The following is a 210,193-nucleotide window of genomic DNA, read 5'->3' as shown; positions in this document are numbered from 1 at the left end:
GGAACCCTCTCACAGGCTCCTCCGGGCGCTTCCCTTCGGTTTCACCAGCTTATCAGACCCGCTTACCGCGTTTCCGACCCCCGCTGGCGGGGTTCTTTTCCGAACTTCGCTCCAGAGCCTATCAGAACCTTGGAACTCCGTTTTTCGGATTCGCTGCCCCGGGGCGCACGTGACCGCATCGAATTTTGGGATTCTCTGCGAGTCAGCGATGTGCCAACCGGACCGGCGATGTCGTAGACATTAACGCCTGCTCTCAACCGTGTCCAGTCGGAGGCAACCGTTCAAACCTACTCGCACACCGGACCGCTGTCAATGGCTCGGTGGCGTGATCATGAGACTACCAGGTCAGCGGGGTCGCCTGCACATCGCCTCAGGCGGCGACCGGCAGCTCATCGGTACGGTCGGCCGCCTCCACGTCCCCGATGTCACCCGCCAGGTGCGCCCGGCGGCCCGGCAGGAAGACGTAGGCCAGGAAGAGTGCCTCCGCCAGGCCGCCGATTCCGATGCGGGCCCAGGTGGGCAGGCCGGAGGGGGTGACGAAGGCTTCCAGGACGCCCGAGACCAGCAGGACCGCCGCCAGGCCGATGACCATGCCCATGGTGGCGCGGCCCTCCTCGGCCAGGGCGGTGGCCCGGGTGCGCGGGCCGGGGTCGATGACCGTCCAGCCGAGGCGCAGGCCCATGCCGGCGGCGACGAAGACGGCGGTCAGCTCCAGCATCCCGTGTGGCAGCAGCAGGCCGAGGAAGAGGTCGAGTCGGCCGGCCGAGGCCATCAGTCCGACGCCGATGCCGATGTTGACGATGTTGCCGGCCAGTGCGTAGAGGACGGGGAGGCCCAGGGCCACGCCGCCGATGAGGCAGAGGGCGGCTGCCCAGGCGTTGTTGGTCCACACCTGGGCGGCGAACGAACCGGCCGGGTGGCTGGAGTAGTAGGTCTCGTACTCGCCACCGGGGCGGGTCATCTGCCGGATCTCGTCCGGTGCCGCGATGGTGGCGCGTACGTCCGGGTGGGTGCCGACCCAGACGGCGACGACGGCGATCAGGGCCAGTGACACCAGCGCGGTGGGTATCCACCACCTCCTGGTGCGGTAGAGGGCGGCCGGGAAGGTGGTCGCGAAGTAGCGTCCGGCGTCCTGCCAGCCCGGGGACCTGGCGCCGGTCACGGCGCTGCGGGCGCGGGCGACCAGCGAGGTCAGCCGACCGACGAGGGCGGGGTCGGGGGCGCTCGACTGCACCTGGGAGAGGTGGGCGGTGACCCGCTGGTAGAGCTCGACGAGTTCGTCGGCCTGCTCGCCGGTGAGGCGGCGGCGCCGGCACAGCAGCTCCAGCCGGGCCCACTCCGCGCGGTGGGTGGTGACGAAGACGTCCAGGTCCATGCGCGGGGCTCCAGTGACGGCGGGCGGACGGGGGCACCAGCTTGCCAGAGGCGGTGACCGGCTTCCGGGCGTCCCGGCGGCGGCCGTATGTTGACCGCAGCAGATCGCGGGCGGGCTGCTGCCGGGGCCGGGTGGCCGCCGGCGTACCGGTCCGCGCGAGGAACTGCGCCGACCGCAGGGCGGTGCGCGAGAAGCGGGTGGGTGCTGTGAGCGACCTGGTGACCGGCGAGGCCGTCGTCCTGGGGGTGCAGCCTGCGAAGCTTCCCAGCCGGATGATCGCCTACGCGCTCGACCTGGCCGTGCTGCTCGTGGTCATCTTCGTGTTGACGCTGGGGCTGGCGTTCGCCGCCCCGGACCTGGACGACGCGGCGGCTGCGGCGGCGGTGCTCAGCCTCACCGTGGGTGTCTTCGTCGGCGTACCCGTGGCGGTGGAGTCGCTGTCCCGGGGGCGTTCGGTGGGCAAGCTGGCGCTGGGGCTGCGGGTGGTCAGGACCGACGGCGGGCCGGTCAGGTTCCGCCATGCGCTGGTCCGCGGGCTGGTCGGGTTCTTCGAGATCATCCTGCTGGTCGGCGTCCCCGCGACCGTCAGCTCACTGGTCTCGGCCCGGGGGCGGCGGCTGGGCGATGTCTTCGCGGGCACCCTGGTGGTCCGCGAGCGGGTGCCGGGCGCCCGGGGTGGCAAGGCGCCGCTGCCGCCGCTGCCGCCCGGTCTGCTCCAGGCGGTGGGCGGGCAGCTGGCCGCGCTCGACCTCTCGGCGGTGCCGGACGGGCTGTGGCTGGCGGTCCGGCAGTACCTGGGCCGGATGCACCAGCTGGACCCGCAGATCGCCTGGAGCATGGCGCAGCAGCTGGCGTCGGACGTGCTGGCGCGTACCGGCGGGGCCGCGCCGCAGGGGCTGCACCCGGCGGCGTTCCTCGGGGCGATGCTGGCCGAGCGGCAGCGGCGGGAGTGGGTGCGAGCCGCGGGTTACCAGCAGCCGGCGTACCCGGCGGCGATGCCCATGCCCATGCCCATGCCCATGCCTATGCCTATGCCGACCAAGCCGGTGGCCGCTCCGCCCCCGCCCTTCACCGCCCCCGGGCCGGTCGGCCCGCCGCCTGCGGCGGCCCCCGACGCTGCCCCTGCCGCTGCCCCCGTCGAGGACGACCGGGGCAGCGGGAGCGGCTTCGCGCCGCCGTCCTGAGCGGTCGTCAGCCGCTTGGGCGCTGCTGGTTGGGCGGGGCGTCGAGTTCCTCCAGCTCCACTCCGGGGGCGGCCAGGACCACGTCTCCGGCCAGGTGGACGACGTACTGCTCGCCGGTTTCCAGGTCCGCGACGCTGTAGCGCTCCACAAGCAGCGGGCCGTTGTCAGTGGCGTGTGATTCGATTCCGTCCAGTGACCAGCCCTGGTCGAGAGTGCGTGGTGCGAGTACGGGTTCGGTGAGGGCGACCAGGCGCAGCCGTGCCTTGCCTCCGGGTTCCAGCCGGAGCAGCCGGGCGGTGGCGACCAGGAATGCGGGCGAGCGGCCGGTGAAGGCGTGGGCGCGGTCATGCCCTTCCGTGGCATGGCTGCCGTCGGGGTCGGAGGCATGGGTGCGGACCCAGGCCAGACCGTCGAGGGTGCCCCCGCGGATCTGCCAGTCCCCGGCGCGCAGTTGGAGGCGCAGGGGTCGGCCGAGGGAGTCGAGGGTGAGGTCGACGGCGCCGTCCGGGGTGCCGTCGGCGGTCGATGTCTGCGAGGTGTAGCGCCAGCCGGCGGGGCCGGGGGCGCAGCTGAAGCGTTCTTCTCCGAGGGGGGTGTCGTCGTGGGGATCGTGCAGGGAGTAGCGGCCGCTGGGCATAGCCGCATGCTACGGCGGGAGCGGGCCGGGCCCCGGACCTGGCAGCAGGTCCGGGGCCCGGCGGGTGGTGCTTGGGCGTGGGTGCGGGTGTCAGTAGCGGTAGTGGTCCGCCTTGTACGGGCCCTCCACCGGCACGCCGAGGTAGGCGGCCTGGTCGTCGGTCAGCGTGGTGAGCTTGACGCCGAGCGCGTCCAGGTGGAGGCGGGCGACCTTCTCGTCCAGGTGCTTGGGGAGGGTGTAGACGCCGACCGGGTACTCCTCGGTCTTGGTGAACAGCTCGATCTGCGCGATCGTCTGGTTGGCGAAGGAGTTGGACATCACGAACGACGGGTGGCCCGTCGCGTTGCCCAGGTTGAGCAGCCGCCCCTCGGACAGCACGATCAGCACCTTGCCGCCGGGGTAGGTCCAGGTGTGGACCTGCGGCTTGACCTCCTCCTTGACGATGCCGGGGGTGCGCGCCAGGCCGGCCATGTCGATCTCGTTGTCGAAGTGGCCGATGTTGCCGACGATCGCCTGGTGCTTCATCCGCGCCATGTGGGAGGCCAGGATGATGTCCTTGTTGCCGGTGGTGGTGACGAAGATGTCGGCGATCTCCACCACGTCCTCAAGGGTGGTGACCTGGTAGCCGTCCATCGCCGCCTGGAGCGCACAGATGGGGTCGATCTCGGTGATGATCACCCGCGCGCCCTGGCCGCGCAGCGACTCGGCGCAGCCCTTGCCGACGTCGCCGTAGCCGCAGACGACGGCGACCTTGCCGCCGATGAGCACGTCGGTGGCCCGGTTGATGCCGTCGATCAGCGAGTGGCGGCAACCGTACTTGTTGTCGAACTTCGACTTGGTCACCGAGTCGTTGACGTTGATCGCCGGGAAGAGCAGGGTGCCGTCGCGGTGCATCTCGTACAGCCGGTGCACGCCGGTGGTGGTCTCCTCGGTGACGCCCTTGATCGCGGCGGCGGCCTCGGTCCACTTGCGGGGGGACTCCGCGAGCGTCCGGTTCAGCAGCTGCAGGATGATCCGGAACTCGTCGTTGTCGGCCGTGGACGGGTCCGGGGCGGCGCCGGCCTTCTCGTACTCCACGCCCTTGTGGACCAGCAGCGTGGCGTCGCCGCCGTCGTCCAGGATCATGTTGGGGCCGACCTCACCGGGCCAGCTGAGCGCCTGCTCGGTGCACCACCAGTACTCCTCCAGCGTCTCGCCCTTCCAGGCGAAGACCGGGACGCCGGCCGGGGCCTCGGGCGTGCCGTGCGGGCCGACCGCGATGGCGGCGGCGGCGTGGTCCTGGGTGGAGAAGATGTTGCAGGAGCACCAGCGGACCTGGGCACCGAGCGCCGTCAGCGTCTCGATCAGGACCGCCGTCTGCACGGTCATGTGCAGCGAGCCCATGATGCGGGCGCCCGCCAGCGGCTGCGTGGCGGCGAACTCCTTGCGGATCGCCATCAGGCCGGGCATCTCGTGCTCGGCGAGCTGGATCTCCTTGCGGCCGAAGGCGGCCAGGGAGAGGTCGGCGACCTTGAAGTCGCCGGTGGTCTGGGAAGCCATGCGTCTGCTCCTCGCGCTGATTGTGGGGCGGTGCGGGCGCGCCGGGTCGGTCCCGGTGCGAAGGGCTGGTCCGGTGTGCTGCGGCGATGGGCCGAGGCGCGCGGGTGCGCGGCATCACGGAGGCGGTGGTGCCCGGCGGACGGACACGCCGATCCTCACGGGTTGCGCACCCGTGGTCCCCAGGGTCCGGCGGACCGGTCCCCTCGCTCCAGCACAGCCCGTCGGAGGCCCTCTCTCCCTCGACCGGTGCGTGCGGCGGACCGCGCGCCGTCCGATCGACCGCCATCAGCAGCGACGTCTGGCTCTGGGCACGAATCTACACCGAAGGCCCGGCCGCAGGACCGGGCTTCCCGGGATTTTGGCCACTTCGCCGAGGGCGCCGGCCCCCGGCCGTTGCGGTCAGTGCGTGTGCGGAGCAGGGTCCGGGCCACCGGGGGTGGCCTCGGGGTCGGGGCCGGCGGCGGCCTTCTCGGCGCTGTAGACGTCGGGCTCCAGGTAGATCACCCGGGCGATGGGCACTGCCCGGCGGATGCGCTCCTCGGCGGCGTCGATCGCCTGGGCCACATCGGCGGCCGTGTCGTCGTGCCGGACGGCGATCTTGGCCGCGACCAGCAGTTCCTCCGGGCCGAGGTGCAGGGTGCGCATGTGGATGACGTCGACCACGGTGTCGTGGTCGACGAGCGCCGTACGGATCTCGGCCACGGTCTCCCTGGTGGCGGACTCGCCCAGCAGCAGGCTCTTGGTCTCCACGGCCAGCACCAGGGCGATGACGATCAGCAGGATGCCGATGCACAGGGTGCCGGCGCCGTCCCAGACACCGTCGCCGGTGATGATCGCCAGTCCGACGCCGAGCAGCGCCAGCACCAGGCCGATCAGCGCGCCGAAGTCCTCCAGCAGCACCACCGGCAGCTCGGGGGCCTTGGCCCGCCGGATGAACTGGTGCCAGCCGAGGGAGCCCCGGGTGAGGTTGGACTCCTTGACAGCCGTCCGGAACGAGAACCCTTCGGCCACAACGGCGAAGACCAGCACGCCCACGGCCCAGTACCAGCTGTCCAGCGGGTGGGGGTGCCTGATCTTCTCGTAGCCCTCGTAGACGGCGAACATGCCGCCCACCGAGAACAGCACGATCGAGACCAGGAAGCCGAAGACGTAGCGCTCCCGGCCGTAGCCGAAGGGGTGCTCCTCGGTGGCCGCCCGCCTGGCCCGCTTGCCGCCGAGCAGCAGCAGGCACTGGTTGCCGGAGTCCGCGACGGAGTGCACGGCCTCCGCGAGCATCGAGGAGGAGCCGGTGACGACGAACGCCACGAACTTGCTGGCCGCGATTGCCAGGTTGGCGCTCAGGGCAGCCACGATCGCCTTGGTACCGCCTGCTGCACTCATGGTGCGGTCGGGTCCTTCCGCCGGGCCCTGCGGGGCCTGCTGGTCTCGTCCGGCGGTGGGGCGGTGCCGCTGCCTGGCGCGGCACCGACCGGGGTCGTCCCCGCCGTGGCGCGCCATTCTCGCATCAGGGCCCGCCCGGCGGACGGGGGGAAGGCGCTCGGCTGCGCGGGCGCCCGGGGCGTGGCTGACGGCGGGGCTGCCCTTGGGCCAGGAGGGGCACCCGGGGGCCGTGCGCCCGGGTGGTCAGAGGGCGACGGTGGCGCGGAAGACGACCGCGCCGATGCCGCCGACGCGGACGTCGGTGCCGTCGGCCGGCAGGTAGGCGGAGCGGCCGGGGGCCAGGGTGAGGGTGCTGCCCGCAGCGTCGGTCAGCACCGCCTCGCCCGCTGCGCAGAGCAGGATCTGCGGGGTCCGGCCGTCCAGCGTCAGGCTGCCGTCCCGCACCGTGCAGCGGGAGAGCCGGAATTCCGTGACCGGAGCCGGGTACAGCTCCTCGCCGGGCGTCCCGGGCACCGGCGACGGGCTCAGCACGGCGGGCTCGGTGGCACGGAAGTCGACCACGCGCAGCAGTTCGGGGACGTCGACGTGCTTGGGGGTGAGGCCGCAGCGCAGCACATTGTCGGAGTTGGCCATCAGTTCGACGCCCAGGCCGCTGAGGTAGGCGTGCGGGACGCCGGCGCCCAGGTACATGGCCTGGCCGGGTCGCAGCCGGACCCGGTTGAGCAGCAGCGCCGCGATGATCCCGGGGTCGCCGGGGAAGTCGCGGGCGGCGGCGGCGTATGCGGCGCAGTCGGCGGCGTACGGGCCGTCGCCCAGTGCGGCCTTCTCCAGCGCCTCGGCCACCTCGGCCGCCATGGCCGTACCCCGGTCGCGGTCGGTGCCGAGGACCTCCGCGAGCACCGTGCGCAGGGCCTCGGCCTCGGGGGCGGTGCGCAGCGTGGCGGTCCAGCGCTCCAGTGCCGGTATGCCGAGCGAGTCCAGCAGGTCGGCGCTGGCCGCCGGGGCGCGGAAGCCGCACAGCCCGTCGAAGTCGCTGAGCGCGCAGATCATCTCGGGCTTGTGGTTGGCGTCCTTGTAGTTGCGGTGCGGGGCGTCCAGCGGTACGCCGCGCGCCTCCTCGTCCGCGAAGCCCGCCTGAGCCTGCTCCAGGGTGGGGTGCACCTGCACCGACAGGGCGTGACCCGCCGCCAGCACCTTGAGCAGGAACGGCAGCGTCGGGCCGAAGCGCTCCAGGGTGGCGGTGCCCAGCTCGGCCTTCGGGTCGGCGGCGATCACCTCGGCCAGCGAGCACTCACCGTCGCCGCGGTCGACCCGCGACGGTGCGCCGGGGTGGGCGCCCATCCACAGTTCGGCCTGCGGCTCGCCCGTGGGTTCCTGGCCCAGCAGCTCCGGGATGGCGGTGGTGGAGCCCCAGGCGTACGGGCGGACGGTGTTCACGAGGCGGTCCATGCGCGCTGCTGCTTCTTCCTGCGTCGGGGAGCGGTGCGTCGGAGGGCTCTGCTTCTGGGGGCTCTGGTCTTGGGGGCGCTGCTTCTGGGGGCTCTGGTCTCGCGGGCTTCCGGTCTGGGGGCCGGTGGCGGGGGCGGCCCGGTCCCCCGCGCGGCGGCGCCCGGGGACGACCCTAGCCGACCCCCCGCAGCGGGTCGGTCAGCCGTCGGCCCGGCCGGTGACCAGGCCCAGGTAGACGGCGGCGAAGTCGGTGAGGCCGACGAGTTCGGCCAGCGCCTCCAGCGGATCGGCGTGGGCGCTGACCACCTCGCCCAGCGCCACCCCATGGTCCTCGGCCAGGTGCTGGGCGCGGGCGACGGCCCGGTGCAGGGCGGCCGGGTCCTGGGCGGGGGCGGGGCGGTCGGGGGCGGGTTCGCCCTCCGGGTCCACCGGGACGGCGTCGGTGACCCGGCGCAGCAGCAGTACCTGGAGCCGCAGCGGGTCGGGTTCCTCCACCCGGTCACGGAAGAAGTCGTCGGCGTCGGCCCCACCGCCCAACCGGGCGGCGAACAGGCCCCGGTGCGCGGCGAGGGTCTGCGGCAGCATGCCGGTGAGGGCCGGCTGCCCGGCCCGGTCGGCCAGCAGCGCGGCGAAGCGGCGGGCGGTGGCGGCGGTCAGCGGGCCGTCGCCCCAGAGCAGCGGCAGCGCCCCGGCCAGTCGGCCGGCCAGGCTCTTGCCGGGGTTGAGGTACGCGGCGGCGGCCGGGCGGCAGCGGACGGCGACCTCGTCCAGCCGGTCGGCGGCGGCGTGCAGGGTGCGGTCGTCGGCGGTGGCGACGCCGATCCGCCCGGCGAGGGCGAGCATCGGGGCCAGGAAGGCCCAGAGCGCTCCCGGGTCCTCGGGCGGCAGATCGCGTTCGGGTGCGGCGCCCGCTGTCTCCTCGTCGCCGCCGGTGTGCTGCGGTGCGGTGACATACGGCAGCGGGAGGGCGCGGGTCCGCAGGCCGATGTCGGCCAGCGGGCTGCCCGGCGGGGCGATCACGGCGGCGGAGCAGCCACGGACGTACGCCTGCTCCACCAGTGCGCACAGCCCCGGTTCCGTACCGTCGGCGGAGGCGACGACCAGCAGGTCGAGGGAGCCGAGCCAGCCGGGCAGCTGCCAGCCCAGGTCGAGGAGGAAGCCGGGGACGCCGGGCAGCGCCGTGCCGTTCTCGTCGGGCGCGGCCACCGGGCCCAGCAGCAGCACCGGGCAGGCGGCGCCGCCGAGCACGGCCAGGAACTCCCCGGCCGTCAGGGCGCTGCCATGTCCGGCGACCAGCACGGTGCGGGGGCGCCCGTCGGGCCGCAGCCGGCCGAGGCCCGCCTCGTCGGCGGCGCGCAGGGCGTGGCGCACCCGGGCGCCCGCCCCGGCCAGGGCCAGCAGTGCGCCGTCGGTGTCGGCGCGCTCCAGCGCCGCCGGGTCGTCGAGCAGGGCGTCGTCCAGCATGCGCCGGTCCTTCCGGGGATGGCGGAGGGTCCGTCTGCCCTCCGCTGCGGAGCGCGGTGGCGGCAGCCGGTCAGGCGGGGCGGCGGGCCTCGTCGACCAGCAGTACCGGGATGCCGTCGCGCACCGGGTACGCCAGCCCGCAGTCGGCCGCCGTGCAGGCCAGCTCGGGCCGGCCGTCGTGGTCCGACTCGCTCAGCGGCGCCCGGCACTGCGGACAGACGAGGATCTCCAGCAGGAAGGGTTCCAGCTTCATGCGGCGCGGCTCCGGAGGTGCGTGCGTACGGGGGGTGTGCGATCTCTTCAGCGTACCGGCCGGGGTGCCGGTCAGCCCCGGACCAGGGCGAGGACCTCGTCGCGGAGCTTCTCCATGGTGGTCGCGGAGCGGGCCTCGACATTGAGGCGCAGCAGCGGCTCGGTGTTGGAGGGGCGCAGGTTGAACCACCAGTCGGGTCCGGCGACGGTGAGGCCGTCCAGTTCGTCGGTGGTCACCCCGGGCAGGTCGGCGTAGGCGGCGCGGACGGCGGCGGTGCGGCCCGCCTGGTCCTGGACGGTGCTGTTGATCTCGCCGGAGGCGGCGTACTGGTCGTACGCCGCGACCAGCTCGGAGAGGGTCCGCCGCTGCCCGCCGAGGGCGGCCAGCACATGCAGCGCGGCGAGCATGCCGGTGTCGGCCCGCCAGAAGTCGCGGAAGTAGTAGTGGGCGGAGTGCTCGCCGCCGAAGACCGCGTCGGTGCGGGCCATCTCCTGCTTGATGAAGGAGTGGCCGACGCGGGTCCGCACCGGGACGCCGCCGTGCTCGCGGACCACCTCGGGGACGGTCCAGGAGGTGATCAGGTTGTGGATGACGGTGGGGTGCTGCTCGCCGGCCGCCTGGGCGCGGGCGAGTTCGCGGACGGCGACCAGTGCGGTGATGGCGGACGGCGAGACGGGCTCGCCGCGCTCGTCGACCACGAAGCACCGGTCGGCGTCGCCGTCGAAGGCCAGGCCGAGGTCGGCGCCGGTCTCCTTCACCCGGGCCTGGAGGTCGACCAGGTTCGCCGGGTCGAGCGGATTGGCCTCGTGGTTGGGGAAGGTGCCGTCCAGCTCGAAGTACATCGGCACCAGGTCGACCGGCAGCCCGGCGAAGACGGTGGGCACGGTGTGGCCGCCCATGCCGTTGCCCGCGTCGACGGCGATCTTGAGCCGGCGGATGCCGCCGAGGTCGACCAGGCCGAGCAGGTGGTCGGCGTACCCCTGGAGCAGGTCCTGCTGTGTGAGGGTGCCGCGCTCGCCGCCCGGGTGGGCGGGGACGGTGACGGTGCCGTCGGCGGTGGTCCAGCTCTCGACCAGTTCGCGGACCTGGTCCAGGCCGGTGTCCTGGCCGACCGGCGCCGCACCGGCCCGGCAGAGCTTGATGCCGTTGTACTGCGCCGGGTTGTGGCTGGCGGTGAACATGGCGCCGGGCAGGTCGAGCTTGCCGCTGGCGAAGTACAGCTGGTCGGTGGAGCAGAGGCCGATCTCGACCACGTCGGCGCCGCGCCCGGCCGCGCCCTCGGCGAAGGCCCGAGCCAGCCCGGGGGAGGAGGGGCGCATGTCGTGGCCGACGACGAGCGCGGTCGCCTCGGTGACCTCGGCGAAGGCCGCGCCGAAGGCGTGGGCGACGTCCTCGCCCCACTGGTCGGGGACCACGCCGCGGATGTCGTACGCCTTCACGATCTGCTTGAGGTCGCGCACTCCGGCTCCACCCTGGTCTTCGCGGCTGGGCCGCGACGGTCGACTTGCATCCTGGCTCAGGGACCCCCCGCTCCGGAGGGCCGCACGCACCGGCGGGTGACGGTGCCTCGGCGTCCGACGGGCGGGCGGGAGCGCGGGCGGCTGCCCGCGTGGTGCAGAGACTACCCGTTGCGGACGGTGCCCCTCCGCCGCCGAGCGGGGCCTCTGGCCTGGGTCAGCGGGTGGCGGTCGGGGTCAGCCGTCGGTGACGGCCGCCTCGCCGGGGACGCCGCGATCGGCGGGCGGCTGCTCGCCGGGGATCGGCTGCTCCGCCCAGATGATCTTGCCCTCGGGGGTGTACCGGGTGCCCCATCGCCGGGTGAGTTGGGCGATCAGCAGCAGGCCCCGGCCGCCCTCGTCGGTGGTGCGGGCGTGCCGCAGCCGGGGCGAGGTGCTGCTGGCATCGGAGACCTCGCAGGTCAGCACCGACTGCCGGATCAGCCGCAGCCGGATCGGCCCGACGGCGTGCCGGATCGCGTTGGTGACCAGCTCGCTGACCACCAGCTCGGTGGTGAACAGCAGGTCCTCCAGGCTCCAGGTCTCCAGCTGACGGGCCGACAGCTTCCGGGCGGTGGCGACGATCGCGGGGTCGACGGGCAGGTCCCAGGAGGCCACCTCGTCCGGTCCCAGGCCCCGGGTACGGGCCAGCAGCAGGGCCATGTCGTCCGACGGCCGGCCGTCCAGCAGCGAGTCGACCACCCGGGCGCAGACCTCCTCCGGCGGTCGGCCCGGCCCGGCCAGCGCCGCGCGCAGCCGGTCCATGCCTGCGTCGATGTCGCGGTCGCGGTTCCTGACCAGGCCGTCGGTGTAGAGGGCCAGCAGGCTGCCCTCGGGCAATTCGATCTCGGCGGATTCGAACGGCAGCGAGCCGAGGCCCAGCGGCGGTCCGGCCGGCAGTTCGGCGAAGACGACCGAGCCGTCCGGGCTCACCACGGCGGGCGGCGGATGGGCCGCTCTGGCCATGGTGCACACCCTGGTCACCGGGTCGTAGACCGCGTACAGGCAGCTGGCGCCGAGGACGGCGTCGGCCGCCTCCTCCTCGGCGAGCCGGATGACCAGGTCGTCCAAGTGCGCCAGCAGCTCGTCCGGGGGCAGTTCCATGTCCGCGAGGGTCTGCACGGCGGTGCGCAGCCGGCCCATGGCCGCCGCCGCGTCGATCCCGTGGCCGACCACGTCACCGACCACCAGGGCGACCCGTGCCCCGGAGAGCGGGATCACGTCGAACCAGTCGCCGCCCACGCCGGCCTGTCCGTCGGCGGGGAGGTAGCGGGAGGCCACCTGCACGGCGGCGCGGCCGATCAGCCGGTGCGGCAGCAGACTGCGTTGCAGGGCCAGCGCGGCGTTGTGCTCGCGGGTGAACCGGCGGGCGTTGTCGACGCCGAGGGCGGCCCGGCCGACGAACTCCTCGGCGAGTTGCAGGTCCTCCTCGTCGAAGACCGCCCGGGTTGCCTCCTGCCGGATGAAGGCGACGACACCCATGATCACGCCACGGGCCTTCAGCGCCACCCACATGGCGGAGGAGGCTCCGTACTGGTGGATCTTGGCCGCGCGGGCCGGGTCGTCCGCGAGCCAGTCGGCGTTGGCCACGTCCGTCTGGAGGCGGCCCCGGCCGTCGGCCAGGCATTGGGCGGCGGGCGAGTTGAGCGAGAAGGCGACCGGGTCATCGATCGCGGCGGTGGACTCGGGGCAGCCCTCGTGCACCGAGCAGGCGGCAGCGCGGCGCAGCGGTGTGTCTCCGGGGAGCGGGCCGGGGGGCGGCTCGTCGCCCTTGAAGACCGAGGGCAGTACGTCGATCAGCACGGCGTCGGCCAGCCGGGGCACCGCGATGTCGGCCAGCGCCTGGAGGGTCCGGCCGACGTCCAGGGTGCTGCCGACACGGGCGGCGGCGTCGTTGAGCAGGGCCATTCTGGCCTGGGCCCGGCGGCGGTCGGTGACGTCCATGATCACGTAGCAGATGCCCAGCGGTTCGCCGTCCGGGTCGTCGAGCCGGAAGGCGGACACCGTCCAGGAGCGGACGCCGCCGGGGGCGGACCGCACGGAGCCCTGGTACGGCTCGTCGATCACCACCTTCCCGGTGGCCAGTACCTCCTGGAGCCCGGCCTGGATCCGCTCGGCGTCGGCTCCCGGCCAGATCTCGGTCGGCCGCCGCCCGAGCAGCCGCTCCCGGGAGGTCGCGGTGAGCTGGACCAGTGCCTCGTTCACCCAGAGGTAGCGCAGGTCGGGGCCGAGCACCGCAATGCCGATCGGGGTGCGGGTGAAGAAGTGCTCCAGCATGGGGCGGGTCATGCCCTGCCAGTGCGTCTGCGCGGCGAGGCCGAGGGCCAGCCAGCCGTCGTCACCCTCCGCCCGGTGCAGCGGCAGGATGCGCAGTTCCAGCGGGACGCTGTCGCCGTCGGCTCGTTGGAACCGGGCCAGCCCCTCCCAGTGGCCGTACTCGGCGCACTCGCGGAGCACCTCCGCCACCCGCGCCGGACCGATGGTCTCCCCGGCGGCCAGCAGGTCGGCGGCCGGTCGGCCGAGCACGTCGGGCGCGCGGAGGCCCAGGAGCAGTTCGGCCTGCGGGCTCCAGTCGGTGACGGTGCCGTCCGCGCCGATCACCGCAGCGGCCGACCGGGCACCGTCGAACGGATCGGGCGACTGGCCGCGCCGCTCATCCTGGGAGGTGGGCATCGAGAATGTCCCATCTGAGGGGATATGCGGCTCATCCTAGCGCCGGTGCACTGCCCCTACCCGGCGTCGCGCATCCGGACCCCACGAGCGCGCCCGAACGGCCCGGCGGCCGGTGGGGACCGGTGTCGGCCAACGGAGCGCAGGGGGGCCGGGCGCGCGTCCGGAGGCCAGGCGGCAGGAAGGGGAGGGCACTGTCGCGGGAAAGCCAGCTGCCCCGACCGGACCGGCACAGGGGCCCCGCAGACCAGACAGCCGCAGCGGGTGGGGGCGGCTGCGGACCAGGCGGAACAGCGCAGGGGCCGGGTGGGCGGCGAGGCTTGGCGGCAGACAGGCCGGGGCGGTGAGACCGGTGCCAGCCGACGGAACGCAGGAGACCAGGCACACGTCCCGAGGCCAGGCGGCAGGAAAGGGAGGGAGTTATGACGAGGAGGCCGGCGGCCCCGACCGGACCGGCACAGGGGCCCCGCAGACCAGACAGCCGCAGCGGGTGGGGGCGGCTGCGGACCGGGCGGAACAGCGCAGGGGCCGGGTGGGCGGCGAGGCTTGGCGGCAGACAGGCCGGGGCGGTGAGACCGGTGCCGGCCGACGGAACGCAGGGGAGCCGGGCGCGCATCCGGAGGCCAGGCGACAGGAAGGGGAGGGCACTGTGGCGAGGAGGCCGGCGGCCCCGACCGAACCCGGCACAGGGGCCCCGCAGAGCAGGCAGCCGGGAGGTCGGGGCGCATCGGTGACGGCGGTGGACGACCCACTGTCGATCGGCACGGCCCCTCGGCGGCCGGGGCCGGGGGGCCGGGTGGGTCAGTTGTCGGGGGAGCGGAGGACGCGCAGGTGGCCGCGGCGGGCGACTTCGAGGGGGTCGCTCGGGTCGGCGGGGCGCTCGCGGCCGCGCTCGGGGCGGGTGTGCGGCCGGGCCGCCTCGCGGACCGCGTTGGCCAGCGCCTCCAGGTCGTCGCTGCTGGGGCGGGCCGGGCCGGTGTCCACCGCCAGCCGTACGACGTCCCAGCCGCGCGGGGCGGTGAGGCGCTCGGAGTGCTCGGCGCACAGGTCGTAGCAGTGCGGTTCGGCGTAGGTGGCGAGCGGTCCGAGGACGGCGGTGGAGTCCGCGTAGACGTACGTCAGCGTCGCGACGGCGGGACGACCGCACGCGGTCCGCGAACAGCGACGTACAGGGCTCACGACGATGGACGGTACCGCACTCCTGACCGGGCCGCGACGACTCTCCCCCACCTGGGCGCCACGTGTCGTGCCGGACGCCCCCGGCGCACACCCCCGGAAGGGGGCCCGAGCGCGCCCCGGCGGCCCTCCGGCGGGGTCGGCTCGCCCGGGATGCCCCACTGGGCGGGTGGTGGCGACTACCCTCTCTCCTGATATGGACAGGTCTCCGCAGCAAGGCTTCCCCGGCCCGCGTCCCCGGCGCCGCGACCGCCACGGCCGTGGCCTGCGCGGGCCGCTGGCACCCCCGCAGGTGCCGATCTCGCTGAGCCGCTCCGAGGTCTTCGACGACTTCGTACGCGACTCGGTGGACCGGCTGGAGCGGCACTGGCCGCAGCTGAGCGAGGTGGAGTTCGCGGTGCAGGAGGTGCCCTGGCCGCCCGCCGGGCCGCAGGAGCCCGCCGACGGCCTCGGGGACACCGTGCCGCTCGGCCGGCTGGTCCCGGCCGCCAAGGACCGGCCGACCCGGATCGTGGTCTTCCGCCGCCCGGTGGAGATCCGGGCCAAGGGCCGCGACGAGCGCGCCGCCCTGGTCCATGACGTGATCGTGGAGCAGGTCGCCGATCTGCTCGGCCTCTCCCCCGACACGGTGGACCCCCGCTACGGCGAGGAGTGACACCGCTCGGCCGGGCGGCGGTGGTCAGTCCGGCAGGATCGCGATCCGGCCGGTGGTGGCGCCGTCCGCGACCCGCTGCACGGCGTCGGCCGCGCGCTCCAGCGGAAGCCGCTCGCTGACCAGCGGCCGGACCACTCCCTCGGCCGCCAGTTCGGACAGCTCCCGGTGGGCGTCGCGGACCGCCTGCGGGTTCCTGGTGTTGTACAGGCCCCAGTGCAGCCCCAGGATCGAGTAGTTCTTGACCAGCGCGTGGCTCAGCGCGGGCGCCTGGACGGCACCGGCCGCGAAGCCGACCACCACGATCCGCCCCTCGAAGGCGACGCACCTGGTGGAGCCCTGGTACGCCTCGCCGCCGACCGGGTCGAAGACCACATCGGCGCCGTGCCCGCCGGTGGCCTCCTTGACCGCCGCCACGAAGTCCTCGGCCCGCCGGTCGACCACCAGGTCCGCGCCCAGCCGCCGGGCCGCCGCGGCCTTCTCCGGCCCGCCGACCACGCCGATCACGGTGGCCCCGGCCGCCTTGCCCAGCTGTACGGCGGCGCTGCCGACGCCGCCCGCCGCCGCATGCACCAGCAGCGTCTCGCCGGCCCGCAGCCCGGCCCGGCGGTGCAGGCCGAACCAGGCCGTCTGATGGCCGATGTGCAGCGCCGCCGCCTCGGCGTCGTCCAGCGCGGCGGGCGCCGGGAAGGCCCCCGCGGCCTCCAGCAGCGCGTGGTCGGCGTACCCGCCGTACGGCAGCAGCGGCGTGCCGATCACCCGGTCGCCCGCCGCGATCCCACGCTCCGCCGCGCCCTCCCCCAGCTCGGCCACCTCGCCGCAGAGCTCGATGCCCGGGGTGAACGGCAGCGGCGGCCGGACCTGGTACTGCCCCCGGCACAGCAGCGCGTCGGGGAAGTTCACCGCCGCCGCCCGCACCCGGACCAGCAGCTGTCCGGGGCCGGGCTCGGGCCGCTCGGCGCCGTCCACCAGCCGCATCACCTCGCGCGGCTCGCCGAGCTCCGCCACCTGCCATGCCTGCACGGTGTCCTCCCGCCGCCCGTACCCACCGGCTTACTAAGCGCTTGCTCAGAATAGGAGCGGGCCCGCAGGATGGGAACCCCGGACCCGCTCGTCCCGGCCCGGAGCCGCCGCCCGTCTGCGAGGATTTCCGCCATGACCGCCACGACCCCCGCCGACCTGTGGCCCGAGGTGCGCCCCGAGGCCGCCCGCAGGCTGCTGCTGGCCGCCGTGGAGTCCTTCGCGGACCGGGGCTACCACGCCACCACCACCCGCGACATCGCCACCGCCGCCGGGATGAGCCCGGCGGCGCTGTACGTCCACTACCCCTCCAAGGCCGCGCTGCTCTCCGAGATCAGCCGCACCGGCCACCGGAGCACCCTCGCCCTGGTCGAGGAGGCAGCGGCGGGCGACGGCGGCCCGGCGGACCGGATGCGCACCCTGGTGGCGGAGTTCACGGCCTGGCACGCCCGCGCCCACACCGTCGCCCGGATCGTCCAGTACGAGCTCCAGGCGCTCCCCCCGGACGAGTACGCCGCCGTCGCCGAGCTGCGGCACCGGATCGAGGAGGCCGTGCGCGGCCTGATCGGGGAGGGGGTCGCGGCGGGCGTCTTCGACATACCCGACGTACGGACGGCCGCCCGCGCGGTGCTCTCGCTCGGCATCGACGTCGCCCGCTGGTACCACGAGCGGACGGCCGAGCCCCCGGAGGAGCTCGGCCGCCGCTACGCCGATCTGGTGCTGCGGATGCTGGGCGCCCGCGCGGACGCCTGACCCGGTCAGCCCGCAGTGAGGATCGCCGGGTCCTCCACGGTGTGCGGGACCAGCACGGTGCTGCGGTCGTCCCGCAGCGGCTGCACGGTGAACATCGGCACCTTGTCCACGGTGGTGGCCAGGATGCGCGCCGCAGCCACCGGCCCGCCGGAGACGGTCTCCACGGTGACGGCGAAGACGCCCTTGCCGCCGGTCGGCTTGGGGGCGGCGAGCGACACGGTGGCGCCCGCCGGGATGTCCAGCTCCTTGGTGGCCGGGGTCGAGCCGGCGGAGCCGGTCGAGGTGATCCGTACCCTGGCCGCCCGGTCGGTCGAGGTCAGCACCAGCGTGGAGCCGTCCGCCCGGTTCTCCGCCGAGTCGGCCCGCTCGCCCACCGGGCCGCTGCCGGCCAGCCAGGCGGCGTCGGTGGCGGCGCCCTTGCCCCGGTCGACCCGCAGCCCGGCCACCACCGGGGTGTTGTGCTTGGGGTCGCTCGGGGAGAGCCGCAGCGCGGACGCCTGCCCCCGGGTGAGCGCGCCCAGGTCGACGGCGGTCAGCATGCCGCTCTTGACGTGCACCGTCTCATTGCCCGCCGGGACGAACCAGCCGTTCGGCCCGGACAGCTGCACCTTGAGGTCGGCGTCGTCGTCGCCGGGCGCGGCCACCACCAGCCGGGCCGCCGTGAGGTCACCGGGCAGGCCCGGGATCACCACGGTGCCGGCCGGGGCCGCGGCGGCGGGCAGCCAGTCGCTGCCCCGGCTGCCGTCGGAGGCGTGCAGGGCGGCGCCCACCCGGCCGCTGTGCGCGGCCACCTGGACGACCAGGTCGGCCACCGGCTTGGTGGCGAGGGTGGAGAGCAGCAGGGACACCGAACCGCCCGGCGGCACGGTGATGTCGCCCGCCTCGCCGGTGTCGATCTCGCCGTCCGGCCCGTACAGCGTCACGCCCACCACGGCCGACTGGCGCTCGGCGTTGGTGAGGTCGAGGTAGTCGGCGCGGTCCTTGCCGGTGCTCGCGCCCGCGAACCAGAAGTTGGTACCGGCCGCCGTGCAGGTCAGCCCGGAGATGCCCCGGCCCCGGCTGTCGCTGACCGTGGTGGTCTGCTGCACGGTGAACCCGGGGGCCAGCGCGCCGTCCGCGACGGCCGTCACGGCGGGCGCGTCCTCGCCGCTCGCCGCCTTGGCGGTGACCGGCGCCCCCGGCTTGTCGATGGTGGCGCGCGGCCCGGCGGCGGCCTTGGGGGCCTTCTTGGCGTCCTTCTTGGTGTCCTTCTTGGTGTCCTTCTTGTCCTTGGTGTCTTTCTTGTCGCCGGACCCGCCGTCGGCCCCGCCGGTGACCTCGGTGAGCACGGCCTTACCGCCCGAGGCGGCGCCGGAGGTGCCACCCGCCGGGGTGAACGCGGTGTACGTGGTGCTGCCGGACATCCCCTGCATCGGCTGCGGGCACACCGCCGAGGTGCGCTCCACCTGGGCCCGGGTGGTGCCCTGCGGGCCGTCGGCGGCCGGGGCGGCGGGCGGGCGCACCTCGGCGATGCCGAGGGCGGCGGCCAGCACCACGGCGGCAGCGAGCAGCGAGGTGGTGGTGCGGTTGGCGGTCAAGGTCCTCATCGCTCGTCAGCTCCCGCTTCCGTCACGGCCGGCGCCCCGCGACCCGTACGGATCGGTGCCGCCCTGCTGTAGCCAGGGGTCGTCCGGGTCCAGCGAGCCGTATCCGCCGGGGCCCTGCCCGGGGGCCGCCGGGCCCTGCTGGTACGGGTCGTAGCCGTAGCCCTGGTCGTGGTCGCCGTAGCCGGGCGGCTGCTGGGGCGGCGGCGGTGCCTGCCGGCCGTAGCCGTACGGGCCGGGCTCCGGGTTGCCGTAGCCCGGCTGCCCGTACTCCTGCTGCCCGTACTCCTGTTGGCCGTACTCCTGTTGGCCGTACCCCGGCTGCCCGTAGCCCTGCTGCTGCTCATAGCCCTGCTGGCCGTACCCCTGCTGCTCCTGGCCGGGGTAGGGGTCGACGCCGCCCGCGTAGACCTGCTGCTGGTCGTAGTCCGCCGGGTACGGCTCCTCGGCGGGCTGCTGCGGCACATACGCCGGGTAGCCGGGCGCGGCCGGCGGCTCCATGGCCTCCGGAGCACCCTCGGCGCCGTCGCCCGCACCCTCGGCGGCGGCCAGCCGGCGGGCCCGGCGGCTGCCCGGCGCCGGCGGCTCGGCGGCGGCGGCCAGCGCGGCGGCCTCCTCCTCCGGCAGGTCGTCGTCGTTGGTGGAGCGGCGGGACGGCAGCGCCAGCACCACCACGGTGAGCCCGAGCAGCAGCTGCGCGACGATCCAGCCGGTGTGCACCACGCCGCCCCGGTGGCTGACGGTCAGCGTGCCGCCGGAGGCGGGCAGCTGGAAGCCCTGCGCCCAGCCGTCCAGGGTGACCGGGGTGAGCGCATTGCCGTTGACGGCGGCCTGCCAGCCGTCGTCGGCGCGCTCCGCGAGCCGCAGCACCCGGCCGTCGGGACCGGCCGGGACGGCGGTCCGGATGTCGATCGCGCCGGACGGCACGGCGGTGGCCTTGCCGTCCGGGTCGGTGATCACGGCACGGGCGACGGTGGCACCGTCCACCCGCCACAGCGCGGTGTTGCCCTCCCGGCTGACCCGGGTGAGGCCGGGCGTGGTGTCCAGGACGTCCTGCACCTTGGCGATCAGCGGCGCCCGGACCTGCACATACCGCACCGCGTACTGCGCCAGGCGGCCCGACTGGTCGCCGCCGGAGCCGGCCAGCAGATTGCCCACCAGGGAGTTGAGGCCCGGCAGCGGGGTACCGGTCTCGGCGTCACCGAGCCGCAGCCCGGAGCCGCGCACCAGCGCCCAGGTGACCGCGGCGCCCGACGCGTCGCCGTGCAGCACCAGGGTGCGGGTCCGGTCCACGGTGCCGGACTCGGCCGCGACGAACGCCGGGACCTGCACCGGGCTGGTACGCCGCAGCGGCTCACCCGCGCCGCGCGCCGCCCACCACAGGGCCGTACCGACCGGCGCCAGCACGGCGGCCAGCACCACCACGGCGGCCACCGGCTGCCGCCAGCCGAAGTCGATGCCGGCCACCCGGGTCTGCGCCCCGTCGGCGCCGATGCAGGCGGCGGCGAGCAGCGCGATCCCGGTGAGCAGGGTCGCCGGCCCGGACCAGGCGGCGACCGGCAGCGAGCCGTCGTACGAGGTCACCGACGTCCCGGCGACCACCACCGTGAAGACCAGCCCGGCACCGGCCGCCGCCCAGGCGGCCAGCACCGCGCGGCGGCGGTCGGCGCGCAGCAGCGCGGCCAGCGCCGCCAGCACCACGCCCGCCGAGAGCAGGGTGGGCGGGGTGCCCGCGCCGCCGGGGTTGACCACGACCAGGCCCAGCGCGGTGGCCGGCCGGCCCGCCGCCTGCGGCAGCCCGGCCTCCAGCAGCAGCCGGGAGGGCGAGCCGATCACCTTCAGCGACCAGGGCGCCAGCACCAGCACCGGCGTGCCGACCACGGCGAGGCAGCGCAGCCCGAGCCGCCGCAGCGCCTCGACGCCGCTGCCGTACGCGCCGCCGCGCAGCACCGCCGCGAGCAGCGCGGCCGCGCAGAGCAGCAGCGCCAGCGCCCAGATGACGGGGACGAAGGCGGTGACCAGGGTGAGCAGCAGCGCGGCCGTCCAGACGCTGCGCCAGCCGGGCCGCCCGCCCCGAGCCGCCGTCTCGCGGCGGATGCCGAGCCCGGCCGCCACGGCGCCGGCCCGAGCCAGCGGCGGCAGCAGCACGGCCAGCGCGGCGGTGCCGATCCGGCCCTGGGCCAGGGCGCCGGTGGCGGCGGGCAGGAAGGCGTAGGTGGCGCTGGCCCAGGCGCGGACCACCCGGGACTCGATCAGCGGCCGGGAGACCAGGTACGCGGAGACGCCGGCCAGCGGCACCGAGAGGACCAGCAGCACGGTGACGGCGAGGTCGGCGTTGCCCAGGAAGAGCCAGGAGAGCACGGCCAGCGCGCCCAGGTAGGGCGGCGCGGTGGTGCCGGAGCCGGCGCCGACCGGGTGCCAGGCGTCGGCGTACGCGTGCCAGAGGCCACGGGCGCCGTCGGCGGGCAGCAGGGCGCCGCCGAGCAGGCTGCCGCTGCCGAGCAGGTCACGCCCGGCGATCAGCGCCAGGAGCAGCAGCGCGGCGAAGAGCACCGGGGCCGGGCGGCGGGCGATCCGCTTGAGCCGGGCGAACTGCTCGATCTCCAGGAAGTCGGCGTCGTCGTCGGTGGGGCCGGTCTCGGCGCTGCCGTGCCTGCCCGCGCCCGACTCGTCGCTGCGGCCCGCGCCGAGCGCGCTGACGGCCTGTTCGACGGCGAGCCGGAGGGTGGAACCCGGGGCGGGGAAGAGGCTGCGGTGGTCGAGGGCTCCGGCGCTCCGGCTCTTGGCGCGGCGGCCCCGGGCGGCGAGCACCACCGGCAGCCGCAGCAGCACATGGCCGAGGCCGGCCAGTTCGTCGAGTGCCTGGCCGGGGGCCTTGCCGACGAGGTAGCCGACGGTGCGCAGCACGGTGGAGAGCAGCGTCCGCAGTACCAGGTACGGGAGCAGCAGGCCGCGCGAGTTGGCGAGCAGGGTGAAGACCGCGCCGGACTTGTCGACCCGGTGCGGATGGGCGGCGGAGCAGTCGATGGGGCGGCGCTCACGGCTGGCGGCCTCGGCGTGCCGCAGTACGGCGTCCGGGGCGACGACGACGCGGTGGCCTGCGGCGTTGACCCGCCAGCACAGGTCGATGTCGTCGCGCATCAGCGGCAGTGCCTTGTCGAAGCCGCCGAGCTGCTCGAAGACGTCCCGGCGGATCAGCATGCCCGCCGTGGAGACGGCGAGCACCGGGCGGACCTGGTCGTGCTGGCCCTGGTCCTGCTCGCGGCGGTCCAGGCCGGTCCAGCGGCGGCCGGAGTGGGCGATGCTGACGCCGACTTCGAGCAGCTGCCGCTGGTCGTACCAGCTGCGCAGCTTGGGGCCGATCACGGCGGCGGACGGCATGGAGTCGGCCACCTGGAGCAGCCGGCGGAGCGCGTCGGGGCGCGGTTCGCAGTCGTCGTGCAGCAGCCAGAGCCACTCCACGGGTTCGCCGGAGCGGCCGGACTGCTCGCCGCCGGGGTCGGCGGGGCCGCCGAGCGGGTCGCCGTAGGGGTCGCCGGGCTGCTGCGGGGCGCGGCCGGCCGGGGCGAGGCTGTACGGGAGCTGGTCGGGGCGCAGCGGCGGGGTGCTGCGGACGGCCTCACCGACGGCGGTGCCGAAGCCGGTGCGGCGGGCGAGGTGCAGGACGTTGTCGCCGAGGGCGTCGGCGAGCAGCCGGGGGGAGGCGTCGGCGGAGCCGGTGTCGGCGGCGACGACGCGCTGGACCGGGCGGTCCTGGCCGAGGAGTCCTTCAAGGGTCTGCGGGAGCCAGCGGGCGCCGTCGTGCGCGACGACGACCGCGGTGACCAGGTGCCGCGGGTAGGCCGGCGGGCGGGTGTGGCTGTAGGCAGTCATCGCGTGAGCGGGCCCCGGTTCGCATGGACGGCAGGTTGCGCGCGGTGCTCGCCGGGCGACGGGGGACGGTCTGCCCGGGGCGGCGGTGCGCGGTCCGGACGACGCTTCTCCGGATGGCGCACCACACTAACGGCTCCGGGCGCGGTCGCGGTCCGCGGTGCGGGTGCTGGACGGTTGCGGGCGCCCGAGCCGGGACATGGCGGCGCCCCGCCGCGGGGGCGGGGCGCTGCTGTGGGTCGTGCCGGTGCTGCCGGTCCGTCAGACTGCGCTCTTCTTCAGGCGTCGGCGCTCCCGCTCGGAGAGGCCGCCCCAGATTCCGAACCGCTCGTCGTTGGCGAGTGCGTACTCCAGGCATTCGGAGCGCACCTCGCAGGCGAGGCAGACCTTCTTGGCCTCCCTGGTCGAGCCGCCCTTCTCCGGGAAGAAGGACTCCGGATCGGTCTGGGCGCACAGGGCACGCTCCTGCCAGCCGAGCTCCTCCTCGGTGTCCTCACCGATCATCAGCTCAAAGAGCTCGCTCATGTGGCGCGCCTCCTAGCCCCTCTTCAGCTTCCCCGTGATGCTGCCGTTATCCAGTGCGGCTGAACGACACGAGTGAAATTACAAGTGCGTCACTCTGGCTCAGTCAAGCCGAGCTCTGGTATTGGGCTGCGGATTCACTCCCCGGAACCAAGGGATCACGAATAGTGTGCATATTAGGGCAAACCGGAATCTTCGTTCGGGGGGTGCAGCCCGCCTCCGACCCGGTGCCACTCACCACACTGGACGAACACCGGCCCCCTGTGGTTGCCGGACAACGGCGAGGGGCGACGCGGATCACAGCCGGACAGCGGACGGTCGGCACTGGTGAGGCGCTGCTTCCCGGCCCCCTCGGCACGCAAACACGCTGCCCGGCAGATCCGTCGATCGAGTGACGTGGGCTGACCGTGCGGATGACGAGTTGACATCGATCCCCGGACCGGGGTCTCCTTGGCAGCATGTCAGTGCGTATCGCCTACCGGAGCCTCCATGTCGAGCTCCGTCGTGCCGCCAGCGCGCTGTGTTGTCCCCGCTCCTGCTGTCAGTAGCGCATCGCGCCGCAGGAGCCGGGCGGTCCTGAGCCGGTAGGCCGGACCCGTCCGACGTTCTCCCGGCGCACGCCGAGTCAGCCCCGCAAGCCCGGCCCCCGTACCGGCGCGCCCGGACCCCGCGCGAGCACCACCCCGCGGCCGGGCCGCTGCGACGGACCCCTGCGACCGCCTCCGCGAGGACCACAACCGTGCACCGCAACGCCACCTCCCCCGCCGCCACCGCACGCGGCCCCTGGACCGACGGCCTGAGCGACCTCAGCATCGCCGGCGACCCGCTCGCCTTCCCGCACCTGGCCGTGGACAACGCCCCCCGGCACCCCGCCACCGTGGCCGGCTTCGCCGCGCTGGCCCGCCGGATCGCCGCCGACCGCGCCCGCTGGGAGCCGCTGGTCCGCTACGACGCCCTCACCCGCTGGTACGCCCGGCTGGAGACCGGGCCCGGCTATGAGGTGTGGCTGCTGAGCTGGCTGCCCGGCCAGGGCACCGGGCTGCACGACCACGGCGCCTCGGCGGGCGTGCTGACGGTGGTGCGGGGCGAGCTGGCCGAGCGCTCGATGGGCGGCGACGGCCGGCGCGTCCGCACCCTGCGGCCCGGCCGCACCCGGGTGCTCCCCGGCGCGCACCGGCCCGGCCCGGGGGCGGGGCGGCATGTGCACGAGGTGGTCAACGCCTCGCTGGAGCCGGCCGTCAGCGTGCACGTCTACTCCCCCGGGCTGGTGGAGATGAACCCGTACCCCGCGACCGTGGTCCGGCAGGGCGCGCCCGAAACCGTCTGACCGACCGACCGGACCGGCACCGACCTGACCGAGACCGACTGACCGAGACCCGCCTGACCGACCCCGTCCGGCCGAGTCCGGCACCCGCGCCTGCGAGGATGGCCGCATGCGCATCGTGGTACTGGCCGGAGGGATCGGCGGCGCGCGCTTCCTGCGCGGCCTCAAGGCAGCCGTCGCCCCCGGCGACGAGATCACCGTCATCGGCAACACCGGCGACGACATCCACCTCTTCGGGCTGAAGGTCTGCCCGGACCTCGACACGGTGATGTACACCCTCGGCGGGGGCATCAACGAGGAGCAGGGCTGGGGTCGGGCGGCGGAGACCTGGTCGGTCAAGGAGGAGATGAAGGCGTACGGGGTCGGGCCCGACTGGTTCGGGCTGGGCGACCGCGACGTCGCCACCCATGTCGTCCGCACCCAGATGCTCGGCGCCGGCTATCCGCTGAGCGCGGTCACCGAGGCGCTCTGCGCCCGCTGGCAGCCGGGGGTGCGGCTGATCCCGATGTCGGACGACCGGGTGGAGACCCACATCCTGATCGACGGCGAGGGCGGTGAGGGCCGCCGGGCGGTGCACTTCCAGGAGTACTGGGTGCGGCTGCACGCCGGGGTCCCGGCGCACGCCATCGTGCCGGTGGGCGCGGAGGACGCCAAGCCCGCGCCCGGCGTGCTGGAGGCGCTGGCCGAGGCCGATGTGATCCTCTTCCCGCCGTCCAACCCGGTGGTCAGCATCGGCACCATCCTGTCCGTCCCCGGCATCCGGGCGGCCGTCGCCGGGGCGGCGGCGCCGGTGGTGGGGCTCTCCCCGATCGTCGGCGGCGCCCCGGTGCGCGGCATGGCCGACAAGGTGCTGGCCGCCGTGGGCGTGGAGTCCACCGCCGACGCGGTGGCCCGGCACTACGGCGCCGAGCTGCTGGACGGCTGGCTGGTGGACACCGCCGACGCGGGCGCGGTGGCCGCCGTGGAGGCGGCCGGGATCACCTGCCGGGCCGTACCGCTGCTGATGACCGACCCGGCGGCCACCGCCGCCATGGCCCGCACCGCGCTCGCGCTGGCGGCGGAGGTGCGGCGGTGACCCCGAACACGCCGACGACTCCGGACGCTCCTGCGGCCCCGACGAGCTCGTACACGGTCTGGGGCCTGCCCGGCATCCCGGAGATCGGGCCGGGCGACGACCTGGCCGCCGCCGTGGCCGAGGCCGCGACCGCCGACGGGCTGCCCGGCCTGCGGGACGGCGATGTGCTGCTGGTCACCTCGAAGATCGTCAGCAAGGCGGAGGGGCGCCTGGTGGCCGCCGCCGACCGCGAGGCCGCCATCGACGCCGAGACGGTACGGGTGGTCGCCCGGCGCGGCCGCACCCGGATCGTGGAGAACCGGCAGGGGCTGGTCATGGCGGCGGCCGGGGTGGACGCCTCCAACACCGCCCCCGGCACCGTGCTGCTGCTGCCCGAGGACCCCGACGCCTCCGCCCGCGCGCTGCGGGACGGCATCCGCCGCCGCACCGGGGCCGAGGTCGCGGTGGTGGTCACCGACACCTTCGGCCGCCCCTGGCGCAACGGCCTGACCGATGTGGCCATCGGCGCCGCCGGGATCGCCGTACTGGACGACCACCGGGGCCGCACCGACAGCCACGGCAACGCGCTGGCGGTGACCGTCGTCGCCACCGCCGACGAACTGGCCGCCGCCGGGGACCTGGTCAAGGGCAAGACGGCGGGCGTACCAGTCGCCGTGCTGCGCGGCCTGCCCGGCGTCACCACCGCCGAGGACGGCCCCGGCGCGCGGGCGCTGGTCCGCACGGCGGCGGACGACATGTTCCGGCTCGGCACCTCGGAGGCGGTCCGGCAGGCGGTGGCGCTGCGCCGCACCGTACGGGACTTCACCGACGAGCCGGTGGACGCGGGCGCCGTACGCCGGGCGGTGGCCGCCGCGGTGACCGCGCCCGCGCCACACCACACCACGCCCTGGCGGTTCGTGCTGCTGGAGAGCGAGGCGGCGCGCGGCAAGCTGCTGGACGCGATGCTGGACGCCTGGCAGACCGACCTGCGGGAGCTGGACGGCTGGGACGAGGGCCGGATCAACCGCCGCACCCGGCGCGGCGACGTGCTGCGCCGGGCGCCGTACCTGGTGGTGCCGTGCCTGGTGGCGGAGGGCGCGCACGACTACCCGGACCTGCGGCGCGGCGCGGCCGAGCGGGAGATGTTCGTGGTCGCGATGGGCGCGGCCGTGCAGAACCTGCTGGTGGCGCTGGCCGGGGAGGGCTACGGGTCGGCGTGGGTGTCGTCCACCATGTTCTGCCGGGACACCGTCCGCCAGGCGCTGGACCTGCCGGACGGCTGGGACGCCATGGGTGCGGTGGCGGTCGGCCGCCCGGCTTCGGTGCCGCCGCAGCGGCCGGAGCGGCCAGTGGACGCGTTCGTCCAGGTGCGCTGAGGGCAGCCAGACAGGGGGCGGCCCGGACAAGGGGCAGCCCGGACAAGGGGCAGCCGGCCCGCCGTGGGGGGAGAAACGGCGGGCCGACTGCGGGGCTCGGCCGAACGTCGGGGCGACCGGTTGGTGCCCGTACCAGCGGTCACCTGCGGCCGAGCGGTCTGCGGGCCCCGGTCAGCGCGGCGGCAGGCCGTCGTCGCGCGGGTCGGAGTAGGGGTCGTACGGTTCCTCGGGGCCGCCCGCCTGCCCGGGGCGGAGGCCGTGGCCGACGCCCGGCTGCCGGCCCGTGGCCGGCCGGTCGGCGCCGCCGGACACCTCGCCGCGCCAGGCGCCGCTCTCGGTGCCACGCGACTCGATGTACTCCTTGAACTTCTTCAGGTCGCCGTCCACCCGGCCCTTGACCATGCCGAGCTTGTCGCCCGCCTGCTCCAGCAGGCCCTCCGGCTCGTAGTCCAGTTGGAGCATCACCCGGGTCCTGCTGTCACCCAGCCGGTGGAAGGTGACCACGCCGGCCTGGCCCTTGCCGCCGACGCTGTGCCAGGCGATCCGCTCGTCCGGCCGCTGCTCGTCGATCTGGGCGTCGAACTCGCGGCTCACTCCGGCGATCTTGGTGTGCCAGTGGGTCAGGGTGGGGGTCCGCTGCTCGATGCGCTCCACCCCGGCCATGAAGCGGGGGAACTCCTCGAACTGGGTCCACTGGTTGTACACGGTGCGGACCGGGACGTCCACGTCGATCGACTGCTCGACGGTCGTCACGCCGAATCACTCCTCACGGTGCGGGCGGCGGTTCCGTGGACCGCGTTGGTGCGGTCACCGCCTCACTGGTCGGCTGCCCCTGCCCCGACAGGCGAAACGCCCGTTTCGCCGTGATAATGCCGGGTAGCCGTGGCGCCGGCCGGGACACCGGCCGGGACACCGGCCGGGACACCGGCTGGGGGCGCCGGTGGGGGGCGCCGGTGGGGGGCGCCGCTCAGATCGCCCGGAAGTCGCGCGGCGCCAGGCGCGGGCCGCGCCGGAGGGCGCGCAGCCCGGTGAGGCAGATCAGCCGGCAGGCCCGGTAGCGGTGGCCCCGGTAGGGCTCCAGCAGCTCCAGCATCCCGGCGTCGTCGGTGCGCGGCCGCCCGGCCAGCGCCCAGCCGACGGTGTTGGGCAGGTGCAGATCCCCCACCGTGACGGCGTCCGGGTCGCCGTTGCTGCGCTGGAGGGTCTCCGCCGCCGTCCACGGGCCGATGCCCGGTACGGCGGTGAGGCGGGCGGCAGCGGCGACGGGGTCCAGCGCGGACGCCTCCTCCAGCCGTGGCGCCAGCCGGGCCGCGCGCACGACCGTCCCGGCCCGCTTGGCGTCCACCCCGGCGCGGTGCCACTCCCAGGACGGGACCAGCGCCCAGTCCCGGGCGGCGGGCGCCACCCGCATCCGGGCGACCGGCGAGCCGTACGCGGCGGCCGGACCGGGGGCCGGGGTGCCGAACCGCTGGAGCAGCAGCCGCCAGCCCCGGTACGCCTCGTCGCTGGTGACCTTCTGCTCCAGCACGGCCGGCACCAGCGACTCCAGTACCAGCCCGGTGCGGCCGATCCGCAGCCCCGGGTGGCGCCGGTGGGCGTCGTACAGCACCCGGTGGCGCGGGTCGGGCACGAAGCCCGCCGGGTCGTCACCGTCGCCCAGCAGCGCCGGCAGCCGGTCCAGCAGCCACTGCGCGCCGGGCCCCCACGCCTGCGCCTCGACGGCGCCCTCCGCCGGGCGGGCGGCCACCCGCAGGGTGCCGGGGCCCGCCGGGGTGCGGGAGGCCCGCCAGACGGCGCCGTCCGGTGCGGTGCGGTAGGCGGGGTCGCCCGGCCCCCGGCAGAGGAAGCCCAGCACCAGCCCCGGGTCGACCGGGTACGCGGGCCGCCAGGTGCGGCGCGGCCCGGCGGGGGCCGGGCCGGGCGCGGCGGCGGGCGGCTGGGTGGTCATGACCGCCCAGGGTACGGGGCGGCCCCAGCCGGCTGCCCCGGAGGCCGGCTAGCGGCCCTGGAGCTCGGCGGCCTCGCTGCGGATCTGGGGCAGCTCCGCGTAGAGCGCGTTGCCGGGGCACTGGGTGGCGAGGGCGTCGCGGTGCCCGGAGATCGCCCGCAGGGTGGTCTGCTTGCTGCCCAGGACGGCGCTGCCCAGCGGGTCGCGCCCGCCGAGGCCGAGCTTCCAGGCGGCGAGCCTGGCAATGGCCTCCAGCATCTTCACCGGGGTCTCGCCGTCGCTGAAGGTGCCCAGCGCCGCGATGCCGGTGGAGTCGGAGTTGAAGCCGAGGGTGTGCGCGCCCATCACCGGCCGGGCGACGCCGCCGGACCGGCCCTCGTAGAGGGTGCCGCACTTGTCGACCAGGAAGTTGTAGCCGATGTCCCGCCAGCCGTTGCTCTGCACGTGGTAGCGGTAGATGCTGCGGATCAGCGCGTCGGCCTCCGCGCAGTCGTAGTCGTTGCCGGTCGCGGTGTGGTGGACGAAGACGACCTTGACCGTGCCGGTGTACTCCGGAGTGCTGCCCTTGATCAGGCTCTCGTCCGCCTTCCAACCCGCACGGGTGACGATGGCGGGCCGGTCGGCGGTGTACTCCCGGCGGGTGAGCCGCCGTCCCAGCGGACCGGGCCCGACCTCGGGCAGTACCCGGGGCTCCACCGAGCTCTGGGTGCCGGTGCCGGGGTCGACCAGGTCCACCCGCAGCCCGGTCGGCAGCGGCGACCGGCCCGGCAGCACCCGGACCTGCACCCCGTCGGACGGGCCCGCCCACAGCGGGGCCGTGCCGCCACGGGCGCCGGGGGCGGCCCGCTCGGTGGAGCCGATGTCCGGCGCGTCGTCGGAGCCGCCGGACACCTGGAGCCAGCCGCTCCACTGGCCGCTGCGGCTGTTCCGGGTGCGGGCCTGCACGGTGCCGTCCAGGTCGACCCGGGGGTCGGCCCAGGTGACGCCGAGCAGCGAGAAGGGCTTGGTGCGCTGGGCGGGCACCTCCAGCACCCTGGCCGGTCCGGCGGCCGTCCGTACGGTGGCCCCGGTGGCGGTCAGCGGGAGGAAGAACGCGGCGCCCGGGTCCCGCGAGGCACCGAGCGCGTCCGCCGAAACCCCCTGGGAGGAGCCGGTACGGGCCTCGGGCCGGGCGGGTCCGTCGGGGGGCAGACTCTGTAGGGCGACGACGGCGATGCAGCCGGCCCCCAGTGCTGTCAGGTGAGTAAGACGCATAAAAGGGATATTGGTCGCATATGCGACATGACGCCACCTCAACTGGCGAACCGCCAGATACGCCCGGCGAGCCGCGCCGTCGTCGCCAATCCATGCCGTGCCCGGGGGCGTCGGCGGCGGGCGTAGGCCGTAGTCTGGGGCGCACCATGACTGCGACATTCGCCGCCGACGCCCGCACCCCCGCCGACCTGCTGCGATCCGCGCTCGACGGGGACCCTGCCCGCCCCCTGGTCACCTTCTACGACGACGGCACCGGGGAGAGAGTCGAGCTGTCCGTCAGGACGTTCGACAACTGGGTCGCCAAGACCTCCAACCTGCTCCAGGACGAGCTGAACGCGAACCCCGGGGACCGCGCCGCCCTGCTGCTGCCCGCCCACTGGCAGACCGCCGTCTGGCTGCTGGCCTGCTGGTCGGTGGGGGTTGCCGCCGCCCCCGGCGGCGACCCCGAGGCGGCGGACCTGGTGGTCAGCGGCCCGGACGGCCTGGCGGCCGCCCAGGCGTGTTCCGGCGAACGGGTGGCGCTGGCGCTGCGCCCGCTCGGCGGGCGCTTCCCGCAGCGGCCGTCCGGCTTCCTGGACTACGCCACCGAGGTGCCCGCGCAGGGCGACCGCTTCGCGCCGTACTCACCGGTGGACCCGGACGCGCCCGCGCTGGAGATCGCCCACGACGGCACCGTGCTGAAGCTCACCGGCGACGAGACCATGCGGCACGCCCGCGCGGGCGCCGCCCGGCTGGGCCTCGGCCCCGGGGACCGGGTGCTGAGCACGCTCTCGTACGACGACTGGGAGGGCCTGGAGGCCGGGCTGCTCGCGCCGCTGGCGGCGGGCGCCTCGGTGGTGCTGTGCCGCAACTCCGAGGGGCTGTCGACCGAGCAGTGGGAGCGGCGGACCGAATCCGAGCGGGTCACCCTGCGGCTGGGCTGAGCGGTCCGGGCGGCGCCTGCGGGGGGTGGGCGCCGCCCGGAACGGCCGTGGATTCGGACGGTACGGGTTCGAACGGCCGTGCAACCTTGTGATTCGGCTGTGTGTCTGACACGGCAGACCTGCCGGGCAGACCCGGCCCCCGCGCGGGGCAGCCGACTGCACACTGACGCACAGGGGGATCGAGTACCGACGTGTCCACCTCTTCAGGCACCCCCGAACCGCCGGAGCGCCCGACTCCGGCCGCCCCCGACGCCGAGCCGCAGCCGGAAGCGGCCGCCCCCGAACCGACGGCCGAACCGACGGCCGACCCGATACCCGGGCCCCAGCCGGACGCGGACCCCCAGCCGGACGCGGCCCCCCAGCCGGCCACCGCCGACGCCGAGCCGACAGCCGAGCCGGCCACCGCGCCGGAGCCGGAAGCGGCCGACCCCGACGCGCCGCACCGCCGCCGCAGACGGCGCCGGCTGCTCGCCGCCGGAGCCGGCACCCTGGCGCTGCTGCTGGTGGCCGGGGCCGGCACCGCCTGGTGGGCGTACCGCAGGCTGGACGGCAACATCACCACCGACATCGCCACCAACCGGATACTCCAGCACCAGGAGTCCGCCCGGCCGACCCGCAACCCCGACCCCAAGACGTACAACGCCGAGAACATCCTGCTGATCGGCAGCGACGACCGCAGCGGCGCCAACGGCAAGTACGGCGAGGCGGGCGGTCAGCGCTCGGACACCACGATCCTGCTGCACCTCTCCGCCGACCGGAAGCGGGCCGTGGCGGTCTCCATCCCGCGGGACGCGATGGTCACCGTGCCGAGCTGCGAGCGGTCCGACGGCTCGTACACCCACAAGCAGTTCGTGCAGTTCAACTGGGCTTTCGAGTTCGGCGGGGCGGCCTGCACCATCCGCACCGTGGAGGACCTCACCGGCATCCGGATCGACCACCATCTGATCGTGGATTTCACCGGCTTCAAGAAGATGGTGAACGCGGTCGGCGGGGTGCAGGTCTGCCTGAACCAGGACGTGCACGACCGGAACGCCAAGCTGGACCTGCCCGCCGGGCCGCACAAGCTCAACGGCGAGCAGGCGCTGGGCTTCGTCCGGGTCCGGGAGACCCTGGGCAACGGCAGCGACACCGAGCGGATGGGCCGCCAGCAGCAGTTCCTCAGCTCGCTGGTGAAGAAGGTGCAGTCGGACGGGGTGCTGCTCAACCCGACCAAGCTGTGGCCGCTGCTGGACGCCGCGACCTCGTCCATCACGGCCGACCCCGGGCTCAGCTCGCTCGGCGCGCTGTCCGACCTCGCGGAGAGCCTGCGCTCCATACCGGCCGAGAACGTCGCCTTCCTCACCGCGCCCCGCGAGCCGTACCCGCCGGACCACAACCGGGACCAGCTGGTGCAGCCGCTGGCCGACCAGCTGTTCAAGGCGCTGAACGACGACCGGCCGGTGCGGGTGACGACGGACGACGCCTCCGCCGACGACGGCGGGCAGCGGGACAAGGCGGTCAAGGCGTCCGACAGCGACGAACCCTCGTTCAGCGGCCGAACGGCAGATCAGGACATCTGCGACAAGCAGTGACCCTGTTCCCTGAGAATCGTCAGCGATCTGATGCGGTTTGACCGATATGACCAGTATGGGATTTGTCACGCGCCTGCCGACGCGCTCAACTAGGCAGCTAGTGTGTGCCCGGTCGGTCCGGCAGGCCCGCCGGGCGGCGGTCCCGCAGGGGCGGGCCGCAGCAGGGAAACCACAAGGACTCATTCGCGCTGGGGGAGCGCGGACCGGCAAGGCGGAGGGGTTTCAACCGTGAACGCTGGAGACGGCCGTGCGCACGGCGCCTCGGGCGCCGGTCCCGAATGGCCGGAAGGCGCCGACCCGGCGGACCAGTGGGTCCTCGACCCGGCCACCGGCAGCTACCGGCTGAACGTGGACGGCCCGGCGGCCGGTGCGCAGCGGCCCGGCGTGCCCGGCCAGGGCGTCCCGGCCGGGCGCCGGGCTGCGGCCGCTCCCGATCCCGCCGCCGCGCCCGACTCCGCCGCCGCCTCCGCCGCCGCCTCCGGCATCCCCTCCCAGAGCGGCGGTCGCGCGGCCGCCCGCCGCGCGCGCGGTGGCGCGCCGGAGTCCTCCGGCGCCGTCACCGGCGGCCGGGCCGCCCGCCGCAAGGCGAGCCGCAACCCCGCCCGCAGCCGCCGGATGCTGAAGTGGACGGCCGGGGTCGGCGGCTTCGTCCTGGTGGCCGGCTGCACCGGCGGCTACTTCGCCTACCAGCACCTCAACGGCAACATCACCGGCGTCAAGGTCGACCTCGGCGACGAGGCGAACCGCCCCAAGGGCCCCACCAAGGCCGTCAACATCCTGATCATCGGCACCGACAGCCGTGAGGGCCTGGGCAAGAAGTACGGTGACGCGGGCAGCGTCGGCCATGCCGACACCACCTTCGTCTTCCATGTCTCGGCGGACCGCACCAACGCCACCGCCATCTCCATCCCCCGCGACCTGATGGTCCCGATCCCGGACTGCAAGACGGGGGACAAGGTGATCCCGGGTTCGCAGCGGGCGATGTTCAACACCAGCCTGGGGCAGGACGGCCGTGACCCGGGCTGCACCTGGAAGACCGTCGAGCAGTTGACCGGCATCCGCATCAACCACTTCGTGGAGGTCAACTTCGAGGCGGTGAAGACCATCTCCACCGCGGTCGGCGGTGTCGAGGTCTGCGCCGGCAAGGACATCGTCGACAAGCAGTCCCACCTCAACATGACGAAGGGCACCCACGTCATCCAGGGTGACGAGGCACTGGCCTTCGTCCGCACCCGGCATGCGGTCGGCCTCGGCGGCGACCTGACCCGCATCCCGCTCCAGCAGCAGTTCATCAGCGCGCTGATCCGCAAGGTCAAGAGCGACGGCACGCTGACCAACCCCGGCAAGCTGTGGGACCTGGCGAACGCCGCCACCAAGGCGCTCACCGTGGACGACGACATCGCCGGTGTGCTGAAGCTCAAGGACCTGGCCCTGGACCTGAGCGCCGTGGACACCAAGCACATCACCTTCACCACGGTGCCGGTGCTGGACGACCCCGAGGACAAGAACCGGCTCATCGTCAAGGACCCGGACGCCGGCCAGCTGTTCAGCATGGTCGCCGCCGACAAGTCGCTGACCAAGGTGAAGCCCAAGGCCACCGCGTCGGCCTCGCCCGCCGCCACCACCTCGCCCGCCGCCACCAAGGCGGCACCGGCCGACGTCCGGGTCACCGTGAAGAACGGCAGCGGCGTCACCGGCCAGGCCCAGTCCACCGTGGAGTGGATGCAGAACACCCAGGGCTTCATCCGCAGCAGCAACGGCTCCAACTTCGACCCGACGGACAAGACCACGCTCTACTACGCGCCCGACCACGCCGACCAGGCCCGCACCCTGGCCGCCGCGATGGGCCTGCCCGCCGCCCAGCTGAAGGCCACCACCACGTACGGGACCGGCGCGATGGACCCGATGCTGCTGGTCCTCGGCAAGGACTTCAAGGGCCCCGGCGTCCCGCTGACCGCCCCGACCGTCGCCCCCTCCAACCTCCAGCGGGTCGAGGCGGACGACACCGACGTGTGCGCCAAGTGACAAGCGATCGGTGACGAGTCGCTGTATTCCGCAGCGATTCACCGGCCGCCGTCGGTCGATCGACCGAGAAAAAGGTTGTACGCAACCGGCCGTGATTCGAATCACGGCCGGTATCACACCGTCATTCCCCGAACCCATGCGCCATTGCCGAAACGAAAGGTAGGTTGCGCAATCGAGCGACCAGACCCCCGGCTGTAGAGGTGAACCGTCCCAATGGACCCGAAAGACCCCACCGAGGGAACCCCAGCGGCACACCGGCGGGCCCGGACCAGCCGGCGGAAACCCAAGAAGGGCGCCAAGCGCTTTCTCAAGCCGGTGGCCATAGCGGCGGGCTCCTGCGTCGTCCTCTCGACCGTTTCCGGCTGGCTCTACTACGAGCACCTGAACGGCAATATCCGGCACGGCGCCCTGAATACCAGCACGGTGGACGTGCCGAAATCCAAGGCGAACGCCTTCGGCCAGACGCCGCTGAACATCCTGCTCATAGGCTCGGACGGCCGGGGCGACAAGCGGGACTGCGCCCTCGGCGGCGCCTGCGACAGCGGCCCCCCGCACGCGGACGTCGAGATGCTGCTGCACCTCTCGGCCGACCGCAGCAACGCTTCGGTGCTCAGCATTCCCCGTGACACGGTGGTCGACATACCCGCCTGCACCGATCCCCGGACCCAGCAGTCCTACTCGGCAATGCGGGCGATCATCACCGCCAGCCTGGGGAACGGCGGGCCCGGCTGCGTGGTCGGAGCCTGGCAGCAATTGACCCATATCCACATCGACCACTACATGATGGTCGACTTCGGCGGTGTGGTGGACATGGCCGACGCGGTCGGAGGGGTTCCGGTCTGCGTCGACCACAATGTCAGCGACAACCAGGCCTACACCGACAAGTACGGCAAGAAGCACGTCGAGGGCTCGCACCTCAAGCTGAAGGAGGGCACGACCACCATCCAGGGCGTGCAGGCCCTGGAGTGGCTGCGCACCCGGCATGCCTTCGAGGACGGCACGGACATCGGCCGGACCCACGCCCAGCACCTCTACATGAACTCGCTGGCCCGTCAGATGCAGTCCAAGAGCACACTGGCCAACCCGCTGAAGCTCAATGCCCTCGCCGACCAGGCGACCAAGTCACTCACCGTGGACGACGACCTGGGCAGCCTGGTCTCGCTGGCGCAACTGGCCCGGGAGATGAACAAGGTCCCCACCAACCGCCTCACCATGGCCACCATGCCGTTCGAGTACATCCCCACGGACAAGGCGCATGTGCAGCCGGCCCCCGACGCGTCCCGCGTCTTCGACATGATCGCCAACGACATCCCGCTGGACAAGAACGGCAAGCCCAAGCCCACGGCCACCACGTCCGCCGCGCCCACCAAGGCGCCCGTGGACAAGGCCGCCGTACGGATCGCGGTCAGGAACGGCGGCGGCGTCACCCACCGGGCGAAGGCCCTCTCCGACTTCCTCATCACCGAGGGCTTCACCGGGGCGGTCGTGGACACCGACCCCACCCCCGCCGAGGTGACCGCCATCGAATACCCGGCCGCCCAGCAGGCCCAGGCCCAGGCCGTGGCCGCGGCGATCGGCCTGCCGGCGGCCAAGTTGCAGGTCTCCGGCACCGCCGACCACCCCACGCTGGTGATCGGCACCGACTGGAGCAGCGGCACCGACTTCCGCGCCACCCTCCCCAAGGCCGGCGCGCTCCCCACCACCGCCGTCTCCCAGAACGCCGAGTCCGACAAGGACCAGTGCATGGCGGTCAACATGCAGAAGGACCGCACCGGCCACTACATCTACAGCTGGTAGTCGGCCGAGTGCGATGTGCAGCATTTTCTGAGAAGCCCCTGAGTAATTCCATGGCCGAGAAGGTTGCACAGCGGGGCATGTGATCTGAGTCATAGCTGGTTATTGCCGTATTCATTCCCCGGACCGTGTGCACGAAACGCCTTCGAAAGGTAGGTTACGGAAAGATAGCGGCCGCCCGGAGCCGTGCCCGTTTCCTCCCCCGAGAAGGTGAACCGTCCGCCATGGCCAGGCATGACCACACCGCCGCCCCGGTCGGCGGTACGCCCGAGACTCCCGGAGCGGACGCCCCGGCGGGAGAGGACGCCGGCGCGATACCCGCCCAGCGGTCCAGGAGATCGTCGAGGGCGGCCCACAGCAGCCGCCGCAAGCCCAAGACCGGGATCAAGCGCTATCTGAAGCCGATCGCCATCGGGGCCGGCACCTGCGTCGTTCTCGCCACCGGCTCCGGATGGCTCTACTACCAACACCTCAACAGCAATATCAAGACCTCCAAGAAGAACCTTTCCGACGTGGAGGGGAAACGCACCGCGCCCAATGCGTTCGGGCAGGTGCCGATCAACATCCTGCTGATCGGATCGGACAGCCGCGCCACCAAGCGCGCCCAGGAACTGGGCGGCGGCAAGAATCTCGCGAGCGACCCCCCGCTGGCCGACGTCCAGATGCTGCTGCATGTGTCGGCCGACCGCAGCAACGCCTCGCTGATCAGCATTCCGCGCGACACCATGGTGACGATTCCGGAGTGCCACGACGAGGACGGCAAGGATTATCCGGAGGCGCCGTACCGGCGCATCAACGAGTCACTGGCACACGGCGGCCCGGGGTGCACCCTCGGCACCTGGTCCGCGCTGACCGGGCTGGAGATCGACCACTTCATGGTGATCGACTTCGGCGGCGTGGTGGACATGGCCCAGGCCGTCGGCGGGGTCCATGTCTGCGTCGACATGAACATGTACGATCGCAAGGTACGCGGAATCGGCGGTACCGGGCTGAAGCTCCCCAAGGGTGACAACGTCCTCAACGCCGAGCAGTCGCTGCTCTGGCTGCGCACCCGCGACGCCTGGGGCAGCGACCTCAACCGCACCAAGGCGCAGCACATGTACCTCAGCTCCCTGGTGCGCTCGCTGAAGTCGGACGGCACCCTGACCAACCCCGCCAAGCTGATGGACCTGGCCGAGGCGGCCACCAAGGCGATCAAGCCCGACGACGGCCTCAACACCATCAAGAAGCTCTACGACCTCGGTACCGAGCTGCGCAAGGTGCCCACCAAGCGGATCACCACGCTCACCATCCCGACCCTGCCGGACCCGCAGAACCCCAAGGCGACGGTGATCCTGGACAAGCAGAACGCCGACCCGGTCTGGCAGATGCTGCTGTCCGACGTCCCGCTGGACAAGTTCGGCAAGAAGAAGGCCAAGCCCGCCGCCTCCGCGTCGGCCACCGCGAGCAACGCCGCAACCGACGTCGACAAGGCGTCGGTGGCCGTCACCGTCCGGAACAGCACCACCGCCCAGGGACGGGCCGCCGCCCTCGCGGAGGAGCTGAAGTCCGCCGGGTTCGGCAAGGCCGCCGTGGGCAATCCCGGCAACGCGCCCGCCCAGCCCAGTACGACGATCACCTTCAGCGCCGAGCACAAGGCGGAGGCGCAGGCCGTGGCCGCCGCCCTGAAGCTGCCCGCCTCCGCGCTGCGCGAGTCCGCGTCCGGCGGCGGTCCGGAGCTGGTGATCGGCGCGGACTGGACGACCGGCGCCACCTACCCGGTGAAGGACATCCCCAAGGCCGGCGCCCTGCCCACCACCGTCGTCGCCCAGAGCTCGGCCGAGAAGGACTGCATGCACGTGGTGTCGCAGGGCGGCATCTACACCTACTGACGCACCTGCCGGGCCCCCTGCCGGGCGCGGCGGTTCACGCCTCGGTGAGCAGGCCGTCGCGCTCGATGTACTCCGCCGCCGTGCGGGGGCAGCGCCACCGGGTGGCGCCGTCCCCGGCGGCGGGGAGCGGCTCCAGCGGTTCGCCGGCCCGGCCGACCCACTTGAGGCGGCGGGCGGGCACCCCGGCGACCAGGGCGTAATCGGGGACGTCCCGGTGGACCACCGCGCCGGCCGCGACCAGTGCCCAGCGGCCGACCGTCACCCCGGCGACCAGCACCGCGCGGGCGCCGATCGAGCAGCCCCGGCGGAGCGTCACCCCGCGTGCGTCCCAGTCGTCGCCGCGCTTGAGCCTGCCGTCCGGGTCGACCGAGCGGGGGTAGAGGTCATTGGTGAGCACCACCGCCGGGCCGACGAAGACGCCGTCCTCGACCACGGCCGGCTCGTACACCAGGGCGTGGTTCTGGAGCTTGACCCGGTCGCCCAGCCGCACGCCGGGCCCGACATAGGCGCCCCGGCCGATGATGCAGTCCCGGCCGACCACCGCGTCCTCGCGGATCTGGGCCAGGTGCCAGACGACGGTGCCCGCGCCGATCCGGGCGCGCTCGTCGACGTCCGCGCTCGGCTGGACGCGTACCGGGCCGCCCACTCCGCTGTGCGCCATTCCGGCCGCCCCTTCCGCTCCCGCCGCCTGTGTGGATGGCGCGAGCGTACCCAGCCGGGGCGGCCGGAGCGTGGAGGTTCAGCGGTCGGCGAGGCTCCCGCCGACGGCGCCCGGCTCCGGGGAGCGGGAGGCGATCACCCGGCGGGCCAGCGAGCGCGGCGAGGTCAGGAAGCCCCAGCCCCAGCACATGTGCATGGTGGCCAGCGCCACCGGCAGCTGGAGCCGGGCCCGCAGCGACAGCCCGCGGCCCTCGCGCAGCGAGCCCAGCAGGATCGCCGCGGCGTAGCCGCCGGGGACCACCAGGAACAGCGGGTGCAGCGCGGCGCCCAGCACCAGCCCGGCGACCACGCCGGTCAGCGCGGCGGGCGGGGCGAGGTAGCGCAGGTTGACCGAGCCCCGGTGGTAGCGGGTGACCACCCGCCGCCAGCGGCCGTAGTCCTTGTACTGCTTGGCGAGCGCCCGGACGCTGGGCCGGGGCCGGTAGGAGACCCGCAGCTCGGGGGTGAACCAGATCAGCCCGCCGTCCTGCCGGATGCGGTAGTTCAGCTCCCAGTCCTGGGCGCGGATGAACTCCTCGTTGTACCCGCCGAGCTTCTCCAGCACCTCGCGGCGGAAGACGCCCAGGTACACGGTCTCGGCGGGGGCCGCCGCGCCGCCGGTGTGGAAGGCGGCGTTGCCGACGCCTATCCGGGAGGTCATGGCCGCGGCGACGGCCTTCTCCCACGCGGTCTCGCCCTCGGCGTGCATGATCCCGCCGACGTTGGCCGCGTCCTTCTCGTCCAGCAGCCGGACGGCAGTGGCGATGTAACCGGGCGTCAGCATCCCGTGGCCGTCGACCCGCACCACCACGGGGTTGCCCGAACCCCGGATGGCGGCGTTCAGCGCGGCCGGGGTGCGGCCGGTGGGGTTGGGGACGGTGTGGACCCGGGGGTCCTCGGCGGCCAGCTCGGCGGCGATCTCGTCGGTCCGGTCGGTGGACGGGCCGAGCGCGATCACCACCTCCAGCCCGCCGGCGTACTCCTGCTCCAGGATGTGCCGGACAGCGGTTCTGAGGTGTCGTTCCTCGTTGAGCACCGGCATGATCACGGAGACCGCCGGCAGCTCCTCGGCAGTGTTGGCGCTCATCGCGCCAACCGTACAGGTGACGGACCCCGGCCGCTGCGCCGGATGGCGTACGGGACCGGTCGGCGCCCCGCAGAAGCGGAACGTTTCCCCCGAAGTGGTGCAAGCCCCGGCCCGTACGGCGTGTACCGCCGCGCCGCCGACCGGCCGGCCGTACCCTCCCGGGGATGCCCGAGGACCCGCCGCCACCCGGACCGGCCGCCCCGCGCGGGCGGCGCCCGGCGATGTGGCTGGCCGGCGCCGCCTCCTGCTTGGTGCTCGCCGGACCGGGCTGGGGGCTGCTGCACACCGGACACGGCGGCGGGCACCCCGGGGGCCGGGTGGACGCCCCGCGCTGCGGGCCCGGCCCCCGCTCCCAGGACGCGGTGGGCCCGGCCCACGCCGTGCCGCCCAGGCTGATCCGGCTCCAGGTGCTCAACGGCACCGGCGACCCCGGGCTCGGCGCCCGGGTCGACCGGGAGCTGCGCCGGGACGGCTTCGCCACCACCGGGCTGGCCGGGGCCGCCACCGGGCCGGGCACCGCCCGTACCGTGGTCCGCTACGACCCGCGCTGGGACGAGTCGGTGCGGACCGTCGCCGCCGCGCTGCCCGGCGCCCTGCTGATCCCGGCCCCCGGGCTCGGCCCGGTGATGCAGGTCGTCGCGGGCGCCGACTACACCGCCCCCGAGCCGCTCCCCGCCGCCCCTCCCCCGGCCGGCGCCGCTCCCCGGGCCACCCGCTGCCGCTGAGCCCGGCGCCGCCCGCGCGAAGACGGCGGCCCCGGTGCGCGTCAAGCGCACCGGGGCCGCTCCCCTGTTCCCCCGTCTTCCCCCGCTCCCCTCCCCCGTCCTCCCCCGTCCTCCCCCGTTCCCCCGTTCCCCCGTTCCCCCGTTCCCCCGTTCCGCCGGGCGGGGCCGTCCCCCCGCCCGGCGGAGACCGGTCAGTCGGTGGCGATGGCCCCCAGGATGTTCATCCGCGAAGCGCGGAAGGCCGGGAAGAGCGCCGCCAGCAGGCCCACGACCGCCGCACCGACGAAGACCGCCGCGATGGTGCCGGTGGGGATGGTCAGCGTGTCCAGGCCCTGGGTCCGCAGCACCCGCTGCGCCGCCGTGCCCCAGGCCAGCCCGAGGCCGGTGCCCAGCACCGCGCCGAAGACCGCGATCACCACCGACTCCAGCCGGATCATGCGCCGCAGCTGCCGCCGTGACAGTCCGATCGCCCGCAGCAGGCCGATCTCCCGGGTCCGCTCCACCACCGACAGCGCCAGCGTGTTGACCACGCCCAGCACCGCGACGACGATCGCCAGGCCGAGCAGCCCGAAGACCAGGTAGAGCAGCTGGTCGACCTGCTTCTGGATCAGCTCCTTGTAGTCGGCCTGGTTCTTCACCTGGAGCTGCGGGTAGTCCTGGAGCGACTTCTGCAGGGCCGCGTACACCTGGTCGGCGTCGCTGCCGGCGGCCGCCCCCGCCAGGAGCATCAGGTCCTGCGGCAGCAGGTCGGCGGGCAGTGCCCGCTCGACGGTGGCCAGGCCGATGTACATCTCGCCCTCGTAGAGGCTGCTGTCCTCGGCGGTGATCGCGGTGATCGGCAGCGTCTGCGTGGAGCCGCCGTCGAAGGCGACCTTCAGCGGGTCACCGACCTTGAGGTGGTGGGCGTCGGCGTAGTCCTGGTCGACGGACATGCCGTGCCGCAGCGCCGCGTCGAAGTCACCGGCGACGGTGGCCACCCGCAGGTCCTTGCCGTAGGTCGGGCTGACCGCGTTGACGTCGGTGTCCTCGCGCTTGCCGTCCGGGCTGGTGATCAGTACGGAGACCTGCTTCTGCCGGCTCACGTGGTCCAGCCCGGGGGTGTCGGTGACGGCCTTGACCATCCCCGCGTTGAGGCCGCCGCTGTTCGCCATCACGATGTAGTCGGCGCCGACGGACCGGTCGATCTGGCCGCTGGCCGAGGAGACCATCGAGGAGGTGATCACGGCGGTGCCGGTGACCAGCGCCAGGCCGATCATCAGCGCCGCCGCGGTGGCGCCGGTGCGGCGCGGGTTGCGCAGCGCGTTGCGCTGGGCGAGCCGCCCGGCCGGGCCGAACAGGGACGGCAGCGCCGCACCCAGCACCCGGACCAGCACGCCGGCCAGCAGCGGGCCGATCACCACAAAGCCGACCAGGGTGAACAGCACGCCCAGGCCCAGCAGCGAACCGCCGGTGCCGGCGCTGCTCGCCTTCGCCCCGGCCACCAGCGCCAGCGCTCCGGCGGCGGTGAGCACCAGGCCGACGGCGGCCCGGATGCGGTTGGCCGCGCCCTCGCTCGGGGTGCCGTGGTCGCGCAGCGCGGCCATCGGGGAAATCCGGCCGGCCCGGCGGGCGGGCAGCCAGGCGGCCAGTACGGTGATGACGATGCCCACCGCGTACGCCACGATCGGTACGGTCGCCTTGACGACCAGCTGGGAGGCGTCCAGGTTCAGCCCGGCCTTGCCCATCAGCTCGATCAGGCCGACCGCGAGCCCCAGCCCGGCGCCCAGGCCGACGGTGGAGCCCAGCACGCCGAGGATCAGCGCCTCGACCAGCACCGAGCGGTTGACCTGGCTGCGGCTGCTGCCGAGGGCGCGCATCAGGCCGATCTCCCGGGTGCGCTGGGCGACCAGCATGGAGAAGGTGTTGATGATCAGGAAGCCGCCGACCAGCAGCGAGATGCCCGCAAAGCCGAGCATCGCGTACTTCATGAAGTCCAGGAAGCCGCCCGCGTCGGCCTTGGAGTCGGCGGCCGACTCGGCGGCCGTCTTCACCTGGTAGCCCCCGCCGACCTTGGCCGCCACCGCCGCCTTGAGCTGGTCGTCGGTGCGGCTGCCGTCGCCGTACGCCACCACGGCGGTGAAGACGCCGCTGCGGCCCAGCAGTTCGCGCTGCGCGGTCGGGGTGTCGAAGAAGACCAGCGACGCGCCGGGGTTGGTGGTGGTGAAGGTGGCGATGCCGGAGATGGTGGTGCGGTAGTCCCCGATCGCGGTGATGACGCGCAGCGGGTCGCCGATCTTCAGCTTGGCCTTGTCGGCGGTGTCCGCGTCCAGCAGCACCTGGCCGGCGCCGTGCGGGGCGCTGCCGGAGGTGATCTTCAGTGCGCTGTTGGGCGTCTCGTACCAGTTGTTGGCCATGGTCGGGCCGCCGCCGGCCGCGGTGACGGCCTTGCCGGTGGCCGGGTTGACCATGGTGATGCCCTCCACCGACACCTCGCCGGTGGCGGACTTCACACCGGGCTCGGCGGCCACCGTGCGGACCAGGGTGTCGGGCAGCGTACGGGCCCGGCCGCCGCCGTTCTGCTGGCCGCCGACGCTGGTCTGGTCCGCGGGGCTGACCGTGACGTCGGCCGCGGTGGCGGCGAACAGCCGGTCGAAGGTGGCGGTGGCGGTGTCGGTGAAGACCAGGGTGCCGGAGACGAAGGCCACCGAGAGCACCACGGCGACCAGCGAGAGCACCATCCGGCCCTTGTGGGCGAAGAAGCTTCTGAGTGAGGTCTTGAGCATCATGGCGGTGTCGGCCCCTCAGCCGGCGCGGCGGCCGTCGGCGGCCGCCACCCGGGTGTCGGCGGCGGAGAAGCGCAGCATCCGCTCCAGGACCGCGTCGGCGGTCGGGGCGGCCATCTCGTCGACGATCCGGCCGTCGGCCAGGAAGAGCACCCGGTCCGCGTAGCCTGCGGCGACCGGGTCGTGGGTGACCATCACGATGGTCTGGCCGAGCTCGTCCACCGAGCGGCGCAGGAAGGTCAGCACCTCGGCGCCGGCCCGGGAGTCGAGGTTGCCGGTGGGCTCGTCACCGAAGATGATCTCCGGCTTGGCGGCCAGCGCGCGGGCCACCGCGACGCGCTGCTGCTGGCCGCCGGAGAGCTGGGTCGGCCGGTGCTTCAGCCGGGGGCCGAGGCCGACGGTCTCCACCACCTGGTCGAGCCACGCCTTGTCGGGGCGGCGGCCGGCGATGTCCATCGGCAGGGTGATGTTCTCCAGCGCGTTGAGCGTCGGCAGCAGGTTGAACGCCTGGAAGATGAAGCCGATCTTGTCACGGCGCAGCCGGGTCAGCTGCTTGTCCTTCAGGCCGGTGATCTCGGTGTCACCGATCCGGATCTGCCCCGAGGTGACCGTGTCCAGACCGGCCAGGCAGTGCATCAGGGTGGACTTGCCGGAACCGGAGGGCCCCATGATGGCGGTGAAGCGCCCGCGTGCGATGTCCACGTCTATCGAGTCCAGCGCGGTCACCCGGGTCTCACCGGTGCCGTATGCCTTGGTCACCTGTCGCGCGGCGGCGGCGCTGGTCGACGCACCACCGACCGCACCCCCGGCCGTACCGGCCGTCTGGGCCCCGAAGTGGGCTGCTGCCGTCGTCACTGCTGTCTCCTTGGTCGTGGTCCTGCTCGAACACCACCCAGCCTGCGGGAGGCGGCACACCTGGCGACATGGTGCGCACGGGCCTCTCGGACCGGGGGTTTTCCCCACCTGTCGTGGTGGAGCGGCCCTGCTGTGGTGGGGCGGGGAGGTACTACGACGCTAAGGCGCGGACGGCGGGCGCGAGTCAGCCTGCGGGAGGAACCGCCGACTCGGTGGTCGTACGGGGAGCCCTGCCCCCATCCCCTAGGGGGAGGAAGGCAGGGCCTCGGGGTCAGCTCGCCGCAGCCAGCACCGGTCCACGGACCAGGGCCTGGGCGAAGGCGTCCACCACCGGCCCCAGCAGCGCCCCGGTGTCGCCGTCCAGCGTGGTGGTGCCGTCCTCCCGTACGAGGATGTGGCGGTCGAGGACGAACCAGCCCTGCACGATGTGGCCGGCGCCCATCGAGGAGAGCACCGGGCGCAGCGCGTAGTCGATGGCCAGGACGTGCGCGGTGGAGCCGCCGGTGGCCAGCGGCAGTACGGCCTTGCCGGCCAGGGCGTACTGCGGCAGCACGTCCAGCAGGGCCTTGAGCAGCCCCGAGTAGGCGGCCTTGTAGACGGGGGTGCCGACCACGACGCCGTCCGCTCGGGCGAACAGTTCCAGCGCACGGGCCAGCGCCGGGTCGGAGGTGTCGCCGGCGAGCAGCGCCTCGGCGGGCAGGGTGCGCACGTCCAGTGGGAGCACGGTGTGCCCGGCGGCGGTGAGGCGCGCGTCGACGACGTGGCGCAGCAGCCGTGCGGTGCGGGAGGTCCGGGAGGGGCTTCCGGAGACGGACAGGACGGTGGCCATGGGTTTCACCTCATGATGGGGCACGCCTCGGCGCGGTGGCGGCGGCGTGCGGGCACGGCGAAGGGTGCCCGGCGGGACGGGCACGGGGAAGGGGGCTGCCCGGAGGCGGGCGGCGGAGCGGCGGCTGCGGGGCAGCGGCTGCGGAGCGCCGGGGCGCGGTGGTCGGCGACCGGCGGGTGTCAGCGGGTGGCGCGACAGAGGGCGCAGGAGACACGCGCGAGATCGACGTGCCGCCGACGCGTGAGAGTCCAACGCTTGACCATGCGAACATGCAAACACGCGCTGTTCGAAGCGGTCAAGGATCGTCCCGGCAGGTGAACATACTTCCGCCTGGTCCCATGGCTGCATCAACTCTGCTACAGCACGCCACCCGCGTGCGACGACTCCCCCCGAATGGGGCATCCTTCCCGCATGAACTCGTGGCAGGACGGCCGCAACGGCGGCGGCGCGCAGCAGGGCCAGGGCGGCGGCGGTTACGGGGGCGGCGGTGACGCCGACCCGACCCGGGCCATGCCCCACGTCCAGCGGCCGCGCCGCCCCGGGGCGCCGTACGGGCAGCGTCCGGGCCCGCCGCCGCAGGCGCCCGGCGGCCCGGCCCGCGGCGGGTACGGCGCCCCGGCGCCCACCGCCGCCGAGCCGCCGCTGCCGCCGGGGCTCAACCCGCGCGGCCCCGGCGCCGCCCCGCCGCGCCCGCCGTACGGCGCGCCGGTGCCGCAGCAGCCGGGCGGCCCGGCCGGTCCCGGCGGCCCGGGTGGCCCGGGTGGCCCGGGTGGCCCCGGGCGGCCGCCGACCGGTCCGGTCCGGCGTTCGCGCTGGCCGCGCCGCCGCAAGATCAAGGTGACCGTGCTGGCGCTGGTCTGCGCGCTGCTGGTGGTCAGCGTCGGCACCTACTTCTGGGCGGACGGCAAGCTGCGCCGCGAGGACGTGCTCCAGGACTACGCGGGCCGGCCCGGCTCGGGCAAGGGCACCAACTGGCTGATCGTCGGTTCGGACAGCCGTGAGGGCATGACCAAGCAGGACGCCAAGGACCTGCACACCGGTCTCGGCGCACCGGGCAAGCGCACCGACTCGATGATGGTGCTGCACATCGGTGACCACGGGAACACCATGCTGTCCATCCCGCGCGACTCCTGGGTCACCGTGCCCGCGCACCCGGACAGCGACAAGCCGAGCAGCACCATCCCGGCCCGCAAGCACAAGATCAACGCGGCGTTCGCGATCGGCGGCGCCCCGCTGCTGGTCAAGACGGTGGAGACCTCGACCGGGCTGCACATCGACCACTACGCCGAGATCGGCTTCGCCGGCTTCCGCGACCTGGTCGACTCGCTGGGCGGCGTGGACATGTGCCTGGACAAGGCGATGAAGGACAAGAAGTCCGGGGCGGACTTCAAGGCGGGCTGCCAGCACTTCAACGGCACCGACTCGCTGAAGTACGTACGCTCCCGCTATGTGGACGGCACCGGCGACCTGGGCCGGATGAAGCGTCAGCGGCAGTTCCTGGCCGCCATCGCGGACGAGGCCGCCTCCCCCGGCACCATCGCCAACCCGTTCACCCTCTACCCGACGATCAGCTCGGGCCTGGGCACCCTGGTGGTCGACAAGGACTGCGGCCTGTTCGACCTGACGTCGATGTTCTGGGCCATGAAGGGCGTCAGCGGCGGCAGCGGGAAGACCATCACCGTCCCGATCTCCAACCCCGGCCTGCCCACCTCCGAGGGCTCCTCGGTGGCCTGGGACGACGCCAAGGCCAAGCAGGTCTTCGAGGCCCTGCGCAACGACACCACCGTGCCGGACGTCAACTAGCGGCTCCGGGGCGGCGGACATCCGGTGGCCGCCGCCCCGGGACGGTGTCGGTCGGTGCGGGTAGCCTGTGCGCACGATTCCGGAACGGCAGGGGAGCGGGGGCCTCATGGGGGACTACTTCCACGTCGAGCTGAACGGGCTCGACCGGCTGCTCCAGCAGCTCGAACAGGGTCAGCAGGACATGCGTACGGCGCTCGACGCCATGCGCGACACGGGTCCCAAGACCACCGGCAGCAAGGCGCTGGACCACGCCTGCGACGAGTTCCACGACAGCTGGGACGACGCCATCAAGAAGATCGCGGACGGCACCGAGCAGATCGCCACCCGGCTGCGCGAGACCCGTACCTGCTACGCGGCCACCGAGCAGGCCATCCGCGACGCACTGGCCGGAGGGGCGGCGGCGTGAGCGGCGAGCACGACTTCCCCGCGCTGGGCTTCGACCCCGCGCCGGGCGACATCGGCAATGTGGACGCCCTGGTCACCCAGCTGAACACGGCGGCCGGCGCGCTGGACAGCGCCCACCGCACCCTGACCTCCCTCGGCCGCAGTGGCAGCGCCTGGGAGGGCGCGGCGGCGGAGGCGTTCGCCGGCAAGGTGGGCGAGCTGCCGAAGAACCTGGACGACAGCGTGCAGGCCCTGAAGACCGCCGGCACCCAGCTGGACTCCTGGAGCAGGCAGCTGGCGTCCTACCAGCAGACCGCCAAGCAGTACGAGCAGCGGGCCGCCGACGCCAAGCAGCGGCTGGACGCGGCCCGCAGCCGCGCCGACCAGGCCACCGCCGGCTACAACCAGGCGGCGGGCAACCCCGACTTCCGGCTCGGCGGCCGGTACTTCGCGGACGCCCAGCAGCTGGCGGCGGCCGACGCCAGGCTCAAGGCGGCCCAGCAGCAGCTCCAGGCGGCCGGCGACCAGCTGGAGACCGCCCAGCGCGATCTGGACGCGATCCAGGACGAGTTGGACGGCATCGTCAAGCAGGCCAAGGAGCTGCTGGAGCACCACCAGGACGATGCCGACCGGACGGCCGGCGCGCTGCGCAAGGCCAACCAGAACGCCCCGTCCACCAGCTTCTGGGACAAGCTCGGTGACGGCTTCAAGAAGCTCGGCCACAAGATCCAGGACTGGGCCACCAAGCACGCCGACATCCTCAAGAAGATCGGTGACATCGCCGGTGCCGCCTCCGCCGTGCTGGGCATCGCCGCGCTGGCCACCATGTGGTGCCCGCCGCTGTCCGCCGCGCTGGGCGCCGGCGCCGCCGGTGCCTCGCTGGTCGCGGTCGGCGCGCACGGCCTGGCCAAGCTCGGCGGCGCCGATGTGAGCTGGACGACGCTGGCGCTGGACGGCGTCGGCGCGATCCCGTTCGTCGGCACCGCCACCAAGGCGGGCAAGGGCGTCGTCATGGGGGTCAAGACGGCGGTCAAGGCCAGGTCGGTGGTGGAGGGCGGCGCCGAACTGGCCAACGCGGGCCGGTCCATCACCGAGACGGCCAAGGCGGGCACCTTCATGCACAAGTTCGCCATCACCCCGCTGATGACCAAGACCCCGCTGCGCAATCTGCCCGGCGTCACCAAGGTGATCGAGGGCGGCGAGGAGGCGTGGCACCTCGACCCGCTGTCCTGGTGGTCGCGCGGCACCCAGATCGGCATCAAGGGCGGCGGCCTGGCGCACAACGCACCCAAGCTCTACAACGAGTTCGCCGGGGAGCCGGCATGACGGCCGATCAGGCCGCTGAGGCCGCCGAGGCCGCCGAGCCGGACGTCCGCTGGGAGGTCCCGCTCTGGTTCCACTCGCTGGGCCTGGACCTGCCGCCGGAGCAGCGCACCGCGCATCTGGACGAGATCGCCGCCGAGGTCTGGGCGGGCGGCACCGACTTCCAGCGCAGCACCGTCGCGGCGTGGTACGCCGAGATCGCGGCCGCTGCCGAGGAGGACGGCGTGCTGTACGCGGGGCTGAACCTGTTCCGCACCGACGACGACCGGGTGGCCACCGCCTCCCTGGTCGTCCTCGCCACCGACGCGGACACCTCCGACCCGGAGGCAGCCGCCGCCGCGCTGGTCGAGCTGCTCTCCGCCGACCCGGCCAACGAGGTGCTGCGTACCGACGTCAGCTGCGGCCCGGCCGTCCTGTCCCTCTCCGGCCTGGTGGTGGACCTCAGCGGCGAGGACAGCGCGGCGGTCCCGCTGGAGCTGGCGCAGGCCGAGGCGCACATCCCCGTGCCCGGGGCGGACACCCTGCTGGTGCTGCGGCTGAGCACGCCGTCGCTGCGGGAGTTCCCGGAGTACGTCCGGCTGCTGGCGCAGACCGCCGACACGGTGGCGTACGACCGGCCGGACGCGGGCGCCGCCGCGATCCCCGAGCAGTTGGCGGCCCGAGTGACCGGGGCCTTCGGATGAGCGCCCCGTACACCCCGCCGCCGCCCGGGATGGACGTCGGCCCGCTGCGCCGCCGCTCCGTCGTCGGGCTGGTCCTCCAGTCCACCCTTCAGTGGTGCTACCTGGTTCCCGGCGGGCTGCTCGCCGTGGGCGACATGCTGAGCTCGCTGCTGGGCAACGGCTCCGGCGACCTCTGGAAGGGCGTACGCGACCACACCCTGACCCGCCGCCGCTACCACCTGGAGCGGCGCGGCACCGAGGCCGAGTGGGCCGCCTGGGCGGATGAGCGGCTGGAGCGGCTCGCCACCGCCGCGATCAGGACCGAACGGGAGCACCGCGCCCACAATCAGAAGGGCGGCCGCTACCGCTACCGGGAGGCCGAGCCCAGCATCACCGTCGAGAAGCGCTACTACCGTGGCATCGGCGCCGCCGGCCTGGCCGCCGTGGCCGCCCGGCGCGGCTGGGACGTCGACTGGCAGCACACCGACCCCACCAGCTCGGTGAAGCTGGTCTACCGCCACCCACTGGCCCCCTGAACCCCTGCCCGGCGGGACCTCCCGCCGAGCAGGGGCCGGACACGGAGACGGCTACGGGCGGTCGAACTCCCCGGCCTTGGCGCCTTCGAGGAAGCAGTCCCACTCCAGCGCGGTGTACACGTGGGGCTGGACGCCGAGATCCTTGGAGTCCCGCAACGCCACCCCACCGCCGGGCAGGTGGGCGATCTCCACACAGGCACCCTGATCGCCGCTGGCCTTGGCCTTCATCCAGCTGAGCGAAGCGAAGTCGATCGCGGGGTTCTGGTTGGCACTCATGGTCAATACTCCTCGTGACTGCCCGGCGGGACCTCCCGCCGGGCAGGGGCCGGACACGGAGACGGCTACGGGCGGTCGAACTCCCCAGCCTTGGCACCTTCGAGGAAGCAGTCCCACTCACGCGCGGTGTACACGTGAGGCTGGATACCGAGGTCCTTGGAGTCCCGCAACGCCACCCCACCGCCGGGCAGGTGGGCGATCTCCACACAGGCACCCTCACCGCTGCTGGCCTTGGCCTTCATCCAGCTGAGCGAAGCGAAGTCGATCGCGGGGTTCTGGTTGGCACTCATGGTCAATACTCCTTGACTGCGCTACGGAGCAGCGCCGCAGATTCCTGGGGGTCGAGCGCGGCCGCCCGCAGACTGTCGTACTTCTGCGTGAAGCGGCGGACCTGCCGATCCCGCTCAACGAAGGTGTTTCCGGAGGGGTTGTCCACATAGACGACACGCGGGTCCGACGAGCCGAACTCCAGGATCGTGAAGGCTCCGCGAAGACCAGGATGCACCCCTTTGGCCAGCGGGTACACCTGCAAATTCACATTGGGCATCTGGGCGGCCTTGAGGAGGTGCAGGATCTGCTCCCGCATCACCTCCCGACCGCCCACCGGGCGCAGGATAACCGACTCGTCCATCACCGCCCACAGCTCCAACGGGTCGTCAGCGGCGGTGAGCCGCTGCTGCCGCTGGGTGCGGACCGCCGCCAGCCGCTCGATCTCGTCGATCTGGCCAGGCCAGCTGTCCAACAGCACAGCTCGGGCGTACGCCTCGGTTTGCAACAGGCCGGGTACATAGCCGAGTTCCCAGGTCTGGAGCATCCGGGCGTCGTACTCCAGCCCGACGTACACCCCGAGCCCGGACGGCAGCACCGCCTCGTACTCGGCCTGCTCCCACCAGCCGGATTCACCGGCCTTGCGCCAGATGTCCAGGATCTGTTCCCGAGCGTGCTCGTCGGTGACCCCGAACATGCGGAGCATCGCCTCGATCTCGATCTTCTTGGCGAGACCCTGGCCGTTCTCGATCCGGCTGACCTTCGACGCGGAGCAGCCCAGCTCGTTGCCCACGTCCTCCAGCCGCAGCTTGCCCCGGAGCCGCCGCAGCTCGGAGCCCAGACGCCGCCGACGTACCGTCGGCCCGTTCGGGTCAGTCATGCGCCGACCTCCTCTGCCCTGTCGCCGCGAGCTTGCCGTCCGCAAGTCTGCCGCATCGCCCTGGGTGTGTTGAGCCATCAGGTCATCCCTTCACCGCGATCAGCACCGATAAGTGTGAATTTCCTGGACGAGCTTGTGCCGTGGGATTGCAGAGAGCACTCTAAGACGCATCCCGCTACGAGGAGTAGTGGCTTGGTGGCGCATTGCTGCCCTGAGCCCGGCAGAAGAGGGGTGCCATGTCGGTTTCGACGACGTTCACAAGGCCATGGACAGCCGCGACGTGGACGACCACAGCTGAGCGGACCGCCGTCCGGAGGCTCCGGAGATTCGCCGGCGATTTCGCCCGGACGTGTGAACTTCCGGAAAGCCTGGTTGACCCGCTCCAGGTGATCGTCAGCGAGTACGCCACCAACGCGGTGTGCCACAGCGGCAGTCCGGACGTCTCCCTGCTGCTGGCACTGCGCGACCGACTGCTGCTCGTCGCCGTACGGGACCGGGGGACCTGGCGCCACCCGCGCCCCCGGGGCCCGGAGGCGGCCGGCGGCCGGGGACTCGTCCTGGTCAGGGCGTACTCCCACGCCTGCGGCCGGCACCGCTCCCGTACCGGAACGCACGCCTGGGCCCACCTGGCCGTGCCCGCAACCCAGCCGGAAGGAACCCGATGACCAGGTCGAAGCCGATCGTCCCCTTCATCGCCGCCTGGAGCGGCGAACGCCCGGAACGCCGACCGGTGCTGGAGGACCCGTACACCGGCGGCATCGCCTACCAGCGCGAAGTGTTCGGTGACCGCGACGACCACGGGGTGCTGTGGAGCCGCAACGACTCCCGGCCGGGCCTGGGGCAGCCGGTGTACGCCCGGGTGCATCCGCACCGTCAGCGGTATGTGATGCGCGGGCTGCGCTGCCAGATCTGCGCCGGACCCGCCGACCGCAACCGGCTCGGCGTGCTGTGGCTGCTCCACGACGACCGGGGCGACTGGCCGGGCTGGCCGGAGGAGATGGCCGCCACCCATCCCCCGGTCTGCCTGCCCTGCGCCCGGCTGGCCGCCCGGCTCTGCCCCCACCTCGTCGGGCACCACATCGCCGTCCGGGTCCGCCGCCCCGAGGTCTGCGGCGTGCACGGGCAGTACTACCCGACCGCGCGGCACGGGGCCGGGCGGCTGGCGCCGGGCCGGTTCATGATCGTTCGGTACGGCGACCCCCGGGCCCGGCGGGTCCTCGCCTCGCAGCTGGTCATGCGGCTCAGCGGCTGCACCCTGGTCGACCTGGCCGCCGAACTCGCGGCGGCCGGGACGCCCTAGGGTTGCCCCCGGACCTGTCGCTTCGCCTCCTCTGCTCGGGAGTGGTGCCCGGATGCGTCGCCAACCGCTCGTACTCGCGGTCGCCCAGCCGCCGTGCACGCCCTACGACCTCGCGGCGAACGCGGCGGCCCACGCGGCGGCGGTCCGCTCCGCCGGGGCCCGGGTGGTGGTCTTCCCCGAACTCTCCCTGACCGGATACCAGTTGGACGCCCCGGCGATCACGGCTGACGACCCGCGACTGACGGCCCTGGTCGAGGCGTGCGCCGAGACGGGGTCGCTGGCGCTGGCGGGCGCCCCGGTGCGGGGCGAGGCGGGGCGGTCGCACATCGCGATGCTGGCCGTGGACGGCGGCGGGGCCACCGTGGCGTACCGCAAGCTCTGGCTGGGCACGGCGGAGGCCGAGCGGTTCACCCCGGGCGAGGCCCCGGCCGTGCTCGACGTCGACGGGTGGCGGCTCGGCCTGGCCATCTGCCGGGACACCGGCATCCCCCAGCACGCGGCCGACACCGCCGCCCTGGGCATCGACGTCTACGCCGCCGGAGTCCTGGAATCCGCCGAGGACGCCCACGTCCCGGCCGAACGCGCCCGCCGCATCGCCGCCGACCACCGGGTCCGGGTCGCGGTCGCCAGCTTCGCCGGCCCCACCGGCGAGGGCTACACCCACACCGCCGGCCACTCCGGCATCTGGACCCCCACCGCCACCCCCCTCACCCGGACCGGCCCCCACCCAGGCACCCTCACCCACGCCACCCTCACCTGACCCCGGGCGCCCCGTACGCCAGGAGCGCCCCCAGGATCAGCCGGTGCGCCGTTGACGCCACTCCACCACCGCGTGCACAGTCGTGCAAGCTCAGCAACTCGACACCGGAGGCAGCCATGGCACTACGGTTCATCGGGATCGACCCCGACACGGGGCAGCAGGGTTCGCCCACCATCTGGGTGGATGAGGAGAAGGCGGAGCTGGTGGTCCAGGGCTGGAAGGCGGACTCAGAGCTTGAGATCCGATGTGCCGAGACGGTCGTTCTCGGGCATGCCCCCGGGATTCCCGAGCACGAAGCCGTAATCCGGATTCCGGCCCGTATGGTTTCGATGCTGAGGGAGGCATGCGATGTCGCAGAACAGCTTTGACGAGTTGCTGGGGAAGGCGCAGCGCTCAGCCGTCCACCTGGAGATGCGCGACTGCTACGCGGTCGGTGATGAGGCGGACGACTTCGAGCGTTGGAAGCGCACCGGGCGACGGGACACCGACCCGCGATCGTCGTACTGGGCGCCCTGGGTCGATTTGATCAGCCGTACCACCGCTCGCGGTGTCGTGGTCCGGCGCGCCCGGGTCATCTCCGAGCCGGTGACCGACTACATCAGATACGAGCATGCAGGCACGTCGGTCAACCTCGGCGCGGGAGAGCAGGTCCGCTGGCTACCGAGACGGCAGGCTTCCGACATCGCCCTGCCGGGGAACGACTGCTGGGTGTTCGACGGCGAGTCCGTGCTGTTCAACCACTTCAGTGGCGACGGCGATTGGTCAGAACCCGGCTGGGAGGTTCGCACCGAACCCGCAGTGGTGAATCTGGCCTCCACCGCATTCGAAACGGTGTGGGAGCGGGGAGTGCCCCACGAGAAGTACGCGGTCTGATACCAGCGGATCACCGAAGAGCCGGCCCATGCCCTCATCCCCCTCGTCCAGCGCTCAAGCCGCCCGGCAGGTCATCGCCGCCCGGCTGCGAGAGCTGCGCATCGACGCGGAGCTGACCGGGCACGCACTGGCTCTTCGGTGCGGTTGGAGTCCGGCGAAGTCCTCCCGGATCGAGCACGCCAGGACACCGCCCTCCGACGCCGATATCCGCGCCTGGTGCGCCGCCTGCGGAGCCGTGGAGCAGGCCCGGGACCTCATCGCGGCCAACCACCAGGCCGACCAGATGTACGTGCACTGGAAGAAGCTGCACCGGCACGGAATGCGCCGGGCACAAGAAGAAGTGGTCCCGCTGTACGAGAGCACCCGGCTCTTCCGTGTGTACTGCTCAAATGTCGTTCCGGGCATGGTGCAGACGGAGGCGTACGCCTCCACCCTCCTCTCGACCATCGCGGCCTTCCAGGGGACTCCCGACGACTCGGATGTGGCCGCCGCCTCTCGCCTTGAGCGCTCGCACGTCGTGCATGAAGGCAATCACCACTTTGCGCTGCTGCTTGAGGAGACGGTGCTGCGGTACCGCATCGGGACGACCGAGACAATGGCCGGCCAACTCGGTTACCTGCTGACGGTGATGGCTCTGCCCAATGTCAGCCTCGGCATCATTCCCTTCACCGCGCAGCGGCGTGTGTGGCCGCTGGAAGCCTTCTATCTCTTCGACGACCGGCGAGTGAGTGTGGAACTGCTGACGGCTGCGGTGAACGTCTCCGCGCCCAGCGAGATCGCCGTGTACGCCCAGGCGTTCTCCGAGCTGGCCGGGCTGGCCGTCCACGGCTCCAAGGCGCGGGCCCTGATCACCGACGCCCTTCACTCTCTCGGGTAGTTCCGGTGCAAGCCCGTGCAAGAACGTGGAGCACCCGCTTGCCGCTCGCCTACGGTCCTTGCCACGCCCGTCGACCGCCCGGCCAGATCGGCAGCCGACCGGGTTCACCGAGGATCACGGAGGATGGCATGAGTACTGCTCCCGTTGTCCCCTTTGGCGTCCGGCATCTGGTCTCGCCGGAGCAAAGGGCCACCGAACCGCCCGTCATCACCTACAGCGACGTTCTCCAGCTGAATGTGTCGGCTGAGGGAAACCCATGGCATGCGATCACGGCGGAGATGCCGGAGACGCAAACGGAGACCAGTAACGGGGACGGCAGCGGCCCCGGCTCCGACAGCGGAACCGACCTGTACTGACGTGCGACCGATCCTTGTCCTCACCGGTCGGGACGACCTGACGGCCGACGCTGTGGTCGAGGAGTTGACGGGGCGTGGTGAGAAGGTCGTGCGCTACGACACGGCCGACTTTCCCACCAGGTCCCGGCTGGCCGTCTCCCTCACGGCGGACGGCTGGACGGGGACTCTGGCCAACTCACGAACGCTTCGCCTCGAAACCGTGAAGTCGGTCTGGTGGCGTCGCCCCAACGAGTTCGCCACGCCCGAAAGCTGGCCGGGCCATGCTCGGGCGCTTGCCGTGTCCGAAGCGCGTTCCGGCCTGCTCGGCGTCCTCGGTTCACTCCCCATCCACTGGATCAACCATCCGGCACACGACGCGGCGGCGAACTACAAGCCCCGGCAACTGGCCGTGGCGGCTCGGGCCGGCCTGGACGTACCGAGGACCATCATCACGTCCGACCCCGAGCAAGCGCGGCGGTTCATGGGTTCCGACCGGGTGGTCTACAAGGGACTGGGAGGTGGCGTTCTCGGGCCCGGCCGCAGCCGGCAGTTCCTTCCGGTCGCCCTTGTCAGCGCGGACCAAGTGGACGAGGGCGTGTCCGGGACGGCTCACCTCTTCCAGGAGAACGTACCGAAGGCGTTCGAGGTACGCCTCACCGTCATCGGAAGGCGCATGTTCCCCGTGGCCATCCATGCCGGAAGCGATGCGGCAAGGCTCGACTGGCGAACCGACTACCGGTCCTTGGCCTATGAGCCGGTGCCTCTCCCGGAACAGGTCAGGACTGGCGTCCGGACTCTCATGGATGAACTCGGCCTGTTCTTCGGTGCGCTGGACTTCGCGGTGACTCCCGATGGGCGTTGGAAGTTCTTCGAGGTGAATCCCAACGGCCAATGGCACTGGATCGCCGTCAAAGCCGGCATTCCCTTGGTGACTGCCATGGCGGACGCACTGCAAGGAGCTGCCGAATGAAGTGGACCGACGCGGCGAAGCGGCTCGCCGACACGGTGACCGCCAACGCGCCCGAGTGGCACGAGGCGGTGCGCAACACCCCGCGCCATCACCTGGTGCCCCGCTGGTGGCAGCGAATCCCGGACAGCCCCGCAGAGGCATGGGGCCTGGTCAGCCACGCCCCGCTCTCCACGGAGCTACTCACAACGGTCTACCGGGACGAGACCCTGGTGACCCGCGTCGGTCCGCACCACGCCGACCTCGCCGGACCGAAGGACGAGGCGACCGGCGTCCCCACGTCGTCCTCCACCCTGCCGGGCCTGGTAACCCGGATGCTGCACCACTTGTCCGCCGAGCCCGGTGACCGTGTGCTGGATGTGGGGACCGGCTCGGGGTACTCCGCCGCCCTGCTGGGGCACCGCATCGGGGACGACCGGGTGACGAGCGTGGACGTCGACCCGTACCTCGTTGCGGCGGCCCGCACCCGCCTTGCCGCATTCGGCCGGACACCGCGCATCGCGGCCGTCGACGCCACGGGGGTGCTCCCCGATGTGGAATACGACCGAATCCTCGCGACCGTCTCGTTCCGTCCCGTTCCGAGATCCTGGGTCGGGGCGCTGAACGTCGGCGGCCGAATCGTGACCACCATCGCCCACACATCACTGATGGTGTCGGCGGACCTGCACAGCGACGGAATCGCACGGGGAGTCGTCCTGCCGGACGCCGCGACGTTCATGGAGGCCCGCCGGGAGTCCGACTACCCGCCGAGGCTGCACCACGTCTTCGCATCGGCCCGAGGAGGCGGCGGAGAGGACGTACGGGCTTGCCGGGGCCCCGTCCCGGACCTGTGGCAGGACTGGCAGCTCCGATATCTGTACGAGCTGGACACGCCCGGAGTGGAGACGCGCGCTGCCCTTTCTCCGCAGGGACAGCGCATCCTCTGGCTGCTGGCCGCCGACGGCTCCTGGGCACGAGCGGAGGACAGCCCGTCACCCACCGTGCACCAGAGCGGAGCCCGTCGCCTCTGGGACGACCTGGAACGGGTCCGACTCAAATGGGAGGAGCTGGGCGGGTTCCCACTGCACGCGATGGCCGTGCGACTCGGCCCGGAGGGAGGAACGCTGACCTCTCCCGACGGCGCATGGGAGTTCGCCATCTGATCCACGGCGAGTGGACCAGCCTTTTCCGGGCGCGCCAAGCCGGGGGAGTTCGACACAGCCGTACAGGGAGTCATCATGCAGCAGTGCCCGCAGTGCGGCGGTGGCGCGGAGTCCGATCCGGAGCATCCCGGAGTGATGCGCTGCATGGCCTGCTGGGACGCGTGAGCGCGCCCGGGGAACGGCGCTGTCCCGGTTACCGGCCGATGCTCACGGCCGCGTTGCGGGTGCTCGGCTCGTACCGGGGGGCTGCGACGCTGACCGGCGGACGGACGCCCCTGCCGTCACGTGGCAGGGGCGTCCGTCCTCAGAACGGTCAGGGCAGGTTGCGGGACATGACGATGCGCTGGACCTGGTTGGTGCCCTCGTAGATCTGGGTGATCTTGGCGTCGCGCATCATGCGCTCCAGCGGGTAGTCACGGGTGTAGCCGTAGCCGCCGAGGAGTTGGACCGCGTCGGTGGTGATCTCCATGGCGGCGTCGGAGGCGAAGCACTTGGCGGCGGCGCCGAAGAAGGTGAGGTCGGCGTCGACGCGCTGGGAGCGGGCGGCGGCGGCGTAGGTGAGCTGGCGGGCCGCCTCCAGCTTCATGGCCATGTCGGCCAGCATGAACTGGACGCCCTGGAACTCCGCGATGGCCTTGCCGAACTGCTTGCGCTCCCTGACATAGCCCTTGGCGTAGTCCAGGGCCCCCTGGGCGATGCCGAGGGCCTGGGCGGCGATGGTGATCCGGGTGTGGTCCAGGGTCTTCATGGCGGTGGCGAAGCCGGTGCCCTCCGCGCCGATCATGCGGTCGGCGGGGATGCGGACGTTGTCCAGGTAGACCTCGCGGGTCGGGGAGCCCTTGATGCCGAGCTTCTTCTCCGGGGCGCCGAAGGTGACGCCCGCGTCGCCCTTCTCCACCACGAAGGCGGAGATGCCCTTGGAGCGCTTCTCGGGGTCGGTGACGGCCAGCACCGTGTAGTACTCGGAGACGCCGGCGTTGGTGATCCAGCGCTTCACGCCGTTGAGCACCCAGGAGTCGCCGTCGCGCACCGCGCGGGTCTTCATGCCCGCCGCGTCCGAACCGGCCTCGGGCTCGGAGAGGCAGTACGAGAACATGCCCTCGCCCCGGGCGAGCGCGCCCAGGTACTTGGCCTTGAGCTCCTCGGAGCCGGACAGCTGCACCGGCAGCGAGCCCAGCTTGTTGACCGCCGGGATCAGCGAGGAGGAGGCGCAGACCCGGGCGATCTCCTCGATGACGATCACGGTGGCCAGCGCGTCCGCGCCCGCGCCGCCGTACACCTCCGGGACGTGCACCGCGTGCAGGTCGTTGGCGAGGAGCGCGTCCAGCGCCTCCTGCGGGAACCGGCTCTCCTCGTCCACCGCGGCCGCGTACGGGGCGATCTTCGCCTCGGAGAGCGACCGTACGGCGTCGCGGAGCATCTCGTGCTCCTCGGAGATGCGGAAAAGGTCGAAGTCTTCGCTGCCCGCCACGGGTCCCCTCCGGTTAACTACCGTTAAGTACGCTGTGATTCTACGGCCGCCCCCGCGCTTTGCAGCAGTGACGTGCGCGACAGACTTCACGGCCGGATAGCATCGCCGGGTCGCAGTCAGGGACGGCGGAGGGAAGCAGAACCGTGGCACTCAGGATCACAGTGATCGGCACCGGATACCTGGGCGCCACCCACGCGGCCTGCATGGCCGAGCTCGGCTTCGAGGTGCTGGGGCTGGACATCGACCCGGACAAGGTGGCCATGCTGGCGGCCGGTCGGGTGCCGATGTACGAGCCGGGGCTGGCGAAGCTGCTGGTCAAGCACGTCTCGGGGCACGAGGGGTCCACCGGCCGACTGCGGTTCACCACCTCCTGGGAGGAGGTCGCGGAGTTCGGTGACGTCCACTTCGTCTGTGTGAACACCCCGCAGAAGGGCGGCGAGTTCGCCGCCGACATGAGCCATGTCGACGCCGCGATCGACGCGCTTGCCCCGCACCTGACCCGGCCGACCCTGGTGGTCGGCAAGTCCACGGTGCCGGTGGGCAGCGCCGGGCGGCTGGCCGAGCGGCTGGCAGCGCTGGCCCCGGCCGGCGACCGGGTCGAGCTGGCGTGGAACCCGGAGTTCCTGCGCGAGGGGTTCGCCGTCGGCGACACCCTGCACCCGGACCGGCTGGTCGTGGGGGCGCGCAGCGAGCGGGCCGAGGCGCTGCTGCGCGAGGTGTACGCGACGCTGATCGGGCAGGGCGTGCCGTTCGTGGTGACCGACTTCGCCACGGCGGAGCTGGTGAAGGCCGCCGCCAACTCGTTCCTGGCCACGAAGATCTCCTTCATCAACGCGATGGCCGAGGTGTGCGAGAGCGCCGGCGCGGACGTGGTGCAGCTGAGCAAGGCGCTCTCGTACGACGAGCGGATCGGCGGCAAGTTCCTCAACGCCGGGCTGGGCTTCGGCGGCGGCTGCCTGCCCAAGGACATCCGGGCGTTCATGGCGCGGGCCGGGGAGCTGGGCGCCGACCAGGCGCTCGCCTTCCTGCGCGAGGTGGACTCGATCAACATGCGCCGCCGCTCCCGGATGGTGGAGCTGGCCCGCGAGCAGTGCGGCGGCGGCTTCCTGGGGCGGCGGGTGGCGGTGCTGGGCGCGGCCTTCAAGCCGAACTCGGACGACATCCGCGACTCCCCGGCGCTGAACGTGGCCGGTCAGATCCAGCTCCAGGGCGCCCAGGTCACGGTGTACGACCCCAAGGCGATGGACAACGCCCGCAAGATGTTCCCGGCGCTGGCCTACGCCGACTCGGCGCTGGAGGCGGCGCAGGGGGCGCATGTGGTGCTGCACCTGACGGAGTGGCAGGAGTTCCGGGAGATGGACCCGGCGGCGCTGGGCTCGGTGGTGGCCGAGCAGCGCATCCTGGACGGCCGCAATGTGCTGGACCCGGTGGCGTGGCGGGCGGCGGGCTGGACGTACCGGGCGCTGGGCCGCCCGAGCTGAGGAATCACTCCCCCGCGTCGGCCGTTGCACAGGCCATGGCGAACTTCGGCGACGACGCGACCGTACGCGAGATCCTGACCGGCACCGGCGACGTCTGGGCGGTGGTCGGGCTGTCCGACAACCCGGCTCGGGCGGCCTACGGGGTGGCCCGGGTGCTCCAGCAGTACGGGAAGAAAATCGTACCGGTGCACCCCAAGGCCGAGACCGTGCACGGCGAGCCCGGCTACCGCACGCTGGCCGACATCCCCTTCCCCATCGACGTGGTGGATGTCTTCGTCAACTCCGACCTGGCGGGCGAGGTCGCGGACCAGGCCGTCGCGGCGGGCGCCCGCGCGGTCTGGTTCCAGCTGGGCGTGGTGGACGAGGCCGCCTACGCCCGCGTTCGCGCGGCCGGCCCGCTGATGGTGATGGACCGCTGCCCCGCCATCGAGATCCCCCGCCTGGGCTGAGCCGCCTCCCGCTCACCTATTCGAGTGATCGCCTGCCGACTCCGCCCGGGAAACCGCCCGGGGCGGGATGATCGGCTCCTGACCGATCCGCCCGCGCCCTGCTTGGTGGTCGTAGTCGCAGGAGGCAGTGATGGCCATGAACACCACCGGCCGGATCGAGGAACACGCCGGTCCATGGACCGTCGACGACGTTCTCACCCTCGGCAAGCATCCGGCCGGCGGCCGTTACGAGGTCGTAGCCGCAGGACCGCATCCTCAAGCCCGCGCTGTACGCCCAGGCGGGCGTGCCCGCGTACTGGCGGCTGGAGCTGGAGCCGGAGCCGCACGTGGTGGTGCATGAACTGTCCGGCAACGCCTACCGGGAGGCCGGTGTCCTCAAGGGACGGCAGGCCGTCGAGGTCGGCGGGGCCTTCGCCATGGAGCTGGATCTGAGCGCGTTGCTCGCCGACTTCGAGGACGAGGACGAGAACGAGGACGACGCGGACAGCTGAGGCGGCCGGGGGGTGAGGGATCGCATGGTTCGGATGGGGGTATCAAATGCGAACTGGTGATGCGTATTTGCTAGGGTCATGGCGTGCGGTTGACGAAGTTCACCGACCTGGCGCTGCGTACCGTGATGCGGCTGGCGGTTTCCGAGGAGGGCGAGGCCCTGACCACCCGGGAGGTGGCGGAGGCCATCGCCGCGCCGTACACGCACACCGCCAAGGCCGTGGCGCGGTTGCAGCATCTCGGGGTGCTGGAGGCGCGGCGGGGGCGGGGTGGCGGGCTGGTGCTGACCGGCTTCGGGCTGCGCGCCTCGGTCGGCTGGCTGGTGCGCGCACTGGAGGGTGACGAGGAGGTCGTCGCCTGCGAGGGCGACACCCCCTGCCCGCTGCGGGCCGCCTGCCGGCTGCGGGGGGCGCTGCGCACCGCCCAGCAGGCGTTCTACGCCGCACTCGACGAGTTCACCGTACGGGACCTGGTCGCCTCTCCGACCGGTCCGGTGCTCGTCGGCCTCTCCCTGCGGACCCCGGACCGGAGACCCGGCTGATCCACCACACCGTGCCGCCGCCCGGCGGCGGGCGGTCCGGCCTGTCCGAAATCGGCAGTAAAACTCGAAGATCACTTACCAATTCCACTCAGGAGGAGCCGTGCTCTCCAGCGAGTCCACCCCGGTCGTCCGTGCCACCCTGCCCGCCGTCGGCGCCGCCATCGACGAGATCGCCGCGCTGTTCTACCGCAAGCTGTTCGCCGCCCACCCCGAACTGCTGCGCGACCTCTTCAACCGCGGCAACCAGGCCAACGGCGAGCAGCGCAAGGCCCTGGCGGGCTCGATCGCCGCCTTCGCCGGGATGCTGCTGGAGCACCCCGAGACCCGGCCGGACGCGATGCTGGGCCGGATCGCCAACAAGCACGCCTCGCTGGGCATCACCTCCGACCAGTACAAGGTCGTCCACACCCACCTCTTCGCGGCGATAGCCGAGGTGCTGGGCGACGCCGTGACCCCCGAGGTGGCCGCCGCCTGGGACGAGGTCTACTGGCTGATGGCCAATGCGCTGATCGCCATCGAAACCGACCTCTACCAGCGGGCCGGGGTGGCCGAGGGCGACGTCTGGCAGCAGCTGGAGATCACCGAGCGGCGCCAGGAGACCCCGGACACCGCCTCCTTCACGCTGCGCCGCACGGACGGCCGGCCCGCCGGGGACTTCCGCCCCGGCCAGTACGTCAGCGTCCGGCTGGAGCTGCCGGACGGCGCCCGGCAGCTCCGCCAGTACAGCCTGTCCGCCGCCCCCGGCCGCGCCGACTGGCGGATCACCGTGAAGCGGGTGCGGGGCGCCGCCGCGCCCGACGGCGAGGTCTCCTGCCGACTGCACGAGCACGCCCGGCCCGGCGACCGGCTGGACGTCTCCGTGCCCTTCGGCGACCTGGTGCTGCCGGAGGGCGACGGGCCGCTGCTGCTGGCCTCCGCCGGGATCGGCTCCACCCCGATGCTGTCGATGCTGGGCCACCTGGCGGCCACCGGCGCCACCCGCCGGGTGGCCGTGCTGCACGGCGACCGCTCCCCCGCCGACCACGCCCACCTGGCCGAGCTGCGGCAGCTGGTCGCGGCGCTGCCCGGCGGCACACTGCACCGCTGGTACGAGGAGCCGGGCGACGCCGCGCCGGACGCCGCGACCGGCCTGGTGGACGTGGCCGGGCTGGAGCTGCCCGACGGGGTGACGGCCTACCTGTGCGGCCCGCTGCCGTTCATGCGCGCGGTGCGCGGCGGCCTGCTGCGGCGCGGGGTGCCGGCCGCCGCCGTGCACTACGAGGTGTTCGGCCCGGACCTCTGGCTGGGCCGGGAGTAGCAGCGGGCGGGGGCGGCCGGACCGGAACCCGGCCGCCCCCGCGACGGCTCAGCCGTCGAGTTGGTCGATGGTGGCGATGGACGGCCCGCGCACCGCCTGCGCCGCCCGCGCCGCCTCCTCGGCCGCGCGCAGCACCCGGACCGCGTTGTGCCAGGTCAGCTTGGAGAGGTCCGCCTCGGACCAGCCGCGCCGCAGCAGCTCGGCGAGCAGGTTGGGGTAGCCGGAGACGTCCTCCAGGCCGACCGGGGTGAAGGCGGTGCCGTCGTAGTCGCCGCCCAGGCCGATGTGGTCGATCCCGGCGATCTCCCGCATCCGGTCCAGGTGGTCCGCGACGGTGGCCGCCGTGGCGACCGGCCGCGGGTCCACCGCCTCGAACGCCCGCTGCACCGCCATCGCCTCCGGGCGGGTGTCCAGCGGGTGGAAGCCGTGCGCGACCAGGTTGGCGTCGGCCCGCCCGGTCCACTCGATGGCCTCGGGCAGCACGAACTTCGGTACGAAGGTCACCATGGCGACGCCGCCGTTGCCGGGCAGCTGCGCCAGCACGTCGTCCGGGATGTTGCGCGGGTGGTCGCAGACGCTCCGGGCGGAGGAGTGCGAGAAGATCACCGGCGCCTCGCTGACCCGAAGCGCGGCCCGCATGGTGTCGGCGGAGACATGGGAGAGGTCGACCAGCATGCCCAGCCGGTTCATCTCCCGGACGACCTCCTCGCCGAAGCGGGTGAGGCCGCCGGCGGCCGGGGTGTCGGTGGCGGAGTCGGCCCACGGCACATTGTCGTTGTGGGTGAGCGTCATGTAGCGCACGCCCAGCGCGTACAGGGCACGCAGGGTGGCCAGCGAGCAGTCGATGCTGTGGCCGCCCTCGGCGCCCATCAGCGAGGCGATCCGGCCCTCCGTGCGGGCCGTCTCCATCTCGTCGGCGGTGCGGGCGAGCCGCAGCGCGTCGGGGTGGCGGCCGACGAGCTGCCGGACGATGTCGATCTGCTCCAGGGTGGCGCTGACCGCGTGGTCCCCGGCCAGGTCGCTGCGTACGTACACCGACCAGAACTGCGCGCCCACCCCGCCGGCCCGCAGCCGGGCCAGGTCGGTGTGCAGGCGGTGGCTCTGGTCGGCGGCGATGTCGCAGGCGTCGAGGTCGTAGCGGACCTGCTCGCGCAGCGCCCAGGGCAGGTCGTTGTGCCCGTCGACCACCGGGGCCTCGGCCAGTACGGCGCGGGCCCTGGCCAGCAGCTCGGGCGCGGGTGCCTGGTACTCCACGGCGGTCAGCCGGAGAAGCCGAAGGCGGTGGAGCCGGCCACCTTGGCCCGCAGCTTCTTGCCCTTGTCGGTGGCCTGGCTGTTCAGCTCGGCCTGGAAGTCGATCATCCGCTCGGTCAGCTCGGTGTCGAAGGCGGCGAGCATCCGTACGGCCAGCAGCCCGGCGTTGCGGGCGCCGGCCACCGAGACGGTGGCCACCGGCACCCCGGCCGGCATCTGCACGATGGAGAGCAGGCTGTCCATGCCGTCGAGGTACTTCAGCGGCACCGGCACCCCGATCACCGGCAGCGGGGAGACCGAGGCCAGCATGCCGGGCAGGTGGGCGGCGCCGCCCGCTCCGGCGATGATCGCCTTGAGGCCGCGCCGGTGGGCGTTCTCGCCGTACGCGATCATCTCGCGCGCCATCCGGTGCGCGGAGACCACATCGACCTCGTAGGGGACCTCGAACTCGTCCAGCGCCTTGGCGGCGGCCTCCATCACCGGCCAGTCGGAGTCCGATCCCATGACGATGCCGACGACAGCCTGCTCACTGCTCACTCTTGGCCCCTCTTCGTTCCGTGCCGGCCACTCATTCGGTGATGGCCCCTCTGAGGTAGGCGGCGGCATGGCGGGCCCGCTCGCGCACATCCTCCAGGTCGTCACCGAAGACGGTGACGTGGCCCACCTTACGACCGGGCTTCACATCCTTGCCGTACATGTGGATGCGCAGGCCCGGATCGCGGGCCATGCAGTGCAGGAAGGCGTGGTACATGTCCGGGTAGTCGCCGCCCAGCACATTCACCATCACCGTCCACCTGGCCCGGGAGCGGGGGTCGCCGAGCGGCAGGTCCAGGACGGCCCGCAGATGGTTCTCGAACTGCGAGGTGACGGCGCCGTCGATGGTCCAGTGGCCGGAGTTGTGCGGGCGCATGGCCAGCTCGTTGACCAGGATGCGGCCGTCGCGGGTCTGGAACAGCTCCACCGCCAGGTGGCCGGTGATGTCCAGCTCGCCCGCGATCCGCAGCGCCAGCGCCTGCGCCTCGGCGGCCGACGCGTCCGGCAGGTCGGGGGCGGGGGCGGTCACCTCGTGGCAGACGCCGCCCTGCTGGACGCTCTCCACCACCGGGTACGCGACCGCCTGGCCGCTGGGCGAGCGGACCACGTTCGCCGCCAGCTCCCGGACGAAGTCGACCTTCTCCTCGGCCAGCACCGGCACTCCGGCGCGGAACGGCGCCTCGGCCTCCTCCACGGAGTCGACCACCCAGACGCCCTTGCCGTCGTAGCCGCCGCGCACGGTCTTGAGCACGACCGGGAAGCCCGCGCCCTCGGCGGCGAACACGGCGACATCGGCCGGGTCGGCCACGATCCGGTGCCGGGGGCAGGGCACGCCCAGCGCGTCCAGGGTGGCCCGCATCACGCCCTTGTCCTGGGCGTTCACCAGCGCGTCCGGACCGGGGCGGACCGCGATGCCGTCCGCCTGGAGGGCGCGCAGATGCTCGGTGGGGACATGCTCGTGGTCGAAGGTCACCACGTCGCAGCCCCGGGCGAAGGCCCGCAGCGTCTCCAGGTCGCGGTAGTCCCCGAGCACGACATCGCCCGCCACCAGGGCCGCCGAGTCCTGCGGGGTGTCCGCGAGGAGCTTGAACCTGAGCCCGAGCGGGATACCCGCTTGGTGGGCCATTCTGGCGAGCTGGCCGCCACCGATCATGCCGACTACCGGAAAAGTCACCTCACCAGGATATCCACGCCGGTCGGCGGGCTTGTAACACCGTCCGGGGGCTTGCGGAGTGTGCCACGCGGACTACTCGCCCGGATACCATGGATCGATTTCCTGACCGACTGGAGACGGTTCCGGTATGACGACTGCAACTCCCGCGCGCCGCAGCCTGCGCGCTCGTGCGCAAGGCATCGTCCACGAGGTGATGAAGTTCGGCACGATCGGCGTGCTCGGGGTCGTCGTGAACTTCGCGGTGTTCAACCTCTGCATCCACGTCTTCCACTGGGCGCCGGTCCGGTCGGGCATCCTGGCGACGCTGGTCGCGATCGGCAACAACTACGTCGGCTACCGGTTCTGGGTCTACCGGGACCGCGATGCGGCGGCCCGGTCGCGGGAGATCACGCTCTTCCTGATCTTCAGCGGGATCGGCATGGTGATCGAGAACGGCACGCTGTGGATCTCCCACTACACGCTGGGCTTCGAATCCGCACTGTCCGACAACCTGGCCAAGAACGTGGTGGGGCTGGGGCTGGGGACGCTGTTCCGCTTCGTGTCGTTCCGCACCTGGGTGTTCAAGGCGCTGCCGGCCGTGCCGGAGCAGCGGGTGGAGCCGGAGCAGCAGGGGGAGCCGGAGCAGCAGGGGGACGGGGAGTCCGGGCTGATGGTGGCGGTGCCGGAGTCGGCGGCGACGCCGGAGGGGTGACGGGGTCCGCCGGGGCTCCTGGGGTGCGGCCGGGGTCGGGTCGGCGGTCGTCGAGCCGGGTCAGTGGTCGTCGAACTGGCGGCCGAGGAAGAGGGCGAAGACCGGGGGGCGCAGGGAGAGCAGTTCCAGGCGGCCGCCGTCCGCCTCCGCGAGGTCGCGGGCCACGGCCAGGCCGATGCCGGTGGAGTTGCGCCCGCTGACCGCTCGTTCGAAGACCCGGGCGCCGAGGGTGGGCGGCACGCCGGAGCCCTCGTCCGCCACCTCGACCACGACCGAGGTGCCGGTGACCCGGGTGCTGAGCACCACCGTGCCGTCGCCGTGCATCAGCGAGTTCTCGATCAGGGTGGCCAGCACCTGGGCGACCGCGCCGGGGGTGCCCACCGCCTCCAGATGGTGCACTCCCTCCACCTCCAGCCGCCGCCCGGCGCTGCTGAGGGCCGGGCGCCACTCCTCGGCCTGCTGCTTGATCACCTCGTCCAGGTCGAAGGTGACGGCGGAGGCGCTGCGCGGGTCGCGCTGGTTGGTGAGCAGCCGCTGGACCACGTCGGTGAGCCGCTCCACCTGCCCCAGCGCGATGGTGGCCTCCTCCTTGACGATCTTCGGGTCCTCGGTGGCGATGATCTCCTCCAGCCGCATGGAGAGCGCGGTGAGCGGGGTGCGCAGCTGGTGGGAGGCGTCGGCGGCGAGGCGGCGCTCGGCGGTGAGCATCCGGGCGATCCGCTCGGCGCTGGCGTCCAGCACCTCCGCGACCCGGTCGAGTTCGGGGGCGCCGTAGCGGCGGTCGCGGGGGCGGGGGTCGCCGGAGCCCAGCCGCTCGGCGGTCTCCACCAGGTCGTTGAGCGGGCGGGCGAGGCGGTTGGCCTGCCAGACGGCGAGGGCGACGGCGGCCTGTACGGCGAGCAACGCGACCACGCCGAGCATCAGCAGCATGTCGCCGATCTGGTGCTGGACGTCCTGCCGGGAGCGCTCGACCTCCACCACCTCGCCCTGGCCGCCGGTCTGGGTGGCCCGGACCGGATCGCCGCCGGTGGGCGCGGTACCGATCAGGATCGGTTCGCGGCCGGGGATCAGCACCCTCGCGTACAGGCCGGTGGTGACCTGTCCGGCCAGCTCGGCACTGCCGACGGGTTCGCCGGCGGCGATGCGGTTCTCGACGATGCCGAGGACGCGCACCGCCTCCGCGGCGGCCTGGTCCTGGGCGGCGCTCTCGATGGTCCGCTTCTCGAACAGGGCGAGCGGGACGCAGAACACCACGACCATGACCAGGACGACGCCGAGCAGGGAGTTGATCATCCGGCGCTTCACGCTGCCGGTCAGCCCTTCTCGAAGCGGAAGCCCACGCCGCGCACGGTGGTGATGTAGCGGGGGTTGCCCGCGTCGTCACCGAGCTTCTTGCGCAGCCAGGAGATGTGCATGTCCAGCGTCTTGGTGGACGTCCACCAGGTGGTGTCCCACACCTGCCGCATGATCTGCTCACGGGTGACCACCCGGCCCGCGTCCCGGACCAGGACCCGCAGCAGCTCGAACTCCTTGGCGGAGAGCTGGAGTTCGTCCTCGCCCAGCCAGGCGCGGTGCGACTCCACGTCGATCTTCACGCCGTGGGCGCCGGTGGTCAGCTCCACGGTGCCCCGGCGCAGCAGGGCGCGCACCCGGGCGAGCAGTTCGGCGAGCCGGAAAGGCTTCGTGACGTAGTCGTCGGCGCCGGCGTCCAGGCCGACGACGGTGTCCACCTCGTCGGCGCGGGCGGTGAGGACCAGCACCGGGAAGCCCTTGCCGTCCGCGCGCAGTCGGCGGCAGACCTCCAGGCCGTCCATCTCGGGCAGTCCCAGGTCGAGCACGAGGAGGTCGATGTCCTCATCGAGCCCGGTCTCCAGGGCGGCGGGGCCGTCCTCACGCACCAGCACCTCGTAGCCCTCACGGCGGAGCGCGCGGGCAAGCGGCTCCGAGATGGCGATGTCGTCCTCGGCGAGCAGAACTCGGGTCATGGGCCGATCGTAGTCCGCGCTCAGGGCCGCGATCGGAAGAGTGGGCAGGCGGATGGACGGGCCGGGGCGGCGCGCGGCGGCAGACGGCGCTCAGGGGTGGTACGGGACGGTACGCGACCGCCCGGCGGGGGGGCGGTCGGACGGGCAGCCGGAGCCGGGCGGTCGGGCTCAGCCGCGCGCCCAGGGGGCGTCCAGCTCCACCCAGACCGACTTGCCGCTCGCGGCGACGCCGTCCACCCCGGCCATCGGACGTGCCGCGACCCCCCACCGCCGGCTGAGCCGGCCCACGATGTGCAGGCCGTGGCCGCCGGGCTTGCCGCGCTCGTGCGGGTTGCGCGGCTCCGGGTGGGTCGGGCTGGCGTCGGCCACCTCGATCCGCAGCGCGTCGTCCGTACAGTGCAGCAGCAGCTCCTGCGGGCCCCCCGCGTGCAGGCAGGCGTTGGTGACCAGCTCCGAGACCACCAGCAGGACGTCCTCCGCCACCGCGAGCGCGTCCTCGTCCTCGGCGGGCAGCCACTCCCAGTCGGTCAGCGCGCCACGGGTGAAGTCACGGCTGCGGGCCACCACGCCCTTGGTACCGCTGAGGGCGAGCCGACGCACCTGGCCGCCGGGCGGCAGGGTGACCCGGGCGCTGCGGTCGGCACCGCTGCCGGGCCCGACGGCGTCTTCAGGGGTGCGAGGATCCTCCGGCACCCGAGGCCGGATGGTACTCATGCCACCCCTCCGTTCCCATGCGTCACACACTGTGGCGGCGAGTACCCGGCCGCGACCGCCGGTACCGTCCCCCACGCCCACCCGACCCGCCCCGGCCGGGTGCTGCTGGCACTCCTGCCCGCACTTCGCCGACGGATGCGCATCGGCTATTCCGCCAGCGCCTCGTCGAGGGAGGCGTGCACCCTGAAGACGATCTCGGCCCCGGTGATCTCGAAGACCCGGGCGACGGCCGGGCGCATGGCCGCCAGATGGACGGCCCCGCCCGCCTCCTCGGCCCGCATCCGGGCGGCGAGCAGCACATTGAGGCCGGTGGAGTCGCAGAACAGCAGCTCCGAGCAGTCGACCACGATCCGGGCCACCCCGTCGTCCAGGCAGCGCTCCAGCGGCTCGCGGAGCAGCTCGGCGGTGTCGTGGTCCAGCTCCCCGGACGGCGCAACGACGACACCGCTGCCGACCCGGCGCACAGCCACGGCCAGTCGGCCGTCCTCACTGCCGACCGCCGTGTCCGGAGTCAGGTGCACGTCTTCTCCCCCCAGGCTTTCCGAGCCGGGCATGCCGGCCGATCCACGGTCCATCAGTGACCTCCCGGCGCCAATCATCCCTCATCACGGAGCGGTGAACTCGACTTGCATCCTTCCAGAGAGTCGGGGTAGGGAGGAACAAGAGGTGTCCGTACACGGAGGTGGCATGGCAGCCAACCATGCACATCACCCCCCGAGGGAGGAGCAACACCCATGGCAGCCCAGCTCGACGCAACGCGGCACGTCGACGCGTCGTCGGAGACGGCACGCACCACGGTCCTGGAGCAGCTGGAGGCGACCGCAGAGGTTCTGGAAGCACCGGGCCGCCGCCCGGCTTCGCTGGACGACCTGCCGGAGATCCCGCCCGCGGACAAGGTCGGCCCGCTGGATGCCCGCGCACTCTCCAAGGTCCTCTTCCGCAGGCTGGAACGGCTGGAGGAGGGCACGCATGAACACGCGTACGTGCGGAACACGCTCATCGAGCTGAACCTGGCGCTGGTGAAGTTCGCCGCGTCGCGGTTCCGCTCCCGCAGCGAGCCGATGGAGGACATCGTCCAGGTCGGCACGATCGGCCTGATCAAGGCGATCGACCGGTTCGAGATGGACCGGGGGGTGGAGTTCCCCACCTTCGCGATGCCGACCATCATCGGTGAGATCAAGCGGTTCTTCCGTGACACCAGCTGGGCGGTGCGGGTACCGCGCCGACTCCAGGAACTGCGGCTGGACCTGGCCAAGGCCACCGATGAGCTGGCCCAGCAGCTGGACCGGGCGCCGACCGTCGCGGAGCTGGCCCGCAAGCTGGAGATCGCGGAGGACGAGGTCATCGAGGGCATGGCGGTGAGCAACGCGTACACCGCGAGCTCGCTGGACGCCCAGCCCGAGGAGGACGAGACCGAGGGCGCGCTGGCCGACCGGATCGGCTACGAGGACCACGGCATGGAGGGCATCGAGTACCGGGAGTCGCTGCGGCCGCTGATCGCGGAGCTGCCGGAGCGGGACCGCCGGATTCTGTCGCTGCGGTTCGTGGGGAACATGACGCAGTCGGAGATCGGGGCTGAGCTGGGGATCTCCCAGATGCACGTCTCCCGGCTGCTGTCGCGGACGCTGATCCGGCTGCGGGCGGGGCTGCTCGTGGAGGAGTGACCTGACCGGTCGGGCGTGGCATGCCCGGGGCGCGGGGAAGGTGGGCCGGTTGTGGCCTTCGTTCCCTGCGCCCTTGGTGTGTTTGGGGGGCTTCGCTGGGGCGTGGTGGGGGTTTGGGGTGCTTGGGTGGGTGGGGGCTTTGGGTGGGGGCGGTTTGGCGCGGGGTGGCGGGGGGCTGGGCGCGCAGTTCCTCGCGCCCCTGCGGGGGCGGGGGCTTTGGGTGGGGGCGGTTTGGCGCGGGGTGGTGGGGGGCTGGGCGCGCAGTTCCTCGCGCCCCTGCGGGGGCGGGGGGTTTGGTGCGGGGTGGTGGGGGGCTCAGAGTTCGCGGTGGCCGGCGCGCCAGACGGTGGTGACCAGGGGGACGCCGGGGCGGTAGGCGAGGTGGGTGTGGGAGGGGGCGTCCAGGAGGACGAGGTCGGCGCGGGCGCCGGGGGTGATCCGGCCGATGTCGGGGCGGCGGAGGGCGCGGGCGCCGCCGGCGGTGGCGGCGTACACGGCTTCGTCCGGGGTCATGCCCATCTCGCGGACGGCGACGGCGACGCAGAACGGCATCGAGGTGGTGAAGCTCGACCCGGGATTGCAGTCGGTGGAGAGGGCGACCACCGCTCCGGCGTCCAGCAGGCGGCGGGCGTCGGGGTAGGCGGCGCGGGTGGAGAACTCGGCGCCGGGCAGCAGGGTGGCGACGGTGTCCCCTGCGGCGAGGGCGGCCACGTCGGCGTCGTCCAGGTGGGTGCAGTGGTCGGCGGAGGCGGCGCCCAGTTCCACGGCGAGCTGTACGCCGGGGCCGGGGCCGAGCTGGTTGGCGTGCACCCGGGGGGTGAGGCCGCGGGCCGCGCCGGCCCGCAGGACGGCGCGGGCCTGGTCGCCGTCGAAGGCGCCGCGCTCGCAGAAGACGTCCACCCAGCGGGCGTACGGGGCGCAGGCGTCCAGCATCGGCCCGGTGACCAGGTCGACGTACCCCGCCGGGTCGTCGGCGTACTCGGGGGCCACCACATGGGCGCCCAGGTAGGTGGTCTCGGGGGTGTGCCGGGCGGCGATCCGCAGGGCGCGGGCCTCGTCCTCGACGGTGAGGCCGTAGCCGGACTTGCACTCCAGCACGGTGGTGCCCTGCCGCAGCGCCTCCCGGACCAGCCGGGCGACGCCCGCGTCCAGTTCGGCGTCGGTGGCGGCGCGGGTGGCGGCGACGGTGGTGCGGATGCCGCCCGCCGTGTACGGGCGGCCCGACATCCGGGCGTTGAACTCGGCGGTGCGGTCCCCGGCGAAGACCAGGTGCGCGTGGGAGTCCACGAAGCCGGGCAGCGCCGCCCGGCCGCCCGCGTGGTGCGCGGTGTCGGCGGCGGGGGCGCGGGAGGCCGGGCCGACCCAGCCGATCCGGTCCCCGTCCAGCACCACGGCGGCGTCGGTGAGCAGGCCCAGCGGGCCGGTGCCGTGGGCCTCGTCATTGGTGACCAGGCTGCCGATGCCGGTGATCAGGGTGGTGGTCATGGCTCGCTCTCGGTCGTCCGGGGTCGCTCGGTTCGTACGGTTCGTACGGGTTCGTACGGGGTCTCAGAGGCGCAGCGCGGCGATGGACTCCCGCAGTGCGGCGGGCACGTCGGGGACCAGCCGGTGGACGCCGTCGCGGACGATGTGGCGGCCGCCCACCACCACGTCGCGGACGTCGGCGGCGCCGGCGGCGTAGACGGCGGTCTGGGCGCCGAGCCGGGGCTCGGGTCCTGCGGTGCGTACCGAGTCCAGGGTGATGGCGGTGAAGTCCGCGAGCGCGCCGGGCTCCAGCCGTCCGGCGTGCTCCCAGCCGAGCGAGGCATGGCCGTCCTCGCCTGCGGCGCGCAGCAGTGCGGCGGCGGTCCAGTGGCCGCGGCGGCGGGTGCGCAGCCGCTCGTCCAGCTCCAGCGCGCGGGCCTCCTCGAACGGGTCGATCACCGCGTGGCTGTCGCTGCCGAGGGTGAGGCGGCTGCCCGCGGCGGCGAGGCGGCGGGCCGGGCCGATGCCGTCCGCGAGGTCGCGTTCGGTGGTGGGGCACATGCAGACGTGGGTGCCGGAGCGGCCGAGCAGCCGGATGTCCTCGCGGGTGAGGTGGGTGGCGTGCACGGCGGTGGTGCGCGGGCCGAGCACGCCGTGGTCGGCGAGCAGCCGGGTGGGGGTGACGCCGTGGGCGGCCAGGCAGGCGTCGTTCTCGGCGGTCTGCTCGGAGAGGTGGACGTGCAGCGGTGCGCGGCGCTCCTCGGCCCAGCGGGCGACGGTGGCGAGTTGGTCGGCGGGGACGGCCCGCACCGAGTGCACGGCGGCGCCGATCCGGGCGTGCGGGCGGTCCTTGAGCGCGGCGGCGCGGGCGGCCCAGCGGTCGGCGTCGCCGTCGCTGAAGCGGCGCTGCCCCTCCTCGGGGGCGGCGCCGAACCCGGCGGAGAGGTAGCAGGTGTCCAGCAGGGTGATCCGGATGCCGGCCCGGTGGGCGGCCTCGATCAGCGCCTCGCCCATGGCGTTGGGGTCGCCGTACGGGGTGCCGTCGGGCTGGTGGTGGACGTAGTGGAACTCCCCGACGCCGGTGATGCCCGCGAGCGCCATCTCGGCGTAGACGGCGGTGGCCAGCGCCAGGTAGCGGTCCGGGTCCAGCGCGGCGGCGAAGCCGTACATCAGCTCGCGCCAGGTCCAGAAGGTGCCGCTGCCGACCTGGACGGTGGCGCGCAGCGCGCGGTGGAAGGCGTGCGAGTGGGCGTTGGCCATGCCGGGCAGCAGCAGGCCGCCGAGCCGGGTCGCGTCGGGTGGGCAGGGGCCGCTGTCGGGGGTGGCGGCGGCGATCCGGCCGTCCGGGCCGATCCGCAGCAGCACCTGCTGTTCGACGGCGGGTGCCTGGCCGCCGGGGCGCTGGAGCCAGGCGTACTCGGCCCAGTAGCCGCTGGTCAGCTGCACGCCAGCTCCTCCAGGACGTCGGCCAGGGCGGCGGCCCCGGCGAGGCAGTCGGGTTCCTCGGCGGCCTCGTATGGGGAGTGGGAGACCCCGGTGGGGTTCCGTACGAACAGCATGGCCGTCGGTACGGCGGCGGACAGGATGCCCGCGTCGTGTCCGGCCCCGGTGGGCAGGACCGGCACCTCGCGGCCGGTCGCCGCGCCGATCACTCCGGCGAGGCGGTCGCGCAGCGGGCCGTCGAAGTCGACGACCGGCGTATACGACTCGCGTTCCACCGCGACGCGTACCCGCTCGGGGGCGGTCTGCTCCTCGGCGGCGCGGTGGATCGCCGCCACGGTGGCGTCGAGGGTGGCCTCGTCGGGGGCGCGGCAGTCCAGCCAGCCCCGGACCAGGGAGGCGATGGCGTTGGTGCCGCCCGGCTGGACGGCGACCCGGCCGAAGGTGGCCAGCGAGCCGCGCCGCCGGGCCTGCTCGCGGGCGGCGAGTACGGCGGCGGCGTAGCCGAGCATCGGGTCGCGGCGGTCGGCCAGCCGGGTGGTGCCCGCGTGGTTGGCCTCGCCGTGGAAGTCGAACCGCCAGCGGCCGTGCGGCCAGATCGCGGCGGCGACGCCGACCGGGTGGTCACCCAGGTGGCGGCCCTGCTCGATGTGGAGTTCCACGAAGGCGCCGATCCGGGCGAGCCGGGTGGCGTCGGGGCCGATGGCGTACGGGTCGTGGCCGGCCCGTTCCATGGCGTCGCCCAGCCGGACGCCGTCGGCGTCGGTGAGCGCGCGGGCCCGGTCGGGGGCGAGGGCGCCCGCCGCGAGCCGGGAGCCGGTGCAGGCGACGCCGAACCGGGCGCCCTCCTCGTCGGCGAAGTTGACCACGCCCACCGGCCTGGCCGGGCGGCGGCCGCGTTCGCGCAGCACGTCGACGGCGGTGAGCGCGGCGACCACGCCGAGCGGGCCGTCGTAGGCGCCGCCGTCGGGGACGGAGTCCAGGTGGGAGCCGGTGACGACGGCGTCGCCCGCCGCCGGGTCGCCCCACCAGGCCCACTGGTTGCCGTTGCGGTCGACCTCCAGGGCCAGGCCCCGGGCGCGGGCCTGCTCCGCGAACCAGGCGCGGCACTCGGCGTCGGCGCTGTTCCAGGCGTGTCTGCGGTAGCCGCCGCCGGCGTCGTACCGGCCGACGGGCAGCAGTTCCCGCCACATCCGCCGGTAGCCGTCAGCGGCGGCCCCGAGCCGCTCCTCCACGGGCCGTACCTCCCTCGGGCGCACTCAGCCCTCGCCGCCCTCGCGCATGGGGACGCGCACCCCGCGCTGGTCGGCGACCTCGGCGGCCCGGTCGTAACCGGCGTCCACGTGCCGGATGACGCCCATGCCCGGGTCGTTGGTGAGGACGCGGCGGATCTTCTCGGCGGCCAGCGGGGTGCCGTCCGCGACGGTGACCTGCCCGGCGTGGATGGAGCGGCCGATGCCGACGCCGCCGCCGTGGTGGATGGAGACCCAGGAGGCACCGGAGGCGACGTTGACCATGGCGTTGAGCAGCGGCCAGTCCGCGATGGCGTCCGAGCCGTCCAGCATGGCCTCCGTCTCCCGGTACGGGGAGGCGACCGAGCCGCAGTCCAGGTGGTCGCGGCCGATCACGATCGGCGCGGACAGCTCGCCACTGGCCACCATGTCGTTGAACCGCTCGCCGGCCTTGTCGCGCTCGCCGTAGCCGAGCCAGCAGATCCGGGCGGGCAGGCCCTGGAAGTGCACCCGGTCCTGGGCCATCCGGATCCAGCGGGCCAGCGACTCGTTCTCCGGGAAGAGGTCCAGCACGGCCTGGTCGGTCCTGGCGATGTCGGCCGGGTCGCCGGAGAGCGCCGCCCAGCGGAACGGGCCCTTGCCCTCGCAGAACAGCGGCCGGATGTACGCGGGGACGAAGCCGGGGAAGTCGAAGGCGCGGCCGTAGCCGGCCAGCTTGGCCTCGCCCCGGATGGAGTTGCCGTAGTCGAAGACCTCGGCGCCCTTGTCCTGGAAGCCGACCATCGCCTCGACGTGCGCGGCCATCGACTCCCGGGCCCGCCGGGTGAACTCGGCGGGCTCGGCGGCGGCGTACCCGGCCATGTCGGCGAAGTCGACGCCGGTGGGCAGGTAGGCGAGCGGGTCGTGGGCGCTGGTCTGGTCGGTGACGATGTCGATGGGGGCGTCCATCGCCAGCAGCTGCGGGACCAGGTCGGCGGCGTTGCCGAGCAGGCCGATGGAGAGCGGCCGGCGCTGGTCGCGGGCGGTGGTGGCCAGTTCGAGGGCGTGGTCCAGGCCGGTGGCCTCGACGTCCAGGTAGCGGTGTTCGATCCGGCGGGCGATGCGGCTGGGGTCGCAGTCGACGCAGATCACCACGCCGCCGTTCATGGTGACGGCGAGCGGCTGGGCGCCGCCCATGCCGCCGAGGCCGGCGGTGAGGGTGATCGTCCCGGCGAGGGTGCCGTCGAACCGTTTGGCCGCCACGGCGGCGAAGGTCTCGTAGGTGCCCTGGAGGATGCCCTGGGTGCCGATGTAGATCCAGGAACCGGCGGTCATCTGCCCGTACATGGTGAGGCCCAGCTGCTCCAGCCGCCGGAACTCCTCCCAGTTGGCCCAGTCGCCCACCAGGTTGGAGTTGGCGATGAGCACCCGGGGCGCCCATTCGTGGGTCTGCATCACGCCGACCGGGCGGCCGGACTGCACCAGCAGCGTCTCGTCCTGCCGCAGGGTCTCCAGGGTGCGGACGATGGCGTCGAACGAGCGCCAGTCGCGGGCCGCCTTGCCGGTGCCGCCGTAGACGACCAGCTTGTCGGGGTGCTCGGCCACCTCGGGGTCGAGGTTGTTCATGAGCATCCGCAGTGCGGCTTCCTGCTGCCAGCCCTGCGTGCTGAGTCCGGTCCCGCGCGGGGCCCTGACCTCGCGCGGACCGCTCTGCTGCTGCGCCATGCGCCCGGCCTCCTCTGGATGACCCAATTCATTGGACTACAGAGTGAATATATCCAGACAGTCCGAGATCCGGCCAGAGCGCGGACCGTCCGCCCTACGGCGGTCCTCCCCCTGCCCGGCCACCGGCCCGGCAGCGCCCCCTTGGTAGGAAACGCACAAAACCTGACCGGGCAATTCCGTGGCCACCCCGAATCGATAAGGGCGTTCTCCTCTGGCACCGTGATCACCGTTGTAGGAGTGATACAAGGGAGCTGGGATGACAGCGGACGTGGTGGTGACCGGTCTGGGTGCGACGACACCCCTGGGCGGCGATGTGCCCTCGACCTGGGCCGGGCTGCTGGCCGGGGAGTCGGGGGTCACGGCCGTCGACGAGGAGTGGGCCCGGCAGCTGCCGGTACGGATCGCGGCCCGGCTGCGCGTGGAGCCCGGCACGGTGCTGGACCGGGTGCGGGCCCGCCGGATGGACCGCTGCGAGCAGGTCGCGCTGGTCGCGGCCCGGGAGGCGTGGGCCGACGCGGGCCGACCCGAGGTGGCGCCGGAGCGGCTGGCCGTGGTGGTCGGCACCGGCACCGGCGGCGCGCTCAGCCTGCTCGGCCAGGACGACATCCTGGAGACCTCCGGCGTACGGCGGGTCTCCCCGCACACCGTGCCGATGCTGATGGCCAACGGCCCGGCCGCCTGGGTCAGCATCGAGGTGGGCGCCCGAGCCGGCGCGCACACCCCGGTCAGCGCCTGCGCCTCCGGCGCCGAGGCGCTGGCCCTGGGCGTGGACCTGATCCGGCTGGGCCGGGCCGACGTGGTGGTGGCGGGCGGCGCCGAAGCCTGCATCCACCCGCTGCCGCTGGCGGGCTTCGCCCAGGCCAAGGCGCACTCCACCCGCAATGACGCGCCGCAGCGGGCGTCCCGGCCGTTCGACCTGGGCCGGGACGGCTTTGTGATCGGGGAGGGGGCCGCCCTGGTGGTGCTGGAGCGGGCGGAGTTCGCCGCCGCCCGCGCGGCCCGGGTGCACGCCGTACTCGCCGGGGCCGGGGTCACCTCCGACGCCCACCACATCACCGCCGCCCACCAGGACGGCCAGGTCCGCGCCATCCGGCTGGCGCTGGCCGCCGCCGGGCTGGCGCCACGGGACATCGCCCTGGTCCACGCGCATGCCACCTCGACCCCGCTCGGCGACCTGGTCGAGGCCCGCTCGGTCACCGAGGCGGTGGGCACCCATCCGGCCGTCACCGCCGTCAAGTCGATGACCGGCCACCTCTTCGGCGCGGCGGGCGCGCTGGGCGCCCTGGCCGCGATCCTCTCGGTACGCGACAGCGCCGTCCCGCCGACCGTCAACCTGACCGACCCCGACCCCGCGATCGGGCTGGACGTCGTCACCGGCCGCCCCCGCACCGGGCCGCTGACCGCCGTCCTCAGCAACGCCTTCGGCTTCGGCGGCCACAACGCCGCGCTGGTCTTCACCCCCGCGCGGTGACGCCTGCGGCGAACCCCCGGACCGGCCCCGGCGGCTAGGAGGGCCCCGGGCCGACCGGGTCCGGCTGCCGTGGCTCGGGGAGGCGCGGCAGGGGTCGGCCGGAGCCGGGGTCCAGCGCCCTGATCCGCTCGAAGGAGTGCTTCAGGGACCGCCTGAGCACCTTGGACAGCGGGCGCTCCAGCAGCCGGTTGACCAGCCACGCGGCCACCAGCATGGCGGCCGCCGCGATCCCGGCCAGGGCCAGCGGCGGCGCGTGGCCGCGCAGACTGCGGATGAGCTCCCAGCCGATGTACTCGTGCAGCAGGTAGAGCGGGTAGGTGAGGGCGCCGGCGGTGGGCAGCCAGCGCCAGTTGATCCGCTTGAACCAGCCCAGCGACACGGCGGCCATGATCAGGAAGAAGGCGGTGATCAGGGCGGTGGTGCCGTAGGCGGGGAAGGCGTACCCAAGGGCGTGCTCCAGGTCCCGGTGCATGGCCATCGCCTCGTGCTGGCCCATCAGGTAGCTGAACACGACGATCGACCAGAGCAGCAGGTCCGGGCCGAAGCGGTGGATCAGGTAGAAGGCAAGCCCGGCGATGAAGAACCAGCACTCACCGGGCAGCAGCAGTCCGCGCACCGGGCCGAGGCTGCTGTAGGCCATCAGGATCGAGCCGACCGACCAGAGGCAGCAGAAGGCGACGACCTTGCGGTAGGTGACGCCGCGCCAGACGACCAGCGCGAAGATCAGGTAGAACCGCATCTCGGCCCAGAGCGTCCAGTAGACGCCGTCGACGTCGTCCACCCTGATCGGCCGGTGCAGCATCGTCAGGTTGACCAGCACGTCCCGCCAGTGGTGGGCGCGCAGGCCGCCCGGGACCAGCGCCACCACGGCCGTGGTGGCGAGCACCGCGAACCAGTAGGCGGGGAAGAGCCGGATCACCCGGGAGGTGAAGAAGTCCGACAGCGACTTGCCCCAGGTGCTCATGCAGATCACAAAGCCGCTGATCAGGAAGAACAGCTCGACCCCGAACCGGCCGTAGGCGGCGAGGATGTGCAGCTGCGGGAAGAGCTGCGAGGTCGGCTCGCCGTCCCAGGCGGTGCCGCCCAGCGCCAGGTAGTGGTGCGCGACCACCATCAGCGCGGCCAGCAGCCGCAGGCCGTCCAGCACCGCGATCCGGCCGACCCGGCGTCCGGCCGGGCGCGGGTCGGGCTGGGCGGTCGGCTGGGGTGCCGGCTCGGGTCGGGCAGGTCCGTCCTGCGGCAGTGTGCTGGCTGCTGTGTCCACTCGGTGTCCTGCTCGGCGATGCGATGGCGGGGGCGGCGATGCGATGGCTGCGGGGCGGCGGCGAGGCGCCGGGGCTCCGGCCGAAGGTAGCGTACGTGATCACCTGTACGATCCCGGCGCCCGGCCGTCTCCCGGCCGATCGACCGGCCCCGGCCACGGGTCCGGGCCCCGGAACGCTCCGGGGCGGCACGCCGGGCCGGCAGCGGCGGTGACGAGCGGATTCGTCCCCGGCCGCACCGGACCCGGCGGCCGCCCCGGAGCGCGAGTGCAACGATTGCGCAAACCCCCGCCGACGCGGATCAGCGCCGCCCCACCCGCACCGGATGCACCACCGGCCGCACCCGCCCCGCAGCCGGGCCGGTGCTGGACCACGCCCCGGTGGCGCCGCGCCGGCCCAGCAGCCAGCCGTCGTCCGTACGGGCCCAGAGCAGCACCTCGTGCGCCCGCTCCCAGCGGACCAGGCGCCGGACCGAGAGCAGCAGCCCCACCCCGAGACCGGCCACGCCCAGCCCGGCGGCCGGCCCGGCCGCGAAGCCCGAGCCCGCCAGCACCAGCAGACCGGCCAGATGGAGCAGGCCGCAGTCCCGCACCTGGCGGCGGCGGGTCAGCCTGGCCGGCTCCACCGTCACGGTGAAACCCGCCCGCTGCGCGGCGGCGGCCCGCGAGTGCCACCAGCCACGCCGGTGCACCACCCCGTACACCACCCCGACGACGAACAACCCGGCGCCGACCAGCGCCGCCGGCACCCGTGGCACCAGCGACGGCAGCAGCACCCCGGCCGCCGCGCCCACCACCCCGATCCAGAGCAGCGACCTGGCGACCGCCGCTCGCACCACCGTGACCCTGGCCAGCGCGTAGGACCCGCGCACCTCCGCCTCCCGCACGTATCGACAGCATCGACATCGCCGCCAGACGCTACCCCCGCGTCCTTGGAATTCCCTGAGAGAGGCGGGGGAGGCGGCTTCAGTCCAGACAGTGCCAGGCCGGGCGGTGTCCGTCCAGAGTCATGCCCGTCCAGAGTCATGCCCGTCCGGATCGCCGCAGCGGAAGAGTGCCGGGCTCAGTCGAGGAACAGGCCCCGGGCGGCGGCGGACTGCTCGAAGGACTCCAGCCGGGCTTCGGCGTCGGGCAGTTCGTCGCACATGGCCTGGAGCAGCACCCGGCCGAGCATCATCGGGGCACAGGCGGTGTCGAAGACCAGGCTGCTGCCGACGGCGGCCGGGAGCAGCAGGTCGGAGAGCCGCGCCACCGGGGCGAAGGCGCTGTCCGCGACCGTGACGACGGTGAGGTGCCGGGCGCGGGCGACGGCGAGGGCGTCCATCAGCTCGCGCGGGTAGCGGGGCAGCGCGAAGCACATCAGCGCCGAGGCGCCCGCGTCGGCGGCCCGCTCGATGCGGTCCGCGAGCATGCTGCCGCCCTCGTCGAGCAGTCGGACGTCGGGGTGCACCTTGGCCGCGAAGTAGGCGAAGCCGCCGGCCTGGGCGGCGGCGGCGCGCAGCCCGAGCACCGGCAGCGGGCGGGAGGCGGCGAGCAGCCGGGCGGCGCGGGCGATGGGCGCGGGGTCGGCGAGGAGTTCCGCGAGGTGGTGCAGGTTCTCGATCTCCGCGTGGACGGCCCGCTGGTGCTCGTTGCGGGCGGCGTCGCAGCGCGACTCGACGGGCGCGCCCGCGCCGGGGGCGGGCTCGGCCAGGCCGAGGTCGCGCAGTTGCTTGCGCAGCCCGGGGTAGCCGTCGTAGCCGAGGGCGACCGCGAACCGGGTGACCGAGGGCTGGCTGACACCGGCGAGTTCGGCGACCTCCACGCTGGAGAGGAACGGCGCGTCGGCGGCGTGCTGTACCAGGGCGTGGGCGATCCGGCGCTGGGTGGGGGTCAGGCGGTGGCCCTCGAAGAGGCGCAGCAGACGGGCGGAGGGGCCGAGCGCCTCGTCGGCTGTGCTCATGGGTCTCCTCGGTGCGAATGCTGATTCAGGCTCAGTTGACTGTGCATGACGTCATTCAGCGGGGCAAGGCGTTTCTCAGCTCCTGGACATCGGCTGCCGGACAGGGGTGCGGCACCCGGAGTCGACCCTGAACTATCCCCCAATCCACCCCGAGAGGGCTCGACGCCACCGCGCGCAGGCGGCAGGCTGGCGGGTATGGAGCCACGCCGCGACGACCTGAAGACCGACCTCGACGCCGCCGTCCAGACCCGCAAGGAGCTCGGGGCGGAGTACGAGTCGGAGATCGTCGACTCGTTCCTCGCCCGGCTCGACGCCCGGCTGGAGGCCCAGGTGGAGCGCCGGGTGGCGGAGCGGATCACGGAGTACGCCCGGCCGCCGCAGCAGCGGGCCCAGCACCAGCAGGGCGGGCGGTCGTTCGGGCCGAAGCTGTCGATCATCTCGATGGCGCTGGGCATCCCGCTGTCGGGGATCGGCGGCGGCACGGCCGGGGTGACCGGTCTGATGGTGGTGTGGGCGGGGATCGTCGGGGTCAACATCGCGGCCACCTTCGGGGAGCTGCGGGAGCGGCGCCTGGAGCGGGAGGCTCAGAGCCGGCGCCGGGACGGCTGGGACTGACCTGCCTTGCCCGGCGCCGGAGCTTCGGGTCAGCCGAGCGGGCCGGTGACCGCCTCGACGGCCTCGACCAGGGCGCCGCTCGCCACCAGGTCGGCCGCCGCCGCCAGGTCGGGGGCGAGGAAGCGGTCCGGGCCGACCCCGCCGACGCCTGCGGCGCGGGCGGCGGCCAGCGCGGCGGAGGTGGCCGGGGCGAGCGGGTCGGTGTCGCGGGAGGTGTAGGCGGCGCGGCGGATCTCCAGGGCGCGGGCGGCGGCGGTCAGCTCCACGGCCAGGACGCGGCCGAGGTTGTCCACGGCGGTGCGCAGCTTGCGGGCGGCGGACCAGCCCATCGAGACATGGTCCTCCTGCATGGCCGAGGAGGGGATGGAGTCGACCGAGGCGGGCACCGCGAGCCGCTTGTTCTCGCTGACCAGGGCGGCCTGGGTGTACTGGGCGATCATCAGCCCGGAGTCGACGCCGGGGTCGTCCGCGAGGAACGGCGGCAGGCCGTGCGAGCGGTTGCGGTCCAGCAGCCGGTCGGTGCGGCGCTCCGCGATGGAGCCGAGGTCGGCGGCGGCGATGGCCAGGAAGTCCAGTACGTACGCGACCGGGGCGCCGTGGAAGTTGCCGTTGGACTCCACCCGGCCGTCGGGCAGCACCACCGGGTTGTCCACGGCGGAGGCCAGTTCGCGGTCCGCGACCAGTCGGGCGTGGGCGAGGGTGTCGCGGCCGGCGCCGGCGACCTGGGGGGCGCAGCGCAGCGAGTAGGCGTCCTGGACGCGGGGGGCGTCGTCCTGGTGGTGGCCGGTGAGGCCGGAGCCGGCGAGGACCGCGAGCATGTTGGCGGCGCTGGTGGCCTGGCCGGGGTGCGGGCGGATGGCGTGCAGGTCGGGGGCGAGCACCTTCTCGGTGCCGAGCAGCGCTTCCATGGACATGGCGGCGGTGATGTCGGCGGTGGTGAAGAGGCGGGCCAGGTCGGCGCAGGCCATCACCAGCATGCCGAGCATGCCGTCGGTGCCGTTGATGAGGGCCAGGCCCTCCTTCTCGTGCAGTGCGACGGGGGTGATGCCGGCCTCGGCGAGCAGCTCGGCTGCCGGGCGTACGGTGCCGTCCGGGCCGTATGCCTCGCCCTCGCCCATCAGGACCAGGGCGCAGTGCGAGAGCGGCGCCAGGTCGCCGGAGCAGCCGAGCGAGCCGTACTCGTGGACGACGGGGGTGATCCCGGCGTTGAGCAGGGCGGCCATGGTCTCCGCGACCAGCGGGCGGACGCCGGTGCGGCCGGAGGCCAGGGTCTTCAGCCGCAGGAACATCAGCGCGCGGACCACCTCCCGCTCCACGGGGGCGCCCATGCCCGCGGCGTGCGAGCGGACCAGCGAGCGCTGGAGCTGGGCGCGCAGTTCGGGGCTGATGTGGCGGACGGCGAGGGCGCCGAAGCCGGTGGAGACGCCGTAGACGGGGCGGGGTTCGGCGGCCAGCGCGTCGATCCGGGCCCGGGAGGCGGCCATCTCCGCCAGGGCGTCGGCGGCCGGCTCGACCCGGGCGCCGCCCCGGGCCACCGCCAGCACGTCTTCGGCGCTGACGTTAGCCTTGCCGACCGATACCACCACACTGTGCATATCCATATACACATTCTCAGCATGTGAATGGCCATATGACAACCTGGATGGAACACCGGACTCGGGGAAGGGTCAGCACATGGGACGGGTGATCGAGCGGCGGCGGGTGGTACGACTGCGCGACAGCCTCAGCAGCGTGCGGCCCGACTCGCTGGCGGCCGAGGAACCACTGGAGATCCGGGTCGGCGGCCAGCCGCTGACCGTCACCATGCGCACCCCGGGCCATGACTTCGACCTGGTCGCGGGCTTCCTGGTGGCCGAGGGGCTGCTGCACTCCGGCGAGCAGCTGGCCGCGCTGCGCTACTGCGCCGGCACCGACGAGACCGGCGCCAACACCTACAACGTGGTCGACGCCTCGATCCGGGGCCTCGTCAAGCTGCCGGTCTCCCTGCACCGCAACCTGATCACCTCCAGCGCCTGCGGCATCTGCGGCCGGGACACGGTGGAGGCGGTCCGCACCCGCTCGCGCTGGGACGTCGCCGCCGACCCGCTGAGCGTGGAACCCGACGTGCTCTACGCCCTGCCGGACCGGCTGCGGGCGGCGCAGAAGGCGTTCGACAGCACCGGCGGCCTGCACGCGGCCGGTCTCTTCGACGGGGACGGCGAGCTGCTGTGCGTACGGGAGGACGTGGGGCGGCACAACGCGGTGGACAAGGTGGTCGGCTGGGCGCTGCGGGAGGGGCGGCTGCCGCTGGCCGGGCATCTGCTGATGGTCAGCGGACGGGCCTCCTTCGAGCTCACCCAGAAGGCCGCGATGGCCGGCCTGCCCGTCCTCGCCGCCGTCTCCGCACCCTCCGGCCTGGCCGTCGACCTCGCCACCGAGCTCGGCCTCACCCTCGTCGGCTTCCTGCGCGGCCGCTCCGCCAACCTCTACGCCGGCGCCCACCGCATCACCGGCGTCCCGGCGTTCTGACCCAGCCCCTCCCGCCCCCCGGAGGGCACGAGGCACTACCCGACCAGCCTGCCGTTCGGCAACGTCCGGCGCCGTGACGACAGCATCGCGTTGCGCGACTGAGCAGCCGCGTCGTGCAGCAGGGCGCGGGCGGACCGGCAGATGCGCCGACTATTCCTTCCGGCTGCCCGAGGGGACAGGTCCCCTGCCCGGGTCGGCTTCGGCGGTGTGGGGGTGTGTCAGGTGGGTGAGAGCTTCTTGCCAGGTGCCGGTGTGTACGGGCAGGGGCTCCAGGGATGCCGCCAGCCTGTGGACGGCGTCCGTGGTGGCGGGGCGGGCGATCCAGTTGACGAGGGATGCCAGGAGCCAGGCCCGTGTCGGTGGGACGCCGGTCTGGGGCGGCTCGGTCAGGACCGCGGTGACTTCCGCGCCGCCTTGCCCGGAGCCCGGCGCGGCGGGCAGTTGGAGAGCGCCGGTGCCAGGGGCGGTTCGCAGCGTGGTGTAAGGCTCGGGCCGCAACCGCCAGCCGGCCTGTTCCAGCCGCCGGGCGCGTTTGACGAGGTCGGACAGCCAGGTTCGGGGGAAGAGGACCGCGTGTCCCCCGTCATGCACGGCGGCCCCGCACAACAACGGGATCGTGCCCCGCTCCGCAGACGCGTAGCTCGCGTAGCCGGCGAGGACCGCGTCGAGGGTTTGCCGGAGGGCGATGGGGGTGCGGGCACGCGTGAGGAGTTCGCCGCCGCGGAAGAGGAGGTAGAAGCTGTCGGGGCGTTCGACGGTGAGGGTGACGGGCGTGTAGCCGTCGTCGGAGAGGCCGCCGGTGACGGTTTCGGTGATCTGGCGGGATTCGTCGCCGCGTACCGCGATGCCCAGGCGGGTGCCGTTGACCCGGGCGGTGAGGACCGCGTCAACAGGTTGGGCGGCGACGTCCACCGAACAGCTGGTGGGCGCCTCGACGATCGTGGCCTGCGGGTCCGCGCCGCTGAGCGTGACCAGGGCATGGCTCACCTCGTCGAAGCCGCTGAGTACCCGGGCCGGTTGCCCCGGGGCCAGCATCACAGCGGTCGGTGTGCCCTGGTGCGCCGCGCGTCGACCGAGGTGGGTCAGCTGCTGCTGCACGGGGTCGGCCAGAGGCCGACCGAGCGAACGTGTGCTGTCGGCCTCAACCAGAAGCACGGAGCTGTCGAGGCGCATCAGACTGTCGGCGTTCGCCGCGAGGTCGGCGGTCAGTTGGGTGCAGAAGCCACAGGTGGCGGCCATCGCCACCACGAGCACCGGATGCGGCACCAGCGTGGCGCAGTCGGCGGCCTGCGCCTCCAGGTCGCCGTGCATCGCGGGTGCGGGGGGTTCGGCCTCTGGTGCGACGAGGCCGGCCGCCCGCCACTGGGTGAAGCAGTGGCCGTGCTGGACGCGGTGCTCGGCGGCGGGCGGACGGCCGCGCAGCCAGCCGAGGGCGGTCGGGCTGAGGTAAGCAGCGGCGGGCCTGCCGGTGTCCAGCAGAACCCCACCGCTGCCCACCTCAGCCACGACCACTCCCGGTTGCAGCATCATTTACGGCTGCTGACAGAATCCGCTGAAGCCGTTGGTGGACACACACACGAGACCGGGGCAGCAGCCCACAGATCCGGTGCAACCTTCTCCTTGGATCCGGCAGGCGGTGGGGGCGATGAAGCCGTCGGTGAAGATCTCTTCGATCTCCGCGATCAGCTCCATGTCAGGAGTGAGGGGGCGCGTCTCTTGCAGGTAAGTGAGCATACGAACAGGATGCGAGACCGGCGGCCGATGCGTCCATCACCCATACGAATGACGCTTGGTGCTGGAAAGTCATCTCACTGATCGCACATTGGTGACGGCAACGCCCCGGGGATCACGGCGTATTGACGTCCTGATAGGCGTCGGCCTGGGTGCGGAAGAGGGCCGCATAGTGGTCGCCCGCTCGCAGCAGCGCCTCGTGGCTGCCCTCCTCGACGACGCGGCCGGCCTTCAGGACGTAGATGCGGTCGGCGTCACGGACGCTGCGCAGGCGATGGGAGATCAGCACCACCGTGCGGCCGGTGAAGAGTTGACGCAGACGCGTGAAGAGCTGGTCCTCCGCGTGGGCATCGAGGGCCGCGGTGGGTTCATCGAGGATGACGAGGGGAGCGTCGCGGTAGAAGGCGCGAGCCAGAGCCAGGCGCTGCCACTGCCCGCCGGACAGGTCCGCACCCCCGGTGAACTCCTTGCCCAGCGGGGTGTGCAGGCTGTCCGGGAGCCCGTTGAGGAAGTCCAGTGCCCCGGCCTGCCGAGCCGCTTCCCGCACGCGCTGAGGGTCGGTGGTGGCGTGGGGGCGGCCGAAGGCGATGTTGTCCAGGGCCGGGAGCTTGTAGCGGGTGAAGTCCTGGAAGACCACCGCGGTCCGCGCCCGATGGGCCGTGAGGTCCGTGACCGGGGCGCCGTCGTGCAGCAGGCGGCCGCTGTCCGGCGGGTAGAGCCCGGCCAGGAGATTGGCAAGCGTCGTCTTGCCCGAACCGTTCACCCCCACCAGAGCCACGACCTGCCCCGGCCGCAGCTCCAGACTCACCTCCCGCACGGCCGGGGTGTCCGCACCGGGGTAGGTGTAGCTCAGGCGCTCGGCGCGCAACGGTCCCAACTCCGGCTTGACTGGGATTTTCTGCCGGGGCGTCAGCGATGCCGCCGCTGCCGGGGCGCTGTGGGCCGGGGTGGTGAAGCTCCTCAGGTCGGTCAGACGGAGCAGGTTCTCGCCGATACCCGTGAGCATGCCCGCGAACGCGTTGAGCCGTACCGAAAGCAGCCACACTCCCGCCACCGCCGCTCCGGCCACGGACAGGGGCAGCAGATGACTGGCGGTCATCCACCACAAGCCGCCGACCGCCAGACAGGTCAACGCGCCCCCGGTGGCCTGGGCCGTCATCCGACGCCGGGCGTGAGCCTTCAACAGGGCCTCGGTGTCCTGGATCTCGCGCGCGTACTGATCCTGCCAGCGCCCGGTCAGCACTCCCCCGAGATCCAGGGCCCGGATTTCCCTGGCCTCGTTCCGGCCCGTGAGCAGATGTTCGAGATACTCCCGCAGCCGCCGGTTCTCCGACAGCCCGTGGTGCAGGTCATGGTGGGCGCTGCGCTCGCGGCCCGCCGCCCTGATCGCGGGCAGAGCACTGAGCAGCACGAGCGGGAGCAGCCACCACGCCATGACCACGAACGCCCCTCCCACTGCTACTACGGTCAGGGCCGCCTGGAAGGCGGTGACGAGGAGGACGACGGCCATGGCGGGCTGGCGGCGTGAGGCGAACACCGCCCGCTGCAGCCGGTCATGGAAGTCCGGCTCCTCGAACCGCGGCAACTCGGCCGCGACCGCCGCCTCCAGCACCATTCCCGCCACCAGGCGGTCCACCTTCACCGTCAGCACCGCCATCCGCGCCGCCCCGGACAACCGCAGGGCACCGGCCGCGGCACCCGCCACCAGCAGCACGATGACAGCCGGCACCAGCACGGGCGACCGCCCGGCTGCCGCGGGACCGTGCGCCAGCACCGATCCGAACACCGTCTGCACCACAACCAGTCCCCCAGCCACCGCACCGGCCAGGAGAACCTGCACCATGACCACATGGACCAGCGCCCGCCGGTCAGCCAGCCAGGCAAGACGGACGGCGAAACCCGCCGAGGACAACATGGCATTCACCCGTCGTTCAGCCATCGCCGACCCTTCCCCAGTTCCGCCATCAATGCGCCGGGCACCATTCTTGACGGATATTCACCCCCGCACGACCGCTACTCAATCGATCGGATGAGCTGCTTTTTGTGAAATTCCTGGCCTCGATTCACCGCACCTCAGGGCTCACTGGAGCCTCATGACGCGTCACAGGATACCGTCGCAATTTCACTGCCCTCCCCGCGAGTTATCTTATTTCAGGTACATCCCGTCGGGAGGGATCGTGCGGCGATGGCCGAGCCCCAGCCATCGCGGCCTTACTGGCCGTTTCGTCCCCGGTCCTGACGGTCAGGTTCCGCGCCAGGTCGGGATGGTTTCGCCGGTGAGTCGGCGGGTCATCATGCTGATCATCGCGACGTGGATCATGGCTTCCGAGCGGGCTGGGAGGGCTTCGTGGTCGCGGGCGAGGCGGCGGTGGTTCATGAGCCAGCCGAAGGTCCGCTCGACGACCCAGCGTCGGGGCTGGACAACGAACCCCCTGGTGGCGGGGTCGCGGCGGACGGTCTCGACATCGATGCCGCGCGTGGCGCCGTGCTCGACGACGGCGTTCTTGTATCCCATGTCGACCCGGGCATTGCCGACGGTCGGGTGGTCGGCCGCGACCGCGGTCGACAGCTGTCGGCCGGCGGTGCCGTCCCGCACGCTCGCGGCGGTCACCAGCACCACCAGCGGCAGGCCGATCGTGTCGGTGACGATGTTCCGCTTCCTGCCCGCGATCTTCTTCCCGACATCGACACCCTGCGAGGCGGCGGGAACGTTCGTGGAGGTCTTCACGCTCTGCGAGTCGACGATACGGGCCGTCGGCTCGGGAGCACGCCCGTCACGGGTGCGGACAAGACGACGTAGGAGGCCGTTGAGCTGCTCGACCACTCCCTCCTTCTGCCAGCGGGCGAAGTGGGCGTAGACGGTTTCCCAGGGCGGGTGGTCGTGCGGGAGGCAGCGCCAGGGGATGCCGGTGCGGTCGACGTACAGGATCGCGTCCAGCAGGTCCCGCAGCTCGTGCTCGGGCGGTCGGCCGAACGCGAGGGCCCGTTCGGTGCGGGCTCGGCGCCGGGAGGCCAGGGTGGGTTCGACCAGGGCCCGGCGGGCGTCGGACAGGTCGCTCGGATACGGTCGACGACCCGTCATGGCGACCGCACACTGCGGAATCCCGCCTCCGGCCAGAGTTCGCGCGATCCACGGGGCAATCGTGTTCTGACCCGGTTTCTTGGGATGAGACAGGACGATGCGCGCAGTTCCGGCGGACATTCGCACGCAGGCAGCACTTCCGGCGCATCAGCCTCTGGCGTACCCGCAGAAGAGCCAGCCAAGCGGCCCAGAAACCGGGCAACTGCAGCAACCATGGCCAAAACGCCCAGTTAGCCTGGGCGTCGGCCGCGCGTGGTCAGATGTCCAGCAGCGCCTGGCTGAGGCGATGTACGTTGCTGCACGACGCCCTCCGCAGGGTCCGCAGTCGCGAGGTGCGGAACCGCCGACTTGGCCTGTGCGTCGAAAGGCCATGGCTGAGAGAACTGCGCAAATCATCGTTGTCGCTGCGCTGGGGTGTACTGCCCCAGAAGGCGATCAGATGCCGCAACGCGTCCAGGCGGTCGTCGGCCACGAAGTCGGGGGGCGCGCGCCGGTTTGTCGTGGCGTCCAAACCAGCGCAGGGGCGGCCGTTACGCTGGCCTCGCGCCACTGGGCAACGCGCTTGGGCGTCCAGTCCAGGGCTTTCGGCCTGGTCGCCGGGTCGAGCTCGACGCGGGCCGCCGGCTTGAAGGTGATCAGGCCCCGGGGGATGGCGGCGTTGAGTGCCGTGCCGAGCCTGGCACGGACGCGACCCCGGGTGGCCGCGCCGGTCATACGCCGGAACGGCGGCAGCTCGGCCAGCGCGGCGCTCAAGACCTTGCGGCGAGTGCGGTTGTCCGGGCCGTTGATCGGGATTGCGGCAAGTTCCGCATGCAAGGCGCGCCACCGAGCGTTGCCCTCCAGGGCACCCCGTCGGCGTCGGCGATGGCCGTGGACATCTCGGTGAAATGGCCCACCCGCAGCTGGTTCACGCGGATATGCCCTATCCGACCCTGCAATCGGTCACCAGCCCGACTACGGCTCTGTCATCCACGCCGTCCCTCGCCTCGGCGCACTCGATGCTTGCGGCATCCCGATCACCTGCCCCAACTGTCTTACTCGCCACCGCCGGGAGGCCGCTGCCCTTCGCCGGAGCATGCGAGATACGCCTCAACCGCTCACGCTCCCCGGTTCATGTAACCACAAAGATCACCCCATGTGATCACAGAGCCTGGCATCATCGGCCCTTTTCAAGATGGCAGGATATGACTTATGACGTGACTCACACTGATGCCAAGCGTACCTTCCGTGATCGCGACGCCTACTAGGCTCATAAGCAGCAGGCAACTGCACTTCGGCACACGATGGGCGAGGGGGTATCGGCTTCACGCCGAGCAGCTGTTGCGCAGCGGTGGGGATCAATGCCAGTTGGTGGCGATCCCCGTCGGCCGGAGGTGTAAAAATTGAGCAAGATCGATAGGGAGTCGAGATTATGTTAAATGCGTCAGAGGGCGCTACCGGAAGTGCGCAGAATGCAACGCCTAAGAGGAGGGGGCGATCCACCACTGTTCGGTCAGCACTGCCCTCTGCATTGATCGCCTTCGGGTTGGTGATGGCAACGGGGGCACCGGCGCATGCCTTCTACACGTTCAATAGCCACCATCTGAAATATGGTATCAATGGCCAGCTCTACTGGCTGGACTCCACCGCCGTCAACTCCCACCCCACTGCGATTCCGGCGGGCGTGGATCACTGGAACAACACTACGGACACAAAAGTCTGGTATGAAAGGACCTACACCAAGAGCGAGAGTCGACTGGACTTCTACAGACGATCGACCAGTAGTAACTCGTACTGCGCCGTCACTGCAATGTACGTCAACACCTCGGAAGTGAGCCCTTCCAGCACTGATTGGGTGTGGGCCAAAGTCACTGTCGATCCTGATTTGGCCGTCGCATCAAAGTGCGGGCCCGACACGCACCGTGATGGAATCATCGCGCATGAGATGGGCCATGCGATGGGCTTGGCGCACCACCCCAGCAATTCGAGTTCCCTGATGTACACCTACATATCCAGCACGAGCGTCGACGCTCCGATAGGGGATGACAGAAATGGCATTAACTCTCTCTACTGACAGGTCGGCTTCACGCCGTGTCGCTTTCGGTGTCCTGGCGGCCGGGCTCGTGCTGCCACTGGCCTTGTCAGCGTGCTCCGGCAGCACCGGGGGCCCCGTGGCAAAGGACTCCGCGCGTGGATCACAGTCAGCACCGAGCCATGGGGGGACGGCCGGCTCGCACGACATCCCGGACCACACGGTTCGCCTCGAAGGTGCCCTCAACCGCAGCTACGCTGCTCCCAGCCTGGCCGCATTCGCCCACCAGGCCGGGGTCGTCAATGTGATCAGCGGTACGGTCACCGCCACCCGACCGCTCGTCACCGAGCCAGCCAACACCGTCGAGACGATCTTGACGATCTCTGTGGAGCGCCAGCGGGACGCCAGTGCCCCTACCGCCATCGAGGTTCGGGAGCAGGGAGGCATCGTCTCCGTCGCACAGGTGCGCTCGGACTTCGAGGACAAGCTGGGGCGCAAGTTGACCGATAAAGAGTTGGCCGAGACGGTCGACTACCGCTTCGACGGAATCGAGCACGCGCGAGTGGGTGATCGAGTCCTTGTCGTGGTGGCCGACGACACCTCCGTGCGGGAGGAGGGCGCCTACGTCAGTCTGGCCCGGCTCGTGAGGCAAGACGCCGCGGGCACGTTGTCCAAGTCGAGCTCCACGAAGTTCACCTGGCCCGGCGATGCCCCGAATCCCGCTTGGGAGAGCGAGGTCGACGTGGAGTCCCTCATGTAGAAGCGGGGCGGCGGATGGTGTCGCTCTCCCGCAGGGCCTTGAGCAGGCCGGGAGCACGGTCGGCGAGCAGGTTCGCAACGGCCGCGACGCAGGCGTGGGCGGTGCCGACGGAGATCCCGAACCCGTCCGCGATACGGGCCAGGTGTCGTGACGGTGCAGGTAGACGAGGGCGACGAGCGCACGCTGGTGCGGAGGGAGCCCGCACCGCCGGTCACCCTCATGAGTGACGATGAGCATCGTGACCCACTCGACCAAGGCGTGGGGCAGGTCGAGTGCGGCAGGATGGGGAACCAACGGGGCTCCTGTGCCGGTGGGGTGAGACTTCGAACACTTCCCTCAACAGCACGGGAGCCTCGCACGTTGCGGTCCTCCGCCCACCTCACGCCCTCACTCGATCGAGGGGAATATCTCCGATGGTAGGCGGTTTCGTACTCGGCCGGGGAGGTATGGCCGAGCGAGCCGTGGAGTCGTCGGTGGTTGGTGTGTGCCCCCCTTTGAGCGCCCTGACGTGCGAGCCGTCGACCGCCGCGTCGTCCATCTCCAGCAGTCCGGCCGCCCGCAGTTCGGTGAGCAGCACCTCGTGCAGGCGCGGCCACACACCCGCCTCGGTCCAGTCCCGCAGCCGCCGCCGGGCCGTGATCCCGCTGCACCCGGTCCGCTCCGCGGGCACGTCCCGCCAGCTCACGCTCTTGCACAGCACGTACACGATCCCGCGCAGCGCGGCCCGGTTGTCCGCCGGCAGCCGCCCGGGATAGCGGTGCCGTCGCGGCGGGCGTGGCGGCAGCAGCAGCAGCAGAGCCACCCGCTCCCACAGATCATCAGACACCAGATCGTCCGACATGTGCAGCTCTCTGCCGTCCGCAACCCTCAACTGCCCAGCTCCTGAACCGAACTCATTCTGAAACGATCAGTTAATCCGGGATCAGTCCAGGCGGTGCTGCCCCGTCCTCACCGCCTCAACCGGCGAGATCACGGTCTATGGCTGGAGTACGGGCGCGAAACGGCCGTCCTGCTGATGAGCAGCCTGACGCACGCGGCGAACAATCACGGGCCGGCGGGGGCCGGCTCCTCAGTCCGGGGGTGAGGCCGGGCCGGAGACGGCCACGGCGGCCAGGGCGCGGAGGACCGGGGCGACGCCGGTGAGGGGGAGGGTGGACTCGTCGGCGAAGATCTCGATCAGCCAGCCGCCCGCCGGGTTGGTCGCCCCCGCCGCCACCATGCCCCGGTAGCCGCCGACCACCAGCATCGCCTCCTCGGCCGGCTCGTTGCCCGGATTGCCGGTGCGCAGCGCGAACGCGTCCCCCCGCACCGCCCGCTCGGTCAGCGGATAGGACCGCAGGTCGAAGACGGCGTCGGGCGCCTCGTTGAGCGCCCGCTGCGCCTGCGCCCCGGCGGTGGCCGGCCCCCTGGTCATCCGCTGCACGGAGTAGCGGACCGTCCGCATCCCCCGGGAGCCGGGCGGCACGTACGAGACCCACCAGGCGACGGCGTCCAGCATCCGCGAGGTGGTCTCGGCGACGGCGACCAGCCTGCCGGTGGTGTCGGCCGGGTGGGCGACCCGCCGGGGGCGGCCTTCGGCGGTGTGGCCGGCGTCCAGGGTGGCGAGGACGGCGGAGAGGAGCTGCCCCGGGTCGGCGCTGTGCAGGGCGCCCCGGAAGCGGCGGCGGTCGCCCCGGCGGCCCCGGCCGCCGCGCCCCCGGCCGGCGGGCTCGGCGGCGTCCGCGAGTTGGACGACGGCGTCCGGTGCCCGGCCGCGCCCGGCCACCACCGGCTTGGCCGCGCGGGCGGCCTTGGCCCGGTACTGGGCGGCGTCCGCGAGCCGGAACAGCCGGTCGGCGGTGGTGACCGGGCCGATCGGGTCGCCGGTGGAGGCGATGCCGCAGGCGACGCCCTCGCCCTCGCCCAGCTCCAGGGCCCGTACGCAGAGCTCCTCCGCGACCTGGACCACCTCGTCGGCGCTCTGCCCCTCGGTCAGCAGGCAGAACTCGTCACCGCCGAGCCGGGCGGCCATGCTGCCGGGCAGCCGGGCGCCGCAGAGCGACAGCAGTCCGGCGAAACGTTCCAGCAGACGGTCGCCCACCTCATGGCCGTGCAGGTCGTTGATCCGCTTCAGCCCGTTGACGTCGCAGACCACCAGGCTGACCACCGCGCCGCTGCGACGGTGCTCCTCCAGCGCGGTGTCCAGCCGCCCGTCCACCGCGCGGCGGTTGGCCAGGCCGGTGAGCGGGTCGGTGAAGGCCAGCCGCCGCAGGTCCTCCAGCCGCTCGGTCTGGGCGAGCCCGGCCGAGATCTGGGCCGCCACCACGGTGGCGAAGTCGGTGTCGCCCTCGGTGAAAACCGGGCTGTCGGCGGTACGGGCCAGATACAGCTCGCCCCAGGCCCGGCCGTGCAGCACGATCGGCGCGACCAGGCAGCAGGAGCGGCCCCGGCGGCGCAGCCCCGCGGACCGCTCCTGGCAGAAGGTGACGCTCCGGGCCGGGGTGCCCGCTGCGGTCTCGGCGGCGTCGTCGTCGGCGGTCTGCACCCAGGCCCGGGGCAGCCGCCGCTGGGCGTCCAGGAAGCTGACGATCTCGGGGAAGTCCGCGATCGGGTAGGACTCGTCGTCGGGCAGCTGCTGCTCGCCGGGGGCCAGGTCGCCGTGGTTGACCAGCACCCGCAGCCGGCCGGACTCCCGGTCCCAGACGGAGACGGCCGCCATCGCGGCGCCGAGCGCGGCACGGGCCCGGCCCGCCGCCGCCTGGACCGCCTCCAGCGGCGTCTGCGCCACCGACATGGCCTGGGCGAGGTCGACCACCGCCCGCAGCCGCGCGTCGGGGTCCGTCACCGCCGGGGCGTCGTCCGCCCGCTGCCCGTCGCCGCCCACGCTCTCCCGCTCCTCCCGACAGTGAGGTCATCCCGACAGTGAGGTCATCTGACCGTGACAGTGAGGTCATCCGACCGTGGAACCAGGGCCCGGTGGGGTCAGGACCCACCCGGACCGAGAACAGTGAGATCAAGAGTAGGGGCGCTATGCCGCGATATGCCCGACCGGCGGCGCGGCGTACGACCGTACGGCCGCCGCGCGCCCCGCCCCGGCCGCCACCCCGGGGGCGCGGCCGGCCGTGCTAGCCGCGCCGGGTGAGCAGCCAGGGCTCGACCAGCCCCAGGCCGCGCACCGGGCGGCGCCACATCGGCTGGAGGTGGAAGCGGTACCCGCCCGCCCCGTCGCGCTGCTGCCGGTCCGCCGCCGGAGCCGCAGCCTCACCGGGCGGCGCGCCCCCGGGGGCGGTCTCGCCGGGCGGCGGCACCACCCCGTCCCGCTCCAGCGCGGCGGCGAACTCGCCGTCGATCAGCACCGCGTCCTTGGGCGCGATGGAGGTGAGCCGGCTGGCCAGGTTCACCGTGGTGCCGAAGACGTCGCCCATCCGCGAGGTGACGGTGCCGAACGCCATGCCGACCCGCAGCGCGGGCATGCTGTCGTCCTTGGTGAGCGTCTCCACCAGCGCCAACCCGATCTCGGCGGCGGTGGCGGCGCCGTCCGAGACGTACAGGATCTCGTCGCCGAGCGTCTTGATCAGCCGGCCGCCGTGCCCGGCGACCAGGTCGGCGCAGGTGGTCTCGAAGGACTCCACCAGCTCGCCCAGCTCCTCCTCCTCCAGCCGCCGGGACAGCCGGGTGAAGCCCACCAGGTCCGCGAAGCCGACGGCGAGGCGGCCGCTGGTGACCTCCTCGTCCTCGGCGGCCTGGACGACCCGGCCGGTGACGGCGGCCAGCTGCCGCCGCCACACGTACACCAGGAACTCCTCCAGCTCCGGCAGCAGCAGCTGCACCAGCGGATAGGCCACGTCGGCGCGGGACATGCCCGGCTCCATCGCCTGGGTGAGGTTCTCCAGGAAGGTGTCCATCTGCCACTCGGCGAGCCGGGCGGTGGTCTGCCCGGTGGAGCGGGCCACCTGGATCGCCATCGGCTCGCTGAGCAGCCCCGCCTCGACCATGCCGGCCAGCCGGCGCAGCGCGATGACGTCCGCGTCGGTGAGCGCGCGCGACTGGCCGATGTCCGGGAAGCCCATCGCCCGCCAGAAGCGGCTGGCCAGCTCCATCGGGACCCCGGCCGAGCGCGCCGCCTGGTACGGGGTGTACCGGCGCGGGGCGTCGAGGATCAGCTGCTCCAGCTTGAGCGCGACCGTGCCCTCGTCGTCCTCGTCCAGCGGCGGTTCCCCCGGGTCGGACCCGTGCCTGGGCTGCGGGTCGGCCTCGGGCAACCGCTCCTCCGGGGAGCCGCCCTCGGCCCGCTGGGGCCCCCGCGTGGTGCCGTCGTCGTCTGTCACCGTTCCATCCCTGTGCGGTCGCCGCACTCCTCCGCCGTCGGGACGAGCCCCGGGCAGCGGCCTGCCGCAGTGGTCCGCCTCACAGCTGTGCCCTGGGGAATGGTCGCACGGAATGCCGCACTCCGGTGCGACCTGCCGTGATGCGGACGGCTGGCTCCGGGCATGGGACGCCGCTCACCGCTCACGCGGTTGCGGTCGTACGTGGACGACGTCCCCCGCGTCCACCGCCCGCTCCGCCCCGTCGGCGGTGCGGACCACCAGTCGGCCGTCCCGGTCCACCGCCACCGCCTCGCCCAGCAGCTCCCGGTCGCCCGGCAGCTGGACCCGCACCGGCCGGCCCACCGTGGTGCAGCGGGCCGTGTACGCGGGGAGCAGCCCGCTGGCCTCCGGGTCGCCGCCGACCTGCCGCCACTCCCCGTACAGCTCCGCGAAGTCGCGCAGCAGCGCCCGCAGCAGGGTGTCGCGGTCGGTGACGGCCGCGCCGCCCAGCGCCAGTGAACCGGCGGTGGGCACCGGCAGCTCCTCCTCGCGGAGCGAGACATTGATCCCCATGCCGGTGACCACCGCGTCACCGGCCAGCTCGGTGAGGATGCCGCCGAGCTTGCGCTCGGTGCCGCCTGCGGTGAGCAGCAGGTCATTGGGCCATTTGAGACCGGTCTCCACCTCCGCGATCCGGCTGAGGGTGGTAGCCGCGGCCACGCCGACCAGCAGCGGCAGCCAGCCGTAGCGGGCGGGCGGCACCTCGGGGCCGGGGCGCAGCAGCACGGAGAGGAAGAGGCCGGAGCGGGCGGGGGCGCTCCAGCGCCGCTCCAGCCGACCGCGCCCGCTGCGCTGCTCCTCGGCGACCAGCACCGCGCCCTCGGGGTCGCCGGCCCGGCCGCGGGCGGCCAGGTCGCTGTTGGTGGAGCCGGTCTCGGTGACGACGTCCAGCGAGGTCCACAGGCCGCCGGGCACCACCAGGGCCCGGCGCAGCCGGGCGGCGTCCAGCGGCGGCCGGTCCAGGTCGGTCCAGGGCGACGGGCCCTCGCCCGTGAAGCCTCTGAGCCCGCTGATACGGCGGCGTCGGCCGCCCGGTTCCTCGGTCACAACGCCAGCCTATGCGGGCGGCCGCCGGGTGGCTTCATCAGGACGTACGGGGGCATCAGACAGGCGGTGGGGACTGTGGTCCTCGCCATAATGACAACGCTCCCGTGCTGGCTACGCTACGCAGTGGTAATCCTCCGGGCCGTCCGGATCGCAACGGCGGCGGCCGGGCCTGGCCCGGTCCTTCGACAGAGCATCCCCTCATCAGCATCTTGAGCAGTCGATCAGCACCTTGATCGGTTCACGCATTCGGGTCGGAACGAACTAGGGAGTCGCGCGGAATGGCCGGAGCGGAGATCGCCCAGGACGACGCAGACCGTCACACCACCGCCGGGAAGATCGCGGATCTGCGGCGGCGGATCGACGAGGCGGTGCACTCCGGTTCCGCACGGGCGGTGGAGAAGCAGCGCGCCAAGGGCAAGACGACGGCCCGGGAGCGGGTGGCGGAGCTGCTGGACGAGGGCTCCTTCATGGAGTTCGACGAGTTCGCGCGGCACCGCTCGACCACCTTCGGGCAGCAGAAGAACCGGCCGTACGGCGACGGCGTGGTGACCGGCTACGGCACGGTGGACGGGCGGCCGGTCGCGGTCTTCGCGCAGGACTTCACGGTCTTCGGCGGCTCGCTGGGCGAGGTCTTCGGCGAGAAGATCGTCAAGGTGATGGACTTCGCGCTGAAGACCGGCTGCCCGGTGATCGGCATCAATGACTCCGGCGGCGCCCGCATCCAGGAGGGCGTGGTCTCGCTCGGCCTGTACGGGGAGATCTTCCGCCGCAATGTGCACGCCTCGGGTGTCGTGCCGCAGATCTCGCTGATCATGGGCCCCTGCGCGGGCGGCGCGGTCTACTCGCCCGCCATGACCGACTTCGTGGTGATGGCCGACCAGACCTCGCACATGTTCATCACCGGCCCGGACGTCATCAAGACGGTCACCGGCGAGGACGTCGGCTTCGAGGAGCTGGGCGGCGCCCGCACCCACAACACCAAGTCGGGCGTGGCGCACCACATGGCGGCGGACGAGAAGGAGGCGATGGAGTACGTCAAGACGCTGCTGTCGTACCTGCCCTCCAACAACCTGGAGGAGCCGCCGGCCCTCCCGGAGGAGGCCGACCTGGCGGTCTCGGCGGCGGACCTGGAGCTGGACGCGCTGGTGCCGGACTCCGCCAACCAGCCGTACGACATGCACCGGGTGGTGGGACACATCCTGGACGACGGGGAGTTCCTGGAGACCCAGGCGCTCTTCGCGCCCAACATCATCACCGGCTTCGGCCGGGTCGAGGGCCGCGCGGTGGGCGTGGTCGCCAACCAGCCGATGCAGTTCGCCGGCTGTCTGGACATCGACGCCAGCGAGAAGGCCGCGCGCTTCGTCCGCACCTGCGACAGCTTCAACATCCCGGTGCTGACCTTCGTGGACGTGCCCGGCTTCCTGCCCGGCACCGACCAGGAGTGGGACGGCATCATCCGGCGCGGCGCCAAGCTGATCTACGCCTACGCCGAGGCCACCGTGCCGCTGGTCACCATCATCACCCGCAAGGCGTTCGGCGGCGCGTACGACGTGATGGGGTCCAAGCACCTGGGCGCCGACCTCAACCTGGCCTGGCCGACCGCGCAGATCGCGGTGATGGGCGCCCAGGGCGCGGTCAACATCCTGCACCGCCGGGAGATCGCCGAAGCGGACGACCAGGAGGCCCGGCGGGCCGAGCTGATCGCGGACTACGAGGACACCCTGCTCAACCCGTACGTCGCCGCCGAGCGCGGCTACATCGACGCGGTGGTGGTGCCCTCGGAGACCCGGCAGCACATCGTCCGGGCGCTGCGGGTGCTGCGCAACAAGCGCGAGACGCTGCCGCCCAAGAAGCACGGCAACATCCCGCTCTGAGCCGTCCCGGGCCCGCCCGCCGGGCGGGCCCGGCCCCCTCCCCCACCCAGGAGCGCCCCGATGCCCCCGATCAAGGTGCTGCACGGACAGCCCACCCCCGAGGAGCTGGCCGCCGTCATGGCGGTGGTCTCGGCTCGGGCCGCCGCCTCCGCCGCCGCCGCGCGCGACGGGGCGGGCGGCGGCCCGGTCTCCGCCTGGTCCGACCGGGCCGCCGCGATGCGGCGGATGCCCCGCCCCGGCCCGTACGCCTGGCGCACCTCGGCCTGGGCCCGCTGAGCCGATCCACCCGGCCCGGGGTGTCCGAGATGAGTACGCGTACTCAGGCGCCCCGGGCACGGCGGGCGCACCATCGGTGGTGTGCTCTGGTCCGACCCCCGCGACGAGCCGTCACCCGAGGGCCGGCGCGCGCTGAAGATGCTGCGCCGCGCGGGCCCCTGCATCGCGGCCTTCGCGGTGCTGGCCATGGTGCTGCTGATGATCTGATCCCCTGCCGAACCGGCCACTTGCCGATCCGGCCCGCTCCGGCGTCTTCTACCCTGGTCCGCATGACCGACCGCCGCACCCTCGTCCTCGCCTCCGCCTCCCCCGCCCGGCTGGGGCTGCTCCGCCAGGCCGGGCTCGACCCGCAGGTGATCGTCAGCGGGGTCGACGAGGACGCGCTGAGCGCCGCCACCCCCGGTGAGCTGGCGCTGCTGCTCGCCGAGGCCAAGGCCGCAGCCGTCGCCGAGCGGCTGGCGGCGGAGCCGGGCGAGTGGCCCGGTCCGCTGGTCATCGGCTGCGATTCGGTGCTCGACCTGGACGGCGTGGCGCTCGGCAAGCCCGCCGACGCCGCCGAGGCCGCCGAGCGCTGGCAGGCCATGCGCGGCCGTGAGGGCGTGCTGCGCACCGGCCACTGCGTGATCGACACCGACAGCGGTGCCCGCTCCGCCGCCACCGCCGCCACCACGGTCCGCTTCGGCACCCCGGACGACGCCGAGATCGCCGCGTACATCGCCTCCGGCGAGCCGCTGCACGTCGCCGGGGCGTTCACCCTGGACGGGCGCTCCGCGCCGTTCCTGGCGGGCATCGACGGCGACCACGGCAATGTCATCGGGCTGTCGCTGCCGCTGCTGCGCCGACTGCTGGCCGACGTCGGGGTGCGGATCACCGACCTGTGGGTCTGAGCGGGCCTCAGGCCGGCTGCGCCGCCGCCGGGGCGGTGGGCTCCGGCGGCCCGGCGGGCTCCGGCTCCCGGAGCACCAGCAGCGCCAGCACCAGGACGGCGAGCACCACCATCAGGCCCGCGAAGACCGGCACCCCGGCCAGACCGAGCAGCACCGCGCCCAGCAGCCCGTGCAGCACCGCGCCGCCCACCAGCAGCGCCCACGCCACCCGGCCCGCCCCGCGCCGCCCGCCGCCGGGCCCGGGGCCGCGCAGCAGGGCCGCCCGGCCGGCCACCACCGCGCAGACCAGCAGCACCAGGACGAGCAGCCCCAGCCCGGCCCAGGCCCCGTCGGCCATGGCGTCGCTGGACAGCCCGCCGACGGACATCCGCTGCCGCCGCACGGCCAGGACGGCCACCAGGCCGACCGCGGCGAACACCAGGGCCTCGGCCAGCAGCAGCCCCGCCGCCGTGAGAAGCACCGCTCTGCGCATGCCCGCACCCCCTCCGGCGCCGGGGCGCGCCGTGGGCCGCCGCGCCTCCGAACCGTCCGCAACGAGGCTACTGACGGGCCGTCTCACTCCTCAAGGCTCCCGGCGCATCACCCCGCACGGTGGACAGCACCGCGCGCCCCCGGGCCTGGTTCCGGACACCCCCGAGGGGTGGCGGCGTACCGTGTGGCAGAGCGACGCCAGGGGAAGTACGGCTCCGCCGACGGCCTGAATGACTCTCCGTGTGGGCAAGGTCACCACCGGGGGTGACTCGATAGTACGGACCCTCGCTCCATAAACTCACCTAGGTTCAAGAAGGGAGCCATCGTGCGCAAGGTGCTCATCGCCAACCGCGGAGAAATCGCAGTCCGCGTCGTCCGGGCCTGCTCCGACGCCGGAATCTCCAGTGTCGCCGTATACGCCGAGCCGGACCGGGACGCACTGCACGTCCGCGCGGCCGACGAGGCCTATGCACTCGGCGGGGAGACCCCCGCCACCAGCTACCTCGACATCGCCAAGGTCCTCAAGGCCGCCGCCGACTCCGGCGCCGACGCCGTCCACCCCGGCTACGGCTTCCTGTCGGAGAACGCCGAGTTCGCGCAGGCCGTGATCGACGCGGGCCTGATCTGGATCGGCCCGCCGCCGCAGGCCATCCGCGACCTGGGCGACAAGGTCGCCGCCCGGCACATCGCCCAGCGGGCCGGTGCGCCGCTGGTCGCGGGCACCCCCGACCCGGTCTCCGGCGCCGAGGAGGTCGTCGCCTTCGCCCGCGAGCACGGCCTGCCCATCGCCATCAAGGCCGCCTTCGGCGGCGGCGGCCGCGGCCTGAAGGTCGCCCGCACCCTGGAGGAGATCCCGGAGCTGTACGACTCGGCCGTCCGCGAGGCCGTCGCCGCCTTCGGGCGCGGCGAGTGCTTCGTGGAGCGCTACCTCGACCGGCCCCGCCACGTCGAGACCCAGTGCCTGGCCGACCAGCACGGCAATGTCGTGGTCGTCTCCACCCGCGACTGCTCGCTCCAGCGGCGCCACCAGAAGCTGGTGGAGGAGGCCCCGGCGCCGTTCCTCTCCCATGAGCAGAACGCCGAGCTGTACCGGGCGTCCAAGGCCATCCTGCGCGAGGCCGGCTACGTCGGCGCCGGCACCTGCGAGTTCCTGGTCGCCCAGGACGGCCTGATCTCCTTCCTGGAGGTCAACACCCGCCTCCAGGTGGAGCACCCGGTCTCCGAGGAGGTCGCCGGGATCGACCTGGTCCGCGAGATGTTCCGGATCGCGGACGGCGAGGAGCTGGGCTACAGCGACCCGGAGCTGCGCGGCCACTCGTTCGAGTTCCGGATCAACGGCGAGGACCCCGGGCGCGGCTTCCTGCCCGCCCCCGGCACCGTCACCGTCTGGGCCCCGCCCACCGGCCCCGGCGTCCGGCTGGACTCCGGCGTCGAGGCCGGCTCGGTCATCGGCCCGGCCTGGGACTCGCTGCTGGCCAAGCTGGTCGTCACCGGCGCCACCCGCAAGCAGGCGCTGGAGCGGGCCTCCCGCGCGCTGGCCGAGTTCCAGATCGACGGCATGGCCACCGCCGTCCCGTTCCACCGCGCGGTGGTCACCGATCCGGCGTTCGCCCCCGAGGTGCACGGCCACAGCAACCCGTTCACCGTCCACACCCGGTGGATCGAGACCGAGTTCGAGAACACCATCGCCCCGTTCACGGGCGGCGCGGCCGAGGGTGACGAGCCCGAGGGCCGCGAGACGGTGGTGGTCGAGGTCGGCGGCAAGCGGATCGAGGTGTCGCTGCCGTCCTCGCTGGGCGTCACCGCCGCCCCGGCTGCCGCGGCGGTCAAGGCCAAGCGCCGCGCGGGCGCCAAGAAGGCCGGCTCGGCCGTCTCCGGCGACTCGCTGGCCTCCCCGATGCAGGGCACCATCGTCAAGGTCGCCGTCGAGGACGGCCAGGAGGTCCAGCAGGGCGATCTGATCGTCGTCCTGGAGGCCATGAAGATGGAGCAGCCGATCAACGCCCACAAGGCCGGCACCGTCACCACGCTGGCCGCCGAGGTCGGCGCCAGCGTCACCAGCGGCGCCGTGCTCTGCGAGATCAAGGACTGACCCCGGTACAACACGGCCACCGCTTCGCCCCGCCGGTCATCCGGCGGGGCGAAGCGCTGTCCGGCTCCCGCAGGATCGCGGAGAAGCCAGCCGCCGCCCATCCCCTACGGCGCCGCCCCGCCCTCATCCACCGCCCCCGGCCCGGCCTTCGGGAAGCCGAGGGAGCCTGATCGACGCTCATGGCCGATGCCGCTGCGGCCGGATTCGATCCCCGGGGTGTCTGGCATGCCTGGTATGACTGCGCTATAGGGCGAGCGACCCATGCCCCTGGACGACGAGGGCCTATCCGGGACTCTTCCCCCACCCAAAGTGGCTCGTCATGGGGATTCCGCAGTCAGCAGGGTGGTCGGGCCGTCCATTCCGGCGCACCGCCACCGAGAGCACAGCAGAATCCGGTCAGTTTGATCGTGTCCATGCCGTGATCGACTTTACCTTTTCGCGGTTGGTAGAACGGGTGACCTGTGCCGGGCCTTTGCCAGGGCCTTACACGGCCTACACCTAAGCGGGGGAAACACTTGACGAAGCATCGGTATCCGTTGCCAGCCGTCGGCAGGCCGGCCACACGCCGTCTGACAGGCGTGGCGGTGGTCGCCTCGTTGGCGCTTCTGATCGGGATCGTGGAGCCGCTCGAACCGTCGTCGGCGAAGGCGGTCGCGGCTCCGGCGAAGCCGGCTGCCTCAGAGGTGCCGGCTGAGGCCGCGGATGCGGCGTCGGCGCTGCTGGCGGCGCGGTTGCGGGATCGGCGGATCGAGATCACCGGGGAGCGGACGGATTCGACCACGAGTTGGGCGAATCCGGACGGGACGACCACGGTGGAGTCGTACACCGGGCCGATCCGGGTGCTGGACGAGCACGGCACCTGGCGGCCGGTGGACACCACCCTGGTGCAGGCCGACGGAGCGGTGCGGCCCGCGATGGCCGCCGCCGGCATCGCCTTCTCCGACGGCGGCACCGGCGAGACCCTCGCCCAGCTGACCCGGGGCAAGCACACCCTCGGGCTGGGCTGGGAGGGCAGGCTCCCCAAGCCGACCCTGGACGGACCCACCGCGACCTACCCCGACGCGGTCCCCGGCGGCGACCTGGTCGTCACCGCCCTCAAGGAGGGCTTCTCGCACTCCGTCGTACTGCGGGAGCGCCCCGACGGCCCGGTGGAGTACCGCCTGCCGATCCAAGCCACCGGCCTGCGCCTGAAGGAGACCACCGACAAACACCTGAGCTGGGAGGACACCAAGGGCGACACCCAGGCCACCGCCCCGGCCCCGCTGATGTGGGACTCCTCGGTCGACAAGGTCTCCGGCGACCCCAAGCACCTGGCGCCGATCGACGTCACCCTCGAAGCGGGCAAGAACGGCAAGGGCCAGGTCCTCGTCCTTCGGCCCGACCCCGCCTTCCTCGCCGACCCCGACCTCACCTACCCGGTCACCATCGACCCCACCGACTCCCTCCTGGGCGCCGCCACCGACACCTGGATCCAGTACGACGACTACCAGACCTCACAACGCGCCTCCACCGAGCTCAAGGCCGGCACCTACGACGGCACCCACAAAGCCCGCTCCTTCCTGAAGTTCACCACCACCAAGTACGCGGGCAAGCACATCCTGGACGCGAAGCTGCGCCTGTACTCGTACTACTCCTCGACGTGCAGCACGGCGGGTTCGGGCGTGGAGGTGCGGCGGATCACCGCCGACTGGGACCCCGCGGCGATCACCTGGTCCAAGCAGCCCGCCACCACCGCCACCGGCGCCACGGTGGTCAAGGACGCCAAGGGCTACAACTCCTCCTGCCCCGGCGGCTTCAACACCTGGGGCCTGACCGCGATCGCCCAGGCCTGGGCCGACGGCCAGCCCAACTACGGCGTGCGCCTGGCCGCCGTCACCGAGACCGACGTCCTCACCTGGCGCCGCTACCACTCCGCCAACTACGTCGACGGCGCCCACGACCCCGCCTCCGAACCGTCCCTGACGGTGAACTACAACACCAAGCCCGGCGTGGTCACCCCGCTGAGCCCGCTGGACGGGGCGTTCACCAACGCCACCAAGCCGACGATCAGCGGCAAGTCGGTGGACGCCGACGGCAACACCGTCCAGCTGACCTTCGAGATCTGGAAGTCCGGCGGTACGGCCGCGCTGATGTCCGGCAAGTCGCCGTTCGTGGCGTCGGGTGCGACCGCCTCCTGGGTGCCCACGACCGCGCTGGCCGAAGGCGCGTACAAGTGGCGGGCCACGGTGACCGACGGGACCGATGCGAACGGGACCTGGTCGGCCTGGCAGAACTTCACCGTCGACACCACCAAGCCGGGTGCGCCGTTCGTCACCTCGGCCGACTACCCGTCGGACGGGCTGTGGCACGGAGGCTCGGGCCAAGAGGGCAAGTTCTCCTTCACCCCCGCCTCGGGGACCACGGACCTGGCCGCCTACGTCTACTCACTGGACGGCGCCGCAGCGCAGACGGTGGCCGCGACCGGCGGCGCCACGGTCTCGATCACCCCGTCGGCGGACGGCCACCGGTCGCTGAGCGTGCAGGCCAAGGACAAGGCCGGCAACCTGTCGACCGCCACCGTCTACGCCTTCCTGGTCGGCCGCGGGGCCATCACCTCACCGCAGGCGGGCGCGTCCAGCGCCCGCCGGGTCAAGCTCCAGGTCGACGCCCAGGCGCAGTACACCCGGGTGACCTACCAGTGGCGGCGCGGTCCGGGCGCGACCCAGTACGACGTGCCGCTGGCGAACCTCACCAAGGCCGACAACACCCCGGTGACGGCGGCGAAGTCACGGTTGGCGGACCTGGGCAGCCACGCCAACTGGTCCGTGCTGGAGACTCTGGGCCAGATCGGCGGCATCGTCGAGGTCCGCGCGGTGCTCTACACGAACAACGACGCGGACCCGTCCTACGCCACCGAGTGGCGCAGGTTCACGGTGGACCCCAACGCCGACGGTGCGGCCTCCGACGACATCGGCCCTGGTTCGGTGAACCTGCTCACCGGCGACTACTCGGTCAGCGTGGCGGACGCTGACGAGTTCGGCCTGTCCAGCAGCCGGGTGGCGTCCTCCCGGGGCACCGACCGGGGCTGGCAGGCGCAGGGCGAGCGGCTCACCGCCAACCAGCAGCAGGTGTCCACCAACACGGCCGGCTTCGTAGCCGGCAATGCGACCATCTCCCGGGACACCACGCTCGGGCAGGACGGCTCCACCGACTCCCTGAAGGTCCTCCCCGCCGCCGGCGGCACCACCAGCGCCACCAGCGCACGGCTGGACGGCAACCCCGACAGCTGCCTGGAAAGCCTGTGCCAGGGCATGAAGCCTGGGCACACCTACCGGGCCAGCGCCTGGGCGTACGTCCCGGCGGCTACCGGTCTCAGCCCGGACGACAGCCGGGGGCTGCGGATCGTCGCCTCGGCCGGTACGTCGGGCACGCTCAAGGAGACCAAGTCGCGGGCGGTCCCCTACACCGACGCGTGGGCCGAGCTGACCGTCGACTTCACCGTCCCCGCCGATGCGACGATCGCCCACATCCAGCTGTGGAACGGCTTCCCGACCGGCTCGGGCAAGGCGGTCTACTTCGACCATCTCTCGCTGCGGGAACTGGTCGCGCCGTTCGGCAAGGAGTGGGCCGGCGGTGCCGAGGGCGGCCCGACGGACAACGACTACGTGGCGTTGGCCTTCCCCGGCAAGGACGTCGCGGTCATCATCGCGGACGACGACACCACGCTGAGCTTCGCCAAGGGCTCCGGCAACACCTTCACCCCCGAACCCGGCGCCGAGGGCCTGACGCTGGCCCTGAAGACGGATGCCACGCCCAACTACTACGCCCTGTCGGACATCGACGGCACCGTCACCACCTTCAAGCAGCAGTCCGGCTCGGACCTCTACACGGTGAACAGCGTCTCCGGGACGGACGCCGACTCCACGGTCCAGTACACCTATGACGTCTCCGACGGCCGCACCCTCGTCAAGCGGGTGATCGGACAGGTCGAAGCCGGGGTGGACGACGCGGGGCAGTGCAAGGGGGCCACCCCGGCGCGCGGCTGCGAGGTGCTGGAGTACCTGTACGCCACCGCGACCACCGCCACCGCCACCACCCCGGGCGACTACACCGACCGGGTCAAGGCCGTCCGCGTCTGGTCCTGGGACCCGGACGCGAAGGCCGAGACGGCCGTCGAGGTCGCCTCCTACCGCTATGACGGCTCCGGCCGCCTGGTGGAGGTGTGGGACCCGCGCAAGGCCGACGCCTCGGACAGCACCGCCCCGCTGAAGACCACCTACGGCTACGACGGCGCGGACCGCCTGATCGGGGTCAACCTCGCCGGTGAGCTGCCGTGGAGCTTCGACTACGGCACGGCCGGCGCCGACCAGGACCCGGGCCGTCTGCTCAGGGTCCGCCGCGCCTCGCTGGTGCCCGGCAGCAGGGACCAGGTCAGCGGTGAGACCGCGTCCACCGTCGTCTACGAGGTGCCGCTGACCCGCGCGGCCGGCGGCCCGTACGACCTGGACGGCGCCACCGCCGGCAGGTGGGCGCAGACGGACGCGCCCACCGACGCCACGGCCGTCTTCGATGTCGAGGACGACCCGGGCACCAGCACCGCGACCTCGACCGCCCCCGGAAAGGACGGCTACAAGCCCGCCACCGTCCACTACCTCAACGCCTCCGCGCAGGAGGTCAACACCGCCACCTGGTCGCCGACCGGACTGGGCGACATCAGCACCACCGAGTACGACCAGTTCGGCAACGCGGTCCGGTCGCTCGACGCGTCCGCCCGGCTGCTGGCACTGGGCGCCGGTCCGGACACCGAGGCGCACAGCGCGGAGCTCGGCCTGCCGGAGGGCTCGGCCGCGCGGGCCGCGCTGCTGGACTCCCGTACCGTCTACAGCGCCGACGGCGTGGACGTCCTGGAGGAACTCGGCCCGTCCTACGCCGCCAACCTCTCGGAGGCGGTGGCCGGGCAGTCCAGCCCGACCAAGGTGACCGTCGAGGGCGAGAACCTCGTCCAACTGGGCTCCACCGCGCCGGTGAAGGTGCAGGCCAACGGCTGCTGCACGGTCACCTGGTCCGGCACCGGCCAGGTCCTGGTGCAGGGCGCGAAGGCCGGCGACAACGCCACCTTCCGGATCAGCGTGCCCGAGGAGGGCGACTACCGGCTCACCTCCACCCTGACCAAGGCCAAGGACTACGGCATCGCCCAGCTGTCCATCGACGGCCAGAACATCGGCGGCACCTTCGACGGGTACAGCGCGACCGTTGCGACGGCCGCCTTCAACCCGAGCACGCCGGTCAGCCTGCAACGCGGTGACCACGAGCTGACCGTCACCGTCACCGGCAAGAACACCGCGGCGGTCTCTCCGTACTACCAGGCCGGCATCGACGTCGTCGCCCTGACCAAGACCACCGTCAACGCGGCGCTGCCGGTCGGCGCGCCGGTGGTGGTCCGCGACCACACCGTCCACAAGTACGACGAGGGCAAGCCCGACGGCGCGGCCTACCACCTGGAGACCACCACCTACGACGGCGCCCGCCTGGAGGGCTACAGCTCCGACGTCGAGGTCAGGGTCACCAAGACCGGCTACGGCACGCCGATCGGTGGCACCTCCGGCTGGGTGCTGCGGACCGCGACCTCGGTGACCACCGACGCGGTCACCGGGGGGGCCAACCTGACGGCCAACCTCAAGTACGACAGCGCGGGCCGGGTGGTCGAGTCCCGCAGGCCGGGCTCGAACGGCGCGGACACCGGCACGGTCAAGACCGTCTTCTACACCGCCGGGACGAACCCGGACGACGCCGCGTGCGGCGGCCGGCCGGAGTGGGCGGGCAACCCCTGCGCCACCCTGCCCGGCGGCGCGGTCACCGGGGCCGACTCCGCCCGGATGCCCACCACGCTGCCGATCAAGCGGATCACCCGGTACTCGCGCCACGGCGACGTGGAGGAGTCCACCGAGACCAACGCGGGCAAGACCCGTACGTCGGTCACCGTCTATGACGCGGTCGACCGGGTGGTGTCGACCCAGATCACCTCCGACCAGGGCCAGGCCCTGCCCCAGGTGACCACCGAATACGACCCGATCACCGGCAACTCGGTCAGGACCACCGCCGGCGGCAAGACCGTCAGCCGCGTCTTCGACGCCCTGGACCGGCTGCTGTCGTACACCGACGCCGACGGCGGTACCACCACCACCGAGTTCGACACGTACGGCAAGCCGGTCAAGGTCACCGACAACACCGGCTCCACCAGCTACACCTACGACCGCGCCACCGAGCCCCGGGGCTTCGTCACCTCGGTCACCGACAGCGTCGCCGGCACCTTCGGCGCCCACTACGGCGCCGACGGCCAACTCACAGAGCTGACCTACCCCGGCGGCATCAAGCGCACCGACACCTACAACGCGGCCGGCGTGGCCACCGACCGCACCTACGTCCGCACCTCCGACGACGCCGTGGTCTTCGGCGAGCACCTGGACCTGACCACCCAAGGCGCCATCGGCTCCGACAGCTCGTCGGTCTCGGACAAGGAGTTCAGCTACGACCGGCTCGGCCGGCTGACCCAGGCCCGGCAGACCACCGCCGCCGACGGCTGCACCACCCGTACGTACGGCTACGACGAGGCCGGCCGCTCCACCCCCGGCCGGATGAACCGCACCTCCAAGACCACCAGCCCCGCCGCCGAGGACGGCACCTGCGCCACCGCGAACGCCGTCACCGAGACTCACTCGTACGACAGCGCGGACCGGCTGTTGGACCCCGGCTACACCTATGACGCCTTCGGCCGCACCACCGCCACCGGCACCGGCTCGGCCAACACCTACTGGGCCAACGACCTGGTCGCCACCCAGACCGTCGGCGACACCCGGCAGTCCTGGGCCCTCGACCCGGCGTACCGCTTCGCCGCCTTCACCACCGAGGCCAAGCAGGCGGACGGCTCCTGGGCCAACGCCACCAGCAAGCTCAACCACTACGGCGACGACTCCGACGAGCCCCGCTGGATCGTCGAGGACACCACCCAGGGCACGGTGACCCGCAACGTCTCCGGCCCGGACGGCGACCTGACCGCCACCACCTCCGCCACCGGCGACGTCCAGCTCCAGCTCACCGACCTGCACGGCGACGTCGTCATCACCACCGACCCCGCCCTGGAGACCCCGCAGGTCCTCACCTTCGACGAGTTCGGCATCCCCACCGCCGACCAGGGCACCACCCGCTACGGCTGGCTCGGCGGCAAGCAGCGCTCCGCCGAAGCCCTCGACGGCGTCATCCTCATGGGCGTCCGCCTCTACAGCCCGGCCCTGGGCCGCTTCCTCCAGACCGACCCGGAGCCCGGCGGCAACGCCAACGCCTACGACTACTGCACCGGCGACCCCGTCAACTGCACCGACCTGGACGGCAACTGGGGCTTCCACTTCAAAAAGGTCTTCGCCAAGGTCGCCAAGGTCGCCGAGTACGCCTCTTACATCCCCGGCCCCATCGGCAATGTCGCCTCCGCCGTCTCCGCGGTCTCCTACGCCGCCACCGGCAACTGGCGCAAGGCCGCCGAGATGAGCGTCGGCATCGCCCTCGGCGCCGCCGGCAAGGTCGCCGTCAAGGCGTTCAAGGCCGCCAACACCATCCGCAAGGCCAGCCGCGTCCAACGCTTCGCCTCCCGCGCCAGGACCGCCGTCCGGCGCACCGGCTGCAACTCCTTCGCGCCCGACACTCCGGTCCTGATGGCCGACGGCAGCTATCTGCCGATCGCCGACATCCAGGTCGGCGACTACGTCGCCGCCACCGACCCCACCACCGGCAACACCTACGCCGAACCCGTCCTCGACGTCATCGTGGGCTACGGCGCCAAGCATCTGATCGAGATCGACACCGATCTCGACCCCACCACCCCTCCGCTTGAGGCCACCGCCAACCACCCCATCTGGGTCGCCGGCCAAGGCTGGACCAATGCCGTGGACATCCGTCCCGGGGACCGACTGCTGGACCCGGACGGCTCGGCGCACACGGTCGCGTACGTACACGATGAGGGCTATCTCACTGACCAGCTGGTCCTCAATCTCAATATCGGAGACGTCCACACCTACGTGGTCTCGGACGGCGACTCCGATATCACCGTCCACAATTCAAATGAATGTCCGATAGTCAAGGTCAGGGCAGGAAGCGGGAGTGGCCTCCTCGGTCCGGGGAAGTATGCGAAGTACGGAGTCGTCTTTCCCAAGAAGACGTCCCGGAGCTTTGGGAAGAAGGTCCGGGCGAAGGTGAACTACATCGGCAACACGTACGGATGTCACGCATGTTCGGCCAAGAGCCCGGGTGGTGGGCTGAGGAACTGGATCCCCGATCACTGGCCTGCCGTGTCGATAAACCTTCGCCACGGGGGTAACCTCAAGACCATCCTGCTCCCCCATTGCAGTGCCTGCTCGCAGAGACAAGGGACTTTGCTGTCAAGGTTCTCAAGCGCCATCAAAAGGCGGAGGTAGCGGCGGTGGGGTTCCCGAATTCCGCAAACGGAGGAAATTCCATGGAACATGTCGAAAATCCCATGTCCTTGGCCAGGGTCTTCGTCGTCGGACACATTGAGCACATGCGCCTGGCCGATATCGTGGCCGGTTCGATGGGCGTGCCCCTGACGAACTCGCTCACCATTCTCTCGCCTGGCTGGGCTGTCGAGGTCGGAACAACAGACGATATTGAGGATGAGCTCCCTGGGGCGCTGGGCCTGGATCGTTCCGAGTTCTACCTTGACTGCATTCCAGCGGAGGATGCCAGGTTCCGAGACGTGGCCGCCTTTGTGGAGAAGATCTCCTCGGCGCTTCGGTCGAGTGGTCTGGAGGTGTTCTGCGTGATCGAGTACGACGTGCAGCCGTTCTGATGCGCTGTTCGGGGGCCGCGCCGCACCGGAGCGGCCCCCTGACGCCTGTGCGGCCGCCGGGCGCGGAATCGCTTCAGCTCTGCGGCCCGGCCGGGAGGCGGGGCACGCTGGCGATCAGCCGCTGGGTGTACGGGTGATCGGGTGAGCCGAGGACGGCGGCGGTGTCGCCCTGTTCCACGACGCGGCCGTGTTCAAGGACCACCGTGTGCTCGCAGAGCGCCGCCACCACCGACAGGTCGTGCGAGACCATGGCGATGGTCAGGCCCATGGTCTCCTTGAGCTCGGTCAGCAGGTCCACGATCCGGACCCGGGTGGTCACGTCCAGGGCGCTGACCGGCTCGTCCGCCAGCAGCAGCCGGGGGCGGCAGACGGTGGCCCGCGCGATGGCGATGCGCTGCCGCTGGCCGCCGGAGAACTCGTGCGGGTAGCGGCTCACGGCGTCCGCCGGGAGGCCGACCGCCGTCAGGGCTTCGGCCACCCGGGGGTCGCCGGCGCCGGAGTCGGTGAGGCCGAGGGAGCGCAGCGGTTCGGAGACGATGGCGCCGACCCGCTGCCGGGGGTCCAGCGAGGAGTACGGGTCCTGGAAGACGCACTGCACGCTGCGCCGCAGCCGCCGCAGCTGCTCGCGGTCACGGGGCTTCAGCGCGTCCCCGTCGAAGCGGATCTGCCCGCTGGTCGGCCGGGCGAGGCCGAGCAGCAGGCGGAGCAGGGTGCTCTTGCCCGCGCCCGACTCACCGACCAGGGCGACGCTGCGGCCCGCCGGGATGTCGACCGTGACGCCGTGCAGCACGGGGGTGGCGGCTCCTCGGTAGGCGAAGCCGACGCCGTCCGCCGCCAGGATGGGGCCTGCTGCGGGAACGGGGCTCGCTGCGGGAATGGGGCTCGCTGCCGGATGGGGGGAGGTCATCGGATGGTCCGCTCCAGCGCGCTTTCGAGATGGCGGGCGCTTGCCACCAGGTTCCGGGTGTACGGGTGCTGGGGGGCGTGCAGAATCCGGTCGACGGCCCCGGACTCCACCGCCTCCCCGTCCTTGAGCACCACCACGCGGTCGGTCACCCCCGAGACCACCGCCAGGTCGTGGCTGACGAAGAGCAGCGCCATGCCGCGCTCCGCGACCAGCCCGTCCAGCAGGGCGAGCACCTCCGACTGGACCGTCACATCCAGCGCGGTGGTGGGCTCGTCCGCGATCAGCAGCGCCGGTTCGCAGGCCAGCGCCATGGCGATGGCGACCCGCTGCCGCTGGCCGCCGGAGATCTCGTGCGGGTGGGCGCGGGCCACCCGCTCCGGCAGCCGGACCTGGTCGAGGGCGTCACCGACCGCACGGCGCAGCGCCGCCCCGCGCAGCCCCTGCCGGCGGCGCAGCGGCTCGGCGATCTGGCGGCCGACCCGCATCAGCGGGTCCAGCGCGGTCAGGGGTTCCTGGAAGACCACGGCGGCGGCCCGGCCGCGCAGTCCGACCAGCTGCTTCTCTGCCGCGCCGACGACCTCGGTACGGGGCAGCCCCGGCGCGTCCAGCACCACGGAGCCGGCGGCCGTCATCCCGGGCGGCAGCAGGCCCATGACGGCGAGTGCGGTGAGCGACTTGCCGGAGCCGGACTCGCCGATCAGGCCGAGCCTGGTCCCGGGGTCGAGGGAGAACGACAGGTCGGAGACCAGGGTGCGGCCGTCGGGGGTGCGGCCGTCGGGGGTGCGGCCGTCGGGGGTGCGTATGGTCAGGCCGGTGACGTCGAGCAGGCTCATGAGCTTCTCCGCCGGGTGGGGTCCATCGTGTCGCGCAGGCCGTCGGCGACCAGGTTGACGCCGATGACGAGCACGACCAGCAGTACGCCGGGGGCGATGGCTCCGAGGGGAGCCGTGAGTACGGTCGCCTGGGCCTCCTGGAGCATCCGCCCCCAGGACTCGTTCGGCGGCGGGGCGCCCAGTCCCAGGTACGACAGGGATGCCTCCGCGAGGACGGCCAGGCCGAACTGGAGGGCGAGGTTGACCGAGAGGGTGGCCCAGATGTTGGGCAGCACATGCCCGGTGACGACCCGGGGCCAGGAGGTGCCGGAGGTGCGGGCGGCGGTGATGTAGTCCTGGGAGAGGACCTGCTTGACCAGTACCCGGGTCAGCCGGGCCACCACGGCGGTCATGGCCAGCCCGATGGCGATCACGGCCGAGCCGAGCGACGCGGAGCGGGCGGCCACCACCAGCATCGCCAGCAGCAGGGTGGGGAAGGCGATCAGGATGTCCAGCAGGGCCGCGACGACATCGTCCAGCCACCGGGTGGCGAACCCTGCGGCCAGGCCCAGCGAGATGCCGAGCAGCGCGCCGATGGCGACCGCGCCGACGCCGGACGCCAGCGCGATCCGGGCGCCGATCATCAGCTGGGTCAGCAGGTCGCGGCCGAGCTTGTCGGTGCCGAGCAGATGGGGCAGCCCCGGCTGGGCCAGTCGGCCGCCGGAGGTGTCGTCCGGGGAGAAGGGCACCCAGACGAGGGAGAGCAGCCCCACGGCGACGATCAGCCCGACGAGTACGCAGCCGGTCGTCAGCGGTAGGGAGCGGCGGCGCCGGGCGCCCTGGGCGGCCGCGGGCTTCATCGCGCACCGCCGGAGAGCCGGCCGCGCAGCCGGGGGTCGATCAGCCGCTGGGCCAGGTCGGCGAGGAAGCCGATGATCAGCACGGCGAAGGTGGAGACGAAGAGCACGCCCTGGAGGGTGGGATAGTCGTGCTGGGCCACCGCCTGGGAGAGCATGCTGCCGAGCCCCGGCAGGGCGAAGACGGTCTCCACCACGACCGCGCCCAGCAGGGTTGAGGCCAGCTCCATGCCGAGGATGGAGATCACCGGGACGGCGCCGTTGCGCAGCCCGTGCCGCCACATCGCCCCGGTGAAGGTGGCGCCGAGGGCGCGGGCGGTGCGCAGGTAGTCGCTGCCGAGGACGTCCAGGGTCGCGGACCGGACGTACCGGATCAGCGAGGCGGACATCACCAGCGCCACCGTGATCACCGGCAGCGCCAGTGAGCTGAGCGCTTCGCCGGGGTCGGACCAGTTGTCCTGCGGGAAGCCGCCGGCCGGCAGCCATCCCAGGCGGAGCGCGAAGAACGTGATCAGGATCATGCCGACCCAGAAGACCGGGACCGCGATGCCCAGCTGGGAGACCCCGTTGAGCAGCGACCCGTACCAGGTGCGCGAGCGGTGCGCCGCCAGGAAGCCGACCGGGAGGGCGACCACCAGGGCCAGCAGGAAGGAGAGCAGCGTCAGCGGCACCGTGACATTGAGCCGGGTGACGATCTCCGGGCCGACCGGGAGCGAGGAGACGAAGGAGTTGCCGAGCCGGAAGGTGGCCAGCTGGTGCAGCCAGCCGGCGAACTGCTCCGGCAGCGGCCGGTCCGAACCGATCTGGTGCCGGGCGGCGGCTATCTGCGCCGGGTCGGCCCCGACCGACAGCAGCGCGTTGGCCGGGTCGCCGGGGAGCAGCCGCAGCAGCAGGAACAGCACCACGCTGGCCATCAGCAGGGAGAGGACGAGGAAGGCCAGTCGCCGTAGGACGTACGTAGTCATCAGGGAACCGATCAGTGGGGACGGCAGTGCCGCTGCGGCAGCCCGGCGGTGGGGCGGGGCTGCCGCAGCGGGACGGGCATCAGCTCTTCTTGATGCCGTAGGCGTAGAACTGCGAGTTCAGGCCGTTGAGCGGGTAGCCCGACAGCTTGGAGTTCGCCACCACGATCTGCGGGTAGAGGTAGAGCCAGTCGCTGGCCGCGTCCTGCGCGATCTGCTGGTTGACCTTCTTCAGCAGCGCGGTCTGCTGGTCGGCGGTGTCCGACTGCTCGGCCTGCTTGACCCAGTCGGTGACCTGCTTGTTGTCGTAGCCCCAGTAGAAGTCCGGGTTGCCGTACCAGACGATGTCGCGGTCGTTGACGTGCTCCTGGAGCGTCGCGCTGAAGTCGCGGTTCTTGTAGACCTTGGTATACCACTCGTCCGGCGTGATGACGTGGATGTTCACCGTGATGCCGACCTTGGCCAGCTCCGACTTGATGAAGGAGGCGGCGGTCGGGTGCGGGTCGTAGTTGGGGGTCTCCAGGGTGAAGCTGAACCCCTTGGCGTAGCCGGCCTCGGCCAGCTGCTTCTTGGCGAGCGCCACGTCGTACGGGTTGACCTTGGTCAGGTCCTCGTACCAGGGGTCGGTCGGCGGGGTCATCGACCCGATCAGGGTGCCGTAGTCGCCCCAGACCGACTGGAGCAGCTTCTTGTTGTCGATGGCGGAGGTGACGGCCTTGCGCACCAGGGCGTTGTCGAACGGCTTGACCCGGTCGTTGAAGGCCAGCAGCAGCTTGGTGGTCGAGTGGCCGTCGTTGACCTTGTAGTTCCGGTTGTTCTTGAACTGGTCGAGCGCGTCGGGGCTCTGCTCGCTGGTCACCACGTCCACCGCGTTGGTGAGCAGCGCGTTGTTGAGGGCGGTGGCGTCCTTGAAGTACTTGAAGACGACCTTCTGGTTGGTGGCGGGGGTGCCCCAGTAGCCGTCGTACCGGACCAGGCTGAGCGCCGAGCCGCGCGTCCACTTGTCCAGCTTGTACGGGCCGGTGCCGTCCTCCGAGGTCTTGAGGTCCTTGGCCTCGGAGTCGACGATCCACACATAGCTGAGGTTGTAGACGAACGAGATCGACTTGGCGGACAGGGTCACCTTGACGGTGTCCGCGTCCGGGGTCTCGATGCTCTTGACCATGTCGAAGCTGCTCTTGCGGGCGGCCTGCGACGTCTCGCCGGTGATCTTCTCGATGCTGTACTTCACATCGGCTGAGGTGAGGGCCTTGCCGGAGTGGAAGGTCACCCCGCTGCGCAGCTTGAAGGTGTAGGTGAGGCCGTCGGGGCTGACCGTGTAGCCCGTGGCGAGCCGGTTCTCGATCTTGCCGTCGTCGGTGAGCTGGAACAGCCCCTCGTAGACATTGCCGTTGAGCGCCTCGGTCACGCCCTGGCCGCCGCCGGCGGTCATGTCCAGGTTCTGCGGCTCGTAGAGCGAGCCGATCGAGACGGTGGCGTTGCGGTCGTACGAACCGGACGGGGAGCTGCTCTTGGTGGCCGTCCCGGAGCCGCAGCCCGTGAGGGCGAGGGCGAGGGTGGCAGCCAGGGCGCCGCCGAGGAGCGGTGCCGTCTTCCTTCTCACTTCATTACTCCTGATCGACGGCCGGACCGCCGGGGGCGGCGTCCGGCCGGGGTGCCGGGGATGGGTGCGGTGGGCTCAGTACGCTGCGAAGCCGTCGCGGAAGACCGGAAGCTTCTCGCCGGCCTCGACGGGCAGGTGGAAGCGGTTCTGCCGCGGCGGCAGTGGACAGTTGTACTGGGCGGAGAAGCCGCACGGAGGCACAAAGGAGCGGTTGAAGTCGAGCACGACTGTCTCGCTGTCCGGATCGCGGGGGACGAAGAGGAACCGGCCGGCGCCGTAGGTGGTGGCGCCGTTGGTCGGGTCGCCGAAGACCAGGAGCAGCGTCCCGTCGTCGTCGAAGGCGTGCAGGGTGTAGTCGGTTCCGTCCAGGGTGAAGCGGATGTCACCGGGGACGAGCAGTTCACGGGTGTCGCCGTGGTCGCGGATGTGCTCGAACGGTACCCGGCGGCCCTCGGGGACGGGGGTGAAGGTGGCCTCGATCACCCAGTCCGGGTCGAACGGGAAGGTGTCGATGCCGGAGAAGTGCCGGATGGCCGGGGCGTCGGCGTCCCAGAAGCGCAGCGCGTGCTCCGGCTCTCCGCTGCGGATGGCGGTGCGCTGGACGGCGGTGACCGTCACCCCGTCCGGCAGCCCGGCGCGGGCCTCCGCCAGGGCGGGCTGCTGCCCGTCCGGCAGCCATCGGGTCTCGACAAGGGCCAGATTGCCGGTGGGCGCCGTCACGGCGGCCAGCCGCGAGGCACGCCAGTCGTCCCATCCGGCCTGGGCGGCATCGATGGTCTGCGCGGCGGCGCGGGGGGTTACGGACATGCGTGGCTCGCTTGGTCTTCGCGGGCGGGGCGGAGGTGGATCGCCCTTCCCGAGGTGGGTGACTGCGGCCAAATCCTACATATGAGGAATGCTTATAGGTCCTGTATGACCAATGCACGAGATGAACGTCTCATTGCCGGTATCGCCGCCACCACCTGGGATCTTCCCCGCGCCGACCCGCCGGCCGCGAATCCGATCGGGCGCTCAACCCCCGCTTAAGCCCGCCTTAACAATGCCGACGGACCGTCAATTCCCTTATTCCGCACGGCTATGGTGAATGCACGCCGGAGTGAGCGCGGCGGTGGCAGACCAGGACCGGGCCGGATCGGCCTCCGCTGCCACCCCGGCAGCATCCGCCCGTTCCGGCCACCGCCAGGCCCGGCTTCGCCGCCGTGGGCCGACGGGGCGCCGCCGGCGTCGCGGGCTTCCGCCCCTCCACCTCTGGGGCCCGGACCACTGCGGCGGCGCCAAGCGGGGGCGAGGTCCCCGGCAGCCGCTGCCGGGGACCTCGCCCGCTTCACCGCTGGCCGCCCCACCCGACCAGGCCGCCCCACCCGACGAGGCCGCCCCACCGGGCCGGCCCGCTCACCGCTTGCGGCGGCTGCCCAGCTCGGCCAGCCGGGCCTGTCCGGGCAGCCCCGGGGCCCCCGGAGCGCCGCCCGGACCGCCATGGGCGCCCGGCCGCCGCTGGCCGGGCAGCGGGGCGCTCTGCTGCGGGCGCCGGGGGTCGGCGGCACCGGGGTGCGCCCCGGGCAGCTGGCCGTGGCCGTACGGCTGGTGGTGCGGCCCGTCACCGGGCAGCCCGGTCGATGCCACCGAGACCTGGACGCCCCGGTCGGCCAGCGCCTCCAGCTCCCGCGCGGTGCGGTCGTCGGCGGTCGCCTGGTCGTCGGTGACCAGCTGGGTGATGGCGTCGGTGGGCACCGTCTGGAACATGGTGTCGGCGCCGAGCTTGGTGTGGTCGGCGAGGACGATCACCTCGGTGGCCGCCTGGACCAGCGCCCGGTCGACGCTGGCGGAGAGCATGTTGGTGGTGGACAGGCCGCGCTCGGCGGTGAGGCCGCTGCCGGAGACGAAGGCCCGCGCCACCCGCAGGCCCTGCAACGACTGCTCGGCGCCGCTGCCCACCAGGGCGTAGTTGGAGCCGCGCAGGGTGCCGCCGGTCATCACCACCTCGACCCGGTTGGCGTGCGCCAGGGCCTGGGCCACCAGCAGGGAGTTGGTGACCACCGTCAGACCGGGGACCCGGGCCAGCCGGCGGGCCAGCTCCTGGGTGGTGGTGCCGGCGCCGACCACCACCGCGTCCCCCTCCTGGACCAGCGTGGCGGCGAGGTCCGCGACGGCGCTCTTCTCGGCGGCGGCGAGGTGGGTCTTCTGCGGGTATCCGGGCTCCCGGCTGAAGCCTCCGGGCAGCACCGCACCGCCGTGGCGGCGGTCGAGCAGCCCTTCGGCCTCCAGCGCCCGTACGTCCCTGCGTACGGTCACTTCGGAGGTCTGGACGACACGTGCGAGCTCCCGGAGCGACACTGCTCCGTTGGCGCGCACCATTTCGAGGATCAACTGGCGACGTTCTGCTGCGAACACGGAACTGACCGTAACCCGCATGACCGTCTGCTTTCAGGCGTTTGCACCTCGTAGCCGAAGTTGCTCACCACGGACCGGCGCACGACCGTACAATACGCGCCCTCAGTTGGAGCGCCCGCTTTCCCGCGCGCCCCCCGTACGCACCGCAACGAGCCCGTCGCGGACCGTCATGAGCCGGGCCGCCACCAACCGGGGCGGGCCGGGGAGCGCAGCGGTCAGGAGCCGGAGTCCGCGCCGTCCCGCTTGCGGATGTGCAGCTGGCGGGCGCCCTCGGCGGTGGAGCCGGAGAGCGAGGGGTAGACCGTGAAGGCGCCGGCGACCTGCTCGACCGTGAGGTTGTTGTCCACCGCGAGCGAGATGGAGTGGATCAGCTCGCTGGCGCGCGGGGAGACCACCACGCCGCCCACCACGATGCCGGTGCCCGGACGGCAGAACAGCTTGACGAAACCGTCGCGGATGCCCTGCATCTTGGCCCGGGGGTTGCCGCGCAGCGGCAGCTTCACGCAGACCGCGTCCATCTTCCCGCACTCCACGTCGGCGGCGGTGTAGCCGACGGTGGCGATCTCCGGGTCGGTGAAGACGTTGGAGGAGACCGTCTTGAGGTTCAGCGGCTGCACCGCGTCGCCCAGCGAGTGGTACATCGCGATCCGGCCCTGCATCGCGGCGACCGAGGCCAGCATCAGCACGCCGGTGCAGTCGCCCGCCGCGTACACGCCCGGGGCGGAGGTGCGGGAGACCCGGTCGACCTTGACGTGGCCGGACTCGGTGAGCTTGACGCCCGCCTCCTCCAGGCCCATGTCGGCGGTGTTGGGGATGGAGCCGACCGCCATCAGGCAGTGGCTGCCGGTGATCACCCGGCCGTCCGCCAGCGTCACCTCGACCTTGTCGCCCACCCGTTTGGCCGACTCGGCGCGGGAGCGGGACATCACATTCATCCCCCGGCGGCGGAAGACCTCCTCCAGCACGCCCGCGGCGTCCGGGTCCTCGCCGGGCAGCACCCGGTCGCGGCTGGAGACCAGGGTGACCCGGGAGCCCAGCGCCTGGTAGGCACCGGCGAACTCGGCGCCGGTCACACCGGAGCCGACCACGATCAGCTCGCCGGGCAGCTCGTCCAGGTCGTAGACCTGCGTCCAGGTGAGGATGCGCTCGCCGTCCGGCTGGGCGTCCGGCAGCTCGCGCGGGGTGGCGCCGGTGGCGATCAGCACCGCGTCGGCCCGCAGGGTGCGGGTCTCGCCGTCGGCCGTCTCCACCACGACGGCGCGCGAGCCGTCGACGTCCTGGCGGCCGGCCAGCCGGCCCTTGCCGCGCAGCACGGTGACGCCCGCCCGGGTGACCGACTGGGTGATGTCGTGCGACTGGGCGACGGCCAGCCGCTTGACCCGGCGGTTGACCTTGCCGAGGTCCACCCCGACCACCCGGCCGGAGCGCTGCCCCGCCGGGGCGTCCGGGGCGTCCGCCACGGTGATGCCCAGCTCCTCGTACGAGCTGTCGAAACTGGTCATCACCTCGGCGGTGGCGATCAGGGTCTTGGACGGCACGCAGTCCGTCAGCACCGCCGACCCGCCGAGCCCGTCGCGGTCCACGACGGTCACTTCCGCGCCGAGCTGCCTGGCCACGAGGGCCGCTTCATATCCGCCGGGTCCGCCACCGATGATCACGATCCGAGTCACCTCCCCATTGTCCCGCACCGCGCCGCTCCGGCGACGCCGGGTGGGCTTCCGGCTGCGCGGGTGTGGGCAGGCTCACGTACGCTAGGCGCCATGTCGCTCTACGCCGCGTATGCCACCAACCTCGACGCGCGGCAGATGAGTCGCCGCGCCCCGCACTCACCGCTGCGCGGCACCGGCTGGCTGGACGGCTGGCGGCTGACCTTCGGCGGCGAGCAGTTGGGCTGGGAGGGCTCGCTGGCCACCGTCGTGGAGGACGAGAAGGAGCAGGTCTTCGTCGCGCTGTACGACGTGGCGCCGATGGACGAAGAGGGCCTGGACCGCTGGGAGGGGCTGCAACTGGGCCTCTACCGGAAGATCAAGCTGCGGGCGCAGACCCTGGACGGCGACGTCGCGGTCTGGACGTACGTCCTGGACGACTACGAGGGCGGGCTGCCCTCGGCCCGGTATCTGGGGCTGATCGCGGATGCGGCCGAGTCGGCGGGCGCGCCGTACGACTATGTGATGGACCTGCGCAAACGGCCCTGCTGAGCGCGCCTCGCGCCGCCGCCACCCCCCGCTCGGGGTAACGATCCGGCATGTCTCACGGGGTTCGTCTACGCGCGTAGGGATTTTCCGACTACCCTCGCCTGCGTGAACGCATCTCCTCTTTCGCCCGTCGCCGTCGACCCCCACGCAGCGGCCCGTGCCGCCGCCGCCCGCCTCCGTGAGCTCACCGGAGTGGAGCGCCACGACGTCGCGTTGGTCATGGGCTCCGGCTGGGTGCCCGCGGCCGACGCCCTAGGCGCCCCCGAGAGCGAGTTCCCGGTCACCGAACTGCCCGGCTTCCCGCCGCCGGCCGTCGAGGGCCACGCGGGCAAGGTCCGCTCGGTCGTCATCGGCGGCAAGCGCGCCCTGGTCTTCCTGGGCCGCACCCACTACTACGAGGGGCACGGCGTCGCCTCGGTCGCCCACGGCGTGCGCACCGCCGTCGCGGCCGGCTGCGGCACCATCGTGCTCACCAACGGCTGCGGCGGTCTGCGGCCCACCTTCAGCCCCGGCCAGCCGGTGCTGATCAGCGACCACGTCAACCTGACCGCCACCTCCCCCATCGTCGGCGCCAACTTCGTCGACCTCACCGACCTGTACTCGCCCCGGCTGCGCGCGCTGTGCAAGGAGGTGGACCCCTCGCTGGAGGAGGGCGTCTACGTCCAGTTCACCGGCCCGCACTACGAGACCCCGGCCGAGATCGGCATGGTCCGGGCCATCGGCGGCGACCTGGTCGGCATGTCCACCACCCTGGAGGCCATCGCCGCCCGCGAGGCCGGCGCCGAGGTGCTCGGCATCTCGCTGGTCACCAACCTGGCCGCCGGGATGACCGGCGAGCCGCTCAACCACGAAGAGGTCCTGGAGGCCGGCCGGGCGTCCGCCTCCCGGATGGGCGCGCTGCTGGCCAAGGTCCTGGAGCGGATCTGACCCCGGCCGGCGACAGCCGCCGCACCGATCCGACCCGGTGAACCGGTGCCGGGCGGGGCTGCCGGGAAGGCGTCCCCCGCAGCCCCTCCCGGCCGCAGCCCCTCCCGGCCGCAGCCTCCCCCGATCGCAGCCTCCCCCGGTCGCAGCCCTCCCGACCGCCGCCCCGCAGCCCGCCGGGCCGGACCGCGACCGGGCCGGACCACGACCGGGCCGCCCGCCCGCCCGCCCCGAGACCGACAGGAGTCGAAGCCATGGCGCTCGCACCCGAGAACGACCTGCTCAAGCGGGCCCGTACCTGGCTCGCCGAGGACCCCGACCCGGACACCCGCGCCGAGCTGCGCGACCTGCTCGCCGCAGCCGAGGGCGGGGACGTCACCGAGGACGAGTGCCGCGCCTGGTCCGCGCTGGCCGCCCGGTTCGCCGGCACCCTACAGTTCGGCACCGCCGGTCTGCGCGGCGAGATGGGCGCCGGGCCGATGCGGATGAACCGCGCCGTGGTCATCCGGGCCGCCGCCGGGCTCGCCGGCTACCTCAGGAGCGAGGGCCACGGCGGCGGCCTGGTCGTCATCGGCTACGACGCCCGCCACAAGTCGTACGACTTCGCCCGCGACACCGCCGCCGTCATGGTCGGCGCCGGGCTGCGCGCCGCGCTGCTGCCGCAGCCGCTGCCCACCCCGGTGCTGGCCTTCGCCATCCGCCACCTGGGCGCGGTGGCCGGGGTGATGGTCACCGCCAGTCACAACCCGCCGCAGGACAACGGGTACAAGGTCTACCTGGGCGACGGCTCGCAGATCGTGCCCCCGGCCGACGCCGGGATCGCCGCCGAGATCGCCGCCGTCGGCTCGCTGCACGACGTGCCGCTGGCCCCGGACGGCTGGCAGGTGCTGCCCGCCCACGGCGAGCACGGCATCGTGGACGCCTACCTGGACCGCGCCGTCGCCGTCACCGACGGCCACACCCCCCGCGACCTGGCCGTCGTCTACACCCCGCTGCACGGCGTCGGCCGCGACACCCTGCTCGCCGCCTTCGCCAGGGCCGGCTTCCCCGCCCCCGCCGTCGTCCCCGAGCAGGCCGAACCCGACCCCGACTTCCCCACCGTCGCCTTCCCCAACCCGGAGGAACCGGGCGCGATGGACCTGGCCTTCCGCACCGCCGCCGAGGCCGCCCCGGAGATCGTCATCGCCAACGACCCCGACGCCGACCGCTGCGCCGTGGCCGTGCCCGACCCGGACGGCCCGGACGGCCCGGCCGGCTGGCGGATGCTGCGCGGCGACGAGGTGGGCGCACTGCTCGCCGCGCACCTGGTGAGCAAGCGGGCGGAGGGCACCTTCGCCACCACCATCGTCTCCTCCTCGCTGCTCTCCCGGATCGCCGCCGCCGCCGGGCTGCCGTACGGGGAGACCCTGACCGGCTTCAAGTGGATCTCCCGCGCCCCCGGCCTGCGCTACGGCTACGAGGAGGCGCTCGGCTACTGCGTCGACCCGGAGGGCGTCCGCGACAAGGACGGCATCACCGCCGCGCTGCTGATCGCGGAACTGGCCGCCACCCTCAAGGCGACCGGCCGCACCCTGGCCGACCTGCTGGACGACCTGGCGCTCGAACACGGGCTGCACGCCACCGACCAGCTCTCGGTGCGGGTCAGCGACCTGTCCCGGATCTCCGCCGCCATGCTGCGGCTGCGCCAGGAGCCGCCCACCACCCTGGCCGGGCTGGCCGTGGCGTCCGCCGACGACCTGGAGCGCGGCACCCCCGACCTGCCGCCCACCGACGGCCTGCGCTACCGCCTCACCGGCGCCGCCGACTCCCCCGTCGCCTCGGCCCGGGTCGTGGTCCGGCCGTCCGGCACCGAGCCCAAGCTCAAGTGCTACCTGGAAGCCGTCGTCCCGGTCCCCGACCCCACCGCCCTGAGCACCGCCCGCACCACGGCCGCCGAATTCCTCGCCGCCCTCCGCAAGGACATCGCCACCGCCGCCGGCATCGACGCCTGATCCCCCGGCTCAGCCGGACACCGCGCCCTCGACAGCGGCCCGGATGCGCGCCCCGGCCCCGGCCGCCCGTGGCGACCGTACGGCGGATGAGCTCGGCGTCGAGTTCACCGGGGGCTGCGGATCGGGCGGCGGGCGGCCTGCGGTGGCTGCCGAGGCAGGGCGGCGGTAAGAGGTGTTCGGACGGTTCGCCATGACCGAGGCGGGGTCGGCAGGGATTGCCGCCGGGCTCCCTGCCGACCCCGCCACCGTGAACGCCGGATCGACCGGGCCCGGTGAGCCGGGGGCGTCGCCGCCCCTGGCGTCGGCTCACCGCGCCGTGCAGCGGTGGGCTACGCGGTGACGGTCTTCTTCGCGGAGCACTTCTCGTAGCTGCCCTTCACCAGGCAGGTCCACATCTGGAGCTTGGTGCCCTCCGGCAGATTGCCGGTCGCCCACGGGCTCATGTACGGGGAGTTGTGGCCCCGGGTCGTGGCGATCCGGCCGTTGCTGAGGTGGGTCTCGATGCCGTACCCGTCCGCGAGATAGTCGTAGACGAACATGGCGTCGCCGGGGAAGGTGTCGACGGGGTCGGACTGCCATTGGCTCCATCCCGCCAGGGACGAGCCGTTGTAGACGTCGATTTCGAGGTTCTCGTTGTCCTTGCCGTCCCAGATGTACCTGAACGACACCGACGGGTCCGCGCTCGCCACCTCGGCCCCGACCGTGAGCGCGCCCCCGGACAGCAGCGTGGTCGCCGCGAGGAGTGCTGCGGCCCTGTTGCGTAACGTCGTCCTCATGAGTGCTCCTTCCGTACACGGCGCTCGCCGCGTACCCGTGTGACTCTCGGATGTGCACATGACACGGCCCGCCCCCGACCCGCCCGGCGCCGGCGGCCGGGGACGACTGCCCCGGCTGCCACCCCAAGCACCTGCGCCGAGCGGGTCGGACCCCGGGCCGGCGGAACAGGGTTCATCATGGGCGCGCTCCGGGACGGTGGACAGTTCCGCCCTGCACAGCCGGGCGCCCCAGCGGTACCGATCCGCCCAGCCGCCGACCGGGCCGCGGGCGGCGGTCACACACCTGCCGCGCAGTCGGCGGCGGTGCGGCTGGGCAGGCGGGGGTGCGGCAGCCGGATGGCCGACCGCTGGTCGGGTCGGCGGCGGGGCAGCGGGAACTGCGGCGCCGGTGCGGCGTGGGCCGGGCCCGCCGCTCTGGCGGCGAGCAGTGCCGCCCGCGCCAGCGGTGCGCCGCTCGCGGCTGCCGCCGCGCCGCCGCCGACCTTGGGCGTCCGGGCGCCGAGGCCCGAGCAGGCGCGGCAGTCGCCCGGCTGCGGTACGGGGTCGTGGCAGGTGGTGCACTCGGCGTACGCCCTGGCCGGGGGGCGCTCGGAGGCGCGGACGGGCGGCATCTTGCGTGTCAGGCGGCTGCGGAGGACGGCCGCCGGGGAGTGGATCACGGCGGGCAGGCCCGGCAGCAGGGCCTGGGCCAGCTCGCGGGTGGTACTGCCGCGCTCCAGCCACTGGGCGACCAGCGGGGCCAGCTCCTGGGCTTCGGCCGCGCCCAGCCGCAGGCGGGGCTCGGGCCGGATCGCCCGGAACAGCGTCAGCACCGCCGCCGTGCGGACCTGTTCGCCCACCGGCCGCCCTTCCGGTTCGGCGGCACCGCCCGGCGGCTCGCCGGTCGGTGGTCCGGCGGGGAGGGAGGGTTCTTGCACCGGGTTCTTTACCGAAAGGACGCCGACGGCGCCGGTGGTCGCTCCACCGGGGTCCGGACGGGTGACACCCGGCTCCGCGAGCTGCGGGGTGTCGTACACATGGGCCTCGCTGCGGAGTGTCCCGTCGGGCAGCCGCAGGATGTCGACCCGGTAGTATCCGGCGCTGGTCAGTTCCTTGAGGGCCCTGCGGACCGCGCCGCGCCCCTGCGGGCTGGAGTCGGCCATGTGCCGGCCGTCCTCGCGCCGGCCGTCGGGCCGCGAGAGGAGGTCGGCCAGCAGGCCGCGAGCGGTGTAGCTGAGCCGCCGGTCCTGGAGCAGACCGTTGGGCAGCACGGTGAAATGGCGCGCGTGGGCGCTACGATGGACACGCATAGGGAGGTCTTGCTCCTGTTGCCGCGCCCCGGGGTGTTCCCGCACCGCCGGGGCTACTTGTGTTCTGTTGAGGCTACGGAACGTAGCACACTCGTCACGCCATCCGCGAAGGAGTGTCCGTCGGCGCAGTCACCCTTTGCGGCGACTCGAACACGCACTGCGACGTCCGGCGGGATCGACAGCACACTCGGCAAGCGCGTCCGCCAGGCACCCAGCCGCAAGGGTGGCCGCAGCGGTCTGCGGGCGCTCCAGCACGGCCGTGGCGTGGTCGGCCGCGTCCAGGTCACTCGCGCGCAGATGGGCGTGGCCGCCGTCGACCTCTGCCTGCGCATCATCCGCAGCGGCGCCGGAGCCGTGGCCGCCAACCGACGCGCCAGGGCACTCGCGGCGGCGCCGCACCGCACCGCACCGCACTCAGGGGTCAGCGTGCCTTGGCAACGGCGGCGCGCGGTCCCGACCCGTTGACCAGGAGAGCGGCCGCGCCGAGGGTGACGGCGCATGCGACCTGCATCACGACGAACCACGGCGGGAGGAGTCACCGCACCAGGCGTTACACGTCCCCCTGCGGCAGATGGAGGACGGCTGCGCGGGCCGCCCACGCGAGTGCGCTCTGCGCCCGTAGCGAGAGACCGAGCCGGTTCCAGTGGAAGACGATGTGGTAGCTGAGGACCTGGCGCAGGCCACGGTCCAACGTTCCGAGTTGCACAGCGTGAGCCAGGGTCTGGCCGGTGTGGCGGAAGGCCGCTGCCCACTCGGCGACCGGCTCCAGCGGGCCGTCTGCGTCGAGCAGGGAGTCGATGTCTGCCAGGAGCAGGGCCCGGATCTCTGCTCCTCTCGCGTCCAGGCTTTTGCGCGGTACGTCCGCGATACTGGAACGGTGTTCGGCGGTGATGACGCGGTGCCAGACATCGCCCTGCTCGTACCATTCGAGCCCGGCGGCGCGCATCAGGATCGTGCAGAGGAGAACGGACAGCTCACGACGTCCCAAGCTCAGGCCGACGCGCGCGGGCAGGTGCTGTATCTCTCGGCTGTCGGCGACGAACAGTGCGTGGGCAGCCGCCATGCTGGCAGGGCCCCCGAAGGCGGCCGTCTCCGGCTCGTAGATGCCCGGCCACCAGCGGTGAAGGTGGCCTTCGGCAACGAGGTGGTCGAGGCCGTCTCCCATGCGGGTCATGGTCTCGATCTCGGGGTGCCGGTGAAGGCGCAGCCGCCAGCAGGGGTGCTTCCTGGTGTACCACCAGCCGTCGAGCGTGCCGTCGGCTTCTGCTGCGCGCAGCAGCGGCAGCACATGGGCGGTGAAGGTGCGGTCGGCGTCCGCCCAGTCGGCGAAGTGGAGGTAGGCGTGCCACCACTCGTCTTGCCCTGCACAGTGGTCGAGGGCTGCGCGGCCGGCTTGCTGGAAGACCTGGATGGCGTCGGAGAGGTTCGCCGGGTTCATGCCGGCCCGGCTGGCGGCGTCGGCTATCGGGTGGCCGGAGAGCACGGCAAGGACGGCGCGTTCGGTGGGGCCGGGCTCAGGCTGGGTCAGTTGATCAAGAGACATGCGTCCCATCCGGTGCTCGGGGGCTGCTGGGTGGCGAGGGTGGACAGGGCAAGCGCGGTGCCGGCGGCCCCGTTCAGCAGACCCGGTGCCGCCGTGGGGTCGGGCCGGGCGTGGTCGAGGAGCACGTTGCCGAGGGGGCGAAGCAGTTCGCGCAGGCGGAGGTCGCGGGCGTCGGCGGCGGCGCGTGTAGCGGTCTGGTAGATGCCTGCCCAGCCGTGGCACAGGCCGGCGTCGGTGACATTGGCCAGTTGCGCAGGATCGCTCAACGTGCGGTACAGGGCGTCTTCGTAGAATGCCTGGAGGCCCGGGTCGCGCAGGGCGATGCCTGCGAGTTGACCGGCTCGCGCGATGCCGGAGGCTCCGTAGCACCAGCTCGGTCTGGCGTCGTGGGGCCGGTGTGGGTGACCGCGTTTGAGGTCTCGACGCGAGAGGTGCTCGGGCCACCACGGGCCCGTCTCGGCGTCCTGGCGCCAGGTGTCGAGGTGGTCGCAGATGGTCCGGATGGCCTCGCGGTGGCCGTGGACCTCGATACCACTGCGCAGCGCTTGGGCAAGCAGCAGGAGCGGGCCGGTGATGCCGTGGGCGGCGCCCAGGTTGCCGTGGCCGCCAGGGAAGTGCGGGGAGTGTCCTCTTTGCGGGTCGTGCCGGACCCACCAGCCGGGCAGGGAGCCGTCACCTGGTTCGAGGGGCTGGGTCAATGCCACAAGGTAGCGGAGGATGCGTTCGAGGGCTCCATCGTCGGGGCCGGCGTGGAGCAGGTAGGCGCCGATGCCGGTTAGCCCGTAGAAGATGTCGTACTCGGCGAACGTGGCCAGGTCGCGGCGGTAGATGCGGGCCAGAGCTGCGTCGGTGCGGCGGTGGGCAAGCGTGACGATGTGCAGGTGCACCGTTCGGCGGGCCTGGAGGTAGAGGCGGGTGAACTCGGCCGGTGGGGTGCTGAGCAGGAAGCCGATGGCCGGCGCGCCGAGGAAGAGACCGGTGGTGTCCGCTGCGCTGACCCGTCCGGATGCTGCTGCACTGATCCAGCGGTGAGCGGTCCGCCAGGGCTGGGCGTGGCTGCGCGCGGCCTCGACGTGGAGCAGGGCGGTTCCGGCTGCACCGTCAGCGAGGGACTGCACCGCCCAGGGCTCGTCCGGGAGAGGGGGCGCGGGCTCGGCCAAGTGGCGGCTGAAGTGGGCGATCCTCTCTGCCACGGTGGTGGTGGGTGCGGTCATCGAACCGTCTTCCGGGCTCGCAGGGCTGCCGTGCGGGCGAGGCGGAGGGTGACGGCCTCGGCAGTGGGGTCAACGCCCAGGGCCCGGACATGGTGCTGGTGGAGCAGCGACCGAGCGGCCCTGAGCGGGTCGGCCCCGGACAGGGAGTCGCGGTAGGTGGCAAGGGCGGCGGCGCGGGCCTGCCAGGCATAGGTGACGGCAGCACCTCCGGGGAGTGCGGAGAGGCTGGCATGGCCGCTGGGCATGGTGAGGTCGAGTACCTGGTCACGCAGGCGGGGGTCAAGGCGGCCGGTGGTCTGCGGCAATCGTCGGACCACCCAGTCCGCTCCTTCCTCCTCGGTGGGGGCCAGGTGTGCTACGAGGTCGAGGGCACTGGCTGCGGCGAGTGCTTTCGGGGCGACGGTGTCATTGTGATCGGTGAAGTGGATCTGCGAGAGGGCAGCGGCGGAGTCGGCAGCGAAGACCCGGTGCGCGGCATCCAATGCGGCGCCGTGCCCGAACCGGCCGGTCTGCGGCCGGTAGTCGGCCAGGGTCAGGCCGGCTGCGAGCCCAGCGCGGTGGAGGGTGTCCGTCCAGTCGTGGACATGCTCGGCTGCGGCAGCGTAGGTGCCGGGGGCGAGCTGGAGAGCGAGGTCAAGGTACTGGTCGGCGTCCGGACGTGCGGTCTCGCGGTGGCGGGTGAACCACCACAGTGGCGCGCTGTCGCCGAGCAGGGCGAGCAGGGTGGGGATGTGTTGCGTCAGGATCTCGTCGTAGCGGCCAGGGTGCGCATGCAGGCGGGCGTACAGCACGCTGCCAGCGCCGGGCAGGTGGCGCCGCGGCAGCTCGCCGATCGGGGCCGAGCGGGAAACGTCCTTGGCCGCCGGGTCCGGTCCGGCGCGGTGCAAGCAGACCCAGACTTCGTGAGCGCGGCCGATCCAGCCGTGTGCGTCGGCATTCGGCGCCTCGCGCAGTTCCAGGCGCCGGTTCTGATCGAGCTGAGCACGCAGTAGGTGGCGGTGGACCGGATGCGTCAGGTCCATAGGAAGACGCTGGTCGTGCTCGATCATGCTGACGGCCTCCGGCACGCGCAGCCGGGCACGCCACGCGTCGAACGCCTGGCCCCACGTCTGCTGTTCGGCGCTGCGACCGGGCAGGTCTTCGGCGGCCAACAGCCAGCGGGCGGGAGCGAGGATGGTGCGGCGGTAGCGGACCCGGGGCAAGTACGGCAGGCGGGCCCCAGCTCCAAAATCGAACGGCTTGTAGGCGGCGTACCGGGCACCAGCGACCTCGGCGAGGAACCTCGCCAGCGCAGGGGTCTGAACTGCTGCTTCGAGGGCGTGCAGGACCCGCACGTCCAGGCGCCGCCCCGTGGAGCGCTGCACCAGGTGGAAGTGGCGGGCGTCGGCGGTGACAGCGATATCGGCCAGGTCGATCGTTTTGTTGTCCGGGGGATGGTGTTCACCCACGGCGATGACGTGGGGCAGGAGACGGGGCGTGCGGATCACGTTCTCGTTGCGGCGTTTACGGGGCGGGAAGCTGAGCTGCGCGGTGAGTGCGTCGGGGTCGGTGCAGTAGCCGGCGGCCAGGGCCTCTTGTCGGTCGGGCGTCAGCAGGTGGGCGAACCGGCCGGCCATGCTGCTGCCCGGCCGGGGCACGGCGGTGATCGCGACCTCGAAGACGCCGCGCGCGAGGGCCGTGGTGGAGGAGGCGTGGATCTCGAACGCGATCTCGACACGAGGGACGAAGTGCGGCTCGGTGCCGGCGGCGTCCGCTAGAGCGTCGATCGCCTTGTCGGTGAGGACGAGTTCGCCCCGCCCCTCCATCAGGACACCCTGCAGCAGTGCGAGCACGGTCTCGTCCCGGTCGGTGAGAAGTCTGGGCGGCTGGCCGCGCTCCGAGCCGAGGTAGCCGGCCGGTAGGCCGAGCCCGCTGTCGGAGACCAGCTCCATGACGGGCACGTGCGCGCCCACGCCGTACCGGGCGCGGAAGCGGCGGTGGTAGTCACGCCAGTGCTGGTAGCCGTACGGCTGTGTGGTGGTCCGGTACAACGCCATGATGGCGGCCTGGACCTCTTCCAGCACGGCCGCAGGGATCTGCACGTCGCAGTCGAGGCCGGTGTCGATGACCAGGGGCGTCGGTGTAGCCGAAGAGATGGCGCGCATCTTCGGAATGACGCCATCCAGCGCGGCGACGGCGCAGGCCGACTGGGGGGCGGCGATCTCGTCGCGTACGCGGTACAACGCGGCCACCAGGCCGTCCAGATCGGGCAGCGCATCGGCGTCGAGCCGTTCCAGTTCGGCGCACAGGTGGCCGAAGGCGTCCATGGCGGTCATCGGCGCCCACAGACTCGTCAGCAGGAGCTGCTGGCCGACCAGGTCGCGCAGGAGCCTGTCGATCTGGTCGCCGGTGGCCTGCGGGAAGAGCTTACGCAGGTGGGCGCACAGGTCGGCATAGGTGATCGGCTCGCGTGCGGCGGCCACCGCCGCAGCCACCGGTCGGGCGTTGCGTACGGATATCTCAATCGGGGCCAGGAGCGGCGTGTAGGCATCGGCCGGGGCCCCAACGGCGACGAGGCGGTCACCGCGTTGATGGGCGGTGTTGTTGGCCACCAGTGGCAGCCGACGCAGCAGTTCCGGGCTGGACTGGAGGCGCAGGATGATGTCGGCGACCCATTCGGCGTCGGCACGCAGCAACGCCCGGTGCTTCTCGCCCCACTGGGCGCGGGCCGTGTTCCCGACAACCGCTGCGGCGGTTCCGGCGAACAAGCCGAGCGGGGTCGGGCGGTTCTGCCACCGCAGCAGGTAGGAGATCGTGGACATCGCGGTACGCCGGACCTGACGGGGCCGGGTCTGCCGCCCGCTTACGACGGCTTCGACCGCTTCTGACAGTACGGGCGTGGCGGCGCGGAGAGCGTTGCGGAACGTCTCCTGCTGCCATCTCCGGCTCAGCCACATGCGGGTGACCGCCACGTCGTCCAGGTTGAGCGTGTGAGGCAGGTCCGCAAGGCCGGAGCTGGTGCTGGCTCGCAGCATTGCAGGGCCCTGCCAGCGGTAGCCGACGTCCGCTTGGGGGGCCATGGAGCCTTCCCTTCCGATACAGGCGTGGGATGGGAGCCGGTGGGCCAGGCCAGACGCGCGTCCGGCCCGGCCCACCGGTTGAGCGAGCTGCCCGGAATCAGGCGGGGTCGTCCACAAAGGAGTTGCACGCGGAGGCACCGTTGGTACAGGTGTTGCCGCAGCCGTCGCCGGTGGAGCACATCAGCTTGCCGTGCGGGTACGCGGCGACGACGACCTTCACATCGAGCGGCGCGAAGTCGTCGTCCACGTGCATCGGCACGGGCGGCGGAGCCAGGGTGGCACTGGTCATGGTGATGCCCTTCATTCCGTTGGGATGGTGCAGGAACTCTGGTCCGCGCTCACTGAGCCGCAGGCCAGGAGAGTGAGATCCGGCTGTGCACCTTGTCGATGACCCGGCCGCCGGGGACCTGGTCGTCGGGGGTGCCTGCCGGATAGACGCGGATGACCGGGCTGGGGCCGCCGCGGTGCTCGTCGGCCCAGTCGCGCAGGTGGCCGGCGATGGTCTCGGCGAACGCGGCGGCGTCGGGGCCCAGAGCGTGCACGCCGAACTCAACGTGCGTGTTGTCCTCGGTTCGGCGGGTGGTGAGGTAGGCGAAGGTGCGCCCTTCCCCGTCAACGGCCGCCAGGGCGAACCCCTTGTTGGTCGGGGCGACGATCCCGGAGTCGAGGTCCGGGTCGACCACCATGATGCAGAAGCCGGGCAGCGTGATGGCCAGGTGCATCTGGAGGGTGTCCAGCAGCTCGCTGACCCCGATCGTCACACCGGTCCACACCTCGAACCGGGGGGTCGTGACGGCGTTGTCGAGCAGACTCGGGTCGGAGGGCAGCCCGTCGTCAAACCGCAGTCCGATCTCGGGTGTGCCGGCGATCAGCAGCAGCTCTTCGTTGTGGGCGGCGGAGCCCTGCATCGGAACGAAGCCGCAGATTTTCGCGGACTCGCTCTCCAGGTGGTGGCCGACGCAGGTGAAGGCGATGGATCGGGTCAGGCCGCGCATTCGCAGCGGGACCACCAGGCGCCCGCCGGGCCCCAGCTGGTCGATCCAGGCCGGCGGGATATCCCAGGCTCCGGCAGTCACCAGGACGACATCGACCTGCCCGAGGCCGGCGATGGGCTCGGCGGCGTCGGCCGTGACGACGGTGACCCGGCTGTAGCCGTGCTCGTCCAGCAGTCGGCGGGCGCGGTCGCTGACGACGGGGTCGATGTCCACCGTGGTGACCTCGCCGACCTCGCCGACGAGTTCGGCGAGATAGGCCGCGTTCAGGCCGCCCGACCCGATCTCCAGCACCCGCATCCCCGGGCGGACCCGGGCCTGCTCCAGCATGAGGGCCTGGATCTGCGGCGCGGACACGGAGCTGAGCTGGACGCCGTGCTCGTCGGTCTTGGTGATCACCGCTGCGTACGGCTCGTACGCCTTCTCCAAGGTCGCTTCGGGAGCGAATTCGTGACGTGGGACCGCGCGCATCACGGCTTCGACCTCGGAGGAGGTGATCCAGCCTTCCGCGCGGAGGGTGTCCACGACGTTGTTCCGCAGGCGGGTGGCCTCGTCGGGTTCGACGGTCGTGTGGGTCATGAGGGGAAGTTCCTTCGCTCGTATGCACTGCGGGTATCCGGATGAGCGCGGACGGTGTCGCTTGGCCGGGAGGCCATCGCCTTGGGCTGGAGCGGATGCCGGCCGAGTGGCGCGAACGCGAGGACTGACTGCTCCACGCCCATGCCGGGTCCGGGCACCCTGCCCTGCACCATCAGCCAGGGCTGCTCACTGACCCACTTCTGTGGTTTTGCCGATGTTCGTACGGTCAAAGCAGCAAGCCTGGCTACGGTTGAGCCGACCCTATGGCTGACCGTGCCCGCTTGGTCACCGAACGCCATGAAGCCAGGTTGTCCTCACGCGGCTGGCTCCGACAGGGACGGAACGTCCCAGTTCTGCGACGTTACTGCGATACCCCGAGGAACTCTGCGATCTGACGTAGGCCCGGTGGGCGCTTCGGACCAGCGAGAAGGTCCGTCACAATTGCCACAGCCAGCGTGTGATGCCGCAGCCAAGCAGGCGCAGTGCGCCGCAGCGACTCCAGAGCCTTGACCGCGCCCGCCGCGTCCCCGGTATCGGTCCGGGCACGTGCGACGTCCAGCAGCAGCCAGGTCCGCCATGACGGAGGCGTGTCCTTGCTCAGTCTCATGCCGCGCGCCAGGGCCAACGCCTCTTCCGGCCGGGCGTGCTGAACCGCGAGGCGTACCCGCTCGATACGGACCGATGAGCGGTTGAAGACAGAAAACAACTTACCGTCAGTCGGCGGAGGAAGCTTTCCGAGCTTCTTTGTTGCATGCTCGGCCGACGACATCATCTCGCTGGCCTTTTCGTAATCCCCCTTACGCGCCACACTGGTTGCCGCCGACATGACCAGTCCGCCCCATACACGAATCCCCTCGGCGGAGTTCCCACTTCCCTGTTCAATGCTGTCAGCCGCATGGATCGCCACATATTCAGCGTCATCGAGGCGGTTTTGGCGCTGATAGGCCCATGCCACCGAGTTAACCAGCATGGCCGGTAGCAGGGGGTCAGCAGACTGGTCGGCATGGCTTATCGCTCGCTCAAGACTGGAGAGTGCAAGGTCAGCCTTGCCCAGCCTGATAGCCAGGTGCCCGCCCAGCTGCAACGCCTTTCCCAATGCGGCCTGCCCAGCCGCACGATCCTCCTCCCCACCGACGGAAGCGACCAGGCGCGCATCTGCGACAATCCCTGGCAGCACCTCCATCAACCGCCCGAAGTCAGCTGCGTGATAGAGCGTCCAGGCATCGGCGATCTCGGAGCGAAGCAATCCAACTGATAGGTCTTCGACTCCAACCGGATCGACAGGCGGTGCGAACAACGGCGGCATCAGCGCCCGGCGCACAGCAACCAGCGCCGGAGGATCGGACTCCCCGCTGGACAGCACCGCCGGAGGGTCACCCAGCAAGCTCGTCAGTTCGACGCCTAAACCCTTGGCCAAGGCATGCAAGGTCGGCAGCCGGGCGCTGTGCTTGCGTTTCTGTTCCAGCTTCCGAACAACGTCTACCGAGATGCCTGATCGGTCTGCCAACTCCTCCTGCGTCAGCCGGGCAGCGCGGCGGAGGCGACACACCCGGTCCCCTAGGTGCTCGGTGTCCATGCACCCAAGCTACGCCTGGGAGAGCTTCACAAGCACACCAGCCAGCAGGAGGCCCGCGCGCTGGCCATCACCCGCGCCGGAGTCGACCAGGTGTCCCGCATCCTCGACCGCGCCTACGTCGTCCTCGACCTCACCTGACGTGACGTGACGAACTCCGACCCCGGGCCGAAGTCGCGACCGACCCCCGCCCTGGTCAGGTAGGCCAAGGGGCTCCGGCGCTCGGCGGTGCCCGGCGAGCTGGGTGTTCTCGATGTCGTCCTCGGCTCCGCACCCGCTCGGAGTCGGCCGGGACGACTTCGAGTCCGACCTCCGCCGGTTGCTGTGGAAGTCCTCCGCGTCGGGCCGGTTCTCGGAGCGCCAGCCGAGCATCGAAGTGTTCGTCTGGCGAACAGGTCCCGCCGAGCGGTGACCACTGGGCGCCGGCCCGTCGGGGCGGCCGGCCGCCCCGACCCTCGTTGCAGGCGGCGGGCCGAGCCGGGGTTCAGCCGGTGGCGAGCAGGGCGATCAGGGCGGCCAGGCCGACCAGGGCCGGGGCGATGATCCACCAGCACCAGGCGGTGCCGACCGGGCCGGCCGCGCCGGGGCGGGTGGCGTTGCGCTCCGCGATCTCCTGGAGGGTGTCCACCACCTGGTCGGACCAGGCGCGGGTGGGGTCCGGCGCGCCGGGGACGGTGGGGCGGCCGAGGCCGGCCCGGGTCGGGGTGCGGCCGCCGCGTCCGGCGAAGGGGTCGTCGGCGGCGGCGCGGCCGGCCGCGCGGCTGGCCCGCTTGCGCTGCCGCAGCGACACCGGGACGGCCCAGACCTGGTACTTCTTGCCGCCCGCGAGGAGTTCGACCGAGTAGCCGGACCGCAGCCCCTCGACCGCGCCCCAGGGCGCGACGATGGTGCGCAGCGGGTTGCGGACCGTCAGCCGGTCCTCGTCGGCGCGGACCACCGGGCGCAGGGTGTACGCGACGATCCCCGGGCCGATCAGCAGTGCGACGGCGAGGGCCACCCAGGGGATGCGGCCGGCGCCGTACACCATGGCGTCGATGATCAGCCAGGCGGCGATGGCCAGCAGCAGTACGCCCGCGACGACGCCGGGCGTGGAGCGGAAGACGCGCTCGGCGTACTCGGCCTCGGGCTGCCGCGCCGCCGGGGCCGGGGTCTCGGGGGCGGCCGGGGCGGGGGTCCCGGGAGTGCTCTCGGGGGTGCCCTGGGGGGTGCCCTCGGGAGTGTCCGGGGTGGCGGATTCCGGGGCGGGGGTGTCCGGGGTGTGGGAGTCGGGGGTGCCGGGGGTGTCCTGGCTGCGCCCGTTCTCACCTGCGGGGTCGGTCATGGTTGCAGATTCTGCCTCAGCCACCCCGGGGGGCCGTGGGAGGCCGTATTGCGGTACGGCATCGGTTGGTCGTACCCCTGCCCATGCGCTACGCGTGTAGATATGCTGGTGTGGTGACTATGTCCACTGTTGCAGCCAACGCCCCCGGTGCCGTGGGCGGCGGCCTCGCAGACGTCGCCGCGTCCGAGGCCTCCCTGCGCCGCTTCCTGCACGGCCTGCCCGGCGTCGACGCGGTCGGTCTGGACGCCCGCGCCGCCGCCCTCGGCACCCGCTCGATCAAGACCTCCGCCAAGGCGTACGCCATCGACCTGGCGATCTCGATGATCGACCTGACCACGCTGGAGGGGGCGGACACCCCCGGCAAGGTGCGCTCGCTGTGCACCAAGGCCCGGCATCCCGATCCGTCCGACCCCGGCTGCCCCCCGGTCGCCGCGGTCTGCGTCTATCCGGACATGGCCGCCACCGCCAAGGCCGCGCTGGAGGGCAGCGGCATCCATGTCGCCTCGGTCGCCACCGCCTTCCCGTCCGGCCGCGCGGCGCTGCCGGTGAAGCTGGCCGACACCGCGCAGGCGGTGGCGGCGGGCGCCGACGAGATCGACATGGTGATCGACCGGGGTGCCTTCCTCTCCGGCCGCTACCTCCAGGTCTTCGAGGAGATCGTCGCCGTCAAGCAGGCGTGCCGCCGCACCGACGGCCCGGACGCCCATCTGAAGGTGATCTTCGAGACCGGCGAGTTGCAGACGTACGACAACGTCCGCCGCGCCTCCTGGCTGGCGATGCTGGCCGGCGCCGACTTCATCAAGACCTCCACCGGCAAGGTGGCCGTCAACGCCACCCCGCCGGTGACGCTGCTGATGCTGGAGGCCGTGCGCGACTTCGCCGCCGCCACCGGCACCCAGGTCGGCGTCAAGCCGGCCGGCGGCATCCGCACCACCAAGGACGCCATGAAGTACCTGGTCATGGTGAACGAGACGCTCGGCGACGGCTGGCTCTCCCCGGACTGGTTCCGCTTCGGCGCCTCCAGCCTCCTCAACGACCTGCTGATGCAGCGTCAGAAGCTGACCACCGGCCGGTACTCCGGTCCCGACTACGTGACGGTGGACTGAGCCCGATGGCAACGCCCAAGAACAACAAGAAGACCACCGCGCCCGCCCCCACCGCGCCCGAGGCCACCGCCCCGGCCGGCGGCCTGCCCGGCAAGCTCTTCTCCTACGCCCCCGCCCCCGAGTCGCCCGCCGCCGCCGGTGAGATCGCCTCCTCGTACGGGCACTTCATCGGTGGCGAGTTCACCGAGAGCGCGGGCAAGGAGGCGCTGAAGACGGTGAACCCGGCCACCGGCCAGGTGCTCGCCGAGTTCGCCCAGGGCAGCGGGGAGGACGTGGACCGCGCGGTCCGCGCCGCCCGGGACGCCTTCCCCGCCTGGTCGGCGCTGCCCGGCGCCGAGCGGGCCAAGTACCTCTTCCGGATCGCCCGGATCGTCCAGGAGCGCAGCCGCGAGCTGGCCGTGCTGGAGTCGATCGACAACGGCAAGCCGATCCGCGAGACCCGCGATGTGGACCTGCCGCTGGTCGCCGCGCACTTCTTCTACTACGCGGGCTGGGCCGACAAGCTGGAGCACGCGGGCTACGGGCCGAACCCGAAGCCGCTGGGCGTCGCCGCCCAGGTCATCCCGTGGAACTTCCCGCTGCTGATGCTGGCCTGGAAGATCGCCCCGGCGCTGGCCACCGGCAACACCGTCGTCCTCAAGCCCGCCGAGACCACCCCGCTGACCGCCCTGCGGTTCGCGGAGATCGTCCGCCAGGCCGGGCTGCCCAAGGGCGTCGTCAACATCGTCACCGGCGACGGCCGCACCGGTGCCGCCCTGACCGCGCACCCCGACGTGGCCAAGGTGGCCTTCACCGGCTCCACCGGGGTCGGCCGGTCCATCGCCCGGACGCTGGCCGGCAGCCGTACCAAGCTCTCGCTGGAGCTGGGCGGCAAGGCCGCCAACATCGTCTTCGACGACGCGCCGATCGACCAGGCGGTCGAGGGCATCGTCAACGGCATCTTCTTCAACCAGGGCCATGTCTGCTGCGCGGGCTCCCGGCTGCTGGTCCAGGAGTCGGTGCACGACGAGGTGCTGGACGCGCTCAAGCGTCGGATGGCCACCCTGCGGGTCGGTGACCCGCTGGACAAGAACACCGACGTCGGCGCGATCAACTCCGCCGCCCAGCTGGCCCGCATCCAGGAGCTGGCGGCGGCCGGCGAGGCCGAGGGCGCCGAGCGCTGGGCCCCGGCGTGCGAACTGCCGCAGGACGGCTTCTGGTTCGCCCCGACCGTCTTCACCGGCGTCAGCCAGGCCCACCGGATCGCCCGCGAGGAGATCTTCGGCCCGGTGCTGTCGGTGCTGACCTTCCGCACCCCGGCCGAGGCCGTGGAGAAGGCCAACAACACCCCGTACGGGCTGTCGGCCGGTGTCTGGACCGAGAAGGGCTCCCGCATCCTGTGGATGGCGAGCCGGCTGCGGGCCGGCATCGTCTGGTCCAACACCTTCAACAAGTTCGACCCGACCTCGCCGTTCGGCGGCTACAAGGAGTCGGGCTACGGCCGCGAGGGCGGCCGCCACGGCCTGGAGGCGTACCTCGATGTCTGAACCGGTGACGCGACTTGACGTCTTCAAGACCTACAAGCTGTTCGTCGGCGGGAAGTTCCCCCGCTCCGAGAGCGGACGGGTGTACGAGGTGACCGACCCCAAGGGCGACTGGCTGGCCAACGCACCGCTGGGCACCCGCAAGGACACCCGGGACGCCGTCGCCGCCGCCCGCAAGGCGTTCGGCGGCTGGTCGGGGGCGACCGCGTACAACCGCGGCCAGATCCTCTACCGGGTCGCGGAGATGCTCCAGGGCCGCCGCGAGCAGTTCGCCGCCGAGGTGGCCGCCGCCGAGGGCGTGGGCGGCCGGACGGCCGCCGCGCTGGTGGACGCCGCCATCGACCGCTGGGTCTGGTACGCGGGCTGGACCGACAAGATCGCCCAGATCGCGGGCGCCGCCAACCCGGTGGCCGGGCCGTACTTCAACCTCTCCACCCCCGAGCCCACCGGCGTGGTCGGCGTGCTCGCCCCGCAGGGCGGCACCGGCCACTCGCTGCTGGGCCTGGTCTCGGTGGTCGCCCCGGCCATCGCGGCGGGCAACACCGTGGTGGTCGCCGCCGCCGAGGCCACGCCGCTGCCCGCCCTGTCGCTGGGCGAGGTGCTGGCCACCTCCGACCTGCCCGGCGGCGTGGTCAACCTGCTCTCCGGCCGTACGGCGGACATCGCCCCGACCCTCGCCTCGCACCAGGACGTCAACGCCCTGGACCTGGCGGGCGCGGTGACCGGTGACGGCCCGGCCTCGGCCAAGGCCCTGGAGACCGCCGCCGCCGACACCCTCAAGCGGGTGTTCCGCGCCACTGGTCGCTCCGGGCAGGGACCCTCCTCGCCGAAGGCGGGCGAGGAGGGAGGAGTGTTCCGCGCCACTGGTCGCTCCGGGCAGGGACCCTCCTCGCCGAAGGCGGGCGAGGAGGGAGGAGTGTTCCGCCCGGCCGTCGACCCGGCCGCCGAGGACTGGACGGCGGCGCCCGGCACCGAGCGGCTGCTGGCCTTCCTGGAGACCAAGACGGTCTGGCACCCCATGGGCGTCTGAGCCCACCCCCGACGGGCGGCCCCGGCCGCTCCCGGACGGGCACGCGCCGGTTCCCCCGACCCGGCACGTGCCCGTTCCGGCATGCCCCGCGCTCGGCCGCCGGCCCCCGCCGGCCGAGCGCGGCGGCGATCGCTCCGCCGGGCGGCGGCAGCCCATCGCGCCGGCCCGCGCCGGGCCGTCCAGCCGGGCGCCCGCTGCGGGGCATCAGCGGTGGCCCGGGGGCAGACCGGGTGGCCGGGATGCGTCACACTGGTGTCCCGTGAGCGATTCTCCGGTGAACCCCCTGTCGATACCCCGCGCCCGGGTCGTACTGCTGTCCGGGCCCTCGGGCTCCGGCAAGTCGTCGCTGGCCGGGCGGACCGGGCTGCCGGTGCTCCAGCTGGACGACTTCTACAAGGACGGCGACGACCCCACCCTGCCCCGGCTGGACGACGCGGGCGCGGCGGTGGACTGGGACTCGCCCCGGGCCTGGCACGCCGAGGAGGCGGTGGCCGCGATCCGGCGGCTGGCCGAGGACGGGCGGGCCGAGGTGCCGGTGTACTCGATCCCGGACAACGGCCGGGTCGGCACCCGGACGCTGGAGCTGGACGGCGCGGCGGCGTTCGTCGCCGAGGGCATCTTCGCGGCCGAGATCGTGGCGCGCTGCGCCGCCGAAGGGGTGCTGGGCGATGCCATCTGCCTGCGCAACGGCCCGCTGACCACCGCCTGGCGCCGGTTCCGCCGGGACGTCCGGGAGGGCCGCAAGTCGGTGCCGGTGCTGATCCGGCGCGGCTGGCGGCTGATGCGGGCCGAGCGCGGGATCGTGGGCCGCCAGGTGGCGCTGGGCGCGTACGCCTGCGCGGGCGCCGAGGCGCTGCGCCGGGCGCGGGCGGCCGCCGAGACCCGCGAGCCCGCCGCCGCGCGCTGACGCCCCCCGTACGCCCCCGTACGCCCGGCGCGCCCGCCCCCGGGCATGAAGAAGCCCGGCGCCTCCCCAGGCACCGGGCTTCCCCCGCGGTCCTCCCCCGTGGCCCCGGCTCCCCCGAACCGGTGCGCGAGTCCCGCTGTCCCCTCCCTCATCCAGCTCCGGTGTCCCCCTTGGACCCCGGTTTCCCCCGCCCCACCCGGCGGGAGGTCTGTGACGGACCTCAGGCGACCAGCTCGCCGAAGGCCCGGCCGAGGTCGTCGCCCCGGTTGAGCGTGTCGTCGTCGCGCAGCCGGCGCAGCGCGCGCCAGATGCTGCTCTTCACGGTGCCGACGCTGATCTGTAGCACATCCGCGATCTCCGGGTCGGTACGGCCCTCGTAGTAGCGCAGCACCAGCATGGTGCGCTGCTGCTCGGGCAGCTTGGCGAGCGCCTGCCACAGCACGGCGCGCAGCTCGGTGCCGCCCATGGCGTCGGTGTCGCCGACCGTCTCCGGCATCTCCTCGGTCGGGTACTCGTTGACCTTGCGGCGGCGCCAAGCGGAGATGTGCAGATTGGTCATGGTGCGGCGCAGGTAGCCGCCGACCGCCGCCTTGTCGGAGATCCGGCCCCAGGCGCGGAAGGTGCTGAAGAGGGCGCTCTGCAACAGGTCCTCGGCCTCGTGGCGGTCCCCGGTCAGGTGGTACGCGGTGGCGTACAGGGAGGCGCGGCGCTCACGTACGTACGCGGTGAAGTCCTCGGTGTAGTCGACCGGGGCCGCGTCGGCGGCGCCCAGCTGCCCGCGTCCGGCCTCGCGGACCGCCGGCTCCCCCGAACCGGCGGCCCGCAGGCCGTCCCCCTCACCCCCCGGGAGGTTGCGCACCACGGGGACCACTCCCCGCAGCGTCAGCGTGCTCGCGCCGGTGCCGGGCTCCGCCGCAGTGCCCCTGCGGCCGATCCCGAACAGCTCACCGACGTTGGTACGGCCGGTGTGCGTGCATCCCCGCACGCTCACCGCACCGGCGTTCTCGTCGGCCCTGGCGGGCCGGCGGGCGGACGGGCGCACGGACCGGACGGGCGAAGCGTTCCTGGTCTGAAGCGTTGCGTTCATGGTGCGCCCCCATGTCGGTGCGAGCAGATGTTCCGGTGTCCTGGCCCCGGGCCGTCCTCCCCGTCTCCCCTCGGTTCGGCCGGTGATCCGTTTCCCTGACACCCAGAAGCTTGCCCTCGGCGCGTCATGGCGCTGTCCGCCGACTGTCACAGGGCTGTCACAGCGGCCGCGGGGCTGTCGCAGCAGGCGGGGGCCGGTCGCAGCGACCGGGGCGGGTGCGGTGGCCGTGGCCGGTGCGGGTCCGCGCAACCTTCCACGCGCGGGGGCGGCCGGCGGTTCCAGCGGGGGGCGCGAACGGGGGCGAAGAGGGGCAGTACGGCGTTGTGACCGGCGCAACGGGCGGAGTGGGTGAACCTGCGGCCCCGGGTGGGCAAGAATGAGCCCGTGCCGTTCCTACTGCTCATCGAGGACGACGACGCGATCCGCACCGGCCTCGAACTCGCCCTGACCCGCCAGGGCCATCGTGTGATGGCCGCCGCCTCGGGCGAGGACGGCCTGAAGCTGTTCAAGGAGCAGCGTCCGGATCTGATCGTGCTGGATGTGATGCTGCCCGGGATCGACGGCTTCGAGGTCTGCCGCCGCATCCGCCGTACCGACCAGCTGCCGATCATCCTGCTGACCGCGCGCAGCGACGACATCGACGTGGTGGTGGGCCTGGAGTCGGGCGCCGACGACTACGTGGTCAAGCCGGTGCAGCCCCGGGTGCTGGACGCCCGCATCCGGGCGGTGCTGCGGCGCGGCGAGCGGGAGAGCTCCGACTCGGCGGCGTACGGGCCGGTGGTGATCGACCGGGCCGCGATGACGGTGACCAAGAACGGCGAGGACCTCCAGCTCACCCCCACCGAGCTGCGGCTGCTGCTGGAGCTGAGCCGCCGCCCAGGCCAGGCCCTCTCCCGCCAGCAGCTGCTGCGGCTGGTCTGGGAGCACGACTACCTGGGCGATTCGCGGCTGGTGGACGCCTGTGTGCAGCGGCTGCGGGCCAAGGTGGAGGATGTACCGTCGTCGCCGACCCTGATCCGGACGGTGCGCGGGGTCGGCTACCGGCTCGACCCACCCGCCTGACGGCGCCCACCCCGGGACGGCCGGGACGGATTGTCTACGGAAAGCTGATGTGACGGACTATCAGGAGTATGCCGCACCGCCGCGCGACGACCAGGGCGGCGGCTGGCTCGGCCGCCGGCTGCGGCTGACCTCGCTGCGGATACGGCTGATCGCGGTGTTCGCCCTGGTGGCGCTGACGGCTGCGGTGTCGGCGTCCGGGATCGCGTACTGGCTCAACCGGGACGCGGTGCTCAAGCGGGCCCAGGACAGCGCCCTCAACGACTTCCGCGACTCGCTCACCCGCAATGTCACCGACATGCCGCTGACGCCGAGCTGCGACGACCTGCGGGCGCTGGCACGGGTGGTGGCCAGCCCCCGGCCGGGGCTGAACTACCAGGTGGTGGTGGTCGACCCGGCGCTCCCCGACTGCACCGCCTCCTCCAACCCGGGGCGCTTCACGGTCGACCGGGTGCCGCCCCGGCTGCTGGCCACCGTGCCGACGCCGCGCGACCTGGGCAACGGCAACTCCTACCGGTACCACCTGTACTGGCAGCGGACGATCCTGGACGGCGAGCCGTTCCTGGTGGGCGGCACCCGGGTGGTGCCGACCGGCCCGACCGCGTACATGTTCAAGTCGCTGGACGACGAGCGGACCGACCTCAACACCCTCGCCTGGTCGTTGAGCATCGCGGCGCTGCTCGCCCTGGTGGGTTCGGCGCTGCTGGCCCAGGGCGCCGCCGCCACCGTGCTGCGGCCGGTGCGGCGGCTCGGTGACGCGGCCCGGCGGCTGGGCCAGGGGCATCTGGACACCCGGCTGGAGGTCGGCGGCGCCGACGAACTGGCCGATGTGGCGCGTACCTTCAACCGGACGGCCGAGGCGCTGGCCGCGCAGGTGGCGGAGCTGAGCGCCCGGGAGTCCGCGAGCCGGCGGTTCGTGGCGGACATGTCGCATGAGTTGCGGACCCCGCTGACCGCGATGACCGCCGTGACCGACATCCTGGAGGACGAGGCCGACTCGCTGGACCCGATGATCGAACCGGCCGTACGGCTGGTGGTCAGCGAGACCCGGCGGCTCTCCGACCTGGTGGAGAACCTGATGGAGGTCACCCGCTTCGACGCCGGCACGGCCAAGCTGGTGGCGGACGAGATGGACATCGCGGACCTGATCATGTCCTGCATCGACGGCCGGGCCTGGTACGACGCGGTGGAGCTGGACGCGCCGCGCGGGGTGATCGCCCGGGTCGACCCGCGCCGGCTGGACGTGGTCTTCGCCAACCTGATCGGCAATGCGCTCAAGCACGGCGGCTCGCCGGTGGTGGTGCGGGTGCGGACCGAGGAGCAGCCGGCCGAGGAGCAGCCGGCCGGGGAGTGGGCCGGTGCGGAGCCGGGCCGGCAGCTGGTGGTGGAGGTGCAGGACAGCGGTCCCGGCATCCCGGAGGATGTGCTGCCGCATGTCTTCGACCGGTTCTACAAGGCCGACAAGGGCCGGGCCCGTTCCGAGGGCAGCGGCCTGGGGCTCTCCATCGCCATGGAGAACGCCCGCATCCACGGCGGCACCATCACGGTCGGCAACGCCCCGGCCGGGGCGGACGGCACCCCCGGCGGGGCGGTGTTCACGCTGACCCTGCCGATGGGTCCGGCCGAGCCGGAGGACGGCGATCCGGAGTTGGACGGCGGCGGCGGTACGGGCGCGGACGGCGGGCAGGGCGGGGCCGGCCGGGGCGGGATCGGGCAGGGCGGGATCGGAACGGACGGCGGTGCGGGGCGCGGCGGGGACGCGGGCGGCCCCGGTCAGGGAAGGGGCGAGCGGTGAGCGGCGGCACGGCAGGACAGGCGTACCGGGGGGCGGTGGCGGTGCTGCTGCTGGGCGCGGCGGCGGTCGGCTGCGGCATCCGGCCGACGTCGGTGCCGGTGGACGCGGGCGCCCCGGCCAGCCGTACGGCCTGCCCGACCCCGCCGAGCAGCACCGCTGCGGCGAGCGCCGCACTGGCCGCCCCGTTCTCGGCGAAGCAGCGCCGGACGGACGGCACCGAGCCGGACCCCGGCCCGACCGCGCCCCCGTCGCCCACCCCGACGACCACGCCCAGTTGCCTCCAGGGCGACGAGCACCGCTGAGCCGGGGCCACCGCCGCCGCCGACTGCGCAGAAACGTTCCGCCACTCCGCGTCCGCACCGTTGCCGCCCCGGGCCTCCCCCGGACGGTCGGCGTCGGCCGCCCACAGGTATGCGGAAGGCTTCGGTGCGGGTAGGGAACCGCCGGAATGGTGGCTCGCGTCATTCCCGACGTGCAGCGAGGAGGCACCGGCGTGCGGACCGGGAATGGCCGTCAGCTCCGGCAGGGTCAATGGGCAGGCGTACCGGCGATCCCGGCGTATCGGGACGAGGCTCCGGTGTGGCCGCTGCTGCGGACCACCGGCCTGCTGCTGCTCGCCGCGCATCTGCTGCTGGTGGCCTGGTTCGCGCTGCGGCCGGTACCGGCGGCGTGGATCTACGACGCCAACCTCCAGCCGTTCTCCTCGATCCGCCGCGACCTGTCCACCGGCAGCGCCGGCGAGTACCGCCGGCTGGTCCTGGAACTGCTGCTGATGGCGCCGCTCGGAGTGCTGCTGCCGATGGCCGGCGGCCGGGTCCGGGTCAGCTGGCTGCCGTCGCTGCTGCGCACGGTGGGGGCGGCGGCGCTGATCTGCACCGGGCTGGAGTTCGCCCAGACCGGCGTCCCCGGCCATGTGCTGAACGTGGACGACGTCCTGCTCAACCTGGCCGGCGTCACCCTGGTGCACCTCGCGGTGGTCCCCGGCGCTCGGGCCCTGCTGCGCCACCGCGGCGACCCGCCGACCGGCCCCGGCGCGCCGACCCCGGCCGAGCCCGCCCGCCCGCCCCGCCAGCGCCACCCCGCCCCGGGCGGCCGCCCCACCAGCACCCCGTACGAAGCCCTCCCCGCGCCGACCGGCCGCTGAGCCCACCGGACCGGCCGCCGCCCGCCCGAGCCCCCGCCCGAACCCCGGGCACCGCATTGCCCACCCGCCCCGCCCAGGCCGCCGAGCCCACCAGAGCGCCCGGCCGCCGCCACCCCGTACGAAGCCCCCACCCGAGCCCCGGGCCGCCGCAGCACCCACCCGGCGGCGCCACCCCGCCCCGACCGCCGAGCCCCCCGGAGCGCCGGGCCGCCGCCGCGCGGTCAGCCGCCCGGTGGCGGCCAGGGGCGCTCGCCCGCCTCACAGTGGTAGCAGCGGGCACAGTGGTAGCAGCGGGCGGGTGGGGCCGTCGTGGTTGTACCACTCGTGGGCGCCGCAGTCCCGCGTGCCCGTGCCCGCCGCTCCCCGGTCGACCAGGAACCGGGGCAGCCGCCTGCGCAGCCGGGTGCGCCAGCGGTACCGCCCGGTGTGAGTCATTGCCGGAGGCTACCCCCGGGGCGGACCCTGAGCGTTCCCTGAGGCGGGCGGCGGTGCGGCCCTGGGAGATGCGGGGGTCGGGGATCGGTACGCGGGCCGATGCCGGGCGGGCCGTCCGGGCGGAGGATCGGGGTAGTCGACCAGACCGGGGACGCCGGTCGCACGCCGGTCGCACGCCGAAGGAGAATCCGATGAGCACGCTTGCCCGCCCGCGACACAGCCGCGTCATCGCCGGGGTCTGCGCCGGGATCGCCGACCGCTTCGGAGTCAGCCCGGGGACGGTACGGCTGATCTTCCTGGTCTCCTGTGTGCTGCCCGGACCGCAGTGCCTGATCTACCTGGCGCTCTGGCTGCTGCTCCCGCAGGAGCCGTGAGGCCCCCGGCCTCCCGAGGCCCGGTACGCCCGAGGGCCGCCCCCGCGCGACAGGGACGGCCCTCCGGATCTACGGCGCGAGCGCGGCTCAGCCGCCCAGCAGCTGGCCGCCGCCGCCGAGCGCGCCGAGCACCTGGCCCACCGGGCCGCCGAGGCTGTTGCCGTGCGAGCCCGGGGTCAGGCCGGCGCCACCCGCACGCTGCTGCGGGACGGGCTGCTGAGCGGGCTGCTGAGTGTGCTGCTGGGCAGCGGCACCCGCCGCGCCGAGGGCGGTGTTGAGGGTGCCGAGGGCCTGGGCGACCGGCGACCCCAGCGGCAGCGCCCGGCTCGCGTCGAAACCGGCGGCGGGCTTGGCCGGGGCAAGCGGCTGCGCGCCCAGCGGGCTGCCTGCGGCAGCGGCGGCGGTCCCGGCGGCCGCCGCCGCGAAGGCGACCGAGAGCGCTGCGGTGCCGGCGGTCCTGAGCGTGGCCTTCTTCATGGGGGTTCCTCGTGTCTTCGTCGCATGCGGCGCGCCGGGCGGCAGATCGCTACGCCCCGTGCACTCTGGCGCACTCACCGTAGTGAGCCGCCCGTCCGCCGGACAACCGGCCGTCCCCCGGTCGGCCCAACGCGACCCACCGCCGCACCCGCCTCAGGACGCGGCGCGCCCGAACAGCCACTCCGCCTTGAGCTCGGCGTATCCCGGCTTGATCACGTCGTTGATCATCGCCAGCCGCTCGTCGAACGGCAGGAAGGCGGACTTCATCGCGTTGACGGTGAACCACTGCATGTCGTCCAGCGTGTAGCCGAAGGCGTCCACCAGGTGCCCGAACTCCCGACTCATGCCGGTGCCGCTCATCAGCCGGTTGTCGGTGTTGACGGTGACCCGGAAGTGCAGCCGCCGCAGCAGCCCGATCGGGTGCTCGGCGTAGGAGTCGGCGGCGCCGGTCTGGAGGTTGGACGTCGGGCACATCTCCAGCGGTATGCGCTTGTCGCGGACGTACGCCGCGAGCCGGCCGAGCCGCACCGAGCCGTCGGCGGCGACCTCGATGTCATCGATGATCCGCACGCCGTGGCCGAGCCGGTCCGCGCCGCACCACTGGAGGGCCTGCCAGATGGAGGGCAGCCCGAACGCCTCGCCCGCGTGGATGGTGAAGTGGTTGTTCTCCCGCTTGAGGTAGTCGAAGGCGTCCTGGTGCCGGGTGGGCGGGTAGCCGGCCTCGGCGCCCGCGATGTCGAAGCCGACGACGCCCCGGTCCCGGTAGGCGTTGGCCAGTTCCGCGATCTCCAGCGCGCGGGCGGCGTGCCGCATCGCGGTGAGCAGCGCGCCGACCCGGATGCGGTGTCCGGCCGCCCGCGCCCGCTCCTCGCCGAGCCGGAAGCCCTCGTTGACGGCCTCCACGACCTCCTCCAGGCTCAGCCCGCCCTCCAGGTGCTGTTCCGGGGCGTAGCGGATCTCCGCGTACACGACGCCATCGGCGGCCAGGTCCTCGGCGCAGTCGGCGGCGACCCTGACCAGCGCCTCGCGGGTCTGCATCACCGCGCAGGTGTGGGCGAAGGTCTCCAGGTAGCGCTCCAGCGAGCCGGAGTCGGCGGCGTCCCGGAACCAGGTGCCCAGCTCGGCCGGGTCGGTGGTGGGCAGCCCCTGGTAGCCGCACTGCTGAGCGAGTTCCACGATGGTCTGCGGGCGCAGGCCGCCGTCGAGGTGGTCGTGCAGCAGCACCTTGGGGGCGCGGCGGATCTGGGCTGCGGTGGGGGTGTGCGGGGCTGCGGCCGTGCTGGTGATGAGGTGGTTCTTCATTGGCCAACGATAGCGCCTACGCGCGTAGAAACGGGGTTTCGGTACGGTCACTTTCCAGCGTACGGCGGCTGAACCCGGGGCGACCGGGCCCGCTCAGTCGTGGTCCAGCAGCCGCCCCCGCCGGGACAGTACAAAGTCGCGGAAGGCCGCCGCCGGCGCCGTCACCGGGCGGCCCGCCACCCAGGCCAGGCCGATCGCGCGGCGGGTGCGCGGCGCCGTGACGTCCAGCTCCGCCACCCCCGGCCGGGGCACCAGCGACGGCGGCAGCAGCGCCACCCCCAGCCCGGCCGCGACCAGCCCGCGCAGGGTCTCCGCCTCCTCGCCCTCGAACGCCACCCTGGGCGTGAACCCGGCCTGCGCGCAGAAGTCGTCCAGCAGCGCGCGCAGCCCGTAGCCGCGCTCCACCGCCACGAACGGCTCGTCCGCCACCTCGGCCAGCCTGATCCGGCGGCGCCCGGCCAGCCGGTGGTCGGCCGGCACCGCCAGATGCAGCCGCTGCTCGTCCAGCGGCCGGACCACCAGGTCGGCGTCACCGGGCAGCGGCGAGACCAGGCAGAGGTCCAGCTCCCCGGCCCGCAGCCGGTCCAGCATCGCCCCCACGTAGTCCTGCACCAGCTGGAACCGCACCCGGGGGTGGGCCGCCCGGAAGCCGCGCAGCAGCGCGGGCACCGCGTCCGTCCCCATGGTGTGCAGAAAGCCGAACGCCACCCGCCCGGCCGCCGGGTCCGCCTCCGCCCTGGCCGCCTCCGCGCCGCGCTCCAGCTCCGCCAGCGCCCGTTCCACCGAGCCCAGCAGCACCCGCCCGGCCCGGGTCAGCCGCACCGTACGGCCCTGCCGGGCCAGCAGCGCCACGCCCAGCTCCGCCTCCAGCCGGGCCATCGCCCGGCTGAGGGTGGGCTGCTGCACCGCGAGCAGCTCGGCGGCCCGGGTCACATGCTCCAGCCGGGCCACCGCCGCGAACTGGGCCAGCTTGGGCGCCAGCAGCACCGCGGGCTCGTCCGGGCCCAGCTCTGCGGCCGGTCCTGGGGGGTCCTGGCTGTGCTCATACGTCATGGCATGGATTCTGGCGCTTCATCGCATTGGACGCATCAAACGGCGCGGTCCTAGCGTCGGAGCATGCCCGCCGCCAGTACCGGGGCGTCCACGGCCGCGCCGTCGGACGCCCAGCCCCTCGCACCCGCCCCCGCCCCCGCCTCCGCCTCCGCCTCCACACCCGCCTCCAATGCCGCCTCCAATGCCGCCGACGACGACGGGCGGCACCGCCCGGGTGAGCGGGACTTCCGCCGCGCCAACCTGGCACTGTTCGCCGCCGGGGTCGCGACCTTCGTCCTGCTGTACTCCACCCAGGGCCTGCTGCCGGTCCTCTCCGCCGACCTGCGGCTCACCCCGGGTCAGGCCAGCTGGACCGCCTCCGCCGCCACCCTGGGGCTGGCCGTGGCGCTGCTCCCGGCCAGCGCGCTCTCCGACCGGTACGGGCGCACCGCCGTGATGACCGCCTCGGTCTTCGCTGCCGCGCTGATCGGCGTGGCGCTGCCGTTCGCCCCCTCCCTCGGCACCCTGGTCGCGCTGCGGGTGGTGCAGGGCGCGGCGCTGGCCGGGCTGCCCGCCACCGCAATGGCCTTCCTCGCGGAGGAGCTGCACCCCTCGGCGCTGGCGAGCGCGATGGGCCTGTACGTGGCGGGCAACAGCATCGGCGGCATGGGCGGGCGGCTGCTCTCCGGCTGGATCGCGGCCGGCTGGGGCTGGCGCTGGGGGCTGGCGGGTTCGGCCGCGCTCGCGTTGGCCTGCGCGGTCGCCTTCCGGCTGCTGGTCCCGGCGGCCCGGCGGTTCCGGCGCACCCCGGTGGACCTGCGGGCGCTGGCCCGTACCGTCGGCGGCCATGTGCGCAATCCGCTGCTGGGGCGGCTGTACGCACTGGGCGCGCTGTTCATGGCGGTCTTCGGCGCCGTCTACAACACCGCCGGGTACCGGCTGATCGCCCCGCCCTTCAACCTGCCGGAGTCGCTGGCGGCGTCGATCTTCGTCGTCTACCTGGTCGGCACCGCCACCTCCGCGACCGCCGGGCGGCTGGCCGGGCGGATCGGCCGCCGGGGCGCCCTCTACGCCGCCATCGGCACCACCACCGCCGGGCTGCTGCTCAGCCTCGGCTCCACGCTCACCTGCGCGCTGCTCGGCCTGGTGCTGATCACCGGCGGCTTCTTCACCGGGCACGCGGTGGCCTCCTCGTCCGTCGGCCGCACCGCGACCACCGGCCGCGCCCAGGCGTCCGCGCTCTACCTGATCGCCTACTACCTGGGCAACAGCATCGGCGGCACCCTGGGCGCCGACGCCTACCACGCCACCGGCTGGCCCGGCACCGCCCTGGTCGGCCTCACCGCCATGGCCCTCGCCGCCGCCGTCACCCGCTACGCCAGTCACCGCGCCCGGCGCGGCTGACCCCGGCCGAAGTCGCCCCGCAGCCTGCTCGGCCCCGCCTCCCCACGGCTGCCGCTCCCCGCACCGGCGGTCGGCGGTCCGGGCGTCGGCCTGTTCGCCGTCCCGTCCCTCCGCACCCCCCTCGGCCGGGTCGCCCCGCAGGAGGGCTCGGCGGCCCGCCGGGCCTCGCGTTGCCGGGCACCGTCTTCCTGCGTACGGCCGCCTCCGCTACGCGTCCGGGTCGCCGCCGCGCTGACCGGTTCCCGGGCGCCGGCCGCCCGGCGGCCGACAGCGCTTGACTCGGCTCGGAATGATCACGCAGGATCGCAGGCGAACCAGTGATCGATCCCGGAGGCTCCGGGGCGTACCCCGCCCCGCGCCCGGCCGGGTGCGTACGCCGAGCGGAATGAGGACTCCGTGACCGACACCTGTGCCATCCCCGGCCTGCCCTTCGCGCTGACGCCCGAAGGCCCGGCCGCCGGCACCACCTGGCGGGTCGAGGACGGTGTCCTGACGATGGACGCCGGTCCGGTCACCGACCTGTTCCGCGACCCGGCCCGGCAGGACCCCGCCAAGGGCGAGGACCTGGTCCGGCTGGTCGGTGAGGTGAGCGGGGACTTCCAGCTCGCCGCCCGGGTCCAGGTGGGCTTCCGGAGCACCTTCGACGCCGGGGTCCTGGTGCTCCAGCACGGCGAGCAGACGTGGGCCAAGCTCTGCTTCGAGTACACCCCGCAGGGCCGGCCCAGCGTCGTCTCGGTGGTGACGCGCGGCGACTCCGACGACGCCAACTCCTACGAGGTGGCGGACGACCGCATCTGGCTGCGGATCTCCCGGACCGGGCGCGCGTTCGCCCTCCACGCCTCCGAGGACGGGAAGTGGTGGAAGCTGATCCGCTACTTCTCCTTCGGTCCGCTGGCGGACTCCGCCCCGGTCAAGGTGGGCTTCCTCGCCCAGTCCCCCACCGGGGAGGGCTGCCCGGTGGTCTTCGACCGGATCGGCTTCCGCGCCGAGACCCTGGCGCAGCTGCGCGACGGCAGCTGACCGGGGCCGCCCGGCCCCGACTCCCGACCCACCGTCGACCACCCCGGAACCCCGGGCGGCCTCGCCGCCCGGGGTTCCGGCATGTCGGCGGTGTGGTGGGCGTCACCCCGGCGGTCCGGTCCGGGTGTCAACCGGGGACGGCTCGGGCGGCGTATGGGAGGTGAGTCCGAAAAGATCCGGGAGCCGGTTTGACCGTCGAGGAGTTCGAAGAGTTCTACGCGTCTGCGGTCAGACGGCTCACCGGTCAGCTCTATGTGATGCTCGGCGATCTGCACGAGGCCCAGGACGTGGTCCAGGAAGCCTTCGTACGCGGCTGGAGCCGGCGCCGCCAGCTCGCCGGGGACGGCAACCCGGAGGCGTGGATCAGGACCGTGGCCTGGCGCCTGGCGGTGAGCCGCCGGCGCAGCAGGCGGCGCTCGGAGGAGGCGTGGCGGCGGCACGGGGAGCCGCCACCGGTCGAGGGGCCGGGGCCGGGGACGGTCGCGCTGGTGGCCGCGCTGCGCGAGCTGTCGCCCAAGCAGCGGCGGACGGTGGCCCTGCACTACGTGTGTGACCTCTCCGTCGAGCAGATCGGCGCCGAGACCGGCCTGTCCACCGGCACCGTCAAGACGCACCTGGCCCGGGGCCGGGCCGCGCTCGTCCACCGCCTGCCCGATCCGCACGCCGAGGAGCCCCCTGGTGCCTGAGCCGTACGATCCGCTGAGGGCCGCCCTCCGGGACGCCGCCGCCGCCGGGGAGCGCCGGGTGGTGCCGCTGCCGGCCGCCGTGATCAGGGCGCGCGGCAACCGGGTGCGCCAACGGCGGGTGGCGGCGGTGGCCGCCGCCGGGTGCCTGCTGCTCGGGGGTACGGGTGCCGCCGTCGCGGGCCTGCTGCCCGACCGTACCGGGGGCACCGCGCCCGCCACCGCCCCCGCCACCGCGCCCTCCCCGCCGACGTCCCCCCGGACCGCCCCGGGCCCGCCCGCCCCCGGGCTGTCCGGCTCGCATCCGCCGCCGCCCGCCGCGCGCACCGGCCCGCCCGACCCGGGCGCGACCACCACCTCGCCCGGCTACCGGGGGGCGCCGACCACCGCCCCCGCCACCAGCGGACTGCCGTCCACCTCGCCCCAGTCGTAGGGCCCGCCCGACCGTCGCCGCGCCCCAGGAGCCGCCCCGTGCCCGCCGCCCCACCGTCCTCGACCGCCGAGGCGCCGCTCGGGCGCCGCTCCGGCGCCGCGATACCCGATCTGCCGCCCGCTCGGCCGTCCGCTCGGCCGCCCGGGGTCCGTACGCTCCGGCGCGCGCTCGCCCGGGTCAGCGCCATGGACCGGGCGGTGCTGCGGCTCTACCTGCTCACCCGGGTCGGCATGTGGGCCGTCGCCTACTGCACCGGCTGGCTGTTCACCGGCGACGGCAGGTCCACCGAGGCGCCGTCCGTCCTGTCCCGGTGGCAGCAGTGGGACTGGGCGCACTTCCAGCGGATCGCCCAGGACGGCTACTTCCCCGGCCCGGGGCTGGTCGGCGGGGACCGGCCCGACAACCGCGAGGCGTTCTTCCCCGGCTTCCCGCTGCTGCTGCGCGCCGTGCACCTGGTGGTCGCGGACTGGGCCGCGGCGGGGCTGCTGATCTCCTTCGCGGCCGGGGCGGTCGCCGTGTCGGCGCTGGCCCGGATCGCCCGCCTCGACACGGGTGACCAGCGGGCGGGCGGCCGGGCCGTGCTCTTCCTGCTGCTCTCCCCGTGCGAGGTGTTCCTGGCCGCCGGGTACACCGAGGCGCTCTTCCTGGCCCTGGCCCTGCCGTGCTGGCTGGCCGCCCGCCGGGGCAACTGGCCGCTGGCGGCGGTGCTGGCCTGCCTGGCCACCGGAGTCCGGATCAGCGGGCTGTTCCTGGCGGCGGCGCTGGTCGTCCAGTTCCTGGCCTGCGGGCGGGAGCAGCGCCGCTGGAGCCGCCTGCCGTGGCTGGCGCTGCCGGCGCTGCCCGCCCTGCTGTACTCCTGGTACCTGCACGCCCGGACCGGCGACTGGATGGCCTGGAAGCACGCCCAGGAACGCGGCTGGTACCGCGAGTTCCACGCCCCCTGGGTCGCCTGGCGGAACACCTGGCACGGTGCCTTCTCCCACGACCAGAGCACCACCTACGCGCTGCTGTTCCAGGCCGAACTGCTCGCCATGGCGGTCGGCGTACTGCTGCTGTGCGTACTGCTCCGGCGGCGGCGCTGGGCGGAGGCGGCGTACGTCGGGCTCAGCCTCTGGGCGCTGGGCACCTCCTACTGGTACATGTCCATCCCCCGGGCCTCCCTGCTCTGGTGGCCGCTCTGGGTCCTGCTCGCCCGCTGGAGCCTGCGCCGCCCCTGGCTGAAGGACGCCTACCTGGGCATCGCCGCACCCCTGATGACCGTACTCGCCATCGCCTTCACCTCCGGCCGCTGGGCGGGCTGACCGGCACGGGGCGGCGTGGCATGCTCGGCGTCCATGGGGAAGCGGGAGTTGGACGGGCAGGTCGCGCTGGTCACCGGTGGGTCGGCCGGGCTCGGGCGGGCGATCGCCGACGGGCTGGCCGGGGCGGGCTGCGCCGTGGTGGTGGCCGGGCGGCGGCACGGGGCGGCGCGGGAGGCGGCCGAGGGGATCGCCGCCGCCACGGGCAGCCCGGCGCTGGGCCTGTCCTGCGACGTCACCGACGAGCGGGCCGTCCACGACCTGGTCGGTGAGGTCGTGGCCCGGTACGGCCGCCTCGATGTGCTGATCACCAGCGCGGGCGTGCAGGCGCGCGGCGGGATCACGGCGCTGGACGTGGCCGCGTTCCGCCACTGTCTCGAGGTCAATGTGGTCGGTACGTTCCTGGCCTGTCAGGCGGCCGTACCCGTGATGCGGGCCGCCGGCTACGGGCGGATCGTCACCCTGGCGAGCGCCCTCGGGCTGGTGGGGGCCGCCGAGCGGTCCGGGTACGCGGCCAGCAAGGGCGCAGTGGTCCAGCTGACCCGCAGCCTCGCCGTGGAACTGGCCGGCACCGGAATCAGCGTCAACTCCCTGGCCCCCGGCCCCTTCCGCACCCCGCTGAACGAAGGCGTCGACGACGACCCGCAGGTCCGCGACTTCCTGGCCCACCAGGTCCCGGCCGGCCGCTGGGCCGACCCCACCGAACTCACCGCCGCCGCCCTCCTCCTCGCCGGCCCCGCCGCCGGCTACCTCACCGGCGCCATCCTCCCCGTCGACGGCGGCTGGACCGCCCACTGAGCTGCCCTGGCGGTCGCCGCGTCAGCTCCGGGAGTGCGGCGTGTCCTCCTGTCGACGGGGACCCCGGAACACTGGACCGTCCCCGCCAGCCCCATGCCTCCTGCGATCCGGCCGGTGCGCAGCGGTGGGCGGTCGCCGCCGTCGCGTACGCCTCGCGCATGCGCTGTCGCGCCCACCGGCTACGACGCCGCTCTCCTGCACGCCTACAGCCTCCTCGTACCCGAGACCGCAGCCGACGTGCGCCGCTTTCTCGGGCACGTACTCGACACCCGGGCCGGGCGGTTCGCCGAACTGGCCGTCATCACCGAACTGCTGCAGACCACGACCCGTGGCGACAACCTCGAACTCGAACAGCCACTGCGCGCCCGCCTCGGCCGCCTGCTGGAACAGCGCTGAAGCCTGGCCCCCGGGAGCGCTGGGCGCTCCCGGGGCGGCGGCGGTGGGGGTGGTCAGGCGATGCGGTCGAGGATGATCGGGGTCGGGGTGTGGGGGGTGCCCGCCGGGGAGACCGTGAAGGCGTCGGTGAGGGCTTCGAGGGCGTAGTCGTAGCGCTCGGGGGTGTCGGTGTGCAGGGTCAGCAGCGGCTGGCCCTCGGTGACACTGGCGCCCGGCTTGGCGTGGATCTCGACGCCCGCGCCGGCCTGGACCGGGTCCTCCTTGCGGGCGCGGCCCGCGCCGAGCCGCCAGGCGCAGACGCCGACGGCGTAGGCGTCGAGCCGGGTGAGCACGCCCGACGACGGGGCGGTGACCACCTGCTGCTCGCGGGCGACGGGCAGCGCCGCGTCCGGGTCGCCGCCCTGGGAGCTGATCATGCGGCGCCAGTGGTCCATCGCGGAGCCGTCGCGCAGCGCGTCCGCCGGGTCCTTGCCGTGCACGCCCGCCGCGGCGAGCATCTCGCGGGCCAGGGCGAGGGTCAGCTCCACCACGTCGGCGGGGCCGCCGCCGGCCAGCACCTCGACCGACTCGCGGACCTCCAGCGCGTTGCCCGCGGTGAGGCCGAGCGGGGTGGACATGTCGGTGAGCAGCGCCCGGGTGTCGACCCCGGCGGCGCGACCCAGGTCGACCATGGTGCGGGCCAGTTCGCGGGCCTGCGCCAGGTCCTTCATGAAGGCGCCGGAGCCGACCTTGACGTCCAGCACCAGGGCGCCGGTGCCCTCCGCGATCTTCTTGCTCATGATGGAGCTGGCGATCAGCGGGATGGCCTCGACGGTGCCGGTGACATCGCGCAGCGCGTACAGCTTCTTGTCGGCCGGGGCGAGCCCGTCGCCCGCCGCGCAGATCACCGCGCCGCAGTCGCGCAGCGTCTGCATCATCTCGTTGTTGGAGAGCAGCGCCCGCCAGCCGGGGATGGCCTCCAGCTTGTCCAGGGTGCCGCCGGTGTGGCCGAGGCCGCGCCCGGAGAGCTGCGGCACGGCGGCGCCGCAGGCGGCGACCAGCGGGGCCAGCGGGAGGGTGATCTTGTCGCCGACGCCGCCGGTGGAGTGCTTGTCGGCGGTGGGCAGCGGGAGGGAGGAGAACTCCATCCGCTCGCCGGAGCGGATCATGGCGTCGGTCCAGCGGCTGATCTCGCGCGGGTTCATGCCGTTGAGCAGGATGGCCATGGCGAGCGCGGACATCTGCTCGTCGGCCACCTCCCCCCGGGTGTAGGCGTCGATCACCCAGTCGATCTGGCTGTCGGTGAGTTCGCCGCGGTCGCGCTTGGTCCGGATGACGGAGATGGCGTCCATGGGTGGGTTCCTTGCTGTGGGGGAAACGCGGAGAGTGCCGCGCCACGGCGGGCGCGGCACTCTCCGGGAGGGGTGCGGACGGTACGAGTACGGGCAGATCAGAGGTGCTGGCCGTCAGAGGTGCCGGCCGTCAGAGGTGTTGGGGCCCGAAGGCGTCCGGCAGCACCTCGTGCATCGGGCGGATGCCGGACGGCAGGTCCACCAGCAGGTCGGGGCCGCCCTGCTCGTACAGCAGCTGGCGGCAGCGGCCGCACGGCATCAGCCGGTCGCCCTTGCCGTCGCAGCAGGTGAAGGCGGTCAGCCGCCCGCCGCCGCTGAGGTGCAGCGCGGAGACCAGGCCGCACTCGGCGCACAGCCCGAGCCCGTACGAGGCGTTCTCGACGTTGCAGCCGGTGACGGTACGGCCGTCCTCGACCAGCGCGGCGGCCCCGACCGGGTACTTGCTGTACGGGACGTACGCGTGCGTCATGGCGTCCCGCGCGGCGGCCCGCAGGGTCTCCCAGTCGATGCCCTGGGCCGCCCCGGCGTCCTGAGTGGTGGTCACTTTCCTTGCCCCTTGCGGTAGACCATGCCGTCGGCCTTGGGCATGCGCAGCCGCTGGGAGGCCAGGGAGAGCACCAGCAGCGTGGCGACGTACGGCGTGGCGGTGACGAACTGGATCGGGACGGTGTCGGTCATCGCGTACCAGACGAAGAGCGCGACCGCGAAGACGCCGCTGACCACGGCGGCGACGGTCTGCCGCTTGTAGGCGCGCCAGGCGGCCATCAGCACCAGCAGTACGGCGACCAGCAGCAGCAGGGCGTGCACCGAGGGGCCGCCGTTGCGCAGCTGGAGGCTGTCGGTGTAGCCGAACAGTCCGGCACCCATGGCCAGACCGCCGGGCCGCCAGTTGCCGAAGATCATCGCGGCGAGGCCGATGTAGCCCCGGCCGCCGGTCTGGCCCTCGTTGTAGATGTGCGAGGGGACCATGGTGATGAAGACGCCGCCGAGGCCGGCCAGGCCGCCGGAGGCGATCACGGCGAGGTACTTGTAGCGGTAGACGTTGACGCCCAGCGACTCGGCGGCCGTCGGGTTCTCGCCGCAGGAGCGCAGCCGCAGCCCGAACGGGGTCCGCCAGAGCACGAAGAACGTACCGATCACCAGCACCACGGCCAGCAGGGTCAGCAGCGAGACATCGGTGGTCAGGCCGCCCAGGATGCCGGCCAGGTCGGAGACCAGGAACCAGTGGTGCGCGGCGAGCTTGTCCAGCCAGTCGGACAGCCCTGGGATGCTGACCGTGGAGATGTCCCCGATCGGCGGCGACTGCTTGGGGCTGCCGGCCGGCTTGTCCGCGAAGAACAGCTTGGCGAGGTACTGGGTGGCGCCCAGCGCCAGGATGTTGATCGCCACACCGGAGACGATGTGGTCGACGCCGATGGTGATGGTGACGAAGGCGTGGATCGCGCCGCCCAGCGCGCCGCCGAGGACACCGGCCAGCACACCCACCCAGGGGTTGGTCTGCCAGCCCGCCCAGGCACCGAAGAAGGTGCCGAGGATCATCATGCCCTCAAGGCCGATGTTGACCACGCCGGCCCGCTCGGCCCAGAGGCCGCCGAGTCCGGCCAGGCCGATCGGCACGGCCATGGTGAGGGCGCCGGCCACCTGCCCGGCGGAGGTGATGTCCTGGGCGCCGGTGATCGCCCGGACCGCGGAGAGCGCGACCAGCGCGCCCGCCACGATCAGCAGGACCACCGGCAGCGAGAGCCTGCGGCGTCCGGTCCTGCGGGCCACCGTGCCGGCGCCGGTGGTGCCGCCCTGGTCCTGGGCGGCCTTCTCGCTCGTGGGGCTCGGGGCGCTCACGCCGCCACCTCCTGGTTCTTGGACGGGACGGCCTGGGCCGCGAGTTCCGCGCCGACCCTGCTCTGCTGCCGTCGCAGCCCGTAGCGGCGCACCAGCTCGTAGGCGATGACCACGGCGAGGACGATGACGCCCTGGATGACGCCGGCGATCTCCTTGTCGTACCCGGCGAACTCCAGGTGCCCGGTGGCCCGTTCGATGAAGGCCCAGAGCAGGGCGCCGACGCCGACGCCGATCGGGTTGTTGCGGCCGAGCAGGGCGACCGAGATGCCGGTGAAGCCGATGCCGGCCGGGAAGTCCAGGCTGTACTGGTACGAGTCGTTGAGCAGCTGCGGCATGCCGACCAGGCCGGCCATCGCGCCGGAGATCAGCATGGCGGTGACCACCATGCGCTTGACGTTGACGCCGCTGGCGTGGGCCGCGCTGTCGGAGCCGCCCGCGGTGCGCAGGTCGAAGCCGAAGCGGGTGCGGGACAGGCCCCACCAGAAGGCGACACCGGCGACGATCGCCACGAAGAGGAAGCCGTAGAGCGGGCCGCCCTTGGTGGAGATCTCGAAGAAGTGCCCGGAGTTCGGGATCAGCGGGGTGGTGACATTGCCGGTGGCGTCCAGCTTGGCCAGCCGGCCGGGGCTGAGCAGATAGGCGATCACCGAGGTGGCGATCGCGTTCAGCATGATGGTGGAGATGACCTCGCTGACGCCCCGGGTCACCTTCAGCAGGCCCGCTATACCGGCCCACATCGCGCCCACCAGCATGGCGACCACGACGATCACGATGATCTGGAGCACCGACGGCAGGTGCAGGGCGGCGCCGACCACGGCGGCGAAGAACGCCGCCATCCGGTACTGGCCGTCCACGCCGATGTTGAAGAGGTTCATCCGGAAGCCGACGGCCACCGCCAGACCGGCGAGGTAGTAGGTGGTCGCCTTGTTCAGGATGTACGTCTGGCTGTCGGCCTTGGTGCCGTAGGTGAGCATCTCGTTGAAGGCGTGGAACGGGTCCTTGCCGGAGGCGAGCAGCACCAGGGCGGTGACGACGAGTGCCGCCACCACGGCGAGTACGGGGGCCGCGAGGCCGAGGAGCAGCCGCTCCCCGTCGATCTTCTTCAGCAGCTTGTTCATGGGGCTACTCCCCCGCCTGCTCGGCGTTGCGCGGCTCGTCCGAGGTCGCCTCGGTGCTGGCCCTGTCGGTACTGGCCCTGTCGGTGCTGGCCCTGTCGGTGCTGGCCCTGTCGGTGGCGGCGGCGCCCTGGTCCGAGCCCTCCGCCGGGTCGGGGCCGTCCAGGCGGCCCTGGGCGGCGCCGGTCATGGCGGAACCCAGCTCCTCCGGGGTGACGGTCGCCGGGTCGGCGTCCGCGACCAGCCGGCCGCGGTACATCACCCGCAGGGTGTCGGACAGGCCGATCAGCTCGTCCAGGTCGGCGGAGATCAGCAGCACCGCCAGGCCCTCGCGGCGGGCGGCGCGGATCTGGTCCCAGATCTGCGCCTGCGCGCCGACGTCCACGCCACGGGTGGGGTGGGCGGCGATCAGCAGCTTGGGGTGGTGGCTCATCTCGCGGCCGACGATCAGCTTCTGCTGGTTGCCGCCGGAGAGCGAGGCTGCGGTGACGTCGATGCCGGGGGTGCGTACGTCGTACTCGGCGACGATCCGCTCGGTGTCGCGGCGGGCCGCCGCCGGGTTGAGGATGCCCCGGTGGCTGTTGGGCTGCTCGGTGACATGGCCGAGGATGCGGTTCTCCCAGAGCGGGGCTTCCAGCAGCAGCGCGTGCCGGTGCCGGTCCTCGGGGATGTAGCCGATGCCGGCCTCGCGGCGGGCCCGGGTGAGCGCGCCCGAGATGTCGGTGCCGTCCAGGGTGACGGTGCCGGCGTCGGGATGGCGCATGCCCATGATGGCCTCGACCAGTTCGGCCTGGCCGTTGCCCTCCACACCGGCGATGCCGAGGATCTCGCCCTTGTGGATGGTGAAGCCGATGCCACCCAGCACCACGCGGTCCACGCCGTCCGGGTCGACCTCGCTGAGCCGCAGGCCGTCGACGGTGAGCATGGGGGTGTCGGTGACGGTGGACTCGCGGGTCTCCGGGGAGGGCAGCTCGCTGCCGACCATCAGCTCGGCCAGCTGGCGGGCGTTGACCTCGCGCGGGTCGACGCTGGCCACGGTGGTGCCGCGCCGAATGACGGTGATCGCGTCGGCGACGGAGAGCACCTCGTCCAGCTTGTGGGAGATGAAGATGACGGTCAGGCCCTCGGACTTGAGCTCGCGCAGGTTGTCGAAGAGCGCGTCGACCTCCTGCGGCACCAGCACGGCGGTGGGCTCGTCCAGGATCAGGGTGCGGGCACCCCGGTAGAGGACCTTGAGGATCTCGATCCGCTGGCGGTCCGCGACGCCCAGGTGCTCGACCAGGACATCGGGACGGACGTCCAGGTGGTAGGCGTCCGAGATCTCCTTGATCGCGGTACGGGCCCGGCCGCCGATGCCGTGCAGCTTCTCCGCGCCGAGGACGACGTTCTCCAGCACGGTGAGGTTGTCGGCGAGCATGAAGTGCTGGTGCACCATGCCGATGCCGCGGCTGATCGCGTCGGCGGGGCTGTGCAGGTCGGCCGGTTCGCCGTCCACGGTGATGGTGCCCTCGTCGGGCCGCTGCATACCGTAGAGGATCTTCATCAGCGTCGACTTGCCGGCGCCGTTCTCGCCCACCAGGGCGTGCACGGTGCCGCGTCGGACGGTGATGTCGATGTCGTGGTTGGCCACGACTCCCGGGAAGCGCTTGGTGATGCCGCGCAGTTCGACGGCGGCCGGCGCGGTCCCTGCGCCGGCTGGGGTTTCGCCCGCGTGGTGGGCGCTCGGAGCAGTGATGGCGCACTCCTGGTGAAGCTATGGCAGCCGCTCCGAGCGGGCGGGGGCAGGGGCTCGGACGGTGCGTGGGCGTCATTGCCTGGAACAGGAGGGCCCGCCTCGCGCGGCGCGTTCGGCGGGCCCTGCTGCCGTGGGTCCGGTTCCCTGCCCCGGGGGCGGGCAGGGACCGGATTCCTTCTCGTCGGGCTGTTTCCCGGGTACTGCGGCTGGGACTTACTTCTTGACGGTCGTCGGCGGCGTGACCGAGCCGTCGATGATCGCCTTCTTGGCCGCGTCGATCTTCGCGACGGTCGCCGCGTCGTCCTTCAGGGCGGGGTTGGAGAGCGAGTAGCCCACGCCGTCCCGCTTGAGGTCGAAGGTCTGGGTGCCGGTGAGCGTCTTGCCGTCCTTGAACGACTTGATGTAGTCCAGCACCGAGATGTCGACGTTCTTGATCGCCGAGGTCAGGATCGAGCCCTTGAACTTGGCCAGCGCGTCCTGGTTGTACTGGTCGGAGTCGACACCGATCGCCCACGCCTTGGCGTTGGCGGCGGCCTCGATGGCGCCGTTGCCGGAGCTGCCGGCCGCCGCGTAGATCACGTCGGCGCCCTTGTCCAGCATGCCCTGCGCGGCGGCCTTGCCCAGGTCGGGCGAGGTGAAGCCCTTGTTGTCCGGCGGCTGCGAGAGGTACTGCGTCATCACCGTGGCGCTGGGGTCGGTCGCCTTGACGCCCGCGGTGAAACCGGCCTCGAACTTGTTGATCAGCGGCACATTGACGCCGCCGATGAAGCCGACCTTGTGGGTCTTGGACTTGACCGCCGCGGCGACGCCCACCAGGTAGGAGCTCTGCTCCTCGGTGAAGACCAGGTTGGTGACGTTCGGCGCGTCCACGGTGGAGTCGACGATCGCGAACTTGGTGTTCGGGTACTGCTTGGCGACCTTCTCCAGCGGACCGGCGTAGGAGAAGCCGATCGCGATAACCGGGTTGTACCCGGCGTCGGCCAGGTCCTTCAGCCGCTGGGTCTTGTCGGTGTCGGTCTCGGTGGCGCCGGCCGACAGCTCCTTGACCTGGGCACCCAGGTCGGTCTTGGCCTTGTCCAGGCCACGGGCGGCGGAGTCGTTGAACGACTGGTCGCCGCGGCCGCCGATGTCATAGGCCATGCCGACCTTGAGGCCGCCGCCGCCGGACCCGGCGGAGGCGGAGCCGCCGCTCGCGTTGGAATCGGTGTCCGACGTGCTGCCGCAGGCGGCGAGCGAGGCCATGCCCAGCGAACCGCTGAGCACAACCGCGGCGAGTTTGGTTACTCGGCGCAAGGGAGTTTCTCCTTCCGACACGCACCTGACTGGCGTGATCGAACGCCACCGTAACGCGCGTAGAACACGGTTGTGTTACGTCTTCGCCGGTGGGAACGGTTGTTATCAAACCGTGGTGGTGCTGCGGACAAAAGGGGGCCGAACGGACGACAGCCCGCCCGTTCGGCCCCTTTCGTCACCAACATTCCTACTACAGGGTGTGCGAGTGCTCCAGTGCCAGTGAGCAGAACAACTCCACACCCACCCCGATGGCCCGCTCGTCCACATCGAAGGTGCCCTGGTGCAGGTCGCGCACCTCGGACTCGGAGGGCGCGCGCACGCCGAGCCGGGCCAGCGCACCGGGGATCTTCTCCAGGTACCAGGCGAAGTCCTCGCCGCCCAGGCTCTGCTCGGTGTCCTCGACCGCCGTGGTGCGGGGGCTGCCGAACCGGGCGTGCATCGCCGCTTCCAGCTGGGCGACGGACTCGGCCTCGTTCACCACCGGCGGCACGCCGCGGTGGTAGTCCAGCTCCCACTTGGCCCGGTAGGTCTCGGCGATCCGGGCGGTCAGCTCGTGCAGCAGCTCCGGCGCCTCCCGCCAGCCGGCCAGCTCCAGGCAGCGGACGGTGCCCTCCAACTCGGCGTGCTGCGGGATGACATTGGCCGCCGAGCCGGAGGCGATCCGGCCCCACACCAGGCTGACGCCCCAACGCGGGTCGACCCGGCGCCCGAGGGCCCCCGGGAGGTCCGCTGCCATCCGGGCGACGGCGGTGACCAGATCCGTCGTCAGATGCGGGCGGGCGGTGTGCCCGCCGGGCCCGTCCAGGCTCAGCACCAGCCGGTCGCAGGCGGAGGTGATCGCTCCGACCCGCAGCCCGATCCGGCCCGCCTCGACCTTGGGATCGCAGTGCACCGCGAAGATCCGGCCGACGCCCTCCAGCCCGCCCGCCTTGATCACGTCCAGTGCGCCGCCCGGCATGACCTCCTCGGCCGGCTGGAAGATCAGCCGCACCGGCTGCCGCAGCCGCCCGGCGTCCGCCGCCTCGGCCAGCACCAGCGCGGTGCCCAGCACCACCGTGGTGTGCACGTCGTGGCCGCAGGCGTGCGCCCGACCCGGGACGGTGGAGCGGTACGGGACGTCCGCCTTGGCGTCGTCGATCGGCAGCGCGTCGATGTCCGCGCGGAAGGCCAGCAGCGGCGTGCCCTCCGCAGTGCCCGCCGGGACGATGTCGCAGACCAGCCCGGTACCGGCGGGCAGCACCCGGGGGGCGAGCCCGGCCTGCTCCAGCCGCTCCTTGAGCAGCGCGGTGGTACGGAACTCCTCCCGGCCCAGCTCGGGATGCATGTGCAGGTCGCGGCGGAAGGCGATCAGCTCGGCGGTGTGCGCCCGGACCCGGGCCCGCAGCAGGTCGCTCCCGGGAAGGTCGGCGCCCGGGAGATCAGCGCCCGGGAGATCGGCACCGGCCAGCTCCGCACCGGCCGACTCCGCACCGGGGATGTCGGGCCCGGCGGCACCGGCGCCGGGACAGTCCGCACCGGCCGCCTGGGCCGCGGGCGTATGGTCCGCGGCGGGATCGTCCGATACCGGGTCATGGGGGGAGAGGACATCCCCGGGCGTTGGATGGTTCACCTCAACTAGGTTACGACCGATCGGGCCGCCCGGCCCGGTGATCGCCGGAATTCCTGCCCGCTGCGCGCAGAAAGTCCCCCGCGCGGCGCATGGCGGGCCGTGGTTCGGGTATGACCCGAGGTTTGTGCTGCTTCCGCCCGCCCCGGCCCGCCGGGATCTGCGAGAAGCCGGGCGGCCGGTGGCGGCGGGCTGGGATGATCGGGCGGCCGGAGGTGCGGCGTGACCGGCGGCACGGCCGGCCCGACCGGCGGCGAGAGCAGAGGCGGAAGGGGAGAGCGATGACGGAGCAGAAGGTGGCGGTGGTCACCGGCGCCAGCAGCGGGATCGGCGCGGCCACCGCGCGCGGCCTGGCGGCGGCCGGGTACCGGGTGGTGCTGGCGGCCCGCCGGGCGGACCGGATCGAGGCGCTGGCCAAGGAGATCGGCGGCACCCCCTATGTACTGGACGTCACCGACCGGGCCTCGGTGGACGCCTTCGCCGCCTCGCTGGACCGGGTCGACGTCCTGGTGAACAACGCCGGCGGCGCGCTGGGCGCCGAGTCGGTGGCGACCGCCGACCCGGCCGACTGGCTGGCGATGTACCAGGTGAACGTCCTGGGCGTGCTGCACGTCACCCAGGCGCTGCTGCCGGCGCTGCGGGCGAGCGGCGACGGCACCGTGCTGCTGCTCTCCTCCACGGCCGGCTTCACCGCGTACGAGGGCGGCGGCGGCTATGTGGCGGCCAAGCACGGCGCGCACGCCCTGGCGGCGACGCTCCGGCTGGAGCTGTGCGGCGAGCCGGTCCGGGTGATCGAGATCGCCCCGGGCATGGTGCGCACCGAGGGGTTCGCGCTCACCCGCTTCCGGGGCGACGAGGAGCAGGCGGCGGCGGTGTACGCGGGCGTCGCCGAGCCGCTCACCGCCGAGGACGTGGCGGACACCGTGGTGTGGGCGGTCACCCGCCCCCCGCATGTCAATGTCGACCTGCTGGTGGTGCGGCCCCGGGCGCAGGCCGCGCAGCACAAGGTGCACCGGGAACCGACCCCCTGAGGGTGAAGGCGCGGGTCCTTGATACCCGGATCGGGTGAATTCCCCGGTTCGCGGCCCGGCGCGCCGGGCCGCGGACTACCTTGGTGCGGGGTCCCCCTCACCGGCGCCGCAACACCGGGTCCCGCCCGGCCGCCCGGCGCTACCCTTCGCTCCGGCGGCCCCCGTCACAGCGCCGCCGCCCGCCCCGCGACCACCGCCGGGGAGGGCCCCTCACCCGCCCTCCGAGGAGGACCCGCTGCCCAGCGACACCCCGGCGCCCCCGCTGTCCGCGCAGCTGCCCGTGGGCCTGCGCCGGTTCAACGAGGCCGACCCCGGCGCCGCCGAGGAGGCCCTGCTCGCCTGCTGCGGCAGCCGCCGCTGGGCGCTCCGGCTGGCCGCCCACCGCCCCTACCCCGATGTGGCGTCGCTGCTGGCGGCGGCCAGCGAGGCGTCGTACGACCTGCGGCCCGCCGACCTGGCGGAGGCGCTGGCCGACGAGAGCTGGACGCCGCAGCCGCTGCTGGGCATGCGCGCTCCCGGCAGCCAGGCGGCGCGCACCGCGCTGCGGGCCGCGCACGCCGCGTACGAGGCCCGGTTCGGGCATGTCTTCATGGTCTGCCTGGAGGGCTGCCCGCCGGAGGAGATGCTGGACACGGTGCTGACCTCGCTGCGGACCCGGCTCGCGGGCGAGCCGGAGGAAGAGCGGCTGGTCGCGGCGGACGAGCTGCGGCGGATCGCGATCGGCCGCCTGGAGCACCTGGTGGCCAGCCACAGCGGCGCGGGGGCGCCCGCCTGACCGGGGCGGCGGCCGTCCGGCTGTCAAGGCGACGCCCGGCGGGCCCGTTAGCCCGGCCGTGCCTGTTTGATCACACTGCCGGACCCCGGCAGCGTCCGACCTGCTGAGCGTCGCTACGATGGCCACGGCCGGTGGACCGTACCCGGCCGGGCTGACCGACACCGAAGCCGGCCGAGCCCCGATCCCGCTTCCGGAGGGTTTTCCGTGCCGGCTGGAACGCTGTACCGCGGCCGGGAAGGCATGTGGTCGTGGGTGGCTCATCGAGTCACCGGCGTACTCATCTTCTTCTTCCTGTTCGCCCACGTTCTCGACACAGCGCTCGTCCGCGTCTCCCCGGAGGCGTACGACAGCGTCATCGCGACCTACAAGGTCTGGTTCGTCAACCTGATGGAGTACGGCCTGGTGGCCGCCATCCTGTTCCACGCGCTGAACGGCCTTCGGGTCATCGCCGTCGACTTCTGGTCCAAGGGCACCCGCTACCAGCGGCCGATGCTGTGGACCGTGGTCGGCATCTGGGTCGTGCTGATGGCCGGGGCGTTCTACCCCGTGCTCCAGCACACCCTGACGACCTGGTTCGGGAAGTGATCCGCGATGTCCACTGCTGAGACCTCCCCGGTGGAGCTCGTCTCCTCCTCGCAGCCGCACACGGCCTCCGGCCTGTCCACCGACAGCCCGTACGTCATCGAGCCGCCGCGCACCCGCACCCGGAAGACCCCTCGGGCCACCCGTGGCAACTTCGAGATGTGGGCATGGCTGTTCATGCGCCTCTCGGGTGTCGTCCTGGTCGTGCTGGTCCTCGGCCACCTGGTGATCCAGCTGGTGGTGGACGGCGGTGTCTCCAAGATCGGGTTCGCCTTCGTGGCCGGCCGCTGGGCCTCGCCGTTCTGGCAGGGCTGGGACCTGCTGATGCTCTGGCTGGCGATGCTGCACGGCTCCAACGGCATGCGGACCGTCATCAACGACTACGCCTCGCGGGACACCACCCGCTTCTGGCTGAAGACGCTGCTGCTGGTGGCCACCGTGTTCACCGTGCTGCTCGGCACGCTGGTGATCTTCACCTTCGACCCGAACATCTAAGCGGCAGCAGACGAGGCGAACGAGACCCCCATGCAGATCCACAAGTACGACACCGTCATCGTCGGCGCGGGCGGCGCCGGCATGCGCGCCGCCATCGAGTCGACGCAGCGCAGCCGCACCGCCGTGCTGACCAAGCTCTACCCCACCCGGTCCCACACCGGCGCGGCCCAGGGCGGCATGTGCGCCGCCCTCGCCAACGTCGAGGAGGACAACTGGGAGTGGCACACCTTCGACACGGTCAAGGGCGGTGACTACCTGGTCGACCAGGACGCCGCCGAGATCATGTGCAAGGAGGCCATCGACGCCGTCCTCGACCTGGAGAAGATGGGCCTGCCCTTCTCCCGCACCCCCGAGGGCCGGATCGACCAGCGCCGCTTCGGCGGCCACACCCGCAACCACGGCGAGGCGGCCGTCCGCCGCTCCTGCTACGCCGCGGACCGCACCGGCCACATGATCCTCCAGACGCTGTTCCAGAACTGCGTCAAGCACGGCGTGGAGTTCTTCAACGAGTTCTACGTGCTGGACCTGCTGCTCAACGAGGGCCGCACCGCCGGTGTGGTCGCGTACGAGCTGGCCACCGGCGAGATCCACGTCTTCCAGGCCAAGAGCGTCGTCTTCGCCTCCGGCGGCAACGGCAAGTTCTTCAAGGTCACCTCCAACGCGCACACCCTGACCGGCGACGGCCAGGCGGCGGTCTACCGCCGGGGGCTGCCGCTGGAGGACATGGAGTTCTTCCAGTTCCACCCGACCGGCATCTGGCGGATGGGCATCCTGCTCACCGAGGGCGCCCGCGGTGAGGGCGGCATCCTGCGCAACAAGGACGGCGAGCGCTTCATGGAGCGCTACGCGCCGACCATCAAGGACCTCGCCCCGCGCGACATGGTCTCCCGTGCGATCTACACCGAGATCCGCGAAGGCCGGGGCTGCGGCCCCGACGGCGACCACGTCTACCTGGACCTCACCCACCTGCCGCCGGAGCAGCTGGACGCCAAGCTGCCCGACATCACCGAGTTCGCCCGGACGTACCTCGGCATCGAGCCCTACACGGACCCGATCCCGATCCAGCCGACCGCGCACTACGAGATGGGCGGCATCCCGACCAACGTCGAGGGCGAGGTGCTGCGCAACAACACCGACATCGTCCCCGGCCTGTACGCGGCCGGCGAGGTCGCCTGCGTCTCGGTGCACGGCGCCAACCGGCTGGGCACCAACTCGCTGCTGGACATCAACGTCTTCGGCCGCCGGGCCGGCATCGCCGCCGCCGACTACGCCCAGGCCAACGAGTGGGTCGAGCTGCCGGAGAACCCGGCCGCCCAGGTCGAGGCGCTGCTGGCGGACCTGCGGGACAGCGAGGGCACCGAGTCGGTCGCGCAGATCCGCAAGGAGATGCAGGAGACCATGGACGCCAACGCCATGGTCTACCGCACCGAGACCACCCTGAAGCAGGCCGTCGCCGACATCGCCGCACTCAAGGTGCGCTACCGGAACGTCTCCGTCCAGGACAAGGGCAAGCGGTACAACACCGACCTGCTGGAGGCCGTCGAGCTGGGCAACCTGCTCGACCTGGCCGAGGTGCTGGCCGTCTCCGCCCTGGCCCGCAACGAGTCGCGCGGCGGTCACTACCGCGAGGACTTCCCCACCCGCGACGACGTCAACTTCATGCGCCACACCATGGCGTATCGCGAGGTCGACGCGGACGGGAAGGCATCGATCCGCCTGGACTACAAGCCGGTCGTGCAGACCCGCTACCAGCCGATGGAGCGTAAGTACTGATGAGCACCCCCACCGTTCAGGAGACCGGGCCCCACTCGGCCGCCCTCGACGCCGCCGAGAGCGGGGCGTCCGGCCTGATCAAGATCACCCTGCGCATCCGCCGGTTCAACCCGGAGGAGCACCCGGAGCCGGTGTGGGTGGACTACGACCTGCTGGCCGACCCCAAGGAGCGCGTCCTGGACGCCCTCCACAAGGTCAAGTGGGAGCAGGACGGCACGCTCACCTTCCGCCGCTCCTGCGCGCACGGCATCTGCGGCTCGGACGCCATGCGGATCAACGGCCGCAACCGGCTGGCCTGCAAGACGCTGATCAAGGACGTCAACCCGGAGAAGCCGATCACGGTCGAGGCGATCAAGGGCCTGACGGTCCTCAAGGACCTGATCGTCGACATGGACCCGTTCTTCCAGGCGTACAAGGACGTCATGCCGTTCCTCATCACCAAGGGGAACGAGCCGACCCGGGAGCGCCTCCAGTCGCAGACCGAGCGCGAGCGGTTCGACGACACCACCAAGTGCATCCTGTGCGCCGCGTGCACCTCGTCCTGCCCGGTCTTCTGGAACGACGGCCAGTACTTCGGCCCGGCGGCGATCGTCAACGCGCACCGCTTCATCTTCGACTCGCGCGACGAGGGCGCGGAGCAGCGGCTGGAGGTCCTCAACGACCGCGAGGGCGTCTGGCGCTGCCGCACCACCTTCAACTGCACCGAGGCGTGCCCCCGTGGCATCGAGGTGACCAAGGCGATCCAGGAGGTCAAGCGCGCGCTCGTCACGCGGCGCTTCTGAGCCTCCCGGCGGCTGTACGGCAGGGGCGGGTGACCCGGGGACGGGCCGCCCGCCCCTGCCGCGTCCCCGGGGTCAGCGGCGGGTCCACAGCTGGACGGCGAAGCCCCGGACGGCGCTGTCCGCGATCGGCAGGTAGTCGGCGGCCAGCACCCGCAGGACCTCCTGGTCCCGGGCGCCCACGACGGCGTACCGGCCCCGGCCGCGCACCAGCCACACCCGGTCGTGGCGCCGCAGCAGCGGTCCGATCCGGCCGGTGGCGGCCTCCCGGCCGGCCAGCGTGCCGGAGGCGGCGGGGCTGACGGTGAGCAGGGCGTCCACCGTGTCCCGGAAGTCCTGCGGGTAGACGTCCTCGATGCCGCGCCGGTTGGCGGGGGCGAACACCACGGCGTCGCCGGGCCGGGCGCCCTGGCCCACCAGCCGGGCCGCCGCCCGGAAGTCGTCGGCCCGAGCGCGGGCGGTGCGCTCGCGGTGCTGCACGGGCAGCTGCGCGGCCAGCACCCCGGCGGCCAGCAGCAGGCCGAGCGCGGCGGCCACGGCGGTCGGGCGGGGGGTGCGTACGGCCTGGCGGCTCAGCAGGCGGCAGGCGGTGCGGGCGGCGGTGTCCAGCCCGGCGGCGGCCGACAGCACCAGGCCCGGCAGGCTGTAGAGGACGTACCGGTCGTAGTAGAGCGGGGTCACCGAGGAGGCGGCCATCAGCAGCGCCGGGGGCAGCAGCAGCCAGGGCAGCGCCAGGGCGCGCAGCGAGAGCGGGCCGCCGCCGCCCGGCCGGGGCGCCGGGCGGGCCAGGCCGAGCACGGCGAGGGCGGTGACGACGGCCAGTACGGCGGGGCGCGGCCCGGCGAAGTCGGTCAGCAGCGCCGGCGGGGTCCGGGCGGTCACCGGGGGCAGCCAGTCCACCTGGGCGGCCTGGCCGCTGGAGTACAGCAGCAGCGGCAGCGCGCCCAGCGCGGCGGCAGCGGCGGCGGCGAGCCAGCCCAGCCGTACCCGGCGCGAGGTGCGGGGCCGCCGGGGCAGCAGCAGCGCCGCGCCATGGGCGGGCAGCACCAGCAGGGCGAACGCGTGCAGCAGGCCGACCAGCAGCACCGCCGCCCCGTACCCGGCCCAGCGGCGGGCGGTCGGCCGCTCGCAGGCCCGCAGCAGCAGCAGGCCGCTGAGCACCACCCCGGCGGTGACCAGCGCGTAAGAGCGCCCCTCCTGCGCGTACCGGGAGGCGAACGGGGTGACCGCGAGCAGCAGCCCGGCGGTGAGCCCCACCGCCGGGCCGGCCAGTCGGCGGCCGATCAGCGCGACCCCGGCGGCGGCGACGGCCATCGCCGCGACCGACGGCAGCCGCAGGGTGGCCTCACCGGCGCCGAAGAGTCGGAAGACGGCGTGCATCAGCAGGTAGTACAGGCCGTGCACGGCGTCGACGTGCCGCAGCAGGTCCCAGAGCTGCGGCAGGTCGCGCTGCGCGGCCTGGTAGGTGGCGACCTCGTCCCGCCACGGCCCCCGGGCCGTGAGGCCGTGCAGCCCGGCTAACGACATCGCGGCGGCGGGCAGCAGCGGCACGGCCGCCGCCCGCAGGCGCGCGGCGGCGGTCGCGGGGCGGGCGGCCGGGGGGTGGGGGGCGGGCGGGAGCTGGGGGACGCGGGTGCCAGGGGTGCTCATGGGGTCCTCGGTACGCGGCGGCGGAGGGGATCACCGGCTCCGACGGGACCGCCCGGCGGCGGTGGCTCAGAGCGGCAGGCCGGGCAGCCGCTGACGGCGGAAGGCCCGCAGACCGCGCAGCCCGACCAGTCCGACCAACGTGCCGAGCAGGAAGGAGGTGACGGCCAGCGCGAGGTGGATCCAGAAGAAGGCGGTGGGCCGCGAGTGGTCGCCGCCGGTGAACGCCTGGCCGCCGGAGTCCTGCCAGAGGTTCTTGGCGAAGGTCACCCAGATGATCCAGCTCCAGACACCGAAAACGGTCAGGAACCAGGAGGTGCGGCGGCTGAGTTTCATGGTCACGTCCTCGACGTACGACAGGCGGTCTGCCCAGTATGGGCGGTTGTGACCGGTGCCCCGACCCCGGGTCTCCGGTTGACGCGCCGCGACGGCGTTACGGCGAACGGGCGACCCGCACGGCCAGGTTGACGAGGTCGGTCCGGCGGCGGGTACGGTCACCGGGTGACCAGCGCCGATGACCTCACAGGTTCGCAGGACCGCTCCGGCATACCCCCGGCCACCGGGGGGACCGGCCACCGCCGCAGGACCGCGTCAGCACTGCTGGCCGTGGTCGCCGCGTCCGCCGCCATACTGTCCGGCGCGCTGCCGGCCGCCGCCAAGCCCACCGGCGAGCCCACCGCCGGGGCGACCAAGAAGGCCCGCAAGCACCCGGTGCCGCCGGAGCGGATGTCCACGGTGGGCGGCGAGCAGCTGGGCCTGCCGGGCGTGCGGATACAGCCGGGGGACGGCGCCCCCGAACTGCCGGAGCAGCTCACCGGGCTGTCCTGGATCGTCAGCGACGCCACCACCGGCGAGGTGCTCGCCGCGCAGAACGCCCACTGGCGGCTGCCCCCGGCCAGCACCCTGAAGATGCTCTTCGCCGACACCGTGCTGCCGAAGTTCCCCAGGGGGACCACGCACCGGGTCACGCCGGAGGAGCTGGCCGACATGGGCGAGGGCAGCAGCCTGGTCGGCATCAAGGAGCACCTGGACTACCGGGTCGAGGACCTGTGGCGGGGGGTCTTCCTGCGCTCCGGCAACGATGCCGTCCATGTGCTCGCCCACATGAACGGCGGCATACCCGAGACCGTCGCCCAGATGCAGGCCAGGGCGGACGAGCTCCAGGCGGACGACACCCATGTGGTCAGCCCGGACGGCTATGACGCGCCGGGGCAGGTGTCCTCCGCGTACGACCTGACGCTGTTCGCTCGGGCGGGGCTGCGCAACGCGGACTTCCGGTCGTACTGCGCGACCGCGACCGCCAAGTTCCCCGGGGACGTGGACTCCAAGACGCACAAGCGGGAGAGCTTCGAGATCCAGAACACCGACCGGCTGCTCACCGGGGCGTGGGGGATGAAGCCGTATCCGGGGCTGCTGGGCGTGAAGAACGGTTACACCACCAACGCGGGGAACACCTTCACCGGCGCCGCCGAGCGCGACGGCCACACGCTGATCGTCACGGTGATGCACCCGGAGCCGGTTCACCCGAACGAGGTCTACATCGAGGCGGGTGAACTCCTCGACTGGGGGTTCTCGGCACTCGGCAAGGTCACTCCGGTGGGCTCGCTGGTCGGGCCCCGGTCGGAGCAGAGCCCGTCGCCCAGCGCGACGCCCCCCACCCAGCAGGCCGGTCCCAGTCCGGCCGCCGCCGGTACGACCACCGTGGAGGCGGGCAGCACCAGCACCGGCGGCGGGTCCCTCGGCTGGACGGCCGCCGGGGTCGCGGCGGCACTGGCCGTCGGCGGCCTGGGCGTCGCCCGCACCCGGGCCCGCACCCGGCGCCGCGCGGCGGCCTGGGCCTCCTCCGGCCCGTCCGGCTCCACCGCCCTCAGCGCCTCCCCCACCGGCTCCACCGCCGTCACCGGCCGCCGACGCCGCCGCAGACTCCCCACCCGCCGCCGCTGACCCACCCCACCCGGGGGCGCACGGAACGCCTACGCGAGGGCACACCGCCACAGCCGGCTGACCGCGCGGGGTTCCTCGCGCCCCTGGGCCCTACCCCCAGCGGCGCGACGAACCGCGCCAACAACCACCCACCCACGCAGAGCACCCCGCCGAACAGCACCCCCCACCACCCCAGGGGCGCGAGGAACCGCGCGAACAACCACCCACCCACGTAGAACGCCGCCCAGACCAACCCCCCACCCCCGGGTGGCCGCCTCAGTCCGAGTGCCGCCGCACCGCGCCCCGCAGCGTATGGGCGAGCCCCGTGACCAGCGCCCCCGCCGCAAAGGCAGCGGCCAGCGGACCGGCGGTCGACCGGGCAGCAGCCGGAGCCGGGGCCAGGGCCGGGGGGAGGGCCGCCGGGGGCTTGGTGAGCGGTACGGGCGCGACGGGCGCCCCCTCCTCGCCCCCCGCCGCCCGATAGTTCTGCAGGGCCTGCCGACGCGCCCGTTCCTCCGCCGCCTCCGGATCGGCCAGCGCCGTCCACGCGGCGCAGTACATCAGCAGCCGGCAGAGGAAGTTGATCCAGAGCAGCAGCGCCACCGGCACCCCGAACGCCCCGTACATGCTCTTTCCGGCCACCCCGCTGATGTACGAGGAGAGCAGCACCTTCAGCACCTCGAAGCCGATCGCGCCGATCAGCGCGGCCAGCGCCACGGTGCGGCGGCGCTGGTCGGTGATCCGGGGGAACGCGGTGAGCAGATAGGCGAAGAGGATCATGTCGGTGCCGACCGCGATCACAAAGCCCGCCAGGCCCAGCAGCCAGGCGCCGAAGCCGCTGTGCTCCAGCCCCAGCAGGTCGGCCACCCGCCCGGTGAGCGCGGTGGTGAGCGCGGAGGCGGCCAGCGAGACCGCGACCACCAGGCCGAGGCCGATCAGCACGCCGACGTCCAGCAGCTTGCGCAGGACCACGTTGCCCGGCTCCGCCTCCAGGTGCCAGACGGTCCGGATGGACGCCCGCATGGTGTCGACCCAGCCCAGCCCGGAGACCAGCAGCAGCGCGCCGCTGACCAACCCGACCGTGCCGGCGTTGCTCACCAGCGAGTCCAGGTCGAGGGAGCCGGCGATGCCGGGCACCTGCTCGGCGATCTTCTGCTGGAGTTCCCTGACCCGCTGGTCGGACAGGGTCGCGGCGGCGACGGCGATGGCGACGGTGAGCAGCGGGAAGAGCGCCAGGAAGCAGAAGAAGGTGACCGCACCGGCCAGCCGGTTGCCGCCCACCGAGTTGACGTGCTGATAGACGCGGTACGCCCGGGTGCGCAGCACCCGGGCGAGCAGCGGGCCGACCACCGGCAGGCGGGTCAGGAAGTCCATGATCGGCGCCTACCCCCGGCCGCCGCCGGACACACCGGCCGGACAGACAGCAACCAGGCAGACACCGACGGCGCGGCTCAGCGGGAGCGCAGCATCCCCGCCAGCCGGTCCAGGCCGTCCCGCCCGGCGCCCTGGCTGGGCGCCGGGACGGTGCCGCGCAGGGCCAGCGCCCGCACCGGGTCCGGCGCGGGGGTGCGGTCGGCGATCGGTACGAAAGGAAGCGGCTCGGTCTCGCCCAGGAAGACCCTGCGCACCACCCGCTCGGCGGCATTGCCGTCGTCGAACTCGCAGAACCGCTCCCGGAAGGCGGCCCGCAGCCCGGCGGCGGCCTCGTCCCGCCAGGCGCCGGAGCTCAGGACGGAGAGCAGTTGCTCCTCGTCGCGGGCCACGGCGCCGGGCGTCTCGCCGGGTCGGCCGGAGAGCAGGTCGAGGTAGACGCCGCGGGTCTCCCGGTAGACCTCCCAGTCGTCGGCGTAGAGGACGATCGGCCGGTCGAGGTTGGCGTAGTCGAACATCAGTGAGGAGTAGTCGGTGATCAGCCCGTCGGCGGCCAGGCAGAGCCGCTCCACCGAGGGGTGCGCGGAGACGTCGATCACGCTGCCGTCGGCGGGGTCGCCGGGCAGCGGGTCCTGCCGGTCGTGGAAGTAGTGCACCCGGTTGAGCAGCACATGGCCGGGGCCCAGCGCCCGCATCAGCCGGGCGGCGTCCAGCCGGGGGCGGTAGGAGGTGCGGTAGTCCCGGTGGGTGGGCGCGTACAGCAGGGCGACGGTGCCGTCGGGGATGCCCAGCTCGGCGCGGGCCTCCAGCACGTCCTGCGCGGTGGCGCGGTAGAAGACGTCGTTGCGCGGATAGCCGTACTCCAGGGTGTCGTACCCGGCCGGGTAGGCGCCCTCCCAGACCAGGGTGGAGAAGCGGTTGCTGGTGAGGCTGTAGTCCCAGCGGTCCACCCGGTCCAGCAGCCGTTCGAAGTCCATCCGGGCCGCCGGGTACTCCTGGAGGTCCAGGCCCATGGACTTCACCGGGGTGCCGTGGTGGGTCTGGAGGTGCACGGTGCCGGGGCGCTTGACGGCGGAGTCGGGGAAGTTGACGTTGTTGACGAAGTATCCGGCGCGGGCCATGGCGGCGCGGTGGCCGCGCGACCCGGGGTGTACGAAGCGGATGCCGGGCGGCACCTCGGCGCGGCGGCGCCGGTCGACCACCCAGACGGTCTCGATCTGCGGGGCCAGCTCGCGCAGCTTGCTGTGGATCGCGGCGGGGTTGCAGGACGGGCCACGGTTCCAGTACGCGGCGAAGACGGCCAGGTCGCGGCGGATCGGCAGCCGCTGCTGCACCCGCTGGTACGCGGCGAGCAGTGGACGCCCCAGCGCGTGCCGGGCCCGGCGCAGGCCGCCGGGCCCGGTGCGGCGCACCCACTCCAGGGCGCGCAGCGCGGCGTGGCTGCGGCGGCGGCCCCGGGCCAGCAGCCGCAGCCGGGCGGTCTCCAGGCCCGCCGCCGGGGTGTAGCCGGCCGGGCGGTGCCGGCGGCAGTGCCGGGCGGCGCGGCGGAAGTACTCGCGGCGGGCGTCGGCGGGCACCCGGTCGGGGCGGCTGACCACGGTGTGCAGGTGGTGCAGCATCCGGCCGTAGACCACCGGGCGCCAGCGCTCCAGGTCGGGCCGGGAGTCCAGGAAGGCGAATACCCGGTCGTACTGGTCGAAGACGTCGAAGTGCTTGCGGCTGCTGGTGCCCAGGATGTTGCCCTGGCGCCGCTGCCGGTAGTGGACGCAGACCCGGTCGAGCAGCGCGATCCGCTCGGCGGCGAGCATGGCGGGGTACGTCCAGGGGGTGTCCTCGTAGTAGCCGGGTGGGAAGCGCAGGCCCTGGCTCTCCACGAAGTCGCGGCGGTACGCCTTGTTCCAGACCACCATCAGCAGGCCGAGCAGTTCGGGCCGCGCGTCGACCCGGAAGACCTCGGGGCCGGGCCGGGAGAACAGCTCGGCGTCGCGGCTGCGGCGCACCTTGCGGTTCCAGTAGGAGCGGGCGTAGTCGTAGACCAGGATCTCCGGCTCGGAACAGTGCTCCAGCCGGTCGGCCACGGCCTGGAGGGCGCCCGGGGTGAGGGTGTCGTCGCTGTCCAGGAAGAGCAGGTAGTCGCCGGTGGCGACGTCCAGCCCGGCGTTGCGGGCGCGGCCGAGCCCGACGTTCTCCGGCAGGTGCAGCACGGTGACCCGGGGGTCGCGGCGGGCCGCCGCGTCGAAGATCTCCCCGCAGCCGTCCGGCGAGCGGTCGTCGACGCCGATCAGCTCGAAGTCCTCGTACGACTGCGTGAGGACCGAGTCGATGCACTGGTCCAGGTAGGCCTGGACCTTGTACGCGGGGACGATGATGCTGAACCGGGGCATGGGCATCCACATCGGGTCGACGGGCACGGTACGGGTGCCCTGACCGCGGGAGCCTTCTCCGTCGGCGGGCAGGCGGACCGGCCGGCAGCTGGTCCGTCACCAGCCTCAACGACCGTGCGGCGTAAGGGACACGCCCTAGTGCGGATGAATCATGCGGTGCGCGTGCGGTCGGCGGCCGCACGCGCACACCGCGGGTCAGCCCGCGAAGCCGTACGCCTGCAACGGGCGCCAGACGCCGTCGTCACCGAAGCGGTAGAGGCTGAACCCGGGCACCTCGAACTCGGCCCGGAAGCCCCGCATCTCGCTGTGGGCCCGGTCGAGCACCGGGTCGGGGAGGTTGTGCGCCACCGTCACATGCGGATGGAACGGGAAGTTCAGCTCGCGGGCCAGCAGCCCGGAGCGCACCGACGCCTCCACCTCGCGGCACTCCTGCATGCCCGCCTCGACCCGCACGAAGACCACCGGGGAGACCGGGCGGAAGGTGCCGGTGCCCAGCAGCAGCATCGGGAACGGCCGGTGCCGTGCGGCGACGCTCCGCAGGTGCTGCCGCACGGTCGGCAGGTCGGCCGCCGGGATCTCGGTGGGCGGCAGCAGGGTGACATGGGTCGGTATCGAGCGGGCGAGCGGGTCGCCGTAGCCGTCCCGGGCGTCCTGGATCTCCTTGCCGAAGGGCTCCGGGACGGCTATCGACACACCGATGACGACGTGCGGAGCCCCGTCGTCGTCGGCCGGTTCGTCAGGTCCGGTGTCCATGCGGGTCAGTGCTTCGCGGGAAGGAAACCGACGCGGTCGTACACCGCCGCCAGGGTCTCGGCCGCCACGGCACGGGCCTTCTCGGCGCCCCGGGCGAGCACCGCGTCCAGCTCCGCCGGGTCGTCCAGATAGGCGCGGGTCCGCTGCTGGAAGGGGGCCACCCACTCGGTGAACACCTCGGCCAGCTCGGTCTTGAGGGCGCCGTACATCTTGCCCTCGAAGTGCTGCTCCAGCTCCGGCACCGACCGGCCGGTGATCGCCGAGTAGATGGAGAGCAGATTGGAGACGCCGGGCTTGGCCGCCGGGTCGTAGCGGATCACGGTGTCGGTGTCGGTCACCGCGCTCTTCAGCTTCTTGGCGCTGGTCCTGGCGTCGTCCAGCAGGGTGATGATGCCCTTGGGCGTGGACGCCGACTTGCTCATCTTGACCGTCGGGTCCTGGAGATCGTAGATCTTCGCCGTCTCCTTGACGATGTACGGGTCCGGGACGGTGAGCGCCGGCCCGAAGCGGGTGTTGAAGCGCTCCGCGAGGTCCCGGGTGAGCTCCAGGTGCTGCCGCTGGTCCTCGCCCACCGGCACCACGTCCGCCTGGTACAGCAGGATGTCCGCGACCATCAGCACCGGGTAGGTGAACAGGCCGACCGTGGTGCGGTCAGCGCCCTGCTTGGCGGACTTGTCCTTGAACTGGGTCATCCGGGACGCCTCGCCGAAGCCGGTGAGGCAGCTCATCACCCAGGCCAGCTGCGCGTGCTCGGGGACGTGCGACTGCACGAAGAGCGCGCAGCGGTCCGGGTCGAGCCCGGCGCCGAGCAGCTGCGCGGCGGAGACCCTGGTGTTCTGCCGGAGGGTCGCCGGGTCCTGCTCCACGGTGATGGCGTGCAGGTCCACCACCATGTAGTAGGCGTCATGGCTCTCCTGGAGCGCCACCCACTGGCGTACGGCACCCAGGTAGTTCCCCAGGTGGAACGAGCCGGAGGTGGGCTGGATGCCGGAGAGCACGCGTGGGCGATCAGTGACCATGCCGACCATTCTTTCAGGAAAGACAGCCGACTCGGAGCCCGGTTCCGACTCGTCGTATTTGCGCAGGTGGGAGCAGCCACCGACTCTCCCGGCGGGCAGCCGGCCGCTACGGCTGGGCCTCGCCGGGCGGGGCGGGCCGGGGCGGGGCGGCCTCGGCGGTGGTGGTGACCCGGACCCGGTCGATGCGGCGGCCGTCCAGGGCCGCCACGGTGAGCCGGTAGCCGTCCTCGGTGACCACCTGGTCCCCGACGGCCGGGAGGTGTCCGAGGGCGGCGACGGTGTACCCGGCGACGGTCTCGTACGGGCCGGGGGGCAGCTCCAGGCCGGTCTCCTCGGCGAAGTCGGGGAGGTTGAGCAGCCCGTCGACCTCCATGCCGCCGCCGGCCAGCCGCAGGGTGGCGGTGGCGACCTGGTCGTATTCGTCGCGGATCTCCCCGATGACCTCCTCGACCAGGTCCTCCAGGGTGACGATGCCCGCCGTGCCGCCGTACTCGTCCACCACCATCGCCAGGTGGTACCCCTCGCGCCGCATCTCGGACATCGACGGCAGCACCCGTTTGGTGGCGGGCAGCAGCTTCACCGGGCGGGCCAGGTCGCGCACCCGGCGGGCGGGTGCGGCGGCGCCGTCGTCCGGCCGGTAGAGGTCGCGGACGTGGACGAAGCCGACCACGGCGTCGTACGAGCCCTCCACCACCGGGTAGCGGGAGTGCGGGTAGCGGCCGACCTCGGCGCGGACCTCGTCCAGCGGGCGGTCGGCGTCCAGGAAGGTCACCTCGGTGCGCGGCACCATCACCTCGCGCAACTGCCGCTCCCCCGCCGCGAACACCTCCGCGATCAGCTCCCGCTCGTCGGTGCCCAGTTCGGTGTTGGCCGCGACCAGGCCGCGCAGCTCCTCCGAGCTCATCGCGTCCCGTCCGGCCTTGGGGTCGCCGCCGAAGACCCGCACCATCAGATTGGTGGACCGGGAGAGCAGCCAGATCGCCGGGCGCAGCACGATCGAGATGACGTCCACGGCGGGGGCGGCCAGCAGGGCGATCGGCTCGGCCCGCTGGAGGCCGATCCGCTTGGGGGTCAGCTCGCCGAGCACCAGTGAGACATAGGAGATCACCAGGGTGAGCAGCACCAGGGCCACGGTGTCCGCGATGCCGCCGGCCAGCCCCAGGTCCACGAAGAGCGGGGCGACCTTGTGGGCCAGCGTCTCGGCGCCGAACGCCGCCGACAGGAAGCCCATGCAGGTCACGCCGACCTGGACGGCGGCCAGGAAGCGGTTGGGGTCGGCGGCCAGGTGGGCGGCGCGCTCGGCCCGCTTGGTGCCCCGGGCCGCGAGGGACCGGATCTGGCCCTCGCGCAGCGAGATGAGGGCGATCTCGGCCACGTTGAAGAGGCCGCCGATCGCGATGAAGACCAGGACGAGCGCGGCGTCTTCGATGGTGTCGTTCACAGGTGAAGTCTAGGAACCCCGGCCGGGGGCGGGCGGCGGACGGGGGCGGTCGGCGGACGGGGGCGGTCGGGGTCGGCGGACGGGGGCGGTCGGGGTCGGCGGACGGGGTTCCTCCGATTTCCGCCCCTTCATATTCGCTGCCTGTTCATCAGATCTGTCCGGATCAGGCCATACCCCCCGCGCGATTCCCGTCGTTGGCCCCCAGGAGCCGTGTGGCAAGCGCGCTTCTGACGACCGCAAGGGAGAGGGGAAGCATGTCCGGAATGACTCGACGCAGGCTGCTGGGTTCGGCGGCCGGAGTGCTGGGCGGGGGCGCCGCGCTGGCGCTGCTGCCGCCGAGTGTGCAGCGGGCGGTGGCGGCGGGGGCGCCCCGGCGGGGTTCGCTGCGGGACATCGAGCACGTGGTGCTGCTGATGCAGGAGAACCGGTCGTTCGACCACTACTTCGGCACCATGAAGGGCGTCCGCGGCTTCCGCGACCGGCATGCCCTGACCCTGTCCACCGGGCGGGACATCTTCCACCAGCCCGACGAGGACGATCCGGACGGCTATCTGCTGCCGTTCCACCTGGACACCCGGCGGACCAGCGCCCAGGCGATCCCGTCCACCAGCCACGCCTGGTCGGTGCAGCACCAGGCGTGGAACAACGGGCGGATGGACCAGTGGCTGCCCGCCCACCGCAAGGCGGACGGCAAGAACGGCCCGTATGTGATGGGCTACTACACCCGGCAGGACATCCCGTTCCAGTTCGCGCTGGCCGAGGCGTTCACCGTCTGTGACAACTACTTCTGCTCGGTGATGGGCCCGACCTGGCCCAACCGGCTGTACTGGATGACCGGCAGCATCGACCCGGGCGGCCGGCACGGCGGCCCGATCACCAACAACACCGCGCCCAAGCCGTACACCTGGACCACGTACGCGGAGCGGCTGGAGGCGGCCGGGGTCAGCTGGCGGGTCTACCAGCAGGACGACAACTACGGCACCAACATGCTGTCGCAGTTCCAGCGCTTCCGGGACGCGGGGCCCGGCGACCCGCTGTACGAGCGCGGGCTGGCCCCGCAGCCGGAGGGCGCCTTCGAGGACGACGCCCGCAACGACCGGCTGCCGGCCGTCTCCTGGCTCCTGCCGACCAGCTACCAGTCCGAGCACCCGGACTACCTGCCCGCCGCCGGGGCGGACTTCGTGGCGTCCAAGATCGAGGCCATCGCCGCCAACCCCAAGGTGTGGGCGAAGACCGCGTTCATCCTCAACTACGACGAGAACGACGGCCTGTTCGACCATGTGCCGCCGCCGGTGCCCAAGGCGGGCACGGCGGACGAGTTCATCGACGGGCTGCCGATCGGCGGCGGCTTCCGGGTGCCGGCCATCGTCGTCTCGCCCTGGACGGTCGGCGGCTGGGTGGCGGGCGAGGCGTTCGACCACACCTCGGTGCTGCAGTTCCTGGAGCGCTTCACCGGCGTGGCGGAGCCCAACATCAGCCACTGGCGGCGCGCCACCTTCGGTGACCTCACCTCGGCCTTCCGGTTCGGCCGCGCCGCCCGGTCCAGCCCCCCGCTGCCGCAGGACACCGCCGCCCAGCTGGCCAAGGCCAGGATCCAGGTGGCGACGCTGCCCGCCCCGACGCTGCCCGGCGCCTCCCAGCCCTGGCCGCCCGGCACCTCCTGAGCCCGGCAGCCGCCTGAGGCGGGCAGCTTCCGAGTCGGGGGCGGCGGGCGGCCGGGGTGCGTCCCAGCCGCCCGCCGCCCCGTTCACCGGGGTCAGGCCGTCGGCAGGCCGGGGGCCGGGTAGGCGGACATCAGCGACGCCACCTCGGCGCGGACCTTGGCGACGGTGTCCTCGTCGCCCGTCCGGGCGGCGGTGACCACCCGGTCGATCCACTTCGCGACGGTGGCCATCTCCGACTCGGGGAGGCCCCGGGAGGTGAGGGCCGGGGTGCCGATCCGGATGCCGGACGGGTCGAAGGGCTTGCGGGTGTCGTACGGCACGGTGTTGTAGTTGACCACGATGCCGGCCCGGTCCAGGGCCTTGGCGGCCACCTTGCCGGGCACGTCGCGGCCGGTCAGGTCGATCAGCAGCAGATGGTTGTCGGTGCCGCCGGAGACCAGGTCGAAGCCCCGGGCGGCGAGCTGCTCCCCGAGGGCGCGGGCATTGGCCACCACCTGGTGGGCGTAGCCGCTGAACTCCGGGGTGGCGGCCTCCCGCAGGGCGACCGCGATGGCGGCGGTGGTCTGGTTGTGCGGGCCGCCCTGGAGGCCGGGGAAGACGGCCCGGTCCACGGCGCGGGCGTGCTCCTCGCGGCACATCAGCATGGCGCCGCGCGGGCCGCGCAGCGTCTTGTGGGTGGTGGTGGAGACGACATCGGCGTACGGCACCGGGGACGGGTGGGCGCCGCCCGCGACCAGGCCCGCGATATGGGCGATGTCGGCGACCAGCACCGCGCCGACCTCGCGGGCGATCTCGGCGAACCCGGCGAAGTCGATCACCCGGGGGACGGCGGTGCCGCCGCAGAAGATCAGCTTGGGCCGCTCGGCCAGCGCCAGGTCGCGGACCTCGTCCAGGTCGATCCGGCCGGTGTCGCGGCGGACGCCGTAGCGCACCCCCCGGAACCAGGTGCCGGTGGCGGAGACGCCCCAGCCGTGGGTGAGGTGGCCGCCCATCGGCAGCGACATGCCGAGCACGGTGTCACCGGGCTGGAGGAACGCCAGGTAGACGGCGAGGTTGGCGGGCGAGCCCGAGTACGGCTGGACATTGGCGTGGTCGACGCCGAACAGGGCCTTGGCGCGGTCGATCGCCACCGTCTCGACCTGGTCGATGTACTGCTGGCCCTCGTAGTAGCGCTTGCCGGGGTAGCCCTCGGAGTACTTGTTCTGCAGCACGGTGCCGGACGCCTCCAGCACCGCCCGGGAGACGTAGTTCTCGCTGGGGATCAGCCGCAGGGTGTCGGCCTGGAGCCGCTCCTCGGCGGCGACCAGCGCGGCGATCTCGGGATCGGCGGCGGCAAGGGCGGGGTGGCGGTCGGGTGCGGTCATCGCATTTCCTCCCGGGTCGGTCGTACGGACGACATGTGACCCGGGTGCCCAGGCGGACGGCACTCCGGCGACTGCTCCCCGGGCAGGCCCGGAGCGGTGCCGCTCCCTCGTGGTCGGTTCCACGCAGGGCGCCCTGGGTGATCCGGGGCGCACTCGCCAGTCGCGGCACGCTCACTGTAGCGCCGCCGGGGGCGGTGCGCTGGCGGGTTTACCGGCGTGGGCGGGAGAAACCCGCCGCCGGCGGGAAGGACGAAGGCACGGACCCACACCCCCGGGGCCGTACCCACCGACCGGAGACCCCGGCGACCCACGGAGCCACACCATGAACCACCTGCCGCCCCTGACCGCCAGCCTGATCGCCACCGCCGAGGCGCACAGCGCGCACAACTACGACCCGCTGCCGGTGGTGCTGGCGCGGGCCGAGGGCGCCTGGCTGACCGATGTGGAGGGCCGCCGCTACCTGGACCTGCTGGCGGGCTACTCGGCGCTCAACTTCGGCCACCGGCACCCCCGGCTGATCGCCGCCGCCAAGGCGCAGCTGGACCGGGTGACGCTGACCTCGCGGGCGTTCCACCACGACCAGTTCGCGGCCTTCTGCTCGCAGCTGGCGGAGCTGTGCGGGATGGAGGCCGTCCTGCCGATGAACACCGGCGCGGAGGCGGTCGAGACGGCGGTGAAGACGGCCCGGCTGTGGGGCTACCGGGTCAAGGGCGTGCCGGACGGCCAGGCGCGGATCGTGGTGGCGGCGGGCAACTTCCACGGCCGCACCACGACCGTCGTCGGCTTCTCCACCGACCCGGAGGCCAGGGCGGGTTTCGGGCCGTACACGCCCGGCTTCGACGTGGTGCCGTACGGCGACGTGGCGGCGCTGGAGGCGGCGGTGGGCGACCGCACGGTGGCGGTGCTGCTGGAGCCGATCCAGGGCGAGGCCGGGGTGGTGGTGCCGCCGCCCGGCTATCTGGCGGCGGCGCGCCGGATCACCGCCGACCGGGGGGCGCTGCTGATGGCGGACGAGGTGCAGTCGGGCCTCGGGCGGACCGGGCGTACCTTCGCCTGCGAGCACGAGGGGGTGCGGCCGGACGTCTACATCCTGGGCAAGGCGCTGGGCGGCGGGGTGCTGCCGGTCTCGGCGGTGGTCTCCTCGCGGGCGGTGCTGGACGTCTTCACCCCGGGCAGCCATGGTTCGACCTTCGGCGGCAACCCGCTGGCCTGCGCGGTCGCCCTGGAGGTGATAGCGATGCTGCGTACCGGGGAGTACCAGCGGCGGGCCGCCGAGCTGGGCGACCAGCTGCACGCCGAGCTGGCCTCGCTGGCCGCCGCCGGCCCGGTGCTGGCGGTGCGCGGCCGGGGTCTGTGGGCGGGGGTGGACGTGGACCCGGCGTTCGGCTCGGGCCGCCGGATCTCGGAGCTGCTGCTGCGGCGCGGCGTGCTGGTCAAGGACACCCACGCCTCGACCATCCGGCTGGCGCCGCCGCTGGTCATCGCCGAGGACGATCTGGCCTGGGCCCTCGACCAGCTGCGCGAGGTGCTGACCGGCGGCTGACCCGGCCCGGGGCCGGGGTGGGGCCGGGGTCAGCGGATGATGTGCGGGAGGAAGCGGGCGTACTCGTCGGTGATCAGCCCGGCCGACTCGCGGATGCCGAGCCCCGCCGGTTCGCCGTCGACCACCCAGGCGCCGAGCACCACCCGGTTGCCGTCGAAGTCGGGCAGCGGCGCGAACTGCTGCCAGCAGTAGCCCTCCTCGCCGTAGCTCGACCCGTCGGGGGTGATCCCGTACAGCTGCTCGCTCGGCAGGCCGTCGAAGACGCGGATGCCGGAGCCCTCGCGGCCCAGCAGCGGCTTGGCGATCCACTCGGCCAGGTCGCGCGGGCCGTCCAGGTGGGCGGGCAGCAGATTGGGGTGGCCGGGGTAGAGCTCCCAGAGGACGGCCAGCAGCGCCTTGTTGGAGAGCAGCATCTTCCACAGCGGCTCGATCCAGAGGGTGGAGCCGCTGCCGCCGCCCAGGTCGGCGGTGCGCAGCGCATGCGCGCCGAAGTCGTCGGAGACCAGCCACTCCCAGGGGTAGAGCTTGAAGACGGTGCGCAGGAAGCCGTACTGCTCGTCGACGAAGCGGCCGGAGAGCGGGTCCCAGCCGATGTCCTCCATGGCGATGCCCCGGGTGGCCAGGCCGGCCTGGCGGGCGGTCTCCATCAGGTAGACGACGGTCATCTGGTCCTCGCCCAGCTCGTCGTCGTGGGAGTGCGCGAAGTACACCGGCCGGCCGGGCGGCAGCAGGGCGGCCTGCCGCTGCCAGGCGGCGACCAGCCGCTCGTGCAGGGAGTTCCACTGGTCGGCGCCGGGGAAGCGCTCCTCCATCCAGAACCACTGCGGGCCGGCCGCCTCCACCAGGGAGGTCGGGGTGTCGGCGTTGTACTCCAGCAGCTTGGCCGGTCCGGTGCCGTCGTAGCGCAGGTCGAAGCGGCCGTACACGCTGGGCTGCTCCGCCCGGCGGTGCCAGGAGGCGGTGACGGCGGCCACCACCGCCGGGTCGGTGATGCCCAGTTCGGCGAAGCGGTTCTCCGCCACGATGTGGTCGGCTGCGGCCAGGCACATCCCGTGCAGCTCCGCGACGACCTCCTCCAGCGCCTCCACCTCGGGCAGCGTGAAGGCGTAGTAGGCCGACTCGTCCCAGTACGGGCGCAGCGAGTCGTCGGGGTAGCGGGTGAGCGGGTAGATCAGCCCCTGCTCCTCCACGGTCTGCTGCCAGCCGGGGCGGGGCTCGATGCGGTGACGGTGCATCGGCGGGTCAGCTGCCGCTGCTCTTCCCGTGGCCGCCGAAGCCGCCGCGCCCGACTCCGCTGCCGCCCTTGCTCCCCGAGCCCGAGCCCGAGCCCTTGGAGAGCCGGGGGCCGGTGTAGCGGTGGCCGTAGACGCCGGTGCCGCCGGTGCTGCTGGTGCGGCCCTTGTCGCGCTCGTACCACTGGTAGCGGTCGGTGCTGGCGTAGCCGCCGCCCGGCGCACTGTCGCAGAGGCTGTTCGAGACGGTCTTGAAGGTCTGGGTGTCCGTGCAGCGCAGATCGGGCGCGCTCTTGCCGTTGCCGCAGGAGGTGAGCGCCAGCGCGACCGCGCTCACGATGCCCAGGGAGAACGTCTGGGATCGCATCCGTCTCGCCCGTGATACCGCCATGGTCCCGCTCCCCCGTTCCGCGCCCCGCTGCGGGCGCCCGCGCGACAACTGGTTGCTGTCTGCATCCAGATTATCGGGCGCTCAGATTATCGGCTCGATTCGGTCGCTGCGAGCGCCTGGGCGGAAGTCAGGAGTGTCCGTACCGGAGGGCGGACGGCAGCCGCAGGTGACGGCCCGTCGGTTCCGGCCACTGACGGCGGTCGCCCTCGTGAGCAGGTGGCCCTGGGCTGTGGTCCACTTGGACCATGGATTCCTGGGCCACCACGGGCAGCGACCTGCTGCTCGACCTCGCCCCCGGCCCGGGGGTGCGGGCCGCGCTGGAGACGGCGCTGCGCGAGGCCGTACGGGGCGGGCGGCTGGCGCCCGGCAGCCGGCTGCCGTCCTCCCGGGTGCTCGCCCAGGACCTCGGCCTGGCCCGCAACACGGTCGCCGAGGCGTACGGGCAGCTGGTCGCGGAGGGGTGGCTGACGGCACGTCAGGGCTCCGGCACCCGGGTCGCGGAGCACACCGAGACCGCCCCGGCGGCGGCGGCCGCCCCGGCCCGGCCCGCCGAGCCCGGCGACCCGTCCGACCCGCCGCCGGGCGACCGGGGGAGCCCGTACAACCTGCGGCCCGGCAGCCCGGACCTCGCCCTCTTCCCGCGCGCCCGCTGGCTGGCCGCCGCCCGCCGGGCACTGAACGCCGCACCGCACCGCACGCTCGGCTACACCGACCCCCGGGGCCTGCCGGAGCTGCGCCGCGCCCTCACCGACTACCTCGCCCGCACCCGGGGCGTGCGCACCGACCCCGGCCTGATCGTCGTCTGCACCGGCTTCGTCCAGGCGGTCGGCGTGCTGGGCCGGGCGCTGGCCGCCCGGGGCGGCCGGCGCATCGCGGTGGAGGCGCTGGGCTACCCCGACACCCGCAAGGGCCTGCGGGCCGCCGGACTGGCCGTGGACCGGCTGCCGCTGGACGGCCGGGGCGCCCGCGTCGAACTGCTGGACGGCCGGACGGACGCCCTGCTGCTGACCCCCGCCCACCAGTTCCCCACCGGCGTGGCGCTGCACCCGGACCGCCGCGCCACCACCCTGGCCTGGGCCCGCTCCACCGGCGCGACCGTGGTGGAGGACGACTACGACGGCGAGTTCCGCTACGACCGCCAACCCGTCGGCGCGCTCCAGGGGCTCGACCCCGAGCATGTGGTGTACGCGGGCACCGCCAGCAAGAGCCTCGCCCCCGGGCTGCGGCTGGCCTGGCTGGCGGTGCCGCCCGCGCTGCTGGACGCGGTGGTGGCCGAGAAGCGCCTCTCCGACCACCACTCCCCCGTACTGGACCAGCTCACCCTGGCCGAGCTGATCACCTCCGGCGACTACGACCGGCAGGTGCGCCGTGCCCGGCTGCACTACCGCCGCCGCCGCGACCGGCTCACCGCCGCCCTGGCCGACCGGGCGCCCGACGTGGCCGTCACCGGGATGGCGGCCGGGCTGCACGCGGTGCTGCGGCTGCCGCCCCGGCTGGCCGACGAGGCCGCGCTCGCGGCCCGCGCCGACGCCGCCGGGCTGGCGCTGGCCGCCCTGTCGCACTTCCGCGACCCGGGCGACCCCGGGCCGTACCCGCCCGCCCTGGTGGTGGGCTACGGCAGCCCGCCGGAGCACGCCTTCGCGGCCACCCTGGACCGGCTGTGCGCCCTGCTCGCGGCGGAGCCGGGCGGCCCCGCTTGACCCTGCCCCTGGGGCAGGGCGCAGCGTACGGAACCACCGGACGGCAGGCGTCCGGGGCGGAGGATGCGCGCATGGACCCCCACCCGGACGGCGACCGGCTGCTGAGCATCGGCGAGTTCGCCCGGCGCTCCCGGCTGTCGCTCAAGGCGCTGCGGCTCTACGACCGGCTGGGACTGCTGGTGCCGGCCCGGGTCGACGTCGGCAGCGGCTACCGCAGCTACCGGGAGAGCCAGTTGGCGGTGGCCAGGCTGGTGATGCTGCTGCGGCGGCTCGACATGCCGCTGGCGCAGGTCGCGCAGGTGGTGGCGCTGCCGGGGCGGGAGGCCGCCGGGCAGGTCGCGGCCTACTGGGACGGGGTCGAACGCCGGATCGCCTCCCAGCGGGAGCTGGCGGTCCACCTCCGCATCACCCTGTCGGGGGACGAGAGGAGTCTGGGCATGTTCGACGTCCAGGAGCGCGAGGTGCCGGAGCAGCTGGTGCTCACCGAGCAGCGGGCGGCCCGGCCGGAGGAGCTGCCGGGCTGGATTCCGGCCGCCACCCGGCGGCTGGAGGAGGCCGCGCGGCGGTACGGCGGGGTGGTGGCGGCGCCGTTCGTCATCTTCCACGGCGAGGTCAACGAGGACAGCGACGGGCCGGTGGAGACCTGCGTGCCGGTGGACGCCGACCTCGTCCCGGCGGCGGAGCGGGCGGCGGTGCCGGGGCTGCGCCGGGAGGCGGCCCACCGGGAGGCGTACGTCCGGCTGACCAGGGCGCAGGTGGAGTACCCGCAGATCCTCTCGGCGTACGACGCGCTCGAGCAGTGGATCGGCGCACAGGGGCGGCGCTGCACGGGGTCGCCGCGCGAGGTGTACTTCGCGGACTGGGGAACCACCCTTCCGGGTGACCAGGTGTGCGACGTGGCGTTCCCGATCGAGTGAACGGGACGCCGTACGGGCAGCGGCCCGCCGCCCCCGGCCGGGGGTGGCGGGCCGCTGCCTGCTGCTGCTTGCTTCGGGCGCGGGGTGGCTCAGATCAGGCCGAGCGAGCGGACCGCGTCGCGCTCGTCGATGAGCTCCTTGACCGAGGCGTCGATCCGGGCGCGGGAGAAGTCGTTGATCTCCAGGCCCTGGACGATCTCGAAGCGGCCGCCGCTGGTGGTGACGGGGAACGAGGAGATGATGCCCTCGGGCACGCCGTACGAGCCGTCGGAGACGATGCCCATCGAGGTCCAGTCGCCCTCGGCGGTGCCGTTGACCCAGGTGTACACGTGGTCGATGGCGGCGTTGGCGGCGGAGGCGGCGGAGGAGGCGCCACGGGCCTCGATGATGGCCGCGCCGCGCTTGGCGACGGTCGGGATGAACTCCTCGGCCAGCCACTTCTCGTCGTTGACGGCCTCGGCGGCGTTCTTGCCCGCGACCTCGGCGTGGAAGATGTCCGGGTACTGGGTGGCGGAGTGGTTGCCCCAGATGGTGAGCCTGCGCACGTCCTCGACGGTGGCGTCGAGCTTCTTGGCCAGCTGCGCCACGGCCCGGTTGTGGTCCAGGCGGGTCATCGCGGTGAAGCGGTCGGCCGGGACGTCCGGGGCGTGCTGCTGGGCGATCAGGGCGTTGGTGTTGGCCGGGTTGCCGACCACCAGCACCTTGATGTCGTCCGCGGCGTTGTCGTTGATGGCCTTGCCCTGCGGGCCGAAGATGCCGCCGTTGGCCGAGAGCAGGTCACCGCGCTCCATGCCGGCGGTACGCGGGCGGGCGCCGACCAGCAGGCCGACGTTGGCGCCGTCGAACGCCTTGTTGGCGTCGTCGGTGATCTCGATGCCGCGCAGCAGCGGGAAGGCGCAGTCGTCGAGCTCCATCGCGGTGCCCTCGGCGGCCTTGAGGCCCTGCGGGATCTCCAGGAGGCGCAGCTTCACCGGGGTGTCGGCACCGAGCAGCTGCCCGGACGCGATGCGGAACAGCAGCGCGTAGCCGATCTGACCGGCCGCACCGGTGACGGTGACGTTGACGGGAGTGCGGGTCATGGTGTGCCTTCTCCAGCTGATGCCTGAGGGGGTCAGTTGCGCCGACTGGTCGGTACCACCCGCCCGGAGGGTGGGGGCGGCACTCCCACCATGCCGGACCCTGATCGATCTCTCGACTTCGAGAGAACCACCGTCAGGCTATCCCAGGACGGAATGCGGCGGGGGATCGACCCGGTCCTCGGGCGGGAACGGGGGCTGCTGCCCGGGGTGGGGTGCTCGTTCGGGGGTGGGGCGCCACCCGGGGCGGATGGCGGCGGTCGGATACGGCGCACTACCGGATGGGGGGGCTGGTCGCGCAGTTCCCCGCGCCCCTGCCGGGCACGGACCCCGATACGAGGGTGGGGCGCCACCCGGGGCGGATGGCGGCGGTCGGGTACGGCGCGCTACCGGATGGGGGGCTGGTCGCGCAGTTCCCCGCGCCCCTCCCGGGCCGGGGCGCGGTCAGGAGGGGGGCCAGGCGCAGGCTTGGGTGTCGTTGATGGTGCCGCAGGCGCGGGTGTGGGTGGGGTCGGAGGTGGTGAGCATCGGGCTGCGGGTGCGGGGCCAGGCGGCGGCGAGGACGGTGCCGTCGTCGCCCTCGACGGCCAGGCCGCCGGGGAGCCCGCCGGGCGGGCCGCCAGGCGCCAGTTCGGCCCAGGCCGCCCGGCAGCGGGCGCTGTAGCGGAGCTGGACCGTCCGCCCGTCCACCCGCACCGCCGCCGCCGTGCGGGCGTCGTGGGAGCAGCCGGTGGTGTACGGGTCGCGGCCCTGGCAGCCGTCGGCGCGGCAGACCGGAGCCCGCAGCACCGCCGGGGCGGCCCGGACCGCCGGGGCGCGCAGTACCGCCGTGCCACGCCGGGGGGTGCTGGTGTGCAGGCCGCCGAGGGTGGCCGGGGGCCGGGTGCCCAGCAGGGAGCGGACGACATCCCGTACGGTCCGGGCGGCGGCGCCGCCGTCGACCGGTCCGAGCAGGCAGAGCAGTGCGGCGACCACCATGGCGGCCACGGCGGGCAGCAGCGCGGCGGGGACCCGGCGGCGCTGGGCGGCGGCCGGGTCGGCGGACGGCAGGTCGCGCCAGGCGGAGAGCTGCGGGTCGACCTGCGGCGGGGTCGACGGGCCGGGTGAGTCGGCGGGAGCGGGCAGGTCGGGCAGCGCCTGCCGGGCCGGTCCGGCGGTTACCGCCGCTGCCGGGCACGCCGTGTGGCACGCCGCCGCGATGTCCCGTCTGCTGCGTTCGGCCAGGCCCCAGAGGGCCAGCAGCCGGGCCGCGTCGGCGCCGGTCAGCCGGCCGATCGCCTCGACCGCCTGGCGCGGCGGGAACTTGACCCCGTTGAGGTAACGCTGCCAGGCCGACTTGCTGTACGGCGTACGGGCGGCGAGTGCGACCAGGCTCAGACCGCTGCGGTCCTTGAGTCGGCGCAGCTGCACGACCAGGCGGTGCAGATCCGGATCGAGCGTGCCGGGCAGCGGCTGCCAGCGCCCCATGTCCCATCCCCGTCCCAGGTTTTCGGTGGCCGCCGGGCATCCCCGCTGGCCGATGGGCTGGGATTCCCACTTCGTCCCAGTTTCCTCCTCCTGAATACCCGCTCCGCAGTCGCTGGGCAACTCTGGGTGATGGGTGCAGCGCCTCGAAAGCCCCACGGGCCTCCGAGGGCCGATCGCGCCCCGGAAGGGTGACCTTCCGCAATCAGCAGCAAAGGAATGGTGAACTTCATGTCCACGCACTCTGTAGGCAAGCGCCTGGCAGTCACCGCCGCCCTGGTCGCCGCCGGCTGGGGCCTGGTCCTCGGCCCGGTGTCGTCCGCCGACGCCGCGGTCCCCGCCAAGCCGGCCGGCCAGTCGGCCGCCGCCGCCCACTCCGAGCACTCGCGGCACGAGGCACACGCCGACCACTTCCGCCACGAGCGGCACGGCCGCCGCCACCACCACCGCCACGACCGCCGCCGCCACGACCGCCGCGACGACCGCCGCCATGACCGCCGCGACGACCGGCGCGACGACCGCCGCCACGACGGGGGCCGCGACGGAGGCCGCTTCGGCCGTCGCTGACGCTCGGGCCGGAAACGGCCCGGTGCCCCGCTCCTCCGCTGTGGAGGGGCGGGGCACCGCACCGTGCCGGCGGTCAGGCGGCCGGCTCGCGCCGGAGGTTCTCGGCCACGGCGTCGAGGAACTCCTCGGTGGTCAGCCAGGGGGCGTCCGCACCGATCAGCACGGCGAGGTCCTTGGTCATCCGGCCGCCCTCGACGGTCCGGACGCAGACCCGCTCCAGGGTGTCCGCGAACGCGACGACCTCGGGGGTGCCGTCCAGCCTGCCCCGGTGGGCGAGACCGCGGGTCCAGGCGAAGATCGAGGCGATCGGGTTGGTCGAGGTGGGGCAGCTCGGTGGCGCGGTACTGGTCACCGAAGGCGTGGCGGCCGACGACGATCGGCCTGGTCCAGCCCGGGACCAGGCGCGGCACGTTCCCGACGATGATCGGTTCGCGGAAGACCACGCCGCCCAGCAGGTTGCGGATGGTGCCGTTGGGCGACCGGTGCATCTTCTTGAGGCCGTACTCCGCGACGCGCGCCTCGTCGGCCGTGATGGTGGCGCACTTGATGCCGACGCCGTCCAGCTCGACGACCGGGTTGGCGACCTTGACTCTGGCCATGGCGAGGCACCCCTCTCAGCGGCGGGTCATTTATCTCGTGGTCAAGATACTCGCCATCGAGATACTTGTCATCGAGATGAACGGCGACGACCGAGCCCCCGTCCGCACGCACCTGGCGTTCGAACGGGGGCTCGGTCGTCGGTCGGACCCGTGGGCCCAGTTCGGACCCGTACGCTCAGTGATGGCGCCCCAGCAGGGCGGTCACCCGGTCCAGGACCGGGATGTGAATCCAGGGGTCGGGCTGGCCCATCAGTGCCAGCAGCACGATCGCGCCGCCCAGCACGCAGAGCACCGAGACATCGGTGAAACGGCTGCGTACGGCGAGCATCCCCACCTCACGCAACAGCAGCCGCAGCAGCGCGCCCAGCAGCAGCGCCCCGCCGACGGCGAGCGCGCCGACCCGGAAGCCGTCCGAGGTGGTGAGCACCAGCCCGGCGGCGACCACCAGGGTCACCAAGCTGATCGGCCACTGCCCCAGCGGGCGGGACCGCCCGGCCGCGGCCGCCGCCCCCTCCGGCGGCAGCGTGCCCGTGGTCTCCAGCGGCGGCCGCCGCCGCGACCGGCTCCGTACGACACCCATCGGCGTCCCTCAGTTCCGCGTGATGCCGGCGGCGCGCTCGGCCGCCTCGACGATGTTGGAGAGCAGCATGGCCCGGGTCATCGGGCCGACGCCGCCGGGGTTGGGCGACAGCCAGCCGGCCACCTCGGCGACGCCCGGGTCGACGTCGCCGACCAGACCGGCCTCGGTGCGGCTGACGCCGACGTCCAGCACGGCCGCGCCGGGGCGTACGTCGTCCGGCTTGACCAGGTGCGGCACCCCGGCGGCCGCCACGATGATGTCGGCGCGCCGCAGCTCGGCCGACAGGTCGCGGGTGCCGGTGTGGGTCAGGGTGACGGTGGCGTTCTCGGAGCGGCGGGTGAGCAGCAGCCCGATGGAGCGGCCGACGGTCACACCGCGCCCGACCACCACCACGTGCGCGCCCTTGGTCTGCACGCCGTGCCGGCGCAGCAGTTCGAGCACGCCGTTGGGGGTGCAGGGCAGCGGGGCCTCGATGCCGAGGACCAGGCGGCCCAGGTTCACCGGGTGCAGGCCGTCGGCGTCCTTGGCCGGGTCCATCAGCTCCAGCACCGCGTTGGGGTCCAGCCCCTTGGGCAGCGGCAGCTGAACGATGTAGCCGGTGCAGGCCGGGTCGTCGTTGAGTTCGCGGACCACGGCCTCGACATCGGCCTGGGTGGCGTCGGCCGGCAGCTCGCGGCGGATGCTGGCGATGCCCACCTGGGCGCAGTCGCGGTGCTTGCCGCGTACATAGGAGTGGCTGCCCGGGTCGTCACCGACCAGGACGGTGCCCAGGCCGGGTGTGACACCCTGCTCCTTGAGCGCCGCTACGCGGACGGCGAGTTCGGACTTGATCGCGGCTGCGGTGGCCTTGCCATCGAGAATCTGGGCGGTCATACCTCCATCCTCGCGGATACCCGGCGCTGACCGTGCATCCGTCCACCGTTCCCGTCCGGACATGACCCGACACCAAACGGAACGTAGTGATCCGGTTGCGATTGCGCCACGGTTCCGTCCGGGCGACGCGCAGTGACTGGACAGGCCCACACCGCCCCGATAACGATGGGCGCGGACAACGTCCGCCGCACCCCGGGCCCGCGCGTGGCGCTCCCGGCGCCAGCGGGGGAGCCAATCGGGGGAGAACAGTGAGCAATCCGTACCAGACGCCGCCGCCTGACCCGTACGGCGGACAGGCCGGCCAACCCTACGGCGCCCCGCCGGCCAGCGGGCAGCAGCCGGGGTACGGACAGCAGCCCCCCGGCTACGGCGGCCAACCGCCGTACGCACCGCAGCCACCGTACGGGCAGCAGCCACCGCCCGGGTACGGCGTGCCGTACGGCCGGCAGCCGGGCTACGGCGGGCCGGTCCCGTACGGGCCCGGTGTGACCACCGGCGAGCCCAACAGCCTGGCCACCGCCTCGGTGGCGCTCGGCTTCATCAGCGTGGTCGTCTGCTTCTACGGCGCCGTGCTGGCCCCGGTCGGCCTGGGGCTCGGCATCGCGGGGGTGAACCGCGCCCGGGTCACCGGGACGGGCCGCTCCACCGCCATCGGCGGCATCGTGCTGTCGACGCTGGCGATCCTGATCGGCATCGCCGCGCTGGTCTTCTTCGTGGTGCTGGACAAGAAGTCCAGCCTATGACCGCCCAGGCTCCGGGGCACACCGCCCCGCCGCCCGACCGCTGGTGGACCCGGGCGACCCGGTCCCGGTACGGCGGGCCGCTCCAGGTGCTGCTGCGGGTCGGCGGCGTCGGCGTGGCCGCGCCGGCGGTCGCCCGGCTGCACCAGGCGCACGACCCGGGGGCGCTCTGCCTGCTGCGGCGGTTCACCGGCATCCCGTGCCCGGCCTGCGGCTCCACCACCGTCTTCATCGAGGCCGGCCAGGGCCACTGGGTGGCGGCGCTGACGGCCAATCCGTTCACCGTGGTGATCGGTCTCGGACTGCTGTTCGCCCCGCTGGGGCTCGGCCGCCGCTGGTGGTCGGCCCCGGTGCGGCAGCGGAACGCGGTGATCGGCGTCGTCGCGGCACTGTCCTGGTGCTGGCAACTGCACCGCTACGGGATCGTCCTGTCATGACGGTCCGCTAATCTCCGGTCCCGGTCGGCTGTCCCAAACCGCCCGCCCGTCCCGGATGTCCTGTCCCATCACCTCCCGCCAGGAGACGACCGTGAGCTACCCGCCCGACCCGAACAACCCCTACGGCCAGCAGCCGCAGCAGCCCGGCTACGGCGCTCCCCAGGGCCAGCCCGGCTACGGCTACCCGCAGCAGGGCCAGCCGCAGCAGCCCTACGACGCGGCGGCCTACGGCTATCCGCAGGGGCAGCCGCAGCAGCCCGGCTACGGCGGGTACCCGCAGGGCCCGTACGGGAACGCGGCCAATGTGCAGCCGTTCTACGCCGGTTGGGGCTCCCGGGTGGTCGCCCGGATCATCGACTGGATCGTGGTCGGCATCATCCCGACGGTCATCCTGATGGCGATGCGGCCGACCGTCACCGTCGACGCCACCGGCACCCACACCAGCGGCGCCGGGCTCTACTACCTGCTGAGCTTCGTCTTCGCCTTCGCGGAGATGGCCGTCATCGCCTGGATGAAGAGCTCGATGGGCCAGTCCCTGGGCCAGAAGGCCGTCAACATCGGCATGGTCCGCGAGGTCGACGGCCAGCGGATGGGCTTCGGCATGGCGTTCGTCCGCGAGATCTGCCACATCCTCGACGCGATCTGCTGCATCGGCTTCCTGTGGCCGCTGTGGGACGCCAAGAAGCAGACCTTCGCCGACAAGATCATGGGCTCTGTGGTCGTCAAGTCCCAGTGACGGCAGCCCCGCTGCCGGCTGGTCGGCCCGCGTCCCCGCCCGGGGGCGCGGGCCGTCCGCATATGCCCCACCCCGACCCCAGCGATCCGGAGAAGCCCGTGAGCAGTCCGCCGCCCGCACCCGACAACCCCCGAGCCCAGCAGCCCGAGTGGGCCGCCCCGCAGCCGGACGCCGGCTACGGCTACCCGCCGCAACCCGGATACGGCTACCCGCAGGTCCCACCGCAGCCCGGGTACGGCTACCCGCCGGGCGACCCTTACGGATACGGCGCCCAGGTGGCGCCCGGCTACGCGGGGTGGGGGTCGCGGGTGGCGGCGACGCTGCTCGACGGGCTGTTCGCCGGCATCGTGCCGATGGTGCTGCTGGGCATCGGCTTCGCCGTCATGTTCAACTCCGTCCTCGATCACTGCGACGCCGACGGCAACGGCTGCGACAGCACGGGCAGCGGCGGCATCCTGGCCGGCTACCTGCTGATGATCGCGGCCGCGGTGGTGGCCTTCGGCACCACCCTGTGGTTCACCTACCAGGAGGGCACCACCGGCCAGACCCCGGGTAAGCGGCTGGTCAACATACGCGTGCTGCGGGAGGTGGACGGGCAGCCGCTGGGGTTCGGCATGGCGCTGGTGCGCCGGATCTGCCACGCGGTCGACGGCGCGGTGTGCTACCTCGGCTACCTGTGGCCGCTGTGGGACGCCAAGAAGCAGACCTTCGCCGACAAGATCATGGGCACCGTGGTCATCGGTTCCGGTTCCCCCGGGCCGCGACCCCTGTGACGGGCCCGGTACGGCCGAGCGGCCCGGACACCCCCGGTGCGGGGGCGTCCGGGCCGCTCGGTCCGGACGGTGCTCGGTCGGAAGACGTACTCAGTGGAAGAAGTGCCGGGTCCCGGTGAGGTACATGGTGACGCCGGCCTCGCGGGCGGCGGCGATGACCTCCTCGTCCCGGACCGAGCCGCCCGGCTGGACGACCGCCCGCACGCCGCCCTCCACCAGCACCTGGAGGCCGTCCGCGAACGGGAAGAAGGCGTCCGAGGCGGCGAAGGAGCCGACCGCGCGCTCCCCGGCCCGCTGCACCGCGAGCCGCGCCGAGTCGACCCGGTTGACCTGGCCCATCCCGACGCCGACGGTGGCGCCGTCCTTGGCCAGCAGGATCGCGTTGGACTTGACCGCCCGGCAGCACCGCCAGGCGAAGACCAGGTCGGCCAGCTCCGCCTCGGTCAGCGCCTCGCCGGTGGCCAGCGTCCAGGTGGCCGGGTCGTCGCCCGGGGCGTCGATCCGGTCGGCCTGCTGGAGCAGCACCCCGCCGCTGATCGGCTTGAGCTCCACCGGCGCGGACGGGGCACCGGGGGCGCGCAGCACCCGGATGTTCTTCTTGCGGGCCAGGATCTCGACCGCGCCCGCCTCGTAGTCGGGGGCGACGATCACCTCGGTGAAGATCCCGGCGACCTGCTCGGCCATCGCCGCCGACACCGGACGGTTGACCGCGATCACGCCGCCGTAGGCGGACACCGGGTCGCAGGCGTGCGCCCGGAGGTGGGCCTCCGCGACGTCGGCGCCGGTGGCGATGCCGCACGGGTTGGCGTGCTTGATGATCGCGACGGCGGGCCCGGCGTGGTCGTACGCGGCGCGGCGGGCCGCGTCGGTGTCCACGTAGTTGTTGTACGACATCTCCTTGCCGTGCAGCTGCTCGGCGTCGGCGAGGCCGCCGCCCTGGCCGTCGGTGTAGAGCGCGGCGGCCTGGTGCGGGTTCTCGCCGTAGCGCAGCACGCTGCGGCGCTCCCAGGTGGCACCGGCGAACGCCGGGAAGGGCTGGTCGTCGGGGGCGTACCCGGCGGCGAACCAGGAGGCCACCGCGACGTCGTACGCGGCGGTGTGCGCGAACGCCGCACCGGCCAGCCGCTTGCGGGTGGCCAGGTCGAAGCCGCCCGCCTCGGCGGCGGCCAGCACATCGGCGTACCGGGCCGGGTCGACGACCACGGCGACCGACGGGTGGTTCTTGGCGGCGGCCCGGACCATCGAGGGGCCGCCGATGTCGATCTGCTCGACGCACTCGTCCGGGGTGGCGCCGGACTCGACGGTCTGCCGGAACGGGTAGAGGTTGACCACGACCAGGTCGAAGGGCTCGACGCCCAGGTCGGCCAGCTGCGCCCGGTGCGATTCGAGGCGCAGGTCGGCCAGGATGCCGGCGTGCACCCGGGGGTGCAGGGTCTTGACCCGGCCGTCCAGGCACTCCGGGAAGCCGGTGAGCTCGGCGACCTCGGTCACCGGCACCCCGGCGGCGGCGATCCGCCCGGCGGTGGAACCGGTGGAGACCAGCTCCACCCCGGCCGCGTGCAGGCCCTGGGCCAGCTCCTCCAGGCCGGTCTTGTCATAGACGCTGACCAGCGCCCGGCGGATGGGGCGTACGTCTTCGGAGGTGGGGGGCGGCGTGCTACCGGCGGCGGTCATGCAGGGGTCCGTACCTTTCGTCCCTCGATGCGGTGGCCTTCGCGGGCCAACCGGCCCACGACGTCGACGAGCAGGGTGCGCTCGACAGTCTTGATGCGCTCGTGCAGCGCTTCCCCGCCGTCGGCGTCGTCCTCGTCGCGGACCTCGACGGCGGCCTGCGCCACGATCGGACCGGTGTCCACCCCGGCGTCGACCAGGTGGACCGTGCAGCCGGTGACCTTCACGCCGTACGCCAGCGCGTCGCGGACACCGTGCGCGCCGGGGAAGGACGGCAGCAGGGCGGGGTGGGTGTTGAGGATACGGCCCTCGTAGCGGGCCATGAACTCCTTGCCCAGGATCTTCATGAAACCGGCCGACACCACCAGGTCGGGCGCGTACGCCTCGGTGGCGGCGGTGAGGGCGGCGTCCCAGGCGGCGCGGTCGGCGTGGTCCGGGACGCGGTGGACGAAGGTGGGCAGTCCGGCCCGCTCGGCGCGCTCCAGACCGGCGATGCCGTGCCGGTCGGCGCCCACGGCGGCGATCACCGCGCCGTAGGCGGGGTCGGCGCAGGCGTCGATCAGCGCCTGGAGGTTGGTGCCCGAACCGGAGACCAGGACGACCAGACGGGCCGGGCCGGGGGTCGACGGCGGGAAGATCAGGGCGGGGGGCACAGCGGCGGCCACTGCTCGGTTCTCCGAATCCGTTGCTCGGTGCGCCCCGGTGCGGCTCCGGTCGCGGCGGGGCGCCGTACTCCGGTGGGAGCGGCCCCCGGGCGGTCGGACCCGGGCAGGGGCAGGGGCGGGCTGGCAGACTGGACGGTCGGGGGTGAGGAGTTCCCGGCGTTCCGGGTTCGGCGGGGGTACGGCGTGGAGGTACGGCGAGGTTGCCCCGCCGCACTGCGGGGCCTCGGGAACCCGTGGGCACTCCCAGCCGTCACCACGATAACGGCACGTCGGAGGGGGTCGGCACCTCAGGACTGGTGCAACGCGCGTAGACGAGGTAAGGATCTCGCTGTCCGGGCACGCGTCCGGCAGCAGCACCGCCGACGGGCTCCGGCAGGTCGGCGGGCCCGCCGGACAGCCGGGACACAGGGCGGGGCACCCCTCCGGCGACGGCTGCGAGATCATAGGGGCAGTCGGCCCACCAGGTCGGCGCGGCGGGGCACGGCGACCACCGGCACCGGACACCGACCACCGGGCAGCGACCACCGACCACGACGACCGGGGAAGACGGACGGACTACTGATGAGCAGCGGCAACAGCACGGGCGAGCGCGACCCCTTCGCGCCGCCGCCGGCGGACGCCCCCGACCGGCCCTGGCAGCCGCGCGCACCCCAGCCGCCCACCGGCGGCCCGGGGCCCGGCCGACCCGCGCAGGGCGGCGACGCCGGGGAGCCGGACGACGGCTCCTCCCCCACCCGGCCTCCGGCGGCCCCGCCGCACCCGCCCTCCTGGCCCGCCTTCGGGCAGGAGGGGCCCAGGGGCCCCGGCTGGCAGGGGGGCCGGGGGCCCGGCGGCCCGTTCGGCTCCCAGCAGCCGGGCGGCCCGCAGCAGCGGTACGACCCCAGTGACCCGGTGCTGCGCCGGGCCCGGTACGCGTTGCAGGCCGGGATGTGGGGCATCTTCTGCATGATCTTCAACCTCCCGTCGCTGGGGCTGCTGCTGGGCGCGCTCGCCGTGTACTGGGGCATCGCCGCGCTGCGCGGCACGCCCCGGGAGCCCAAGGCGGGCGACCAGGGCCAGGGCGCGGTGGGCCAGGGCGCGGTGGGCCGGAGCGGGGTGGGCCGGAGCGGGGTGGGCCAGGGCAGCGTGGGCCAGGGCGCGGTGGCCGGGCGGCCGGGCGGCGGTCCGGCCGCGCCCCCGCCGCCGGCCGGTCAGCAGCCGGTACCGCTGCCGCCACCGGGCTGGCCCGCGCCGACCCCGCCCCGGCCGCAGGTCCCGATGGCCCTCGGCGGCCTGGTGACCGGCGGGGTGGCGCTGGCGATGGTCGCGGCTTCCTGGGGCGTACACCTCGCGTACAAGGACTACTACGACTGCATGTCCGACGCGCTCACCCAGAAGGCGCAGCACAGTTGCAGCACGCTCAGCCCCGACTGGCTGCCCAAGCCCGCCTCGCTCGGCCTGGGCCGCTGACGGCTCCCGGCCCCACGGCAGCACGGCCCGTCCCCGCGTCGGCGGGGGCGGGCCGTCGCGTCGGCCGGGGCCGGGGGCGTGGCCGGGCCGGGTGGGTTCGGGGCCGGGTGGGTTCGGGGCCGGGCGGGTGGAGCTTTGGGCATGGTGGAGCCGGCAGGCCCGACGTGGTGTCGGACCTGCCGGCCTCGTTTACCGGTGTGGGCGCCTACCGGTGTCGGCTGAGGGAGGGTTCGATGTCAGAGCCCGAACCCGCCGAAGCCGCCGAGCCCGCCGCCGAAGCCGCGCTCGCCGAGGCCCCGCCCGCCGCGCCGGTGGTCGTTGCAGCCGCCGCCGAACAGGGTGCTGATGAAGTCGTCCTCGCAGACGTACCAGGACTTCTTCTCCCAGCTGCGGAAGTGAACCTCGCGGCCGTGCTCGTGACCGCGCCTGTGGTGCTCACCCTCGCAGCCACAGTCGTCGCCCCGGCCGCGGTCGCCGCCGCCGCCGTAGCTGCCGTGGGCGCCGTCGTTGCCGTAGGACGCCGCCGTGGCCGTGCCCGCCATCGGCAGGACGGCAGCCGCAGCCGCCAGAACCGAGACCGCGGCGATACGCGTGATGCGCTTGGACATGCAGATGCACCTCTGAAATGAGTTTTCGGATCCCCGAGCAATCACCACGTAATCAGCGGATTCCCGACCCCGCGCCCTGACCTTCTGCCAACCGGCCCAATCCGCACCCGTTCTGGCCGCCTGTCACCCTGGCAGCCCCACACCGGGTGCCCGCCGCATCGGCCGGCCCTAACGTCGGGGTGCGCGATGCGCGCACCCCGGAGCGGGCGACTTCTCCGGAAGCCGGTGTCCGGCCGTCCCGCACGGCTGGGCATCGGCAGCCCGCCCATGCCCTGGCGCCCATGCCCTGGCGCGGAGGATCAGGCGCGCGGATCAGGCGCGCGGGTCGCCCGCGCGAGTCACGCGCGCGGGTCGGCCGGGCGGGAGCGCGCTGCGGGCGGCCTGCGCAGCAGGTGCCGGACCAGCAGGGCGCCGGGCAGGCCCACGGCGGCGGTCCAGCCCGCTGCCGCCGCGCCCACCTGCCACGGGACCGGGCCCAGCGCCGCCAGCCGACCCGTGCCCAGCGCGCCGCCGGAGGCGGCGGCGCAGGCCGCCAGCGCCAGGCCGGTGGCCAGCGCGGCGGCGAGTGCGGCGGTGGCGGTGGCGACGGGGTGCCACGGTTGGGGGTCGTGGTGGGGGGCGGCGGGGTCGGTGGGGTGGTTGGGGTCGTTGGGGTCGTCGGGGTCGTCGGGTCTGCCGCCCGCCGCCGCCCGGCCCAGTACGGCGGCCAGTGCGACTCCGGCCAGCGGGGGCAGGGCGAGGGCGGCCCAGCCAAGCGGACCGGCCGGGGCGGGGCCGGGCAGCGCGGCCAGCAGCGGGAGCCGTGGGGTCTCGCCGAGTACGGTGCCGTGCGGCGCCACCGTACTGCCGGTGCCCAGCGTGAAGCCCGGCCCGAGGGCGTACGCGGTGGCCCACACCACGGCGTCCGGGTAGAGCGCCAGGCAGAGCAGCAGCAGGCCGGTCAGCCCGGGGAGGTCCGGGGCGAGCGACCGCGCGGTGTGCCCGGCGGCGCCGCCGTGGATCAGCAGCGCCGTACCGAGCAGCAGCGCCCCCGCCCCCAGCAGCGCGGCGCACCCGGCCACCGCCGCCCGCAGCACCGGGGCGGCCCCGCCCGCCGGGAAGGCCCAGCCGGGCAGCGACCGGGCGGCGGAGCGGCCGGACGGGTCCCGCCAGGGCCGGGTGGCCGACCAGAGCCCGGCCGCCGCTCCGGCCAGGGCCACGGCGGCGGTGGCGGCGAGCGCGGGCAGCGGCCGGGCGCGCAGCAGGCCGGCCCCGGCGGCGAGCAGCACGGCTGCGGCGGCCACACCCAGGTAGCCGCCGCAGAGGGCGAGCAGCGCGGTGGCGACGGTACGGGCCCGGGGCCGGGCGGCGGGCTGCTCGCCGGCCGGGGTCGACAGCGCCCGGCCGGTGTACGCCCCGGCGCGGTACAGCAGGCCGAGGACGGCGGCGGTGATCAGCAGCGGGGCGATGCCGACCGGCGCGGTCGCGGCCTGCGGGCCGGTACCGGTGGTGCGCAGCAGCTCGGCACCGTGGGCGAGCAGCCAGAGCGCGGCGGAGAGGCGGAAGGCGCCGACAGCGCCGAGCTGGACGTACGGGGTGACGATCCAGAGCAGGAACAGCGGCACCGCCGTCAGGGCCAGACCCGCGAGGGCGGCGGCGGCCCCGGTGGCGAGGCCGACCGGGAGGGCCGGGCACCGGGGCGGACCGACCACCACGGGTGTCGGACGGGGGACCGGTGCCCGGGGGCCGATCAGGTGGGTCATGTCCGCCCATGCTGGCAGGGATGGGCGATTTGCTCAGTGAAGTGCGAGATGTTCGCCGTGTCGCAGATCATATGGCTATGCGTACATTTCCAAACCGCTGGCCGCTCTGGGGCGAGCCACCCGAGGACGAGCGGCGGCCCGGCGGGCCCGGCGGCCGCTCCTGGACACTGGCCGGGCTGCCGGCGGCCGTACGGGAGGCGGTGCGCAACCACCGGACGGACGAGGACCGGGCCGACTTCGACGCCCTGTACGCGGCGGCCGCCGAACCGCTGACCCGGACGGCCTTTCTGCTCACCGGGGACCGGGCGCGTGCGGTGGACCGGGTGGGCCGGGCCTTCGCCGCCGCCTGGGGCCGCTGGCCGGAGGTCGCGGCCGACCCGGAGCCGGAGCGGTGGGTGCGCAGGGCCCTGTTCGAGGACGTCCGCTGCACGCCGTGGCGCCGGTTCGGCCGCCTCGGGGGCGGCGGCCGGGAGCCGGACCGGGAGGGCGCGGACCGGGAGGGCGCGGACCGGCTGACCGAGGTGGACCGGGTGCTGCTGGCGGCCCTGCGGGAGCTTCCCGGGCCGCAGCGCGGGGCGCTGGTGCTGCATGACGTCCTGGGGCTGGACGTGATGGCGGTCGCGGCGCCGGACGCGGTCGGCGGCGACCCGGCGGCCGAGGGGTTCGGTGAACGGCTCGGCGGGCTGCTGCGGGCCGCCGCGCAGCGCGGCTGCGAGGCGCTGCCGCGCGTCCCGGCCGACCTGGTGCGGCGGCGGTGCGCCGTCCGCACCCGGGCCACCACCGGCGCGGCGGGGGCGCTGCTGCTGGCCGCTGCGGTGACGGGCCTGGCCACGGTGCTGGGGGTCGGTCCGTCACACTTCCTGCGGAGCCACGGGGATACCGCCGACCCGGCGCCGAGCTGCGCCCCGGCCGGACCGGTCGGGCTGGTCGGTACGGGCGGCACGGGCGGTGACCTGGGCGGGGGCGCGGGCGGGCTGCCGGACGGGTGCGCCCCGGGCCACTGACGCGCCGAGGGCGCCCCGATCGGGAGCCTTACGGTCCCGGGCGGGGCGCCCTCGGTCGGCTGTGCTTGCGGGGCTCAGCCCTGGATGAGCTCGCGCGCCAGGCGGGCGGTCTCGGACGGGGTCTTGCCGACCTTCACGCCCGCGGCCTCCAGCGCCTCCTTCTTGGCCTGCGCGGTGCCGGAGGAGCCGGAGACGATGGCGCCGGCGTGGCCCATGGTCTTGCCCTCGGGCGCGGTGAAGCCCGCCACGTAGCCGACGACCGGCTTGGTGATGTGCTCCTTGATGTACGCCGCCGCCCGCTCCTCGGCGTCGCCGCCGATCTCACCGATCATCACGATCAGGTCGGTGTCGGGGTCGTCCTGGAACGCCTGGAGGGCGTCGATGTGGGTGGTGCCGATGACCGGGTCGCCGCCGATGCCCACCGCGGAGGAGAAGCCGATGTCGCTCAGCTCGTACATCATCTGGTAGGTCAGGGTGCCCGACTTGGAGACCAGACCGATGCGGCCGGCCGAGGTGATGTCGGCCGGGATGATGCCGGCGTTGGACTGTCCGGGGCTGATCAGGCCGGGGCAGTTGGGGCCGACGATGCGGGACGCGCCGCCCTTGCTCGCGTTGTACGCGTGGAACGCGGCGGTGTCGTGCACCGGGACGCCCTCGGTGATCACCACGATGAGCGGCATACCGGCGTCGATCGACTCCAGCACGGCGCTCTTGGTGCCCGCCGGCGGAACGAAGATCACCGATACGTCGGCACCGGTGGCCTCCATGGCCTCCTTGACGGTGCCGAAGACCGGTACCTGGGTGCCGTCGAAGTCGACCTGCTGGCCGGCCTTGCGGGGGTTGGTACCGCCGACGATGTTGGTGCCGGAGGCGAGCATGCGGCGGGTGTGCTTCATGCCCTCGGAGCCGGTCATCCCCTGGACGATGACCTTGCTGTCCTTGGTGAGGAAGATAGCCATTGGTGTCGCCGTGTCCCTTACTTCGCAGCCGCGAGCTCGGCGGCCTTGTCGGCCGCTCCGTCCATGGTGTCCACCTGCTGCACCAGCGGGTGGTTGGCGTCGGTCAGGATCTGCCGACCCAGCTCCGCGTTGTTGCCGTCCAGGCGGACGACCAGCGGCTTGGTGACCTCCTCGCCCTTGGACTTCAGCAGTTCCAGGGCCTGCACGATGCCGTTGGCCACCGCGTCGCAGGCGGTGATGCCGCCGAAGACGTTGACGAACACCGAGCGGACGTCGGGGTCGCCGAGGATGATCTCCAGGCCGTTGGCCATCACCTCGGCGGACGCGCCGCCGCCGATGTCGAGGAAGTTGGCGGGCTTGACGCCGCCGTGGGCCTCACCAGCGTAGGCGACGACGTCCAGGGTGCTCATGACGAGACCCGCGCCGTTGCCGATGATGCCGACCTCGCCGTCGAGCTTGACGTAGTTGAGGCCCTTGGCCTTGGCCGCGGCCTCCAGCGGGTTGGCGGCGGCCTTGTCCTCAAGCGCCTCGTGGCCGGGCTGGCGGAAGTCGGCGTTGGCGTCCAGCGACACCTTGCCGTCCAGCGCGATGATCTTGCCGTCACCGGACTTGATCAGCGGGTTGACCTCGACCAGCAGGGCGTCCTCGGCGACGAAGACCTTCCACAGCTGCTGGAGCACATCCGCGATCTGGCCCGCGACCTCGGCCGGGAACTTGGCGGCGGCGACGATCTCGGCGGCCTTCTCCGGGGTGCAGCCCTCGTTGGCGTCCACGGTGATCTTGGCGAGCGCGGACGGGTTGTTGACCGCGACCTCCTCGATCTCCATGCCGCCCTCGACGGAGGCCATCGCCAGGAAGGTGCGGTTGCTCCGGTCCAGCAGGAAGGAGACGTAGTACTCCTCCTTGATGTCCGCGGTGGCGGCCAGCATCACCTTGTGGACCGTGTGGCCCTTGATGTCCATGCCCAGGATCTGGTCGGCCTTGGCCACCGCGTCCTCAGGGTCGGAGGCCAGCTTCACGCCGCCCGCCTTGCCACGGCCACCGGTCTTGACCTGGGCCTTGACGACGGCACGGCCACCGAAGCGCTCGGCAATGGCGCGCGCGGCCTCCGGGGTGTCGATGACTTCACCGTCCAGCACCGGTACACCGTGCTTGGCGAAGAGGTCCCTCGCCTGGTACTCGAACAGGTCCACGCGCGTCCGTCCTTGTTCGTGATCGCGATTGTGTGTCTGTGAGCGTGCCGCCGCGGGTCGTCGCTGTGGTCTTCGCGACATGAGGGGTACGCAGGAAACCTTGCGTCCCCATGTCGTTACTGGGCGCACACGTCGGCCGAAGCACGCGGCATGTCCGTCTCGCAGGTTATCCCCGTGGGCTTCCCAGGTTGGAACGGGGATGGACTCTTGACTGGTGAGAACCATCACAACGGGCGTGCGCCGCAGGTCGCGCGCCCCGGGGCGCGACGGGAATCACCACGGGAGACGGACAAACCCGCTGCGCGCTTGCTTTTGCCCGCACGCTCCGGAACGGTGGATCGAGTAACGGATCAATTACTCAGCGTAGTGGAAGCCGATGCCCAGCGCACTCCATCGCATCCGGAGCCGGCGGGACGACACGTCGCCCGACCACGACCCCGACCCGGAGCCCGACCCCGGTCCGCCCTGCTCATCGGGGCCGTCTGGTCCCGCTGGCCTCCCTGCTCCTTCCAGCCTCTCCGGTCCTGCCGGCCTCTCCGGTCCCTCCGGTCCGCTCGCCGCTGCGGACGGTGCGGTCGGTAGGGACGATATGGGTAGTACGGGCGGTACGGGCGGTACGGGCGGTGGGTGCGACCGGACCGCCGCACTGGAGGCGGCCCGCACCGCATGGCCGATGGACCGTCAGGCGGCGGCCTCGCTGCCCGGGGCCCCCGAGTCCGTCTCCACCGCCCGGAGCTTCGTCCGGGCCACGGCGGCCATGTGGCGGCTGGGTGAGCAGCTGGTGGACGACGCCGAGCTGTGCATCTCCGAACTGGTCGGCAACGCGGTCACCCACACCGACAGCCTCCGGGTGCACTGCCGCATCTGGAGCGCACGGCAGGTGCTGTTCCTGGAGGTGGACGACGAAGGGCGGCTGCGGCTGCCCGCCGTCGGCCGCGCGAGCGAGGACGACGAGCACGGCCGGGGCATGCTGCTGGTGGACGCCTTCGCCGACGCCTGGGGCACGGCACCCCGGGCGGGGGTGTCCGGCAAGACGGTGTGGGCCGCACTGCCGATGCCGGTCCGGGGCACGGCCTCCTGACCGGCGGCGCCGGGCCGGGCCGGTGACGGGCCGGGCTCGGTGACGGGCCGGGCTCGGTGGACCGGTCCGGCGCCCCCGGTCAGTGCGGGCCGGTCAGTGCGGGCCGGTCAGTGCGGGCCGGTCAGTGCGGGTCGGGTATCGGCAGTGGGCGTCTCTCCAGGGCGGCGGCCATGATCTCGGGGAAGAGGTCGGGAGTACAGGCGAAGGCGGGTGCGCCCAGGGCGGCCAGCGCCGCCGCGTGGTCCCGGTCGTACGCCGGGGCGCCCTCGTCGGAGAGGGCGAGCAGCGCGACGAACTGCACCCCGGCGGCCTTCATCGCGGCCACCCGCCCCAGCATCTCGGCGCGGATGCCGCCCTCGTAGAGATCGCTGATCAGCACCACGACGGTCTCGGCGGGCCGGGTGATCCTGGTCTGGCAGTAGGCGAGCGCCCGATTGATGTCGGTGCCGCCGCCGAGCCGGGTGGCGAACAGGACATCCACCGGGTCGGTGAGCTGCTCGGTGAGGTCCACCACCGAGGTGTCGAAGACGATCAGCCGGGTGCTGAGCGACCGCATGGACGCCAGCACCGCGCCGAAGACGGCGGAGTGCACCACCGAGGCGGCCATCGAGCCGGACTGGTCGATGCAGAGGATGACGTCCTTGCGGACCGCCCGCCCGGCCCGCGCATAGCCGACCAGCCGCTCCGGGACCACGGTGCCGGCGGTGCGGTCGCCCGAGGGCGGCAGGTAGTTCTTCAGATTGGCCCGGACGGTGCGGTCCCAGTCGATATCCCGGTGGCGCGGGCGGTGGGTGCGGGCGCTCCGGTCCAGCGCGCCGCCGACGGCGGCCCGGGTGCGGTCGGCCAGGCGGCGCTCCAGATCCGCGACGACCTTGCCCACCACGGCCTGGGCAGTCTCCCGGGTGGTCTCCGGGAGGGCGTGCCGCAGCGAGAGCAGCGTGCCCACCAGGTGGACATCGGGCTCGACGGCCGCCAGCATCTCCGGCTCCAGCAGCAGCCGGGACAGGCCGAGCCGATCGATGGCGTCCTGCTGCATCAGCTGCACCACCGAGGTGGGGAAGTACTCCCGGATGTCACCGAGCCAGCGGGCGACCTGCGGGGCGGAGCCCCCCAGGCCCGCGCTGCGGGAGGAACCCCCGCCACTCCCGGCCGGCGCCCGGCCGTCCTCGCCCCGGTAGAGCGCGGCCAACGCCCGGTCCATCGCAGCGTCACGACCGGTGAGACGGCAGCCGGTACCGTCCTGCTCGCCCCCCAGCACCATCCGCCACCGTCGCAGCCGCTCCTGACCGGCGGAGCTGTCGGCGGGGGCGGTGACGGCGCTGCCGACACCATCGACCGCGTCCAACGGGCGGGCCGCGCGGCCGGGGGTGGCGTCGACGGTGCCGACCGGGCGGGCGCTGCCGACGGCCCGGACAGCTGACACGGCAGTGACGGCGGAACCAGCCATGTCGATCGAGGCGGTGACGCGAGCACTCCCCACGGCCCGGCCGAGGGACGCCGGACGGACGCCGACGGACGGACAGGCACCGTCGGCACGGCTGACAGCGGCAGGGGCGGCGACCGGGTCAACCACCGGGCAGGCGCTCCCAACGGCCCGGACAGCTGACACGGCAGTGACGGCGGAACCAGCCATGTCGATCGAGGCGGTGACGCGAGCACTCCCCACGGCCCGGCCGAGGGACGC

Annotated in this window: 182 protein-coding genes and 5 pseudogenes; 84 read left to right on the top strand and 103 right to left on the bottom strand. The window is 73.1% G+C overall.

The window, feature by feature from the left end:
* Positions 1 to 370 precede the first annotated feature (370 nt).
* On the bottom strand, positions 371 to 1,375 hold the full coding sequence (locus tag ACIQGZ_RS14975; RefSeq protein WP_402601955.1) for a stage II sporulation protein M: 1,005 nt from the start codon (positions 1,373 to 1,375) through the stop codon (positions 371 to 373).
* A 206-nt stretch (positions 1,376 to 1,581) separates the two neighbouring features.
* Between ACIQGZ_RS14975 and ACIQGZ_RS14970 the strand changes: the two genes are divergently transcribed.
* Positions 1,582 to 2,559: an RDD family protein gene (locus ACIQGZ_RS14970; RefSeq protein WP_402601953.1), complete on the top strand. Its 978-nt coding sequence runs from the start codon at positions 1,582 to 1,584 to the stop codon at positions 2,557 to 2,559.
* A gap of 7 nt (positions 2,560 to 2,566) precedes the next feature.
* Here ACIQGZ_RS14970 and ACIQGZ_RS14965 read toward each other — a convergent pair whose 3' ends face one another.
* From ACIQGZ_RS14965 to ACIQGZ_RS14925, 9 genes are all read right to left on the bottom strand, one after another.
* Complete coding sequence (locus ACIQGZ_RS14965) at positions 2,567 to 3,196, bottom strand: hypothetical protein (protein WP_402601952.1); 630 nt, start codon at positions 3,194 to 3,196, stop codon at positions 2,567 to 2,569.
* A gap of 90 nt (positions 3,197 to 3,286) precedes the next feature.
* Entirely contained in the window at positions 3,287 to 4,735 is a 1,449-nt protein-coding gene (gene ahcY, locus ACIQGZ_RS14960; RefSeq protein ID WP_402601950.1) for an adenosylhomocysteinase, read from the bottom strand.
* Between the two features lie 399 nt (positions 4,736 to 5,134).
* A complete protein-coding gene (locus ACIQGZ_RS14955) occupies positions 5,135 to 6,115 on the bottom strand; it encodes a cation diffusion facilitator family transporter (RefSeq protein ID WP_402601948.1) in 981 nt (326 codons plus the stop codon).
* 243 nt (positions 6,116 to 6,358) lie between these two features.
* Entirely contained in the window at positions 6,359 to 7,564 is a 1,206-nt protein-coding gene (manA, locus tag ACIQGZ_RS14950; protein ID WP_402601946.1) for a mannose-6-phosphate isomerase, class I, read from the bottom strand.
* Positions 7,565 to 7,762: 198 nt separating this feature from the next.
* Positions 7,763 to 9,028: an SIS domain-containing protein gene (locus ACIQGZ_RS14945; RefSeq protein WP_402601944.1), complete on the bottom strand. Its 1,266-nt coding sequence runs from the start codon at positions 9,026 to 9,028 to the stop codon at positions 7,763 to 7,765.
* Between the two features lie 70 nt (positions 9,029 to 9,098).
* On the bottom strand, positions 9,099 to 9,281 hold the full coding sequence (locus ACIQGZ_RS14940) for a Trm112 family protein (protein WP_402601943.1): 183 nt from the start codon (positions 9,279 to 9,281) through the stop codon (positions 9,099 to 9,101).
* A gap of 71 nt (positions 9,282 to 9,352) precedes the next feature.
* On the bottom strand, positions 9,353 to 10,741 hold the full coding sequence (locus tag ACIQGZ_RS14935) for a phosphomannomutase/phosphoglucomutase (protein ID WP_402601941.1): 1,389 nt from the start codon (positions 10,739 to 10,741) through the stop codon (positions 9,353 to 9,355).
* A gap of 234 nt (positions 10,742 to 10,975) precedes the next feature.
* Positions 10,976 to 13,450 (bottom strand): SpoIIE family protein phosphatase, encoded by a 2,475-nt coding sequence (locus ACIQGZ_RS14930; protein WP_402601940.1) that lies wholly within the window; start codon positions 13,448 to 13,450, stop codon positions 10,976 to 10,978.
* 798 nt (positions 13,451 to 14,248) lie between these two features.
* Positions 14,249 to 14,677, bottom strand: a complete 429-nt coding sequence (locus ACIQGZ_RS14925) for a DUF3499 domain-containing protein (RefSeq protein WP_402601938.1) — start codon at positions 14,675 to 14,677, stop codon at positions 14,249 to 14,251.
* Between the two features lie 142 nt (positions 14,678 to 14,819).
* Here ACIQGZ_RS14925 and ACIQGZ_RS14920 point away from each other — a divergent pair, with 142 nt between their 5' ends.
* Positions 14,820 to 15,278, top strand: coding sequence for a metallopeptidase family protein (locus ACIQGZ_RS14920; protein WP_402601936.1), 459 nt, complete (start codon positions 14,820 to 14,822; stop codon positions 15,276 to 15,278).
* A 24-nt stretch (positions 15,279 to 15,302) separates the two neighbouring features.
* Here the strand turns inward: ACIQGZ_RS14920 and ACIQGZ_RS14915 are convergent, their stop codons facing one another.
* On the bottom strand, positions 15,303 to 16,298 hold the full coding sequence (locus tag ACIQGZ_RS14915) for an NADPH:quinone oxidoreductase family protein (protein ID WP_402601934.1): 996 nt from the start codon (positions 16,296 to 16,298) through the stop codon (positions 15,303 to 15,305).
* A gap of 132 nt (positions 16,299 to 16,430) precedes the next feature.
* On the opposite strand from ACIQGZ_RS14915, the gene ACIQGZ_RS14910 reads away from it, so the two are divergent.
* The gene (locus ACIQGZ_RS14910) at positions 16,431 to 17,048 is read left to right on the top strand and encodes a TetR/AcrR family transcriptional regulator (RefSeq protein WP_402601933.1); all 618 of its coding nucleotides are present in this window, start codon (positions 16,431 to 16,433) and stop codon (positions 17,046 to 17,048) included.
* Positions 17,049 to 17,053: 5 nt separating this feature from the next.
* Here the strand turns inward: ACIQGZ_RS14910 and ACIQGZ_RS14905 are convergent, their stop codons facing one another.
* The 3 genes from ACIQGZ_RS14905 to ACIQGZ_RS14895 all read right to left on the bottom strand — a co-directional run bounded on the left by ACIQGZ_RS14905 (position 17,054) and on the right by ACIQGZ_RS14895 (position 23,026).
* The gene (locus tag ACIQGZ_RS14905) at positions 17,054 to 18,634 is read right to left on the bottom strand and encodes a DUF5719 family protein (protein WP_402601931.1); all 1,581 of its coding nucleotides are present in this window, start codon (positions 18,632 to 18,634) and stop codon (positions 17,054 to 17,056) included.
* 6 nt (positions 18,635 to 18,640) lie between these two features.
* A complete protein-coding gene (locus ACIQGZ_RS14900; protein WP_402601929.1) occupies positions 18,641 to 22,504 on the bottom strand; it encodes a glycosyltransferase in 3,864 nt (1,287 codons plus the stop codon).
* A gap of 258 nt (positions 22,505 to 22,762) precedes the next feature.
* A complete protein-coding gene (locus tag ACIQGZ_RS14895; protein WP_111494589.1) occupies positions 22,763 to 23,026 on the bottom strand; it encodes a WhiB family transcriptional regulator in 264 nt (87 codons plus the stop codon).
* 736 nt (positions 23,027 to 23,762) lie between these two features.
* On the opposite strand from ACIQGZ_RS14895, the gene ACIQGZ_RS14890 reads away from it, so the two are divergent.
* The 3 genes from ACIQGZ_RS14890 (at position 23,763) to ACIQGZ_RS14880 (ending at position 26,777) form a co-directional block, all read left to right on the top strand.
* The gene (locus tag ACIQGZ_RS14890; RefSeq protein WP_402601926.1) at positions 23,763 to 24,350 is read left to right on the top strand and encodes a cysteine dioxygenase; all 588 of its coding nucleotides are present in this window, start codon (positions 23,763 to 23,765) and stop codon (positions 24,348 to 24,350) included.
* Positions 24,351 to 24,456: 106 nt separating this feature from the next.
* Positions 24,457 to 25,422 (top strand): 2-phospho-L-lactate transferase, encoded by a 966-nt coding sequence (gene cofD / locus ACIQGZ_RS14885; protein ID WP_402601924.1) that lies wholly within the window; start codon positions 24,457 to 24,459, stop codon positions 25,420 to 25,422.
* Complete coding sequence (locus ACIQGZ_RS14880; RefSeq protein WP_402601923.1) at positions 25,419 to 26,777, top strand: coenzyme F420-0:L-glutamate ligase; 1,359 nt, start codon at positions 25,419 to 25,421, stop codon at positions 26,775 to 26,777. Before cofD ends, ACIQGZ_RS14880 begins: the two co-directional genes overlap by 4 nt.
* 309 nt (positions 26,778 to 27,086) lie before the next feature.
* Here ACIQGZ_RS14880 and ACIQGZ_RS14875 read toward each other — a convergent pair.
* The 3 genes and pseudogenes from ACIQGZ_RS14875 to ACIQGZ_RS14865 form a co-directional block, all read right to left on the bottom strand.
* A pseudogene (locus tag ACIQGZ_RS14875) lies at positions 27,087 to 27,530 on the bottom strand (SRPBCC family protein); the annotation flags it as partial.
* A 214-nt stretch (positions 27,531 to 27,744) separates the two neighbouring features.
* On the bottom strand, positions 27,745 to 28,725 hold the full coding sequence (locus ACIQGZ_RS14870) for a DNA-3-methyladenine glycosylase family protein (RefSeq protein WP_402601922.1): 981 nt from the start codon (positions 28,723 to 28,725) through the stop codon (positions 27,745 to 27,747).
* 48 nt (positions 28,726 to 28,773) lie between these two features.
* Entirely contained in the window at positions 28,774 to 29,979 is a 1,206-nt protein-coding gene (locus ACIQGZ_RS14865; protein ID WP_402601920.1) for a peptidoglycan recognition protein, read from the bottom strand.
* Positions 29,980 to 30,125: 146 nt separating this feature from the next.
* Between ACIQGZ_RS14865 and ACIQGZ_RS14860 the strand changes: the two genes are divergently transcribed.
* From ACIQGZ_RS14860 to ACIQGZ_RS14840, 5 genes are all read left to right on the top strand, one after another.
* The gene (locus ACIQGZ_RS14860) at positions 30,126 to 30,902 is read left to right on the top strand and encodes a TIGR03089 family protein (RefSeq protein WP_402601918.1); all 777 of its coding nucleotides are present in this window, start codon (positions 30,126 to 30,128) and stop codon (positions 30,900 to 30,902) included.
* Between the two features lie 191 nt (positions 30,903 to 31,093).
* Positions 31,094 to 32,473, top strand: a complete 1,380-nt coding sequence (locus ACIQGZ_RS14855) for an LCP family protein (RefSeq protein ID WP_402601917.1) — start codon at positions 31,094 to 31,096, stop codon at positions 32,471 to 32,473.
* A 228-nt stretch (positions 32,474 to 32,701) separates the two neighbouring features.
* Positions 32,702 to 34,498 (top strand): LCP family protein, encoded by a 1,797-nt coding sequence (locus ACIQGZ_RS14850; RefSeq protein ID WP_402601916.1) that lies wholly within the window; start codon positions 32,702 to 32,704, stop codon positions 34,496 to 34,498.
* A 213-nt stretch (positions 34,499 to 34,711) separates the two neighbouring features.
* Positions 34,712 to 36,295 carry an LCP family protein gene (locus ACIQGZ_RS14845; RefSeq protein ID WP_402601915.1) on the top strand — a complete coding sequence of 528 codons (1,584 nt, stop codon included), beginning with the start codon at positions 34,712 to 34,714 and terminating at the stop codon, positions 36,293 to 36,295.
* 221 nt (positions 36,296 to 36,516) lie between these two features.
* The gene (locus ACIQGZ_RS14840) at positions 36,517 to 38,163 is read left to right on the top strand and encodes an LCP family protein (protein WP_402601913.1); all 1,647 of its coding nucleotides are present in this window, start codon (positions 36,517 to 36,519) and stop codon (positions 38,161 to 38,163) included.
* 34 nt (positions 38,164 to 38,197) lie between these two features.
* Here ACIQGZ_RS14840 and ACIQGZ_RS14835 read toward each other — a convergent pair whose 3' ends face one another.
* Both ACIQGZ_RS14835 and ACIQGZ_RS14830 read right to left on the bottom strand, forming a co-directional pair.
* Positions 38,198 to 38,824 carry an acyltransferase gene (locus ACIQGZ_RS14835; protein WP_402601912.1) on the bottom strand — a complete coding sequence of 209 codons (627 nt, stop codon included), beginning with the start codon at positions 38,822 to 38,824 and terminating at the stop codon, positions 38,198 to 38,200.
* 78 nt (positions 38,825 to 38,902) lie between these two features.
* Positions 38,903 to 39,949: a glycosyltransferase family 2 protein gene (locus tag ACIQGZ_RS14830; protein ID WP_402601911.1), complete on the bottom strand. Its 1,047-nt coding sequence runs from the start codon at positions 39,947 to 39,949 to the stop codon at positions 38,903 to 38,905.
* Between the two features lie 164 nt (positions 39,950 to 40,113).
* On the opposite strand from ACIQGZ_RS14830, the gene ACIQGZ_RS14825 reads away from it, so the two are divergent.
* Positions 40,114 to 40,674, top strand: a complete 561-nt coding sequence (locus ACIQGZ_RS14825) for a LytR C-terminal domain-containing protein (RefSeq protein WP_402601909.1) — start codon at positions 40,114 to 40,116, stop codon at positions 40,672 to 40,674.
* Positions 40,675 to 40,865: 191 nt separating this feature from the next.
* On the opposite strand, the gene ACIQGZ_RS14820 is transcribed toward ACIQGZ_RS14825, so the two are convergent.
* The 3 genes from ACIQGZ_RS14820 to ssuE all read right to left on the bottom strand — a co-directional run bounded on the left by ACIQGZ_RS14820 (position 40,866) and on the right by ssuE (position 45,120).
* A complete protein-coding gene (locus ACIQGZ_RS14820; protein ID WP_402601908.1) occupies positions 40,866 to 43,439 on the bottom strand; it encodes an ABC transporter permease in 2,574 nt (857 codons plus the stop codon).
* 15 nt (positions 43,440 to 43,454) lie between these two features.
* Entirely contained in the window at positions 43,455 to 44,195 is a 741-nt protein-coding gene (locus ACIQGZ_RS14815) for an ABC transporter ATP-binding protein (RefSeq protein WP_402602000.1), read from the bottom strand.
* A gap of 367 nt (positions 44,196 to 44,562) precedes the next feature.
* Positions 44,563 to 45,120, bottom strand: coding sequence for an NADPH-dependent FMN reductase (ssuE, locus tag ACIQGZ_RS14810; RefSeq protein ID WP_402601906.1), 558 nt, complete (start codon positions 45,118 to 45,120; stop codon positions 44,563 to 44,565).
* Positions 45,121 to 45,531: 411 nt separating this feature from the next.
* Here ssuE and ACIQGZ_RS14805 point away from each other — a divergent pair, with 411 nt between their 5' ends.
* The 5 genes from ACIQGZ_RS14805 (at position 45,532) to ACIQGZ_RS14785 (ending at position 49,828) form a co-directional block, all read left to right on the top strand.
* Entirely contained in the window at positions 45,532 to 46,923 is a 1,392-nt protein-coding gene (locus tag ACIQGZ_RS14805) for an LCP family protein (protein ID WP_402601905.1), read from the top strand.
* Positions 46,924 to 47,029: 106 nt separating this feature from the next.
* Positions 47,030 to 47,329, top strand: a complete 300-nt coding sequence (locus tag ACIQGZ_RS14800) for a type VII secretion target (RefSeq protein WP_402601903.1) — start codon at positions 47,030 to 47,032, stop codon at positions 47,327 to 47,329.
* Positions 47,326 to 48,633 carry a hypothetical protein gene (locus ACIQGZ_RS14795; RefSeq protein WP_402601901.1) on the top strand — a complete coding sequence of 436 codons (1,308 nt, stop codon included), beginning with the start codon at positions 47,326 to 47,328 and terminating at the stop codon, positions 48,631 to 48,633. Before ACIQGZ_RS14800 ends, ACIQGZ_RS14795 begins: the two co-directional genes overlap by 4 nt.
* A complete protein-coding gene (locus ACIQGZ_RS14790) occupies positions 48,630 to 49,313 on the top strand; it encodes a hypothetical protein (protein WP_402601900.1) in 684 nt (227 codons plus the stop codon). The genes ACIQGZ_RS14795 and ACIQGZ_RS14790 overlap by 4 nt, the downstream gene beginning before the upstream one ends.
* Complete coding sequence (locus tag ACIQGZ_RS14785) at positions 49,310 to 49,828, top strand: hypothetical protein (protein WP_402601898.1); 519 nt, start codon at positions 49,310 to 49,312, stop codon at positions 49,826 to 49,828. Before ACIQGZ_RS14790 ends, ACIQGZ_RS14785 begins: the two co-directional genes overlap by 4 nt.
* A 51-nt stretch (positions 49,829 to 49,879) precedes the next feature.
* On the opposite strand, the gene ACIQGZ_RS14780 is transcribed toward ACIQGZ_RS14785, so the two are convergent.
* From ACIQGZ_RS14780 to ACIQGZ_RS14770, 3 genes are all read right to left on the bottom strand, one after another.
* Positions 49,880 to 50,104: a DUF397 domain-containing protein gene (locus tag ACIQGZ_RS14780; protein WP_402601897.1), complete on the bottom strand. Its 225-nt coding sequence runs from the start codon at positions 50,102 to 50,104 to the stop codon at positions 49,880 to 49,882.
* Positions 50,105 to 50,169: 65 nt separating this feature from the next.
* Positions 50,170 to 50,394 (bottom strand): DUF397 domain-containing protein, encoded by a 225-nt coding sequence (locus ACIQGZ_RS14775; protein WP_402601896.1) that lies wholly within the window; start codon positions 50,392 to 50,394, stop codon positions 50,170 to 50,172.
* Between the two features lie 2 nt (positions 50,395 to 50,396).
* A complete protein-coding gene (locus ACIQGZ_RS14770; RefSeq protein ID WP_402601894.1) occupies positions 50,397 to 51,251 on the bottom strand; it encodes a helix-turn-helix domain-containing protein in 855 nt (284 codons plus the stop codon).
* A gap of 236 nt (positions 51,252 to 51,487) precedes the next feature.
* Between ACIQGZ_RS14770 and ACIQGZ_RS14765 the strand changes: the two genes are divergently transcribed.
* From ACIQGZ_RS14765 to ACIQGZ_RS14725, 9 genes are all read left to right on the top strand, one after another.
* The gene (locus ACIQGZ_RS14765; protein WP_402601893.1) at positions 51,488 to 51,916 is read left to right on the top strand and encodes an ATP-binding protein; all 429 of its coding nucleotides are present in this window, start codon (positions 51,488 to 51,490) and stop codon (positions 51,914 to 51,916) included.
* Positions 51,913 to 52,551, top strand: a complete 639-nt coding sequence (locus tag ACIQGZ_RS14760) for a hypothetical protein (RefSeq protein WP_402601892.1) — start codon at positions 51,913 to 51,915, stop codon at positions 52,549 to 52,551. The genes ACIQGZ_RS14765 and ACIQGZ_RS14760 overlap by 4 nt, the downstream gene beginning before the upstream one ends.
* A 52-nt stretch (positions 52,552 to 52,603) precedes the next feature.
* A complete protein-coding gene (locus ACIQGZ_RS14755) occupies positions 52,604 to 53,311 on the top strand; it encodes a carbon-nitrogen hydrolase family protein (protein WP_402601890.1) in 708 nt (235 codons plus the stop codon).
* A 116-nt stretch (positions 53,312 to 53,427) separates the two neighbouring features.
* The gene (locus tag ACIQGZ_RS14750) at positions 53,428 to 53,679 is read left to right on the top strand and encodes a hypothetical protein (protein ID WP_402601889.1); all 252 of its coding nucleotides are present in this window, start codon (positions 53,428 to 53,430) and stop codon (positions 53,677 to 53,679) included.
* Positions 53,660 to 54,184 carry a DUF6879 family protein gene (locus ACIQGZ_RS14745; protein ID WP_402601888.1) on the top strand — a complete coding sequence of 175 codons (525 nt, stop codon included), beginning with the start codon at positions 53,660 to 53,662 and terminating at the stop codon, positions 54,182 to 54,184. The genes ACIQGZ_RS14750 and ACIQGZ_RS14745 overlap by 20 nt, the downstream gene beginning before the upstream one ends.
* Before the next feature lie 28 nt (positions 54,185 to 54,212).
* A complete protein-coding gene (locus tag ACIQGZ_RS14740; protein WP_402601887.1) occupies positions 54,213 to 55,061 on the top strand; it encodes a helix-turn-helix domain-containing protein in 849 nt (282 codons plus the stop codon).
* Between the two features lie 128 nt (positions 55,062 to 55,189).
* Entirely contained in the window at positions 55,190 to 55,417 is a 228-nt protein-coding gene (tgmA, locus tag ACIQGZ_RS14735; RefSeq protein WP_402601886.1) for a putative ATP-grasp-modified RiPP, read from the top strand.
* A 1-nt stretch (position 55,418) separates the two neighbouring features.
* Positions 55,419 to 56,366: an ATP-grasp ribosomal peptide maturase gene (gene tgmB, locus ACIQGZ_RS14730; RefSeq protein ID WP_402601885.1), complete on the top strand. Its 948-nt coding sequence runs from the start codon at positions 55,419 to 55,421 to the stop codon at positions 56,364 to 56,366.
* Complete coding sequence (locus ACIQGZ_RS14725; RefSeq protein WP_402601883.1) at positions 56,363 to 57,505, top strand: methyltransferase domain-containing protein; 1,143 nt, start codon at positions 56,363 to 56,365, stop codon at positions 57,503 to 57,505. Before tgmB ends, ACIQGZ_RS14725 begins: the two co-directional genes overlap by 4 nt.
* Before the next feature lie 313 nt (positions 57,506 to 57,818).
* Here the strand turns inward: ACIQGZ_RS14725 and ACIQGZ_RS14720 are convergent, their stop codons facing one another.
* Positions 57,819 to 58,976 (bottom strand): acyl-CoA dehydrogenase family protein, encoded by a 1,158-nt coding sequence (locus ACIQGZ_RS14720; protein WP_402601881.1) that lies wholly within the window; start codon positions 58,974 to 58,976, stop codon positions 57,819 to 57,821.
* Between the two features lie 143 nt (positions 58,977 to 59,119).
* On the opposite strand from ACIQGZ_RS14720, the gene ACIQGZ_RS14715 reads away from it, so the two are divergent.
* From ACIQGZ_RS14715 to ACIQGZ_RS14695, 5 genes are all read left to right on the top strand, one after another.
* Positions 59,120 to 60,457 (top strand): UDP-glucose dehydrogenase family protein, encoded by a 1,338-nt coding sequence (locus ACIQGZ_RS14715; RefSeq protein ID WP_402601880.1) that lies wholly within the window; start codon positions 59,120 to 59,122, stop codon positions 60,455 to 60,457.
* Positions 60,458 to 60,492: 35 nt separating this feature from the next.
* The gene (locus tag ACIQGZ_RS14710; RefSeq protein WP_402601878.1) at positions 60,493 to 60,906 is read left to right on the top strand and encodes a CoA-binding protein; all 414 of its coding nucleotides are present in this window, start codon (positions 60,493 to 60,495) and stop codon (positions 60,904 to 60,906) included.
* Positions 60,907 to 61,190: 284 nt separating this feature from the next.
* Positions 61,191 to 61,397 carry a hypothetical protein gene (locus ACIQGZ_RS14705; RefSeq protein WP_402601877.1) on the top strand — a complete coding sequence of 69 codons (207 nt, stop codon included), beginning with the start codon at positions 61,191 to 61,193 and terminating at the stop codon, positions 61,395 to 61,397.
* Between the two features lie 83 nt (positions 61,398 to 61,480).
* Entirely contained in the window at positions 61,481 to 61,936 is a 456-nt protein-coding gene (locus tag ACIQGZ_RS14700) for an RrF2 family transcriptional regulator (RefSeq protein WP_402601875.1), read from the top strand.
* 100 nt (positions 61,937 to 62,036) lie between these two features.
* On the top strand, positions 62,037 to 63,233 hold the full coding sequence (locus ACIQGZ_RS14695; protein WP_402601873.1) for a globin domain-containing protein: 1,197 nt from the start codon (positions 62,037 to 62,039) through the stop codon (positions 63,231 to 63,233).
* 48 nt (positions 63,234 to 63,281) lie between these two features.
* On the opposite strand, the gene ACIQGZ_RS14690 is transcribed toward ACIQGZ_RS14695, so the two are convergent.
* The 3 genes from ACIQGZ_RS14690 to ACIQGZ_RS14680 all read right to left on the bottom strand — a co-directional run bounded on the left by ACIQGZ_RS14690 (position 63,282) and on the right by ACIQGZ_RS14680 (position 66,194).
* Positions 63,282 to 64,487: a dipeptidase gene (locus ACIQGZ_RS14690; protein WP_402601872.1), complete on the bottom strand. Its 1,206-nt coding sequence runs from the start codon at positions 64,485 to 64,487 to the stop codon at positions 63,282 to 63,284.
* A gap of 5 nt (positions 64,488 to 64,492) precedes the next feature.
* Positions 64,493 to 64,990 (bottom strand): 5-(carboxyamino)imidazole ribonucleotide mutase, encoded by a 498-nt coding sequence (purE, locus tag ACIQGZ_RS14685; protein WP_402601999.1) that lies wholly within the window; start codon positions 64,988 to 64,990, stop codon positions 64,493 to 64,495.
* A 64-nt stretch (positions 64,991 to 65,054) separates the two neighbouring features.
* Positions 65,055 to 66,194, bottom strand: coding sequence for a 5-(carboxyamino)imidazole ribonucleotide synthase (locus ACIQGZ_RS14680; RefSeq protein ID WP_402601870.1), 1,140 nt, complete (start codon positions 66,192 to 66,194; stop codon positions 65,055 to 65,057).
* A gap of 127 nt (positions 66,195 to 66,321) precedes the next feature.
* Here ACIQGZ_RS14680 and ACIQGZ_RS14675 point away from each other — a divergent pair, with 127 nt between their 5' ends.
* Positions 66,322 to 66,885, top strand: a complete 564-nt coding sequence (locus tag ACIQGZ_RS14675) for a GtrA family protein (RefSeq protein WP_402601868.1) — start codon at positions 66,322 to 66,324, stop codon at positions 66,883 to 66,885.
* 60 nt (positions 66,886 to 66,945) lie between these two features.
* On the opposite strand, the gene ACIQGZ_RS14670 is transcribed toward ACIQGZ_RS14675, so the two are convergent.
* The 4 genes from ACIQGZ_RS14670 to ACIQGZ_RS14655 all read right to left on the bottom strand — a co-directional run bounded on the left by ACIQGZ_RS14670 (position 66,946) and on the right by ACIQGZ_RS14655 (position 70,159).
* Positions 66,946 to 68,190 (bottom strand): ATP-binding protein, encoded by a 1,245-nt coding sequence (locus ACIQGZ_RS14670; RefSeq protein ID WP_402601866.1) that lies wholly within the window; start codon positions 68,188 to 68,190, stop codon positions 66,946 to 66,948.
* 8 nt (positions 68,191 to 68,198) lie between these two features.
* Positions 68,199 to 68,870 carry a response regulator transcription factor gene (locus tag ACIQGZ_RS14665; protein ID WP_402601864.1) on the bottom strand — a complete coding sequence of 224 codons (672 nt, stop codon included), beginning with the start codon at positions 68,868 to 68,870 and terminating at the stop codon, positions 68,199 to 68,201.
* A 168-nt stretch (positions 68,871 to 69,038) separates the two neighbouring features.
* Positions 69,039 to 69,584, bottom strand: a complete 546-nt coding sequence (locus tag ACIQGZ_RS14660; RefSeq protein WP_402601862.1) for an ATP-binding protein — start codon at positions 69,582 to 69,584, stop codon at positions 69,039 to 69,041.
* A 146-nt stretch (positions 69,585 to 69,730) separates the two neighbouring features.
* On the bottom strand, positions 69,731 to 70,159 hold the full coding sequence (locus ACIQGZ_RS14655; RefSeq protein ID WP_402601861.1) for an STAS domain-containing protein: 429 nt from the start codon (positions 70,157 to 70,159) through the stop codon (positions 69,731 to 69,733).
* A gap of 159 nt (positions 70,160 to 70,318) precedes the next feature.
* Between ACIQGZ_RS14655 and ACIQGZ_RS14650 the strand changes: the two genes are divergently transcribed.
* Positions 70,319 to 71,248: an RNA polymerase sigma factor SigF gene (locus ACIQGZ_RS14650; protein ID WP_402601860.1), complete on the top strand. Its 930-nt coding sequence runs from the start codon at positions 70,319 to 70,321 to the stop codon at positions 71,246 to 71,248.
* A gap of 315 nt (positions 71,249 to 71,563) precedes the next feature.
* On the opposite strand, the gene hutI is transcribed toward ACIQGZ_RS14650, so the two are convergent.
* The 4 genes from hutI to hutU all read right to left on the bottom strand — a co-directional run bounded on the left by hutI (position 71,564) and on the right by hutU (position 77,088).
* Complete coding sequence (gene hutI / locus ACIQGZ_RS14645; RefSeq protein ID WP_402601859.1) at positions 71,564 to 72,733, bottom strand: imidazolonepropionase; 1,170 nt, start codon at positions 72,731 to 72,733, stop codon at positions 71,564 to 71,566.
* 63 nt (positions 72,734 to 72,796) lie between these two features.
* Positions 72,797 to 74,152 carry a formimidoylglutamate deiminase gene (locus ACIQGZ_RS14640; protein ID WP_402601998.1) on the bottom strand — a complete coding sequence of 452 codons (1,356 nt, stop codon included), beginning with the start codon at positions 74,150 to 74,152 and terminating at the stop codon, positions 72,797 to 72,799.
* On the bottom strand, positions 74,149 to 75,345 hold the full coding sequence (locus ACIQGZ_RS14635; RefSeq protein WP_402601997.1) for an allantoate amidohydrolase: 1,197 nt from the start codon (positions 75,343 to 75,345) through the stop codon (positions 74,149 to 74,151). Before ACIQGZ_RS14635 ends, ACIQGZ_RS14640 begins: the two co-directional genes overlap by 4 nt.
* 66 nt (positions 75,346 to 75,411) lie before the next feature.
* Positions 75,412 to 77,088, bottom strand: coding sequence for a urocanate hydratase (gene hutU, locus ACIQGZ_RS14630; protein ID WP_402601858.1), 1,677 nt, complete (start codon positions 77,086 to 77,088; stop codon positions 75,412 to 75,414).
* Between the two features lie 256 nt (positions 77,089 to 77,344).
* On the opposite strand from hutU, the gene ACIQGZ_RS14625 reads away from it, so the two are divergent.
* Positions 77,345 to 78,559, top strand: a complete 1,215-nt coding sequence (locus ACIQGZ_RS14625; RefSeq protein ID WP_402601857.1) for a beta-ketoacyl-[acyl-carrier-protein] synthase family protein — start codon at positions 77,345 to 77,347, stop codon at positions 78,557 to 78,559.
* A 34-nt stretch (positions 78,560 to 78,593) separates the two neighbouring features.
* Here ACIQGZ_RS14625 and ACIQGZ_RS14620 read toward each other — a convergent pair whose 3' ends face one another.
* From ACIQGZ_RS14620 to ACIQGZ_RS14610, 3 genes are all read right to left on the bottom strand, one after another.
* Entirely contained in the window at positions 78,594 to 79,823 is a 1,230-nt protein-coding gene (locus tag ACIQGZ_RS14620; RefSeq protein WP_402601856.1) for an acyltransferase family protein, read from the bottom strand.
* A gap of 299 nt (positions 79,824 to 80,122) precedes the next feature.
* Positions 80,123 to 80,707, bottom strand: coding sequence for a hypothetical protein (locus ACIQGZ_RS14615; RefSeq protein ID WP_402601855.1), 585 nt, complete (start codon positions 80,705 to 80,707; stop codon positions 80,123 to 80,125).
* A gap of 176 nt (positions 80,708 to 80,883) precedes the next feature.
* Complete coding sequence (locus tag ACIQGZ_RS14610) at positions 80,884 to 81,762, bottom strand: MurR/RpiR family transcriptional regulator (RefSeq protein ID WP_402601853.1); 879 nt, start codon at positions 81,760 to 81,762, stop codon at positions 80,884 to 80,886.
* Between the two features lie 195 nt (positions 81,763 to 81,957).
* On the opposite strand from ACIQGZ_RS14610, the gene ACIQGZ_RS14605 reads away from it, so the two are divergent.
* On the top strand, positions 81,958 to 82,377 hold the full coding sequence (locus ACIQGZ_RS14605; RefSeq protein ID WP_402601852.1) for a hypothetical protein: 420 nt from the start codon (positions 81,958 to 81,960) through the stop codon (positions 82,375 to 82,377).
* A gap of 29 nt (positions 82,378 to 82,406) precedes the next feature.
* Here the strand turns inward: ACIQGZ_RS14605 and hutH are convergent, their stop codons facing one another.
* Positions 82,407 to 83,972: a histidine ammonia-lyase gene (hutH, locus tag ACIQGZ_RS14600; protein ID WP_402601996.1), complete on the bottom strand. Its 1,566-nt coding sequence runs from the start codon at positions 83,970 to 83,972 to the stop codon at positions 82,407 to 82,409.
* 79 nt (positions 83,973 to 84,051) lie between these two features.
* On the opposite strand from hutH, the gene fdhD reads away from it, so the two are divergent.
* On the top strand, positions 84,052 to 84,885 hold the full coding sequence (fdhD, locus tag ACIQGZ_RS14595) for a formate dehydrogenase accessory sulfurtransferase FdhD (protein WP_402601851.1): 834 nt from the start codon (positions 84,052 to 84,054) through the stop codon (positions 84,883 to 84,885).
* Between the two features lie 150 nt (positions 84,886 to 85,035).
* Here fdhD and ACIQGZ_RS14590 read toward each other — a convergent pair whose 3' ends face one another.
* From ACIQGZ_RS14590 to ACIQGZ_RS14570, 5 genes are all read right to left on the bottom strand, one after another.
* The gene (locus ACIQGZ_RS14590; protein ID WP_402601849.1) at positions 85,036 to 86,415 is read right to left on the bottom strand and encodes a hypothetical protein; all 1,380 of its coding nucleotides are present in this window, start codon (positions 86,413 to 86,415) and stop codon (positions 85,036 to 85,038) included.
* Complete coding sequence (locus ACIQGZ_RS14585) at positions 86,416 to 86,619, bottom strand: hypothetical protein (protein ID WP_402601847.1); 204 nt, start codon at positions 86,617 to 86,619, stop codon at positions 86,416 to 86,418.
* A 112-nt stretch (positions 86,620 to 86,731) separates the two neighbouring features.
* Complete coding sequence (locus tag ACIQGZ_RS14580; RefSeq protein WP_402601845.1) at positions 86,732 to 88,555, bottom strand: ABC transporter ATP-binding protein; 1,824 nt, start codon at positions 88,553 to 88,555, stop codon at positions 86,732 to 86,734.
* Between the two features lie 303 nt (positions 88,556 to 88,858).
* Positions 88,859 to 89,698: an IS5 family transposase gene (locus tag ACIQGZ_RS14575; protein WP_402601844.1), complete on the bottom strand. Its 840-nt coding sequence runs from the start codon at positions 89,696 to 89,698 to the stop codon at positions 88,859 to 88,861.
* Between the two features lie 435 nt (positions 89,699 to 90,133).
* Positions 90,134 to 90,514: a hypothetical protein gene (locus ACIQGZ_RS14570; protein WP_402601843.1), complete on the bottom strand. Its 381-nt coding sequence runs from the start codon at positions 90,512 to 90,514 to the stop codon at positions 90,134 to 90,136.
* Between the two features lie 694 nt (positions 90,515 to 91,208).
* On the opposite strand from ACIQGZ_RS14570, the gene ACIQGZ_RS14565 reads away from it, so the two are divergent.
* On the top strand, positions 91,209 to 91,751 hold the full coding sequence (locus tag ACIQGZ_RS14565) for a matrixin family metalloprotease (protein ID WP_402601841.1): 543 nt from the start codon (positions 91,209 to 91,211) through the stop codon (positions 91,749 to 91,751).
* A gap of 97 nt (positions 91,752 to 91,848) precedes the next feature.
* Positions 91,849 to 92,469 carry a hypothetical protein gene (locus ACIQGZ_RS14560; RefSeq protein WP_402601839.1) on the top strand — a complete coding sequence of 207 codons (621 nt, stop codon included), beginning with the start codon at positions 91,849 to 91,851 and terminating at the stop codon, positions 92,467 to 92,469.
* A 19-nt stretch (positions 92,470 to 92,488) separates the two neighbouring features.
* Here ACIQGZ_RS14560 and ACIQGZ_RS14555 read toward each other — a convergent pair.
* The 5 genes and pseudogenes from ACIQGZ_RS14555 to ACIQGZ_RS14535 form a co-directional block, all read right to left on the bottom strand.
* Positions 92,489 to 92,763, bottom strand: a pseudogene (locus ACIQGZ_RS14555) (transposase family protein); the annotation flags it as partial.
* Positions 92,764 to 92,956: 193 nt separating this feature from the next.
* Positions 92,957 to 93,310 (bottom strand): annotated as a pseudogene (locus ACIQGZ_RS14550) (transposase); the annotation flags it as partial.
* An 807-nt stretch (positions 93,311 to 94,117) separates the two neighbouring features.
* Positions 94,118 to 95,242, bottom strand: a pseudogene (locus tag ACIQGZ_RS14545) (diguanylate cyclase domain-containing protein); the annotation flags it as partial.
* A gap of 331 nt (positions 95,243 to 95,573) precedes the next feature.
* Positions 95,574 to 96,776 carry an adenylate/guanylate cyclase domain-containing protein gene (locus ACIQGZ_RS14540; RefSeq protein WP_402601838.1) on the bottom strand — a complete coding sequence of 401 codons (1,203 nt, stop codon included), beginning with the start codon at positions 96,774 to 96,776 and terminating at the stop codon, positions 95,574 to 95,576.
* 174 nt (positions 96,777 to 96,950) lie between these two features.
* Positions 96,951 to 97,829, bottom strand: coding sequence for a biotin--[acetyl-CoA-carboxylase] ligase (locus tag ACIQGZ_RS14535; protein ID WP_402601995.1), 879 nt, complete (start codon positions 97,827 to 97,829; stop codon positions 96,951 to 96,953).
* A 311-nt stretch (positions 97,830 to 98,140) separates the two neighbouring features.
* On the opposite strand from ACIQGZ_RS14535, the gene ACIQGZ_RS14530 reads away from it, so the two are divergent.
* From ACIQGZ_RS14530 to ACIQGZ_RS14515, 4 genes are all read left to right on the top strand, one after another.
* Positions 98,141 to 99,736 (top strand): acyl-CoA carboxylase subunit beta, encoded by a 1,596-nt coding sequence (locus ACIQGZ_RS14530; protein ID WP_402601837.1) that lies wholly within the window; start codon positions 98,141 to 98,143, stop codon positions 99,734 to 99,736.
* Positions 99,737 to 99,796: 60 nt separating this feature from the next.
* Positions 99,797 to 100,012 (top strand): acyl-CoA carboxylase epsilon subunit, encoded by a 216-nt coding sequence (locus ACIQGZ_RS14525; RefSeq protein WP_402601836.1) that lies wholly within the window; start codon positions 99,797 to 99,799, stop codon positions 100,010 to 100,012.
* 81 nt (positions 100,013 to 100,093) lie between these two features.
* Positions 100,094 to 100,219, top strand: coding sequence for a morphogenic membrane protein MmpB (gene mmpB, locus ACIQGZ_RS14520; RefSeq protein WP_402601835.1), 126 nt, complete (start codon positions 100,094 to 100,096; stop codon positions 100,217 to 100,219).
* A gap of 62 nt (positions 100,220 to 100,281) precedes the next feature.
* Positions 100,282 to 100,899, top strand: a complete 618-nt coding sequence (locus ACIQGZ_RS14515; protein WP_402601834.1) for a Maf family protein — start codon at positions 100,282 to 100,284, stop codon at positions 100,897 to 100,899.
* A 7-nt stretch (positions 100,900 to 100,906) separates the two neighbouring features.
* Here the strand turns inward: ACIQGZ_RS14515 and ACIQGZ_RS14510 are convergent, their stop codons facing one another.
* Positions 100,907 to 101,371 (bottom strand): hypothetical protein, encoded by a 465-nt coding sequence (locus ACIQGZ_RS14510; RefSeq protein ID WP_402601833.1) that lies wholly within the window; start codon positions 101,369 to 101,371, stop codon positions 100,907 to 100,909.
* A gap of 324 nt (positions 101,372 to 101,695) precedes the next feature.
* On the opposite strand from ACIQGZ_RS14510, the gene ACIQGZ_RS14505 reads away from it, so the two are divergent.
* The 3 genes from ACIQGZ_RS14505 (at position 101,696) to ACIQGZ_RS14495 (ending at position 112,298) form a co-directional block, all read left to right on the top strand.
* Positions 101,696 to 103,462 carry an acetyl/propionyl/methylcrotonyl-CoA carboxylase subunit alpha gene (locus ACIQGZ_RS14505; protein WP_402601832.1) on the top strand — a complete coding sequence of 589 codons (1,767 nt, stop codon included), beginning with the start codon at positions 101,696 to 101,698 and terminating at the stop codon, positions 103,460 to 103,462.
* A 683-nt stretch (positions 103,463 to 104,145) separates the two neighbouring features.
* Positions 104,146 to 111,906, top strand: coding sequence for a DNRLRE domain-containing protein (locus ACIQGZ_RS14500; RefSeq protein WP_402601830.1), 7,761 nt, complete (start codon positions 104,146 to 104,148; stop codon positions 111,904 to 111,906).
* A gap of 41 nt (positions 111,907 to 111,947) precedes the next feature.
* Positions 111,948 to 112,298 (top strand): hypothetical protein, encoded by a 351-nt coding sequence (locus ACIQGZ_RS14495; protein ID WP_402601828.1) that lies wholly within the window; start codon positions 111,948 to 111,950, stop codon positions 112,296 to 112,298.
* 73 nt (positions 112,299 to 112,371) lie between these two features.
* Here ACIQGZ_RS14495 and ACIQGZ_RS14490 read toward each other — a convergent pair whose 3' ends face one another.
* The 8 genes from ACIQGZ_RS14490 to ACIQGZ_RS14455 all read right to left on the bottom strand — a co-directional run bounded on the left by ACIQGZ_RS14490 (position 112,372) and on the right by ACIQGZ_RS14455 (position 121,500).
* A complete protein-coding gene (locus ACIQGZ_RS14490) occupies positions 112,372 to 113,205 on the bottom strand; it encodes an ABC transporter ATP-binding protein (protein WP_402601826.1) in 834 nt (277 codons plus the stop codon).
* Positions 113,202 to 114,038 (bottom strand): ATP-binding cassette domain-containing protein, encoded by an 837-nt coding sequence (locus tag ACIQGZ_RS14485; RefSeq protein ID WP_402601824.1) that lies wholly within the window; start codon positions 114,036 to 114,038, stop codon positions 113,202 to 113,204. Before ACIQGZ_RS14485 ends, ACIQGZ_RS14490 begins: the two co-directional genes overlap by 4 nt.
* Positions 114,035 to 114,877 carry an ABC transporter permease gene (locus ACIQGZ_RS14480; protein ID WP_402601823.1) on the bottom strand — a complete coding sequence of 281 codons (843 nt, stop codon included), beginning with the start codon at positions 114,875 to 114,877 and terminating at the stop codon, positions 114,035 to 114,037. Before ACIQGZ_RS14480 ends, ACIQGZ_RS14485 begins: the two co-directional genes overlap by 4 nt.
* Positions 114,874 to 115,839, bottom strand: a complete 966-nt coding sequence (locus ACIQGZ_RS14475; protein WP_402601821.1) for an ABC transporter permease — start codon at positions 115,837 to 115,839, stop codon at positions 114,874 to 114,876. The genes ACIQGZ_RS14480 and ACIQGZ_RS14475 overlap by 4 nt, the downstream gene beginning before the upstream one ends.
* A gap of 79 nt (positions 115,840 to 115,918) precedes the next feature.
* A complete protein-coding gene (locus tag ACIQGZ_RS14470) occupies positions 115,919 to 117,439 on the bottom strand; it encodes an ABC transporter substrate-binding protein (RefSeq protein WP_402601819.1) in 1,521 nt (506 codons plus the stop codon).
* A gap of 75 nt (positions 117,440 to 117,514) precedes the next feature.
* Positions 117,515 to 118,246, bottom strand: a complete 732-nt coding sequence (locus ACIQGZ_RS14465; protein ID WP_402601818.1) for a DUF1684 domain-containing protein — start codon at positions 118,244 to 118,246, stop codon at positions 117,515 to 117,517.
* Between the two features lie 585 nt (positions 118,247 to 118,831).
* Positions 118,832 to 119,794 (bottom strand): DeoR/GlpR family DNA-binding transcription regulator, encoded by a 963-nt coding sequence (locus tag ACIQGZ_RS14460; RefSeq protein WP_402601994.1) that lies wholly within the window; start codon positions 119,792 to 119,794, stop codon positions 118,832 to 118,834.
* 251 nt (positions 119,795 to 120,045) lie between these two features.
* Positions 120,046 to 121,500 carry an NAD(P)H-quinone dehydrogenase gene (locus tag ACIQGZ_RS14455; protein WP_402601817.1) on the bottom strand — a complete coding sequence of 485 codons (1,455 nt, stop codon included), beginning with the start codon at positions 121,498 to 121,500 and terminating at the stop codon, positions 120,046 to 120,048.
* 90 nt (positions 121,501 to 121,590) lie between these two features.
* Between ACIQGZ_RS14455 and ACIQGZ_RS14450 the strand changes: the two genes are divergently transcribed.
* From ACIQGZ_RS14450 to ACIQGZ_RS14440, 3 genes are all read left to right on the top strand, one after another.
* Entirely contained in the window at positions 121,591 to 122,028 is a 438-nt protein-coding gene (locus ACIQGZ_RS14450; protein WP_402601815.1) for a gamma-glutamylcyclotransferase, read from the top strand.
* A gap of 102 nt (positions 122,029 to 122,130) precedes the next feature.
* Entirely contained in the window at positions 122,131 to 122,952 is an 822-nt protein-coding gene (locus tag ACIQGZ_RS14445; RefSeq protein ID WP_402601813.1) for a purine-nucleoside phosphorylase, read from the top strand.
* 251 nt (positions 122,953 to 123,203) lie between these two features.
* The gene (locus tag ACIQGZ_RS14440) at positions 123,204 to 124,940 is read left to right on the top strand and encodes a phospho-sugar mutase (RefSeq protein ID WP_402601811.1); all 1,737 of its coding nucleotides are present in this window, start codon (positions 123,204 to 123,206) and stop codon (positions 124,938 to 124,940) included.
* Between the two features lie 329 nt (positions 124,941 to 125,269).
* Here the strand turns inward: ACIQGZ_RS14440 and ACIQGZ_RS14435 are convergent, their stop codons facing one another.
* The 8 genes from ACIQGZ_RS14435 to ACIQGZ_RS14400 form a co-directional block, all read right to left on the bottom strand.
* Positions 125,270 to 125,716 (bottom strand): hypothetical protein, encoded by a 447-nt coding sequence (locus ACIQGZ_RS14435; RefSeq protein ID WP_402601810.1) that lies wholly within the window; start codon positions 125,714 to 125,716, stop codon positions 125,270 to 125,272.
* Between the two features lie 275 nt (positions 125,717 to 125,991).
* Positions 125,992 to 127,005, bottom strand: a complete 1,014-nt coding sequence (locus tag ACIQGZ_RS14430) for a hypothetical protein (RefSeq protein ID WP_402601809.1) — start codon at positions 127,003 to 127,005, stop codon at positions 125,992 to 125,994.
* Between the two features lie 550 nt (positions 127,006 to 127,555).
* Entirely contained in the window at positions 127,556 to 128,548 is a 993-nt protein-coding gene (locus ACIQGZ_RS14425; protein WP_402601808.1) for a thiopeptide-type bacteriocin biosynthesis protein, read from the bottom strand.
* Positions 128,530 to 129,762, bottom strand: coding sequence for a lanthionine synthetase C family protein (locus ACIQGZ_RS14420; RefSeq protein ID WP_402601807.1), 1,233 nt, complete (start codon positions 129,760 to 129,762; stop codon positions 128,530 to 128,532). The genes ACIQGZ_RS14425 and ACIQGZ_RS14420 overlap by 19 nt, the downstream gene beginning before the upstream one ends.
* Positions 129,759 to 132,821, bottom strand: a complete 3,063-nt coding sequence (locus ACIQGZ_RS14415; RefSeq protein ID WP_402601806.1) for a lantibiotic dehydratase — start codon at positions 132,819 to 132,821, stop codon at positions 129,759 to 129,761. Before ACIQGZ_RS14415 ends, ACIQGZ_RS14420 begins: the two co-directional genes overlap by 4 nt.
* Positions 132,822 to 132,918: 97 nt before the next feature.
* Positions 132,919 to 133,110: an FxLD family lanthipeptide gene (locus ACIQGZ_RS14410; protein ID WP_402601993.1), complete on the bottom strand. Its 192-nt coding sequence runs from the start codon at positions 133,108 to 133,110 to the stop codon at positions 132,919 to 132,921.
* Between the two features lie 49 nt (positions 133,111 to 133,159).
* Positions 133,160 to 134,392, bottom strand: coding sequence for a methyltransferase, FxLD system (gene fxlM / locus ACIQGZ_RS14405; protein WP_402601805.1), 1,233 nt, complete (start codon positions 134,390 to 134,392; stop codon positions 133,160 to 133,162).
* Positions 134,393 to 134,753: 361 nt separating this feature from the next.
* Entirely contained in the window at positions 134,754 to 135,968 is a 1,215-nt protein-coding gene (locus ACIQGZ_RS14400; protein WP_402601804.1) for a helix-turn-helix domain-containing protein, read from the bottom strand.
* On the opposite strand from ACIQGZ_RS14400, the gene ACIQGZ_RS14395 reads away from it, so the two are divergent.
* Positions 135,954 to 136,106 carry a hypothetical protein gene (locus tag ACIQGZ_RS14395; protein WP_402601803.1) on the top strand — a complete coding sequence of 51 codons (153 nt, stop codon included), beginning with the start codon at positions 135,954 to 135,956 and terminating at the stop codon, positions 136,104 to 136,106. The two genes, ACIQGZ_RS14400 and ACIQGZ_RS14395, sit on opposite strands and share 15 nt — an antisense overlap.
* A gap of 343 nt (positions 136,107 to 136,449) precedes the next feature.
* Here the strand turns inward: ACIQGZ_RS14395 and ACIQGZ_RS14390 are convergent, their stop codons facing one another.
* On the bottom strand, positions 136,450 to 137,286 hold the full coding sequence (locus ACIQGZ_RS14390) for a PH domain-containing protein (protein WP_402601802.1): 837 nt from the start codon (positions 137,284 to 137,286) through the stop codon (positions 136,450 to 136,452).
* A gap of 119 nt (positions 137,287 to 137,405) precedes the next feature.
* Between ACIQGZ_RS14390 and deoC the strand changes: the two genes are divergently transcribed.
* From deoC to ACIQGZ_RS14370, 4 genes are all read left to right on the top strand, one after another.
* Positions 137,406 to 138,392 (top strand): deoxyribose-phosphate aldolase, encoded by a 987-nt coding sequence (deoC, locus tag ACIQGZ_RS14385; protein WP_402601801.1) that lies wholly within the window; start codon positions 137,406 to 137,408, stop codon positions 138,390 to 138,392.
* Between the two features lie 5 nt (positions 138,393 to 138,397).
* Complete coding sequence (locus ACIQGZ_RS14380) at positions 138,398 to 139,918, top strand: aldehyde dehydrogenase family protein (protein WP_402601800.1); 1,521 nt, start codon at positions 138,398 to 138,400, stop codon at positions 139,916 to 139,918.
* Positions 139,911 to 140,945: an aldehyde dehydrogenase family protein gene (locus ACIQGZ_RS14375; protein ID WP_402601799.1), complete on the top strand. Its 1,035-nt coding sequence runs from the start codon at positions 139,911 to 139,913 to the stop codon at positions 140,943 to 140,945. Before ACIQGZ_RS14380 ends, ACIQGZ_RS14375 begins: the two co-directional genes overlap by 8 nt.
* Positions 140,946 to 141,204: 259 nt before the next feature.
* Entirely contained in the window at positions 141,205 to 141,852 is a 648-nt protein-coding gene (locus ACIQGZ_RS14370) for an ATP-binding protein (protein WP_402601798.1), read from the top strand.
* A 220-nt stretch (positions 141,853 to 142,072) separates the two neighbouring features.
* On the opposite strand, the gene ACIQGZ_RS14365 is transcribed toward ACIQGZ_RS14370, so the two are convergent.
* A complete protein-coding gene (locus ACIQGZ_RS14365) occupies positions 142,073 to 142,939 on the bottom strand; it encodes a SigE family RNA polymerase sigma factor (RefSeq protein ID WP_402601796.1) in 867 nt (288 codons plus the stop codon).
* Between the two features lie 384 nt (positions 142,940 to 143,323).
* On the opposite strand from ACIQGZ_RS14365, the gene ACIQGZ_RS14360 reads away from it, so the two are divergent.
* From ACIQGZ_RS14360 to ACIQGZ_RS14345, 4 genes are all read left to right on the top strand, one after another.
* A complete protein-coding gene (locus ACIQGZ_RS14360; protein ID WP_402601795.1) occupies positions 143,324 to 144,001 on the top strand; it encodes a response regulator in 678 nt (225 codons plus the stop codon).
* Between the two features lie 118 nt (positions 144,002 to 144,119).
* Positions 144,120 to 145,793, top strand: coding sequence for an ATP-binding protein (locus ACIQGZ_RS14355; RefSeq protein ID WP_402601992.1), 1,674 nt, complete (start codon positions 144,120 to 144,122; stop codon positions 145,791 to 145,793).
* On the top strand, positions 145,790 to 146,095 hold the full coding sequence (locus tag ACIQGZ_RS14350; RefSeq protein WP_402601794.1) for a hypothetical protein: 306 nt from the start codon (positions 145,790 to 145,792) through the stop codon (positions 146,093 to 146,095). Before ACIQGZ_RS14355 ends, ACIQGZ_RS14350 begins: the two co-directional genes overlap by 4 nt.
* A 248-nt stretch (positions 146,096 to 146,343) precedes the next feature.
* Positions 146,344 to 146,937 (top strand): VanZ family protein, encoded by a 594-nt coding sequence (locus ACIQGZ_RS14345; RefSeq protein WP_402601990.1) that lies wholly within the window; start codon positions 146,344 to 146,346, stop codon positions 146,935 to 146,937.
* 258 nt (positions 146,938 to 147,195) lie between these two features.
* On the opposite strand, the gene ACIQGZ_RS14340 is transcribed toward ACIQGZ_RS14345, so the two are convergent.
* Positions 147,196 to 147,372, bottom strand: a complete 177-nt coding sequence (locus tag ACIQGZ_RS14340) for a hypothetical protein (RefSeq protein WP_402601793.1) — start codon at positions 147,370 to 147,372, stop codon at positions 147,196 to 147,198.
* A gap of 191 nt (positions 147,373 to 147,563) precedes the next feature.
* Here ACIQGZ_RS14340 and ACIQGZ_RS14335 point away from each other — a divergent pair, with 191 nt between their 5' ends.
* Entirely contained in the window at positions 147,564 to 147,746 is a 183-nt protein-coding gene (locus ACIQGZ_RS14335; RefSeq protein WP_402601792.1) for a PspC domain-containing protein, read from the top strand.
* Positions 147,747 to 147,833: 87 nt separating this feature from the next.
* Here the strand turns inward: ACIQGZ_RS14335 and ACIQGZ_RS14330 are convergent, their stop codons facing one another.
* From ACIQGZ_RS14330 to ACIQGZ_RS14320, 3 genes are all read right to left on the bottom strand, one after another.
* Positions 147,834 to 148,223 carry a hypothetical protein gene (locus tag ACIQGZ_RS14330; protein ID WP_402601790.1) on the bottom strand — a complete coding sequence of 130 codons (390 nt, stop codon included), beginning with the start codon at positions 148,221 to 148,223 and terminating at the stop codon, positions 147,834 to 147,836.
* A gap of 153 nt (positions 148,224 to 148,376) precedes the next feature.
* Positions 148,377 to 149,525 (bottom strand): adenosine deaminase, encoded by a 1,149-nt coding sequence (locus tag ACIQGZ_RS14325; RefSeq protein ID WP_402601789.1) that lies wholly within the window; start codon positions 149,523 to 149,525, stop codon positions 148,377 to 148,379.
* Positions 149,526 to 149,618: 93 nt separating this feature from the next.
* On the bottom strand, positions 149,619 to 150,578 hold the full coding sequence (locus ACIQGZ_RS14320; protein WP_402601787.1) for a LysR family transcriptional regulator: 960 nt from the start codon (positions 150,576 to 150,578) through the stop codon (positions 149,619 to 149,621).
* Positions 150,579 to 150,641: 63 nt separating this feature from the next.
* Here ACIQGZ_RS14320 and ACIQGZ_RS14315 point away from each other — a divergent pair, with 63 nt between their 5' ends.
* From ACIQGZ_RS14315 to ACIQGZ_RS14285, 7 genes are all read left to right on the top strand, one after another.
* A complete protein-coding gene (locus tag ACIQGZ_RS14315) occupies positions 150,642 to 151,961 on the top strand; it encodes an MFS transporter (protein ID WP_402601786.1) in 1,320 nt (439 codons plus the stop codon).
* Positions 151,962 to 152,357: 396 nt separating this feature from the next.
* Positions 152,358 to 152,981, top strand: coding sequence for a DUF1349 domain-containing protein (locus ACIQGZ_RS14310; RefSeq protein ID WP_402601785.1), 624 nt, complete (start codon positions 152,358 to 152,360; stop codon positions 152,979 to 152,981).
* A 188-nt stretch (positions 152,982 to 153,169) separates the two neighbouring features.
* The gene (locus tag ACIQGZ_RS14305; RefSeq protein WP_402601783.1) at positions 153,170 to 153,667 is read left to right on the top strand and encodes a SigE family RNA polymerase sigma factor; all 498 of its coding nucleotides are present in this window, start codon (positions 153,170 to 153,172) and stop codon (positions 153,665 to 153,667) included.
* Positions 153,660 to 154,097, top strand: a complete 438-nt coding sequence (locus ACIQGZ_RS14300) for a hypothetical protein (protein WP_402601782.1) — start codon at positions 153,660 to 153,662, stop codon at positions 154,095 to 154,097. Before ACIQGZ_RS14305 ends, ACIQGZ_RS14300 begins: the two co-directional genes overlap by 8 nt.
* A gap of 38 nt (positions 154,098 to 154,135) precedes the next feature.
* On the top strand, positions 154,136 to 155,398 hold the full coding sequence (locus ACIQGZ_RS14295) for a mannosyltransferase family protein (RefSeq protein WP_402601780.1): 1,263 nt from the start codon (positions 154,136 to 154,138) through the stop codon (positions 155,396 to 155,398).
* Positions 155,399 to 155,431: 33 nt separating this feature from the next.
* Positions 155,432 to 156,193 (top strand): SDR family NAD(P)-dependent oxidoreductase, encoded by a 762-nt coding sequence (locus ACIQGZ_RS14290; RefSeq protein ID WP_402601779.1) that lies wholly within the window; start codon positions 155,432 to 155,434, stop codon positions 156,191 to 156,193.
* A gap of 93 nt (positions 156,194 to 156,286) precedes the next feature.
* Positions 156,287 to 156,589: a hypothetical protein gene (locus ACIQGZ_RS14285; protein ID WP_402601778.1), complete on the top strand. Its 303-nt coding sequence runs from the start codon at positions 156,287 to 156,289 to the stop codon at positions 156,587 to 156,589.
* 53 nt (positions 156,590 to 156,642) lie between these two features.
* On the opposite strand, the gene ACIQGZ_RS14280 is transcribed toward ACIQGZ_RS14285, so the two are convergent.
* The 7 genes from ACIQGZ_RS14280 to ACIQGZ_RS14250 all read right to left on the bottom strand — a co-directional run bounded on the left by ACIQGZ_RS14280 (position 156,643) and on the right by ACIQGZ_RS14250 (position 165,349).
* Positions 156,643 to 157,920: a thymidine phosphorylase gene (locus ACIQGZ_RS14280; protein ID WP_402601777.1), complete on the bottom strand. Its 1,278-nt coding sequence runs from the start codon at positions 157,918 to 157,920 to the stop codon at positions 156,643 to 156,645.
* A gap of 130 nt (positions 157,921 to 158,050) precedes the next feature.
* On the bottom strand, positions 158,051 to 158,464 hold the full coding sequence (locus ACIQGZ_RS14275) for a cytidine deaminase (protein WP_402601775.1): 414 nt from the start codon (positions 158,462 to 158,464) through the stop codon (positions 158,051 to 158,053).
* On the bottom strand, positions 158,461 to 159,759 hold the full coding sequence (locus tag ACIQGZ_RS14270; RefSeq protein WP_402601774.1) for an ABC transporter permease: 1,299 nt from the start codon (positions 159,757 to 159,759) through the stop codon (positions 158,461 to 158,463). The genes ACIQGZ_RS14275 and ACIQGZ_RS14270 overlap by 4 nt, the downstream gene beginning before the upstream one ends.
* Positions 159,756 to 160,877: an ABC transporter permease gene (locus ACIQGZ_RS14265; RefSeq protein ID WP_402601773.1), complete on the bottom strand. Its 1,122-nt coding sequence runs from the start codon at positions 160,875 to 160,877 to the stop codon at positions 159,756 to 159,758. Before ACIQGZ_RS14265 ends, ACIQGZ_RS14270 begins: the two co-directional genes overlap by 4 nt.
* 4 nt (positions 160,878 to 160,881) lie before the next feature.
* Complete coding sequence (locus ACIQGZ_RS14260) at positions 160,882 to 162,609, bottom strand: ABC transporter ATP-binding protein (protein ID WP_402601989.1); 1,728 nt, start codon at positions 162,607 to 162,609, stop codon at positions 160,882 to 160,884.
* Between the two features lie 213 nt (positions 162,610 to 162,822).
* Positions 162,823 to 163,902: a BMP family protein gene (locus ACIQGZ_RS14255; protein ID WP_402601771.1), complete on the bottom strand. Its 1,080-nt coding sequence runs from the start codon at positions 163,900 to 163,902 to the stop codon at positions 162,823 to 162,825.
* A gap of 190 nt (positions 163,903 to 164,092) precedes the next feature.
* Positions 164,093 to 165,349, bottom strand: a complete 1,257-nt coding sequence (locus tag ACIQGZ_RS14250; protein WP_402601988.1) for an amidohydrolase — start codon at positions 165,347 to 165,349, stop codon at positions 164,093 to 164,095.
* A gap of 440 nt (positions 165,350 to 165,789) precedes the next feature.
* Between ACIQGZ_RS14250 and ACIQGZ_RS14245 the strand changes: the two genes are divergently transcribed.
* The 6 genes from ACIQGZ_RS14245 (at position 165,790) to ACIQGZ_RS14220 (ending at position 170,946) form a co-directional block, all read left to right on the top strand.
* The gene (locus ACIQGZ_RS14245) at positions 165,790 to 166,539 is read left to right on the top strand and encodes an SDR family NAD(P)-dependent oxidoreductase (protein WP_402601770.1); all 750 of its coding nucleotides are present in this window, start codon (positions 165,790 to 165,792) and stop codon (positions 166,537 to 166,539) included.
* A gap of 235 nt (positions 166,540 to 166,774) precedes the next feature.
* Entirely contained in the window at positions 166,775 to 167,314 is a 540-nt protein-coding gene (locus tag ACIQGZ_RS14240) for a 2-oxo-4-hydroxy-4-carboxy-5-ureidoimidazoline decarboxylase (RefSeq protein ID WP_402601987.1), read from the top strand.
* Positions 167,315 to 167,518: 204 nt separating this feature from the next.
* Complete coding sequence (gene sdhC, locus ACIQGZ_RS14235) at positions 167,519 to 167,899, top strand: succinate dehydrogenase, cytochrome b556 subunit (RefSeq protein WP_402601769.1); 381 nt, start codon at positions 167,519 to 167,521, stop codon at positions 167,897 to 167,899.
* 6 nt (positions 167,900 to 167,905) lie between these two features.
* Positions 167,906 to 168,391 carry a succinate dehydrogenase hydrophobic membrane anchor subunit gene (locus ACIQGZ_RS14230; RefSeq protein WP_402601768.1) on the top strand — a complete coding sequence of 162 codons (486 nt, stop codon included), beginning with the start codon at positions 167,906 to 167,908 and terminating at the stop codon, positions 168,389 to 168,391.
* 30 nt (positions 168,392 to 168,421) lie between these two features.
* On the top strand, positions 168,422 to 170,164 hold the full coding sequence (gene sdhA / locus ACIQGZ_RS14225) for a succinate dehydrogenase flavoprotein subunit (protein ID WP_402601767.1): 1,743 nt from the start codon (positions 168,422 to 168,424) through the stop codon (positions 170,162 to 170,164).
* Positions 170,164 to 170,946 (top strand): succinate dehydrogenase iron-sulfur subunit, encoded by a 783-nt coding sequence (locus tag ACIQGZ_RS14220; protein ID WP_402601766.1) that lies wholly within the window; start codon positions 170,164 to 170,166, stop codon positions 170,944 to 170,946. The genes sdhA and ACIQGZ_RS14220 overlap by 1 nt, the downstream gene beginning before the upstream one ends.
* Before the next feature lie 72 nt (positions 170,947 to 171,018).
* Here ACIQGZ_RS14220 and ACIQGZ_RS14215 read toward each other — a convergent pair whose 3' ends face one another.
* Both ACIQGZ_RS14215 and ACIQGZ_RS14210 read right to left on the bottom strand, forming a co-directional pair.
* Complete coding sequence (locus tag ACIQGZ_RS14215; protein WP_402601765.1) at positions 171,019 to 172,593, bottom strand: glycosyltransferase family 39 protein; 1,575 nt, start codon at positions 172,591 to 172,593, stop codon at positions 171,019 to 171,021.
* A 66-nt stretch (positions 172,594 to 172,659) separates the two neighbouring features.
* A complete protein-coding gene (locus ACIQGZ_RS14210) occupies positions 172,660 to 172,926 on the bottom strand; it encodes an SCO4848 family membrane protein (protein ID WP_402601763.1) in 267 nt (88 codons plus the stop codon).
* A gap of 165 nt (positions 172,927 to 173,091) precedes the next feature.
* On the opposite strand from ACIQGZ_RS14210, the gene ACIQGZ_RS14205 reads away from it, so the two are divergent.
* The gene (locus tag ACIQGZ_RS14205; RefSeq protein WP_402601762.1) at positions 173,092 to 174,534 is read left to right on the top strand and encodes a D-alanyl-D-alanine carboxypeptidase family protein; all 1,443 of its coding nucleotides are present in this window, start codon (positions 173,092 to 173,094) and stop codon (positions 174,532 to 174,534) included.
* 255 nt (positions 174,535 to 174,789) lie between these two features.
* Here ACIQGZ_RS14205 and ACIQGZ_RS14200 read toward each other — a convergent pair whose 3' ends face one another.
* The 5 genes from ACIQGZ_RS14200 to ACIQGZ_RS14180 form a co-directional block, all read right to left on the bottom strand.
* Positions 174,790 to 175,887 (bottom strand): YihY/virulence factor BrkB family protein, encoded by a 1,098-nt coding sequence (locus ACIQGZ_RS14200; RefSeq protein ID WP_402601761.1) that lies wholly within the window; start codon positions 175,885 to 175,887, stop codon positions 174,790 to 174,792.
* Positions 175,888 to 175,964: 77 nt separating this feature from the next.
* Positions 175,965 to 178,268 (bottom strand): CDP-glycerol glycerophosphotransferase family protein, encoded by a 2,304-nt coding sequence (locus ACIQGZ_RS14195; RefSeq protein ID WP_402601760.1) that lies wholly within the window; start codon positions 178,266 to 178,268, stop codon positions 175,965 to 175,967.
* Between the two features lie 195 nt (positions 178,269 to 178,463).
* Positions 178,464 to 179,021 carry a 2'-5' RNA ligase family protein gene (locus tag ACIQGZ_RS14190; RefSeq protein ID WP_402601759.1) on the bottom strand — a complete coding sequence of 186 codons (558 nt, stop codon included), beginning with the start codon at positions 179,019 to 179,021 and terminating at the stop codon, positions 178,464 to 178,466.
* Between the two features lie 5 nt (positions 179,022 to 179,026).
* Complete coding sequence (trpS, locus tag ACIQGZ_RS14185) at positions 179,027 to 180,019, bottom strand: tryptophan--tRNA ligase (RefSeq protein ID WP_402601986.1); 993 nt, start codon at positions 180,017 to 180,019, stop codon at positions 179,027 to 179,029.
* Between the two features lie 127 nt (positions 180,020 to 180,146).
* Entirely contained in the window at positions 180,147 to 181,481 is a 1,335-nt protein-coding gene (locus ACIQGZ_RS14180) for a hemolysin family protein (protein WP_402601758.1), read from the bottom strand.
* 254 nt (positions 181,482 to 181,735) lie between these two features.
* Here ACIQGZ_RS14180 and ACIQGZ_RS14175 point away from each other — a divergent pair, with 254 nt between their 5' ends.
* Positions 181,736 to 183,145: an alkaline phosphatase family protein gene (locus tag ACIQGZ_RS14175; protein ID WP_402601757.1), complete on the top strand. Its 1,410-nt coding sequence runs from the start codon at positions 181,736 to 181,738 to the stop codon at positions 183,143 to 183,145.
* Between the two features lie 92 nt (positions 183,146 to 183,237).
* Here the strand turns inward: ACIQGZ_RS14175 and glyA are convergent, their stop codons facing one another.
* Positions 183,238 to 184,509, bottom strand: coding sequence for a serine hydroxymethyltransferase (gene glyA / locus ACIQGZ_RS14170; protein WP_402601756.1), 1,272 nt, complete (start codon positions 184,507 to 184,509; stop codon positions 183,238 to 183,240).
* A gap of 322 nt (positions 184,510 to 184,831) precedes the next feature.
* Here glyA and rocD point away from each other — a divergent pair, with 322 nt between their 5' ends.
* Positions 184,832 to 186,052, top strand: coding sequence for an ornithine--oxo-acid transaminase (gene rocD, locus ACIQGZ_RS14165; RefSeq protein ID WP_402601755.1), 1,221 nt, complete (start codon positions 184,832 to 184,834; stop codon positions 186,050 to 186,052).
* Between the two features lie 29 nt (positions 186,053 to 186,081).
* Here the strand turns inward: rocD and ACIQGZ_RS14160 are convergent, their stop codons facing one another.
* Both ACIQGZ_RS14160 and ACIQGZ_RS14155 read right to left on the bottom strand, forming a co-directional pair.
* A complete protein-coding gene (locus tag ACIQGZ_RS14160; RefSeq protein WP_402601754.1) occupies positions 186,082 to 187,287 on the bottom strand; it encodes a glutathionylspermidine synthase family protein in 1,206 nt (401 codons plus the stop codon).
* Between the two features lie 7 nt (positions 187,288 to 187,294).
* Positions 187,295 to 187,651 carry a hypothetical protein gene (locus tag ACIQGZ_RS14155; protein ID WP_402601753.1) on the bottom strand — a complete coding sequence of 119 codons (357 nt, stop codon included), beginning with the start codon at positions 187,649 to 187,651 and terminating at the stop codon, positions 187,295 to 187,297.
* A gap of 269 nt (positions 187,652 to 187,920) precedes the next feature.
* On the opposite strand from ACIQGZ_RS14155, the gene ACIQGZ_RS14150 reads away from it, so the two are divergent.
* Together ACIQGZ_RS14150 and ACIQGZ_RS14145 are read left to right on the top strand one after the other, a co-directional pair.
* Positions 187,921 to 189,375, top strand: a complete 1,455-nt coding sequence (locus ACIQGZ_RS14150) for a PLP-dependent aminotransferase family protein (RefSeq protein WP_402601751.1) — start codon at positions 187,921 to 187,923, stop codon at positions 189,373 to 189,375.
* A 71-nt stretch (positions 189,376 to 189,446) separates the two neighbouring features.
* Positions 189,447 to 190,292 (top strand): MerR family transcriptional regulator, encoded by an 846-nt coding sequence (locus ACIQGZ_RS14145; RefSeq protein WP_402601750.1) that lies wholly within the window; start codon positions 189,447 to 189,449, stop codon positions 190,290 to 190,292.
* A gap of 89 nt (positions 190,293 to 190,381) precedes the next feature.
* Here ACIQGZ_RS14145 and ACIQGZ_RS14140 read toward each other — a convergent pair whose 3' ends face one another.
* Complete coding sequence (locus ACIQGZ_RS14140; protein ID WP_402601749.1) at positions 190,382 to 191,371, bottom strand: malate dehydrogenase; 990 nt, start codon at positions 191,369 to 191,371, stop codon at positions 190,382 to 190,384.
* Between the two features lie 441 nt (positions 191,372 to 191,812).
* Positions 191,813 to 192,835, bottom strand: coding sequence for a DUF2690 domain-containing protein (locus ACIQGZ_RS14135; protein ID WP_402601748.1), 1,023 nt, complete (start codon positions 192,833 to 192,835; stop codon positions 191,813 to 191,815).
* Positions 192,836 to 193,063: 228 nt separating this feature from the next.
* Here ACIQGZ_RS14135 and ACIQGZ_RS14130 point away from each other — a divergent pair, with 228 nt between their 5' ends.
* The gene (locus ACIQGZ_RS14130) at positions 193,064 to 193,399 is read left to right on the top strand and encodes a hypothetical protein (protein WP_402601747.1); all 336 of its coding nucleotides are present in this window, start codon (positions 193,064 to 193,066) and stop codon (positions 193,397 to 193,399) included.
* 73 nt (positions 193,400 to 193,472) lie between these two features.
* Here the strand turns inward: ACIQGZ_RS14130 and ACIQGZ_RS14125 are convergent.
* The 3 genes and pseudogenes from ACIQGZ_RS14125 to ACIQGZ_RS14115 all read right to left on the bottom strand — a co-directional run.
* Positions 193,473 to 193,968 (bottom strand): annotated as a pseudogene (locus tag ACIQGZ_RS14125) (hypothetical protein); the annotation flags it as partial.
* Positions 193,969 to 194,173: 205 nt separating this feature from the next.
* Positions 194,174 to 194,578, bottom strand: a complete 405-nt coding sequence (locus ACIQGZ_RS14120) for a DUF3017 domain-containing protein (protein WP_402601746.1) — start codon at positions 194,576 to 194,578, stop codon at positions 194,174 to 194,176.
* 9 nt (positions 194,579 to 194,587) lie between these two features.
* Complete coding sequence (locus ACIQGZ_RS14115) at positions 194,588 to 195,451, bottom strand: bifunctional methylenetetrahydrofolate dehydrogenase/methenyltetrahydrofolate cyclohydrolase (RefSeq protein WP_402601745.1); 864 nt, start codon at positions 195,449 to 195,451, stop codon at positions 194,588 to 194,590.
* Positions 195,452 to 195,699: 248 nt separating this feature from the next.
* Here ACIQGZ_RS14115 and ACIQGZ_RS14110 point away from each other — a divergent pair, with 248 nt between their 5' ends.
* From ACIQGZ_RS14110 to ACIQGZ_RS14095, 4 genes are all read left to right on the top strand, one after another.
* A complete protein-coding gene (locus tag ACIQGZ_RS14110; protein WP_402601743.1) occupies positions 195,700 to 196,194 on the top strand; it encodes a hypothetical protein in 495 nt (164 codons plus the stop codon).
* The gene (locus ACIQGZ_RS14105; RefSeq protein WP_402601742.1) at positions 196,191 to 196,628 is read left to right on the top strand and encodes a DUF2752 domain-containing protein; all 438 of its coding nucleotides are present in this window, start codon (positions 196,191 to 196,193) and stop codon (positions 196,626 to 196,628) included. Before ACIQGZ_RS14110 ends, ACIQGZ_RS14105 begins: the two co-directional genes overlap by 4 nt.
* A 91-nt stretch (positions 196,629 to 196,719) precedes the next feature.
* Positions 196,720 to 197,364, top strand: a complete 645-nt coding sequence (locus ACIQGZ_RS14100; protein ID WP_402601740.1) for an RDD family protein — start codon at positions 196,720 to 196,722, stop codon at positions 197,362 to 197,364.
* 98 nt (positions 197,365 to 197,462) lie between these two features.
* On the top strand, positions 197,463 to 198,137 hold the full coding sequence (locus ACIQGZ_RS14095) for an RDD family protein (protein WP_402601739.1): 675 nt from the start codon (positions 197,463 to 197,465) through the stop codon (positions 198,135 to 198,137).
* Positions 198,138 to 198,227: 90 nt separating this feature from the next.
* Here ACIQGZ_RS14095 and purH read toward each other — a convergent pair whose 3' ends face one another.
* Positions 198,228 to 199,811: a bifunctional phosphoribosylaminoimidazolecarboxamide formyltransferase/IMP cyclohydrolase gene (gene purH / locus ACIQGZ_RS14090; protein WP_402601737.1), complete on the bottom strand. Its 1,584-nt coding sequence runs from the start codon at positions 199,809 to 199,811 to the stop codon at positions 198,228 to 198,230.
* Positions 199,808 to 200,473 carry a phosphoribosylglycinamide formyltransferase gene (gene purN / locus ACIQGZ_RS14085; RefSeq protein WP_402601735.1) on the bottom strand — a complete coding sequence of 222 codons (666 nt, stop codon included), beginning with the start codon at positions 200,471 to 200,473 and terminating at the stop codon, positions 199,808 to 199,810. Before purN ends, purH begins: the two co-directional genes overlap by 4 nt.
* A 561-nt stretch (positions 200,474 to 201,034) precedes the next feature.
* On the opposite strand from purN, the gene ACIQGZ_RS14080 reads away from it, so the two are divergent.
* Entirely contained in the window at positions 201,035 to 201,922 is an 888-nt protein-coding gene (locus tag ACIQGZ_RS14080; protein ID WP_402601734.1) for a hypothetical protein, read from the top strand.
* 236 nt (positions 201,923 to 202,158) lie between these two features.
* On the opposite strand, the gene ACIQGZ_RS14075 is transcribed toward ACIQGZ_RS14080, so the two are convergent.
* Complete coding sequence (locus ACIQGZ_RS14075; protein ID WP_402601733.1) at positions 202,159 to 202,530, bottom strand: hypothetical protein; 372 nt, start codon at positions 202,528 to 202,530, stop codon at positions 202,159 to 202,161.
* Between the two features lie 338 nt (positions 202,531 to 202,868).
* A complete protein-coding gene (locus ACIQGZ_RS14070; protein WP_402601732.1) occupies positions 202,869 to 204,272 on the bottom strand; it encodes a DUF6350 family protein in 1,404 nt (467 codons plus the stop codon).
* Between the two features lie 77 nt (positions 204,273 to 204,349).
* Here ACIQGZ_RS14070 and ACIQGZ_RS14065 point away from each other — a divergent pair, with 77 nt between their 5' ends.
* Positions 204,350 to 205,276, top strand: a complete 927-nt coding sequence (locus tag ACIQGZ_RS14065; RefSeq protein ID WP_402601731.1) for a hypothetical protein — start codon at positions 204,350 to 204,352, stop codon at positions 205,274 to 205,276.
* Positions 205,277 to 205,350: 74 nt separating this feature from the next.
* Here ACIQGZ_RS14065 and sucD read toward each other — a convergent pair whose 3' ends face one another.
* Entirely contained in the window at positions 205,351 to 206,235 is an 885-nt protein-coding gene (gene sucD / locus ACIQGZ_RS14060) for a succinate--CoA ligase subunit alpha (protein WP_402601730.1), read from the bottom strand.
* A gap of 17 nt (positions 206,236 to 206,252) precedes the next feature.
* Positions 206,253 to 207,428 (bottom strand): ADP-forming succinate--CoA ligase subunit beta, encoded by a 1,176-nt coding sequence (gene sucC, locus ACIQGZ_RS14055; RefSeq protein ID WP_402601728.1) that lies wholly within the window; start codon positions 207,426 to 207,428, stop codon positions 206,253 to 206,255.
* Positions 207,429 to 208,101: 673 nt separating this feature from the next.
* Between sucC and ACIQGZ_RS14050 the strand changes: the two genes are divergently transcribed.
* On the top strand, positions 208,102 to 208,509 hold the full coding sequence (locus ACIQGZ_RS14050; protein WP_402601727.1) for an ATP-binding protein: 408 nt from the start codon (positions 208,102 to 208,104) through the stop codon (positions 208,507 to 208,509).
* Between the two features lie 121 nt (positions 208,510 to 208,630).
* Here ACIQGZ_RS14050 and ACIQGZ_RS14045 read toward each other — a convergent pair whose 3' ends face one another.
* The gene (locus tag ACIQGZ_RS14045; RefSeq protein ID WP_402601984.1) at positions 208,631 to 209,770 is read right to left on the bottom strand and encodes a VWA domain-containing protein; all 1,140 of its coding nucleotides are present in this window, start codon (positions 209,768 to 209,770) and stop codon (positions 208,631 to 208,633) included.
* Between the last annotated feature and the right edge of the window lie 423 nt (positions 209,771 to 210,193).

It is taken from the genome of Streptomyces sp. NPDC092296, assembly GCF_044755465.1.
Lineage (GTDB): Bacteria > Actinomycetota > Actinomycetes > Streptomycetales > Streptomycetaceae > Peterkaempfera.
Note: the sequence above shows the minus strand (reverse complement) of the source record. Positions and strands in the feature narration are given on the sequence as shown.

Excerpts from the sequence above, each read along its gene's own strand:
- hutI (WP_402601859.1), bottom strand. The coding sequence starts at position 72,733 with ATGACCACCACCCTGATCACCGGCATCGGCAGCCTGGTCACCAATGAC.
- ACIQGZ_RS14485 (WP_402601824.1), bottom strand. The coding sequence starts at position 114,038 with ATGAGCCTGCTCGACGTCACCGGCCTGACCATACGCACCCCCGACGGC.
- ACIQGZ_RS14460 (WP_402601994.1), bottom strand. The coding sequence starts at position 119,794 with ATGGTGCGCGCCAACGGAGCAGTGTCGCTCCGGGAGCTCGCACGTGTC.
- manA (WP_402601946.1), bottom strand. The coding sequence starts at position 7,564 with ATGGACCGCCTCGTGAACACCGTCCGCCCGTACGCCTGGGGCTCCACC.
- ACIQGZ_RS14105 (WP_402601742.1), top strand. The coding sequence starts at position 196,191 with ATGACCGCCCAGGCTCCGGGGCACACCGCCCCGCCGCCCGACCGCTGG.
- ACIQGZ_RS14750 (WP_402601889.1), top strand. The coding sequence starts at position 53,428 with ATGGCACTACGGTTCATCGGGATCGACCCCGACACGGGGCAGCAGGGT.
- ACIQGZ_RS14215 (WP_402601765.1), bottom strand. The coding sequence starts at position 172,593 with ATGAGCACCCCTGGCACCCGCGTCCCCCAGCTCCCGCCCGCCCCCCAC.
- ACIQGZ_RS14400 (WP_402601804.1), bottom strand. The coding sequence starts at position 135,968 with ATGGACACCGAGCACCTAGGGGACCGGGTGTGTCGCCTCCGCCGCGCT.
- hutH (WP_402601996.1), bottom strand. The coding sequence starts at position 83,972 with ATGCACAGTGTGGTGGTATCGGTCGGCAAGGCTAACGTCAGCGCCGAA.
- ACIQGZ_RS14895 (WP_111494589.1), bottom strand. The coding sequence starts at position 23,026 with ATGAGCGAGCTCTTTGAGCTGATGATCGGTGAGGACACCGAGGAGGAG.
- ACIQGZ_RS14580 (WP_402601845.1), bottom strand. The coding sequence starts at position 88,555 with ATGGCTGAACGACGGGTGAATGCCATGTTGTCCTCGGCGGGTTTCGCC.
- ACIQGZ_RS14740 (WP_402601887.1), top strand. The coding sequence starts at position 54,213 with ATGCCCTCATCCCCCTCGTCCAGCGCTCAAGCCGCCCGGCAGGTCATC.
- ACIQGZ_RS14065 (WP_402601731.1), top strand. The coding sequence starts at position 204,350 with ATGCGTACATTTCCAAACCGCTGGCCGCTCTGGGGCGAGCCACCCGAG.
- ACIQGZ_RS14080 (WP_402601734.1), top strand. The coding sequence starts at position 201,035 with ATGAGCAGCGGCAACAGCACGGGCGAGCGCGACCCCTTCGCGCCGCCG.
- ACIQGZ_RS14910 (WP_402601933.1), top strand. The coding sequence starts at position 16,431 with ATGACCGCCACGACCCCCGCCGACCTGTGGCCCGAGGTGCGCCCCGAG.
- ACIQGZ_RS14160 (WP_402601754.1), bottom strand. The coding sequence starts at position 187,287 with ATGCACCGTCACCGCATCGAGCCCCGCCCCGGCTGGCAGCAGACCGTG.
- ACIQGZ_RS14490 (WP_402601826.1), bottom strand. The coding sequence starts at position 113,205 with ATGACCTCCCCCCATCCGGCAGCGAGCCCCATTCCCGCAGCGAGCCCC.
- ACIQGZ_RS14330 (WP_402601790.1), bottom strand. The coding sequence starts at position 148,223 with ATGAAGAAGGCCACGCTCAGGACCGCCGGCACCGCAGCGCTCTCGGTC.
- ACIQGZ_RS14465 (WP_402601818.1), bottom strand. The coding sequence starts at position 118,246 with ATGTCCGTAACCCCCCGCGCCGCCGCGCAGACCATCGATGCCGCCCAG.
- ACIQGZ_RS14800 (WP_402601903.1), top strand. The coding sequence starts at position 47,030 with ATGGGGGACTACTTCCACGTCGAGCTGAACGGGCTCGACCGGCTGCTC.
- ACIQGZ_RS14610 (WP_402601853.1), bottom strand. The coding sequence starts at position 81,762 with ATGAGCACAGCCGACGAGGCGCTCGGCCCCTCCGCCCGTCTGCTGCGC.
- ACIQGZ_RS14220 (WP_402601766.1), top strand. The coding sequence starts at position 170,164 with ATGAGCACCCCCACCGTTCAGGAGACCGGGCCCCACTCGGCCGCCCTC.
- ACIQGZ_RS14245 (WP_402601770.1), top strand. The coding sequence starts at position 165,790 with ATGACGGAGCAGAAGGTGGCGGTGGTCACCGGCGCCAGCAGCGGGATC.
- ACIQGZ_RS14145 (WP_402601750.1), top strand. The coding sequence starts at position 189,447 with ATGGACCCCCACCCGGACGGCGACCGGCTGCTGAGCATCGGCGAGTTC.
- ACIQGZ_RS14830 (WP_402601911.1), bottom strand. The coding sequence starts at position 39,949 with ATGAGCGCCAACACTGCCGAGGAGCTGCCGGCGGTCTCCGTGATCATG.
- ACIQGZ_RS14420 (WP_402601807.1), bottom strand. The coding sequence starts at position 129,762 with ATGACCGCACCCACCACCACCGTGGCAGAGAGGATCGCCCACTTCAGC.
- ACIQGZ_RS14835 (WP_402601912.1), bottom strand. The coding sequence starts at position 38,824 with ATGGCGCACAGCGGAGTGGGCGGCCCGGTACGCGTCCAGCCGAGCGCG.
- ACIQGZ_RS14725 (WP_402601883.1), top strand. The coding sequence starts at position 56,363 with ATGAAGTGGACCGACGCGGCGAAGCGGCTCGCCGACACGGTGACCGCC.
- ACIQGZ_RS14575 (WP_402601844.1), bottom strand. The coding sequence starts at position 89,698 with ATGACGGGTCGTCGACCGTATCCGAGCGACCTGTCCGACGCCCGCCGG.
- ACIQGZ_RS14870 (WP_402601922.1), bottom strand. The coding sequence starts at position 28,725 with ATGACCACCCAGCCGCCCGCCGCCGCGCCCGGCCCGGCCCCCGCCGGG.
- fxlM (WP_402601805.1), bottom strand. The coding sequence starts at position 134,392 with ATGACCCACACGACCGTCGAACCCGACGAGGCCACCCGCCTGCGGAAC.
- ACIQGZ_RS14525 (WP_402601836.1), top strand. The coding sequence starts at position 99,797 with ATGCCCCCGATCAAGGTGCTGCACGGACAGCCCACCCCCGAGGAGCTG.
- ACIQGZ_RS14845 (WP_402601915.1), top strand. The coding sequence starts at position 34,712 with ATGGACCCGAAAGACCCCACCGAGGGAACCCCAGCGGCACACCGGCGG.
- ACIQGZ_RS14780 (WP_402601897.1), bottom strand. The coding sequence starts at position 50,104 with ATGAGTGCCAACCAGAACCCCGCGATCGACTTCGCTTCGCTCAGCTGG.
- ACIQGZ_RS14325 (WP_402601789.1), bottom strand. The coding sequence starts at position 149,525 with ATGAAGAACCACCTCATCACCAGCACGGCCGCAGCCCCGCACACCCCC.
- ACIQGZ_RS14150 (WP_402601751.1), top strand. The coding sequence starts at position 187,921 with ATGGATTCCTGGGCCACCACGGGCAGCGACCTGCTGCTCGACCTCGCC.
- ACIQGZ_RS14050 (WP_402601727.1), top strand. The coding sequence starts at position 208,102 with ATGGACCGTCAGGCGGCGGCCTCGCTGCCCGGGGCCCCCGAGTCCGTC.
- ACIQGZ_RS14940 (WP_402601943.1), bottom strand. The coding sequence starts at position 9,281 with ATGAAGCTGGAACCCTTCCTGCTGGAGATCCTCGTCTGTCCGCAGTGC.
- ACIQGZ_RS14510 (WP_402601833.1), bottom strand. The coding sequence starts at position 101,371 with ATGCGCAGAGCGGTGCTTCTCACGGCGGCGGGGCTGCTGCTGGCCGAG.
- ACIQGZ_RS14930 (WP_402601940.1), bottom strand. The coding sequence starts at position 13,450 with ATGCCCACCTCCCAGGATGAGCGGCGCGGCCAGTCGCCCGATCCGTTC.
- ACIQGZ_RS14920 (WP_402601936.1), top strand. The coding sequence starts at position 14,820 with ATGGACAGGTCTCCGCAGCAAGGCTTCCCCGGCCCGCGTCCCCGGCGC.
- ACIQGZ_RS14440 (WP_402601811.1), top strand. The coding sequence starts at position 123,204 with ATGGCGCTCGCACCCGAGAACGACCTGCTCAAGCGGGCCCGTACCTGG.
- ACIQGZ_RS14515 (WP_402601834.1), top strand. The coding sequence starts at position 100,282 with ATGACCGACCGCCGCACCCTCGTCCTCGCCTCCGCCTCCCCCGCCCGG.
- ACIQGZ_RS14390 (WP_402601802.1), bottom strand. The coding sequence starts at position 137,286 with ATGACCGACCCCGCAGGTGAGAACGGGCGCAGCCAGGACACCCCCGGC.
- ACIQGZ_RS14825 (WP_402601909.1), top strand. The coding sequence starts at position 40,114 with ATGCCCGAGGACCCGCCGCCACCCGGACCGGCCGCCCCGCGCGGGCGG.
- ACIQGZ_RS14745 (WP_402601888.1), top strand. The coding sequence starts at position 53,660 with ATGTCGCAGAACAGCTTTGACGAGTTGCTGGGGAAGGCGCAGCGCTCA.
- ACIQGZ_RS14865 (WP_402601920.1), bottom strand. The coding sequence starts at position 29,979 with ATGCGTCTTACTCACCTGACAGCACTGGGGGCCGGCTGCATCGCCGTC.
- purE (WP_402601999.1), bottom strand. The coding sequence starts at position 64,990 with ATGGGATCGGACTCCGACTGGCCGGTGATGGAGGCCGCCGCCAAGGCG.
- ACIQGZ_RS14755 (WP_402601890.1), top strand. The coding sequence starts at position 52,604 with ATGCGTCGCCAACCGCTCGTACTCGCGGTCGCCCAGCCGCCGTGCACG.
- deoC (WP_402601801.1), top strand. The coding sequence starts at position 137,406 with ATGTCCACTGTTGCAGCCAACGCCCCCGGTGCCGTGGGCGGCGGCCTC.
- ACIQGZ_RS14070 (WP_402601732.1), bottom strand. The coding sequence starts at position 204,272 with ATGACCCACCTGATCGGCCCCCGGGCACCGGTCCCCCGTCCGACACCC.
- rocD (WP_402601755.1), top strand. The coding sequence starts at position 184,832 with ATGAACCACCTGCCGCCCCTGACCGCCAGCCTGATCGCCACCGCCGAG.
- sucD (WP_402601730.1), bottom strand. The coding sequence starts at position 206,235 with ATGGCTATCTTCCTCACCAAGGACAGCAAGGTCATCGTCCAGGGGATG.
- ACIQGZ_RS14860 (WP_402601918.1), top strand. The coding sequence starts at position 30,126 with ATGACTGCGACATTCGCCGCCGACGCCCGCACCCCCGCCGACCTGCTG.
- ACIQGZ_RS14265 (WP_402601773.1), bottom strand. The coding sequence starts at position 160,877 with ATGAACAAGCTGCTGAAGAAGATCGACGGGGAGCGGCTGCTCCTCGGC.
- ACIQGZ_RS14280 (WP_402601777.1), bottom strand. The coding sequence starts at position 157,920 with ATGGACGCCATCTCCGTCATCCGGACCAAGCGCGACCGCGGCGAACTC.
- ACIQGZ_RS14790 (WP_402601900.1), top strand. The coding sequence starts at position 48,630 with ATGACGGCCGATCAGGCCGCTGAGGCCGCCGAGGCCGCCGAGCCGGAC.
- ACIQGZ_RS14955 (WP_402601948.1), bottom strand. The coding sequence starts at position 6,115 with ATGAGTGCAGCAGGCGGTACCAAGGCGATCGTGGCTGCCCTGAGCGCC.
- glyA (WP_402601756.1), bottom strand. The coding sequence starts at position 184,509 with ATGACCGCACCCGACCGCCACCCCGCCCTTGCCGCCGCCGATCCCGAG.
- ACIQGZ_RS14285 (WP_402601778.1), top strand. The coding sequence starts at position 156,287 with ATGCCTCCTGCGATCCGGCCGGTGCGCAGCGGTGGGCGGTCGCCGCCG.
- ACIQGZ_RS14475 (WP_402601821.1), bottom strand. The coding sequence starts at position 115,839 with ATGACTACGTACGTCCTACGGCGACTGGCCTTCCTCGTCCTCTCCCTG.
- ACIQGZ_RS14495 (WP_402601828.1), top strand. The coding sequence starts at position 111,948 with ATGGAACATGTCGAAAATCCCATGTCCTTGGCCAGGGTCTTCGTCGTC.
- hutU (WP_402601858.1), bottom strand. The coding sequence starts at position 77,088 with ATGGCGCAGCAGCAGAGCGGTCCGCGCGAGGTCAGGGCCCCGCGCGGG.
- purH (WP_402601737.1), bottom strand. The coding sequence starts at position 199,811 with ATGACCGCCGCCGGTAGCACGCCGCCCCCCACCTCCGAAGACGTACGC.
- ACIQGZ_RS14140 (WP_402601749.1), bottom strand. The coding sequence starts at position 191,371 with ATGACCCGCACTCCCGTCAACGTCACCGTCACCGGTGCGGCCGGTCAG.
- ACIQGZ_RS14045 (WP_402601984.1), bottom strand. The coding sequence starts at position 209,770 with ATGGTGCTGGGGGGCGAGCAGGACGGTACCGGCTGCCGTCTCACCGGT.
- ACIQGZ_RS14135 (WP_402601748.1), bottom strand. The coding sequence starts at position 192,835 with ATGGGGCGCTGGCAGCCGCTGCCCGGCACGCTCGATCCGGATCTGCAC.
- ACIQGZ_RS14365 (WP_402601796.1), bottom strand. The coding sequence starts at position 142,939 with ATGAACGCAACGCTTCAGACCAGGAACGCTTCGCCCGTCCGGTCCGTG.
- ACIQGZ_RS14415 (WP_402601806.1), bottom strand. The coding sequence starts at position 132,821 with ATGGCCCCCCAAGCGGACGTCGGCTACCGCTGGCAGGGCCCTGCAATG.
- ACIQGZ_RS14190 (WP_402601759.1), bottom strand. The coding sequence starts at position 179,021 with ATGGACACCGGACCTGACGAACCGGCCGACGACGACGGGGCTCCGCAC.
- sdhA (WP_402601767.1), top strand. The coding sequence starts at position 168,422 with ATGCAGATCCACAAGTACGACACCGTCATCGTCGGCGCGGGCGGCGCC.
- ACIQGZ_RS14175 (WP_402601757.1), top strand. The coding sequence starts at position 181,736 with ATGTCCGGAATGACTCGACGCAGGCTGCTGGGTTCGGCGGCCGGAGTG.
- ACIQGZ_RS14075 (WP_402601733.1), bottom strand. The coding sequence starts at position 202,530 with ATGTCCAAGCGCATCACGCGTATCGCCGCGGTCTCGGTTCTGGCGGCT.
- ACIQGZ_RS14590 (WP_402601849.1), bottom strand. The coding sequence starts at position 86,415 with ATGATGCTGCAACCGGGAGTGGTCGTGGCTGAGGTGGGCAGCGGTGGG.
- ACIQGZ_RS14760 (WP_402601892.1), top strand. The coding sequence starts at position 51,913 with ATGACCAGGTCGAAGCCGATCGTCCCCTTCATCGCCGCCTGGAGCGGC.
- ACIQGZ_RS14900 (WP_402601929.1), bottom strand. The coding sequence starts at position 22,504 with ATGACTGCCTACAGCCACACCCGCCCGCCGGCCTACCCGCGGCACCTG.
- ACIQGZ_RS14585 (WP_402601847.1), bottom strand. The coding sequence starts at position 86,619 with ATGCTCACTTACCTGCAAGAGACGCGCCCCCTCACTCCTGACATGGAG.
- ACIQGZ_RS14660 (WP_402601862.1), bottom strand. The coding sequence starts at position 69,584 with ATGAGTACCATCCGGCCTCGGGTGCCGGAGGATCCTCGCACCCCTGAA.
- ACIQGZ_RS14975 (WP_402601955.1), bottom strand. The coding sequence starts at position 1,375 with ATGGACCTGGACGTCTTCGTCACCACCCACCGCGCGGAGTGGGCCCGG.
- fdhD (WP_402601851.1), top strand. The coding sequence starts at position 84,052 with ATGGGACGGGTGATCGAGCGGCGGCGGGTGGTACGACTGCGCGACAGC.
- ACIQGZ_RS14315 (WP_402601786.1), top strand. The coding sequence starts at position 150,642 with ATGCCCGCCGCCAGTACCGGGGCGTCCACGGCCGCGCCGTCGGACGCC.
- ACIQGZ_RS14625 (WP_402601857.1), top strand. The coding sequence starts at position 77,345 with ATGACAGCGGACGTGGTGGTGACCGGTCTGGGTGCGACGACACCCCTG.
- ACIQGZ_RS14290 (WP_402601779.1), top strand. The coding sequence starts at position 155,432 with ATGGGGAAGCGGGAGTTGGACGGGCAGGTCGCGCTGGTCACCGGTGGG.
- ACIQGZ_RS14765 (WP_402601893.1), top strand. The coding sequence starts at position 51,488 with ATGTCGGTTTCGACGACGTTCACAAGGCCATGGACAGCCGCGACGTGG.
- ACIQGZ_RS14665 (WP_402601864.1), bottom strand. The coding sequence starts at position 68,870 with ATGACCCGAGTTCTGCTCGCCGAGGACGACATCGCCATCTCGGAGCCG.
- ACIQGZ_RS14635 (WP_402601997.1), bottom strand. The coding sequence starts at position 75,345 with ATGTGGCGGGAACTGCTGCCCGTCGGCCGGTACGACGCCGGCGGCGGC.
- cofD (WP_402601924.1), top strand. The coding sequence starts at position 24,457 with ATGCGCATCGTGGTACTGGCCGGAGGGATCGGCGGCGCGCGCTTCCTG.
- ACIQGZ_RS14340 (WP_402601793.1), bottom strand. The coding sequence starts at position 147,372 with ATGACTCACACCGGGCGGTACCGCTGGCGCACCCGGCTGCGCAGGCGG.
- ACIQGZ_RS14480 (WP_402601823.1), bottom strand. The coding sequence starts at position 114,877 with ATGAAGCCCGCGGCCGCCCAGGGCGCCCGGCGCCGCCGCTCCCTACCG.
- ACIQGZ_RS14375 (WP_402601799.1), top strand. The coding sequence starts at position 139,911 with ATGTCTGAACCGGTGACGCGACTTGACGTCTTCAAGACCTACAAGCTG.
- ACIQGZ_RS14655 (WP_402601861.1), bottom strand. The coding sequence starts at position 70,159 with ATGGACCGTGGATCGGCCGGCATGCCCGGCTCGGAAAGCCTGGGGGGA.
- tgmA (WP_402601886.1), top strand. The coding sequence starts at position 55,190 with ATGAGTACTGCTCCCGTTGTCCCCTTTGGCGTCCGGCATCTGGTCTCG.
- ACIQGZ_RS14905 (WP_402601931.1), bottom strand. The coding sequence starts at position 18,634 with ATGAGGACCTTGACCGCCAACCGCACCACCACCTCGCTGCTCGCTGCC.
- ACIQGZ_RS14410 (WP_402601993.1), bottom strand. The coding sequence starts at position 133,110 with ATGACCAGTGCCACCCTGGCTCCGCCGCCCGTGCCGATGCACGTGGAC.
- ACIQGZ_RS14210 (WP_402601763.1), bottom strand. The coding sequence starts at position 172,926 with ATGAAACTCAGCCGCCGCACCTCCTGGTTCCTGACCGTTTTCGGTGTC.
- ahcY (WP_402601950.1), bottom strand. The coding sequence starts at position 4,735 with ATGGCTTCCCAGACCACCGGCGACTTCAAGGTCGCCGACCTCTCCCTG.
- ACIQGZ_RS14805 (WP_402601905.1), top strand. The coding sequence starts at position 45,532 with ATGAACTCGTGGCAGGACGGCCGCAACGGCGGCGGCGCGCAGCAGGGC.
- ACIQGZ_RS14530 (WP_402601837.1), top strand. The coding sequence starts at position 98,141 with ATGGCCGGAGCGGAGATCGCCCAGGACGACGCAGACCGTCACACCACC.
- ACIQGZ_RS14965 (WP_402601952.1), bottom strand. The coding sequence starts at position 3,196 with ATGCCCAGCGGCCGCTACTCCCTGCACGATCCCCACGACGACACCCCC.
- ACIQGZ_RS14770 (WP_402601894.1), bottom strand. The coding sequence starts at position 51,251 with ATGACTGACCCGAACGGGCCGACGGTACGTCGGCGGCGTCTGGGCTCC.
- ACIQGZ_RS14425 (WP_402601808.1), bottom strand. The coding sequence starts at position 128,548 with ATGTCTCTTGATCAACTGACCCAGCCTGAGCCCGGCCCCACCGAACGC.
- ACIQGZ_RS14335 (WP_402601792.1), top strand. The coding sequence starts at position 147,564 with ATGAGCACGCTTGCCCGCCCGCGACACAGCCGCGTCATCGCCGGGGTC.
- ACIQGZ_RS14200 (WP_402601761.1), bottom strand. The coding sequence starts at position 175,887 with ATGGACTTCCTGACCCGCCTGCCGGTGGTCGGCCCGCTGCTCGCCCGG.
- ACIQGZ_RS14675 (WP_402601868.1), top strand. The coding sequence starts at position 66,322 with ATGACGACTGCAACTCCCGCGCGCCGCAGCCTGCGCGCTCGTGCGCAA.
- ssuE (WP_402601906.1), bottom strand. The coding sequence starts at position 45,120 with ATGGCCACCGTCCTGTCCGTCTCCGGAAGCCCCTCCCGGACCTCCCGC.
- ACIQGZ_RS14775 (WP_402601896.1), bottom strand. The coding sequence starts at position 50,394 with ATGAGTGCCAACCAGAACCCCGCGATCGACTTCGCTTCGCTCAGCTGG.
- ACIQGZ_RS14230 (WP_402601768.1), top strand. The coding sequence starts at position 167,906 with ATGTCCACTGCTGAGACCTCCCCGGTGGAGCTCGTCTCCTCCTCGCAG.
- ACIQGZ_RS14785 (WP_402601898.1), top strand. The coding sequence starts at position 49,310 with ATGAGCGCCCCGTACACCCCGCCGCCGCCCGGGATGGACGTCGGCCCG.
- ACIQGZ_RS14820 (WP_402601908.1), bottom strand. The coding sequence starts at position 43,439 with ATGATGCTCAAGACCTCACTCAGAAGCTTCTTCGCCCACAAGGGCCGG.
- ACIQGZ_RS14435 (WP_402601810.1), bottom strand. The coding sequence starts at position 125,716 with ATGAGGACGACGTTACGCAACAGGGCCGCAGCACTCCTCGCGGCGACC.
- ACIQGZ_RS14450 (WP_402601815.1), top strand. The coding sequence starts at position 121,591 with ATGTCGCTCTACGCCGCGTATGCCACCAACCTCGACGCGCGGCAGATG.
- ACIQGZ_RS14605 (WP_402601852.1), top strand. The coding sequence starts at position 81,958 with ATGGAGCCACGCCGCGACGACCTGAAGACCGACCTCGACGCCGCCGTC.
- ACIQGZ_RS14320 (WP_402601787.1), bottom strand. The coding sequence starts at position 150,578 with ATGACGTATGAGCACAGCCAGGACCCCCCAGGACCGGCCGCAGAGCTG.
- ACIQGZ_RS14120 (WP_402601746.1), bottom strand. The coding sequence starts at position 194,578 with ATGGGTGTCGTACGGAGCCGGTCGCGGCGGCGGCCGCCGCTGGAGACC.
- ACIQGZ_RS14195 (WP_402601760.1), bottom strand. The coding sequence starts at position 178,268 with ATGCCCCGGTTCAGCATCATCGTCCCCGCGTACAAGGTCCAGGCCTAC.
- ACIQGZ_RS14380 (WP_402601800.1), top strand. The coding sequence starts at position 138,398 with ATGGCAACGCCCAAGAACAACAAGAAGACCACCGCGCCCGCCCCCACC.
- ACIQGZ_RS14115 (WP_402601745.1), bottom strand. The coding sequence starts at position 195,451 with ATGACCGCCCAGATTCTCGATGGCAAGGCCACCGCAGCCGCGATCAAG.
- ACIQGZ_RS14710 (WP_402601878.1), top strand. The coding sequence starts at position 60,493 with ATGGCGAACTTCGGCGACGACGCGACCGTACGCGAGATCCTGACCGGC.
- ACIQGZ_RS14130 (WP_402601747.1), top strand. The coding sequence starts at position 193,064 with ATGTCCACGCACTCTGTAGGCAAGCGCCTGGCAGTCACCGCCGCCCTG.
- ACIQGZ_RS14840 (WP_402601913.1), top strand. The coding sequence starts at position 36,517 with ATGGCCAGGCATGACCACACCGCCGCCCCGGTCGGCGGTACGCCCGAG.
- ACIQGZ_RS14430 (WP_402601809.1), bottom strand. The coding sequence starts at position 127,005 with ATGCGTGTCCATCGTAGCGCCCACGCGCGCCATTTCACCGTGCTGCCC.
- ACIQGZ_RS14155 (WP_402601753.1), bottom strand. The coding sequence starts at position 187,651 with ATGCGATCCCAGACGTTCTCCCTGGGCATCGTGAGCGCGGTCGCGCTG.
- ACIQGZ_RS14650 (WP_402601860.1), top strand. The coding sequence starts at position 70,319 with ATGGCAGCCCAGCTCGACGCAACGCGGCACGTCGACGCGTCGTCGGAG.
- ACIQGZ_RS14945 (WP_402601944.1), bottom strand. The coding sequence starts at position 9,028 with ATGCTGGACGACGCCCTGCTCGACGACCCGGCGGCGCTGGAGCGCGCC.